The 229,567-nt window shown below is 55.3% G+C and carries 228 protein-coding genes, 6 tRNA genes, 1 other RNA gene and 1 riboswitch (2 of these 236 only partly in view); of the genes, 160 read left to right on the top strand and 75 right to left on the bottom strand.

Annotated elements, in window-relative coordinates; translation table 11 throughout:
* The 5 genes from LG297_RS05085 to LG297_RS05105 form a co-directional block, all read left to right on the top strand.
* Positions 1–188, top strand: partial view of a FecR family protein gene (locus LG297_RS05085; protein WP_404425775.1) — the end only. The gene continues 856 nt to the left of window position 1, outside the view; the window shows 188 of its 1,044 coding nt (coding positions 857–1,044); its start codon lies beyond the left edge, outside the window; it ends in the stop codon at positions 186–188.
* A 136-nt stretch (positions 189–324) separates the two neighbouring features.
* On the top strand, positions 325–2,751 hold the full coding sequence (locus LG297_RS05090) for a TonB-dependent siderophore receptor (protein WP_404425777.1): 2,427 nt from the start codon (positions 325–327) through the stop codon (positions 2,749–2,751).
* A gap of 133 nt (positions 2,752–2,884) precedes the next feature.
* Entirely contained in the window at positions 2,885–3,685 is an 801-nt protein-coding gene (locus LG297_RS05095) for an SDR family NAD(P)-dependent oxidoreductase (protein WP_404425779.1), read from the top strand.
* A 147-nt stretch (positions 3,686–3,832) separates the two neighbouring features.
* A complete protein-coding gene (gene yghX, locus LG297_RS05100) occupies positions 3,833–4,720 on the top strand; it encodes a YghX family hydrolase (protein WP_404425781.1) in 888 nt (295 codons plus the stop codon).
* A gap of 157 nt (positions 4,721–4,877) precedes the next feature.
* Entirely contained in the window at positions 4,878–5,513 is a 636-nt protein-coding gene (locus LG297_RS05105) for a class I SAM-dependent methyltransferase (protein WP_404425783.1), read from the top strand.
* A 50-nt stretch (positions 5,514–5,563) separates the two neighbouring features.
* On the opposite strand, the gene LG297_RS05110 is transcribed toward LG297_RS05105, so the two are convergent.
* The 4 genes from LG297_RS05110 to LG297_RS05125 all read right to left on the bottom strand — a co-directional run bounded on the left by LG297_RS05110 (position 5,564) and on the right by LG297_RS05125 (position 9,388).
* Entirely contained in the window at positions 5,564–6,490 is a 927-nt protein-coding gene (locus tag LG297_RS05110) for an ABC transporter permease (RefSeq protein ID WP_404425785.1), read from the bottom strand.
* Positions 6,491–6,498: 8 nt separating this feature from the next.
* The gene (locus LG297_RS05115; RefSeq protein ID WP_404425787.1) at positions 6,499–7,278 is read right to left on the bottom strand and encodes an ABC transporter ATP-binding protein; all 780 of its coding nucleotides are present in this window, start codon (positions 7,276–7,278) and stop codon (positions 6,499–6,501) included.
* An 83-nt stretch (positions 7,279–7,361) separates the two neighbouring features.
* The gene (locus LG297_RS05120) at positions 7,362–8,348 is read right to left on the bottom strand and encodes an ABC transporter substrate-binding protein (protein ID WP_404425789.1); all 987 of its coding nucleotides are present in this window, start codon (positions 8,346–8,348) and stop codon (positions 7,362–7,364) included.
* 137 nt (positions 8,349–8,485) lie between these two features.
* Positions 8,486–9,388 (bottom strand): AraC family transcriptional regulator, encoded by a 903-nt coding sequence (locus LG297_RS05125; RefSeq protein WP_404425791.1) that lies wholly within the window; start codon positions 9,386–9,388, stop codon positions 8,486–8,488.
* 157 nt (positions 9,389–9,545) lie between these two features.
* Between LG297_RS05125 and LG297_RS05130 the strand changes: the two genes are divergently transcribed.
* Complete coding sequence (locus LG297_RS05130; RefSeq protein ID WP_404425793.1) at positions 9,546–10,301, top strand: SDR family oxidoreductase; 756 nt, start codon at positions 9,546–9,548, stop codon at positions 10,299–10,301.
* Positions 10,302–10,429: 128 nt separating this feature from the next.
* On the opposite strand, the gene LG297_RS05135 is transcribed toward LG297_RS05130, so the two are convergent.
* On the bottom strand, positions 10,430–11,590 hold the full coding sequence (locus LG297_RS05135; protein ID WP_404425795.1) for a hypothetical protein: 1,161 nt from the start codon (positions 11,588–11,590) through the stop codon (positions 10,430–10,432).
* Positions 11,591–11,769: 179 nt separating this feature from the next.
* A complete protein-coding gene (locus tag LG297_RS05140; RefSeq protein ID WP_404425797.1) occupies positions 11,770–12,447 on the bottom strand; it encodes a TetR/AcrR family transcriptional regulator in 678 nt (225 codons plus the stop codon).
* A 180-nt stretch (positions 12,448–12,627) separates the two neighbouring features.
* On the opposite strand from LG297_RS05140, the gene LG297_RS05145 reads away from it, so the two are divergent.
* From LG297_RS05145 to LG297_RS05165, 5 genes are all read left to right on the top strand, one after another.
* Complete coding sequence (locus LG297_RS05145) at positions 12,628–13,854, top strand: efflux RND transporter periplasmic adaptor subunit (RefSeq protein WP_404426932.1); 1,227 nt, start codon at positions 12,628–12,630, stop codon at positions 13,852–13,854.
* Between the two features lie 24 nt (positions 13,855–13,878).
* Complete coding sequence (locus LG297_RS05150) at positions 13,879–17,025, top strand: efflux RND transporter permease subunit (RefSeq protein WP_404425799.1); 3,147 nt, start codon at positions 13,879–13,881, stop codon at positions 17,023–17,025.
* Between the two features lie 389 nt (positions 17,026–17,414).
* Positions 17,415–18,284 carry an SH3 domain-containing protein gene (locus tag LG297_RS05155; protein ID WP_404425801.1) on the top strand — a complete coding sequence of 290 codons (870 nt, stop codon included), beginning with the start codon at positions 17,415–17,417 and terminating at the stop codon, positions 18,282–18,284.
* On the top strand, positions 18,284–19,978 hold the full coding sequence (locus LG297_RS05160; protein WP_404425803.1) for a hypothetical protein: 1,695 nt from the start codon (positions 18,284–18,286) through the stop codon (positions 19,976–19,978). Before LG297_RS05155 ends, LG297_RS05160 begins: the two co-directional genes overlap by 1 nt.
* An 8-nt stretch (positions 19,979–19,986) precedes the next feature.
* On the top strand, positions 19,987–21,015 hold the full coding sequence (locus LG297_RS05165; protein ID WP_404425805.1) for a hypothetical protein: 1,029 nt from the start codon (positions 19,987–19,989) through the stop codon (positions 21,013–21,015).
* Positions 21,016–21,044: 29 nt separating this feature from the next.
* On the opposite strand, the gene argE is transcribed toward LG297_RS05165, so the two are convergent.
* Together argE and LG297_RS05175 are read right to left on the bottom strand one after the other, a co-directional pair.
* Positions 21,045–22,232, bottom strand: a complete 1,188-nt coding sequence (gene argE / locus LG297_RS05170; protein WP_404425807.1) for an acetylornithine deacetylase — start codon at positions 22,230–22,232, stop codon at positions 21,045–21,047.
* Complete coding sequence (locus LG297_RS05175; RefSeq protein WP_404425809.1) at positions 22,229–22,996, bottom strand: NAD kinase; 768 nt, start codon at positions 22,994–22,996, stop codon at positions 22,229–22,231. The genes argE and LG297_RS05175 overlap by 4 nt, the downstream gene beginning before the upstream one ends.
* Positions 22,997–23,326: 330 nt before the next feature.
* Between LG297_RS05175 and LG297_RS05180 the strand changes: the two genes are divergently transcribed.
* The 7 genes from LG297_RS05180 to LG297_RS05210 all read left to right on the top strand — a co-directional run bounded on the left by LG297_RS05180 (position 23,327) and on the right by LG297_RS05210 (position 30,124).
* Positions 23,327–24,052, top strand: coding sequence for a TetR/AcrR family transcriptional regulator (locus LG297_RS05180; protein WP_404425811.1), 726 nt, complete (start codon positions 23,327–23,329; stop codon positions 24,050–24,052).
* Positions 24,053–24,198: 146 nt separating this feature from the next.
* The gene (locus LG297_RS05185) at positions 24,199–25,122 is read left to right on the top strand and encodes a sulfurtransferase (RefSeq protein ID WP_404425813.1); all 924 of its coding nucleotides are present in this window, start codon (positions 24,199–24,201) and stop codon (positions 25,120–25,122) included.
* 106 nt (positions 25,123–25,228) lie between these two features.
* The gene (locus LG297_RS05190; RefSeq protein ID WP_404425815.1) at positions 25,229–26,437 is read left to right on the top strand and encodes a YeeE/YedE family protein; all 1,209 of its coding nucleotides are present in this window, start codon (positions 25,229–25,231) and stop codon (positions 26,435–26,437) included.
* A 534-nt stretch (positions 26,438–26,971) separates the two neighbouring features.
* The gene (locus LG297_RS05195) at positions 26,972–27,427 is read left to right on the top strand and encodes a hypothetical protein (RefSeq protein ID WP_404425817.1); all 456 of its coding nucleotides are present in this window, start codon (positions 26,972–26,974) and stop codon (positions 27,425–27,427) included.
* Entirely contained in the window at positions 27,424–27,807 is a 384-nt protein-coding gene (locus LG297_RS05200) for an HNH endonuclease (RefSeq protein ID WP_404425819.1), read from the top strand. The genes LG297_RS05195 and LG297_RS05200 overlap by 4 nt, the downstream gene beginning before the upstream one ends.
* Positions 27,808–28,102: 295 nt before the next feature.
* The gene (locus tag LG297_RS05205) at positions 28,103–29,836 is read left to right on the top strand and encodes a DEAD/DEAH box helicase (protein WP_404425821.1); all 1,734 of its coding nucleotides are present in this window, start codon (positions 28,103–28,105) and stop codon (positions 29,834–29,836) included.
* A 78-nt stretch (positions 29,837–29,914) separates the two neighbouring features.
* Positions 29,915–30,124, top strand: coding sequence for a cold-shock protein (locus tag LG297_RS05210; protein ID WP_007090722.1), 210 nt, complete (start codon positions 29,915–29,917; stop codon positions 30,122–30,124).
* A gap of 89 nt (positions 30,125–30,213) precedes the next feature.
* Here LG297_RS05210 and LG297_RS05215 read toward each other — a convergent pair whose 3' ends face one another.
* Complete coding sequence (locus LG297_RS05215) at positions 30,214–30,891, bottom strand: FadR/GntR family transcriptional regulator (RefSeq protein ID WP_404425824.1); 678 nt, start codon at positions 30,889–30,891, stop codon at positions 30,214–30,216.
* 204 nt (positions 30,892–31,095) lie between these two features.
* Here LG297_RS05215 and LG297_RS05220 point away from each other — a divergent pair, with 204 nt between their 5' ends.
* The 6 genes from LG297_RS05220 (at position 31,096) to LG297_RS05245 (ending at position 35,861) form a co-directional block, all read left to right on the top strand.
* On the top strand, positions 31,096–31,878 hold the full coding sequence (locus tag LG297_RS05220; protein ID WP_404425826.1) for a transporter substrate-binding domain-containing protein: 783 nt from the start codon (positions 31,096–31,098) through the stop codon (positions 31,876–31,878).
* 54 nt (positions 31,879–31,932) lie between these two features.
* Positions 31,933–32,604, top strand: coding sequence for an amino acid ABC transporter permease (locus tag LG297_RS05225; protein ID WP_404425828.1), 672 nt, complete (start codon positions 31,933–31,935; stop codon positions 32,602–32,604).
* Complete coding sequence (locus LG297_RS05230; protein ID WP_062952667.1) at positions 32,597–33,250, top strand: amino acid ABC transporter permease; 654 nt, start codon at positions 32,597–32,599, stop codon at positions 33,248–33,250. Before LG297_RS05225 ends, LG297_RS05230 begins: the two co-directional genes overlap by 8 nt.
* Positions 33,237–33,965 carry an amino acid ABC transporter ATP-binding protein gene (locus tag LG297_RS05235; RefSeq protein WP_404425831.1) on the top strand — a complete coding sequence of 243 codons (729 nt, stop codon included), beginning with the start codon at positions 33,237–33,239 and terminating at the stop codon, positions 33,963–33,965. Before LG297_RS05230 ends, LG297_RS05235 begins: the two co-directional genes overlap by 14 nt.
* Before the next feature lie 79 nt (positions 33,966–34,044).
* Positions 34,045–35,340 carry an MFS transporter gene (locus LG297_RS05240; RefSeq protein WP_404425833.1) on the top strand — a complete coding sequence of 432 codons (1,296 nt, stop codon included), beginning with the start codon at positions 34,045–34,047 and terminating at the stop codon, positions 35,338–35,340.
* A gap of 38 nt (positions 35,341–35,378) precedes the next feature.
* Positions 35,379–35,861, top strand: coding sequence for a YaiI/YqxD family protein (locus LG297_RS05245; RefSeq protein ID WP_085641795.1), 483 nt, complete (start codon positions 35,379–35,381; stop codon positions 35,859–35,861).
* A gap of 81 nt (positions 35,862–35,942) precedes the next feature.
* Here LG297_RS05245 and LG297_RS05250 read toward each other — a convergent pair whose 3' ends face one another.
* Complete coding sequence (locus LG297_RS05250; RefSeq protein WP_404425836.1) at positions 35,943–37,400, bottom strand: aldehyde dehydrogenase; 1,458 nt, start codon at positions 37,398–37,400, stop codon at positions 35,943–35,945.
* Positions 37,401–37,799: 399 nt separating this feature from the next.
* Here LG297_RS05250 and LG297_RS05255 point away from each other — a divergent pair, with 399 nt between their 5' ends.
* The 3 genes from LG297_RS05255 (at position 37,800) to LG297_RS05265 (ending at position 41,046) form a co-directional block, all read left to right on the top strand.
* Complete coding sequence (locus LG297_RS05255) at positions 37,800–38,762, top strand: helix-turn-helix domain-containing protein (RefSeq protein WP_404425838.1); 963 nt, start codon at positions 37,800–37,802, stop codon at positions 38,760–38,762.
* A 145-nt stretch (positions 38,763–38,907) separates the two neighbouring features.
* Positions 38,908–39,744, top strand: a complete 837-nt coding sequence (locus tag LG297_RS05260; protein WP_404425840.1) for a DUF3750 domain-containing protein — start codon at positions 38,908–38,910, stop codon at positions 39,742–39,744.
* Positions 39,745–39,837: 93 nt separating this feature from the next.
* Positions 39,838–41,046 (top strand): MFS transporter, encoded by a 1,209-nt coding sequence (locus LG297_RS05265; protein ID WP_404425842.1) that lies wholly within the window; start codon positions 39,838–39,840, stop codon positions 41,044–41,046.
* Between the two features lie 28 nt (positions 41,047–41,074).
* On the opposite strand, the gene LG297_RS05270 is transcribed toward LG297_RS05265, so the two are convergent.
* The 3 genes from LG297_RS05270 to LG297_RS05280 all read right to left on the bottom strand — a co-directional run bounded on the left by LG297_RS05270 (position 41,075) and on the right by LG297_RS05280 (position 43,240).
* Positions 41,075–42,088: an NADP-dependent oxidoreductase gene (locus LG297_RS05270; RefSeq protein WP_404425844.1), complete on the bottom strand. Its 1,014-nt coding sequence runs from the start codon at positions 42,086–42,088 to the stop codon at positions 41,075–41,077.
* A 119-nt stretch (positions 42,089–42,207) separates the two neighbouring features.
* Positions 42,208–42,717, bottom strand: a complete 510-nt coding sequence (locus tag LG297_RS05275; RefSeq protein ID WP_404425846.1) for a TspO/MBR family protein — start codon at positions 42,715–42,717, stop codon at positions 42,208–42,210.
* An 88-nt stretch (positions 42,718–42,805) separates the two neighbouring features.
* A complete protein-coding gene (locus tag LG297_RS05280; RefSeq protein WP_404425848.1) occupies positions 42,806–43,240 on the bottom strand; it encodes a VOC family protein in 435 nt (144 codons plus the stop codon).
* 261 nt (positions 43,241–43,501) lie between these two features.
* On the opposite strand from LG297_RS05280, the gene LG297_RS05285 reads away from it, so the two are divergent.
* Complete coding sequence (locus tag LG297_RS05285) at positions 43,502–45,193, top strand: methyl-accepting chemotaxis protein (protein WP_404425850.1); 1,692 nt, start codon at positions 43,502–43,504, stop codon at positions 45,191–45,193.
* Positions 45,194–45,253: 60 nt separating this feature from the next.
* Here LG297_RS05285 and zigA read toward each other — a convergent pair whose 3' ends face one another.
* The 3 genes from zigA to LG297_RS05300 form a co-directional block, all read right to left on the bottom strand.
* Positions 45,254–46,480: a zinc metallochaperone GTPase ZigA gene (zigA, locus tag LG297_RS05290; protein ID WP_404425852.1), complete on the bottom strand. Its 1,227-nt coding sequence runs from the start codon at positions 46,478–46,480 to the stop codon at positions 45,254–45,256.
* Positions 46,481–46,622: 142 nt separating this feature from the next.
* Positions 46,623–47,777, bottom strand: coding sequence for an alpha/beta hydrolase (locus LG297_RS05295; RefSeq protein WP_404425854.1), 1,155 nt, complete (start codon positions 47,775–47,777; stop codon positions 46,623–46,625).
* A 230-nt stretch (positions 47,778–48,007) separates the two neighbouring features.
* Positions 48,008–48,712, bottom strand: a complete 705-nt coding sequence (locus LG297_RS05300) for a glutathione binding-like protein (RefSeq protein ID WP_404425856.1) — start codon at positions 48,710–48,712, stop codon at positions 48,008–48,010.
* Positions 48,713–48,864: 152 nt separating this feature from the next.
* On the opposite strand from LG297_RS05300, the gene LG297_RS05305 reads away from it, so the two are divergent.
* Positions 48,865–49,557, top strand: a complete 693-nt coding sequence (locus LG297_RS05305; protein WP_404425858.1) for a glutathione S-transferase family protein — start codon at positions 48,865–48,867, stop codon at positions 49,555–49,557.
* A 76-nt stretch (positions 49,558–49,633) separates the two neighbouring features.
* Here the strand turns inward: LG297_RS05305 and LG297_RS05310 are convergent, their stop codons facing one another.
* The gene (locus LG297_RS05310) at positions 49,634–50,863 is read right to left on the bottom strand and encodes an MFS transporter (protein ID WP_404425860.1); all 1,230 of its coding nucleotides are present in this window, start codon (positions 50,861–50,863) and stop codon (positions 49,634–49,636) included.
* Positions 50,864–50,979: 116 nt separating this feature from the next.
* On the opposite strand from LG297_RS05310, the gene LG297_RS05315 reads away from it, so the two are divergent.
* Positions 50,980–51,936 carry a LysR family transcriptional regulator gene (locus LG297_RS05315; protein ID WP_404425862.1) on the top strand — a complete coding sequence of 319 codons (957 nt, stop codon included), beginning with the start codon at positions 50,980–50,982 and terminating at the stop codon, positions 51,934–51,936.
* A gap of 62 nt (positions 51,937–51,998) precedes the next feature.
* On the opposite strand, the gene LG297_RS05320 is transcribed toward LG297_RS05315, so the two are convergent.
* Positions 51,999–52,643, bottom strand: a complete 645-nt coding sequence (locus LG297_RS05320) for a LysE family translocator (protein WP_404425864.1) — start codon at positions 52,641–52,643, stop codon at positions 51,999–52,001.
* A 132-nt stretch (positions 52,644–52,775) separates the two neighbouring features.
* A complete protein-coding gene (locus LG297_RS05325; protein ID WP_404425866.1) occupies positions 52,776–54,116 on the bottom strand; it encodes an MFS transporter in 1,341 nt (446 codons plus the stop codon).
* A gap of 426 nt (positions 54,117–54,542) precedes the next feature.
* Between LG297_RS05325 and cyoA the strand changes: the two genes are divergently transcribed.
* From cyoA to LG297_RS05350, 5 genes are all read left to right on the top strand, one after another.
* Positions 54,543–55,673, top strand: a complete 1,131-nt coding sequence (gene cyoA / locus LG297_RS05330) for a ubiquinol oxidase subunit II (RefSeq protein ID WP_404425868.1) — start codon at positions 54,543–54,545, stop codon at positions 55,671–55,673.
* Between the two features lie 92 nt (positions 55,674–55,765).
* Entirely contained in the window at positions 55,766–57,775 is a 2,010-nt protein-coding gene (gene cyoB / locus LG297_RS05335; RefSeq protein WP_404425870.1) for a cytochrome o ubiquinol oxidase subunit I, read from the top strand.
* 10 nt (positions 57,776–57,785) lie between these two features.
* On the top strand, positions 57,786–58,406 hold the full coding sequence (cyoC, locus tag LG297_RS05340; protein WP_404425872.1) for a cytochrome o ubiquinol oxidase subunit III: 621 nt from the start codon (positions 57,786–57,788) through the stop codon (positions 58,404–58,406).
* The gene (locus tag LG297_RS05345) at positions 58,403–58,795 is read left to right on the top strand and encodes a cytochrome o ubiquinol oxidase subunit IV (RefSeq protein WP_404425874.1); all 393 of its coding nucleotides are present in this window, start codon (positions 58,403–58,405) and stop codon (positions 58,793–58,795) included. Before cyoC ends, LG297_RS05345 begins: the two co-directional genes overlap by 4 nt.
* Positions 58,796–58,882: 87 nt before the next feature.
* Positions 58,883–59,650: an SURF1 family protein gene (locus LG297_RS05350; RefSeq protein ID WP_404425876.1), complete on the top strand. Its 768-nt coding sequence runs from the start codon at positions 58,883–58,885 to the stop codon at positions 59,648–59,650.
* A gap of 74 nt (positions 59,651–59,724) precedes the next feature.
* On the opposite strand, the gene LG297_RS05355 is transcribed toward LG297_RS05350, so the two are convergent.
* The 6 genes from LG297_RS05355 to LG297_RS05380 form a co-directional block, all read right to left on the bottom strand.
* Entirely contained in the window at positions 59,725–60,282 is a 558-nt protein-coding gene (locus tag LG297_RS05355) for a peroxiredoxin-like family protein (protein WP_404425878.1), read from the bottom strand.
* Between the two features lie 114 nt (positions 60,283–60,396).
* Complete coding sequence (locus tag LG297_RS05360; RefSeq protein WP_404425880.1) at positions 60,397–61,020, bottom strand: class I SAM-dependent methyltransferase; 624 nt, start codon at positions 61,018–61,020, stop codon at positions 60,397–60,399.
* A 106-nt stretch (positions 61,021–61,126) separates the two neighbouring features.
* Complete coding sequence (locus tag LG297_RS05365) at positions 61,127–61,708, bottom strand: TetR/AcrR family transcriptional regulator (RefSeq protein ID WP_404425882.1); 582 nt, start codon at positions 61,706–61,708, stop codon at positions 61,127–61,129.
* A gap of 143 nt (positions 61,709–61,851) precedes the next feature.
* Positions 61,852–62,283, bottom strand: coding sequence for a large conductance mechanosensitive channel protein MscL (mscL, locus tag LG297_RS05370; protein WP_404425884.1), 432 nt, complete (start codon positions 62,281–62,283; stop codon positions 61,852–61,854).
* A gap of 125 nt (positions 62,284–62,408) precedes the next feature.
* Complete coding sequence (locus LG297_RS05375) at positions 62,409–62,948, bottom strand: dihydrofolate reductase (RefSeq protein ID WP_404425886.1); 540 nt, start codon at positions 62,946–62,948, stop codon at positions 62,409–62,411.
* Positions 62,948–63,742 carry a thymidylate synthase gene (locus LG297_RS05380; RefSeq protein ID WP_404425888.1) on the bottom strand — a complete coding sequence of 265 codons (795 nt, stop codon included), beginning with the start codon at positions 63,740–63,742 and terminating at the stop codon, positions 62,948–62,950. Before LG297_RS05380 ends, LG297_RS05375 begins: the two co-directional genes overlap by 1 nt.
* Before the next feature lie 163 nt (positions 63,743–63,905).
* Between LG297_RS05380 and ssrA the strand changes: the two genes are divergently transcribed.
* From ssrA to LG297_RS05415, 7 genes are all read left to right on the top strand, one after another.
* Positions 63,906–64,282: a transfer-messenger RNA gene (ssrA, locus tag LG297_RS05385) on the top strand.
* Positions 64,283–64,419: 137 nt separating this feature from the next.
* The gene (locus LG297_RS05390) at positions 64,420–64,962 is read left to right on the top strand and encodes an SspB family protein (RefSeq protein ID WP_404425890.1); all 543 of its coding nucleotides are present in this window, start codon (positions 64,420–64,422) and stop codon (positions 64,960–64,962) included.
* Between the two features lie 181 nt (positions 64,963–65,143).
* Positions 65,144–66,760, top strand: a complete 1,617-nt coding sequence (locus LG297_RS05395) for a fumarate hydratase (protein WP_404425892.1) — start codon at positions 65,144–65,146, stop codon at positions 66,758–66,760.
* 164 nt (positions 66,761–66,924) lie between these two features.
* Positions 66,925–68,583: a cation:proton antiporter gene (locus LG297_RS05400; RefSeq protein ID WP_404425894.1), complete on the top strand. Its 1,659-nt coding sequence runs from the start codon at positions 66,925–66,927 to the stop codon at positions 68,581–68,583.
* A gap of 5 nt (positions 68,584–68,588) precedes the next feature.
* Positions 68,589–69,479: a universal stress protein gene (locus tag LG297_RS05405; protein WP_404425896.1), complete on the top strand. Its 891-nt coding sequence runs from the start codon at positions 68,589–68,591 to the stop codon at positions 69,477–69,479.
* A 113-nt stretch (positions 69,480–69,592) separates the two neighbouring features.
* Positions 69,593–70,516, top strand: a complete 924-nt coding sequence (locus LG297_RS05410) for a DMT family transporter (protein WP_404425898.1) — start codon at positions 69,593–69,595, stop codon at positions 70,514–70,516.
* A 266-nt stretch (positions 70,517–70,782) separates the two neighbouring features.
* Complete coding sequence (locus tag LG297_RS05415) at positions 70,783–72,216, top strand: methyl-accepting chemotaxis protein (protein ID WP_404425900.1); 1,434 nt, start codon at positions 70,783–70,785, stop codon at positions 72,214–72,216.
* Positions 72,217–72,219: 3 nt separating this feature from the next.
* Here LG297_RS05415 and LG297_RS05420 read toward each other — a convergent pair whose 3' ends face one another.
* Both LG297_RS05420 and LG297_RS05425 read right to left on the bottom strand, forming a co-directional pair.
* Complete coding sequence (locus LG297_RS05420; RefSeq protein WP_404425902.1) at positions 72,220–73,278, bottom strand: AbrB family transcriptional regulator; 1,059 nt, start codon at positions 73,276–73,278, stop codon at positions 72,220–72,222.
* Between the two features lie 103 nt (positions 73,279–73,381).
* Positions 73,382–73,963 carry a hydrolase gene (locus tag LG297_RS05425; RefSeq protein ID WP_404425904.1) on the bottom strand — a complete coding sequence of 194 codons (582 nt, stop codon included), beginning with the start codon at positions 73,961–73,963 and terminating at the stop codon, positions 73,382–73,384.
* A 228-nt stretch (positions 73,964–74,191) separates the two neighbouring features.
* Here LG297_RS05425 and LG297_RS05430 point away from each other — a divergent pair, with 228 nt between their 5' ends.
* A complete protein-coding gene (locus tag LG297_RS05430) occupies positions 74,192–74,815 on the top strand; it encodes an alpha/beta family hydrolase (protein WP_404425906.1) in 624 nt (207 codons plus the stop codon).
* 72 nt (positions 74,816–74,887) lie between these two features.
* On the opposite strand, the gene LG297_RS05435 is transcribed toward LG297_RS05430, so the two are convergent.
* Entirely contained in the window at positions 74,888–75,325 is a 438-nt protein-coding gene (locus tag LG297_RS05435; RefSeq protein ID WP_404425908.1) for a VOC family protein, read from the bottom strand.
* A 125-nt stretch (positions 75,326–75,450) separates the two neighbouring features.
* Between LG297_RS05435 and LG297_RS05440 the strand changes: the two genes are divergently transcribed.
* The 3 genes from LG297_RS05440 (at position 75,451) to LG297_RS05450 (ending at position 79,120) form a co-directional block, all read left to right on the top strand.
* Positions 75,451–76,155 (top strand): YafY family protein, encoded by a 705-nt coding sequence (locus LG297_RS05440; protein ID WP_037992333.1) that lies wholly within the window; start codon positions 75,451–75,453, stop codon positions 76,153–76,155.
* Between the two features lie 99 nt (positions 76,156–76,254).
* Entirely contained in the window at positions 76,255–78,237 is a 1,983-nt protein-coding gene (locus tag LG297_RS05445) for a putative bifunctional diguanylate cyclase/phosphodiesterase (protein ID WP_404425910.1), read from the top strand.
* Positions 78,238–78,526: 289 nt separating this feature from the next.
* Complete coding sequence (locus LG297_RS05450; protein ID WP_404425912.1) at positions 78,527–79,120, top strand: tetratricopeptide repeat protein; 594 nt, start codon at positions 78,527–78,529, stop codon at positions 79,118–79,120.
* Between the two features lie 18 nt (positions 79,121–79,138).
* Here the strand turns inward: LG297_RS05450 and LG297_RS05455 are convergent, their stop codons facing one another.
* Both LG297_RS05455 and LG297_RS05460 read right to left on the bottom strand, forming a co-directional pair.
* Entirely contained in the window at positions 79,139–81,196 is a 2,058-nt protein-coding gene (locus LG297_RS05455; RefSeq protein ID WP_404425914.1) for a SpoIIE family protein phosphatase, read from the bottom strand.
* Position 81,197: 1 nt separating this feature from the next.
* Positions 81,198–81,503: an STAS domain-containing protein gene (locus LG297_RS05460; RefSeq protein WP_404425916.1), complete on the bottom strand. Its 306-nt coding sequence runs from the start codon at positions 81,501–81,503 to the stop codon at positions 81,198–81,200.
* Between the two features lie 169 nt (positions 81,504–81,672).
* Between LG297_RS05460 and LG297_RS05465 the strand changes: the two genes are divergently transcribed.
* Positions 81,673–83,247, top strand: coding sequence for a sigma-54-dependent transcriptional regulator (locus tag LG297_RS05465; RefSeq protein WP_404425918.1), 1,575 nt, complete (start codon positions 81,673–81,675; stop codon positions 83,245–83,247).
* A 5-nt stretch (positions 83,248–83,252) separates the two neighbouring features.
* On the opposite strand, the gene cobD is transcribed toward LG297_RS05465, so the two are convergent.
* Positions 83,253–84,314 carry a threonine-phosphate decarboxylase CobD gene (gene cobD, locus LG297_RS05470; protein WP_404425920.1) on the bottom strand — a complete coding sequence of 354 codons (1,062 nt, stop codon included), beginning with the start codon at positions 84,312–84,314 and terminating at the stop codon, positions 83,253–83,255.
* Between the two features lie 160 nt (positions 84,315–84,474).
* Here cobD and LG297_RS05475 point away from each other — a divergent pair, with 160 nt between their 5' ends.
* Both LG297_RS05475 and LG297_RS05480 read left to right on the top strand, forming a co-directional pair.
* Positions 84,475–85,356 (top strand): phytanoyl-CoA dioxygenase family protein, encoded by an 882-nt coding sequence (locus LG297_RS05475; protein WP_404425922.1) that lies wholly within the window; start codon positions 84,475–84,477, stop codon positions 85,354–85,356.
* An 82-nt stretch (positions 85,357–85,438) separates the two neighbouring features.
* Positions 85,439–87,943, top strand: coding sequence for an ATP-binding protein (locus LG297_RS05480; RefSeq protein WP_404425924.1), 2,505 nt, complete (start codon positions 85,439–85,441; stop codon positions 87,941–87,943).
* Positions 87,944–88,010: 67 nt separating this feature from the next.
* On the opposite strand, the gene LG297_RS05485 is transcribed toward LG297_RS05480, so the two are convergent.
* A complete protein-coding gene (locus tag LG297_RS05485) occupies positions 88,011–89,162 on the bottom strand; it encodes a M24 family metallopeptidase (RefSeq protein WP_404425926.1) in 1,152 nt (383 codons plus the stop codon).
* Between the two features lie 299 nt (positions 89,163–89,461).
* Here LG297_RS05485 and LG297_RS05490 point away from each other — a divergent pair, with 299 nt between their 5' ends.
* From LG297_RS05490 to LG297_RS05505, 4 genes are all read left to right on the top strand, one after another.
* Positions 89,462–89,650 carry a hypothetical protein gene (locus LG297_RS05490; RefSeq protein ID WP_404425928.1) on the top strand — a complete coding sequence of 63 codons (189 nt, stop codon included), beginning with the start codon at positions 89,462–89,464 and terminating at the stop codon, positions 89,648–89,650.
* Positions 89,651–89,859: 209 nt separating this feature from the next.
* Complete coding sequence (locus LG297_RS05495) at positions 89,860–90,603, top strand: glycerophosphodiester phosphodiesterase (protein ID WP_404425930.1); 744 nt, start codon at positions 89,860–89,862, stop codon at positions 90,601–90,603.
* 133 nt (positions 90,604–90,736) lie between these two features.
* On the top strand, positions 90,737–91,861 hold the full coding sequence (locus tag LG297_RS05500) for an ABC transporter substrate-binding protein (protein WP_404425932.1): 1,125 nt from the start codon (positions 90,737–90,739) through the stop codon (positions 91,859–91,861).
* A 19-nt stretch (positions 91,862–91,880) separates the two neighbouring features.
* Positions 91,881–93,329: a diguanylate cyclase gene (locus LG297_RS05505; RefSeq protein ID WP_404425934.1), complete on the top strand. Its 1,449-nt coding sequence runs from the start codon at positions 91,881–91,883 to the stop codon at positions 93,327–93,329.
* 32 nt (positions 93,330–93,361) lie between these two features.
* Here the strand turns inward: LG297_RS05505 and rodA are convergent, their stop codons facing one another.
* The 7 genes from rodA to LG297_RS05540 form a co-directional block, all read right to left on the bottom strand.
* Positions 93,362–94,525 (bottom strand): rod shape-determining protein RodA, encoded by a 1,164-nt coding sequence (gene rodA, locus LG297_RS05510; RefSeq protein ID WP_404425936.1) that lies wholly within the window; start codon positions 94,523–94,525, stop codon positions 93,362–93,364.
* Positions 94,526–94,529: 4 nt separating this feature from the next.
* Positions 94,530–96,449 carry a penicillin-binding protein 2 gene (gene mrdA, locus LG297_RS05515; RefSeq protein ID WP_404426933.1) on the bottom strand — a complete coding sequence of 640 codons (1,920 nt, stop codon included), beginning with the start codon at positions 96,447–96,449 and terminating at the stop codon, positions 94,530–94,532.
* Between the two features lie 153 nt (positions 96,450–96,602).
* Positions 96,603–97,118: a rod shape-determining protein MreD gene (mreD, locus tag LG297_RS05520; protein WP_404425938.1), complete on the bottom strand. Its 516-nt coding sequence runs from the start codon at positions 97,116–97,118 to the stop codon at positions 96,603–96,605.
* The gene (gene mreC, locus LG297_RS05525; protein WP_404425940.1) at positions 97,115–98,098 is read right to left on the bottom strand and encodes a rod shape-determining protein MreC; all 984 of its coding nucleotides are present in this window, start codon (positions 98,096–98,098) and stop codon (positions 97,115–97,117) included. Before mreC ends, mreD begins: the two co-directional genes overlap by 4 nt.
* Positions 98,099–98,223: 125 nt before the next feature.
* Positions 98,224–99,264 carry a rod shape-determining protein gene (locus LG297_RS05530; protein WP_007090779.1) on the bottom strand — a complete coding sequence of 347 codons (1,041 nt, stop codon included), beginning with the start codon at positions 99,262–99,264 and terminating at the stop codon, positions 98,224–98,226.
* 182 nt (positions 99,265–99,446) lie between these two features.
* Positions 99,447–100,331, bottom strand: a complete 885-nt coding sequence (locus LG297_RS05535; RefSeq protein WP_404425942.1) for an alpha/beta hydrolase family protein — start codon at positions 100,329–100,331, stop codon at positions 99,447–99,449.
* Positions 100,332–100,487: 156 nt separating this feature from the next.
* Entirely contained in the window at positions 100,488–102,038 is a 1,551-nt protein-coding gene (locus LG297_RS05540) for a 2-isopropylmalate synthase (RefSeq protein WP_404425944.1), read from the bottom strand.
* A 619-nt stretch (positions 102,039–102,657) separates the two neighbouring features.
* Between LG297_RS05540 and LG297_RS05545 the strand changes: the two genes are divergently transcribed.
* Together LG297_RS05545 and LG297_RS05550 are read left to right on the top strand one after the other, a co-directional pair.
* Positions 102,658–103,281 carry a LysE family translocator gene (locus LG297_RS05545; RefSeq protein WP_404425946.1) on the top strand — a complete coding sequence of 208 codons (624 nt, stop codon included), beginning with the start codon at positions 102,658–102,660 and terminating at the stop codon, positions 103,279–103,281.
* Between the two features lie 84 nt (positions 103,282–103,365).
* Positions 103,366–103,683, top strand: a complete 318-nt coding sequence (locus tag LG297_RS05550; protein ID WP_062952617.1) for a hypothetical protein — start codon at positions 103,366–103,368, stop codon at positions 103,681–103,683.
* An 85-nt stretch (positions 103,684–103,768) separates the two neighbouring features.
* Here the strand turns inward: LG297_RS05550 and LG297_RS05555 are convergent, their stop codons facing one another.
* On the bottom strand, positions 103,769–104,803 hold the full coding sequence (locus tag LG297_RS05555) for a hypothetical protein (protein WP_404425948.1): 1,035 nt from the start codon (positions 104,801–104,803) through the stop codon (positions 103,769–103,771).
* A gap of 170 nt (positions 104,804–104,973) precedes the next feature.
* Positions 104,974–106,002 (bottom strand): GGDEF domain-containing protein, encoded by a 1,029-nt coding sequence (locus LG297_RS05560; protein ID WP_404425950.1) that lies wholly within the window; start codon positions 106,000–106,002, stop codon positions 104,974–104,976.
* A 435-nt stretch (positions 106,003–106,437) separates the two neighbouring features.
* On the opposite strand from LG297_RS05560, the gene LG297_RS05565 reads away from it, so the two are divergent.
* From LG297_RS05565 to LG297_RS05575, 3 genes are all read left to right on the top strand, one after another.
* Complete coding sequence (locus tag LG297_RS05565) at positions 106,438–107,160, top strand: hypothetical protein (protein WP_404425952.1); 723 nt, start codon at positions 106,438–106,440, stop codon at positions 107,158–107,160.
* Between the two features lie 673 nt (positions 107,161–107,833).
* On the top strand, positions 107,834–108,040 hold the full coding sequence (locus LG297_RS05570) for a cold-shock protein (RefSeq protein WP_007090786.1): 207 nt from the start codon (positions 107,834–107,836) through the stop codon (positions 108,038–108,040).
* 133 nt (positions 108,041–108,173) lie between these two features.
* Positions 108,174–108,848, top strand: coding sequence for a 5-formyltetrahydrofolate cyclo-ligase (locus LG297_RS05575; RefSeq protein WP_404425954.1), 675 nt, complete (start codon positions 108,174–108,176; stop codon positions 108,846–108,848).
* A gap of 5 nt (positions 108,849–108,853) precedes the next feature.
* Here the strand turns inward: LG297_RS05575 and thpD are convergent, their stop codons facing one another.
* The 3 genes from thpD to LG297_RS05590 all read right to left on the bottom strand — a co-directional run bounded on the left by thpD (position 108,854) and on the right by LG297_RS05590 (position 110,197).
* Complete coding sequence (thpD, locus tag LG297_RS05580) at positions 108,854–109,765, bottom strand: ectoine hydroxylase (protein ID WP_404425956.1); 912 nt, start codon at positions 109,763–109,765, stop codon at positions 108,854–108,856.
* A 201-nt stretch (positions 109,766–109,966) separates the two neighbouring features.
* Positions 109,967–110,040 (bottom strand) — tRNA-Gln (locus LG297_RS05585).
* Between the two features lie 83 nt (positions 110,041–110,123).
* A tRNA-Gln gene (locus LG297_RS05590) sits at positions 110,124–110,197 on the bottom strand.
* Positions 110,198–110,437: 240 nt separating this feature from the next.
* Here LG297_RS05590 and LG297_RS05595 point away from each other — a divergent pair.
* The 6 genes from LG297_RS05595 (at position 110,438) to LG297_RS05620 (ending at position 117,838) form a co-directional block, all read left to right on the top strand.
* On the top strand, positions 110,438–111,616 hold the full coding sequence (locus LG297_RS05595) for a Ppx/GppA phosphatase family protein (RefSeq protein ID WP_404425958.1): 1,179 nt from the start codon (positions 110,438–110,440) through the stop codon (positions 111,614–111,616).
* Between the two features lie 59 nt (positions 111,617–111,675).
* The gene (locus LG297_RS05600; RefSeq protein WP_404425960.1) at positions 111,676–112,482 is read left to right on the top strand and encodes an RlmE family RNA methyltransferase; all 807 of its coding nucleotides are present in this window, start codon (positions 111,676–111,678) and stop codon (positions 112,480–112,482) included.
* 277 nt (positions 112,483–112,759) lie between these two features.
* The gene (locus LG297_RS05605; RefSeq protein ID WP_085641748.1) at positions 112,760–113,284 is read left to right on the top strand and encodes a PAS domain-containing protein; all 525 of its coding nucleotides are present in this window, start codon (positions 112,760–112,762) and stop codon (positions 113,282–113,284) included.
* 13 nt (positions 113,285–113,297) lie between these two features.
* Positions 113,298–114,587, top strand: a complete 1,290-nt coding sequence (locus LG297_RS05610; protein WP_404425962.1) for a methyl-accepting chemotaxis protein — start codon at positions 113,298–113,300, stop codon at positions 114,585–114,587.
* Between the two features lie 232 nt (positions 114,588–114,819).
* Positions 114,820–116,286, top strand: coding sequence for an IMP dehydrogenase (gene guaB, locus LG297_RS05615; protein WP_404425964.1), 1,467 nt, complete (start codon positions 114,820–114,822; stop codon positions 116,284–116,286).
* 214 nt (positions 116,287–116,500) lie between these two features.
* Positions 116,501–117,838, top strand: coding sequence for an RsmB/NOP family class I SAM-dependent RNA methyltransferase (locus LG297_RS05620; RefSeq protein ID WP_404425966.1), 1,338 nt, complete (start codon positions 116,501–116,503; stop codon positions 117,836–117,838).
* A 194-nt stretch (positions 117,839–118,032) separates the two neighbouring features.
* Here the strand turns inward: LG297_RS05620 and LG297_RS05625 are convergent, their stop codons facing one another.
* Positions 118,033–118,383, bottom strand: coding sequence for a hypothetical protein (locus tag LG297_RS05625; protein ID WP_404425968.1), 351 nt, complete (start codon positions 118,381–118,383; stop codon positions 118,033–118,035).
* Positions 118,384–118,685: 302 nt separating this feature from the next.
* Here LG297_RS05625 and guaA point away from each other — a divergent pair, with 302 nt between their 5' ends.
* The gene (gene guaA, locus LG297_RS05630) at positions 118,686–120,239 is read left to right on the top strand and encodes a glutamine-hydrolyzing GMP synthase (protein WP_404425970.1); all 1,554 of its coding nucleotides are present in this window, start codon (positions 118,686–118,688) and stop codon (positions 120,237–120,239) included.
* A 65-nt stretch (positions 120,240–120,304) separates the two neighbouring features.
* On the opposite strand, the gene LG297_RS05635 is transcribed toward guaA, so the two are convergent.
* The 3 genes from LG297_RS05635 to LG297_RS05645 all read right to left on the bottom strand — a co-directional run bounded on the left by LG297_RS05635 (position 120,305) and on the right by LG297_RS05645 (position 121,411).
* Positions 120,305–120,505, bottom strand: a complete 201-nt coding sequence (locus LG297_RS05635) for a hypothetical protein (RefSeq protein WP_404425972.1) — start codon at positions 120,503–120,505, stop codon at positions 120,305–120,307.
* A 58-nt stretch (positions 120,506–120,563) separates the two neighbouring features.
* Positions 120,564–120,899 carry a zinc ribbon domain-containing protein YjdM gene (locus LG297_RS05640; RefSeq protein WP_404425974.1) on the bottom strand — a complete coding sequence of 112 codons (336 nt, stop codon included), beginning with the start codon at positions 120,897–120,899 and terminating at the stop codon, positions 120,564–120,566.
* Positions 120,900–121,000: 101 nt separating this feature from the next.
* The gene (locus tag LG297_RS05645; protein ID WP_404425976.1) at positions 121,001–121,411 is read right to left on the bottom strand and encodes an MAPEG family protein; all 411 of its coding nucleotides are present in this window, start codon (positions 121,409–121,411) and stop codon (positions 121,001–121,003) included.
* Between the two features lie 87 nt (positions 121,412–121,498).
* On the opposite strand from LG297_RS05645, the gene LG297_RS05650 reads away from it, so the two are divergent.
* Complete coding sequence (locus LG297_RS05650) at positions 121,499–121,735, top strand: hypothetical protein (RefSeq protein ID WP_404425978.1); 237 nt, start codon at positions 121,499–121,501, stop codon at positions 121,733–121,735.
* An 85-nt stretch (positions 121,736–121,820) separates the two neighbouring features.
* Here LG297_RS05650 and LG297_RS05655 read toward each other — a convergent pair whose 3' ends face one another.
* Positions 121,821–122,093: a hypothetical protein gene (locus tag LG297_RS05655; protein WP_404425980.1), complete on the bottom strand. Its 273-nt coding sequence runs from the start codon at positions 122,091–122,093 to the stop codon at positions 121,821–121,823.
* A 103-nt stretch (positions 122,094–122,196) separates the two neighbouring features.
* Positions 122,197–122,466: a hypothetical protein gene (locus tag LG297_RS05660; RefSeq protein ID WP_404425982.1), complete on the bottom strand. Its 270-nt coding sequence runs from the start codon at positions 122,464–122,466 to the stop codon at positions 122,197–122,199.
* Between the two features lie 133 nt (positions 122,467–122,599).
* On the opposite strand from LG297_RS05660, the gene LG297_RS05665 reads away from it, so the two are divergent.
* The 4 genes from LG297_RS05665 to LG297_RS05680 all read left to right on the top strand — a co-directional run bounded on the left by LG297_RS05665 (position 122,600) and on the right by LG297_RS05680 (position 124,883).
* Positions 122,600–123,061, top strand: a complete 462-nt coding sequence (locus tag LG297_RS05665; RefSeq protein WP_404425984.1) for an ArsR/SmtB family transcription factor — start codon at positions 122,600–122,602, stop codon at positions 123,059–123,061.
* A 118-nt stretch (positions 123,062–123,179) separates the two neighbouring features.
* Positions 123,180–123,394, top strand: a riboswitch (cobalamin riboswitch).
* Between the two features lie 31 nt (positions 123,395–123,425).
* The gene (locus tag LG297_RS05670) at positions 123,426–123,599 is read left to right on the top strand and encodes a CbtB domain-containing protein (RefSeq protein ID WP_007090806.1); all 174 of its coding nucleotides are present in this window, start codon (positions 123,426–123,428) and stop codon (positions 123,597–123,599) included.
* Positions 123,600–123,602: 3 nt separating this feature from the next.
* The gene (locus tag LG297_RS05675; protein ID WP_404425985.1) at positions 123,603–124,286 is read left to right on the top strand and encodes a CbtA family protein; all 684 of its coding nucleotides are present in this window, start codon (positions 123,603–123,605) and stop codon (positions 124,284–124,286) included.
* Positions 124,287–124,358: 72 nt separating this feature from the next.
* Positions 124,359–124,883: a hypothetical protein gene (locus LG297_RS05680; RefSeq protein WP_404425986.1), complete on the top strand. Its 525-nt coding sequence runs from the start codon at positions 124,359–124,361 to the stop codon at positions 124,881–124,883.
* Here the strand turns inward: LG297_RS05680 and LG297_RS05685 are convergent, their stop codons facing one another.
* Positions 124,884–125,255, bottom strand: coding sequence for a DUF1636 family protein (locus LG297_RS05685; protein ID WP_404425987.1), 372 nt, complete (start codon positions 125,253–125,255; stop codon positions 124,884–124,886).
* Between the two features lie 199 nt (positions 125,256–125,454).
* Here LG297_RS05685 and LG297_RS05690 point away from each other — a divergent pair, with 199 nt between their 5' ends.
* From LG297_RS05690 to LG297_RS05720, 7 genes are all read left to right on the top strand, one after another.
* On the top strand, positions 125,455–127,878 hold the full coding sequence (locus LG297_RS05690; protein ID WP_404425988.1) for a heavy metal translocating P-type ATPase: 2,424 nt from the start codon (positions 125,455–125,457) through the stop codon (positions 127,876–127,878).
* Between the two features lie 398 nt (positions 127,879–128,276).
* Positions 128,277–129,113, top strand: a complete 837-nt coding sequence (locus tag LG297_RS05695; protein ID WP_404425989.1) for a transporter substrate-binding domain-containing protein — start codon at positions 128,277–128,279, stop codon at positions 129,111–129,113.
* 26 nt (positions 129,114–129,139) lie between these two features.
* Positions 129,140–129,802, top strand: coding sequence for an amino acid ABC transporter permease (locus tag LG297_RS05700; protein ID WP_007090812.1), 663 nt, complete (start codon positions 129,140–129,142; stop codon positions 129,800–129,802).
* An 11-nt stretch (positions 129,803–129,813) separates the two neighbouring features.
* A complete protein-coding gene (locus tag LG297_RS05705; RefSeq protein ID WP_404425990.1) occupies positions 129,814–130,473 on the top strand; it encodes an amino acid ABC transporter permease in 660 nt (219 codons plus the stop codon).
* Between the two features lie 10 nt (positions 130,474–130,483).
* Positions 130,484–131,248: an amino acid ABC transporter ATP-binding protein gene (locus tag LG297_RS05710; RefSeq protein WP_404425991.1), complete on the top strand. Its 765-nt coding sequence runs from the start codon at positions 130,484–130,486 to the stop codon at positions 131,246–131,248.
* A gap of 21 nt (positions 131,249–131,269) precedes the next feature.
* Positions 131,270–131,656: a RidA family protein gene (locus LG297_RS05715; protein ID WP_082824806.1), complete on the top strand. Its 387-nt coding sequence runs from the start codon at positions 131,270–131,272 to the stop codon at positions 131,654–131,656.
* A gap of 43 nt (positions 131,657–131,699) precedes the next feature.
* On the top strand, positions 131,700–132,458 hold the full coding sequence (locus LG297_RS05720; RefSeq protein ID WP_404425992.1) for an IclR family transcriptional regulator: 759 nt from the start codon (positions 131,700–131,702) through the stop codon (positions 132,456–132,458).
* A gap of 409 nt (positions 132,459–132,867) precedes the next feature.
* On the opposite strand, the gene LG297_RS05725 is transcribed toward LG297_RS05720, so the two are convergent.
* The 4 genes from LG297_RS05725 to LG297_RS05740 form a co-directional block, all read right to left on the bottom strand.
* On the bottom strand, positions 132,868–134,007 hold the full coding sequence (locus LG297_RS05725) for a DUF1513 domain-containing protein (RefSeq protein WP_404425993.1): 1,140 nt from the start codon (positions 134,005–134,007) through the stop codon (positions 132,868–132,870).
* A 17-nt stretch (positions 134,008–134,024) separates the two neighbouring features.
* Entirely contained in the window at positions 134,025–135,155 is a 1,131-nt protein-coding gene (locus tag LG297_RS05730; RefSeq protein WP_404425994.1) for an imelysin family protein, read from the bottom strand.
* A 36-nt stretch (positions 135,156–135,191) separates the two neighbouring features.
* Positions 135,192–136,649 carry a di-heme oxidoredictase family protein gene (locus tag LG297_RS05735; RefSeq protein WP_404425995.1) on the bottom strand — a complete coding sequence of 486 codons (1,458 nt, stop codon included), beginning with the start codon at positions 136,647–136,649 and terminating at the stop codon, positions 135,192–135,194.
* Between the two features lie 95 nt (positions 136,650–136,744).
* A complete protein-coding gene (locus LG297_RS05740; protein WP_404425996.1) occupies positions 136,745–138,013 on the bottom strand; it encodes an imelysin family protein in 1,269 nt (422 codons plus the stop codon).
* Positions 138,014–138,226: 213 nt separating this feature from the next.
* On the opposite strand from LG297_RS05740, the gene LG297_RS05745 reads away from it, so the two are divergent.
* From LG297_RS05745 to LG297_RS05775, 7 genes are all read left to right on the top strand, one after another.
* The gene (locus LG297_RS05745) at positions 138,227–138,931 is read left to right on the top strand and encodes a cytochrome b/b6 domain-containing protein (RefSeq protein WP_404425997.1); all 705 of its coding nucleotides are present in this window, start codon (positions 138,227–138,229) and stop codon (positions 138,929–138,931) included.
* A gap of 221 nt (positions 138,932–139,152) precedes the next feature.
* Positions 139,153–140,673 (top strand): alpha-N-arabinofuranosidase, encoded by a 1,521-nt coding sequence (locus LG297_RS05750; RefSeq protein ID WP_404425998.1) that lies wholly within the window; start codon positions 139,153–139,155, stop codon positions 140,671–140,673.
* A gap of 72 nt (positions 140,674–140,745) precedes the next feature.
* Positions 140,746–141,858: an ABC transporter ATP-binding protein gene (locus LG297_RS05755; protein WP_404425999.1), complete on the top strand. Its 1,113-nt coding sequence runs from the start codon at positions 140,746–140,748 to the stop codon at positions 141,856–141,858.
* Positions 141,859–141,970: 112 nt separating this feature from the next.
* Positions 141,971–143,242: an ABC transporter substrate-binding protein gene (locus LG297_RS05760; protein WP_404426000.1), complete on the top strand. Its 1,272-nt coding sequence runs from the start codon at positions 141,971–141,973 to the stop codon at positions 143,240–143,242.
* Between the two features lie 62 nt (positions 143,243–143,304).
* On the top strand, positions 143,305–144,213 hold the full coding sequence (locus tag LG297_RS05765) for a carbohydrate ABC transporter permease (protein ID WP_404426001.1): 909 nt from the start codon (positions 143,305–143,307) through the stop codon (positions 144,211–144,213).
* Positions 144,214–144,215: 2 nt separating this feature from the next.
* Positions 144,216–145,040 carry a carbohydrate ABC transporter permease gene (locus LG297_RS05770; protein ID WP_404426002.1) on the top strand — a complete coding sequence of 275 codons (825 nt, stop codon included), beginning with the start codon at positions 144,216–144,218 and terminating at the stop codon, positions 145,038–145,040.
* Between the two features lie 75 nt (positions 145,041–145,115).
* A complete protein-coding gene (locus LG297_RS05775; protein ID WP_404426003.1) occupies positions 145,116–146,039 on the top strand; it encodes an ArsR/SmtB family transcription factor in 924 nt (307 codons plus the stop codon).
* 136 nt (positions 146,040–146,175) lie between these two features.
* Here LG297_RS05775 and LG297_RS05780 read toward each other — a convergent pair whose 3' ends face one another.
* Positions 146,176–146,640: a c-type cytochrome gene (locus tag LG297_RS05780; protein ID WP_404426004.1), complete on the bottom strand. Its 465-nt coding sequence runs from the start codon at positions 146,638–146,640 to the stop codon at positions 146,176–146,178.
* A gap of 215 nt (positions 146,641–146,855) precedes the next feature.
* On the opposite strand from LG297_RS05780, the gene LG297_RS05785 reads away from it, so the two are divergent.
* From LG297_RS05785 to LG297_RS05805, 5 genes are all read left to right on the top strand, one after another.
* Entirely contained in the window at positions 146,856–148,370 is a 1,515-nt protein-coding gene (locus LG297_RS05785) for an NAD-dependent succinate-semialdehyde dehydrogenase (RefSeq protein WP_404426005.1), read from the top strand.
* 510 nt (positions 148,371–148,880) lie between these two features.
* Complete coding sequence (locus LG297_RS05790; protein WP_404426006.1) at positions 148,881–149,039, top strand: RSP_7527 family protein; 159 nt, start codon at positions 148,881–148,883, stop codon at positions 149,037–149,039.
* A 166-nt stretch (positions 149,040–149,205) separates the two neighbouring features.
* Entirely contained in the window at positions 149,206–149,991 is a 786-nt protein-coding gene (locus LG297_RS05795) for an alpha/beta fold hydrolase (protein ID WP_404426007.1), read from the top strand.
* A gap of 13 nt (positions 149,992–150,004) precedes the next feature.
* Positions 150,005–150,619, top strand: coding sequence for an NUDIX domain-containing protein (locus LG297_RS05800; protein WP_404426008.1), 615 nt, complete (start codon positions 150,005–150,007; stop codon positions 150,617–150,619).
* 27 nt (positions 150,620–150,646) lie between these two features.
* On the top strand, positions 150,647–151,375 hold the full coding sequence (locus tag LG297_RS05805) for a methyltransferase domain-containing protein (protein ID WP_404426009.1): 729 nt from the start codon (positions 150,647–150,649) through the stop codon (positions 151,373–151,375).
* 4 nt (positions 151,376–151,379) lie between these two features.
* Here LG297_RS05805 and LG297_RS05810 read toward each other — a convergent pair whose 3' ends face one another.
* Positions 151,380–152,120, bottom strand: coding sequence for an SDR family NAD(P)-dependent oxidoreductase (locus LG297_RS05810; RefSeq protein ID WP_404426010.1), 741 nt, complete (start codon positions 152,118–152,120; stop codon positions 151,380–151,382).
* A gap of 135 nt (positions 152,121–152,255) precedes the next feature.
* Between LG297_RS05810 and LG297_RS05815 the strand changes: the two genes are divergently transcribed.
* Positions 152,256–152,636, top strand: coding sequence for a hypothetical protein (locus tag LG297_RS05815; protein WP_404426011.1), 381 nt, complete (start codon positions 152,256–152,258; stop codon positions 152,634–152,636).
* Positions 152,637–152,751: 115 nt separating this feature from the next.
* Here LG297_RS05815 and LG297_RS05820 read toward each other — a convergent pair whose 3' ends face one another.
* The 3 genes from LG297_RS05820 to LG297_RS05830 form a co-directional block, all read right to left on the bottom strand.
* Positions 152,752–154,041, bottom strand: a complete 1,290-nt coding sequence (locus tag LG297_RS05820) for a polyhydroxyalkanoate depolymerase (RefSeq protein WP_404426012.1) — start codon at positions 154,039–154,041, stop codon at positions 152,752–152,754.
* A gap of 653 nt (positions 154,042–154,694) precedes the next feature.
* On the bottom strand, positions 154,695–154,826 hold the full coding sequence (locus tag LG297_RS05825; protein WP_404426013.1) for a hypothetical protein: 132 nt from the start codon (positions 154,824–154,826) through the stop codon (positions 154,695–154,697).
* 306 nt (positions 154,827–155,132) lie between these two features.
* Positions 155,133–156,116: a helix-turn-helix domain-containing protein gene (locus LG297_RS05830; protein WP_404426014.1), complete on the bottom strand. Its 984-nt coding sequence runs from the start codon at positions 156,114–156,116 to the stop codon at positions 155,133–155,135.
* 217 nt (positions 156,117–156,333) lie between these two features.
* Here LG297_RS05830 and LG297_RS05835 point away from each other — a divergent pair, with 217 nt between their 5' ends.
* The 10 genes from LG297_RS05835 to LG297_RS05880 all read left to right on the top strand — a co-directional run bounded on the left by LG297_RS05835 (position 156,334) and on the right by LG297_RS05880 (position 168,224).
* Complete coding sequence (locus LG297_RS05835; protein WP_404426015.1) at positions 156,334–157,608, top strand: ABC transporter substrate-binding protein; 1,275 nt, start codon at positions 156,334–156,336, stop codon at positions 157,606–157,608.
* A gap of 133 nt (positions 157,609–157,741) precedes the next feature.
* Positions 157,742–158,665, top strand: coding sequence for a carbohydrate ABC transporter permease (locus tag LG297_RS05840; RefSeq protein ID WP_404426016.1), 924 nt, complete (start codon positions 157,742–157,744; stop codon positions 158,663–158,665).
* Between the two features lies 1 nt (position 158,666).
* Complete coding sequence (locus LG297_RS05845; protein WP_007090838.1) at positions 158,667–159,506, top strand: carbohydrate ABC transporter permease; 840 nt, start codon at positions 158,667–158,669, stop codon at positions 159,504–159,506.
* A 38-nt stretch (positions 159,507–159,544) separates the two neighbouring features.
* Positions 159,545–161,173, top strand: a complete 1,629-nt coding sequence (locus tag LG297_RS05850; RefSeq protein WP_404426017.1) for an alpha-glucosidase — start codon at positions 159,545–159,547, stop codon at positions 161,171–161,173.
* Positions 161,174–161,199: 26 nt separating this feature from the next.
* Positions 161,200–162,330 (top strand): ABC transporter ATP-binding protein, encoded by a 1,131-nt coding sequence (locus LG297_RS05855; protein ID WP_404426018.1) that lies wholly within the window; start codon positions 161,200–161,202, stop codon positions 162,328–162,330.
* Positions 162,331–162,474: 144 nt separating this feature from the next.
* A complete protein-coding gene (zwf, locus tag LG297_RS05860) occupies positions 162,475–163,980 on the top strand; it encodes a glucose-6-phosphate dehydrogenase (protein ID WP_404426019.1) in 1,506 nt (501 codons plus the stop codon).
* Between the two features lie 4 nt (positions 163,981–163,984).
* Positions 163,985–164,779: a 6-phosphogluconolactonase gene (pgl, locus tag LG297_RS05865; RefSeq protein ID WP_404426020.1), complete on the top strand. Its 795-nt coding sequence runs from the start codon at positions 163,985–163,987 to the stop codon at positions 164,777–164,779.
* A gap of 5 nt (positions 164,780–164,784) precedes the next feature.
* Positions 164,785–166,623: a phosphogluconate dehydratase gene (gene edd / locus LG297_RS05870; protein ID WP_404426021.1), complete on the top strand. Its 1,839-nt coding sequence runs from the start codon at positions 164,785–164,787 to the stop codon at positions 166,621–166,623.
* Entirely contained in the window at positions 166,623–167,561 is a 939-nt protein-coding gene (glk, locus tag LG297_RS05875; RefSeq protein WP_404426022.1) for a glucokinase, read from the top strand. The genes edd and glk overlap by 1 nt, the downstream gene beginning before the upstream one ends.
* 21 nt (positions 167,562–167,582) lie before the next feature.
* Positions 167,583–168,224 (top strand): bifunctional 4-hydroxy-2-oxoglutarate aldolase/2-dehydro-3-deoxy-phosphogluconate aldolase, encoded by a 642-nt coding sequence (locus LG297_RS05880; protein ID WP_404426023.1) that lies wholly within the window; start codon positions 167,583–167,585, stop codon positions 168,222–168,224.
* 76 nt (positions 168,225–168,300) lie between these two features.
* On the opposite strand, the gene LG297_RS05885 is transcribed toward LG297_RS05880, so the two are convergent.
* Positions 168,301–168,534 carry a hypothetical protein gene (locus LG297_RS05885; protein WP_404426024.1) on the bottom strand — a complete coding sequence of 78 codons (234 nt, stop codon included), beginning with the start codon at positions 168,532–168,534 and terminating at the stop codon, positions 168,301–168,303.
* 149 nt (positions 168,535–168,683) lie between these two features.
* Between LG297_RS05885 and LG297_RS05890 the strand changes: the two genes are divergently transcribed.
* Positions 168,684–169,553, top strand: coding sequence for a LysR family transcriptional regulator (locus tag LG297_RS05890; protein ID WP_404426025.1), 870 nt, complete (start codon positions 168,684–168,686; stop codon positions 169,551–169,553).
* Positions 169,554–169,681: 128 nt separating this feature from the next.
* Here the strand turns inward: LG297_RS05890 and LG297_RS05895 are convergent, their stop codons facing one another.
* Positions 169,682–169,903 carry a DUF1127 domain-containing protein gene (locus tag LG297_RS05895; RefSeq protein WP_404426026.1) on the bottom strand — a complete coding sequence of 74 codons (222 nt, stop codon included), beginning with the start codon at positions 169,901–169,903 and terminating at the stop codon, positions 169,682–169,684.
* 125 nt (positions 169,904–170,028) lie between these two features.
* On the opposite strand from LG297_RS05895, the gene LG297_RS05900 reads away from it, so the two are divergent.
* From LG297_RS05900 to LG297_RS05915, 4 genes are all read left to right on the top strand, one after another.
* Complete coding sequence (locus LG297_RS05900; RefSeq protein ID WP_404426027.1) at positions 170,029–170,898, top strand: LysR family transcriptional regulator; 870 nt, start codon at positions 170,029–170,031, stop codon at positions 170,896–170,898.
* A 140-nt stretch (positions 170,899–171,038) separates the two neighbouring features.
* On the top strand, positions 171,039–171,593 hold the full coding sequence (locus LG297_RS05905) for a sigma-70 family RNA polymerase sigma factor (RefSeq protein ID WP_404426028.1): 555 nt from the start codon (positions 171,039–171,041) through the stop codon (positions 171,591–171,593).
* Positions 171,590–172,306, top strand: a complete 717-nt coding sequence (locus LG297_RS05910) for an anti-sigma factor domain-containing protein (protein ID WP_404426029.1) — start codon at positions 171,590–171,592, stop codon at positions 172,304–172,306. Before LG297_RS05905 ends, LG297_RS05910 begins: the two co-directional genes overlap by 4 nt.
* 132 nt (positions 172,307–172,438) lie before the next feature.
* Positions 172,439–172,873, top strand: a complete 435-nt coding sequence (locus LG297_RS05915) for a hypothetical protein (RefSeq protein ID WP_404426030.1) — start codon at positions 172,439–172,441, stop codon at positions 172,871–172,873.
* A 55-nt stretch (positions 172,874–172,928) separates the two neighbouring features.
* Here LG297_RS05915 and LG297_RS05920 read toward each other — a convergent pair whose 3' ends face one another.
* The 4 genes from LG297_RS05920 to LG297_RS05935 all read right to left on the bottom strand — a co-directional run bounded on the left by LG297_RS05920 (position 172,929) and on the right by LG297_RS05935 (position 176,888).
* Positions 172,929–173,948, bottom strand: coding sequence for a nickel/cobalt transporter (locus LG297_RS05920; protein ID WP_404426031.1), 1,020 nt, complete (start codon positions 173,946–173,948; stop codon positions 172,929–172,931).
* Entirely contained in the window at positions 173,911–174,588 is a 678-nt protein-coding gene (locus LG297_RS05925) for a DUF1007 family protein (RefSeq protein WP_404426032.1), read from the bottom strand. Before LG297_RS05925 ends, LG297_RS05920 begins: the two co-directional genes overlap by 38 nt.
* Complete coding sequence (locus LG297_RS05930; protein ID WP_404426033.1) at positions 174,566–175,639, bottom strand: zinc ABC transporter substrate-binding protein; 1,074 nt, start codon at positions 175,637–175,639, stop codon at positions 174,566–174,568. The genes LG297_RS05925 and LG297_RS05930 overlap by 23 nt, the downstream gene beginning before the upstream one ends.
* A 265-nt stretch (positions 175,640–175,904) precedes the next feature.
* Positions 175,905–176,888: an amino acid ABC transporter permease gene (locus tag LG297_RS05935; protein WP_404426034.1), complete on the bottom strand. Its 984-nt coding sequence runs from the start codon at positions 176,886–176,888 to the stop codon at positions 175,905–175,907.
* Positions 176,889–176,944: 56 nt separating this feature from the next.
* Between LG297_RS05935 and LG297_RS05940 the strand changes: the two genes are divergently transcribed.
* Positions 176,945–177,781, top strand: coding sequence for a transporter substrate-binding domain-containing protein (locus LG297_RS05940; protein WP_404426035.1), 837 nt, complete (start codon positions 176,945–176,947; stop codon positions 177,779–177,781).
* An 85-nt stretch (positions 177,782–177,866) separates the two neighbouring features.
* Here the strand turns inward: LG297_RS05940 and LG297_RS05945 are convergent, their stop codons facing one another.
* The 3 genes from LG297_RS05945 to LG297_RS05955 all read right to left on the bottom strand — a co-directional run bounded on the left by LG297_RS05945 (position 177,867) and on the right by LG297_RS05955 (position 182,882).
* Complete coding sequence (locus LG297_RS05945) at positions 177,867–179,444, bottom strand: SpoVR family protein (protein WP_404426036.1); 1,578 nt, start codon at positions 179,442–179,444, stop codon at positions 177,867–177,869.
* A complete protein-coding gene (locus tag LG297_RS05950) occupies positions 179,441–180,790 on the bottom strand; it encodes a YeaH/YhbH family protein (RefSeq protein ID WP_404426037.1) in 1,350 nt (449 codons plus the stop codon). The genes LG297_RS05945 and LG297_RS05950 overlap by 4 nt, the downstream gene beginning before the upstream one ends.
* Before the next feature lie 145 nt (positions 180,791–180,935).
* On the bottom strand, positions 180,936–182,882 hold the full coding sequence (locus LG297_RS05955; RefSeq protein WP_062952549.1) for a PrkA family serine protein kinase: 1,947 nt from the start codon (positions 182,880–182,882) through the stop codon (positions 180,936–180,938).
* Positions 182,883–183,547: 665 nt separating this feature from the next.
* On the opposite strand from LG297_RS05955, the gene LG297_RS05960 reads away from it, so the two are divergent.
* The 7 genes from LG297_RS05960 (at position 183,548) to LG297_RS05990 (ending at position 189,388) form a co-directional block, all read left to right on the top strand.
* Positions 183,548–183,883: a rhodanese-like domain-containing protein gene (locus LG297_RS05960; RefSeq protein WP_062952548.1), complete on the top strand. Its 336-nt coding sequence runs from the start codon at positions 183,548–183,550 to the stop codon at positions 183,881–183,883.
* 307 nt (positions 183,884–184,190) lie between these two features.
* Positions 184,191–184,736 carry a helix-turn-helix transcriptional regulator gene (locus LG297_RS05965; protein WP_082824803.1) on the top strand — a complete coding sequence of 182 codons (546 nt, stop codon included), beginning with the start codon at positions 184,191–184,193 and terminating at the stop codon, positions 184,734–184,736.
* Between the two features lie 21 nt (positions 184,737–184,757).
* Positions 184,758–185,297 (top strand): GNAT family N-acetyltransferase, encoded by a 540-nt coding sequence (locus tag LG297_RS05970; RefSeq protein WP_404426038.1) that lies wholly within the window; start codon positions 184,758–184,760, stop codon positions 185,295–185,297.
* A 296-nt stretch (positions 185,298–185,593) separates the two neighbouring features.
* On the top strand, positions 185,594–186,592 hold the full coding sequence (dctP, locus tag LG297_RS05975) for a TRAP transporter substrate-binding protein DctP (protein ID WP_404426039.1): 999 nt from the start codon (positions 185,594–185,596) through the stop codon (positions 186,590–186,592).
* Positions 186,593–186,747: 155 nt separating this feature from the next.
* A complete protein-coding gene (locus tag LG297_RS05980) occupies positions 186,748–187,236 on the top strand; it encodes a TRAP transporter small permease (protein ID WP_404426040.1) in 489 nt (162 codons plus the stop codon).
* Positions 187,233–188,501 carry a TRAP transporter large permease gene (locus LG297_RS05985; RefSeq protein WP_404426041.1) on the top strand — a complete coding sequence of 423 codons (1,269 nt, stop codon included), beginning with the start codon at positions 187,233–187,235 and terminating at the stop codon, positions 188,499–188,501. The genes LG297_RS05980 and LG297_RS05985 overlap by 4 nt, the downstream gene beginning before the upstream one ends.
* Before the next feature lie 5 nt (positions 188,502–188,506).
* Positions 188,507–189,388 (top strand): oxaloacetate decarboxylase, encoded by an 882-nt coding sequence (locus LG297_RS05990; protein WP_404426042.1) that lies wholly within the window; start codon positions 188,507–188,509, stop codon positions 189,386–189,388.
* Positions 189,389–189,455: 67 nt separating this feature from the next.
* Here LG297_RS05990 and LG297_RS05995 read toward each other — a convergent pair whose 3' ends face one another.
* The gene (locus LG297_RS05995) at positions 189,456–189,848 is read right to left on the bottom strand and encodes a RidA family protein (RefSeq protein WP_404426043.1); all 393 of its coding nucleotides are present in this window, start codon (positions 189,846–189,848) and stop codon (positions 189,456–189,458) included.
* Positions 189,849–189,920: 72 nt separating this feature from the next.
* Positions 189,921–190,313: a RidA family protein gene (locus LG297_RS06000; protein WP_404426044.1), complete on the bottom strand. Its 393-nt coding sequence runs from the start codon at positions 190,311–190,313 to the stop codon at positions 189,921–189,923.
* Between the two features lie 173 nt (positions 190,314–190,486).
* Here LG297_RS06000 and LG297_RS06005 point away from each other — a divergent pair, with 173 nt between their 5' ends.
* Together LG297_RS06005 and LG297_RS06010 are read left to right on the top strand one after the other, a co-directional pair.
* Entirely contained in the window at positions 190,487–191,083 is a 597-nt protein-coding gene (locus tag LG297_RS06005; protein ID WP_404426045.1) for a TetR/AcrR family transcriptional regulator, read from the top strand.
* Positions 191,084–191,353: 270 nt separating this feature from the next.
* On the top strand, positions 191,354–191,986 hold the full coding sequence (locus LG297_RS06010) for a LysE family translocator (RefSeq protein ID WP_063096166.1): 633 nt from the start codon (positions 191,354–191,356) through the stop codon (positions 191,984–191,986).
* A gap of 26 nt (positions 191,987–192,012) precedes the next feature.
* On the opposite strand, the gene LG297_RS06015 is transcribed toward LG297_RS06010, so the two are convergent.
* Both LG297_RS06015 and LG297_RS06020 read right to left on the bottom strand, forming a co-directional pair.
* Positions 192,013–192,657, bottom strand: a complete 645-nt coding sequence (locus tag LG297_RS06015) for an NrsF family protein (RefSeq protein ID WP_404426046.1) — start codon at positions 192,655–192,657, stop codon at positions 192,013–192,015.
* Between the two features lie 18 nt (positions 192,658–192,675).
* Entirely contained in the window at positions 192,676–193,227 is a 552-nt protein-coding gene (locus LG297_RS06020; protein ID WP_404426047.1) for a sigma-70 family RNA polymerase sigma factor, read from the bottom strand.
* A gap of 159 nt (positions 193,228–193,386) precedes the next feature.
* On the opposite strand from LG297_RS06020, the gene LG297_RS06025 reads away from it, so the two are divergent.
* Entirely contained in the window at positions 193,387–194,160 is a 774-nt protein-coding gene (locus LG297_RS06025) for an alpha/beta fold hydrolase (protein ID WP_404426048.1), read from the top strand.
* Between the two features lie 131 nt (positions 194,161–194,291).
* On the opposite strand, the gene LG297_RS06030 is transcribed toward LG297_RS06025, so the two are convergent.
* A tRNA-Thr gene (locus LG297_RS06030) sits at positions 194,292–194,368 on the bottom strand.
* A gap of 154 nt (positions 194,369–194,522) precedes the next feature.
* Positions 194,523–195,401, bottom strand: coding sequence for a 23S rRNA (guanosine(2251)-2'-O)-methyltransferase RlmB (rlmB, locus tag LG297_RS06035; protein ID WP_404426049.1), 879 nt, complete (start codon positions 195,399–195,401; stop codon positions 194,523–194,525).
* 193 nt (positions 195,402–195,594) lie between these two features.
* On the opposite strand from rlmB, the gene LG297_RS06040 reads away from it, so the two are divergent.
* The 44 genes from LG297_RS06040 to LG297_RS06255 form a co-directional block, all read left to right on the top strand.
* Positions 195,595–195,679 (top strand) — tRNA-Tyr (locus LG297_RS06040).
* A gap of 37 nt (positions 195,680–195,716) precedes the next feature.
* Positions 195,717–195,790, top strand: a tRNA-Gly gene (locus LG297_RS06045).
* Positions 195,791–195,866: 76 nt separating this feature from the next.
* Positions 195,867–197,057, top strand: coding sequence for an elongation factor Tu (gene tuf, locus LG297_RS06050; RefSeq protein WP_040059651.1), 1,191 nt, complete (start codon positions 195,867–195,869; stop codon positions 197,055–197,057).
* A gap of 132 nt (positions 197,058–197,189) precedes the next feature.
* Positions 197,190–197,265, top strand: a tRNA-Trp gene (locus LG297_RS06055).
* Between the two features lie 49 nt (positions 197,266–197,314).
* Positions 197,315–197,512: a preprotein translocase subunit SecE gene (gene secE / locus LG297_RS06060; RefSeq protein ID WP_404426050.1), complete on the top strand. Its 198-nt coding sequence runs from the start codon at positions 197,315–197,317 to the stop codon at positions 197,510–197,512.
* 3 nt (positions 197,513–197,515) lie between these two features.
* Positions 197,516–198,046 (top strand): transcription termination/antitermination protein NusG, encoded by a 531-nt coding sequence (nusG, locus tag LG297_RS06065; protein WP_404426051.1) that lies wholly within the window; start codon positions 197,516–197,518, stop codon positions 198,044–198,046.
* Between the two features lie 103 nt (positions 198,047–198,149).
* Entirely contained in the window at positions 198,150–198,578 is a 429-nt protein-coding gene (rplK, locus tag LG297_RS06070; RefSeq protein WP_062952272.1) for a 50S ribosomal protein L11, read from the top strand.
* Between the two features lie 4 nt (positions 198,579–198,582).
* On the top strand, positions 198,583–199,281 hold the full coding sequence (rplA, locus tag LG297_RS06075) for a 50S ribosomal protein L1 (protein ID WP_007092432.1): 699 nt from the start codon (positions 198,583–198,585) through the stop codon (positions 199,279–199,281).
* A 282-nt stretch (positions 199,282–199,563) separates the two neighbouring features.
* Positions 199,564–200,082, top strand: coding sequence for a 50S ribosomal protein L10 (gene rplJ, locus LG297_RS06080; RefSeq protein ID WP_404426052.1), 519 nt, complete (start codon positions 199,564–199,566; stop codon positions 200,080–200,082).
* Between the two features lie 46 nt (positions 200,083–200,128).
* Positions 200,129–200,506, top strand: a complete 378-nt coding sequence (rplL, locus tag LG297_RS06085) for a 50S ribosomal protein L7/L12 (RefSeq protein ID WP_404426053.1) — start codon at positions 200,129–200,131, stop codon at positions 200,504–200,506.
* 365 nt (positions 200,507–200,871) lie between these two features.
* On the top strand, positions 200,872–205,038 hold the full coding sequence (gene rpoB / locus LG297_RS06090) for a DNA-directed RNA polymerase subunit beta (RefSeq protein WP_404426934.1): 4,167 nt from the start codon (positions 200,872–200,874) through the stop codon (positions 205,036–205,038).
* A gap of 106 nt (positions 205,039–205,144) precedes the next feature.
* Positions 205,145–209,338, top strand: coding sequence for a DNA-directed RNA polymerase subunit beta' (gene rpoC, locus LG297_RS06095; RefSeq protein ID WP_404426054.1), 4,194 nt, complete (start codon positions 205,145–205,147; stop codon positions 209,336–209,338).
* Positions 209,339–209,712: 374 nt separating this feature from the next.
* Positions 209,713–210,084: a 30S ribosomal protein S12 gene (rpsL, locus tag LG297_RS06100; RefSeq protein WP_007092427.1), complete on the top strand. Its 372-nt coding sequence runs from the start codon at positions 209,713–209,715 to the stop codon at positions 210,082–210,084.
* Between the two features lie 12 nt (positions 210,085–210,096).
* Entirely contained in the window at positions 210,097–210,564 is a 468-nt protein-coding gene (gene rpsG / locus LG297_RS06105; RefSeq protein ID WP_007092426.1) for a 30S ribosomal protein S7, read from the top strand.
* A 27-nt stretch (positions 210,565–210,591) separates the two neighbouring features.
* The gene (gene fusA / locus LG297_RS06110; RefSeq protein WP_404426055.1) at positions 210,592–212,673 is read left to right on the top strand and encodes an elongation factor G; all 2,082 of its coding nucleotides are present in this window, start codon (positions 210,592–210,594) and stop codon (positions 212,671–212,673) included.
* Positions 212,674–212,701: 28 nt separating this feature from the next.
* Positions 212,702–213,892 (top strand): elongation factor Tu, encoded by a 1,191-nt coding sequence (gene tuf, locus LG297_RS06115; RefSeq protein ID WP_040059651.1) that lies wholly within the window; start codon positions 212,702–212,704, stop codon positions 213,890–213,892.
* 118 nt (positions 213,893–214,010) lie between these two features.
* Complete coding sequence (gene rpsJ / locus LG297_RS06120; RefSeq protein ID WP_007091508.1) at positions 214,011–214,319, top strand: 30S ribosomal protein S10; 309 nt, start codon at positions 214,011–214,013, stop codon at positions 214,317–214,319.
* Between the two features lie 16 nt (positions 214,320–214,335).
* Positions 214,336–215,055: a 50S ribosomal protein L3 gene (rplC, locus tag LG297_RS06125; protein WP_062952329.1), complete on the top strand. Its 720-nt coding sequence runs from the start codon at positions 214,336–214,338 to the stop codon at positions 215,053–215,055.
* A gap of 5 nt (positions 215,056–215,060) precedes the next feature.
* Positions 215,061–215,681, top strand: coding sequence for a 50S ribosomal protein L4 (rplD, locus tag LG297_RS06130; protein WP_404426056.1), 621 nt, complete (start codon positions 215,061–215,063; stop codon positions 215,679–215,681).
* Positions 215,678–215,980: a 50S ribosomal protein L23 gene (locus LG297_RS06135; RefSeq protein ID WP_007091505.1), complete on the top strand. Its 303-nt coding sequence runs from the start codon at positions 215,678–215,680 to the stop codon at positions 215,978–215,980. The genes rplD and LG297_RS06135 overlap by 4 nt, the downstream gene beginning before the upstream one ends.
* Before the next feature lie 3 nt (positions 215,981–215,983).
* The gene (gene rplB / locus LG297_RS06140; protein WP_007091504.1) at positions 215,984–216,811 is read left to right on the top strand and encodes a 50S ribosomal protein L2; all 828 of its coding nucleotides are present in this window, start codon (positions 215,984–215,986) and stop codon (positions 216,809–216,811) included.
* 16 nt (positions 216,812–216,827) lie between these two features.
* On the top strand, positions 216,828–217,106 hold the full coding sequence (rpsS, locus tag LG297_RS06145) for a 30S ribosomal protein S19 (protein ID WP_007091503.1): 279 nt from the start codon (positions 216,828–216,830) through the stop codon (positions 217,104–217,106).
* A 2-nt stretch (positions 217,107–217,108) separates the two neighbouring features.
* Positions 217,109–217,489 (top strand): 50S ribosomal protein L22, encoded by a 381-nt coding sequence (gene rplV / locus LG297_RS06150; RefSeq protein ID WP_007091502.1) that lies wholly within the window; start codon positions 217,109–217,111, stop codon positions 217,487–217,489.
* Positions 217,489–218,175 (top strand): 30S ribosomal protein S3, encoded by a 687-nt coding sequence (rpsC, locus tag LG297_RS06155; protein WP_404426057.1) that lies wholly within the window; start codon positions 217,489–217,491, stop codon positions 218,173–218,175. The genes rplV and rpsC overlap by 1 nt, the downstream gene beginning before the upstream one ends.
* A gap of 12 nt (positions 218,176–218,187) precedes the next feature.
* Positions 218,188–218,607: a 50S ribosomal protein L16 gene (rplP, locus tag LG297_RS06160; RefSeq protein ID WP_007091500.1), complete on the top strand. Its 420-nt coding sequence runs from the start codon at positions 218,188–218,190 to the stop codon at positions 218,605–218,607.
* A gap of 6 nt (positions 218,608–218,613) precedes the next feature.
* Positions 218,614–218,814: a 50S ribosomal protein L29 gene (rpmC, locus tag LG297_RS06165; protein WP_007091499.1), complete on the top strand. Its 201-nt coding sequence runs from the start codon at positions 218,614–218,616 to the stop codon at positions 218,812–218,814.
* A gap of 26 nt (positions 218,815–218,840) precedes the next feature.
* The gene (rpsQ, locus tag LG297_RS06170) at positions 218,841–219,074 is read left to right on the top strand and encodes a 30S ribosomal protein S17 (RefSeq protein ID WP_007091498.1); all 234 of its coding nucleotides are present in this window, start codon (positions 218,841–218,843) and stop codon (positions 219,072–219,074) included.
* 34 nt (positions 219,075–219,108) lie between these two features.
* Positions 219,109–219,477: a 50S ribosomal protein L14 gene (gene rplN / locus LG297_RS06175; protein ID WP_007091497.1), complete on the top strand. Its 369-nt coding sequence runs from the start codon at positions 219,109–219,111 to the stop codon at positions 219,475–219,477.
* Positions 219,477–219,794: a 50S ribosomal protein L24 gene (gene rplX / locus LG297_RS06180; protein ID WP_007091496.1), complete on the top strand. Its 318-nt coding sequence runs from the start codon at positions 219,477–219,479 to the stop codon at positions 219,792–219,794. The genes rplN and rplX overlap by 1 nt, the downstream gene beginning before the upstream one ends.
* 11 nt (positions 219,795–219,805) lie before the next feature.
* Positions 219,806–220,345 (top strand): 50S ribosomal protein L5, encoded by a 540-nt coding sequence (rplE, locus tag LG297_RS06185; RefSeq protein WP_404426058.1) that lies wholly within the window; start codon positions 219,806–219,808, stop codon positions 220,343–220,345.
* 14 nt (positions 220,346–220,359) lie between these two features.
* Positions 220,360–220,665 (top strand): 30S ribosomal protein S14, encoded by a 306-nt coding sequence (rpsN, locus tag LG297_RS06190; protein ID WP_062952335.1) that lies wholly within the window; start codon positions 220,360–220,362, stop codon positions 220,663–220,665.
* Positions 220,666–220,677: 12 nt separating this feature from the next.
* Positions 220,678–221,076 (top strand): 30S ribosomal protein S8, encoded by a 399-nt coding sequence (gene rpsH, locus LG297_RS06195; protein WP_062952336.1) that lies wholly within the window; start codon positions 220,678–220,680, stop codon positions 221,074–221,076.
* A gap of 12 nt (positions 221,077–221,088) precedes the next feature.
* Positions 221,089–221,622, top strand: coding sequence for a 50S ribosomal protein L6 (gene rplF / locus LG297_RS06200; protein WP_007091492.1), 534 nt, complete (start codon positions 221,089–221,091; stop codon positions 221,620–221,622).
* 11 nt (positions 221,623–221,633) lie between these two features.
* On the top strand, positions 221,634–221,987 hold the full coding sequence (rplR, locus tag LG297_RS06205; RefSeq protein ID WP_404426059.1) for a 50S ribosomal protein L18: 354 nt from the start codon (positions 221,634–221,636) through the stop codon (positions 221,985–221,987).
* A gap of 11 nt (positions 221,988–221,998) precedes the next feature.
* Positions 221,999–222,580 (top strand): 30S ribosomal protein S5, encoded by a 582-nt coding sequence (gene rpsE, locus LG297_RS06210; RefSeq protein ID WP_007091490.1) that lies wholly within the window; start codon positions 221,999–222,001, stop codon positions 222,578–222,580.
* Positions 222,581–222,586: 6 nt separating this feature from the next.
* Positions 222,587–222,781 carry a 50S ribosomal protein L30 gene (gene rpmD, locus LG297_RS06215; RefSeq protein WP_007091489.1) on the top strand — a complete coding sequence of 65 codons (195 nt, stop codon included), beginning with the start codon at positions 222,587–222,589 and terminating at the stop codon, positions 222,779–222,781.
* 30 nt (positions 222,782–222,811) lie between these two features.
* On the top strand, positions 222,812–223,297 hold the full coding sequence (gene rplO / locus LG297_RS06220; RefSeq protein ID WP_037990970.1) for a 50S ribosomal protein L15: 486 nt from the start codon (positions 222,812–222,814) through the stop codon (positions 223,295–223,297).
* 81 nt (positions 223,298–223,378) lie between these two features.
* Entirely contained in the window at positions 223,379–224,725 is a 1,347-nt protein-coding gene (secY, locus tag LG297_RS06225; protein WP_404426060.1) for a preprotein translocase subunit SecY, read from the top strand.
* A 33-nt stretch (positions 224,726–224,758) separates the two neighbouring features.
* On the top strand, positions 224,759–225,403 hold the full coding sequence (locus LG297_RS06230) for an adenylate kinase (protein ID WP_404426061.1): 645 nt from the start codon (positions 224,759–224,761) through the stop codon (positions 225,401–225,403).
* Positions 225,404–225,522: 119 nt separating this feature from the next.
* On the top strand, positions 225,523–225,891 hold the full coding sequence (rpsM, locus tag LG297_RS06235) for a 30S ribosomal protein S13 (protein ID WP_007091485.1): 369 nt from the start codon (positions 225,523–225,525) through the stop codon (positions 225,889–225,891).
* A 15-nt stretch (positions 225,892–225,906) separates the two neighbouring features.
* Entirely contained in the window at positions 225,907–226,299 is a 393-nt protein-coding gene (gene rpsK / locus LG297_RS06240; RefSeq protein WP_404426062.1) for a 30S ribosomal protein S11, read from the top strand.
* Between the two features lie 120 nt (positions 226,300–226,419).
* Positions 226,420–227,436 (top strand): DNA-directed RNA polymerase subunit alpha, encoded by a 1,017-nt coding sequence (locus tag LG297_RS06245; protein WP_007091483.1) that lies wholly within the window; start codon positions 226,420–226,422, stop codon positions 227,434–227,436.
* A 199-nt stretch (positions 227,437–227,635) separates the two neighbouring features.
* Positions 227,636–228,067: a 50S ribosomal protein L17 gene (gene rplQ / locus LG297_RS06250; protein ID WP_007091482.1), complete on the top strand. Its 432-nt coding sequence runs from the start codon at positions 227,636–227,638 to the stop codon at positions 228,065–228,067.
* A gap of 223 nt (positions 228,068–228,290) precedes the next feature.
* Positions 228,291–229,567, top strand: partial view of a DegQ family serine endoprotease gene (locus LG297_RS06255; protein ID WP_404426063.1) — the 5' portion only. The gene runs 163 nt beyond the window's last position; the window shows 1,277 of its 1,440 coding nt (coding positions 1–1,277); its start codon is at positions 228,291–228,293; the stop codon falls past the right edge of the window.

Consider the following 229,567-nt stretch of genomic DNA (forward strand, 5'->3'; position numbering starts at 1 on the left):
TGATTGACGGGCTGCGGCGTTATTATCCGGGCCGGATCATTATTACCGATGATGCGCTGGCAGCCCGGACGGTGACGGGGGTTTATAACCTTGCCGATCCGCTGGCAGCCCTTCGCGGAATTGCACGCGCACAGGATGCGGTGGTGCGGCAGGTAACGCCGTGGATTTTGCTGGTTTCGGCATCCTGATCCGGGCATCTGAAAAATTTCCCGAAGTTTTTTTGAAAAAAATCCCCTGAGGCGCGTTTTGTGGTTTATGCGCAAATGAGAAGCGTTTTTATTCTCATTTGCGATCATGAATATGACGCAGAACGGAGATCACGGAATGACCACAGGGGGTAAGGCGGGTATGCGGAACCGCAGCAGACAGACGGTTTTCGCAGGCGCGCTTTTGGTAACAAGCGCATTGGTGCCGGTATTGGTCGCGGCACCGGCGATGGCACAGCAACAGGTGGCACAAAGCGGGACGGGGATCCTTGGCGCGTCACATGCGTTCGATATCCCGGCACAGTCGATGACCGCGGCGCTGACGCAGTTCGGGCAGCAGTCGGGGCTTCAGATTACGGTCGATGGGGCGCTTGTGCGGGGTATTGATGCGCCTGCCGTCAGCGGCAGCATGACATCGCAGCAGGCGCTGGATCGGCTGTTTGCCGGAAGTGGCCTGAGTTACAATATTGCCGATGATGGGACCGTGGTGGTCGAACAGATCGCAACCGGTGGGGCGGCCGAAGGCGAGGTTCTTGACCCGATCCGGGTGGAGGGCAATGCAGAGGGGGCCTATGGCCCGATGGGCCCGACACGCGACAGCGTTGTTGCCAGCCGGTCGCGCACGGCATCGAAAACCGATACGCCGATTTTGGATGATTCCGCCGCCGTGTCGGTCGTGACGCAGAAGGAAATGGAAACGCGCAATGTGCAGGATGTGCAGCAGGCGGTGGCCTATAGCGCGGGCGTGCAGGCGGGCGAATACGGATCGGATGTGCGTTATGATTATGTGCGTATCCGGGGATTTTATTCGTCGCTGTCGACCTATCGCGATGGATTGTCGTCGCGGACCTATAACTTCGTAACGGCACGCCAGGAACCCTATGGCCTTCAGCAGGTTGATATCCTGAAAGGATCGACATCGAGCCTGTTTGGCATGAACGGGCCGGGGGGGCTGGTGAATTTGATTACCAAGCGCCCGCAGGAGGAAGCCGGTGGCGAGGTTTTCACGACCCTTGGCGAAAATCATGTGCGCGGTGGCGGGGACGTTACCGGCCCGGTTGCGGAAGACAGCAACTGGTCCTATCGCCTGACCGGGCTTTGGCAGGATGCGGAACGCGAACAGGATTATTCGCAGGATGACCGTATTTATGTTGCGCCGGCCTTTACCTATAAGCCGAAGGCGGGAACCGAACTGACGATCCTGACCAGTTACAGCAACCGTGAAAGCAATCTGGGTTACGGCTTCCCGACCGGGATCGAAACCAGCCGCAATGCGTTTTTCGGTGAACCGGATTTCAACACTTTCGATACCGAAGAAACCAATATCGGTTACGAGCTGTCGCACCAGATTACCGACAAGCTGCAATTCCGCCAGAATGCGCGATATACCCATGTCGATCTGGATTACGAGACGGTTTATCTGAACGACACCACGCCGCTTGGTGACCGTTGGGCTTTTGCGATTTATGGCGAACTTGACCGTTTTGCCATCGACAACCAGATGCAGTATGACACGGCGATTAACGACAATCTCGACAGCAAGACGCTGGTGGGGTTTGACTACAATCGCGATCAGAACCGTGAACAACGCTATGACGGGACAGCATCGCCGATTGATCCCTATAACCCGTCTTATTGCGGGCTTTCATGCATCAACTTTACCAGCAATTCGGACACGGAAATCACGCAGGCGGCCTATGGGTTTTATGCGCAGGAACAGCTCACGATTGCCGATGACTGGATCGCGACCGTGGGTGGACGTTTCGATTATGTCCAAAGTGATACGGACACGATCAGCAGCGGTACGCTTGACGAACGTGACGATCATAAATTCACCTCGCGCTTCGGCCTGACCTATAAGGCGACGGACGAGGTTTCGGTTTACGGGAACTATTCGGAATCCTTCCAGCCGGTTTATGGCAGCACCGCATCCCGCCCGGATGGAACCGCACCGCAGGAAGGCACGCAGTACGAGGTTGGTATCAAATATCAGCCGACCACGATTGATGCGATGTTCACCGCGGCCCTGTTTGACCTGACGCAGGAAAACGTTTCGCAGTGGAACGCGACGTCGGGAATCTATCAACAGGTTGGCGAGATCAATTCGCGCGGGCTTGAGCTTGAGGGCAAGATGTCCCTTGACGAGCGGACCAACCTGACGCTGGCCTATACCTATCTTGATGCCGAAATCAAAGACGATGTGGTGACGGCCAATGTCGGCAACCGTCCGTCAAACGTGCCCGAACATGCCGCATCGGCATGGCTGGATTACACCATTCCCGAGCATGGCGCGTTTGGCGATCTGACCTTTGGTGGTGGTGTCCGTTTTGTTGGGTCACGTTATAACAACGATGCCAATGCCGATCTGCTGGGATCGCATACGGTGGTTGATGCGATGGTGAATTACATGGTGACGGACAATGTCAGCCTTGCGGTCAATGCGACCAATCTGTTTGACCGGGAATATGTCGCGTCCAACACGTTCGGCAGCCGTTATTACGGCGATGGCCGTACGGTTCTGGCGACGTTGAAATATAGCTGGTAAGCCAAGGCGCTTTATCGCACCTTTCGCTTTGCAAAAGACGGTCGTCCCATCGGGGCGGCCGTTTTTGCTTTGCGAATTTTCGGGCCGGGAGATGAAAGCTCTGGTAGGATCGGGTAACTCCGGGAGGGCGAAAATGGATCAGCGTCTTTTGGGTAAAACGGTTCTGGTATTTGGTGGTGGCTGCTGTGCGCCGGGATGGGGCAATGGCAAGGCGACGTCGGTGTTGCTGGCCCGGGCCGGGGCGAAGGTGGCGGTGGTTGATATCAACAAGACCGCCGCCGAGGAAACCGCATCTCTGATCGAGGAAGAAGGCGGCGAGGTCATTGCATTGACCGCCGACATCACCAAGCGCGATCAGGTCGATATTGCGGTTTCGACCGCGCGCGCGTCGCTGGGCGAGATTGATGTTCTGGTCAATAATGTCGGCAGGGTGGTTGGTGGCGGGCTTGAGCGGCTTGATACCGAAGACTGGCACAGCGCGTTCGAGACCAATGTCACCGGATTTTTCCATAGCTGTCAGGCGGTAATGCCCGCGATGCGCAAACATAAAAGCGGATCGGTGGTCAATATCGGATCGGTCAGCGGGGCGCGGCAGATGGGCATTGATTATCCGGCCTATGCCGCAGCCAAGGCCGCCGTTGTGCAGTTTACCAAATCGCTTGCGGTGGAATATGCGCCCTATCATGTGCGGGTCAATGCGGTGGTGCCGGGGCTTATTCACACCCCGCTGGTCGAGGCATCATTGGCACGGCTTTATGACGGGGCGGAGATCAACCGCATCCTTGAAACCCGCAATGCGCAGGTGCCGATGGGGCATATGGGTGATGCGTGGGACGTGGCGGAGGCGGTTTTGTTTCTGGCATCGGATGGGGCAAAATATGTCACGGGGATCGAGCTTGTGGTCGATGGCGGGTTAAGCTGCACCACACGGTGAGGTCATGAGGTGATCGGCCATGAGGTGAACTGGTTCACCGATAGCGGATTTGTGATTTGCCTGCCGATGCGGATTGCCGAAAACTTTCCGCATTCTTGCCACCAAACTCATGATTTCCGCCCCGGTTAATACCGAAGGGAGCCTATGATGAACCGTTTGACGGCCAAAGATTTCTCGCCGCAATTGCTTGAACTTTATGATTTTTATGCGCACGGGATCATTTCACGGCGCGAATTTCTTGACCGGGCCGCGAAATATACCGTCGGCGGGGTGACGGCGATGTCGGTTCTGGCGTCGCTTAGCCCGGATTATGCGCTTGCGACACAGGTCGAGTTTACCGATCCCGATATTGTCGCCGAATATATCATGTATCCGTCGCCCAACGGCCACGGCGAGGTGCGCGGCTATTTCGTCAAACCGGCCAATGCGACCGGCAAGCTGCCCGGTGTGGTGGTGGTGCACGAAAATCGCGGGCTTAATCCCTATATCGAGGATGTCGCGCGAAGGGTGGCCAAGGCCGGTTTCATCGCCCTTGCCCCGGATGGGCTGACATCGGTGGGGGGATATCCCGGCAATGATGACAAGGGGCGTGAATTGCAGCAGCAGGTCGACCCGACCAAATTGATGAACGATTTCTTTGCCGCCATCGAATTCCTGACCGCGCATGAGGCGACCACCGGCAAGATCGGCATTACCGGCTTTTGTTATGGCGGGGGGGTGTCGAATGCGGCGGCGGTGGCCTATCCGGAACTTGGTGCTGCCGTGCCGTTTTATGGCCGCCAGGCGGACGTGGCCGACGTACCGCGCATTCAGGCGCCGTTGCTGCTGCATTTTGGCGAGCTTGACACGCGGATCAATGAAGGATGGCCGGCTTATGAGGCGGCATTGAAGGAACACAACAAGGTCTATGAGGCCTATATCTATCCGGGGGCCAATCACGGGTTCCATAATGATTCAACCCCCCGCTATGACGAGGAACAGGCCAAGCTGGCGTGGGACCGCACGATTGCGTGGTTCAATAAATATCTGAGCTAGGCGCGTTCTGGGTTCTGGCCCGCACATTCATCGACAGCCCGGTGGTCACTATTCCGCCGGGCTGTTTTGGTTTCGGTGAGTGCTTGACGGGAACAGCTTTTACGATACATCATAAGTTACGTGATTCGATATGACTTGTGATGAAGGGGCATTTCCGATGCAAAACGCAACCGAACGGCCGGAAAACCCGGTTGAATTCTGGGAAGATCATTACCGGACAAAAAAGACCGATTATTCCGGCAATCCGGGGGAATTGCTGGTGCGGTATGTCGCCGATCTGACGCCGGGGCGGGCATTGGATATCGGCTGTTCGCATGGGGATGATGCGCTTTGGCTGGCCGGGCGGGGTTGGGACGTGACGGGGGCGGATATTTCGCAAACCGCGATCGAGCGGGCGCAGAAGCGTCTGGTGGGGAGTGACCTTGCCGGGCGGGTGCTGTTCGTTGCCTGCGATCTGGAACGCGAAATGCCGGACGGGAAATATGATTTGGTGACCGCGTCCTATTTTCAGTCACCGGTCGCGCTTGCGCGGGCCGACATCCTTCGGCGTGCGATGGCAAAGCTGGTGCCGGGCGGATATTTCCTGTGTATCGCGCACGCATCGGCCCCGCCGTGGCGCAAGGGAAATGGCGAACATCAGTTCCCGACCCTTCAGGAAGAGCTCGACGGGCTTGATCTTGGACCCGGTGAGTGGATTTTGCACAAGGCCGGGTACGCGACGCGCACTGTCACCGGGCCGGATGGTCAGGTTGCTGAAGTGATGGATATCGTACTGTTTTTGCAGCGCGTTTGATTTCTGACGACATGGAAAGGGCGGGATCATGTGACCCCGCCCTTTGTTTTTCATTCGCGGAACTTTTCGCGGGCGGGAGTGCCGCCGCGGCCACGTTTGAGGCTGGGCAGGGCCAGCATGGCGAGCACGAAAAGCCCGGTTGCCAGTTTCAGATCGGGCGGCGGCATACCGGCGGCCAGACAGAGCGATACCAGCTGATAATAGATGATCGCGCCGACAAACGGGGCGAGGAGCTGGCGAAAGACGCTGTGTTTGCCAACGATGGCCTCGCCGATCATGAGTGCGGCCAGACCATTGATCAGGATACCAAGGCCCATATTCACATCGGCAAAGCCCTGTGACTGGACCATCAATGCACCGCTGGTGGCTGAAAAGGCGCTGGCAAGGCCAACACCGCCGATGGTCGAAACCCAGACGGAAATGCCTTGGGCCTCGGCCATCGCCGGGTTGGCGCCGACCGCGCGCATGGCCGTGCCCTTTTCGGTTTTGAAAAACCAGTTGAGGGCCACAAACACCGCCGCCCCGATGATCCCGGCAATGATGATCTTGGCCGCCGGGAAGCCCGGCGTGACGAACGGGGCCCAGTCAAACACCGAACCGGTGCCAAAGATCGACAGGTTCGATTTGCCCATGATGCGCAGATTGATGCTGTAAAGCATCGTCATCATCAGGATACCGGCCAGAAGCGTGTGAATGCGAAACCGAAGATGGATCAGGGCGGTACAGCAACCAGCAGCAAAACCGCACAGAAGGGCCGCGATGATGGTGAGTGCCGGATTGACCCCGGCAGCAATCAGAACCCCGGCAACACAGCCGCCCAGCGGATAGGCGCCTTCGCTGGTGAGGTCGGGGAAATGCAGGGTTCGGAACGGGATCATGATGCCCATGACGACAAAAGCCAGGATCAGGCTTTGGGCCAATGTCACGGGCACCAGCGCCATATAGCTTGTGAAGGTGGCAGACAAAAATTCCATCATGGTTCTACCTATGCGCCGAGCAACATGGCATCGGATTTGACCGCAAAATGATCGATCAGCTTTGCCACCGTAATACCGGCCTTTTCTTCGCCGCCGATTTCCAGTTTGACCTTTCCGGCATCCAGCATGATGACGCGATGGCCGTAATCAACCGCGTGCTGCATGTTATGGGTGACCATCAGGGTGGTGAGTTTAAGGGCGTCAACTGCACGCACCGTCGCCCCCATGACAAGATCGGCGGTGCGCGGATCAAGGGCGGCGGTATGTTCATCAAGCAACAGCAGATCGGGCGATCCGCCGACCGCCATGATGAGGGAGAGCGATTGACGTTGCCCGCCCGATAGCAGTTCAACACGGGTATCAAGCCGGTTTTCAAGGCCAAGACCCAGGATTGACAGTCGTTCCTTGTAATCCGACAGGCGTTTGGGATTAAGCCCACGGGCAAATGTGCGGCTTTTGCTGCGCAGTTCGGCCAGAAGCATGTTTTCGGCAACCGTCATGCTGGCAGCAGTACCCAGCATCGGGTCCTGAAACACGCGGGCAATGCGCATGGCGCGTTTATGGACGGGCATATTAGTGACATCATCGCCATTGATCAGGATTTGACCGTGATCAAGGGGCATTGCACCGGAAACGGCGTTTAGCATCGTGCTTTTGCCCGCCCCGTTGGAGCCGATGACAACACCGAATTCGCCGGTTTGGAGAGTAAGCGACAGGTCGTCCAGCGCGATCTTTTCGTCGGGCTGGCCTTTGTAAAAGGTTTTTCGTGCAGAACGGATTTCAAGCATCCGTATCCTCCGTAAAGCAACATTGGCGCCCCCCGGTGATGCCGGAATGCGGGGCGCCAAATGTCATGTGAGGCCGGATCAGATTATTCGACGACGCAGCCGCAATTGGCGAGTGCCTCGGGAATGGTGATGCCAAAGGCATCGGCGGCTTTTTTCGAAATCAGTGGCTCGTGATTGACATAGGACGGTTTGGACGGTGCGATGGATGCCGGGTCCTTGCCGTTGAGGATTTCCGCCGCAATGATGCCGGCACTTAAACCGACCTGCGCATAATCGACCGAGAAGCTGGCCGGCACGGTGCCATTGGCAACGGCCGAACTATCGGAATTGACAATCGGAACGCCGATCTGGCGCGCAGCCGCCGAAACCGCGGCAATTGCCGGCTGGATCAGGTTTGATGCCGGGGTATAGATGACATCGGCTTTGCCAGCGACCGACGTGATGCGCTGCTGGATGTCGTTGACGTTATCAATGCCGACCGGGACGACTTCAAGGAAGTGTGCCGGGGCCAGTTCCTGCACCTTTTCAAGCAGGGCCACGTCATTGGCTTCGCCCGGGTTATAGGGCAGGGCAAGGCGTTTGGCATCGGGCAACAGCAGTTTGGTAAATTCCAGAACCGCGTCGATATCCTGCAAATCCGATGCGCCGGTCATGCCTTCATCACCGGCTTCCCAAGACGGGACCAGCTTGGCAGCGATCGGGTCGGTCACGGCGGAAAACACAATCGGAATGCCCGATCCGGCCAGGGCTTTTTTGGCGATCTGGGAAACCGGGGTGGTGACGGTAAAGATCAGTTTGGGATTTTCCGCCTGCAATTTGGCGATCATCTGGGGTACCAGAGACGCATCAAAATTGGTGTGGCTTTCGGAATAGACAACGTCGGTTCCCTCGGCAAAACCGCCGCTTGCCATACCTTCCTTGAAACCGGCGATAGCGGCATTCAACTGCGGATGTTCGCCGAAATTGGCAATGCCGACCCTGATCGGTTCGGCAGATGCAGTGCCGATGGCACCCAGCATCGCGCCAGCAATCAGAAGGCCCGAAAGCGGCCCGGATTTGAAGATTTTCATTTTTTACGAAGCTCCCTGATTTATCAGGCCGGTATGTGGCAGACCGACCCTGCCAACGGATCATGCGAAGTTCAGCACTGCCCGTCAACAGGATGTCACATGATCGGATGTACAATTATCAGGGAAAGGGAATGTTGTTATTCGGCGGCCTGCGATGCGGGGGATTGTTCCCGCGCCATATCCCGGTCGGTGGCGGGCGGCATGCCGAACATGCGGCGATATTCGCGGGTAAACTGTGACACGCTTTCATAACCGACATTATAGGCCGCACTGCTTGCGGTCATGCCTTCGGCCATGATCAGGCGGCGGGCCTCGATCAGGCGGAGCTGTTTCTGGAACTGTCGCGGGGACAGCGAGGTGACGGTTTTGAAATGCTGGTAAAAGGAGGACGGGCTCATGCCCGCAGTGGCGGCAAGTCGGTCCACCGGCAGAGGTTTACTGAATTCTTTGCGCAGGATGGCGACCGCGCGTGCCACGCGCTGCGTGTGGCTGTCGGGCCAGCCAAGTTGGCGGATGGCGGCCCCATGCGAGCTGGTCAGAAGCCAGTAATGCAATTCGCGGATCAGCGATTGATGGAGCATGGGAACGGCATCGGGACGATCCAGCAAGCGCATCAGGCGAAGGGCGGTATCAGCGACATTGTCATCGGTGGGGGCGACAATGACGGCAGCATCATCGCTTTGCGGCGGGGTGCCCATCTGCAATGACAGGTCGGCAATCACCGATGGATCAAGATCAAGCACCAGCGACATATAAGGCGCATCGGGGCTGGCATCGGTGATCTGGCTGACGGTCGGGACATCGGCGGTAATCAGAAGCGTGTTGCCGGGGCGAAGGGTGAAAGTCCGGTCGCCAAGGGCAACCTGTTTGCAGCCCTGAAGGATCAGGCACACCAGCGGGCGCGAGATCGCATAATCCAGCCCGCTTGGCGTGACGGACCGGATGGTCGTCAGGCCGGGAACGGGTGTCTGGGCCAGTCCGCTGTCGATGGCAAGGCTATCAAGCCAGGACCGGACCGAGGTGAGAAGCGCGTTTGTCATGCCGCGATCCTAATCCCGATTGATATCGTCGTAAATACAGTTTGGAGGATTAGGCTAAGTATGCCGAGGTTCCGGCAACGACGGGTGAGAAGGGCGACAGTATAACGGACGACATCAACCGACACTATCCAACATCACCAAACCAAGGAGTTGTCCGATGACCAGGATTTCAATTGTAACCGGTTCCAGTCGTGGCCTTGGCCGCAATACCGCCCTTGCCATCGCGCGGCACGGCGGGGATGTGATCGTGACCTATCACAGCCGATCTGACGATGCCGATGCAGTGGTTTCGGAGATTAAGGCAATGGGGCGGAAGGCCTTGGCCCTGAAACTTGACGTTGCCGATATTTCCGGATTTGCCGGATTTGCCGAAAACCTGCGCACCGGATTGCGCGATATCTGGGGCCGGGAAACGTTTGACCATCTTGTCAATAATGCCGGTCATGGTGACATGGCATCGATTGCCGAAACCACCGAGGCACAGTTCGACAAGCTGGTTGATGTGCATTTCAAGGGGGTTTTCTTCCTGACACAGGCCCTGTTGCCGTTGATTGCCGATGGCGGGCGGATCGTGAACCTGTCATCCGGGCTGACCAAGGGGGCATTCCCCGGATTTTCGGCCTATGCGGCGGTCAAGGGCGCGGTTGAGGTGCTGAGCCTTTATATGGCCAAGGAACTTGGTGTGCGCGGCATTGCGGTCAATACGGTCGCACCGGGCGCGATTGAAACCGACTTCCTTGGCGGGGCAGTGCGCGATACCCCGGACCTGAACAAGGTGTTTGCCGAAATGACGGCGCTTGGCCGGGTTGGCGTGCCCGATGATATCGGGCCGATGATTGCCAGTTTGCTGTCGGAAGACAATCGTTGGGTCAATGCCCAGCGGATCGAGGTTTCCGGCGGGCAGGGTATCTGAGCCCGGTCAGGAACGGATTGCAAAGGCCCGGCTGGAAATCGAAACCGAATTTCCGGACGGGTCTTTCATATTGGCGAATTGATAGCCGTCGGCCTCATGGATCGGGCGGACATCAATAACCTGTACGATCAACTGCCGCTTGTGCCACTGAACACGGTGATGCCGTTGACGACAATCCGGCCGTCGCGCAATAGTTCCACGTCATAATTCGTCGTGCCCTGTTTGCCGGGTTCACCGGCGGCCAGGCCGTCAACGGCGAAGGGAACAAGGGCACCAAGCAGGGTCGGGCTTTCAGGCGTGCCGATCAGATCCTGCAGGTGTTCACGCCCGATCAGGTCGATGTCAAGCTGGCCTGCAAAACCGTAACGTGCTGCCTGCTGGGCGATAAATTCACCCTTGCCAAGTGCTTCGAGGCCGCGGCCTTCGACGTAAATTTCATCAATCTTGACCGGGGCACCGTTATCGGCGGCCTTCTGCCACAGATCGTTGGCGATCTGGCGGCGGGCGGCGCGCGGGGCCAGGCCGGTCATCATATCGTTAAAACCCTTTTGCAGGATCGGGCGGGCTTCGGACCAGGGCAGGCCGGTGCTGCTGCTTTTGATCCGGACCGTGCGTGGCTGCACAAGGTTTGGCAGCCAGAGGCCGTCATGGGTGTAATCAAGGTGGGTTTCGCCATTTTCACCGGGGTAAAGCAGGAAACTGGTCGATTTGACCGAGCCGCGTTTTTCCCGGTTCGGGCCGGTCCATTCCGCTGCCTGCCATGAAATACGGGCTTCATCGGGCATCCAGCGCAGGAGAAGACCGTTCATCAGCCAGTGTTTGCGCGTGACCGGTTCATCACCGATCAGGAAATCAGCCGCCCCGGTGAAATCGACCGGAACGCCGGTGACATAATCCCAGCGCAGGCTGCCGCGGGCGGCCCGCATGGTCAGGTCGCGCTGGTCGCTGGTGGCGTCGGCCAGCATTTTACCGCGTTCGGGCAGGGCAATATCGATATCGACCTGATTGGCAGCATCGGTATCGTTGAGTGTCACCCTGACACCTTCAAGGGCAAGTTCGCGGGCCGAGCTGTAACCGCTGAGATCAAGGCGGACATCGTCATAGGTGAAGTTGACCGCACCATCGCTGCTTTCGGCCGAGGTTTCGGTCGCGGAGATGCCGTTCTGCATCAGAATGGCATCCATGATTTCGCGCGCTTTCTGTGTTTCAAGCGCAAAGGCATTTGCGCCAGCGGCACAAACGGAAATCAGTGAAATACCAATGCCGATGACAATACGGCGTACAGGCATGATCGAAGGCCCCTCGAATGATTAGCGGATCGTGATTAGAACGATTGCATTCTTTACATCAAATTTGGTGAAGATGGGGCAGGGATTGTTGCAAGGGGGTGCCAGCCGGTGCGAAAATACGCCGGTGTGAAACGGATCACAGGGGGCGAAGCCGCCGGGCCCGACCTGTATTTCAGGGGTTACTGATCCGCCGGGGCGCAGCCAAGCGTGCCGCGTTTGCCGTCAACCGCAACGCCACACAGAAATACATCGACAGCGCGCGAGACGCGTTTTTTGATCTGTTCATCGCTGTATTTGGGCGGGGAAACCATTTTCATGATCTGATGCTGCCAGTCGCCGACGATCATCGCGTCAAAGATTTCGGCGTAGTGATCGGGGTCGTCAATGGCAAGATTGCCCAGATCGTTCTGGCGTTTCAGGTAGTTTGCAAGACGTTTTCGCGTGCTTTCGGGGCCGACTTCAAGGAATTTCTCAACCATTGGTATAAAATGCTGTCCTTCGGAGAACAGAATCTGCGTGAAGCGGACGGCCTCCTCGGTTAGTATCTTGTTCGATAGTTTGAGGGCGAAGTCTGTCAGGGCGTCACGGGGAGGGAGATTGGATTCCAGCGAAATATGCAATTCCGCGGAAAATTCCATGCAGCGTTCTGTCATGACGGCTGCGAGCAACCCGTCTTTTCCGCCAAATGCCTCGTAGAGTGTTGTGCGTGAGCCACCGGATCGGGAAATAACGTCATTTAGCGTAACGCCAGAAAAGCCTTTCTCCAGCAGAAGCTGCCATGCAGCATCCATCATCGCACGTCTCCGTGCGGTTCCGCGACCGGGTTGTTTTTCCTGGGTTTCTGGCGTTTCACTCATTGTTTTTCGATCTTCGTGATTTGTTTGTTTTTGGCTCTTGATCGTGCAGCGCACAATGTGTACTGTACCGTACAGTATTTAAGAATTCAATGGTAAAGCTGCCTCTTGATCCGGCCTGATTTGACCCCGACCAAGGCAGCTTTGCTTATTAGGACCGTGAGAAGGAAAATAATTTTGTCGATGCGATCTTGTTTGAAATTTGCCGGTATGGCCGCGCTTGCATTGATGGTTGCAGCCTGCGACGAGCAAAAAGAGGCGCAGCAGTCGGATGCCAGCGCACAGCAGCAGCCGCAGGCAACGCCGGTCGGCACCATTACGCTTGAGACGCAGACCGTTGGTCTGATCGAGGAAATGCCCGGCCGTACCGTTGCGTTTCGCAAGGCTGCCGTGCGCCCGCAGGTCGATGGCATCATCAAGGAACGCAACTTTACCGAAGGGGCGCTCGTTGAAGCCGGTCAGCAGCTTTATATGATCGATCAGGACGTCTATATGGCGGAACTTGACGCCGCCCAGGCGGAACTTGCCCGCCAGCGTGCGACCCTTGACCAAACGACCAAAACCCGCAAGCGTTATGAAAGCCTTGTGAAAACGCAGGCGGTGTCCGAACAGACCTTTGACGATGCAATTTCGGCAGAGGCGCAGGCGAAGGCATCGGTTGCGGCCGCGCGCGCGCAGGTCGACCAGGCGCGCATCAATGTGGAATACACCACGGTGACAGCCCCGATTTCGGGCCAGATCAGTTCATCGGATGTGACCGAAGGTGCGCTTGTCACGGCCAACCAGGCCGAAGCACTGACCACGATCACGCAGCTTGACCCGATCTATGTCGATGTGACGCAGGCCGGTGGCCGTTTGCTCAAGATCAGGCAGGCGATCCAGAATGGCCGGATCAAGGGCGTCGAGGACGGCAAGATCGAGGTTTCGCTGATCATTGATGCGACGGGTGTTGAATATCCCCATACCGGGACATTGCAGTTTTCCGATGTGACGGTGAATGAAACCACCGGTACGGTTCGTCTGCGGGCGGTTTTCCCGAACCCGGACGGGGTCTTGCTGCCGGGCATGTTCGTGCGCGGGCAGGTGCGTCAGGGCAGACTTGAAGGGGCATTCCTTATCCCCCAGAAAGCGGTGATGCGTCGTCCGGATGGCTCGGCCTATGTCTATACGGTGGGTGACGGCAAGGCTGTTTCCAAGGATATCGAAATCGAACAGTCGCAGGGTGAAAACTGGCTGGTTACCGGTGGTGTCGAAAATGGCGAACAGCTGATTGTCGACGGTCTCCAGCGTATCGGGCCGGGTGCGCCGGTTGCGCCGCAACCCGTCGAAGCGGCGAATGCCGATCAGGGTGGTGGCCAGGATGCCGCCCAAGGCAACGCCCAGGATAATGCCCAGGAAACAGCCCAGTAAGCTGCCGATTAAGGACGATTTCTAATGGCAAAGTTTTTTATTGATCGCCCCGTCTTCGCCTGGGTTGTGGCCCTGGTGATCATGCTGGCGGGCGGGCTGTCCATTTTGCAGCTGCCGATCGAACAATATCCATCGATTGCGCCGCCGTCGGTGCAGATCGAGGCGACCTATCCGGGGGCCTCGGCCGAAACCGTGGAAAGCACGGTGACGCAGGTTATCGAGCAGGAAATGAACGGGCTGGATTACCTGCGCTATATGTCTTCGAACAGTGGCGCGACCGGCAGTGCATCCATTACGCTGACATTCGAACCCGAAGCCGATCCCGATATCGCGCAGGTTCAGGTGCAGAACAAATTGCAGTCTGCGATGTCGCGCCTGCCGACCGAAGTTCAGCAGCAGGGCATCACGGTTTCAAAATCGAGCGGCTCGTTCCTGATGGTGGCGGGCTTTGTGTCGTCTGATGGATCGATGAATGCCGAAGACCTTTCGGATTTCGTGGTTTCGACCATCGAAGACCCGATTGCACGTGTGAATGGTGTCGGTTCGGTACAGGTGTTTGGGGCGCAGCATGCGATGCGCATCTGGCTCGATCCGAACAAGCTGGTTTCCTATAACCTGACAGTTGCCGATGTCAGTTCGGCGATTGAAGCCCAGAATACCGAAGTCACCGCCGGTCAGATCGGCGGGGCGCCTTCGGTGCCGGGCCAGCAGATCAACGCGACCATTACCGCCCAAAGCAAGCTGCAGACGGTTGACGAGTTTGCCAACATTCTGCTGCGCGTGAATACCGACGGATCGCAGATCCGTCTGGGCGATGTTGCCCGCATCGAGATTGGCGGCGAAAGCTATGACGTGGTTGCGCGTTATAATGCACAGGCCGCAACCGGTATCGGTATCAACCTTGCAACCGGGGCCAACGCGCTTGATACCGCCGAGGCCGTCAAGGCGCGTCTTGCGGAGCTTGAGCCGTTCTTCCCGCAGGGGCTTGAGGTCGTTTATCCTTACGATACGACCCCGTTCGTCGAAGTTTCGATCGAGGAAGTGGTCCGGACCCTGTTTGAAGCCATCGCGCTTGTTTTCGTCGTGATGTTCGTGTTCCTGCAGAACTGGCGTGCGACCCTGATCCCGACGATTGCGGTGCCGGTGGTTTTGCTTGGTACGTTTGGCGTGCTGGCGGCGTTTGGCTATTCGATCAACACGCTGACCATGTTTGGCATGGTGCTGGCGATTGGCCTTCTGGTCGATGACGCCATCGTTGTGGTCGAGAACGTCGAACGCGTGATGCATGAAGACGGTTTGCCACCACGTGAAGCGACACGAAAATCCATGAGCCAGATTACCGGCGCACTTGTCGGTATTGCGTTGGTTCTTTCAGCCGTGTTTGTGCCGATGGCGTTCTTTGCCGGGTCGACCGGGGCGATTTACCGACAGTTTTCGATCACGATCGTTTCGGCGATGGTGCTGTCGGTGATTGTGGCGATTGTCCTGACACCGGCCCTTTGTGCGACCATGCTCAAACCGTCCAAAACCGATCCGCATTCCAAGCGGGGGTTCTTTGGCTGGTTCAACCGCGGGTTCGATAAGACCAACAATTTCTATCAGGGCAGTGTCGGCCATGTGGTGAACCGCAAATGGCGCTATCTGTTCGTGTATGGCATTCTTGTCGGCGCTCTGGCCTTCCTGTTCGTGCGTCTGCCGGGGTCATTCCTGCCGGATGAGGATCAGGGGATCATGTTCTCGATGGTGCAACTGCCGGCCGGTGCCTCGCAGGAGCGGACCGTGGAAGTGCTCAAAGAGATCGAGACCCACTTTATGGAAGCCGAGAAGGACGTGGTGAACGGTATCTTTACCGTTGCTGGCTTCTCGTTTGCCGGGAGTGGTCAGAATGCGGGTATTGCCTTCGTCAACCTTAAAGACTGGTCGGAACGTACCGAACCGGGACAGTCGGTTGAAGGGGTGATCGGGCGGGCCTATGGTGCCTTTGCCCAGATCCGCGATGCCATGGTCTTTGCCTTTGCCCCGCCTGCGATTATCGAGCTGGGCACGGCGAACGGCTTTGACATGCAGTTGGTGGATCGTGGCGGTTCAGGGCATGACGCCCTGATGGCGGCACGCAACCAGTTGCTTGGCATGGCGGCACAGGACCCGCGTCTGGTCGGTGTCCGTCCGAACGGCCTGGATGATACGCCGCAGTTTGACATCAATATCGATCAGGAAAAGGCCAGTGCGCTGGGGGTCGACATTTCCGACATCAACCGCACGCTGGCAACTGCCTGGGGGTCGAGCTATGTCAACGACTTCATCGAAAAGGGCCGTGTGAAGCGGGTCTATATGCAGGCAGATGCAAAATATCGCATGATGCCCGAAGACCTTGATCACTGGTATGTTCGCAATAGCCATGACGAGATGGTGCCGATTTCGGCCTTCTCGACCACGGAGTGGACCTTTGGTTCGCCACGTCTGGAGCGCTTTAACGGTCTTTCGTCTGTCAATATCCAGGGTCAGGCGGCACCGGGCGTTGCATCGGGTGATGCGATGAGGGCGATGGAAGAAATCGTTGCCAAGCTTCCGGGCGGTATCGGCCTTGAATGGCAGGGGCTTTCCTATGAGGAACGCGAAGCAGGCGAGCAGGGCCCGGCCCTTTATGCCCTGTCGATGATCGTGGTCTTCCTGTGTCTTGCGGCACTGTATGAAAGCTGGGCGATTCCGGTTTCGGTGATGATGGTTGTGCCGCTGGGCGTTTTGGGTGCCGTGATTGCAGCCTTGCTGCGCGGTCTTCCCGATGACGTTTACTTCCAGGTGGCGATCCTGACCACCATCGGGCTTTCGGCCAAGAACGCCATTCTGATCGTCGAGTTCGCACGTGAACTTTATGATCAGGGGATGGGGCTGCTTGAGGCAACGGTCGAGGCTGCACGCCAGCGTCTGCGTCCGATCATCATGACCTCGATGGCGTTTACGCTGGGCGTTCTGCCGCTTGCGATCAGTACCGGTGCCGGTGCGGGGGCGCGTGTTGCGGTGGGGACCGGGGTGATGGGCGGCATGATTGCGGCCACGATCCTTGCGATCTTCTTCGTGCCGCTGTTCTTCGTGCTGATTGTCGGTGCCTTTGCCAAGAACCGTTCGAAACGCGGTGATGTGAAGGCGGCCCACGAACATCCGGCGGAATAAACCAAAAGCAAAGCCGGTCTGAGTTAACAGACCGGCTTTGTCGGCGCGCTCGCGACGGTTGCAGACTTGTCTGCTTAGTCCCCCGACCCCGCCGTTGCGCGTGCGTAAGAAGGGCTGGTGCAATGCACCGGCCCTTTGTTTTGTCTGCTGATGGGCTTGACGTCAAGTTGTGAATTTTCCCCATCCATTTGGGCGGTTTTCAACTTGCAGGCGCTATCCCTTTGTATCGGAAGGCGAATATGTTGATTTCTGTTTCATTGATAGTGATTTTTTTCAAGCAATTTAATTGCTTTTGCGTGTGTTCGACGTGCATTGACATCTAAAAGTTTAGTTCGATAAATCTTTATTAGGGACAGTCTTCAGGTTTGAAACCAAAGGGGTATTTTTTTATGAATAAAGCTGTTTTGCGCGGCACGACCGCGCTGGTTCTGATGTCTGTACTCGCACTTGGCGGATGTAATAAAACGACGGGGCAGACCGTCGGCTCCATCGTAGGGGTGGTCGGGGGGACACTGCTGGGCGCGCAGTTCGGTAGCGGAACCGGTCAGCTTGTCGCAACCGCCATCGGGGCGACGGCGGGCTATATGATTGGTGACTGGGTCGGTGGAATGCTTGATCCCAAAGATGCCGAAGCCGTGCAGCAGACCACCACTCAGACCCTGAATGCCGGAAATGACGGTGAAACAGTTACCTGGAATAACCCTGATACCGGGGCAAGTGCCGAAATCGTCCCGACCAATACCCGGCAGGTGGCCGCCAAGGTGGATGTACAGCGTCCGAAAGTCGTGGCTAGCCCAGTGGGCATGACGATTGTGGGTGAAGAGCGTGTGATCACCAAAGGGGCCAATGTCCGTTCCGCGCCTTCGACGGATTCAGATGTCCTGACAGGGTTGCGGGCGGGGGACCGTATCAACGCGGTTGGTAGTGTTGCCAACGGCAACTGGTATTTGGTCGGGCGTGATGGCAAGGCCATTGGATATGTGTATCACACGCTTTTGGCAGAGCCGAACGCGGCTCCCGATATACAGATGACTGCAGCAGATATGACACAAGATTCCGAAGCAGCGAAAATTGCGGAGGAAGAGGTTATCGAGCGCGATAGCGACGTCATTGACCTTGATGCAGAGTTCGAGACCGAGACATTGATCGTGCAAACGACCTGCCGCGATGTTTCGATGACCGTCAGTGACGGCAGCGAGAGCGAGCAGAAAAACTATTCGGCCTGCAAGTCGCCGGATGGTGTCTGGGAGCTGGGTTGATGGGATATCGGCGTTTTATTTTGGCACCGCTGATGATATCAGCGGTGGCTTTGTCATTGCCGTTTGACGTTGAAGCGGCAGAAACAAAGCAGATCGCGCGGTCCTCGAAGCTTGGCATCGAGCTGTTTGGCGTCGGGGGCGATAATTGGTGCAAAGCGGATGCGCATTTGAAGCTTGCACGCAACGCCGACAGTCCTTTGGTCGATAAGGAAGAAACCCTTTTTCCGACAATCGCAAAGGTATTTGACGCGGAATGCCCGCAGATGGAAACCGCGAGGATCGAGGTAACCGACAGTGCCGGGACTCTGACACGCAACTTCCGAATTGCGAAGGCCAGTGGGTGGGCTATTGCACCTGAGGCTACGGTGGGTGATCCTGCTCAGAAAACTACGGAGAATGTGACGCCGAAAGCCGATGTCGCGAACAGAGAAACAGCTGAAGCGCCGCCAGCGCCGACTGTTGCAAAGCAGGAAAAGCCGGTTGTTGTTAAGGAGAAGCAGCCGGATGTAAAGCCGGTAGCTCTAACTACTGCTAATGTATTTCTCCTGGTGGCAAAATATTACCCTGAAGCGCTGCAAGACGATTTGTTCATTTATCAAATTGCTACGCTGCAAAGTTGCAAGCAGTACGATGAGGTATGGAGCAACGAGTTTGATCTGCGTGACTGGCGTGAGAAAATCCGGCCAGAAGTAATGTCAATGCCGCAATCTGCGGTGAATGTTTTCGAATTTTCCTTTGATTTCTGGGTGGACCGCAACTACGACTTTGAGAGTTCGATGCTGGATATCGGTGGTTTTACACCGAACAATCGAAAGTTCGAGACTTCCTGCTCATACCGTAGCGGGAATTTCGCCAAGAATACCATCGGTGGCGAGGTTCAGGTCAGCTTTGAAAGCCTTCCGGACAGTTTCAATCATGAAATCTATTTGCCCGGTGATCTGGGGCGCAGCGCGGTGGACCGGTTAGAGAAAGCGGATAACAAAATCCGCGTTACTTATCTGGCTCGGCTGAAAGATGATGGCTTGGAAGATAAAGATTGGGCAAAGTACTACAAGCTTCAGGCGGAATTTATTGACGTTAAAATCTTTACTGGCGAGAAGCTCGACTATCTGCTGGTCCATCATGATGAAGCCAAGTTTATTGCCGCGCGTGAACAGCATATGGCCGAAGTGAGGAAGGCCGCAGAAGAACAGCGTCGGGCCGAGGAAGAACGTCTTGCCGCCCAGCGCAGCCACGAAGAAGAGTTGCGCCGTGTTCAGCAGGAACGCGAGGATGCGCAAGCGCAAAAGCTTTATGACAGTCTTGCCGGAGATGGTGTCGTTCCGGCCAAGCTTGCGGCCCTGTATCACGATGGCAATCCGTCTTTTGACAATCCCTATGATATTGCCGCCAGCGCCTTTTCTCGCGGCCAGAAATTTCCGGTTCGGGCTTTTGTCGAGGTCGGAGAGCGCGACAGTGTCGGTTATCGCGCCAAATGGCCATCGCGTGTCTATCTGACGGGGGAGGGGCTAGAAGAAGGTGATTGGTATTTTGTTTCCGGCATGGGGGACGGCCAGAAGATCGATAGAGCGCTTTATAGCGTTATATCAGTTGATAGGGCGACGAAATGTGCGGACCGGATTTGCATGAACAACGATGATGTGGCGGCCTATGTACGGTCTCAATATCCGAAATGGTCAGGTGCAGGGGAATAGGTGTGGATATGGAACAGAGTAACAATCATGTGTCCGAGCCTTCCCGAAAAGGCCGTAAAAAAATCGGATTGATTGCAGGTGTCGTTGCGGTTTTGGTCCTCGCGGGGGGATATTTCGGCTTTCAAAGTCATATCGCAGATGAAGCCGAAATCGAGATTGCCCGGTTTCTGCGTGAAAACGAACTTGATCGCGATATCCGCTATCGGGACATCGATGCGTCCCTTATCGGGCAAAGCGTGACATTGCATAATGTGCGACTGAGTTTGCAGGGCGCAGAGGGCACAGTCGGGGCTTTGACCGTTTCGAACTACGATCTTGATGAGCGTAGCGGGCAGTTGCGAAGTGTTGATTTTGCTCTGGAGGACGTTGATTTTCCAATTGCAGCGAGTTCGTTCGGGCTGTTTGGCGCACCATCTCCGTTTCTGATCGGGATGGATGCCGTGCGCGGCGACATTGGCATTGAATATGAATACGATATTGCCAAAGGGGATGTGTCGGCATCACTGGATATTTACATGCCGGATTTGTTTGATAGCGAGTTCGACGTCAGCATCAGCCGTTTTACGGCTCCCCCGGTCGAGCGTTTTTCCGTGCGTGGCTTTAATGCGATGGGGCAGATGCTTGATGACATGGGCAAGGCTGATCTGAATTCGGTTTCTCTGCGTTTGAGGGATCGGGGGCTTAAAGACCGGATCGCCGAATATGTCAGTGTGAAAAACGGTGCAGCGCTTGACGGGGCAGCCTATCGCAAGGAGCTTTTCCGCAAGCTGGATCATCAAATTTCGGAAAATCCGCCTAAAAGCCGGTTCGAGAATGATATGGCCAGGGTGACCAGATCAATACTCGATGCATCCGGGGGAACTTTGACGCTTGCCTATGAACCGCAATATCCGACACCGTTTGAAGATATTGGAGCTGCTGCATTCGAGCTTATGTTTGGCGGCATTGGCAGCCTTGGAAAACAGGCATCCCGCAATGGGGATGCCTTGTCAGACATGATTGATCGCGATGTGTTGAAAATCGAGTTCGATAGCTGATTAATCAGGAGGCCGTCTGGTGTGGAAATTTATTTCCGCACCAGTACCGCCAGCAGTTTATCAAGGAACTTTTCGCAGCGGGCGAGCTGGTCGAGTTCGATGAATTCGTCGGGTTTGTGGGCCTGTTCGATGCTTCCAGGGCCGCAGACGACGGTGGGGATATCGCCCATCGCCGAGAAAACGCCGGCTTCGGTGCCGAAGCTGACCTTGCCGGTGGTGTTGGCCCCGGTCAGTTCCATGACCAGTCTGGTGACTTCCTCGTCATCGCCGGTAGCGAGGCCGGGCATGTCGGAGACGACTTCGATTTCGACCCCGACATCGTCGTAAATTTCGCGCATTTGCGGGATCAGGGTGTTGTCGAGATAATCGAAAATCAGGCCCTTAAGTTCGTTGCGGTCATGATTGGGCAGATTGCGGAATTCGAAATCGACATAGCAATCCTGCGGAATGATGTTGAGCTGCGTGCCGCCATGGATCACGCCGCTGTGGAAGGTCGTGTGATTGGGCACGAATTCATCGTCATGCGGGCCTTCATCGCGGAATTTTTGGCCAAGGCGGCGCAGGAAAACGACAAATTCGGCGGCATATTCAACCGCATTGACACCTTCGCCCGGAAGCGATGAATGACCCGACCAGCCGGTGAAATGCGCACGGGCGGAATATTTGCCTTTATGCTGGGTGATGACCTGCATGTTGGTGGGTTCGCCCACAATGCACATGGCGGGTTTATGGGGCAGGGCATTGATCGCCTCGACCAGGCTGGGCACGCCAAGGCAGCCGACTTCCTCGTCATAGGTGAAGGCCAGATGGATCGGCACGCGCAGATCGGCATTTTTGAAGGCTTCGGCCTTGGCCAGAAGGCATGCCAGAAAGCCTTTCATGTCACATGCCCCGCGGCCATAAAGCCTGTCGCCACGGATATCGGTGGTGAAGGGATCGGATGCCCAGTTCTGGCCTTCGACCGGGACCACGTCGCTGTGGCCTGACAGGATCACGCCACCGTCAACCGCCGGGCCGATGGTGGCATAAAGGTTGGCCTTGCTTTTGGTTTCGTCAAACACGACCGCACACAGATAGCCGAGATCTTCCAGATAGCTTTGCGCCTGTTCGATCAGGGCAAGGTTCGGGGTCAGGCTGACGCTGGGATGGCTGATCAGCTTGGCAAGCCAGTCAAGGGTTGCAGCAGACGGCATTGCGGTGGTGTTGGCGGCACTCATTCGACGAATTGTTCCTTAAGAATACGTTCTTCGAGATTGTGTTCGGGATCGAACAGCAATTTGATTTTCATGTTGCTGTCTTCGCGGATCATCACGCGCGAGACATCGCGAACCTCGGTATAATCGGCCACGGCGGAAACCGGGCGTTTTTGCGGGTCCTGCACATCAAAAACGACTTCGGCCCCGTGCGGCAAAAGCGCACCGCGCCAGCGACGCGGGCGAAACGGGCTGATCGGGGTCAGGGCCATAAGACCGCTTCCCATCGGCAGGATCGGACCGTGTGCCGACAGGTTATAGGCGGTACTTCCGGCAGGCGTGCAGACCAGTGCGCCATCGCACACCAGTTCGGCCAGCCGTTCAACCCCGTCGATCTTGATGCGCAGTTTTGCGGCCTGCCGGGTTTCGCGCAGAAGTGATACCTCGTTAATCGCCAGCGCACACAGGCTTTCGCCCTGCATGGTGTGGGCTTCCATCTGGAGCGGGTGCAGTTCAACCGTCTGGGCCTCTGCGATGCGTTCGGGCAGGTCGATTTCGCGGAACTCGTTCATCAGGAAGCCGACAGTGCCCCGGTTCATGCCATAGATCGGCACCTTGCGGCCCATATAGCGATGCAGGGTTTCCAGCATGAAACCATCGCCGCCAAGGGCGACAATGACATCGGCGATGTCGGGCGAAACATGGCCATAGCGATGCTTTAACCGGTACATCGCGTCCTGGGCAATTTTGGTGTCGGCTGCGACAAAGGCGATGGAATGAATATGCATCTGCTTTCCGATCGAATGCGATCCTGTCATCGCATGCCACCATAATCGTGTCAGGGTGGCGTTGGGCTTGGACGTAAGGTAGGCTTTGACGCGTGTTTTCCGGCACGTGCTTCCGGCCTGCCTCCGGCCCGGATATGGGGGCCGGATCACGGCCCCGCAATCCCGTAATAGAGACCGGTTTGCATTGAATTGCAAGGGGCTGGATGATGAAACGGGTCGGGATGATGTGCGCAGGGTCACGCCTGGCACTGCGTGCTCTTATATTGACCTCGGGACAAAAACAGAGGAACCTTGGGCAGCCTTTTTATCCATGGCACAAGATATAAAATCATGAGCAAGTCGCCCTTTAGCATTACCGCCGCACTGGCCCGGATTTCCCATCCGGATGATCCGGTGGATGAGAGGGCGATTGAAAACGCGCTTGCCGAACATTCGCAAAATGCGGTGGCGACGACACGCCAACCCCGCAATCCGCAGGCAACCCGCAAGCTGATCCTTGACGCGGCATTTTATGAGATCCGCATGGCCGGGTTTGCCGGGGCATCGATCAATCAGATACTGGAGCGGACCGGCACAACCAAGGGGGCGCTGTATCACCACTTCCCCGGCAAGGCGAAACTGGTTCATGCGGTGATCGAGGAATGTTTGCCGCAATATATCGATGATGTCTGGCTCAAGCCGCTTGATGGCGAGGAAGATATTCTGCCGGTCATGATGGGGCAGGTCGATAGCCTTGGCACCAAAGATGCGCCGAAACTGCTTGAAGGCGGTTGTCCTTTGGCGCGGCTGGCATCGGGGGCAGCGGAACTTGATGAAAATCTGCGCAAGCGGATTGATGGGGTTTACCGGTATTGGCGGCGCGGACTGGCGCTTCATCTGGGCCACGGGCAGTTCAATAAAACCATTCGCACCGATATCGAACCGTCATCGGTTGCGGAATTCATCATTGCCATATTGCATGGGTTCCTGACCCGCCCGCCCGCCTTGCGCAACAGTGAAACCCATGATGCGTTTGCGCGGGAATATGCGCGGTATCTGAACGGGTTGCGGCCCTAGCGTTTAAAGGCGGCAAGGGGGGCTCAATTAACGGTGTTGCAAATTATAACAAAAAATAACTGTTATTACAGATTAATTGACATTTAATGCATGGTGATTATATAAGTTTCACAGATTTCTAATTCACCAAATCGGAGACAGGCCCCATGCGTTCTCTTATTCTTTCTGCCGTTGCGGCAGTGGCGATTGTCTTTGCGGGTTCTGCCGCACAGGCCGAGCGCCTGACCGAAAAGCCGCTGGTTGATGCGGCGTGGCTTTCGGATAATCTTGATAACCCGTCATTGGTGGTTGTCGATATCCGGTCGCTGACCAAGGAAGGCAGCCCCTATGATGCCGGGCATATTCCGGGGGCGGTGTTTGCGCCTTATGGCAAGTTCGGCTGGCGGGCCAAGGTGGGCGATGTTGTCGGCCAGTTGCCGCCGGTTGATGTGATTTCGGCCCGGATCGGCAGCCTTGGCATTGATAATGACAAACAGGTTGTTGTCGTGCCGGCCGGTCAGAACAGTTCGGATTTCGGTTCGGCAACCCGTGTATATTGGACCTTCAAGGTGCTGGGCCATGATGCGGTGACCATCCTTGATGGCGGGCAGCGTGCATGGGAAGCAGCGGGCAAGCCGGTTTCAACCGATGCGGTTGCCCCGCAAGCCGTGGCTTTCAATGCCAATTTCCGACCGGAGCTTCTGGCGTCCGCCGATGATGTTGCCAAGGCGCGTGAAAACGGTGTTGCGCTGGTCGATGCGCGTCCGTCGGCACAGTTCCGCGGCGAACAGACCAGCCCCGTCGTGGCGCGTGCCGGTGCGATCCCCGGTGCGGTCAATATCGAACAGTCGGCCTTTTATGACGATCAGAAAGGCCAGTTTGTTGCATCCGATGTGATCAGTGGCCTTGTTGAAAATGCCGGTGTGTCGAAAGACGGTGATGAAATCACCTATTGCAATACCGGCCATTGGGCATCGGTTGCGTGGTTTGGCCTTTCGGAAGTGATGGGAAACAAAAACACCCGCATGTATGATGGCTCCATGGCCGAATGGGCGGCTGATCCGTCGCGCGAAGTGGTTGTTCCGGAATAATTCGGAAATACGGCGTAACGCCCCTATAATACGCGATGTTTTGACGGAACCGGGTTGCCCGGTTCCGTTCGTTTTCAGGTTTCCAGTCAGATAGAGCGTCACCACCATGTCTGAAACGACCCTTAATGTCCGTGCTTCGGGCTTTAGTTTTGACAAAGGGCCCGCAGCCGTCACGGCCATCCTGTTTGTGATTGTCGCGGTGCTGATTGCGCAGGCGGTCGATATCCATCAGGCCGTGCTTTATGGCCTTGGCGGGTTGCTGGGCATTGCCCTTTATCATGCGTCATTCGGTTTTACCGGCGGCTGGAGGCGGTTTTCGGTCGAAAAGCGTGGCCGCGCGATGCGGGCCCAGCTTTTGATGATTGGCGTTGCCACGGCGGCGTTTATTCCGTTGCTGGCGATTGGCGCACCACTTGGCACCCCGATTGTCGGCGCGGTGGCCCCGGTTGGTGTTTCGGTTCTGGTCGGTGCGTTCATGTTCGGCCTTGGCATGCAGCTTGGCGGCGGATGCGGATCGGGAACGCTGTTTACGGTTGGCGGCGGCAGTGCGCGCATGTTGCTGACCCTTGTGTTCTTTATCCTGGGCGCTGTGATCGGCACCGCGCATTTGCCGATGTGGCTTGAACTGCCATCGCTTCCCCCCATGAGCCTTGGAACCGAATTTGGCATCTGGGGCGGATTGGGGGTGACCTTTGCCGGTCTGGTGCTGGTGGCGTTGATCACGATCTGGGTTGAAAAGCGTGCGCATGGTTCGATTGAAACCGCACCGGTGGCACCACGTGCGGGCTTTGCCCGGTTGCTGCATGGTCCGTGGCCGTTGGTCGGGACGGGTATCCTTCTGGCCGGGCTTAACGTTGCAACGCTTCTGAGTGCGGGGCATCCGTGGTCGATCACGTTCGGGTTCGGGCTTTGGGGGGCGAAGATCGCGCAAGGCATCGGTATTCCGGTCGAGACGTGGGAATTCTGGAACTGGGCCGGTCCGGCCAAGGCACTTTCAAATTCGGTGCTGGCGGATAATACGTCGGTGATGAATTTCGGCATCGTGATCGGGGCGGCATTGGCGGCAAGCCTTGCGGGTAAGTTCGCGCCCAAGGTCAAGGTACCGTTTGCATCCCTTCTGGCGGCGGCTGTTGGCGGGATATTGATGGGCTACGGGGCGCGTCTGGCGTTTGGCTGCAATATCGGTGCATTGTTTAGCGGTATCGCCTCGGGCAGCGTGCATGGCTGGCTCTGGTTTGTGATGGCCTTTGCCGGAAGCTGGATCGGGATTGCGCTACGCCCGGTATTTGGCATGGACGGATTTAAAAAGTCATGAGTGAAAAAAATACAATCCTGTTTGGCGCGGTGTTCCTTGCGGCCAGCGGTGCGGTGGCGTTTGATCATTTCAATCACACCAAGGCACCAGTCAATCCGCCCGCAATATCCAACCCGGTCAACAATCCGGCGACGGGGGGCAACCCATGTGCGGGTAATCCGTGTGGCGCAAACCCTTGCTCGGCGAACCCCTGTTCTGCCAATCCGTGTGCCGCCAATCCTTGCGCAGGATATAATCCCTGTGGGGCAAATCCCTGTGCCGCAGCGCCGTGCAGTGCCAGCCCCTGCGCAGCAAATCCGTGCGGCGCCTACAATCCATGCGGGGTCGGGAACCCTTGCGCGGCTTCGCCCTGTGGCGCCGGATATGCCCAGGCTCCCTGCGCACCGGTAAATCCGCGCCACGAATATATGAACCCGTGTGCTGCGACCAATCCTTGCGGGGCTGGGAGCCCTTGCGCTGCCAACTAACGTTTTCTGTTTCACAACCCATTGGAAAAGGATAGTTTTTGATGGGGTGAGGCAGGGGACTGTGGTAATGGCGCGTAGGGATTGGACAGATCGAGAGAGGTATGCGGCGCTTAAGCTGTATTTCGAACTCGAATTTGGCCAGTTTCATAGTAAGAACAGGCAGATTATCGCTCTTGCGGAAGCGCTCGGACGAACACCAAGTTCGGTGGCGATGAAACTCGGTAACTTTGCCAGCCTTGATCCGACACTACATCGTGTCGGGTTAAAGGGAGTGAGTGCCGCGGATCGCGAACTTATGATGCGGTTCCATAACCACCCCCAACGGGTGGTCGATGAAATCGAGCGTGCGACAGACAGCTTAAATCTTCATAACATTGAAGTTTCGCAAACTATCCGTCCTGTAGAGCAACGTCAGGGGATGGCGGACGGAGCAATGTCTTTTTTGATGTATCTGGTCGCCCCACTGAAGTTTTGCGCACTCGTAAGGAGCGGCTCAATCAGGGTTTTTTTCGTCGCGCCGTGATTTCAGGTTATCGCTTCCAATGTTGTGTTTGTGGCGGGCAGCTTCATCGATTGCTTGAGGCGTCCCATATCAAGCCGCACAAAGAGGACGAGACATATCGATTGCGTCCTGACAATGGTTTGTCGTTATGCCGGAATCATCACACAGCATTTGATGAGGGTTATTGGACACTCAATCATGAATTGCGTGTTGAAGTTGATCCGCAACTTGAAAAATTTGCACACCATGATCCAATGATTGAAGCATGGTTTTTGCGCTTCGATGGGGCCGAGATTCACAAGCCTTTCCGCTATATGCCTTCGCTTGAGGCGATTGACTGGCACCGAGAAAATACGTTTTCAAAAAAAGTTCCCGCCTTTGGTCGTAAACAACCCATTTGACAAGCGCATGAAACTCTGCGCATGGTGCCCTTGTTATTTGATCGCTCCAGAAGCGTAGAGGGGACTTTATTGGCCTCGCCTGTTGAGTGATCTACCGGAAAACCGCATTGAAGGGCCCTACTACGCGGGCTTTTCCGAAAGAATATGCAAGGCGCAGAGCTGACGTAATACATTCAAGGGCCGATTCCCTTCCCTCTGCTGCCGCAATACCAAGAGATACTTTTATTTGACCCAATTTTCGGATCTCGGCCTGGCCGAGCCCGTCCTTCGCGCTCTCAAGCATGAAGGGTATGATGTGCCCACGCCGATCCAGGCGCAGGCCATCCCATCTCTCCTCGAAGGCAAAGACCTTCTGGGGATCGCACAGACCGGCACCGGCAAGACTGCTGCTTTTGCGCTGCCGATCCTGCACCGTCTTTCCAAAAATGAAACCCGCACCCCGGCCAAATCATGCCGTGTGCTTGTGCTTGCGCCGACGCGCGAACTGGCCGCCCAGATTGGCGACAGCTTCCGTGCCTATGGCCGTTTCATGAATGTTTCGGTTGCTGTTGTTGTCGGCGGGGTTGCGCATGGCCCGCAGATCAAGGCGATTACGCCGGGTGTTGACGTTCTTGTCGCAACACCGGGGCGTTTGCTTGATCACATTGATGCGGGCAAGCTGAAACTTAACAATGTCGATGTCGTCGTGCTCGACGAGGCCGATCACATGCTTGATCTTGGCTTCCTGCCGCCGATCAAACGCATCATCAAGATGCTGCCGCGTGATCGTCAGAACCTGTTCTTCTCGGCCACCATGCCGTCGCAGATCGGGCAGCTTGCCGGTGATATGCTTTCCGATCCGGTCAAGGTTTCGGTGACCCCGGTTGCCACGACCCAGGAACGTGTCGAGCAGTCGGTCTATATGATCGAGAAAAACCGCAAGCGTCAGCTTCTGGCGGAATTGCTTGATAACCCGCTTTTCAAACGTACCCTGGTCTTTACCCGCACCAAGCGCGGGGCGGATCGTGTGGCGCGTCATCTTGAAAGCTGCAAGATCAGTGCTGCCGCTATTCATGGCAATAAAAGCCAGAATCAGCGCGAACGGGCATTGAACGCGTTCAAGGATGGTCAGATCGGCGTTCTGGTCGCAACCGACATTGCCGCGCGCGGCATCGATGTCGACGGTGTGACCCACGTTGTGAATTTCGAATTGCCGAATGTCCCGGAAAGCTATGTTCACCGTATCGGTCGTACCGCACGCGGTGGGGCCAGCGGTTCGGCGATTGCATTCTGTGACGAGGAAGAACGCGGTCTTCTGCGTGATATCGAAAAAACCACCCGTCAGTCGATCCCGGTGATTGATCGTCGCGATGCCAAGGCCGCCGCCGAGCAGGACGCGATTTCAAAAGCCGAACGCGATGCCAATCCGGATCGCCGTGCCAGCAATGGTAACAGTAACGGACGTGGCCGGAATGGCGGTGGTCGTCCGGGTGCAGGTGGCCGTAACGGTCAGGGGCGCAATGACGCCCGTGGTCGTAATGATCGCAATGACCGGAGCAATGATCGTCGTCGCACCGAAGAAACCACGCGCGATGTCGCCAGCGGATCGGAAAATTCCGGCCGTTACAAGGGCGGTATCAAAGGTGGTGCGGATCGCAACGAACGCAATGATCGCAATAATGAGCGTTCTGAGCGCGCAACGGCCCGTCCGCAGGCCCGCGACGGCGCGCGTCGTGACGGTCGTGATAACCGTGATACCCGCGGCGCCAATGGTGATAGCCGGGTTCGGACACCGAAAAAGGTGACTTCGAACGGGACGGGCGGCGGTGACAACCGCATTGCATCCAACCTTTCATTCCTTGGCAGCTCGGACGAGCGCCGCACAACCGGCAACGGTGCGACTGCAAATGGTAAACCGGCAGCCCGCAACGGACGTCCGGGTCGCGCGCGCCCCGGCAAGCCGGTTGGTGGTCGTCCGGGCGCACGCCCGAATGGCGAACGCCGTTCTGAAAACAATTCCGGAAACCGCAGCAGGCGCGAAACCGCCTGAGGCAGCTTTCCAAACTGATTGGTGCATCCACGCGGGATGCACCGTAACGCCAATCGACACTCTAAAGGAGATTTAAAGATGGCAACTGGTACCGTTAAATGGTTCAACGCAACCAAAGGCTTTGGTTTCATTCAGCCGGACGAAGGCGGAAATGACGTATTCCTGCACATCAGCGCCGTTGAACGCGCTGGTATGAACCATCCGCAGGAAGGCGACAAGATCAACTACGAACTGCGCACCGACTCCCGTTCGGGCCGCGTTTCGGCTGACGATCTGACCGCTGCCTAATTCGGCTTGCCTTCGCTTGCGAAGGCGCTGATTTACGAAACCCCCATCCGGGTAACCGGGTGGGGGTTTTGTTTTACGGGTCTGCTTTTTTACGGGCGCAGGAAGGCGATATTGGCCCGGGTCGCCGCACTGAGCACATGAAAATGCATGGCATCGCGTGCGCCCGACGGATTACGGTCGCGCACATAGCGCAGGATTTGTTCATGTTCGCGAAGCGGGGCCTTGATCGCGGCCGCATTGGCAAAGGGCAGCATCTGGTTTTCATGGATGGTTTGCGCTGCCGGAAAGATCGCGGCGGCAAATAACGGATTGCCCGATGCGGACAGCAGGATTTCATGAAATTCGGTATCGGCATTGGCGGCCGTGATCAGGTCGTCTGCCTCGAACGCGGTTTGCATGTCATCGATGCTGCGTTGAAGGGTAATCAGATGATCGCGCGTGCGGGCCTGTGCGGCAAGGCCCGCGACATAGGGTTCGATCGCAAGGCGGAACTGATAGACCTGTGCGGCCTGGCGTTTCTGATTGTCATCGCGTGGTAATCCATCATGCGGATCGGCGACATAGGCACCCTTGCCGGCCTGAACCCGGATCAGCCCCATGGCTTCGAGTGTTGCCAGAGCTTCGCGCAGGCTGGCGCGGCTGATGCCGAGGGTGGCGGCCAGTTCGCGCTGGGCCGGTAAAGAGTCGCCGGGGCCTAAGCCGTTGCTTTTAATCAGATTGCGAATGGCGCGCGCGGCGCGTTCCGGGGCAGTTTCAGTGCGTATCATGCGTTTTCCATAACTGGTCTGACCAGTGGTATCAAAATTTATCCGGCGCAGAAATCCAATATATTTAAGGGTTATAGCTTTAATCAGCTTGTGATTTTTCGCAAGTGCGAAATTTATTCATAGACATTAGCATAAATTTTATGCAGATATTTTAGACAGATTAAAAATAAGTCGAAAAATCCACTTTCATACAGGTAGAGGCCAATGAACAAATTTCTGAAATCAACCATCGCCGCGATTGCCATGATTGCGGCCCCGCTGGCTGGTGCATCGGCAGGTGCGCTTGATACCATCAAGGAAGCCGGTGTTTTGAAGGTCGCCGTACCGCAGGACTTTCCGCCGTTTGGCACCGTGGGGGCGGACATGCAGCCCAAGGGTTATGACATCGACATGGCGGCCCTGATTGCAGAAGACCTTGGTGTGAAGCTTGAACTGGTGCCGGTCGCGTCCAGCAACCGCATCCCGTATCTGACCACCGGCAAGGTCGATCTGGTGATTTCCAGCCTTGGCAAAAACCCTGACCGTGAAAAGGTGATTGATTTCACCGATGCTTATGCACCGTTCTATAACGGCGTTTTTGGCCCGGCTGATATCGACGTCAAGGATGCCGAAGACCTTGCGGGGCATTCGGTTGGCGTGACGCGTGGTGCGATTGAGGATCTGGAGCTGACCAAGATTGCCCCGGCGGATCTGGAAATCAAACGTTATGAGGATAATAACGGCACGATTTCGGCCTTCCTTTCGGGCCAGGTTGACCTGATTGCGACGGGGAACGTCACAGCAGCGGCGATTATCGAGCGCAACCCGCCGCGCAAGCCGGAACCGAAATTCCTGATCAAGAACTCTCCCTGCTATGTGGGGCTGAACAAGGAAGAGGATGCATTCAAAGCCAAGGTCAACGAGATCATTGCGGCATCGATTGCCGATGGTCGTCTGAATGCGATTGCCGAAAAATGGCTTGGCATTCCGCTGCCGGAAAAACTCTGATCTTTCGTGTTGGTTGACGGATGGCTTCACCCCTGACCGGATTGCTTGGTTTCGATGGCTTATGAATTCGATTTCGGTGCAATTGTCCCGCATTGGCAATTGCTGCTTGACGGGGTTGTTCTGACAACCGAACTGACCGTCATCGGGGCTGTGGTTGGCGTCAGTCTGGGAACTTTGGGGGCGTGGGCGCGCGCATCGCGTGCCCCCGTCATCAGCCAGATCGTCGGCATATATGTGGAACTGATCCGCAATACGCCGTTTCTGGTGCAGTTGTTCTTTATCTTTTTCGGGCTTCCGGCACTTGGCATGAAGCTTAGTGAATTTCAGGCCGCCCTTCTGGCGATGATTGTCAATCTTGGGGCCTATTCGACCGAAATCATCCGGGCCGGTATCCTTGCGATCCCCAAGGGGCAGATCGAGGCGGCCCAAAGCCTTGCGATGAACCGGGTGCAGATTTTCCGGTATGTCATTATCCGACCGGCGCTCAAGAAAATCTGGCCGGCACTTTCAAGCCAGATCGTGATTGTCATGTTGGGATCGTCGGTCTGTTCGCAGATCGCGGCCGAGGAACTGACCTTTGCGGCGAACTATATCCAGGCCGTCAATTTCCGCGCCTTCGAGGTCTATTTCGTGGCGACCGCGCTTTATCTGGTGATGTCGGTTCTGCTGCGCTGGATTTTGAAGATATTCGGCAACTTCCTGTTTGAGCGGCGCAGTCATGTCTGAATTTACCCTTTGGGATATTGTTTATAATCTGCTGCTGGCTGCACGCTGGACGGTATTGTTGTCGCTGACCGCTTTTGTGCTGGGCGGGATTGTCGGGCTTTTGCTTTTGATGGTTCGGACCGCCGGCAATCCGTGGGTGATGCGACTGGTGCGCGGCTATGTGGAACTGTTTCAGGGCACGCCGCTTTTGATGCAGCTATTCATCGTGTTCTTCGGTCTGCCGCTGATCGGGATTGATGTGTCGCCCTGGATCGCAGCGATGTTGGGGTTAACGCTGTTTACCAGTGCGTTTCTGACCGAAATCTGGCGGGGGTGCGTTGAATCCATCGGGCTTGGCCAATGGGAAGCATCGGCAAGCCTTGGCATGAATTTCCGCCAGCAGATGCGCTATATCATTCTGCCGCAGGCGCTTCGTATTGCGGTGCCGCCGACAGTCGGTTTTTCGGTGCAGGTGGTCAAGGGAACGGCGGTTGCCTCGATCATTGGTTTTGTCGAACTGACCAAGGCCGGGACCATGATCACCAACGCGACCTATGCGCCGTTTACGGTCTATGGCTGTGTGGCGGTGATGTATTTCCTGATCTGTTTCCCGCTTTCGCTTTATGCCCGCCATCTGGAAGGAAAACTTCGTCATGTCGCTCGTTGAACTGCACGCTATCCATAAAAGCTTTGGCGAGCTCGAAGTCCTCAAAGGCATTGATCTTAAGATCGAAGAAGGGCAGGTGATTGCCCTGATCGGGAAAAGCGGATCGGGCAAAAGCACGCTTTTGCGCACCATCAACGGCCTTGAGACCATCAATGACGGCACGATCATGGTGGCGGGCAAGAAGGTCGGGGATCGCGATACAGATGTGCTTACGCTGCGGCTTAATGTCGGCATGGTGTTTCAGCAGTTCAATCTGTTCCCGCATTATACGGCGCTTGAAAACGTGATGCTGTCGCCGCAGGTCGTGAAAAAGCAGTCAAAGGCCGAGGCGAAAAAAGTGGCCGAGGAAATGCTGGCCAAGGTCGGGCTTGCCGACAAGATGATGCATTACCCCGATCAGCTTTCAGGCGGGCAGCAGCAGCGCGTGGCGATTGCGCGTGCCCTTGCCATGAAGCCGCGTGTGTTGCTGTGTGACGAGGTGACATCGGCGCTTGATCCCGAACTGGTGAACGAGGTTCTGGCCGTCGTGCGCCAGCTTGCCGAGGAAGGCATGACATTGGTGATGGTAACGCACGAAATGCGTTTCGCGCGCGAGGTGTGCGACAAACTGGTTTTCATGCATCAGGGCCGCATTCATGAAAGCGGTGCCCCCGAAGACGTTTTTGCCAATCCGAAAACCCCGGAACTTGCCAGCTTTGTCGGCGGGCTTGCCTAGCCGCGTCGTGCCGGGATTGTGACAATTTCACAGGTTTGCAATTGTGGGTATTTCCTGTTGATAGTTGATCATCTAAAACGTGCCTTGGGTTTATGACGAGGGTGGGGGCACGAAATTGCGCGATCAGACCGGCACGGCACAGGATGACGGACATCCTGAAAGCGGAAATCTTCGGCCGATATCTGGCGTGACCGCCTTTCTGGATCGCTATCCTTTTCTGGTGCTGGGGCTGCTTTTGATGGGCGCGTTTACGTCGTCTTCGGCAGCACCGCTTGGCGGGCTTTATATCATCGAAGGCATGGGGGAGCCGCCATGGAAAGTCAGTATGGTGGCGATTGTTCAGGTTGTTGTCACACTTCTGACCAATCGGGCATTTGGCCGCGCGATTGACCGGGCGGTGCCGATCAAGGCGCTTCTGATCACCAGTATTGTCTGTTTTGCCAGCGGCATGGCGATGCTTGCGACATTTCAGATTTACTGGGTCTATCTTTGCTTTGCCGCGATCCTGCTTGGTATCGGGTCTGGCGCGCTTTCGGTGATGTATTCATTCGGGCGTCTGTTTGCCGAACAGACCGGGCGCGACGTTGTCAAATTCAACGGGTTTCTGAGGATGCAGACATCGCTTGGCTGGATGATTGGCCCGGCGGCGTCATTATCGGTATTTGGTGCGTTCGGCTTTACGGTGACCTTTTACAGCATCGCGATCCTTGGGGCGGTGTGGTTTGTCGTGTGTTTGTTTATCGTCCCGGCAGCGTTCAAAACCCACCATCCCGGTTCGCTTGTGACGGGTAAGAAAATTCCATTCAACTTTGGCCTGCTTCTGGCCTGTGTGCCGGTGTTTTTCATCGGGGCGGGCAATGTCGTGTTCGTAACCGCCATGCCGCTTTATTTCACGACGGAACTTGGCCTGATCGCATCGGCGGCGGGCTTTGCCCTGACGGTGAAATGCTTTGTCGAGGTGGTAGTGATTTATTACTGCGCGCATCTGATCAGAAAGGTCGGGGAGCGCGGCGGGATGATCATTGCCGCCGTGCTTGCCGCGATATTCTTCGGGTTGATCTATAACGCAACCAGCCTTGCCGATGTGCTGGTTCTGGCGACGCTTGACGGGATTTATTATGGCATCTTTGCCGGGATCAGCATGACGTTCGTGCAAAACTTCGCCCCCGACCGCCCCGGTGTTGCGACCAGTTATTATGTCAGCACCCTTTTCGTTGGTGGGCTTATCGCCAATCTTGCAACCGGCTTTATCGCGACGTGGTATTCGTTCCAGGCAACTGTACTGGTGGCGGGTGGGTTTGCGCTGGTTGGCGGGGTGATATTGATGGTGATGAAGGATGCCAAGGTCGCACATGAAACGCCATCAATCGCCTGATGGCTTGACTTTGTCGGTTGTGTGACGATTATCGCGCCATGTCTGAAAATACACCCAATAAAGCGGCGATGCGGCCGCGCATCCTTGTCGATGCCGATGCCTGCCCGGTGAAGGCGGAATGTGAACGCGTGGCAGAACGCCATCGTCTGGAAATGATCATGGTATCAAACGGTGGCATTCGCCCGTCGCGCAATCCGTTGGTGCGGATCGTGATTGTCCCGCCGGAACCTGACGCGGCTGATGACTGGATTGCTGAAAATGCCGTCAAGAACGACGTGATCGTGACCAACGATATTCCGTTGGCGTCCCGTGGGCTTGAAATAGGCGCGCGTGTTTTGCGCCCGAATGGCCAGGAATTTACCGAGGCGAATATCGGCAATGCGCTGGCGGGGCGTGAAATTGCCGCCCATATGCGCGAAGTCACCGGCGAGCAGGGCCGGAATGCCGGCTTTACCCAAAAGGACCGGTCGCGTTTTTCCAATATGCTGGAAGTCACGATACAGGCCGCCTTGCGCGGTTAAACGCAAGGCGGCCTGCCACAGGTCCCGGTCGATCATCTGAGGGAGGGCGACCGGGCTTCCCCCCTGCGGAACCTGATGTTTTTAGAACGGATAGTGGCGTTTGCCGCTTTGGATGGTGATCCAGCGCATTTCGGTGAATTCATCAATGGATGCCTGCGATCCGAACCGGCCATAGCCGCTGGCTTTTACACCGCCAAACGGCATCTGGGCTTCGTCCTGAACGGTCGGGCTGTTGATGTGACAGATGCCGCTTTCGATCCGTTTGGCGACTTCCATTGCGCGCGGGATGTTGGTCGAAAAGACCGCCGATGACAGGCCATATTCGCTGTCATTGGCGATGCGAACAGCTTCGTCCTCGTTACCGGCACGGATGACGACACAGACCGGGCCAAAGCTTTCCTCGGCATAAATCCGCATGGCGGGGGTGACGTGATCGAGCAGGGTGGCATCCATCAGCACGCCATCGCGTGCCTTGCCGGAACCGGCGACCAGTTTGGCCCCCTTGGAGACCGCGTCTTCGACCAGTTCCTCGATCCGGTTGACGGCCTCGACATTCACGACGCCGCCCAGAATATGTTCGGCCTTTGCCGGGTCACCGGCGGTCAGCGTTTTGGCCTTGGCCGCCAGTTTAGCGACGAAATCATCGGCAACCGCATTGTCAACGATCAGGCGTTCGGTCGACATGCAAATCTGGCCCTGATTCATATAGGCCCCGAATGCGGCACCATTGACGGCTTCGTCAATGTCGGCATCGTCCAGCACAAGGAACGGTGCCTTGCCACCCAGTTCAAGCAGCACCGGTTTAAGATGTTCGGCCCCCAGTTTGGCGATGATGCGACCGACCCGGGTGGAGCCGGTAAAGTTGATACGGCGCACCGCGGGATGGGCGATCAGGGTTTCGACGATTTCCGGGGCGTCTTCGGGGGCGTTGGTCACGACATTGATGACACCGGCCGGGGCGCCGGCTTCGACCAGACATTCGCCGATCAGGCGATGCAGGGCGGGGCACAGTTCGGATGCCTTGAGCACCACCGTGTTGCCACAGGCAAGCGGCATGGCAATTGCACGTGTGCCGAGGATGACCGGCGCATTCCACGGCGCAATGCCCAGAACCACGCCAACCGGCTGGCGAAGGCCCATGGCCATAAGGCCGGGCGTGTCGGACGGGATCAGGTCACCCTGAATCCGGGTTGTCATCGCACCGGCTTCGCGCAGCATATTGGCCGCCAGATGGGCGTTGAAGCCTCCCCACATGCGGGTGCTGCCGGTTTCTTCAAGGACGAGACGACCAAACTCGTCGCCTTTGGCTTCCATGATGTCGGCGGCTTTAAGCAAAATCTTGCGTCGTGCGCCCGGACCCATTTTCGACCATTCCGGAAATGCGGCGGCGGCGGCATCGGCGGCCTTGCGCGCATCGGCGGGGCTTGCGGCGGCCGCAATGGTGGCGATCTTGCCGGTGACCGGGTTCTTGCGTTCGAATGTCCGGTTGCTGGTGGCATTCACGGCTTCGTTGTTGATCAATAGCTTGGCATCGTTCACGACGTTTCTCCTGATTTCTTCTTTGTGTTCTGCTGTGCGGCAGCGAAAGGCAGCTTTGCGCCGAGCAAGACCCGTAAAGGTCTTTGGGCAGTGATTCCGGCTTTTCCGCTTTGGCGTTACCTCAGGAAGATGGATACAGAAAATCTGTTATCTACTTTGATGTTCAAAGTAAAAATGTGACGTATCCTCCTGTCCGTTTACTCGCATGTGCAAAATAACGGAAACGCATTGTTCGATATGTCTTGTTGTTTTTGGCGGTTTAATTGATCGCGATATTAGTAGGCGCTGGAATGCTTCCAATGTAAAGGTGGTCAAATTGACATTTTAAGACGAAAAATTGTACTATTTTACATATAACAATTTGGAATGTTTCAGGATCAAAAAGGCATGGTTTCGCCGGTGAGTGCAAAAAATCAACGCCCGGAAGCGTTTGGCATCCAACCGTTCGATGATCCGGTGCCGGTCACGACACAGGCAGTGATGTACCGTTTTGATCATGCATTGTCGTCCCAGGACTGGGTGATGAATGACCCGGGGCGCCGGGACCGGTGCCATGCGGTTTTGATGCTGTCGGGGCGGGCGTATATCCGGTTGCGTCAGGGCACGATTGATTGTCATGCCCCTGCACTTGTGTGGTTGCCGCTTGGCGAAACGCAGGCGATATCAGTCAATGCCGGGGCGGACGGATATCTGTTATCGGTGGCGGACGATCTGGTGGCGCGTCATTGCGGGGGTAGTTCAACCGGCACATCCGCGCCACCATTGCCGGGTGGGGGGCTGCCGTTACGGTTTGCCGCCGATACGGTTCATAATGTCACCCCGGCGGAGGGCAGCAATAATCTGGCGTTACTTGCGCGCAGCTTTGATGCGATCCGGGGGGAGTTGATGCAAAATGCGCTTGGCACGGGGATGGTGGTTGGTGCGCATCTTCAGATCATTCTGACGATGGTTTTGCGTCTGACCGAGGGGCGGATGGAACAACACGATCATCATCGCCCCGGTTCAATCACGTTCCAGCGGTTTTTACAGGCGCTGGAGCTGCATTTTCGCGAACACTGGAACATTGCCGATTACGCAACGGCCCTGGGCATTAGCGAGCGGCGGCTGGGGTCGGCAGTGATGCGGGCAACGGGCAAGCCGCCCCTGACGCTTGTGCATGAACGGGTTATTCGCGAAGCCTGCCTGCGGCTGGAGCAGAGCCCGCTGGCGGTGGCGCAGATTGCCTATGGGCTTGGTTTTCGAGATCCGGCCTATTTCAGCCGGTTTTTCAAACGTTATATGGGCGAGGCACCGGGCGCCTATCGCCGCCTGCGCCGGGCCGGGGAACGGGTGCACGACAATACATTTGCCGCATGGCCATGAGGGTATTCACGGCAAATGTCGCAAAATTGTCGCAAGGCCTCACAGAGTTTTGATGCTGCTTTGCAAATCGATTGCCATTTTTTGATCTTATTTGTCGGATCACATCGTAACATTAGTGAAATATGACATCTGACAGGATTTTTTGGTGAAAAAAGGCAGAAATTTCATTCTGGGCCTTCTGGCGCTGCTTGTGCTGCCGTTTGGCATCAGTCTTGCGCAGGACCCGCCCGCCGAAAAGGCGGAAAAGCGACAGACTTGGCGCACTGCACCACGCCATTCATCGGGGGTTGCCGCCGATCCGGTGGCGAATGCCGATATTGCGGTTGTGCAGGTCATGGCCGCCCATACTTATGGCTGGCGTGGTTATTTCGCGGTTCATCCGTGGATCATTTACAAACGGGCCGGTGAAACCAGCTATACGCGTTATGACGTGGTTGGCTGGGGCGGCGGCAATGTCGTGCGTAAAAACTATGCCTTGCCCGATGGGTTGTGGTTCGGGTCCGAGCCACAAATTCTGGCCGATCATCGCGGCGAGGGTGTCGATGACCTGATCGATCAGATCGAAGCCGCGATTGATACCTATCCCTATCCGGATCAGTATCGCAGCTATCCGGGGCCGAACAGCAATACCTTTGTTGCCCATATCGGGCGCAAGGTGCCCGACCTTGATCTTGATATGCCGGCCAATGCAATTGGCAAGGATTTCCGCGCCATTACCGATCCGGTCGGGCTGTCGCCCAGCGGACAGGGTGTGCAGGCCAATCTGTTAGGGTTGCTTGGCTTTTCCATCGGTCTTGAAGAAGGGATCGAGTTGAACCTGCTGGGGCTTAACCTAGGCATTGATTTCAATCGTCCGGCCCTGCGCCTGCCGTCTGTCGGACGGTTGGGGATGGATAATGTTGCGCCAGTGGGCGATGTGAAGCCGCTTGAGGCCGCCGAGGAAACCGGCGGTCAGGCCGTAGCAGCAGAGCCAAGCAGCTAGTCAGAACAGCGGTCTGGCCGATTTATCTGTTTGCAGATGACAATCAATCGCGTATTGGCTTGTGGTGTATTTCACCACAAGCCGGGCGCATTCATGTCTGTTCTTTCCCGCATCCCGTTGCAATCAGTCCCGAAAACAGTCTGGATTCTTGGCTTTGTCAGCCTGTTGATGGATGTGTCTTCGGAAATGGTCCAGACCCTGCTGCCGCTTTATCTGGTCAGCGGTTTGGGCGCATCCGCCCTTGCGATTGGCATGATAGAGGCGATTGCAGTGGCAACCGCAACCGTTACCAAGCTGTTTGCGGGTGTTTTGTCCGACATGTTGGCAAGCCGCAAATGGCTTGCGGTGGCGGGTTATGGACTTGCCGCATTGTCGCGCCCGATCTTTCCGTTGGCTGACGGGGTGGGGCATATTGTTGCCGCCAAATTTATTGACCGTATCGGCAAGGGCATTCGAAGTGCGCCGCGTGACGCGCTGATTGCGGATGCCGCACCGCCCGAAGCCCGAGGTGCCAGTTTCGGTTTGCGAAAGTCGCTTGATACAATGGGCGGCTTTATCGGGCCGCTGATTGCGGTTGGTGTGATGCTGATTTCCGGGGCCGATTTCGCGCTGGTTTTCTGGCTGGCGGTTATTCCCGCATCGGCGGCGATCGGATTGCTGATTTTCGGTATCCGCGAACCGCAGAAACCCTATGTGGCGAAATCACGCCCGGCGATCCTGCGTCAGGTGACAAAGCTTAACCGGGGTTGCTGGATGGTAATGATTGTGGCGGCCATCCTGATGCTGGCACGGTTTAGCGAGGCATTTTTGCTTTTGCGTGCCGAACAGGCCGGAATTGCCATCAGCCTTGTGCCGCTGGTGATGGTGTTGATGCATGGGATCTATGGCCTGTGTGCCTATCCGGTGGGTGTTTTATCCGACTGGACCGGACGACGCGGGCTTCTGGCGGGCAGTATCGGTGTGCTTGCCATGGCCGATCTTGCAATTGCATTTTTGCCGGGAATGGGCGGGTATCTTTTGGGGATTGTTCTTTGGGGGATGCATATGGGTATGTCGCAAGGATTGCTTGCGACCCTGATTGCCGATCATGCCCCGGCCGAATTGCGCGGTTCTGCGTTCGGCATGTTCAGTCTGGTCTGCGGTGGCGCGCTTCTGATCGGTAATATTATGGCAGGTGTGTTTTGGGAATTTGTCGGATCGGATATGACATTCGTTGCTGGTGCCGTATTCTGTGTGCTGGCCGGGGTGGCGATCCTGATCTTGCCAACGGGGGGCGCTATTGCCAGGCGAAAGGGGGATTAATTCCCCCTAATATTTGTCTGTAAATAGATCAATCGGCCAGTTTTACCAGCATTTTGCCGGTATTCTTGCCTTTGAACAGATCGATAAAGGCCTTGGGGGCGTTTTCCAGTCCCCTGATCACGGTTTCGCGGCTTTTGAGTTGGCCGTTGCGAACAAGATCAGCACCTTCGCGCACGAAATCGGGGTAGCTGCCCCAATGGTCGCTGACGATGAAGCCTTCCATCCGCGCACGCTGTGTCGTCAGTCTGAACAGGTTGCGTGGTCCGGGTTGCGGGGATTTGTCATTATAATGCGAAATCATGCCGCACACGGCAATCCGCCCGCCAGTATTGATATGATCAAGGGCGGCTTCGAGATGCGCGCCCCCGACATTTTCGTAATAAACGTCAATGCCCTGCGGGGCGACTTCGCCAAGGCTTCCTGAAAGGTCGTCGGTATCGCGGTAATTTACTACCGCATCAACGTTCAATTCATTGCGCAGCCATTTTGCCTTGTCCCTGTCACCGGTCGATCCGATAACCCGGCATCCCTTGGCTTTGGCGAGTTGGCAAACCACAGACCCGACCGCCCCGGCGGCGGCGGAAACAAAGACGGTATCGTCTGCCTTGCAATTGGCAATCCGGTTCAATCCCACCCAGGCGGTCATGCCGGGCATGCCAAGCACACCGAGAAACTTTTCCGGTGCAATATCGGGCATATCGGGAACGGGATGCAGATAGTCGCTTTCAAGCAGTGCGTGGCTGCGCCAGCCGGTCATTGAGGTAACAAGCGATCCTTCGGCAAAGCGCGGATCGCGGCTTTGTATGACGCGGCCTATCGCGTGGCCTTCAAGCGGGGCATTCAGTTCGAAGGGCGGGATATAGCTTTTGCGTTTGGTCATGCGACCGCGCATATAGGGATCGACCGACATCCAGATATTTTCAATCAGCACTTCCCCGGTAACCGGACTTGGCAGCACAGTGTCCCTTACCGCGAAGTCGTCATTGGCGGGAACGCCATCAGGGTAGTGTAAAAGGTGGATTTCCTTTGCTGCGATGCTCATCGGGGCCTCCTGGATCGGTTTTATGCACGGCAAGATGTGCCCGACGTAGGATTTCGACCGCCATTTCGCAATGGCGGATTTCGGTCGAATTTCAAAAGCCCTTTGGTTTCAGGAGTGTTTCAGGGGTTCAGAAAATAAATCGATCCGTTCAGCAATGTGGCGAAGCCAACCCACAATGCATAGGGCACCAGAAGCATCCCGGCCAATTGATCAATCCGCCAGAACATTGCGCAATTGATGATGATCAGGATCAGAAGCGGGATGATATCGACCAACCCCAAAAATGGCGATTGCGCCCCGAAAAACAGAAATGACCACAGAAGGTTCAGGGTCAGTTGGGCGGCGTAGATCGCAAATGGTCCCTTTGCGCCGTCAATCCCGCGTTTGAGCCAGACGCGCCAGCCGCTAAAGGCAATCAGGAAATAAATCAGGCTCCATGCCGGGCCGAACAGCCAGTTGGGCGGATTGAAAAACGGTTTTTGCAATGTCGGGTACCAGTCATTGACGCTGGTCGCCGTTACAGCCCCGCCTGCCGCCGAGATGATAAGGCACAATACCATAAACGCAATCAGCGCGAAAACGCGCGTGCGGTGATTGGGCCGGAAGACGGTTTCGGCTCTGTCGATCATCTGATGCCCTTGATTGCCAATTGACTTCCAATAGATTGGTCGCAAACGATTTTTCGCAAGGGGTACAATTAATGGTGCCTAACGCCAGTCAACTAAACGGATCATAGGTCCCGAAGCTCCAGATATGGCCTTCGGGGTCGCGTGCGGAATACACCTTGCCGCCGTAATCCTGTTCTTCGAGTGGCATGATGATTTCGGTACTGGCGGCGACGGCGCGGGCATAGTGAAGATCGGCATCGGGCACGATGATATAGATGCTTTGGGTAACCCCGCCGATATCGTTAGGGCGGCGGGTCAGTTTGCCATATACGCTGTCGCGGGCCTGACCCAGCATGATCAGTCCGTTGCCGAAAGCCAGTTCGGCATGTTCGACAATGCCGTCCTCGTTTTGATAGATCGCGTGTTTTTCAAAGCCGAAGGCACGGCACAGAAATTCGATGGCGGCTCTGGCGTCATCATAGTGCAGGGCGGGAATCACAACCCCGTGGGTATTCGATGCTTTTGCAGAATGCGGGTCGGTCATGGCAATGGCTCCGTTTCCATCGATGCGTTCAACCCTGTCCGTTTGTGATTATGCCATATAATCCGCGATAAATTAAGTTGCAGTAGTGACTAAAATCACAGTCGAAACATGTGTAAATATAATATGCCGTATTATAGTCTGACTATTCCCGGATGCATCCTGATGCAATTCTTGGTGTCATTGCGGGAGGGGAATCCTTGAAAAGAATAAAACGTTGCCAACATGTCGGCTATGGCCCGGCACTGGTACATGGGGATGGAAATGTTCAATCTGAATTCAATGAAGATCGGCACGCGTATGCTGATCATCGTCGCGGGAGCAATCCTTGCGGCGTTGCTGGTCGGGGCATTCGGGCTCACCGAACTGCGCAGCAACATGCTCGAAGATCGTAAGGTGAAAACCCAAAATCTGGTTGAGTCGACAATCAGCCTGCTTGGGCATTATCAGGCGATGGAACAGTCTGGCGAACTGACGACCGAACAGGCACAGAATGCCGCGAAGGCGGCGGTAGGTGCCCTACGATATGATGAAACCAACTATTTCTTTGTGTTCGATTTTACGCCAGTCGTCCTGATCCATGACATCAAGCCCGACCTTGTCGGCAAGGATATGAGCAATTCTGTCGACGGATCGGGAAAACACCATTACCGCGAATTTGCCCGTGTTGCCAAAGAAGACGGTCAGGGCTTTGTCGATTACACCTATCAGGTGCCCAATTCCGACAAGCTCCGCCCGAAACTTTCCTTCGTCAAGGCGTTCGAGCCTTGGGGCTGGGTGGTTGCCACCGGGATTTATATTGATGATGTGAACGCGGTCTTTATGCAAAGCATGCTGGTCATGGGGCTGGTGGCGTTGGCGGTTCTGTGCGCGGTTGTCGGTGTATCGCTGATGATCAGCCGTGGTATTACCCGTCCGCTGTATGCGATTGCGGAGAACATGCTGCGTCTGTCGCAGGGTGATCACAAGATCGAGGTCAAATATACCGATCAGAAAAGCGAGATCGGCGATCTGGCGCGTGCGATGGATATCTTCAAGTCCAAAACCATCGAAATGGAAGAAATGCGCACCCAGCGTGAAGAGCAGGACCGCCGTGCCGAAGCCGAAAAGCGTGCGGCGCTTAATAAAATGGCGGACAATTTCGAAGCCAGCGTCGGACAGGTTGTAGCCCAGGTCATTCAGGCATCGGGCAATATGCAGACATCGGCCAATGCCATGACCGATACGTCCAAGCAGGTCGGACAGCGTTCGACGGTTGTTTCCGCAGCCTCGCAGGAAATGTCGAGCAATGTGGAAACCGTTGCCTCGGCTGCCGAGGAATTAAGTGCCTCGATCGCGGAAATCAGCAATCAGGTCGCGCAATCGTCAAGCATTGCCAATGGTGCGGTCCGGACATCCGAAGATACCCATCAGAAGATCGAACTGCTGGCCGAGGCGGCAAATCAGATTGGCGAGGTCGTTTCGCTGATTACCGACATTGCCGAACAGACCAACCTGCTGGCGCTGAACGCGACCATCGAGGCGGCACGCGCCGGTGATGCGGGCAAAGGCTTTGCCGTTGTCGCCAACGAGGTCAAAAACCTTGCCAACCAGACGGCACGCGCGACCGAGGATATCCGGTCCCAGGTTGGCGATATTCAGGTCGCAACATCCAATGCGGTGACGGCAATTGCCGAAATTGCCGAAACCATCCGCCGTCTTGACGGTGCGACAACCACGATTGCGGCTGCTGTTGAAGAACAGGGGGCGGCAACCCAGGAAATCGCGCGCAATGTCGAACAGGCAGCCCACGGCACCCGCGATGTTTCGGAAAATATCACGGGTGTTTCGTCGGCAGCGGACGATGCCGAAAAACTTTCGAACGAGGTGCTTGGCCTTGCCGAGGGGCTTGGCCGTCAGGCGGCGGTTCTGAACGAAGCCGTCGAAGCCTTCCTGTCCGAGGTTCGTAGCGCCTAAGGGCCTGATCCGGACCCAGTGCTTTTGCCGCCAGCCTTGTAAAAGGCTGGCGGTTTTTTATCAGGCTGCTGCTTTTCTGCCCCAGACCGGGAACGGATCGGGCAGGGATTGATAGCGGGCGGGTTCAAACCTTCCGCCCTCCAATGCCGCGTCCTCGTCAATCAGGCAGGCGGCAAGGCGGGTGCGAAGGGTTGCTTCGTTCATCTGATCGGAAAGGCCGATAAAGACGATTTCCTGCCGACGGTCGCCAAAGGCCGGGTCCCAGTTCGACAGCACCCGATCCCGCCATTCATTGTTATCGGGCCAACGATCACGCGGCACAGCACACCACCATGTGCCAAGGGCCTCGTGCTTTACCGCGGCTCCGGCCTGACTGATTTCGCCAACCCAGTTCGGGCGGGTGGCGATCCAGAAATGCCCCTTGGCGCGCACGATGCCCGGCCATTCGGAATGGATGAAATCGTAAAACCGTTTGGGGTGAAACGGCAAAGGCGTGCGGAAGGTAAAGCTTTTGATGCCGTATTCTTCGGTTTCGGGCACATGATCGGCAAAGCCGTATAGTTCCTTGGCCCATAGCGGATGATCCTGTGCGCGGTCGAAATCAAACAGCCCGGTATTGAGGATTTCACGCAGATCAATCCGGCCATGATCGGTTTCAATGATTTTGGCATCGGCATTCAGTGCACGGATGATGCCCAGCACCGTTTTGCGTTCATCGGTGCCAATCAGGTCGATCTTGTTGAGTACAATCACATCGGCAAATTCGATCTGATCAACCAGAAGATCGACGATGCTGCGGTCATCATCGTCGCCAAGGCTTTCGCCCCGGTCATTAAGGAAATCGGTGCTGCTGTAATCGGCGATCATGCGCGCGGCATCGACGACGGTTACCATGGCATCAAGCCGGGCAATATCGCCCAGCGACTGGCCATTTTCATCGCGGAAATCAAATGTCGCGGCAACCGGAAGGGGTTCGGATATGCCGGTTGATTCGATCAGCAGATAATCAAACCGGCCTTCTTCGGCCAGACGACGAACTTCGACCAGAAGATCATCGCGCAGTGTGCAGCAGATGCAGCCATTGGTCATTTCGACCAGCTTTTCATCAAGTGTTGAAAGTTCCGCCCCACTATTGCGGATCAGGTCGGCATCGATATTGACCTCGCTCATGTCATTAACGATCACGGCGACCTTAAGCCCGTCGCGATTGTTCAGCACATGATTAAGCAGGGTGGTTTTGCCCGCACCGAGAAACCCGGACAGAACCGTAACGGGAAGGCATTGCATGGCGGCCCCTTTTAAATGTTATGTTATAACGTAACATTTATCGGGTTTTATGGGACAGGGCAATAATGAAAACGTTTCGCGGGGATCAATGCCGGGCAGGTGTCATCGTCATGCCCGTAATAACCGGGCATGACAAAAACAATCATGGCTGGCCGGTAACCGTGCGGATATCGGCAAGAAGGGCATTGAAATACGGGTTCCATGTCAGCCGGGCGTGATATTTTCCCGGTATCATCTGCCCCCATGCGCCAAACCAGAGCGTTTCGGTATCTTCGGGCACGGGGATGCCTTCCTGACCGTTTTCAAACATGATGTGACTGCCCCCTCGCCCGTAATAGGGATTATCGGGCGCAAACAGCACATTCATATGTGAAAAGGTGCTGATCCGGTCATCGAGCAGATTGCTGGAAAGTATGGTGACACGGGGATCATCAAGGTTTGACGGCGTTTCGCCGTACCAGACAAAGTGCGACTCTGGATTGGTGAAACGCCGTTGGAAGGCATCAAGTGTGGCGGTGGCGTCAAGGACGCTGTCATGCTGGCTCATGGTGATCAGAACGGGGCGATCAAAATCGGCACGGGTCAGATCGCCCTGTACCTTTCGGACGGTCTGGTAATAAAGGCTGGCACCGTGCGAGGGCAGGGATTGGTAATTGGGAATATTGTCTTCAGTATCGATATCAACCCAGTCCCACAGACATGAAATTGCCGGGGCGAGAAATAGATACCCGTTTGACGGATAAAACCCGGGCGAAAACAGCAAAAGACCGTTCACGTCGGGATCATGCGCAGCATAGCTGGTTACCAGATTTCCGCCGGTTGAAAACCCGCCCAGCCAAACGTCATCAACCTCGTTTTTCAGCAATGCTGCGTGATGGGCAATGGCCTTTTCCCAATCCTCGATATTCGGCAACATCAGATCGGCGGATTTCGTCCCGTGGCCGGGCAACAGGATTGACCGGACAAGCCATCCGTCCTTTGCCATGGCTGTTGCGATATCGCTGAGATACCACGGGCTGGAACCAAGCCCGTGCACAAACAGAATGCCGCGTTTGGGCGCGGTTTCCGGACGCATTTCAAAGGGCGCATTCATATCGATTTCAAGATCGTGGTCGTCGCTAATGAAGGCGCGGTATTTGGAAATCCATGCGCGGTTTTCGCGCACATAATCCGCAAAACTGCCCTGATCAAAGGGCGGCAGATCCGCGGAAGGCTCAAAGCGTGGTGAATCCGGGGGGGCTGCGCATGACGCAATCAGTGCAAGACAGGAAACCAGCAGACAAAGGCGGGGAAGCATGAACCCTCCATCAATGTTTGTTCGTGCCATCGGACAGAGAGTTATAACCGCACCCTCCGGCCCAATTGGTCGGATAGTGCGTTGGCTAACGTGAACGCTTACGTTTTCAATGATTTGTGGATCAGTTTAAAGTTGTTTTTGACTGTAAGTCAATTATGTCGAATTCGCGATCACCCCTTGATCCCCCGCCATTTGACTGACGGGGGATGCCGATTGCTGATGTTTGGGGATCAGTTGTTTTTGGTGGTTTTTGCCGTTTGGCCAAACAGGACTTTCTTGTCCTCTTCACTCAGTCCGTCTTCCTTGCGAAGTCCTTCGCCGGCCTTATAAGCCGCTATGGTTGCCGGACGGGCTTTGATGTTTTCAAACCAGCGTTTGAGGTTCGGGAAGTCGTTGAGGTCCTGCTGCTGTTTTTCATGGCTGACGATCCACGGATAGCAGGCCATATCGGCAATCGAATAATCGTCACCGGCGATAAAGGTGCGACCCTCAAGGCGCTTGTTCAGCACACCGTAAAGGCGGTTGGTTTCGTTGACATAACGTGTGATGGCGTAGGGGATTTTTTCCGGGGCATAGCCGCTGAAATGATGGTTCTGGCCTGCCATCGGGCCAAGTCCGCCCATCTGCCAGAACAGCCATTCCATCACGGTCTTTTTGCCGCGAACATCGGTTGGCAGGAACTTGCCGGTTTTTTCCGCCAGATATTGCAGGATCGCACCGGATTCAAAAACCGTAATCGGATCGCCGCCATCTGCCGGGGTCTGATCGATGATCGCGGGCATGCGGTTATTGGGCGAAAAGGCGAGGAATTCCGGTTTGAACTGATCCCCGGCACCGATATTGACCGGATGGATTTTGTATTCAAGTCCGGCTTCTTCAAGGAAAAGCGTAATTTTGTGGCCGTTCGGGGTCGGCCAGTAATACAGATCGATCATGGGGCGAAGCCTCCTTTGACTTTCATGATGTGTGGCTCATCTCAAACTATGACCTTGCCAACACGTTCCTGATCCGTCAATTTAAACTGATCGTTCCATAATTCAAGGGCAGGCGAAAAATACGGTTTCGCCCCCTTAATCAGGAGACCCCGATGATCCGCTTTTACTTCCACCCGACCCCGAACCCGGCCAAGATTTCGCTTTTCCTTGAGGAAGCCGGTCTGCCTTATGAAATCGTGCCGGTCGACACCAAAAAGGGCGAACAGCACAGCCCGGAATTCCTTGCGATCAACCCGAATGGCAAGGTTCCGGCGATTGTTGATACGGACGGGGCGGGCGGCAAGGAAATCCGGGTTTTTGATTCAAACGCCATCCTGCTTTATCTGGCAGAAAAGACCGGCAAGTTCCTTGGTACGGTGGAAGATCGCGGTGAATTGCTGTCCTGGTTGATGTTCATTGCATCGGGCCTTGGCCCGTTTTCCGGGCAGGCGGTGCATTTTCAGCATGTGGCACCGGCGGGCAACGATTACGGTGTAAACCGGTATCGCAAGGAAATCGAACGCCATTACAGGGTGATGGACGATCACTTGGCCCATCGCGAATTTGTCGTCGGTGACAGCTTTACCATTGTCGATATGTCGCTTTGGGGCTGGATCGAGCGCGCGGCATTCGTCATGAAAAATGATGCACCGCTTGACCCCTATCCTAACCTGAAAAAATGGTATCAGGGGATTTGTGCCCGCCCGGCGGTGGAACGCGCGCGCAAGGTCGGCAGCGACCATGCTTTCAAATCGGAAATGGATGACATTGCCAAACGTGCGCTGTTCCCGTCGAATTACAGTTAAATCCGGACAAGCGAATGGATTGAATGAAAAGGTCCCGTCGCGATTGCGGCGGGACCTTTGTTTGAGGGGCCGAAATTTACCGGGCACGGCCGTCATAAAGACGGATCAAAAGGCTTGCGCTTCCGGCAAGGACACACAATCCGACCACACCATAGAACCCGAAGAAGCTTAGAAATTGGGTGCCAATGGTTGATCCTGCGGCCATGCCGATAAAAATAACCGAAAACAAGATGGCATTCAGGCGACTTCGGGCTTCGGGTGCTATGCGATAGACAAGCGACTGATGGGCAACCAGCGACGTCTGGAAACCAAGATCAAATCCGATCGTAGCAATCGCCAGTACCACCAGTTGACCCGTGATCGGCAGGACCGAAACCGTCCCCATCAGGGCAAAGAAGACAACCACCAGTGCCGCACCAATCCGGGTAACAAAGTGCGGCCCATGTTTGTCTGAGAGTGCCCCGGCATAGCGGGCCATCAGCGCCCCGGCAGCTCCCAGCAGGCCAAATGCACCGGCTACATCGCTGCCATACCCGTATCTATCCGCAAGGATCAGGGCCAGTGTCGACCAGAATGCGCTGAAGGCAACGGCAAGAAGAGCCTGAGCAATGGCTGCACGGCGCAATGTTGGGTGCTGAGCCCAAAGATGCATCAGCGATTTCAGCAATGCGAAATAACCCAGATCGGAATGTGTGGTAAAGCGGGGCAGCATTTTACGTAGCATCAGACCGACAATCAGGATTTCAACCGCGGCAAGTTGCATGACAACACGCCATCCGAAATATTCCCCGATCACCCCGCTTACCGTCCGCGAAAGCAGGATACCGGTCAAAAGGCCGGTCATCACAGTGCCGATGGTTTTACCGTGGCTTTTTTCGGGGGACAAAATCGCCGCAGCAGGCACGATATCCTGCGCAATCGTTGCCAGTATGCCGATCAGAAGGCTTGTGATCAGAAGTTGATCAAGGTTTTGCGAGAAACTTGAAACGCCAAGAACCAGTGCCAGAGCCAGGCTTTTGATCACGATCAGCAACCTGCGATCAAACCGGTCGCCAAGCGGCAGCAAAAACAGAATGCCAAGCGCATAGCCGATTTGGGTAAGGGTCGGGATCAACCCGGTTGAGCCTGCACCGATGCCAAGTTCCCCACCAATCAGATTGAGAACCGGTTGGGCATAATAGATTGATGCAACTGCAGAACCGGCCCCGATGGCAAGGCACAGAACCAGCAACCGTGAGGGTTCTGCTGAGTCGGTCGTCTTATAAGCATCCGCGCCGGTTGCACGAACAGATTGAAGAGCTGTCATCGCCGTAATCCAGAATGTTTGCAAGAATTGATGGGGCAAAACTATCGATTTCATTCTGGCGTGGTAGATGGCTGTCGGGTAAAACTGTTATACGTTTAACGTATGATGGTATGAGTATGGCGATCATTGATCGTATATCCCTGATGCGGACATTTGTGCGCATCGTCGAAAGCGGCAACCTTTCGGCGGCGGCCCTGCAACTTGGCACGAGCCAGCCGACCATCAGCCGACGTTTGCGGTCGCTTGAAAGCTTGCTTGGGGTCGAACTGCTTTTGCGCAGCACGCATGCAATCAAGCTGACCGATGACGGGGAACGGTGTTACACCCGCGCCAAGGCCGTGATCGAGGCATGGTCATCTCTTGAGGAGGATATCAAAGGCGCCTCTGCCGAACCGTTTGGCACCCTTAGGGTCAAGGCACCGCATGCCTTCGGGCAGGATCAGTTGATTGGGCCGTTATCGGCATTTCTGAAAAAGTATCCACAGATCAATGTAAACTGGGTTCTGAACGATCAGCCGCCTGATTTCATTTCCGACAATCTTGATTGCGCCATTCACGTCGGGGGTGTTACCGAGCCATCGCATGTTTGCGTTCTGCTGGTAGAAATTCCGCGGATTGTTGTCGCGTCCCCCGATCTTTTGCAGAACCATCCCGACATGTCCGATGTTGCCGATATGGCAGCACTGCCATGGATTTCGCTTGATACATTTTATCGGCATGAAGTTGCCCTGCATCATGGGCAAACGGCAAAAACCTGCCGGTTCCCGATTTCACCACGCCTGATTTCAAGCAGCCTTTTTGCCGTGCGCGGCGGTGCGCTGAATGGTGTCGGGGCTGCCATTGTTTCCAGCTGGATTGTGCAAGACGATATCCGGTCCGGTCGTCTGGTCAATCTGTTCCCGGAATGGCAGGCCAATGCGCTTCCGGTTTATCTGGTTTATCCCTATGCGACCTATTACCCTGCGCGCCTGCGAAAGTTCCTTGATGTCATGCGCGATTGCATGCCGGGGATCGTCGGGGTCGAAAGACCGACGGGGAAAAATCCCGCGGTATCTGCCAATCACGAGGCCTAAGACCCCCCGCTTTGAAAACAGGGGGCATCGGTGTTATTGCCTGACGGCCAAGTTAATGACCATCAGGGCGAAACCGGATTGCGGGCATCGGCCAGAATGCGGCCGCCAATGGCAATGAAACAGACACCGGCGACACGTTCGATCCAGTGTTGGGCATGGGTAAAGCGTTTCATGACCGGGGCAGAGGACATGAACAGGCTGATGATCGTATACCAGATCAGTGCGCTTAGGATGACAAGCCCGATCATCAAAACCATCAGCCAGCCGGGCGTTTGAGCGGTGACGGCGGTAGCAAAGACGCTGGCGAACAGGACGATGGCCTTGGGGTTGGTCATGGTAACCAGAAAGCCAAAAAGGACCGGCTTGCCAAGCTGTTTCGTGCCTGCGTTGTCAGAAGCAATGGCAAAATCATCCGTCTTTGGCCGGGCGCGGATCAGCTTTATGCCGAGATAAATCAGATAGCATCCGCCCAGTACCCGAACGGTCCAGGTCAGCCATTGATATTCGACCAGAAGAGTCGAAAGGCCCAGAAGGCTAAGCGTTGCGTAAAGGCCGAGGCCGACGGAAACGCCGAGTGTCGTTTTCAGTCCGGCCTTTGCGCCGCGCGTCATGGATGACCTGACAACAGCGACAAAATCCGGGCCGGGCAGCATCAGGGCGGGGATGAAGATCGCGAAAACACTGATCAAGGTAATGGTGGCGTCCATTTCAAAATCCCTGTCATGTTGTTGGGGGCAATGAAATTGGACCACCGGACGGAAGGGATTGCAAGCCGTCGAACAAAACACCCCCGGCGCGTGACTGCCGGGGGTGTTTTATCTGAAATCCGGAAAGATCAATCAGTCGGTGTTTTTCTGTCCGAACTGCTTGTTGAAATGCAGGACGAGCAGGGTAACCGCCGCCCCCGATAGCAGATACGCCCCAACGCCAATCGGGCCATAAGCCACGCAGAGCAGAAGGGCGATCAACGGGGCGAAGCCGGCACCGAGCAGCCATGCAAGGTCCGATGTCAGAGCCGAACCGGTATAGCGGAATTCGCGTTTGAAGTTCGATGCCAAGGTGCCGGCCGCCTGACCAAAGCACAGACCCAGAACTGCAAAACCGCCCAGAACGATCATGCCTTCATTGATGATGTTGTAGGCGTAAAGAAGCGGGGTCAAAAGGGCACCGGCCGCAATGATGGCTGCCGAATACCCCAGCAGGCGACGACGGCCGATCTGATCGGCGATGAAGCCAGATGCGATAATGCCAAGTGCGCACAGCACCGCACCGACACCCTGGGTCAACAGGAACTGTCCCGGATTGGCCGGGGTATAAAGTACGACCCAGCTTAGTGCGAAGACAGTGACCAGATGGAACAGCGCGTAGCTGACCAGCGGTACGAGCGCACCAAGAAGCACGGTGCGACCGTGATGGCGGATGGTGTCGCGGACACGGACGGCCTGCAGTTCGTTCTTTTCAAGCAGGCTTCCGAATTCCGACGTTGCCACCAGACGCAGACGGGCAAACAGCGCCACCACGTTGATCGCAAAGGCAACGAAGAAGGCATAACGCCAGCCGAATGCGAGGAAGTCTTCGGCACTGAGTGTGAGGATCAGATAGGCAAACAGCGACGATGCCAGAATGAAGCCAAGCGGTGCGCCAAGCTGGGGCATCATGGCATACCAGCCCTTGCGGTTGTCGGGCGCATTGAGCGCAAGCAGGGAGGCAAGACCATCCCATGCACCGCCAAGTGCCAGTCCCTGCGTAAAGCGAAGCACGCACAGCAGATAGATCGCAAACATGCCCGCGCTGTCAAAGCTTGGCAAAAAGGCCATCGCGGCGGTTGAACCGCCCAGCAGGAACATTGCGACCGTCAGCTTTGTGCCGCGGCCATAACGACGGTCGACCGTCATGAAGACGAGGGATCCGATCGGGCGGGCGATGAAAGCCAGCGAGAATATAAAGAAGGAATGGATGGTACCGACGATTGCGCTTTCGCCAGGGAACAGAAGTTGAGGGAACACCAGCACCGATGCGATGCAATAAACGAAGAAATCGAAAAATTCCGACGACCGGCCGATAATCACCCCAAGGGCGATCTGGCCGGGATCGTTGACTGTGCCAGCCGAATGTTGGCGTGCGTCGCGTTCCAGACCCGAGGAGGTGGAGGTCGCTAAGGTATGAGTGGATTGGGTCACGCCTGTCTCCCTAATTATCTGACTTCATTGCTTCTCATTGGACCCGTCTTGATTGGCCATCTTGATTGGATCGAGTCTAATTATAGACATGTGAATTGCAAACGTCAGTGTCAATTATTGTGTTGCGTTGCACAACGCATGGTTTACAAGTTTTTGATAATTGTCATAAACATAGGCCCATGCATGGCGGCTTACTTGACATTGTTGCGGCGCAGCTATAGCAAGTGAGCGAAATTTCCTGCCGGTGAATTTATGAAAAAAGTTCGCCGAATTTGTGTCTCTTCCGTGGAAGTTTGGAATTTTAATTCCTATATGCCGCTACGGTTGGGGTACGACGCGTGCCGGTCCGGTGGGCTGGTTATGCGGCTCGCAAGCATATGGTTGTTTGTGAGAACATCTTCCAGAGACTGACAAAGTATCAAGCGCATGCTTTCAAAACTTGCACGCGGCGTCGCAATTGCTTCTGTGTTCACGTTACTGACCGGATGTAATCTGGTCGTGATGGATCCGTCTGGCGATATTGCGTCACAGCAAGCCGACCTCATCGTTGTTTCCACGATCCTGATGCTGATCATCATCCTTCCGGTGATGGCGCTGACTGTGTTCTTTGCCTGGAAATACCGTCAATCGAACAAGGATGCCGAGTACGATCCCGAATGGCACCATTCCACCAAGCTGGAAATTGTCATCTGGTCTGCCCCGCTTGCGATCATTATCGCGCTGGGTGCGATCACCTGGGTCAGTACGCACACCCTGGACCCATACCGCCCGCTTGATCGTATTGATGCGGAACGTCCGCTGGAAAAAGATCACAAGCCGATGGTGGTAGAAGTCGTTTCCCTCGATTGGAAATGGCTGTTCCTGTATCCCGAACAGGGCATTGCGACCATCAACGAGCTGGCGGCACCCATCGACACCCCGATCCAGTTCAAAATCACCTCTTCGGGGATCATGAACTCCTTCTATATTCCGGCACTGGCCGGAATGATTTATTCGATGGCCGGGATGGAAACCAAGCTCCATGCCGTGATCAACGAAGAAGGCGTTTATGACGGATTTTCGGCGAACTATAGCGGCGAGGGTTTCTCGCATATGCGCTTCAAGTTCCACGGGCTGAGCGACGCAGACTTTGACGACTGGGTTGCCAAGGTCAAATCCGACAGCCGCACTCTTGGCCGTTCGGAATATCTGGAACTCGAAAAGCCGAGCATTGCGGAACCGGTTCATTACTTCGGCGATGTCGATCCGGAGCTGTATCAGGCAATCCTGAATATGTGCGTCGACCAGTCGAAAATGTGCATGAACGAAATGATGCATATCGACGAAAAGGGCGGTGGCGGTCTTGCGGGTATCTACAACGTTATGTCGTTGACATACGATGCCCCGCGTGAACGTGGCAGCCAGCCTTTGCCGTCGACCAAATCCTTTGTGGCAACGCTTTGCACGACGCCGACAGGCGGTCTGAGCCAGGAAATTTCTTCGATCCCGCTGTTTGACAACGGAATGGAAGACAGCCGGTTCAGCCCCGTTCCTGCCAGCGTGTCGACAGGGTTCTGAAGCAGTGCCGGTTGATGTAAATCGACCGGCCCTTCGCGGTTTGCGCACCGGCCTTGCCGGTGCGTTATCGCATCGAAAAGAAGAGTAATCCGATGTTTTCAAATCCGGACCTTTTGCATTTTATATTTGGCCGGCTTTCACTCGACTCCTTCCCGATGTTCCACGAGCCGATCCTGGCTGTGACATTCGTGGCGGTTGTTCTGGGTGGTCTCGTCGTTGTCGGCGCGCTGACCTATTTCAAGCTTTGGGGATATCTCTGGCACGAGTGGATCACGTCTATCGATCATAAGAAGATCGGTATCATGTATATCATTCTGGCGCTGATCATGCTTCTGCGTGGCTTTGCCGATGCGATCATGATGCGTGCCCAGCAGGCGATTGCCTTTGGCGATGTTGCAGGGTATTTGCCGCCTGATCACTACGACCAGATCTTTACCGCCCACGGCGTGATCATGATCTTCTTTGTGGCGATGCCGCTGGTGACGGGGCTTATGAACTTCGTCGTGCCGCTTCAGATTGGCGCGCGCGACGTTGCTTTCCCGTTCCTGAACAATTTCAGCTTCTGGATGACGACGGCCGGTGCGATCACGGTGATGATCTCGCTGTTTGTTGGCGAGTTTGCCAAAACCGGCTGGCTGGCCTATCCGCCGCTTTCGGACATTGTTTACAGTCCGGGGGTTGGGGTTGATTACTATATCTGGGCCTTGCAGATTGCGGGTGTCGGCACATTGTTGTCGGGTGTGAACCTGATTGTGACCATCGTCAAGATGCGCGCACCGGGCATGTCTATGATGAAAATGCCGGTCTTCACCTGGACCTCGCTTTGCACCAACATCCTGATCGTTGCGGCCTTCCCTGTTCTGACTGCGGTTCTGGTTTTGCTGTCGCTTGACCGTTATGCCGACATGAACTTCTTCACCAACGATCTTGGCGGCAACGCCATGATGTATATCAACCTGATCTGGATCTGGGGTCACCCGGAAGTTTACATCCTGATCCTGCCGGCATTCGGTGTATTTTCGGAAGTGGTTTCGACCTTCTGCCGCAAACGCCTGTTTGGTTACAGCTCGATGGTTTACGCGACCATCGTGATCACGATCCTGTCCTATCTGGTCTGGTTGCATCACTTCTTCACCATGGGGTCGGGTGCCAGTGTGAACGCCTTCTTTGGCATCACGACGATGATCATCTCGATCCCGACGGGGGCGAAGATCTTCAACTGGCTGTTCACCATGTATAAGGGCCGTATCAGCTTTGACGTTCCGATGCTGTGGACGATGGGCTTTATGCTGACCTTTGTGATCGGTGGCATGACCGGTGTGATGCTAGCGGTTCCGCCTGCGGACTTCGTGCTGCATAACAGCCTGTTCCTGATTGCGCATTTCCACAATGTCATCATCGGTGGCGTGGTGTTCGGGATGTTTGCCGGTATCGTTTACTGGTTCCCTAAGGCGTTCGGTTACAAACTTGATCCGTTCTGGGGCAAAATGTCCTTCTGGTTCTGGCTGGTCGGGTTCTATTTCGCCTTCATGCCGCTTTATGTTCTGGGCCTGATGGGGGTTACCCGCCGCATGAGCCATTTCGATGACGGTTCGCTGCAAATCTGGTTCATCATTGCCGCCTTTGGCGCGGTTCTGATTGCGATCGGTATTGCATCGTTCCTGATGTCGCTGGTCGTGTCCTTCATCAAGCGCGAAGAACTGCGAGATGAAACGGGCGATCCGTGGGATGGCCGTACGCTGGAATGGTCGACCTCGTCGCCGCCCCCGGCCTACAACTTTGCCTTCACCCCGGTCGTTCACGATCTTGATGCCTGGGCTGATATGAAGAAACGCGGCTATGTCCGTCCGACTTCCGGGTTCCTCGACATTCACATGCCGAAAAACACCGGTGCCGGTGCGATCCTTGCGGCTATGTCGCTTGTCCTTGGTTTCGGGCTGATCTGGCATATCTGGTGGCTTGTCGCCGTCAGCTTTATCGCCCTGATCGGCACCGCGATTGCGCACACCTTCAACTACAACCGTGATTACCACATCCCGGCCAGCGAAGTTGTTGCAACCGAAGACGAACGTACCGCCCTTTTGGCAAAGCAGCAGGCGTAAGGGAATGACAATGGCGAATACAACTGCCTCTCAGACCGAAGCGCCGGTCTTTTACCTGAAGGAAGAGCATCATCCCCAGAACGGGACGATGCTTGGCTTCTGGCTCTATCTGATGAGCGACTGCCTCATCTTTGCGATCCTGTTTGCAACCCATGGCGTTCTCGGCCGCAATTATGCGGCCGGGCCGGCCCCGGTGGATCTGTTCGATCTGGAACTGGTGGCGATCAACACCTCCATGCTGCTGTTTTCATCGATCACCTATGGCTTTGCCATGCTGGCGATGGAAAAGGGCAGCATCAAGGGAACCCAGATGTGGCTGGCAATTACCGGCCTGTTCGGTGTCGCCTTCGTCGGGTTGGAACTTTATGAGTTCCATCACCTGTGGAGTATCGGTGCCACCCCGATGCGCAGCGGATTCCTGTCGTCGTTCTATACGCTGGTTGCGACGCACGGGCTTCACGTGACGTTTGGCATCTTCTGGCTGGTCACCCTGATGGTTCAGGTTGGCAAGCGTGGTTTGATCGTCGAAAACAAGCGTCGCCTGATGTGCCTTTCGCTGTTCTGGCATTTCCTTGACGTGATCTGGATCGGCGTCTTTTCCGTTGTTTACCTGTTGGGAGTTCTGGGATGAGCACGCATTCTCATGCACATGATGACCATCACGGTCACGATCATGCTGACGGTGCCAGCCACGGCACCTTCAACAGCTATCTGATCGGTTTCATCCTGTCGGTAATCCTGACCGCCATCCCGTTCTGGCTGGTGATGCACGGGGTTCTTGACAGCAAAGTTGCGACCGCGGCCTGGATCATGGGCCTTGGTGTCGTGCAGATTGTCGTCCATATGGTCTGCTTCCTGCACATGAACACCAAGTCCGAAGGCGGCTGGAACATGCTGGCGCTGATCTTTACCCTTGTGATCGTGGCGATTGCCATCGCCGGTTCGCTGTGGGTGATGTATCACCTGAATACCAATATGATGCCGCAGATGGATCATGAAATGATCCGAAGCTTCGGCTAGGTTTTGCAGATGTAATCGGGGGCGCGATACTTTCACCGGTATCGCGCCCTTTTTTGTTCCGATGATGTTTTGAAGGTCATGAAGATTATGGCTGATACGGATATGTCCACCGGTAAAAACCCGCCGATCAGAACCCACATCGTGGTTTGCATTCTGGCAGCAATCCTGTTTTCGGGGTTCTCGGCCCTTGGTGTCTGGCAGGTGGAACGCCGGGCGTGGAAGCTTGATCTGATTGAACGGGTGGATGCCCGCGTTCATGGCGACCCGTTAACCGCACCGGACCGGGCGGATTGGGAAAATGTCACCCGCGAACGCGACGAATACCGCAAGGTCACATTGCTGGGAAAGTATCGGAATGATCTGGAAAGTCACGTTTATGCCGCCACGGATTATGGCGCAGGATACTGGGTGATCACGCCGTTCGAACGGGTGGATGGCACCATCATCATGATCAATCGCGGTTTTGTCCCGACAGATCGCCGGGAACCTGATACGCGCGCTGACAGCATGATTGACGGTGAGGCACGCGTAACCGGTCTTTTGCGGATGGACGAGCCGGGCGGAACCTTTATTCGTGATAACGTGCCGGGCGAAGACCGCTGGTATTCACGCGATGTTCGCGCGATGGCGGCAAAACGCGGGCTGAACCCCTATGATGTTGCGCCCTATTTCATTGATGCGGACGACACCAGCAACCCCGGGAAACTGCCGGTTGGAGGCCTGACGCGGATCAGTTTCCCCAACAATCATCTGATGTATGCCATCACATGGTTTGGCATGGCGGTCCTGACGCTGGTGGCGGCCTGGATTGTGTTGCGTCCAAGGCGCAACAAGGATGATGACAGCGACCCGTAATAGGATGATCGCTGGCACCATTTGACCGTCAAAATTCCCGCGATCTTCCGATTCAAAATGTCGCCGCGCAGTGATCAGGGATCGGTATGGTCAATGACTTCGCCGCGAGCCGGATAATTTTTGGCAATGACGAAATCAAGCCCGCCAAGGATTTCGGCAAAGGCCGGGCGGGCGAACGGCATGGTTTGAACGGTGCCAAAATAAAGCGTGCCATCGGGCCGGACAAGGAACAGGCCCGGTTCGGAAAACAGGGCCGGTTCTTCGAACCCGGACGAGGTCACGCCGTTGCTTGACGAAATATACAGGCCCCATTCGCGGGCTTTTTCGAGGCTGAGGCCATAACCGAGATCAAGGTTTTCAAGGGCCCATTTTTCCCTGGCCGTTTCGGCGCGGTCCTGTATATCCGATGACAGGACAATCACATTGACACCTCGTTTGGCGAAGTCGGCCAGCTTGTTATCAAGGTCTTTGAGGTATTTGCCACAAATCGGGCAATGCAGGCCGCGATAGAACACGACCATGGTGAAGTTTTCCGGCGTCTGATCGGCAAGCGACCATGTGCCGCCGCCGATGAGGGGAACCGACAGGGACGGGACTTTCTGGCGCGGCATCAGGGGCGTAATCGCGGACATTTCGTTCCTCGTGACTGTTATCTGACTGAATGAGAATAAATATGGAACGATCATTCCGGAACAACAATCAACAAATCGTCCTATCACTGAACTGTGATGAAGGCTGGTCGGCGATCAAAGTTTGCGGGCAACGACAAACCGGGCATGGTCGGACGGAGGATAAAGGCCGGTTTCGATGATTTCGAAGCCCTCGCAGGCAATCATGGTGTCAAGCTCGCCATAGCGTAGGGAATTGACAAATGGCGCAAAGCCAAGCTTGCGCATGACGGCAATCAAAATGGCAAGCAAGCGACCCGCTTCACCAATACAGCCGGTTTTTGAAATGAACAGCCCGCCGGGTTTAAGCAAGCGATGAATTGTGCGGATTTCAGCGGGAATATCTCGGACAAGATGCAGGACATTAAACGCCAGAATCGCATCAAATACCTGATCGGCAAGATTGCCATCGGACAGGCGGGCCGCCTGAAAGTGAACATTCGGATGGTTCCCATCGGCGAGCTTGTCCTGCGCAATGGCGATCATGGCAGGGGAAAGGTCGGTTGCGGTAAGATGTCCGACCGACGGGGCAAGCAACAGAGCTGTCGAGCCGGTACCACATCCGATTTCAAGAACATTTTGATCCGGAGTCAGGTAATGACGGGTACGATCCAGGGTTTCGGCATAAGCCGTCTGGTTTCTAACGGGCTTTCGGGCATATTTCGCTGCTGCCTTGTCCCAGAATTTTGTGTCTTGGTCCATGCAATCCCCGTGTATGGTTCCGTGACCCGCGATGGATATACACGCAAAACGGGTGAATGTGAATTCACCCGTTGGGAGCAGGGTGATATTTTGCCGAGATCGGGGATCAGTCGAGCGTGGACAGGATGGTATTGACGTAATCGTCAAGTGTATCCTTGTCCGCACCACGGCGGGCCATCAGATGCACGCCCTGAATAGAGCCCGCCAGAAATCGCGAGAAGGAGCGGATATTTTTATCCTTGCCGATGGTGCCCTGTTCAACACCGCGGTGAAGTGCGCGGGCAAACATATCTTCAACCCGGCGGAATGACGCCTGCGCAATTGCGGCGGTTTCGGGATCGTGCGGGGCCAGTTCCATGCCGGAATTGACGATCAGGCAACCCTTGTGGCGGCCTTCGCCGCACCCGAGGCGACAGGCATCGTGAAAGGTCGCAATGATCGCCTCGCGGCCATCGGCCATTTCGCGCAGCTTGGCAAATCGGGTGGTACTGATTTTCTGGCTGTAATGATCAAGAACACGCAGGAAGAGGGCTTTTTTATCGCCGAAGCTCGAATACATGCTGGCACGGTTAAGGCCGGTTTCGTCGACAAGGTCCTGCACCGAGGTTGCCTCGAAACCCTTGTTCCAGAAGATGTTCATGGCGTTATCAAGAACGCTTTCTTCGTCAAACGCACGGGGGCGGGCCATCGGCAATCCTTCCTTGTTCCAGTAACTGGAATGAATGTTCTGAAACTTATACCTAAATATAAGGGGAGGCGCGAGATATCAACTGAGAATGTCAGTAATCAGCCAATATTACACGCATCCCCGATATGTGAACACCAATGGAGCTATTGTTCCTTGCGCACTGCCAGAAGGTCGCGGATTTCACGCAGAAGGGCAACATCCTCGGGCGTTGCGGGCGGCGGTGCTTCCCCAACTTTTTCGTCTTCTTTTTTCTTGGCCCTGTTGATCGCCTTGACGACAAGGAACAACACCCAGGCAATAATAGCGAAGTTAAGCGCGATGGTGATAAACGCGCCATAGCCGATCACGGCACCCTGTGCCTTGGCATCAATGTAGTTTGTTGCCGTCACTGCGTCCGACAGGGCAATGAAATAGTTGGAAAAATCGAGCCCGCCAAAAACATAACCGATCACCGGCATGATGACGTCCCCGACAAGCGATGTGACGATCCGCCCGAATGCCGCTCCGATGATCACACCGATTGCCAGATCGACAACATTGCCGCGCAGGGCAAACTTCTTGAATTCTTCAAACATGTTTACCTGTCCTCTTTCATTCTTGGTTTTATCGGACAGGCGGTTTGATGCCCTGCCGATAAAAAACTTTAGAATTGAAATGCGAAAACAGGAATTGTTTTGTTTGGTTGCGGAAACGTATCCGATCAGCCAGTGACCCGGACGCGATTTAACGTGACAAAGCTGTAATCCGGTCCATCGGGATTGTTGATGGTGGTGCGTCCGGTTTCCTGCCATTTATCGGCGGGCAGTGGGGCAAGAAAGGCGTCCCCGTCAATATCATCATGGACTTCGGTTAGTTCGTACCGCGTAGTGTAAGGCAGGGCGAGTTTGTAAATCTGCGCCCCGCCGGCAATGATGACCTCGTTAACATCATCCTGTGCAGCGATCTGATCGGCCAGTTTGATTGCACTTTCGATGTCATGGCAGACCCGGACATTTTCATGATCAAACGTCCAGTCGGTATCGCGCGTCACCACAATGGTGGTACGCTTGGGAAGCGGTTTGCCAATTGCCTCGAACGTCACACGGCCCATGATCATCGGCTTGCCAAGGGTGAGCGCCTTGAACCGTTTAAGATCTTCGGGCAGGTGCCAGGGCATCCAGCCATCCTTGCCAATCGCGCCGTTTTGGGCGGCGGCAACCACGGCAACCCGTTCGATCCGGTCGTTATTGTTGGCGGGCATCAGACGGCCACCTTGCCCGCGATATGCGGATGCGGGTCATAGCCGGTCAGTTCGAAATCGTCATATTTGAAATCAAAGATCGATTTGACTGCCGGATTGATTTTCATTTCCGGAAGCGGACGCGGTTCGCGCGATAGCTGCAATTCGACCTGTTCAAGATGGTTGGTGTAAAGATGTGCGTCCCCAAGTGTATGGATGAAGTCACCCACGCCAAGGTCGCAAACCTGCGCGACCATCATGGTCAGCAATGCATAGGACGCGATATTGAACGGCACGCCCAGAAAGATATCGGCACTGCGCTGATAAAGCTGGCAGGACAGTTTGCCATCCGCGACATAAAACTGGAACAGGCAGTGGCATGGCGGCAGCGCCATGCTCGGCACATCGGCGACATTCCATGCCGAAACGATCAGGCGGCGGCTGTCGGGATTGGTTTTGATCTGCTCGATCAGGCCGGTGATCTGGTCGATGGTTTCGCCGTTTGCCCCGCGCCATGACCGCCACTGGCCACCGTAAACCGGGCCAAGTTCGCCGTTTTCATCGGCCCATTCGTTCCAGATGCGTACACCATTTTCTTGAAGATATTTGACATTGGTGTCACCGGCCAGGAACCACAGCAATTCATGAATGATCGATTTCAGATGCAGCTTTTTGGTGGTGACCATCGGAAAGCCCTTTGACAGGTCAAACCGCATCTGGTGACCAAAGACCGATACCGTGCCAGTGCCGGTGCGATCTTCCTTGTGCGCGCCGGTATCGCGCACCAAACGCATCAGATCGAGATATTGCTGCATGCCGCATCCTGTTGTTCGGAATCGTGTTTGGGGCAGCATAGTTGGCAATGCATGGGGCGGCAAGTCGCCCGATGACGGTATCAGGACTTGGGTGCTATGTGGCAGGGAGGCGTTCGTTGGCTTTGTCGGCTTAAAGGTCGAACTGGTGAAAGTTTTTGCCAATTCCCTTGCGAAAGCAGACCCGTTTGCCCTATATAGGGGCTGTCGGGGCAACCCGACTATGGCGTTACACGACTTGGCAGAATAGACATTACGGACCCGGGGGCGGTACCCGGCGGCTCCACCAACTTTCATCTATCTGACTTCGTCCGACTCAGGCGAAGATGTTGGGGCCGAAATAGGATCGACGTGTGTAGTAAAAGCCTCTGTTGGCGCTCGGCATGGTACCACCGTTATCGGGCTAATGTTTGTAAACGCAAACGACAACAATGCTCCGGTTGCTGTTGCCGCCTAAGCGGTACTAGCACCAAAGCGAAATTCCGATTGCCGGGAGCGGTAGTCTGGTGGGGGATGGGGCACCTAGCAACAGAACGCCCCGCTCTTGTATTTTTCCCCCTCTCCGTTATGAATAGAAGCAATTCAATTGCGTCATCTGCAAATGACGCGATCAGGTGCCATATATAAATGACGGGCATGCCCTGAAAACGTCAGGGAACCCGCCAGACACAGGATTATCGATGCAGGAACCGGAAGAATTCCGTTACGACCTTATGGTCGATCAGGCGCTGCGCGGCGTGGTGAAGCAGATCCTTTCGCGCGTGGCCGAAGAAGGCCTTTTCGGCGAGCATCACTATTACATCACGTTCCAGACCAACCATCCCGGCGTTGCTTTGCCTGAAGGACAGCGGAAAGCACACCCGGATAACATCACCGTTGTATTGCAGCACCGGTTCTGGGACCTGAAAGCGGAAGACGATCATTTTTCAGTCGGTATGAGCTTTGATGGCATGCCAACCACGGTGGTTGTTCCGTTTGATGCCATGCTGGCCTTTGTCGACCCGTCCGCCAACTTCATGCTGACCTTCAGCGTCGAAGAAGAAATGGACGATGCAGATTTCGATTACGACGAAGATGATGACCTTGATGCCGATCTGGTTGATGGTGACGAGGATACCACCCCGCAACTGGTGACCGAACCGGCCAAACGCAAAAAGAAAAAGCCGGCTGAACAGGGTGAAAGCGGCGAAGTCATTGCTCTTGATGCGTTTCGTAAAAAATGAATTCCAGAAGGGCGGGCATTTGGCTCGCCCTTTTTCTTTTCCGCATGTACCGATTCTTTCCCCGCGGATCGGCAATTGCCTGTTCATCTAATGTATCGTGGAAATTTGCCGCGTTTGGCGTTAAGAACGGCACAAATTAAAACAAACCCACCTTGTTTTTGAGAGAGACGAGAACCTTCCCATGAGTGATTTTGTCTATAAACCCATGTTCGAGCAGGGCAAGGACACGACCCCTTACCGCAAAATCGGCGATGAAGGCGTTTCGACCGTTGAAGTCAATGGCGAGACGTTTTTGAAAGTCGAACCCGAGGCGATTGAAAAGCTGACCCTTCAGGCGTTTTTTGATTGTTCGCATTTGCTGCGCCCGGGCCACCTCGAACAGTTGCGCAAAATCCTTGATGATCCGGAAGCAACGCCGAACGACAAATTCGTCGCGATGGATTTGCTGAAAAACGCCAATATCGCATCGGGCGGCGTTTTGCCAATGTGTCAGGATACCGGTACGGCAATTGTCATGGGCAAGCGCGGCGGCAAGGTCATCACCAATGGTGCCGATGAAGAGGCGCTGTCGAAGGGTATCTGGCGCGCCTATCAGGAACATAACCTGCGTTATTCGCAGGTGTCGCCGGTCAATATGTTCGAAGAAAAGAACACCGGTTCGAACCTTCCGGCTCAGATCGATCTGTATGCGACACCGGGCGATGAATACAAATTCATGTTCATGGCAAAGGGCGGCGGTTCGGCCAACAAGACGTTTTTATATCAGCAGACCAAGGCGCTTCTGAACCCGGAAAGCCTGCGCAAGTTTCTGGATGAAAAAATCAGAACGCTGGGCACGTCGGCCTGCCCACCCTATCACCTTGCCATCGTGATTGGCGGGACGTCGGCCGAGGCGGCGCTTAAGACCGTTAAAATGGCATCCGCACGTTATTACGATAACCTGCCGACTGAAGGCGGGGTGCATGGTCAGGCCTATCGCGATCTTGAATGGGAACAGAAGGTCCTAGAAATGACGCGCGAAATGGGTATTGGCGCACAGTTTGGCGGCAAGTATTTCTGCCACGACGTGCGTGTTGTCCGCCTGCCGCGTCACGGGGCAAGCTGCCCGGTTGCCATCGGCGTTTCGTGCTCTGCCGACCGTCAGGTTCTGGGCAAGATCACCAAGGACGGCATTTTCATCGAGGACCTTGAACACAACCCGGCAAAATACCTTCCGGAAGTGTCGGACGAGCATCTGGATGACAATGTGGTCAAGGTTGACCTGAACCGTCCGATGGATGAAATCCGCAAGCAGCTTTCGCAATATGCGGTCAAGACGCGTCTGGCACTGACCGGGACCGTGATCGTGGCGCGCGATATCGCGCATGCCAAGATCAAGGAACGCCTTGATGCCGGTGAAGGCATGCCCGACTACATGAAAAACCATCCGGTCTATTACGCAGGACCGGCCAAAACCCCGGAAGGCATGCCGTCCGGTTCGTTCGGCCCGACCACGGCGGGGCGCATGGATGCCTATGTCGAACAGTTCCAGGCTGCAGGCGGTTCGTTCGTCATGCTTGCCAAAGGCAACCGTTCGAAACAGGTCAAGGATGCCTGCAAAAACCACGGTGGTTTCTATCTGGGATCCATCGGTGGTCCGGCTGCACGCCTTGCGCAGGATTGCATCAAGAAGGTCGAAGTTCTTGAATATCCGGAACTGGGCATGGAAGCCGTCTGGAAGATCGAGGTCGAAGATTTTCCGGCCTTCATCGTGATCGATGACAAGGGCAATGACTTCTTTGCCGAGTTTGGCATTTAAGGCCTGGGCCGGTTACCCTTCGGGGGACCGTTCAGCACAATCTGGAGATGTTCCAAACCGAAGCTTGTAACCGGGATCACAGGCGCGCCATTGGTCGCGCCTGTTCTTTTTCGGGCAGGTTTGGCATAGTAAATTGCACATCGAAGCAAAAACAGGTTGCCTGAATGCCTGAGACCTCCTTTGCCGAAATATCACTTTTGTTGCTGATCTGTGCGGTGATTGGCGGGCTGTTTGTCAAGCTGCGCCAGCCGGCTCTGATTGCCTATATCGTGGTCGGCGTGGTGGTGGGACCAGCTTTTCTGGGCCTTGTCACTGCGCATGAGCCGATTGAATTGCTGGCCAAGGTCGGTGTGGCAGTTTTACTGTTTGTGGTCGGGCTCAAGCTCGATATCAGCCACGTGCGCCATATCGGGCCGGTGGCACTGGCGACCGGGTTGGGGCAGCTTGCCTTTACCATCATCATCGGGTTTGGCATCGTTATGTTGCTGGGCAAGGGTATGATGGAGGCGCTTTATGTTGCCGTCGCCCTGACATTTTCAAGCACCATCATCATCGTCAAACTTCTGGCGGACAAACGTGAGATCGATACTTTGCATGGCCGCATCGCAATCGGGTTTCTGATTGTCCAGGATGTGGCTGTGGTGATCGCGATGATGGCCATGAGTGCCATGCGTGGAGCCGAAGATGCGGCAGTGATCAATGTGATAGCATCGCTTGTCGGGAGGATCGCGGCGGCGGGTGTGCTTTTGTTTGTTGCCATGCGCTATATCCTGCCGCGCGTCATTGCGATGATGGCGCAATCAAGCGAATTGCTACTGATTTTTGCGATTGCATGGGGAACGGCATTGGCGGCGTTTGGCGAGTGGGCTGGATTCAGCCATGAGGCGGGGGCGTTTCTGGCGGGATTCTCTCTGGCGTCGACGGGCTATCGCGAAGCAATCAATGCACGATTGACGGGTATTCGCGATTTTCTCTTGCTGTTTTTCTTTATTGATCTGGGATCAAAGCTGGATTTTTCCACGTTGGGCGATGAAGTGGTTCCGGCGATTGTGCTGTCGCTTTTTGTCCTGATCGGCAATCCGTTGATTGTTATGACGATCATGGGATATATGGGATATCGCAAGCGTACCGGGTTTCTGGCCGGTTTGACGGTGGCGCAGATCAGTGAATTCTCCATCGTTTTCGTTGCGATGGGGATCACACTTGGCCATGTCGGAATTGAGGCGCTGGGGTTGACGACGCTGGTGGGCCTCGTAACGATCACGCTTTCGACCTATATGATTTTGTATTCGCATCCCTTGTTTAGCCGGATCTCTCCGCTGTTATCAGTGTTCGAGCGCAAGCGCCCGTTTCGCGAAATCGCGGTGGAGCAACAGGTGGTGATCGACGAACGCCCTGAAGTGGTGATTTTCGGGCTGGGTCGGTATGGCAGGCGGCTTCTGGCAGAGCTGCATAAAAACGGTATGCCGGTTCTGGGCATTGATTTTGACCCGGAAACAGTCAAACATCTTAGGAAAGACAATCTACCGGTACAGTTTGGAGACGGCGAGGACGACACGTTTGTCGATGGATTGCCGCTTTCGAAAGCGCGTTGGGTGGTGACGACGTTACCACTGGTGGAAGCCAATACCGGGCTCATGCATGCTATTCGTGCATCCGGGTTTTCTGGAAAGATTGCCGGGGTTGTTCGTGACAGAACACATGGCAGGATGCTCGCGGATATGGGGTGTGACAGGGTTTTTAACCTGTTTGAAGATGCGGCCAACTATGCTGTGGGCATATTTACAGCCCCGCATAGCCCGTCATCCGAAAGGAAGGATTGAGGATCATGGTTGCCCCCGTACTTGTCGCGACCGATTTTTCCGATACCGCGCATCTTGCGTTGATGCGGGCCGCTCAGATTGCCAGATCCCGAAAGGCGGGGGTGCATTTGCTGCATGTGATGGAGCAGGATATTTTGTCTGGGCTGGCCGAACTGATCGGATTGCGCCGCGGGCATGATCATGACCCGCTTCATGATCAGCTTTTCGCCGATTTGGGGGGAATTGCGCGTGAAGTGGAAGAAACATCGTCCGTCAAGGTGACAACCGAACTGCGTACCGGCCCGGTCACGCGCGAAATAATCGAATGCGCGACTGCGGTTGGCGCGCGTTTGCAGGTGATAGGCGGGCACGGGGCCGGAACATTGCGTGATCTGGCGACCGGATCGACCGCCGAACGATTGTTGCGCCAGACAACGCGTCCGACATTGGTGGTCAATTACCCGACGGATCAACCTTATCGCAAGGTTTTGTTGCCAGTGGACTTTTCCGACTGGTCGGAGACGTCACTTCGGGTCATACGCAAATTGCTGCCCGATGCGGACGTGGTGTTGCTGCATGTCGTATCGCTCAGTTACGAGCCGCAATTACGCCACGCCGGGGTAACGGACGCGGAAATTGAGCAACACCGCGAACAGGAACACAGAAAGGCCGAGGCAGAACTTGCGATACTTCGGACTGAAATCGGAGATAAGGACAATAAAATTAGCCTGCGGACTGTCAATGGCGACGTTGCTTCATCCATTTTGGCAGTGACAGGCGATGAAAATGCCGATCTGGTCGCAATTGGCAAACACGGGCGCGGCATGATTGAGGAATGGCTTCTTGGCAGTGTCACACAGCATGTTCTTGCCAGCGCACCGTGCGACGTTCTGGTGTGCGGCAGTACTACGCTTTGACCCAAAGGATTGACTGGTAGTCAAAAATCGGCATCAGCGGACTTGCGATTTCCTGGCGGGCGTGATTTTTTGCATAAAATCCATTCATTATTTCCCAATGTGAAAGCCGTTCCATGCCCGATGATTCCGCTGTCGCCACCACCATCAGCGCGACGGAAAGCCGCCTGATCGGGGTGTCTTCTGCCCTTGCGACCGTTCTGATCTGGGCGGCGTGGCTGATTGTCACGCGCTATGCCATGACATCCGATTTTACCGCGGTCGATATCGGGTTTTTGCGCTTTGTCGTGCCGTTTGTGTTGCTGGCCCCGATTTGGCTTAAACGCGGTATCTGGCCCAAGGGGCTTTCGATTGCCAGTGGCCTGATCATGCTGGTGGGGTCGGGGGCGTTTTATACGCTTCTGGTTGCCAGTGCCCTGCAATATGTCCCGGCAAGTCATGTCGGTATTCTGCTGCCCGGTGTGATGGCGGTCTGGGCGGTTCTGATTGCGGTTGTGATGTTTGGCGAACGGCCGGGCTGGCTCCGGCTGGCGGGCTATGCCACGGTGATTACCGGTATCGTCCTGTTGGCGGTGCTTAAGCCCGGGCATTCGACTGGCGGCACGATCCTTTATGGCTATGGGCTTGTATCGGCCGGGGCATTCATGTGGGCGTGTTATACCCATGCGATGCGCCAAAGCGGCCTTGGCGCGCTGGAAGCGGCGGCATTTGTCGGCTTCTGGTCGTTTGTGATCATGGCGGTGGTGGCGCTGTTTACCGGAAGCCATATCCCCGATGCGCCGATGGATGATGTGTTGCTGTTGCTTGTGACACAAGGCTTGCTGGCGGGATGCGTTGCGGTCGTGACCTATGGTCTTGCGGTGCGTCACATCGGATCGACCGGTGCATCGGCTTTTGGCGCGATGACACCGGCATTGACCGCGTTGGGTGGTGTGTTCCTGCTGGGTGAGGAAGGCAATCTTGCGCTGGCGATTGCGGTGGCACTGGTGATTTTCGGTGTGATGGTTGCATCGGGCGTTTTCCGGAAAGTTTTGCGTTAGGCGTTTGTTACCAAGGATATGTTTCAAGGCACCGGTGGCGGGATAATTCAGCCCGCTGCCGGTGCCTTTTTCTTCGCGATGCGCAGTTCTGCCGATGCACACAGAAAATTCTTTTCGCAGGTGCAAAATCACGTTAGCATCATGTTCGTGATTGCAAAGGCGCAGTCACCAGCAATCGGCAGGCAACGAGGCTTGCAAGACAATCGCGCGATCGGATGGCGTTATACCCGGTCGGTTTCAGATGTCCCATGCCTCGGAGAAGTTCAATGTTTGCCGGTTTCTTGCGTTCCGTTTCCCCCGATGAAGACTGCCGTTCAAAACAGGGCCGCGAGGCCGGGCTTGGCGATATTTTACGCCTGTTGCGCACGGTTGGGACGATTGCCGATGAAGCACGGCAAAGGGACGCGGCGATTGCCGGTATTCTTGATGCGGTCTGCGATTATTGCCACTGGCCAGTCGGACATGCCTATCTGCTTCGCGAAGACAATGCGCTGTCTTCGGCCAAAATCTGGTCGATCGGGCGGGGTGTTTCGCCAACTGATCTGACCGATTTTCGTGCGCAGTCGGAGGCCACGGTTTTCACCATCGGGCAGGGCTTGATCGGGTCGGTTGCAAAGACGGGGGAACCTGTCTGCATCGAAAACGTTGTTACTAAGGACGGCTTCCTGCGCGCCAGCGGGGCTGCCCGGAACGGGTTGCAGGGCTGTTTCGCGCTGCCGGTCAAAATGGCTGGCAAAGTGGTGGCCGTCATCGAATTTTTCAGCCGTGATATCGCCCGTCTTGATGACGAGATGCTTGAATTGCTTGGCTTTGTTGGCGGGCAGGTCGCGCGCGTGCTCGAACGTGATGGGGCACTGGCCACGCGCGAAAAACTGGCATCGGATTTTGAAAGCCAGGTGCAGGGCACGGTTGGGATGCTGGGTGCCGCAGTCAGCCAGATGCGTAGTGCGCTTGATGTGCTGGGCGATAGCAACCGGCGGACGGACGAATGTGGCAAGGGGATTGATCAGGCCGCACATGCCGCCCTTTCCCGGATTGAAAATGTTAACGGGCAGATGGATGCCCTTCAGGCTGCGTTGACCACGATTGGCGACGATGCCGGGGCGAATGTTGAAACCACCCGTGCATTGGGCGCGCAGGCACGTGACATGCGCGATGAATTTGCCAAATTGCAGGCCCGTGCAGCCGATGCGGGCAAGATGCTATCAACGATTTCGGCCATCGCCAGCCAGATCAAATTGCTGGGGCTGAATGCCTCGATCGAGGCGGCTCGCGTTGGCGAAGCAGGCAAGGGATTTGCCATTGTCGCCAAGGAAGTCAAGGCGCTGGCGGGGCAATCCGAAACTGCAACCGCCGAAATAGCCCAATGGATGGATGGTGTCACGGGGGCGATTTCAAAGGCTGGTGGAGATATTGATCGGATTTCCTATGCGATGGGCGATTTGCAGGCGCGCGCTGAAATCACCGCAGATCAAACCGGCGGGCAGGTTGAAATTTGCCGCACGGTGGCGGGGGATGCGCTTGATGCGCTGAACCAGGCGAAGTTGGTGGGGGCGCGTGTCAGGGATATCGCAGGCGCGATTTCCCATAACGGGCAGGTCGCAGGCGAACTTTCCGATGCGGCGCGGAACCTTGAAACGCAAGGGGCAGAACTCAGCCATCGGGTCGAGGGCTTTGTCGCCCAGATCCTTGCGATGTAAGGATTACACTATCCGGTCGGGGAATTCAGACGTGCGCTTTGCCACCATCCGGGCCAAGGGTGGACCAAACAGCAACACCATGAAAAACCGCGTTGCCTGTAACACCAAAATGAAGGACAGGTCGACATTGGTGCTGGCCGCGATAATGGCGACCGAGTCAAGCCCGCCGGGGCTGGTGGCGAGGTAGGCGGTCAGCGGATCAACATCCATGAAGATTACCAGCAAAACCGAAATCCCGGCACAAAAGCCGATCAGAACGAAAATCGAAATCAGAATTTTCGGCAGGGCATGGGCCGCGTGGCGCAATACCGCAGGGGTGAATTTCAACCCGATCATCCAGCCGATTACGGCATAGGTCAGGCCCAGAAACCATTCGGGCAAGACGACATCGATCACGCCGGCAATGTTCAAGATCATCACAACGATCATCGGTACCAGAAGCGGTCCGGACGGCAGGCGCGACTTTGCCCCGACAACGCACAGGATTACGGCCATTGCCAGTGTGATGCCAAAATCGCCGATATCGAACGGGGTAAACCATTGATGCGGATTGGCCGCGGCAAGTGCCGGATCGACCCAGAAATTGGCGACACTTGAGGCCACGGCAACCACAATCACCACCCGGACATATTGCATGAAGGCAACCAGTCTGGCGTCGGCGCCAAAGGCCTCGGCCATGATGACCATGGCCGAGGCCGCACCCGGTGACGATCCCCAGATGCCCGCCGTTCCCGGCAGGACCTGCTTGATGCACAATATCCAGCCCAGAAAGCTGCTGGCAATCAATGTCAGTGCCGTGACGCCCAGAACCAGCGGCCAGTCATGCATGAAAGATGTGATGATCCCGGCGGTCATCGATCCGCCGACCATGCAGCCAAGGACGGATTGCGCGCCTAGATAGATCGGTTTTGGCATGGCAATGGTGGCACCATTGGTGCCCATGACAATACCGACAATCATCGGGCCGAGCAAAAGGGCGGCGGGGATATCGGCATCATGCAGGATCACGGACAGGACAAGCGAAACACCGATCAGCAATCCCCATTGCAGGAGATGTGGCATTTTGCCGAGCTTTTCCCGATCTGAGGGCGGTTCGGATTTTGGGGGCTTGGGCACGTGGGGCGAGGTATCTGGCACGGGAAAGCCTTTGTTCGGGGCGGCAGGGTTATGGGGTGGCAAAGGTCAGTTCGGTTGAGTGGCGGATGCGCGCAATGCGCGGCAGGATTTCGGTGATTGAAAACTGGTGCATTTCAACCGATTTGGTGGCGGTGGTATCTTCGGCAATCACGATGTTATAGCCATGTTCCCATGCGGACCTCGCCGTGGATTCAACGCCGAAATTTGTCACGACACCGCCAAGGATGATTGTATCGACCCCGCGACGGCGCAATTGCAGGTCAAGCTCGGTACCATAAAATGCACCCCATTGATGTTTGGTAATGACGATATCGCCGGGTTGTACCAAGCCATCCACAAGGGTCCCCCAATCTTCGGGCGGGCATTTCGGCGGCAGGGATGGCAGATCGACCATTTGGTGCGGCGCATCGGCCATGGCAGAAGACCAGTACACGCGGACCAGAACAATTGGGGCCTTTGTCGCGCGGCATTTGGCAATCAGGCCGCGAGCATTTTCAAGCACCTCATCACCGCTTCGCGGGTGCAGGGGTTGTGCCAGAATGCCGTTTTGCAGATCGATCATGACAAGGGCGGTACGCGCCGGGTCCAGCAGGGTTTGATCTTTGGACATGGGAACACCTGATTGGAGCAAGGTATCGGATCGGAGCAGATGGTGACGCCGTTTGCGGTTGGCGCGCTGCTTTGAAGAGTGACATGATAAACCGAAACATCCTGATATGGCGAGTTTTTCGGATGAATAGCGGGGAAACAGCGGGCAGGTGGGGGATTGTCGCTTGGCCCCGGCAATCGCGATGGCATATGTTTTTGAAAGCCACAAGAACAGGGAAACCCGATTGTCATGACCATCGATTTTGTCTTTGACGGACCTGATGATGCCAAGCTGACCATTGTTCTGGCGCACGGGGCGGGGGCGGCGATGGACAGCCCGTTTATGAATGAAATGGCAGCCGGTTTGGCGGTATGTGGCCATCGCGTGGTGCGGTTTGAATTTCCTTATATGGCGAAACGCCGACTGGATGGGAAAAAACGCGGACCGGATCGGGCCCCGGTTCTGATCGAGACATTCGGGCAGGTTGTCGCACAGCTTGGCACGCCTGAAAGCCTTGTGATCGGCGGCAAATCGATGGGCGGGCGGATCGCCAGCATGGTCGCCGATGATCTTGGCGTGTGCGGTGTCGTGTGCCTTGGCTATCCGTTCCATCCGCCGGGGAAGCCCGAAAACCTGCGGACAGCACATCTAAAGACGATGAAAACACCGACCCTGATTTGTCACGGAACGCGCGACCCGTTTGGCAGCCCGGAAGAGGTGGCAGGTTATGCTCTGGCAGATACTGTGTCACTGCACTGGGTTTCTGACGGTGATCATGATTTTGATGCGCGCAAGAAATCGGGCCATACACAGGCCGGTAATATTGCCGGGGCGGTTGTGGCGATTGATGACTTCATCAAGACAACGGGATGATGCAATGACTGCACCATCCCGCTTTTAAAATGTTTGAGGGAAAAGCATCGATTGGTGGTGACGCGACGGGGATCAGGCGGAAATGCTTTCGACCGGCATAAGGAAATCCTTGGCATAATCGTCGCTGATTGCGGCGTCCTGACTGGCGATATCAATCCTCACACCATTGGGGTCAAGCAGGGTGAAGTGACGTTGGCCCCATGGCTCATCCCGCAGTTCGAGGGCGAATTCGAAACCCTTGGCACGGAGATCGTCGGCAGCAGTTTTGGCGTCTTCGACGCTGATGCCAAAGATGCTGCTGTCGCCCATGGTGCGGCCGTGAAACAGGGGCGGCTGTGTCGGGTGATCAGGCTGCATCAGGCCGACCTGGACTTCCATGCAGTCGGGCCAGACAAGGTGAATATACCAGTCTCCGGCAAAGACGGCGGCAAAGCCAAGTTCTTCGTAAAAGGCACGGCTTTCGGTCAGCTTTTCGGTGACGATAATCGGAAAGGCGCTGGTGACTTTCATTGGTTTACTCCTGACGAATGTTGAAACCCTGTTCCCGATAATTGTCATGTTTGCACATGCCTCCTGACAGGAGCCTGTCAGGAGCGTTATGATAAATTCTCGGTCATGCTGAGAAAGGAGCGAACATGAGAAGGGCCGACCGACTTTTCCGTCTTGTGCAGATTTTGCGCCGTCGCAAACTGTGCCGTGCGCGCGAACTTGCCGAGGAACTGGAAGTTTCCGAACGCACGATTTACCGCGATATTCGCGATCTTGCTGCGTCCGGTGTTCCGGTCGAAGGCGAGGCGGGAGTGGGGTATATCCTGCGTGACGGGTACGACTTGCCGCCATTGATGTTTGATGCCGACGAGATCGAGGCACTGGTGGTGGCCGCGCGCATGGTGCAAAGCTGGACCGATCCGCAAATGGCGCGTGCAGCCGGAGATGCCCTGACCAAGATCGAGGCGGTATTGCCGGAAAAAATGCGGGGTCTTATTGGCGGGGTGCCGATTGCGATTGCCGAAATCGCCCAGGCCCCGATTGCAATTTCGATGCCCGATTTGCGGCGTGCCATCCGCGAACGGCATCTGATCAATATTGATTACACCGATGCCAAGGGGGATGACACCAACCGGCGTGTCTGGCCATTGGGGATGCTGTTTTTCGGAACGATCTGGCTTTTGGCAAGCTGGTGCGAATTGCGGCAGGCCTTCCGTGTTTTTCGGGCGGACCGAATCAAGAATATGCAGATCACCACCGATCATTTCAGGCCGACACCGGGACGGACATTGCGCGATTACCTGATTTCCGAAGGGGTAGAGGGGGAAATCCTGAATGGCATCGGTCGATAACGAATTTCTCTTGGTGGTGTATTGAAAGGGATGCATTTGGTACAACTTCTCGTATAAGATTTCCCTGTAGTAAGAAAACAACAGGGAAAGCGCATTGCTGTGACGCTAACAGATCTGTGCCGAAACATTGTCGGAACATTCCGGGTTCGGGAAGACCAACCCGAACTGGTCCGCGCACAGGTCAAGGCCCTTTCCCGTCAAATCCCGCTGCTATACATCCTTCTTTTTGCCAATGCAGTTGCATTGGCCTTTACCCATTATGGAACCGCCCCCGACTGGATGACGGTTTATATTCCTGCGGTTTTGGGGGCTGTCTGCCTGATGCGCGGGCTTGCATGGAGGCGCTTGCGCGAAACGGCAAATGACTTTGCCAGTTCGGTGCGGCATCTGCGGCGCATCCGTATTCTGGCTGTCGTGATCAGTGTTGTTTTCACTGCCTGGGCGATCAAGATGTTTGGCTATGGTGATGCCTATCAACAGGGGCATGTCGCCTATTTCATCTCGATCACCGTGGTTGGATGTATTTTCTGTCTGCTGCATTTCCCGCCTGCGGCCCTTTTGGTTGTGATTATCGTTCTGGGGTCTTTCATCCTGCACTTCGGGTCGACCGGGAACGAGGTTTATGTCGCGATTGCGGCCAATATGGCGATGGTGTCATTGATGATCATCCAGATCATCCGAAGCTATTACGCGGCGTTTTCCGGGCTGGTGGAATCGCAGATTGATCTGGAAAAGCAGCACGCCAAAACCATCGAACTTTCCGACCAGAACCGCGAACTGGCCTTTTGCGATGCGCTGACCGGGCTTTCAAACCGGCGTGCATTTTTCTTCCATCTGGATGAGGCAGTGGCGCGCGCAAAAGATAATAATGGACGTTTTGCCATTGCCATGATTGATCTGGACGGGTTCAAGCCGGTCAATGATGTTCATGGTCATCCGGCAGGCGATGATGTCCTGATTCAGGCCAGCGCCCGACTACGCGATGTACTGGGGCCTGACGTCCTTTTGGCGCGATTGGGCGGTGACGAGTTCGGCGTGATCCTTGACAGCGTGTCGGATGCAGCAGAGCTGATCTGGATCGGGCGTGAGCTGTGCGAAACATTGAACGATCCGTTCGAGGTTGGCGGGGGCACAGTACAGCTTTCGGCGTCGCTTGGTTTTGCGACCTATCCGGCGGTGGCGCGCGAAACCAATGCCCTGTTTGAGCGTGCCGATTTTGCATTGTATTACGCCAAGAAAAACATGCCGGGCCATCCGGTCCTGTTTGCCGCCCATCATGAAACACTGATCCGCCATGACAGCCAGATTGAACAGGCGTTGCGCAAGGCCGATCTGGAAAGCGAACTGTCGATCCATTATCAGCCGGTCTTTGATTTGCGTAGCGGGATATTGCATTCGGTCGAGGTTCTTGCGCGCTGGGACAATGACGTGATGGGGCGGGTTTCGCCGGAAATGTTTTTCCCGGTCGCCGAGAAAACCGGACTGGTCGGAACGCTGTCGACCATCCTGTTTCAAAAGGCGCTGAAATCCATGGCGATCTGGCCGGATAATGTGGTGCTGTCATTCAATTTGTCGGCGCGTGACATTGTGCTGACCGATATGGCGCACTGGCTGATTGATCAGATCAAATTTTTTGGCATTGATCCGGGGCGCCTGACTTTTGAAGTCACGGAAACCGCCCTGTTGCGTGATTTCGTTTCTGCCCGTGCGAGCATTCGTTATTTGCGCCGACACGGGGCGAAGGTGGCGCTTGATGATTTTGGTATCGGTTATTCCAGTCTGCGTTATGTCCATGAACTGGAATTCGATTGTCTGAAGGTTGATCGCAGTTTTATCGAGCCGATTGTGACCAGCGCGCGCAGTCAGCGGATCGTCAAGACCGTGATCGACATGTGCGACAATCTAGGTGCGGACTGCGTGATCGAGGGCGTGGAAACAGCCGAGCAGCGAGATGAGGTTCTGCGTCTGGGCGGGCATCTGGCACAGGGATACTTTTTTGCCCGCCCAATGGCGAAGATTGACTGGAATACCCTGCCCAATATGGCCCGTGCGGTCATGGCCAAAAGTACCGATCCCGTTTAACCGACAGATCGGCCAGCTGGCATCCCGAATATGGCAAAAGCTGTCGGGAATATGCCCTATTGATGCCAGGTTCCCGGTTAATCTTCCCGCAACCCGATCAGGGTATTATTCCGGTTGTTCGATGCGGTCCGATCAGCGATTTGACCGTGTCGCATGGAAAAAGGACCGGGCGAAAGTTTTGCTGCCGATCTAAACGATTGAAACGACTCGTTGTTTTTATTGGCTATTGCAAGGATTTCGGCGAGTCGTTAGGATTCGTCATCTCAGGCGGGAACAGGGCTTCGGACAGATGTCAGGCCAGACACATATTTCATCCCACGTCGCGGCGGTCACGATTGACGGCATTGATCTGGCGCCTGAAATTCGCACCCGCCTTCGAAATCTTATCGATACGCTGCCCGATCAACCTGCCCGATTGCGGGTGATGGGGCATGTTTTGCTCGATATGGGGTTTGGCAGTCTTGCTCTTGATGCATTTGGCCGGGCCCTGTTGCTTGATGATCTTGATCCGGCGACCCATTTGGGCCTGACCAGAACATATTTGCAAAACGGGTCCCGCGAAGCCGCCCTTGAACATCTGGAAATCGCGATCAGCCTGCGGCCCGATGCGGGAGAATTGCGGGTGGTTGCGGCGGACCTTGTCGGTTGTCGTGACCGGATGCGTGCTTTTGACCAATTGGGTACGGTGCTGTCGGCGGACCCTGATCATGCCGGCGCCCGCAAGGGGCTGGCAGCATTGATCCGCTCTGTGATCAGCAGCCGTATTCAGGAAGGCAACGCGGAAAAGGCAGGGCAGGCAGGCGAGAGGGGCCATATCTGGGACCTTCGCGATCATATGCCGGCACAAGAACTTTCCCCGCCACAACCATGGTTCCTGAATTAGGGTTCCGGGGCAGATCAATTACGAAACCGGCGTCCGGTTCGGCTGTAGCGATACCACGGTAAAATCATCATGCAATCTGGCGGGGGCGCGATCCATAAACTGATCGGCCAGATGCGACGCCAGATCTATCATGCCGCCTGATTCAGCGATGATGTTGCGGACCTCGTTCAACAGACGTTCACCTTCCAGAAATCCCCCGTCATTCAGAACGGTTTCAATCAGGGCATCGCTGTAAAGCAGCAGGAAATTGTCGACACCAAAAGGTATCTCGCGGGTTTCATAGCGTGCGTCACGAATCACACCAAGCGGAACGCCCGAGCCGTCAAGAAAGGCTGTCGATCCGGTTTGGACGTTTCCGAGAACCGGGGACGTACAGGCAGCACTGGCATAACGGAAAGTTTCATCGGTGCGGTTGATCACGCCATAAAGCATGGTTGCATATTGCCCTACGGGCAAAAGCCCCTTGAGATGGCGATTGAGTTCACCAAGATATGCACCCGGATCGTCATCCCGCTTGTCATCCGACCAGATCAGGGAATGCAGTCGAAAGGTATTGAGCGCAGCCCCAAGCCCGTGACCCGCAAAATCGACGATATAAACGGCAAGCCGGTTTTCATCGATCGGGGCCAGTCCCCACATATCGCCGCCCAGTTCCGATGACATCTGAAAACTGGCACTGATGGTCATGCCGTAATCAAGCCCGACACCGCGATATTGTTCGGCTTTAGGGATCAGCATTTCCTGCATGTCGCGCGCCAGTTCCAGTTCGGATCGGGTACGTTCCCGATAGGCTTGAAGCTGTTTGACCAGAAGGCGGTTTTCAAGGTGAATGCGCGCACGCGCGATCATTTCCGCCTTGTTTAAAGGTTTAAGGATCAGGTCGGTTGCACCGTCTTCGAAAATCCGGGTGCGACCTTCGTTTTCTTCAAGGGCTGTCTGGGCAATGATCGGTGTTTCGGCAAAGGCCGGGTCGGCGCGTAATGTTTTGCAGACATCGTAACCATCCAGCTTGGGCATGATAATATCAAGGATGATCAGATCGGGATTGTGTTTTTGCACCTGTGCCAGAACATCCTCGCCATCCTTGGCAAAGACCAGGTTGGTAAAGCCGTCCGAACGCAAATAGGACGAGATGATTTCGCGTGAAATCATCGTATCATCGGCAATCAGGATGGTGGCATCGCGCGGGTTACGCAAATCGGTGTCACTTTCCCACCGTCCGGTATCGTCCAGTCCGGCAACATAATCGGTATCAAGCGGCAGGGGGGAAATTGCTTCGGGAATAAAAGTCAGACGAATGGTTCGACCGCCCCGATCAAAACTGACATTCTGACACAGACTGCGAATCAAAGGCAGTCCGCGGCCAAAAGTGGATTCTGCGCCGGGCAGTTTCGTTTCAGCTGTTGCGGGGGGAGGCGTAAAGCCGCCGCCCTGATCGTTTATGGTAATCTCGACATGGCCATTGCGGCGTTTTTTGGCGGTCAGCATGATCACCCGATTGCCAAACGAGGCGGCAAGTCTGCGTGCGGTTTCCTCGCTCAAGGCATTGAAGCGGTCCATTGACAAATGGCCAGCCGTGCTCATTTCCAGATTGCCGTGGATCATCGAATTGGCGAAAGCTTCCTGTACGGCCATTTCGATTGTCGGGGCGATGGTATCGTGGATAATGCCGCGATGGCGAAGGGCGGTGACAAATTTGCGCGCCATTGGCAACTGATAGGCGCTTTGTGTCGACATGCAGACCAGGAGATCCCAAGCCGCTCCGCGTTTCGCCGTTCGGAGCGGACCAAGGTCGCCAAGATCAAGCCCGTCATAGCATTCGACGAAGTAATTGCAGTTCAGACGCACCAGCGCACCCAGCCATTCCCGACCGGTTTCTGGCGGAATCAGGCACATCTGATAGCGATTGCTGCGAGCAAAATCTTCGGGGCTGCGGCCGAAAAACAGTTCGACGTCGGTGTTGGCCCCCTCGCCAAAGATATGCGGGCCGCTTAAAACCCGTGCCGCCCGATTGTGATCAAGCGGTTGGGCAACGGCAACCTTCGGGCGCAGGTTAACCTCGCCGACGGAAAGCATGTCAGTCTTCCAGTTTGAATAATGTATCGAACCGGGCAACTTCGAGCATGCGCTTAACCTGTCCCTGTGCCCCTTTCAGGATAACAGTGGCACGGGCTTTTTCGCCTTCGTCGCGGGCCAGCAACAACATGCCAAGTCCGGCGGAATCGATGAACTCGACCCCGGACAGGTCCAGAATCTGGACTTCGGCAGATTGGCTGCGGATTTCGTCAATCAGTTTGCGAAAACCGGAATGGTCCCCAAATGTAAATCGGCCATTCAGTTCGACTTTGATCGTGTCGCCGGATTGTTCGGTGGTGTAATTCAAACCCTCATACTCCCGGATGCGCGCAATGTTACTGAAACTATGCCTTTCTTAACCAAAAGCTGATTTGTATGGGATAACGAATCAGCTATCCACAGGTTAGCAGTTGAGAATGTAATGTCACTATCGGTATGCTTGCCGATAGACGGTTGGATCGGGATACGAACAAAAAATGCCAGACCAGGCACGCATCGTGGTTGTCGAGGATACACTTTCGCTTGCGCGGGTGTATCAGGACTATCTGCGTGCGGATGGCCACATGGTCGAGCATGTCGTTAATGGTCGTGATGCCATCAAACGATTGCGCAGCAACCCGCCCGATGTTCTGGTTCTTGATCTTATCCTGCCCGATATGGACGGGCGCGAAGTTTTGCGCGCTGCCCGTCAGGCCGCCCCCGAGTGCAAGGTTGTCGTGATCACGGCGCATGGTTCGGTCAATATTGCGGTGGAAGCCATGCGCGACGGGGCGTGGGACTTTTTGCTGAAACCCTTTACCGCCGACAAGCTTCGCGTGACGGTCAGTGATGCGCTGGAAGGACGTTCCATGCGGGTGGATGCAAGGAACGATACCAGCGACGAAGGCCCCACTGACGAGATGTATTTTGACATCATCGGCGGTTCGGACACGATGCACGATATTTATCGTATCATCGAAAATGCCGCGCCAAGCCGGGCGACCGTTTTCATTACGGGCGAGTCCGGTACCGGCAAGGAGCTGGCGGCAGAAGCAATCCATCGCCGGTCGGAACGCGTCAACGAGCCGTTCATTCCGCTGAACTGCGGGGCAATCCCCAAGGATTTGATGGAAAGCGAGATTTTCGGGCATGTCAAAGGGGCATTTACCGGTGCGGTCATCGACCGCGAAGGGGCGGCACACCGGGCGGCGGGCGGAACCCTGTTTCTGGATGAAATTTGCGAAATGGATCTGGATTTACAGACCAAACTTTTGCGGTTCATCCAGACCGGCACCTTCCAGAAGGTTGGCGGCAGCACGATTGAAAGTGTCGATGTTCGTTTTGTCTGTGCAACCAACCGCGATCCACTTGAAGAAGTGCGCGCCGGGCGTTTCCGCGAGGATTTGTATTATCGCCTGCATGTGATCCCGTTGCATATGCCGCCATTGCGTGATCGCGATGACGATATCCTGCAGATTGCCAATTTTTATCTGCAACGCTTCACCCGCGAAGAAGGGCGTGATTTTCAGCGGTTCAGCCCGGATGTGGCGGCATTGTTTGCGCGTTATGCCTGGCCGGGAAATATTCGCCAGCTCCAGAACATCATCCGCAATATTGTCGTGCTTAATAACGGCACCGAAGTCACCATGTCGATGGTACCCCGACCGGTCAATAGCGGCACGGGAGACGAACAATTCGGATCGGCGACCATTGAAGCCCCGCCCCCCCATCCCGTGGTGTCAAACGGGCTTGAAGATGCAGGGCGGTTCTGGGAAGGCGATCCGGATGCATTGGCCTTTCTGGCCGGTGCCCAGCGAATGCGAGAGGAAATGGGTCATGCCCCTGCGATGGCCGGTATGGATGCCGGTCCAGGCTTTCCGCTGGCGGAACGTTTGCCATCTGATCAGGGTTATTCCGGGATCAGGCCGCTTTGGCAGGTGGAAAAACAGGCGATAGAAGAGGCGATTGCCAGATGCGGAGGCTCGATCCCGCGTGCGGCCGATGCGCTTGGCGTCAGCCCGTCGACGATTTACCGCAAAAAGCAGGCTTGGGAAGAAAACGAGACGAAATAGATCGGCTAGTTTTTGAAAACAGCCAGTGCCCTTTCCAACCGGTGCCAATCCTTTTCCTGACCAGGAAGGCCAAATCGGACGCGATTTGCATCGTCATCAAACAATCGAACCAGAATACCCGATGATCCCAGATGATCTGCAAGTCTTATGACGGTGGTGCCGTGATACAGTCGGAACAGTGTTGTTCCGCCGATCAAATCCAGATCGCAACGGGCATCAATCAGGGCATCAAGGCGTTTGGTATCTCTGGACAATCGGTCACGCATGTCGGACTGCCATTGACGATCATTGAATGCCGTGCGGGCGACGCTTAGCGCCGGGCCGGCGATTGCCCATGGCCCGATCCGGTCTGTCAGGCTTGTAGCCAGATCGGGGGCCATGACCGCACATCCCAGCCGTAAACCTGCAAGTCCAAAAAATTTGCCAAACGAACGCAAGACGATCAGGCGGTCGAGTTCGTGGCACTGCGGACAGATGCTGCATTCCGGATTGCAATCCATGAATGCCTCGTCGATCAGAAGCCATTTGCCATGATCGGCAGCCATCCGGGCCAGTTGGGTCAGGGCGTTGCTGTCAATCAAACCACCGTCGGGATTGTTGGGGTTTACCAGAATGACGATATCGTTGATTCCGCCCGGTATTTGCAGGATATCGGCAATGCGACGCGCGCGGTTGTCCGGCGTTGTCACAATGGTTTCCATATTGAACCCGGCGCGTTTCCAGCCGACGGCATGTTCGCCGTAAGTCGGGCCGATAATATGTGCCTTGCCCTGCATCCCCTGATCGGCAAACCAGAAAGGAATGGTTTGGATAAGTGCCTGTGTACCAGGGGCACAGACGATACGAGCAGGAGCAGCAATGCCATAATAGTCGGCGGCGGCCTGTTTCAGATCGGTCAATTCACTTACCAGCGGCAGGCGTTGCCAATGGATCGGATCAATTGCCGGGATCGGCCAGGCAGTGGCATTGATCCCGGTCGACAGATCAAGCCAGTCCTGAGGCGGGATGCCGTATTTTTCGGCGGCCTTGTCGATGGCACCGCCGTGGGATAGGGTTTGCGGGATCATAAATGTGCCTTTGGCCCGGAATGCCGATACAGAACCGTGAAACTGAATGCTACCTGCGTAACGCGTGAGCATAACGGGCGCAAGTCGGACTTGCGCAGTTAAGGGCGACTTCGTATCGTCCCCACACTTTGCCGCCAAACTCTGCTTTGGATTTTCCGCCATGATGACCGCATTACAAGCCTGCCAACGCGAGAGCTGGCTTTCGATCAATCCACAACTGACCATCTCCACTGACGAGGCAAGGATTTCTGACGTGCCGCCGGTTGGTGCAGATTGTGACGGATTTGAGGGTTCGACGCATTCGGATCGGTTCTGGCAAGATGGCTATTTCCTGATTGACGATCTTTTGCCTGTTGATGGGTTAAACGATTTGCGTGCCGGGCTCGAGGAGCTGGTGACCAACGGTTTGCCGCCTGCGATGATCTATCTGTATGACGAGGCATGGCAGGTATTCATGCGGCTTCGCCCGCTTTTGAACCATTTTCTGGGGGATCGGGTAAAACTGCTTCCGCATTTCTGGGCATGGCATGTCAATCCCGCCGAGGACGGGCGCGGATGGCCCCCGCATCGCGATTATCAGGGTGAAAGCGTGATTGACGACGATATGCTGATCAGCTTGTCGCTTTGGGTGCCGCTGAGTGTTGCAAGCCCTGATAACGGTTGTATGTACGTATTGCCGTATTCATTCGAAAAGTGTTATCCTCGACCAGTTGCTAAACCGGAAGATGTTGTTTTACAGGATGTTCGGGCATTACCCGCCAGACCGGGAAGTGTAATGGGCTGGCGACAGGATTTGTATCATTGGGGGGGGCGGGCAAGCGCCTTTGCCACGGAGCCAAGGATCAGCCTGTCGCTTGAATTCCAGAATGCAGCATTCGATCCGCTGGCGGACCGGTTGCTTGATCTGGACCGCCCGCCGGTTTTTCGCGAACGGCTTGAACTGATTGTGCAGCAGTTTGAAAAGTACCGGCATATGCAATCGATGGATGACCGGACCCTGAAATGGGCCAAGGATATTCTTGGCAATTGCAGGGAAATGTAACGGTGGCGGGGTTTGATCGCTTCCGTGCATTGCCGGCATGCAAGAAACGGTGAAAAAGAGCAAAACCGGGGTCGATGCGAATATGCCCAAGATACTGAGCCTGTCCGGTATCTCGTTTTTTGCCTTTTGTGCAATTGCCCCTGCTTTCATCTATTTCACATCCCTGTCCGATGAACAGGTCGGCAGTGTTACCATTGCGATCATCGTGGTTGTCGAATTCATCGCCCTGCTGTCCATGTGTCTGGGCGGTATCGTTTTCGATATTACCAAACGCAGGCAGATCCTTTATATCGCGGCCTCGATGGGGCTTTTGTTGATCAGCGATTTGCTGGGAATGCCCAAACTGTTCGAAACCCGCCCAGTGATCGGAGGCGAACAGGCCCTTGGGACTTTTACCGGATTGTTGATTCTGGTTCTGCGGTTTGGATCGTTTTCTTTTCTGGTTCTGAGCTGGTATATCGCCAACAAATCGGAAAATCGGCCGGGAAATGATCTGGCATGGGGAATGGTTCCGGGCATCTTTGCCATGGGTCTTGTCGTTCAGGTTTTCCTGATCTGGCTGGTGCCGGAATTTTCAAGCGACTTTGCCGGTGTATTGGAAAATGTCAGCACTCTGATCCTGTTTCCGACCATGATCATGCTCGTCACGGCCGCAGCCGGGTATCTGGTCCGGTGCTATTTCCAGTTCAGGCTTTCGGAATGCCTGTTGACCGTCGCGTTTCTGATCGGATGCTTCAACCATCTGGCTCTGTTTACTTTTGGGCCGGATAATGCCGATATGGTGGCGCGTTTTATCATTCCGTCGCGGTTGCTTAGCTATACCTGTGCGATGCTGTTCATGTTGCTTGAATTGCGCGATCACTATCGTCAGTCATTTGAGGCAAGTTCGGCGAAAAGTCAGTTCCTTGCCACCATGAGCCACGAAATCAGAACACCGTTGAACGGGGTCCTAGGCATGGCGCAACTGCTGCAGCAAAGCGAGCTAGACGCTGCCCAAAAGGAGCGTGTCGGCGCGATCCTCTCATCGGGGCGGGCATTGATGGCGCTTTTGAACGATATTCTCGATATGAGCAAGATCGAGGCCGGACGCGTAGAACTTGAAAAGCGACCGTTTTATCCGTCTGACATCACATATGACATTTTTCGTGCAATCGGCGATACGGCACGGGAAAAGAACCTTTTACTGCGATGTGATGATGCTGCACTGACGGATCGCATTTTTGTCGGGGACGAGGTGCGGTTTCGCCAGATCCTCTGGAACCTGTTATCGAATGCGGTGAAATTTACCCGCAAGGGGGCAGTGCGGCTCGAAGTGAAATCCAGTGTGGATGTACCCGAACAAATGCGTGCACCGGCGGATGGGGAAGAGCTGTTTCATTTTACGGTTATCGATACCGGGATCGGCATCGCGCCGGAACGGCAAGGGCAGATATTTTCACCGTTCAGTCAGGGCGACAATTCGACAACACGCCAGTTTGGCGGCACCGGGCTAGGGCTTTCGATTGCTCATAGCCTGATCGAACTGATGGGTGGGACGATCAGTTTTGAAAGCGTCGAGGGACAGGGTACGCGATTTGATTTCTGGTTGCCGTTCGAGGCGCAAAAAACCGATATTCATGATCGGGCTGCCGGGCAGCACGCCGTTGCTATCGTTGGGGATAGCGTGCTTTCAGGGTATCGCATCCTGGTTGCCGAGGATAATGAAATCAATGCCAATGTTATTGGCGGATTGTTGCAACGTCATGGTTTGATGGTCGATATCGTTCCCAACGGTCGAGAGGCCGTGCATGCGTTTCAGGGCGGCGGTTATGATGCAATCCTGATGGATGCACATATGCCGGTTCTGGACGGCGAGGGGGCGACCCGCCATATCCGCGAACTTGAACGCGTGACGCGTGGGGGCCGCATCCCCATCATTTGCGTAACGGCGGAGGCATTCAATGACCGGCATCGCGATTTTCTGGCTGCCGGTATGGACGAGGTTATGACAAAACCGATAGAGGAGCGCAGGCTATACAGCGTTCTTCTTCGTTTCCTGCGAAACCGCAATCGTGTCGGCGAAGGTCGTGCTGTTGTTGATGAACCCCGAAAGCCGACATCAATACGGGTCGAGAGCGGTGAAAACGGACAACTGGCCTTGTCCGGGGCAAGCCGGGTTTCGCTTACCCAGCAGACCGAAGAGGAAAGCGGGGCCGAACTTGTCGTCAAATCCCTGCCAGAAGGCCGTGCTACCCGAACGGAAGAAAGGGCAGAACTGATCGATACGGCTCGTTTCAAAGAAATGAGCAGTATGTTGGGAACAGGCGATATGGCCCGTCTGGTCGATATGCTGCCGGCATCCTATCAGGAAGAACGCGCAAAGATTGTTGCTGCAATAGCCAACGGTGACCGCGAAAGTATTCGCACGGCGGCCCATACGATCAAGGGCATGGCATCGAATCTGGCGGCGGTAAAGCTGGCGGCGGATGCCCGCGCGCTTGAGCTTTATGAAGGCGAACTTGACAGTACAATCGATGACCGGATTGTGAAACTAGATCGTCTTGCGCAGGACACTGCAGATGCCATGCGCAAGATGCTTCGGGTTTGAAACCGGACCGATGTGCCGACTGTTCTGAGGGGGAGCCAGGCCACACCAAGATTGGGCCGGTTTCGTTTTAACGGCTGACCAGATCAAGCTGATGGCGCGAAACCGTCTCGTTACCGGTTTGGGTGACAATGACCGAATGACCGGGACACATGGCAATGCCGCTGTCGCTGTCCATCAGGATCATGTGCAGAAAATACACCATACCCGGTTCGGCAATCACCGGATTGCCATGATAGAACATCGGCCAGTCCATCCAGTTCGGCGCAAAGGTTGTGCCCATCGAATAGCCGCAGGCATTCAGGCGGTGTGCCCGCATTCCGCCTGCATCGCAAACGCGGGCATAGGCATCGAAAACATTCCCGATTGGTTCGCCCGGTTTAAGTGCCGCGCGACAGGCTTCCATGGCCTCGGTCGCCACCTTGTGCATTTCGACATGGCGCGATGTTACCTTGCCAACGGGAATGGTGCGCATCATCGCGGCATGATAGTGGCGGTAGGCGCCTGCCCATTCCAGCGTGATCTGATCGGTTTCGCCCAAATGTTTTCGTCCGGTAAAATAGCGGCACAGCAATGCATCGCGACCGGCACCAATGATGAATTCGTTACCGGGATAATCCCCGCCACCTTTGAAAATGGCGCCTTGCATGGCGGCCAGAATATCGCCTTCAAACGCACCGGCATGAACGGTTTCCAAGGCCGCATCCCACGCATCGTCGGCAAGGCTGGCGGCGGTGCGGATATAGTCAAGTTCGGCCGGGCTTTTGACAACGCGCAGTTCCGATACCAGACGTGATGCGTCATCAAGTGTACAAAAACCGTCAAGTGCCGTGTCAAGCTTTTTCCCATTGGCAGCAGTCAGGCCGTAGGCATCGTATTCGACACCAAGTTTTTTGCCGCCACAGCCGAATTCGGCCAGCATGTCACGCAGTTGCAGGGCAGGGTTAACATCCGGGCCGTCAACCCATATCCGAATGTCATCGATATCGGATGTGTGTTGGGCCTGACGCAGATCGGGTGCACGGGTAATCAGGGCAACCCGTCCATCGGCACCAAGATACAGACACTGGAAAAACACATAACCGAACGTGTCATACCCGGTGAGATAGAACATGCTTTCCTGACGGAACATAAGAAGGCCATCAAGCCCGGCGGCTTCGAGGCTAGCGACCGTTTTTGCACGGCGTGCAGCCAGTTCGGCACGTTCAAAATGCAATGCCATTGGCGTATTCCCTGATTGTGATTGTTGATTTGGAAAAGACGCTAACAAACTCCGTGGGCGGGAAATAGTAAAAATTACGATCCGGTGATATTTTATTGATAAATCGCGATTGATTGGATGCGAGTTAAGGGAAATAGCTGTTCAAGATCAGAATCTTGCGGGAAAATCAGGAATTTTTACCGGTCAATATAGACATTCTGTCATTGGGTCCCACATCAAATATAATGGCAGTGTCACAAAGGATGCTGAAACAGCTCTCTGCCAGTTCCGCTTAAGACCATCCCTATCAGGAGGCAAAAGTGGCTAGCTACCATAAACCATCTGACAGAAACGTGCCGGGAACTTCACCGCGGGACAGACAATTCAGGCCGCCTTATGAGAAATGGCGGCGCGATGATCTGTATTACCTTGCGATGGAGCACGGGATAGAGAACCGGGCGAACATGTCGACCGACGAATTGGCGCGCGCCTTGCGCGATATCGGGTAGATACACGTATTTCCCTGTAATTACAGTATCCTGCCAGTGCGACGATACGCGGGGATACGTGGGTTGTTGTGTGTCTGCTATCTTCACGGAGATGAATCTGCAGGATACCGGCTAGGTAACAGTCCGGTTAAATTTGTCCCGTATGCTTGCCGGTTGCAGGGCGGGGAGCCTACCTTTCATGCGGCCAACATGCTGTAAGGAGGGGCCCCATGAAGCCAGTACAACTTGTCTATCATCGTGGCGATAGCCTTAACGCGCCGGAAAATACCTTTGCCAGTGCGGAATGCGCGATCATTGCCGGAGCCGATTATATCGAGTTCGATGTGCATCAATCGGCAGACGGTGTTCTGTATGTCATGCATGATGAAACAGTTGACCGGACGACGGATGGCACCGGTGCGATTGCGGAAATGACCAGTGCTGAAATCGATCGGCTGGATGCGGGATCCTGGTTTAATTCCGCCTTTGCCGGTGAACCGGTTCCCCGACTTGAAGACTTTCTGCGCCGGTTAAAGGGACGGGTTAAAATCTATTGCGAGATCAAGCAGGCTGATGCCGCCAAAGTTGTTGATATGCTTGACCATTTTGCGTTTGGTGACGATGTGTTCGTCAGCTCGTTTTCAGCCGACATTCGCAATGACCTGCGACGGATTGCACCGGATCTGAAACGCAATGTACAGCTTCATGTGGCCGGATCGCTTGAACAGGCCACTCATCATGAACAGGCACATATCTTCGAATTTCTTGAAGACAATGTGACGCATGACGCGATAATGGCGGCAAAAAGCCGCGGCCTTGAAACGATGATTTTCATCGATACCCCCAATGCCGAGCTATTTGCCAAACTCGTCGAATGGCAGATCGACTATGTAAATCTGGACTATGCGGCCCTGTTTCGGGCGGTCCAGCAGGAAGTTCTTCTGCGTTTTGACGGAGCAGGGCTGACCTCCTGACCACCCTTAAGTATGGGCCGAGTTAATTTGACCTGCCGGGTATAATTCGGTATTGCGGCGACACTGAACGCAAACAGGTAAGGTTGCACGACGTGCAGCAGAAAAATCTGTGATCGGTGTCGGGGGACGGTCTTTGAAGCTTGGAATTTGGTTCGTTTGGCTTTGTATACTTTTTTCAGCAGCAGTAAGCGCGAATGCGGCTGAAGCAGATAACAGAGTCAAACCGCACATTGCCTTTATCAATCCCGGTTACGGTGACAGCGGGTTCTGGAAAGATGTCAGCGATACGATGCAGGCGGCGGCCGATCAGTTCGGTTTTGGCCTGACGATTTTTGACAGCGACCGGGACTGGGCGCGAATGGCGGAAAATGCCAATCGTGTTTTTGCAATGGATCCCGCCCCCGATTACATCATCGCGGTTAATGAACATCAGCAGGGTACGCGGATTGTGCTTGAGGCGCAGGAACATGGCATTCCGATCCTTATGCTTCTGAACGATCTGACAGAAGCGCAAAAGCAGCGATATGGCCGCCCCGGCAAGGAGCTGACACAATGGATTGCAACCCTGACACCCGATAACGAACGGGCGGGGTTCGAAATTGCCCGGTCCCTTGTTTCCGCCGCGCGAGATGCAAAACATGGACGGAGGCCCGGAAACATCTGTTTGTTGTCGCTGGCAGGAGACAGCCTGACACCTGCATCCTTGCAACGCTTGGACGGGCTTGACCTTGCGCTTCAACGCTATCGGGTTCTCAAAGAACAGCGTCGACTTGTTGTAAACTGGTCGTTTGATGAGGCATATCGGCGTACAGCGGACTGGATAGCTAAAGGCGGATGTCTGGGTGCTGTCTGGGCGGCGAATGATGCGATTGCTCTTGGTGCCGTCAAGGCGATTGAAGAGGCTGGAATGGTTGCCGGAAAGGATGTCTTTGTCGGAGGACTGAACTGGTCGGCCGAGGGGCTTGAAAACGTCGGGAATGGCAAGATGACCATGACGCACGGCGGACATTTTCTGGCCGGAGCATGGATTATGGTTGTGCTGAAGGATTATCTGCAAGGTGTTGAAAGATTAAGAAAAAATCCCGAAATATCCTTCAGAATGCAGTCGATAACGCCGGACAATATCGAAACCTACAAAAAGGTTTTGGGAAGTCGTGACTGGGATCAAATTGATTTTTCACAATTCAGCCTTGTCGGCAAACCGCAACAAAGAGACTATCAGTTCGGGATAGAAAGCCGGTCCGCCGAAGTGGAATAACAGGAATGAAAGGGAGAGCGTGTCCAAGACAGGAAGAGATGATTACCAGGACCTGTCTGCGCTGAAGCTTGGCAGTTCGGTCGCCGCAAGGCAGCTTAAATATTCCCTGTTTGCCGCTACGTTGCTTGGCCTTGCCATTACGGTTTTTCAGATTGGCAGTGATTATCGCTGGATTGGCGATGTTTATCGTCAATCCAATCAGCGTGTGGTTGACAGTAGTATGCCCGTTGCGGCCGAGGCCGTATTAAAAAACGACGCTGCACTGGCCGAGGTGATGGTCCATGGCATGATGTTGCAACGGTCCGTATCGCGTGTCGAAATCAGGTATCAGGATGGGGCTGTTCTGTATCAACAGAAACGACCGGATGGTCAAATTGCGACATCCCGATGGGCAAAACAGTTGTTTGGCGGTTTACAAAGGCTTGAAATTCCGTTGCACAACTCGGCTCTGCCGTCCTCCGAGAAAATTGGCGCGATGGTTATCGAATTGAATCCGCAGGTATTCGTGACCATCTTTATGTCCCGGTCGGCCTGGTCATTTTTGGCCAACATGGTATTCGCTGTTGCCATGGCTGGGGTTTTTGCCACGCTGAGTTACTTTGTTTCATCAAAGCCGTTGGTAAAGCTTGCGCATTATATCGTCAAAGCCGATCCGACAGATGCCAAACGTTCGTTCGAAATGCCGCCAATGCACCGTCATGATGACGAGATACAGTTACTGGGTTCGGTCACGGTCGGACTGTTTGGCATGATCCGGGAGCAAATCGGGCAGTTACAACGCGCGCGTGACGATTTGCTTGATGCCAATGTCAATCTCGAAGCGCGGGTTGAAATGCGTACGCGGGAACTTAATGAAGCAATGGGCAAGCTGGAGGTGCTGGCATCGACCGACCCCTTGACCGGGCTTGCCAATAGGCGGGTTTTTATGACGCGTCTGGAAGAAAACCTGTCGGTCTGGAAACGTCGCGATATACCGGTGAGTATCCTGTTGCTTGATATCGACAGGTTCAAGCTTTTGAACGATACATACGGCCATCAGGCTGGGGATGCTGTTCTGGTATCGCTGTCAAAACTTTTAAAAGACAGCTTGCGTGATATCGACTTGCCTGCCCGTCTGGGAGGCGAGGAATTTGCGATACTGCTTCCGGGGGAAGAACTGGAAGGGGCCCTGATCCTGGCTGAACGCCTTCGCATGGCGATTGAACAGGAAGCTGTTGCGTTTGGTGGCAGGCATTTGAACTGCACGTCGAGTTTTGGCGTGATATCGTTGCCGACGCAAACTCGGATCGCGGAAATGGATGCCGAGGTTGCCGAAAACATGGCGATGTTGAAGTCGCGCGAAAACACGGATCTTGCCGATATTCTTTATTCAATGGTGGACGCTGCACTTTACCGGGCCAAGGAAGCAGGACGTAATCGCTGTGTATCTGCAGATTTGACAGATATTGCCGAACAGATGAATGCCTGAGACCTGCCGCAAGATGGCTATGCCATGGCTGTTCAGTTCCGCCCGTCATCGTTACCTTGCCGTGAAATACGAATATCACGGTGGACTGAAACGCTCATCAGCAGGCCAAAACTGACCAGAATTGTCATCATCACCGTGCCGCCATAGGACACCAGCGGCAAAGGTACACCCACGACCGGGATCAGTCCCATCACCATCGCAATGTTGATAAAGACATACAGGAAGAATGTTGACGTGATGCCGATGGCGACCAGTCGGCCGAACTGATTGCGACAGCGGAGTGCAATCACATAGCCATACATGATCACCACGGTATAAAGGAGCAGCAACGCCATCCCGCCCACCAGACCGAATTCTTCGCCAAGCATGGTAAAGATAAAGTCGGTCTGCTTTTCGGGCAGGAAGTTCAAATGGCTTTGCGATCCCAGCATATAACCCTTGCCAAACACGCCACCTGACCCCAGTGCGATTTTTGACTGGGTGATATGGTAACCCGCACCAAGAGGATCATTTTCCGGGTTAAGGAAAGTCAGAACACGGTTTTTCTGATAATCGCGTAAAAATTGCCAGCCGATGGGAATAACGGCCAAAACGGTGCCAAGTATCAGGGCAAATTTCCAGACCCGCACCCCGGCCAGCCAGAATATCACGCCGCCACCGGCAACGAGCAACAGAGCGGTACCAAGATCGGGCTGGCGCAAAACCAGCGCTGCTGGTGCCAGGACCATCAAAAGTGGAGGTATCAAAAGCGGTATGCGACCGGCTTCTTCGACGGTCAGACCATGGAAATAACGCGCAAGCGCCAGCACGAGCGAGATTTTCATCAATTCGGACGGTTGAAGCTGGAAGAAACCAAGATTGATCCAGCGTTGCGCCCCCATGCCGATATCCCCCTTGATCTCGACACCGATCAATAGGATCAAGGCGCCGAAATAGGAAAAATAGGCAAGTTTCAACCATATCCGGATATCGGTAACCGCAATCGCGATCATCAAAACCGCACCGACGGCAAAGCGCATCATCTGCCGTTCTGCCCATGGTTCGACCGATCCGTTTGCCGCAGAGTACAGCATGGCAAAACCGATCCCGGCCAAGGCGGCAATCAGCAGCACCAACGTCCAGTTCAGCATCAGAAGACGGCGGCCGATCGGCACGTAATCCGGGTCCTCGCCGATGCGATATCTGCGCGATGCCATGTTTCTAGCCTTCTTTTTCGCCGCGGTCGGGCTGTGCCGGATGCCGCAATTGTGCAGTCGATGTGATATTGGCCGCCGAAATGCCCGGGCGGGCGGATTTCAATTCCTGCGCCTTGATCAGAATGTCTCGGGCAATCGGGGCTGCAATGCCGGAACCCGATCCGCCATGATCGACAACAACCGCACAGGCATAACGTGGATTATCGACCGGGGCGAAGGCGACAAACAGGGCGTGGTCGCGATATTTCCACGGCAATTCATCGTTGTCGAGAACCCCGGTGGTCTGTCGTTCGCGCATGGTAATGCGGCGCACCTGGCTTGTGCCCGTCTTGCCGGCCATTTCCATGCCCTTGATATCGATGCGGGACCGATGGGCTGTGCCGCGCAATTCGTTGGTCACACCATTCATGCCGTCACGAATGCGCGCCAGATGGGCACGGTTGACCTGTAATTCCGGGAATTCCTCGCTCGCCCGGCTGGTAATGCCTTCCGGTGTCACGTGATCACGGGTCAGGTGGGGTTTGACAGCCTTGCCCGATGCGATACGTGCAACCATGGTGGCCAGTTGCAACGGCGTTGTCAGCACATAGCCCTGACCGATTGACGAAATCAGGGTTTCACCACCTTGCCAGCGTTTGCCAAGCTGGATTTCTTTCCAGTCCTTGGTCGGGATCAGACCGGAACGTTCGTTGGGAAGGTCAATACCGGTCAATTCGCCAAGACCAAGTTTGTTGGCCATGGCGGCAATGCGGTCGATGCCGATCTTCTGCGAGATTTCATAATAATAAACATCGCAGGAATGCTTCATCGAGTCATGCATATCGACCCAGCCATGGCCGCCGCGTTTCCAGCAATGGAACCGCGCATTACCAAGATCAAGATGACCGGGGCAGAAGAAACGCTGATTGGCCGTAATCACACCGGCTTCAAGTCCGGCAAGGGCGACGCACATTTTGAATGTCGAACCCGGTGCGTATGTACCCGTAACCGTCTTGTTGGACAGAGGCGAGTATTCATTATTGACCAGACTGTTCCACAGCTTGTGCGAAATGCCATTGGTAAAGGCATTCGGGTCATAGGTCGGATGTGATGCCATCGCAAGCACTTCGCCATTATGGATGTCCATTACAACGGCAGATGCACTTTCCTTGCGCGACAGGCGCTGATTGGTATAGCGCTGCAATTCAAGATCAAGGGTCATGACAACGGTATTGCCGCTGTTGCCTTCCTCGCGGTCAAGTTCGCGAATGACCCGACCCAGCGCGTTGACCTCGACCTGACTGGTGCCGGCACTGCCGCGAAGCGCCAGATCGTAAACTTTTTCAATGCCGTTTTTACCGATCCGGAAACCTGGCAGTTCAAGCAACGGGTCGCCGGTTAGTTCCTTTTCTGAAACGGCAGCAACATAACCCAGTGTATGGGCCAGATGCGGTCCTTCGGGGTAATCGCGCGAACGACCGGCATCAATGATCAAACCGGGCAGATCAGGGGCATTGACGCCGACACGCGCAACTTCTTCCCAGCTTAGATTGTCGCGGACCGTGACCGGCACAAAAGATCGCCTGCGGGCGACATCACGTTCAACCCGTTCGATGGTATCAGGACCAAGTTCGATGATCTGGTTCAGGATTTCCAGAGTACGGCGAACGTCCTGCGCCTGTTCGCGAACAATCATGATATGGTAATTCTGGCGATTGACCGCGACCGGTGTGCCGAAACGGTCGGTAATCAGACCGCGTGGTGGTGGCAAAAGCCGGTGCGATATCCGGTTCTCGTCGGCAAGGACGCTGTACCGGTTGCTTTCCATCACCTGCAGATAATACATGCGCGCGGCAAGACCGGTCAGCAGCACACCCTGCCCCGCGCCGAGTATCAGGGCGCGGCGGGTAAAAGTGCGAAATCTGTCTGAATCACGGTGCCACATAGGCGTCGTCAAACCTGTTGATCGTGGTGCCCCGCCAGAATTCGGGAAATTTGTAGGCCCGTTTTATCCTGTGCGAAGCATGTTGAGAACTGTCTTTCAAGCATAGCCGATAGCTATTGCCAAAACATCAATTTTGACCCGCCGGGTCTGGTTCTAGATATGGCGCAAAAGCGTATTTTGCGCCCGTGCCAGAACCCACGCCACCAGCGGGAAAAGCACCGCTGTCAATACATAGCTAATCAGTGTCGCCTTGATCGGCAAGAAGGCCCCGATCAGGGCCGAACTCAAAAGCCACTGAACCAGCAACGCTGGCACCGCCACCAGCGCAAAGCCCCACCACATCACGTTGAAAGACTTGTTATGGAAAAAACGACCCTGACTGGCCGATCCGGTTTGGACCAGCAGCAAAACAAGCGAACTGACGCCCAGCGGCAACCCGGTTAGCAAATCCTGCAACAGTCCCAAAAAAAATGCCGTCAGCGCGGTCAGCAAATCCGGCCGGTTTACCGACCAGTAAAAGACCGCCATCAAGGGCAGGGCTGGCGATGCGGTGCTCAGCAACGGCACACTGATCGGCAACAGGTTGATCAGCAGCAGAATAAAAACGCTGAATGCCGGAAACAAACCACGTGCGATGATATCCAGCCTGTGCCAGACACCGGGCTTCACGGAAGTCGATCCGTCGGTTTTGCCGGTTCGATGATCGGCTGATCCATTTCGGCATTCGTGCCATCATTTGGAACAATACCGACCCCGTTTGGAATGACCCCGTCATCAAGGACCTGATTGCGGCGCATCGCCTGATCGCCCAGAATTCCTTGCAGCCCGTAATCGGCAACACGCAGATATTCAAGCTGGTGACGGCGGAACAGAGGGGCGACACGTACGGCATTTTCCGAAACGGACGACACAACACCGACCGGAATGCCGGGCGGGAAGGCACCGCCATGACCGGATGTCAGAATACGGTCGCCAGGGGCAACTGCAGCATCCGCCGTCAGGAAGGTCAGAAGCGGACGGTCCGTATTGTCGCCCGACAGAAACGCACGGTCACGCGAATTTTCAACAATCACCGGCACGCGCGAGTTGATGTCGGTAATCAGCAGAACACGCGATGCCTGATAACCGGCTTCTGCAATGCGACCGACAAGCCCCTCGTCAGACATAACCGCCTGTCCCTTGGTGACACCATCACGTGAACCGGCGGATACCATCAGGCTATGCGCATAGGCACCGCCCATATCGGCAATCACACGTGTTGTGACAAGACGCAGCGGTGGCGGGCTTGTGTAATCGGCAAGATCGCGCAGGCGGGCATTTTCATGCGCCAGATTGCGCGCAACCTGCTGCCATGCCAGCAGTGCCTGATTTTCGCGACGCAGGCGTTCATTCTGTTCGTACAGATTAAAGATATTGGTGGCTTGTTCGGTCAGCTCGTTGATGCTGGCGGCCGGGCGGGAAACGACATTCATGATCGGCGACACAAGATCTGCCGAAGCGGCACGTATCCGTTCGATCAAAACCGTATCGGCCTTGCCCAGAAGCATCAGGCCGAATGCCGAAACGATCAGAAGGATAAAAGCGAAGCGATGAAGCGCCGTACGTAACGGCGAAAAGATACGCTGCTGCGGACCGCCATGCTGAGCCACTATATTCCCCGCATTAGATCAGAAAAGTTGTCCCGAAATCCCGGTGGGATATTCAACCTTAACGAAATCACCGAGTCGCGTCCAGTCAGGACATGACCCGGTGAAATGTTTTTTGCCATTTTGCCTTAGTAGGCAGTATGCAGCACGTTGCGCAGCATCTTTTTTTCTTCGAGTGCGCGACCGGTACCCAGTGCAACACAGGAAAGAGGATCGTCTGCAATCGAAACCGGAAGGCCGGTCGCATGACGCAGAACATAATCCAGGTTGCCAAGCATCGCACCGCCGCCGGTCAGAACGATACCTTTGTCGACGATGTCGGCTGCCAGTTCCGGCGGGGTCTGTTCAAGGGCGACTTTTACCGCCTCGATAATTGCCGAAACCGGTTCTGCAAGGCTTTCTGCAATCTGGCGTTCGGAAATGATCAATTCCTTCGGAACGCCGTTCATAAGGTCGCGACCACGGATTTCAACCGTTGCACCATCACCGTCATCCGGTGCGCAGGCCGAACCGATTTCTTTTTTGATGCGTTCTGCCGTGCTTTCGCCGACCAGCAGGTTATGGGTGCGACGGATATAGGCGATGATCGCCTCGTCCATCTTGTCGCCACCAACACGTACCGAACGGGCATAAACGATACCGCCAAGCGACAGGACGGCAACCTCGGTGGTGCCACCGCCGATATCGACAACCATCGAACCGGTCGGTTCGGTGACCGGAAGGCCCGCACCAATGGCGGCTGCCATCGGCTCGTCAATCAGCCAGACCTTGCGGGCGCCGGCACTTTCAGCACTTTCCTGAATGGCACGGCGTTCAACGGCGGTCGAACCAGACGGCACGCAGATAATGACTTCCGGGCTCGCGAAGTTGCGACGACCATGCACTTTACGGATGAAGTGTTTGATCATCTCTTCGGCGATGTGGAATTCGGCAATCACGCCATCGCGCAACGGGCGAATGGCCTGAATATAACCGGGTGTACGGCCTAGCATCTGCTTGGCTTCTTCCCCGACGGCAAGTACCTGTTTCTTGCCCTTTTCGTCGGTGATGGCTACCACGGATGGTTCGTTCAGGACAATGCCACGCCCTTTAACGTAAACCAGTGTGTTGGCGGTGCCCAAATCCACCGCCATGTCGGAGGATAAAACCCCAAGAAGCTTGGAAAACATTCCTGCCCTATGCCCCGGTTAATAGTAAAATCTTGAATACGAATGTAACGGCTTTGATAGCGTAACGCGTCAGTCGATGCACGAATAATCTGCTCAGGGAATTGAGGAATAATTAAGACGCCGCAGAAGACGTGAAATAAGATGCAAAAAGATGATCCGCCATATGGTGTTGGCGTTTTCATTCAAGGTTTATCACCCTTGATAATTATTCCAGTTTTACGCAAGAAATCCATAATCAAGGCAGTTGTACCGGGGGCTGTTTCAATTTGCAGGAAACTGCGAGTCGTTTGTTTTTCAGGTTTTGCGCTGCTTTGAAGCATTTCAAACGTTACCGGCACACGGTCAGCACGCGTGTCGCGATCCATCCGCCATTGACACCATGCCGGCGGGTTTAGCGGATCGTCCTTGATGGTCACCAGAAGGGCGGGGACGAAATTATCCATTTCCGACATGCATTGCGCCCGCAACCCGATCATCGCTCCGAACCGTTCATCAAACCGTTTGGCATGGCCATGACGATAAACCGCAAGCTGTGCCGCGGCTGCCCCGTAACCATAACCGAAAATCGCGATCCGGCCGGGATCAATGCCGGGTTGGCGGGCGAGATAGTCAAGCGCGCTTAACGCGTCGAACGCCCAATAGGCAACGCCATGTTTGGGATTATCCAGCGTGCCGGCTGTGCAATAGCTTTGCGATGGATGCGCTTTTCCCGGTGAAATACGAAGCACGGCAAGTCCCGTGTCATGCAGCACAGAAATCCATTCTTGCGGGAAACGGTCATCACAATCGGGTACGACAATAACCGCCGCTGTTTTGACATCGTTGTTCGCGGGCGGATAATAGGTACCCGGAATATCGGATTGCAGGCTGTTATCGACTTTGGGGATTTCTTTGCCTGCATCCATCAAACGCTGTCGCAATCCGCTCAGCGGATAGGGTTGGGCGGGAATGTCGACATTCGTGGCATTGTCGATGGTGACGGCATCTGCGGGGGCTGATATCGCCCCAAATACTGCAGCACAAAGGACAAGGCGGCGAAACTGAAGAACGGGATGTTTGCGCATCATCTGTCCCCTCCGCATAAGAGACACATTATAGCACAGAATACCCGTATTCACAGAAATCAGGCCGGATCGTTGCAGTATGGTGACGGAATGTGGCATCTGAATAGAAAAGAGGCGGCAAAATGCCACCCCTTTATCTTCTCAACCGGAATACGGCAATCAGGATGCCATGGCGTCCGGCGCGGTTTTCTGGCTTTTCTCGATCAGCTTGTTAACCGCGGTGACATAGGCCACGCAGGATGCAACAACGGTATCGGTATCCGATGCATTGCCAACCACGGTGCGGTCTTCGCCATCCAGCTTGACGGTAACCGTACCCTGTGCGTCCGTGCCCTCGGTAACAGCATGAACCTGATAGAGTTTCAGTTTCCAGTCATGCGGATAGATTGCCTTGATCGCGTTAAAGGTCGCGTCAATCGGGCCATCGCCGGTGGTTTTGGCCGTTCGGGTTTCGCCGTTCACATTCAGTTCCAGTTCGGCCGTCTGCGGCCCCTTGGAGCCACAGGTCACAGCCAGTGATACGAACTTGATATGTTCGTTGTCACGCATGCCGTCATCGACCAAGGCAACGATATCGTCGTCATAGACTTCTTTCTTCTTGTCGGCCAGTTCCTTGAAACGGGAAAATGCATCTTCGATGGCATTGTTACCCAGATCGGCAAAGCCCAGTTCCTTGAGCTTTTCCTTGAAGGCATGACGGCCGGAATGCTTACCCATCACCAGGCTGGATTTGTTCAGGCCGATGCTTTCCGGTTTCATGATTTCATAGGTTTCGGAATTTTTCAGGAAGCCGTCCTGATGAATGCCGCTTTCATGGGCGAAGGCATTGGCACCAACGATTGCCTTGTTCGGTTGTACGACGAAGCCCGAAACCGCCGACACTAGACGCGATGCATTCATGATTTTGGTCGAATCAATCCCGGTTTCATACGGGAAAGCATCGTTGCGCGTTTTCAGCGCCATGACGATTTCTTCGAGTGCCGCGTTGCCGGCACGTTCGCCCAAGCCGTTGATCGTGCATTCGATCTGACGCGCACCGGCATGAACAGCCGCCAGCGAGTTGGCAACCGCCATGCCCAAATCGTTATGGCAATGAACCGACAGGATGGCCTTGTCGATATTGGGTACACGGTTAAACAGCATGGTCATCAGATCGGCATATTCGGTCGGGGTCGTGTAACCGACGGTGTCCGGAATGTTGATGGTGGTTGCGCCCGCATCAATCGCGGCTTCGACACAACGGCACAGGAAGTCATGCTCGGTACGTGATCCGTCCTCGGCCGACCATTCAACATCATCGGTGAATTTGCGCGCCAGTGTGACACTTTCAATCACTTTTTCCAGAACGCGTTCCGGTTCCATCTGCAACTTGTATTTCATATGCAGGGGACTTGTGGAAATGAAGGTATGGATGCGTTTGTTTTCTGCCGGTTCCAATGCTTCGGCGGCCCGTTCGATGTCGCCTTTGGCTGCGCGTGCCAAAGAACAGATGGTCGGGCCTTTGATTTGTTTGGCGATTTCATTGACCGAGCGGAAGTCACCGTTCGATGCGATGGCAAAGCCTGCCTCGATGATGTCGACTTTCATTTCTGCCAAAGCGTGTGCCACACGCAGTTTTTCATCAAGCGTCATCGACGCCCCCGGGGACTGTTCGCCGTCACGCAGGGTGGTGTCGAAAATGATGACGCGATTGTCGTTAGCACTAGCCATTACAGTAATTCCTGATCAAGCGGGACTCTGCCCGAATTTTAAAACTTCATTTTGGAAAGAGTGCGGGCCTTGTGGCGCGACTTGTTCCCCTGAGCTGCGGTAAATGGATCGACCTGTGTGGCAATCCGAACCGTCTTTGTACGCTCAGGGGCGGGTAAGTCGTAGCGACCCGAGCGCTGCGAGACCAAGGAGACCGAGATTTAGGTTTAGAGCAGACACCACAAAAGCATCCGAAGCATCGGCTTCGGTGCGATCGGCAATTGCAGGAATGTTGCAAATGTCTGCGGTCATCGGTCTTCATCTAGTGGCATCGAAGTGCCAGACTGTGCTGGCGACGTCCCCAATTTCGTTGGACCGTGCGCCAAGGTCAAGCAATTTTTGTATCTTTGGTGTGCTTTTTAGGGTGGAATTTAGCGCATGGTGGCAGCGCGAGGGGCCTCTGGCAGAGCTCAGGCCTCCAAATTGGCCTGCAAAATATGAGAAGTGCCGATTGCAGATCTCCTATGCCAAAGATTGAGTTTGAGGCGAGAAAATTCTCGGTTATCTGTTGTGTAACCGATACGAAATGCCCCAACAAAGTTTCGTATCATGTGCCGCCACCAGATTACGGATTTTCACGATGTTAAGCCTCTCTCTGATCGGAGCCTTTATTCCGACGGCTTTCTTTGTCTCGATCACGCCGGGGATGTGCATGACGCTTGCGCTGACCATGGGAATGACGATCGGTGTGCGTCGTACTGTCTGGATGATGATGGGAGAACTTGTCGGCGTGGGGATCGTGGTCGTGGCGTCGGCCCTTGGTGTTGCGACGGTGATGCTTGAATATCCTGCGGTCTTTGCAGTGTTCAAATATGTGGGTGGGGCTTATCTGGCGTGGCTTGGTATCCAGATGTGGCGTTCGCGCGGGCGCATGGCACTCAGCGCCGAGCTTGATGCTGCTCGTCCGGCAACGCCGGTTGCTCTTGCCTCCCAGGGATTTGTGACTGCGATTGCCAATCCGAAGGGCTGGGCGTTCATGGTGGCGTTATTGCCGCCCTTTATCAGTCTTGACCATGCTATCGCGCCACAGCTTTCCGTGCTGGTGGCAATTATTTTGGTGACAGAACTGATTTGCCTGACGCTTTATGCTACCGGTGGGCGGTCCTTGCGTCATTTCCTGGAAAAAAGCGGGAATGTCCGTATCCTCAACCGGATTGCCGGAACGCTGATGATCGCGGTCGGGATATGGCTGGCCTCAAGCTAGGGCCCTATTTGTTTGTAAAACCTCTTTAAATCGGATTATCCTGCCTTATATCGATGTATAGATGCATTTGCAGGAAGAGCCATTATGCGCGAATTGCGCTGTATCATTTTCGAGGAAAGCGAACTGATCAAGGCACTGGTCGGCTATCGCCGTCGCACGGGAAAGCCGCTGCCGCCCGGCCAGATCGGCAAGCTCGAAATTGAGAAATCGCCTGAAATTGCGGCCCGGCTCAATATCATAGCCGATCATGGTGACCCGATAATTGTTCCGGCAGCAGGTGCAGAACTGGCGGCAGCACTGATTGCCTATTGTATTGATGTGCGCGTGCCGGTACCGGCATCTTCGAAAAAATCGATTACCATGATTGATGGCCATGTGGCGCTAAAGATCATGAAGCAATAGCGACGACTTCGACGCCCAAAAGAAAAAGCGCGGCATTTGCAGCGCTTTTGCAATTCAGGGCAGGGCGATCAAGGCCGGATCAGCGTTACCACTGCATCATCTTGCCTTTAAGTGCGCCCATGCGCTCATCTTCGTTCTTGAAGCTTTGACCCGATGCGATTCCGTCCTGCACCTTGGTCATCATCAGCCATTCCTTAACCTTCATGAAACGCGGTGCAAGGAATTGATAGGTGTCGCGCACCAGCCGTACCGCTGGGGCGCCGCGTTCAAGTTCCATGGTGTCCCAGCGCTCAAAAAGCGGTTCCCACGCGCGCAGACGCCGATAAAGATCATCGCGCGTGGTGCGGATATATTGCCGTTGGGTGGTAAAGTTGCGCAGGACCGACATGATTTCACCGGTATTGGCGTCGATCTCGTCAAAGCTGTTTTCGAACTTCTTCATCGCATCATCAATCAGGCGAATAACCTGCGTGACTGTTTCCAGGACGCCTTTTTCATGGGCATAGATACGGCGCAGTTCCTGAAGCTTTCTGTCGATCTTTTTAACGTTGCGATACTTGTCGCGAAGTGTCTCGACATAGGAAAGTTCTTCGGCCACCTGATGAACCAGATTGACAACTTCCTCACGATTCTCGCGGCCGATATTAAGTTTATCAGCGACTTCGTCAAAGGCCTGATTGATCTTTTTCTTGGTAGCGGGATCCTCGGCAATCTGCATGAGCTGTTCAGGATCGGTGATCAGTTCCTCGTTCCCGGACATCCATGTGACAAGCTGCATGGTCAGCCGGTTATAGGCGATCGCGCGGTGATCTTCATCGACTTCCCAGGATGCTTCGCCGGTCAGGACCTCCAGCGGTAAATCATCGCCGGGGCGCAACACATTGACGAAGTCCAGCGACTTGTCGACAAGTCCGATCAGTTCACCATCGTTTGAGTCAGGATCAATCCCGAATTCCTTGCAAATGGCTTTAAGCGGCAGTGAAACAACCGATCCTTCTGCCATTTTCAGGACAAAAAGCGCCTCGTCCGAAAGATCGGACTTTTGGAAATGGCAATCTTCGAACGATTTGAAAACCTTGTGTTCAAGGTCGAGTTTGCGTTCGCGCATCGGTTTGTTCATTTATTTGCTCCGCCCGGACAAGCGCTGCAAGTTTGATTTATGGCCTTTGCCTTCCAAATGAAAGGGTGGCATATCAATTATCGCAGAGAAGAAGCCGGGGCTGGTGTCCATATTTTCATATTGTTGCAGACGATACATGCCGTTCCCGGCACATCGTCGCAGCAGATATGTCATCGTATCATAGTGCAGGTGTTTCGTCCTTCCTGCTTTGCCTGATAGAGGGCTTCATCCGCCCGGTCAACAAACTCCAGTATATTCTCGCCAAGCTTGTAACACGTCAAGCCGATTGAAACGGTTAACTTACCGAAATCCTTGCCGGTTTTCTTGTTGACGATCCGCTGCCCCGAAACATTGTCGCGCAGCTTGTTGGCAAGCTTTTCGGCATTTTCCACCATGGTATCGGGCAGAATGACGGCAAATTCCTCGCCGCCGTAACGGGCAACCGTATCTGCCCCCTTGGTCGAATTGACCAAAACGCGCGCGACAGCCTTAAGGACACCATCCCCGGCACGGTGGCCGTGACTGTCGTTGAAATTTTTGAAATGATCGATATCGATCATTAGTAGGCTAAGCGGTGCACCAGTTTCCATGGTTGTGGTCACGGCATCACGAAGCGATGCATCAAAATTCTTGCGGTTGGCGATCCCGGTCAGGGTATCGGTCAGGGCATCCCGCCGTACCAGTTCCAGTTCGCTTCGAACCCTGCGAACTTCGTTATGATAATCGTCAAGGCACCCGTTGAATTCGCTGTATTTGCCATGGGCGTCGCGTGTTGCGCTTGAAAGCCCGCGCGTCACATCGCGTGCGACCTCAAGGGTGATATCGTCGGAATTCAGGCGGTCGGACGCATTGTCCAGCTGCTCGCAGAAACCTTCTGTCTCGCGAATCACGCAATGTACGGCTTCTTCAACCCGCTCGACAGCGGCCTGCAAGCCTTCGACGCCCATATTCAGTCGTTGCTGCAGGGCGTGCGTGCCGAGGAACTTGTGATAAATCCGAAAGACGGTTTCCTCGTCGAGTTCCTGTGTGTTTCGTATCAGGACCTTGACGATTTGACTGAGTTCGGGGATCTCGTCGGTCAAATAGCTATAGAATACGTGATAAACCTGCGGTGTCGGTTGCAGGTTCAATTCCGTTATCAGCGTCATGACATTGTGCGCAATGTCGCGTGGATTGGCGATCTTTGTCGTTGCAGTCACTTTATGCGTTCCGATCTGATCTTCGGCCTGACCTTATTTAACTGCTTGTGTCCCAATCCGTCCGGGATTCCCGGTTTGCTCGTTTTATATTGTTATATATATGCTGCCGTGTGGCATGCATTTAAATCCATCTTCAACCGATTTGCAGGCAATTGTCACGCGAAACCACCTTCTGCAATATGACAAAATCAGGCAATCGCAATTTTGCTGCTGAAACAGCTTGAGAATCCCAACCTCTTCAGGCGGTTGTCCGCGGCGGTTGGAAACGGGTTTGGCCATGCGTCCGATATGTTCACCGGATTGCCATTGCTGTTTTGATACGGATGATTGCGTATCCGGATATTCCGGTCTTGAAGGCGGGGCGTAACAGGGCCATATCGCGACAATGGTAATCCGGGATGACCCGGTCTTGACGACATTTCTGTGCGGGGGCTTATGAAACGTCCCGTTTGCTGTTTTCTTGCCTGCTGTGTTGCCGTAATCGTCTTTTTCTCATCCCCGGTCGCCAAGGCAAATTCCGACGACGAAGCCCTCGTCATCGGCATATCGGTTACGCTTGGTGAAAACTGGGACCAGTCTCTTGACGCGACACAAATCCCGTTCTTTGCTGCCTTGCAGGCAGAACCGGAATTCAGGATGGCCGACGGTATTCCGTATAACCGGATGATGGAATTGTTTGAGGCGCGCGACCTTGATTGTGTGATTGTGCGCCTGCTTGAGCCGATGCCGGGAAAAGTGTTGGCACAGGAAGAAGTCCCTTTCGACCTGATCCTATACATCCGCCGGGGGGATAGTCCGGAAAAGCGTCGCAAAATTGTTGTCGGCCATCTGGCAAATTTGCCGCCCATCACGGTCCCCTATGAAACCGGAACAGAGTTTTATGGCATGCGCACAATCGAGCAGGGGCAGCAATTGCTGCTCCAGGGGCGAATTGATGCGGTGATTACGCATTCAGGACGACTGGATCATGTGCCGGGCCTGACCCGGGCGCCTTTGCCGCCGGTATTGCATGTCGAACTGAGCCTCGTATGCCACGATACGGCCCGGGCCAGACAGCTTGTCGCGGAATTTGACAAGAAAGTTCAATCAATCCGGGCCACAACCCGGCGCGGCGAAGGAATATCGTCGCCGGTTGGCAACATAACGGCCTCCTTTTGATCACCTTCAGGTCAGGATAGAATCGATTGAGGCTGATATTTGTGGGCATAATATAAATGCCGGTTTTGGGCCCTCTGGAATGCAAACATGTGAAAATGTTCACAGTTCCGGATCGCTATTCAAAGGACCTGTCATTTGGTTTGTTTGAATGATTGTCAGATTGGCGGGTGATGCCAGGGGCCATACAGCAATCATTTTTTGCTACCGGAAAAGATGTTCTGCCAAGCAGGCGATTTGCCTGATTAACCGTTGCAGTCGCATATTTCGTCAAAAGCGGAGAAATACTTGCATTCCGGTATGGGGATGCGGGTTCATTCTGTCCGGTCGGGGGCCATCTGGTGTTACGTCGCGTGCATTTTGGAACAATCCGCTGAAATCGATCCTGCGCATTCGTGCGGCCAGGTTGTGGCTGAATTCATTCACTCGATCAGAAAGAAATATTCGTGAAAAGGTAGCTAAGCACCCGCTTTGAATAAAGAACTTCATACATGAATCCATTGCACGATACCCGAAATTCGCGTAATTGTTGAAACGATGCAGTATGTCTTTGATGTAGATGGTTGCCTTATGGTTGAGGTTCCCATGCCTGTCAGAAGACTTTCTGCAGGGACGTAACTTAAGCATTTTCCGCGCTTGGGAAATGCGATTACCAAAACTAAGGACGACTACGGATATGGCTACCGGAACGGTTAAGTGGTTCAATGCGACCAAGGGTTATGGCTTCATCACCCCGGACGAAGGCGGCAAGGATGCATTCGTGCACATCACCGCTGTTCAGCGCGCTGGTCTGCAGGGACTTGATGAGGGTCAGAAGGTTCAATTCGAGCTGATTGAAGGTCGTAACGGCCGCATGTCGGCAGAAGAACTCTCCATCATGTAATTTGATTTTGGATTGCAGCTTTTGCTGACAACCGTTAACGCGCCGGTCTCCGGCGCGTTATTCGTTTCAGGGCCTTTTTGCGTTAAACTTGTCTATCACGCCCGTTTCCGACATCGCCATCAGGTTAAGCACCATGCCCCCGATCAGCTTGCCAGCTCCGCCTAATGTTTCAGACGATGCCGCAATATCTGACTGGCGCAAGAATGTGCGCAAGGAATTGCTGGCATGGCGCGGCAGCATCGATCCGGCGACCCACGGGCAATGGTCCGTATCCGTTTGCAATGGGATGATGGCCATTCTTGCCGAACGGCCAAAGGCGACGGTCGGCTTTTACTGGCCGATCCAGAACGAAATCGATCTGCGGCCGGTAATTGTCGATCATATCGCGCGCGGCGGGAAGGCTGCCTTGCCAGTCGTGCCGACTAAGGCTCAGCCGATGATTTTTCATGATTGGACACCGCAAGCCGAAATGGTTCCGGGCTTTGCACGCATTCCCGAACCGGTCGGGACCAAAGCCGTGCCGATCCATGTCATGATCGCGCCGCTGGTCGGGTTTGACGGGCGAGGTTACCGGTTGGGATATGGCGGGGGCTTTTTCGACCGGACGCTTGCAAGCTTGGCGGTTCGTCCGCTTGTGGTTGGTGTCGGGTTCGAGGCAACGCGTCTGGATGATATCTTTCCCCATGAATATGACATTCCGGTCGATATCATCCTGACCGAGGCGGGCATGTACCCCGTCACCGAAAAGGCAATCGGCGATACCTACAGGGCGGAAGGATCGTCACCGCCCTGTTTTCTGTCTTCCTGACCGGGTTATTCGGCGGCTCGTATTTTGTGGCGGCCGGTACGCACCGGAACGATATCCTCGCGCGTTGCCAGAAAGTTCGGGCGTGGTTTTGTTCCGCCAAAGGGCGCGACCAGCCGGTTCGACATCGCATTATAAACGAAAAACATGTTCGACCGCGGATAGGGGGTGATGTTGTTGCCCGACCCGTGCAGCGTATTGCATTCGAAAATCAGAACCGACCCGGCGGGGCCGACAGGTGCGACAATCCCGCACTCATCAACCATTTTCGAGAGGTTTTTCTGATCAGGAGTGCCGATTTCCTGTATCTTGAGCGAGTTTTTGTAGTTCTGATCGGGAGTTTCCCCGACGCAGGAAATGAACTTTTTATGCGATCCGGGGATCAGCATCAGCGGGCCGTTATGGGTCGAATTATCGGTCAATGTGATTGACATCGAAAGCGCGCGCATGCGCGGCATGCCGTCTTCCGTGTGCCATGTTTCAAAATCCGAATGCCAGAAGAATTCCTTGCCCTTGAAAGCCGGTTTGTAATTGACGCGCGATTGATGAATGTAAACGTCGTCATCAAGGAAATGTTCGGCAATCGCAACAAGTCTGTCATCGGATACAAGGCGGGAAAACACGTCGCTTTTATCATGAACGCGGAAAACGCTACGCACTTCGTCACTACCTGGCTCGGAGATAACCTCCTCGTCGGCAGGGTCCGAATTTTCCACAAGATCGGCCTCGCGCCGCAGCTGCGCGATTTCACTATCGCTGAAAACATTCTTCAGAAACAGAAAGCCGTTCTTTTCGTAAAATTTCTCATCCTCGGCCGAGATCATCGGGCAATGGCCTTGATCAGACCAGATTACCGGATCAACACGGTCGATGATTGTCGGACGGGAACAGTGACGGGATCGGTACATATCGGTAAGCATCTCATGCTCCTTTGTTGCCAAATGTGCATTTGCTGCCTGTGATTTGTCACAGATCGTATGACCACCAACGTAAAACACGGTGGCTGGTTCCCCTTAATGGCAAAATATCTTCTTGGCCGATCGGAGACTGCCGATATCGGAAAATGACTGTTTTGCCAAACGCGATAAATCAAAAATCTTTGGATTGGCGAAGGACAAAGATGGCTGGGGAACCTGGACTCGAACCAGGACTAGCGGAGTCAGAGTCCGCGGGTCTACCATTAACCTATTCCCCAGCAGGGCTATGTAAGGGGTGATTTTTGTTCGGTACAAAATTATTGGACCGAAGTTCACCAAAGTCTGCAAAGCAGGTGAAGGCTGGCTGGGGAACCTGGATTCGAACCAGGACTGACGGAGTCAGAGTCCGTAGGTCTACCGTTAACCTATTCCCCAACAGAGCCTTGAACGCCGTGTGGCGTGGGGCGCTATTTATAAAACCGGTGGCACTTTGGCAAGACCTTTTTTCCCCGCCATGTGGTCAGATGCACATGCCTATGTGTTAAATGCATACGGGATTTGCCTTGTGCAACATTGTCGGTAAACTCATATGGGTGATTCGCAAGACCGTCATATAAATGTCGTCTTGATGTGATCATTGAATTGGTATGTAACAGACAAGGCAGGTTTATAAAGGTGAAACAGGTATCTCCCCATAGCGACATGCACAGGGCCATCCGCCCTGACGGCAGTGCTGCCATGGTCGGAAGTACCGTAATGGATGCGCCGTCTGCGGCGGCATCTTCAGGCCTGTCTGGTGACAGTCTGGTTGCCGAACGTCCTGTAACTGCTGCGACCAGTCATCCACCACTGTATGCCGCCATTGATCTGGGAAGTTCGAACTGCCGTTTGCTGGTGGCCCGCCCGTGCAATGACGGATTCAAGGTGATCGATGCCTTTTCACGTGTTGTGCGCCTTGGCGAAGGTGTGCGTGAAAAGGGGTATCTTTGTCAGGCAGCCATGGACCGCGCGATTGACGCGCTAAAGGTCTGTTCGAAAAAACTGCGCAAGCATCCCGGTGCAAAATTGCATGCGGTGGCGACCGAGGCCTGCCGAACTGCTGAAAATCGCGATGAATTCGTTCGTCAGGTTTTTGATGAAACCGGGATCGAGCTTCAAATCATCAATCCGGATGAGGAAAGCCGTCTGGCTTTGCAGGCCTGTTCGGCGCTGCTTGATGAACGCCCCTATGCGGTGGTGTTTGACATTGGTGGCGGCAGCACGGAAATCTGCTGGATCAAGGTCGATAAGATGGGCCAGACCCAGTGCATCGAAACGCTTTCGATGCCCTGCGGGGTTCTGTGCCTGACCGAACGTTATGCCGGGATCGAGCAGCGTCGTGAACGGTTCGAAGCGATGCGCACCGAAATCCGTGACCGTCTGCGTGATTTTGCCAGCCGCAATAGCTGCTCGGATATTCTTGACGATGGCAAGGTGCAGATGGTTGGTACATCGGGCACCGTGACCACATTCTGCGGTATTGCGCTTGGCCTTGAACGGTACGAACGTCACAAGGTTGATGGATCGGATTTGCGGTTCGATGATGCGGAACGCGTCACCGAATTGCTGCTGCGCATGGAAGCCGACAAACGCAAAGGCCACCCCTGCATCGGGAACCAGCGGGCCGAGCTGATGGATGCGGGAGCAGCGATCTTTGCCGCGATTCGTGATATCTGGCCGCTGGCGACGCTAAAAGTTGCTGATCGGGGCCTGCGCGAGGGAATATTGGTCGATTTGATGCGCGCAGATGGTCATGCTATTGACCCGTGCGAAACGCGACGTCATACAGTGCCTCATATTCCGGCCAATCCATGATCGGCATCACGTCGACGGATCGTACTGGCCTTTAACACGTTTCAGTTCAGGTAAAGAACATGACCGACAATAACAGCGGAAAAGGCGGGACGCGCCGCCGCAAGGGTTCAGCCATTGCCGCGATTGATACCGGCGCCCGGCGCGGGCTGCGGACGCGCGTCAAAAGTGCCAAGGGGCGCAAGATTTCCTCGACCCGCTGGCTCGACCGGCAACTGAACGATCCCTATGTGCAGGAAGCCAAGCGCCTTGGCTATAGGTCGCGTGCGGCCTTCAAGCTGATTGAAATCAACAACCAGTTTGATCTGCTGCGTCCGGGCATGCGCATTGTCGACCTTGGCGCTGCACCGGGCGGCTGGACGCAGGTTGCGGTTGATATGGTCGGTTCAAAACAGGGGCGGGGGCAAGTTGTCGGGCTCGATATTCTGGAATGGGAAGGTCTTTCCGGTGCAACCTGTTTGCAGGCCGACTTCCTTGATCCGGCGGCACCTGACATGATCAAGCAGGCCCTTGACGGGCCAGTTGATGCCGTGATTTCCGATATGTCGCCCGAAACCACCGGCCATCGCCAGACCGACCATATTCGTATTATCGATCTGGTCGAACATGCCCTGCTGTTTGCCGAAGAAGTCCTTGCTCCGGGCGGAATTTTCATCGCCAAGGTGTTCAAGGGCGGCACGGAAAATGACCTTTTGAACCGGGTTAAAAAGAATTTCCGCGTGTCCAAACATGCCAAACCGCCGGCATCGCGCCCGGAAAGCCCGGAAGCCTATCTGATCGCCACCGGATTCCGCGGGCAGAACAATGCCGCCGATGAAATTGCCAATGCAGAGTTGCGAAAAGATGACGGCTGGTCGCCGGTCGAATAAAATACCGGAATGTAAAATACAAAGCGCGCCACAGGATCGGCGCGCTTTTTTATTTTCAAAAATTCATATCCATACCGTCGGGGTTGTGTCGGCTGCGAAATATTCATGAACCCGATTGCGCTAAGTCAAGAAGTACGCCGCTGGCATAATCTATACATTGGTCTAGCAAATAGTCTCCGCACCGGATGAAACTGACGCAGAATTGCGCGACCCGGGCGGGGTTTCGCTATGTCAGGATCGGTTGTGGGACCATTGATCCGCAAACGGGGTGCAATTCATGAAACAGGATCAGCTTTTTCTGACCGGTGTTGAACGTCATTTTGGCGATGATGAAATCATTGTCAGCAAGACCGACACCAAAGGGCGTATTACCTACGCAAATGACGTCTTTCTGCGGGTCGCAGGATATCGTGAAAAGGATATTCTGGGCCAGCCGCACAGCATTATTCGCCATCCCGACATGCCGCGCTGCGTGTTCGCCTTGCTGTGGGACACGATTTCCAAGGGGCGCGAGATTTTTGCCTATGTGATCAACCGTTCGGCAAATGGGGATCATTACTGGGTTCTGGCCAATGTCACGCCGACCTTCGGGCCAAACGGTAACATCATTGGCTATCATTCAAACCGTCGGGTGCCGCGCCGGGACGCGGTCGAACAGGTTATTCCGCTTTATGCCGATCTTCGTGCAGAAGAAGAACGCGAACGCAATCGCAAGGACGGCATGGCGCGCAGTACACAAAAACTTGGCAACCTCCTGGGGCAGGCAGGCATCGACTATGATCAGTTTGTTTTCACTCTCTAATCTGCGACGGATTTTGATTTCTGGACTGGTGCTGGCCTTTGGGTTGATCGGCGCCCTTCTGTCGGCACCAAACCATGCACCGCTTGTTTCCGCGATTGCGATTATCGGTCTTCTGGTTCTGTCTTTGATTGGCACGATTGCCATTACCCGCCACAAGCGGATCATTGATGAACTGCACGATATCGTCCATGACGCTGCTGATGGAAAAATGGGTGTCAGGGTCAATAATCGTCAAACGCACGGTTATCTTGCCCCCTTGCAAAATGCGGTGAACCAGTTGCTTGACCTGACCGAGGCGTTCGCCAAGGAAGCCGCAGGGGCCATGGGCCACGCGTCCCGCGGGTCCTATTATCGTAAGATCCTGCCAAGGGGACTGCGCGGTGATCTCATCGGCTATGCCGGGACGGTCAATGCGGCCCTTGATGCCATGCATGAAAAGACCAGAAACTTCAGCTACAGCGCCGGGCGTATCGGTGATGATATTCAGTCGGTCGTCGGTTCGGTCTCGAACAGCGCAAAACAGCTAAGCGACAGTTCTGATTTCCTGACCCGGCAGGTCCGCCGCATTGCCGAACAGGCCAACGATATGCGTCTTGCAGCCGATGACAGCACCGAGGCCCTGAATGGTATCGCGGTTGCCACTGAACAATTCAGTGCATCCATCCGTCAGATCGGTGCGCAGATCAATGGTTCTGCCGAACTGGCCGAGGCCGCGGTCAGCCGGGCCCGTGTTGCAGATGACCACATCACGCGCCTTGATGACATGGCGCTTCGTGTGACCAAGGTGGTTGAACTGATCACCGATGTTGCCGATCAAACCAATCTTCTGGCTCTGAACGCCACCATCGAGGCCGCCCGTGCGGGTGAAGCAGGCAAGGGGTTTGCCGTGGTCGCGACCGAGGTCAAAAACCTGGCGTCCCAGACATCCCGTGCTGCCGAACAGGTGATCGGTGAAATCGGCGAAATGCAGGCCATGACCCGCGAGGCCGTTTCATCGGTGCGCGAGATCAATGAAAAGATCAGCGAGATTGATAATGGTGCCCGACTGGTTGCCGAGGCCGCCCGTGAACAGACCGAAGTCGTCGGTGCAATCAGTGACCGGATCGATCAGGCGGTGCGACGCATGCAAACCATTGCGGCCATCCTCGCCGACCTTGCCAGCGGCACGACCGAGTCCGGTTCTGTCGTCCTGCAACTTCATAGCGAGGTGACAAATCTTCTGGGGCAGGCCGATTCACTTGATGGCGATGTGCGCCGGTTTATCGACAAGGTGCTGAACGTTCCGGATGCTGCGCCCGCGTAAACCGTTGGTGCAGGCATTTTCGCGACTGCGGCAAACTCTTTGTCTGTCTTGCAGAATCCGGGCACAAAAAAGGGGCTGCACCAGTTAGCAGCCCCATCTACCAGTTTCTAACGGAATGGCCCGGATAATGCAGCAATAAAATAACAGGGCTGCTATGGGCGCAGAAAACTTGGCATAAAGGCCATAACGTGTATAAGTTCCGCGCCAACTCAGATTAACGAGGTGGCCCCGTATGACCCGCATTGCAGAAGCCCTGACGTTTGACGACGTTTTGATCAAACCCGCCGCCAGCGAAGTGCTGCCGGCACAGGTGCAGACCAACACCCGCATTACCAAAAATATCGACCTGCGCATTCCGCTTCTGTCGTCCGCAATGGACACAGTGACCGAAAGCCCGATGGCGATTGTTATGGCGCAGCATGGTGGTATGGGGGTCATTCACAAGAACCTCGATATCGCACAGCAGGCCGAAGAAGTTCGCCGCGTAAAGAAATTTGAATCCGGTATGGTCGTCAACCCGATCACCATTCACCCGGATCAGACGCTGGCCGATGCGCTGGATCTGATGGACATCAACCATATTTCAGGTATTCCGGTCGTCGAACGCGCTAGCAACAAGCTGGTCGGCATTCTGACCAACCGTGATGTGCGTTTTGCATCGAACCGTTCGCAGCCGGTTTCCGAACTGATGACCCATGAAAACCTGGTCACGGTGACGGAAAACGTCGAAACCGAAGAAGCCAAAAAACTTCTGCATCAGCACCGTATTGAAAAGTTGCTTGTGGTTGACGAAGCCTATCGCTGTACCGGCCTGATCACGGTCAAGGACATCGAAAAAGCCAAATTGCACCCGAATGCGTGCAAGGATGAAAGCGGTCGCCTGCGCGTTGCCGCCGCCACCGGCGTTGGCGAAAGCGGCTATGAACGTGCAATGGCACTGGTTGAAGCCGGTGTTGACGTTCTGGTCATCGATACCGCGCACGGCCATTCGGCCGGTGTGATCAAGGCTGTCGAATATATCAAATCAAAGATCGGCAATACCCAGATCATCGCCGGTAACGTTGCCACCCCCGAAGCCGTCAAGGCACTGGCCGAAGCCGGTGCGGATGCGGTCAAGGTCGGCATCGGTCCGGGGTCGATCTGCACGACCCGTATTGTTGCCGGTGTCGGTGTCCCGCAATTGACGGCAATTCTTGAATGTGCGGAAATCGGTCACAAGCTTGACGTTCCGATCATCGCCGATGGCGGCATCAAGTTTTCGGGCGATATTGCCAAGGCAATGGCTGCGGGTGCCAGCACCTGCATGGTTGGCTCGCTTCTGGCCGGTACTGACGAGGCACCCGGCGAAGTCATCCTGTATCAGGGCCGTTCCTACAAATCGTATCGCGGGATGGGCTCGGTCGGTGCCATGGCGCGCGGGTCGGCCGACCGTTACTTCCAGCAGGACGTTCAGGATAACCTGAAACTCGTCCCAGAGGGCATCGAAGGCCGCGTCCCGTATAAAGGTCCGGCAGGCCAGATCATCCATCAGATGGTGGGCGGGCTCAAGGCATCGATGGGCTATACCGGTTCGGCAACGCTTGCCGATTTCCGTGAACGCGCCCAGTTTGTCCGCATCACCAATGCAGGCCTTCGCGAAAGCCATGCCCATGACGTGACCATCACCCGCGAGGCCCCGAATTACCGCCCTGGTAACTGATGGTGGCTAACTGACGCGGTATCCGCTGATCAATTGGCTGGGCAGCCTTGCGCTTGTCGCTGTTGGCGAATGGCCCAACCCGTGATATCAGCGGGCACAAATTTCAGGTGGCGGCAGGCAATCCTGCCGTCATCGCCTTTTTTATCGTATGGTGTTCGCTTAAATTCCCATATCGGGACAGGAACATCACACTCAGACAGGTTGGACATTCGTTTTGAAACCCGGTGCACGTATCGCGGCTGTCATTGAACTTTATGACGGCTGGACCCAGACCAGAGACGACGCAGACCGCGTTATTTCCGGCTATTTTGGCAATCGCCGTTATATCGGTGGTGGCGATCGTCGCGAAATCAGCGAACGTTTCTATAACCTGATCCGTCATCAGGCGCGTCTGGGCTGGTGGCTTGCCGAATGCGGATACGAATTCCAGGACGGTCGTGCGCGTATGATTGCCGAACTGGTTTTGCAGGATAACCGCAGTGCCGATGACATTTCCGGCATGTTCAATGGTGACGAGTTCTGCCCGAACCCGCTGCATCCGGCGGAAAAGCATCTGATCAACAAGCTGACCGGAAAGACGCTTGACCATGACGGACAACCCGGTGCCGTCAAAACCGAATTGCCGAAATGGCTTTATGCCGAACTGCTAAAGCTCCATCACGAAAACCTGCCGGCGGAAATGGCGGCCTATAATCAGCCCGCCAAGCTTGATCTGCGCGTCAATCGCCTGCGTGGCACGGTCGAGGACGCCATCAAATCGCTTCAGGCCGATGGTATCCATAATATCGAAAAGCTTCCTTATGCGCCCAATGGACTGCGGTTGCCGCTTGGCGTCAATATGCTGGTCACGGCGGCCTACAAGGATGGTTTGATCGAAATCCAGGACGAAGCATCGCAGATCTGCGTGCGCCTGGTCGATGCCAAGCCGGGCATGCATATCCTTGATATGTGTGCGGGCGGTGGCGGCAAGACGCTTGGCATGGCATCCGATATGCGTGGCAAGGGCCGTATCCTTGCCTGCGATACCCATGGCGGTCGTCTGGATAATTCGCGCAAACGTGCCAAACGTGCCGGTGCCGGTGACTGCATTCAGCAGCGCATCATTTCCGATGAACGTGACAGCTGGCTTCGCAACAAATCCGGTTTCTTTGATCGCGTGCTGCTTGATGTTCCCTGTTCGGGGCTTGGCACCCTGCGCCGTAACCCGGCGCTGCGCTGGCGCATCGGGCAGCGCGATATTCGCACCCTGATGGCAAATCAAAGCAAGATTTTGAAGGCCGGTGCGGCAAAGGTCACCAAGGGTGGGCGTCTGATTTACGCGACCTGTTCGATCATGCCCGAAGAAAATGAACGTCTGATCGAAACCTTCATGCGTGATCGCAAGGATTTCAAACCGGTTCCGATCAGTGAAATCTGGCCCGACGCACCAAAATCCGTCCCGGTACCCGGCGGCAAGGACAAGCCTTGGCTTCGCCTGTCGCCGAATGTGCACGGTACCGATGGTTTCTTTGTTGCGGTGTTTGAACGCACAGCCAAAGGCAAGGTGAAATAATGACAATGGCAGCTATGGTCATCGCAAACAACCCGATGTCCGACGCTGCCCTTGGTCTGCTTGGAAACTGCAAAATTTTGCCAAGAAAAATGGCCCTGCTCCGTATTGGGGCAGGGCCACATTTTTTCACAAGTGCATTTTACCGTGAACGCTTTGTGAAGAGCGGATCTTCCACAGTTTACCCGGTCGTTTTTTTATTCGGCTTTGGGGGGCGTTCCGTCGCCGGTGATGCCGCCATCATCCTGGGGCATCAGTTCCGTCGGGCTGCTATCCTCACCAGCGCTGCCATCAAGACCCTTCATGCCAGGGACTTCCTGATCCGTCCCTTCCGGCATGGTGCCTTTGGGGGCTTCACCGGTTTCGGCCGCAGGCGCATCCGGTGCCGGGGTCATGGTATCGCTTTTTTCAGTACCGGTATCGCTGCCAAACAGCGAAGCCGGATTGTCGGTTTCGGACTGCGTCATCGCAATGGCCGTTGCCGCACCGGCGACCAGAAGAAGGCCAGCGACGGCAAGCGCGATTTTACTGCCTTTATTCTGTGTCATTTGTCTGTGTCCCTTTGCATGGTCAAACTTGATTTGCTCATGATTTCTAATTCTGTCGGACGCGGTTATCTCCGTGCTCCGTTGGAAGCCAAGTTACAGACGCATTGCGCAGGAAAAAGGGACCAATTGTGCTTTTTTCGGGGGCGTTCCGGCAGGAAAAGGCCGCAATTGTCCCCAAATGCCGGAATTCGGCATCAGAATTTCATGAATGCATCCCAAGGTAACCGTTTGCGCCGGGTTGCCGAGACGGATGGTTTGGCGTATGTACGGCGCAACCCCATACTCGACGGAGATACGGCCCGATGACAGATCGCGTGCTGATTATTGATTTTGGATCGCAGGTCACCCAGCTGATTGCACGCCGCGTGCGCGAAAGCGGTGTCTATAGCGAAATCCACCCCTTCAACAATGTCTCGGATGCTTTCCTTGACGAATACGCGCCCAAGGCCGTGATCCTGTCAGGTGGCCCGGCATCGGTCCATTGGGACAAAGCGCCGTCTGCCCCGGCAAAAGTGTTTGAGCTTGGCGTGCCGGTGCTTGGCATCTGCTATGGTCAGCAGACCATGGTCAACCAGCTTGGCGGCAAGGTCGCAACGTCCGATCACCGTGAATTCGGTCGTGCCTTTGTCGATGTGATCGAAGACTGCGCACTGTTCACCGGCATCTGGGCCGAAGGTGCGCGCGAACAGGTCTGGATGAGCCACGGCGATCGTGTCGATGCCCTTCCTGACGGGTTCCGCGTTGTCGGCAAATCCGAAGGCGCCCCGTTTGCCGCCATCGCCAATGATGACAAGAAATTCTACGCGGTGCAGTTCCACCCCGAGGTGGTTCACACCCCGCATGGCGCACAGCTGCTTAAAAACTTCACCCACGGTGTTGCGGGTTGCTCTGGCGACTGGACGATGAACGCCTATAAAGACGACGCCATTGCCAAAGTCCGTAAACAGGTTGGCGATGGCAAGGTCATTTGTGGCCTTTCGGGGGGAGTTGACAGCTCTGTCACCGCGGTCCTGATCCACGAAGCGATTGGCGACCAGCTGACCTGTGTGTTTGTCGATCATGGTTTCATGCGCTCGGGCGAGGCCGATCAGGTCGTCACCCTGTTCCGCGACCATTACAACATTCCGCTTGTCCATGTGGATGCGTCGGAAACCTTCATTGGTGCGATCGAAGGCGAAATCGATCCGGAGACCAAACGCAAAACCATTGGCCGCCTGTTCATCGAAGTGTTCGAAGAAGAAGCCAAGAAAATCGGTGGTGCTGATTTCCTCGCACAGGGGACCCTTTATCCGGATGTCATCGAAAGCGTGTCTTTCACTGGTGGCCCGTCGGTCACCATCAAGTCACACCACAATGTTGGCGGCCTTCCGGAACGCATGAATATGCAGCTGGTCGAACCGCTGCGTGAATTGTTCAAGGACGAAGTCCGTGACCTTGGTCGTGAACTGGGGTTGCCAGACAGCTTTGTTGGTCGTCATCCGTTCCCCGGTCCGGGGCTTGCCATCCGCATCCCTGGCCAGCCGATCACGCGCGAAAAGCTCGATATCCTGCGCAAGGCCGATGCCATCTATCTCGAAGAAATCCGTAATGCCGGTCTTTATGACGCCATCTGGCAGGCTTTCGCGGTTCTGCTGCCGGTCCGTACCGTTGGCGTGATGGGCGATGGTCGTACCTATGACTATGCCTGTGCGCTGCGCGCGGTTACCTCGACCGACGGCATGACCGCCGACTTCTTCGCCTTCCCGCCGGAACTGCTTGGCCGCATCGCCAACCGGATTATCAATGAGGTCAACGGCATCAACCGTGTCACCTATGACTACACCTCGAAACCACCGGGAACGATTGAGTGGGAATAAGTTTTCCGGTCATCGGAAACAACAAACGGCGCGTCCATTGGGCGCGCCGTTTTGTTTGGGGTGTTCTAATAACCCGGCCCATCCGATCCGCAATCACCTGTCGAATTACACGCATTCGATAGCACCTGCTGAACACTGCGCTGCCAGTTGAAGGTCAGGCAGGAGGATAGCGACAGGGTCGCGACGATTGCGGCGATAAAGGCGAGGTGGCGCATGGTGGCCCCCGTTTCCTTTGGATGGTTCAAGCCGGTATCAGACGACGACATTGTACCAGAACCCGGTCGCAATGTCGTCGGCACAGGGTTTACACGGCGAAGCCCGCAATCAGATCTTTTTGACGAATTCGGATTTAAGCTTCATCGGGCCAAATCCGTCGATCTTGCAATCGATATTGTGATCGCCTTCGACAAGGCGGATATTCTTGACCTTGGTGCCGACCTTAAGCGGTTGTGACGCACCCTTGACCTTCAGATCCTTGATGATCGAAACAGTATCGCCATCGGCAAGCACATTGCCATTGGCATCCTTGTATTCGGTTTCGTCTCCGCCCGTTGCGGTTTGCAGCGACCATTCATGGGCGCATTCCGGGCAAATCAGCAATTCGCCATCTTCGTAGGTATAGGGCGACTGGCATTTCGGGCAGGGGGGCAACGTGCTCACGGCAAATCCTTGGGTAAAAGCTTTGAAAGACCCACCGTTTCGGTTTGGCCGTCTATCTCGTAACGCCCGAATTCCCGATTGTCGAGAGGTTGCGCCGATATTTAAGTCCCAAATAACTGCGAGGCAAAGATCAGCATCGCAAACAGGCTGACAAAATAGGCAATTGACCGCACGCCATTGATCCCCGGAAGGCGCGTGATGCCAGCAAAATAGAACCCGGCATGTGCGACACGGGCGAGGGTAAAAACAATCGCGCAAGCCACAGTGACAGTGTTCGAAATGCCGATTGCATGTCCGACCAGAGCAATGATCGCAAACGGCACCAGATTTTCCAGGTGGTTCTGATGGGCGCGCAGGCCACGTGCGGCCAGCCCCTGCCGTTCAGGCAGATTGTCACGATTTCCCATCAGGCGTTTGCCACCGACCTGCTTGCCATAGGACCAGTTGTAAACCCTTGGAAACACAAGGCAGAAAAGGGCGTTAAAAACGAGAAGGGCAAGTTCGATGGTCACGGAAATACCTTTTGGTGCTGGTGTTTCCATGCCTTACGCAGGAAGAAGGGCGGGCGATCACACTTTGCGCGGCGGGGCTTGTGCGCATTGGTGAATGTGATCACTCCGAAGGCTTATCCTTCGACGAGCCTCGGGCAAGGCTGGAAACCCGACCCCGGCTGTTTCAAACCCGCCATCGGCGACAATCACCTCGGCAATTTCGCGTTCGCTGCCGTATCAGCCAAACTCGATTACCAGGAGATCACCAAAAACTTTTCACACCGCACGGCTTGCGACCGCGATGCAGACAAAAAAACAGCCGGGAAAGTATGGCCCCGGCTGTAAAAGGTAAGAGCGGAAGGGGAGACTGACCCGCCCTTTGGAGGAAAGAGGGAGACGAAAAAGTCTGGTTGCTTCCTGCGCGGCGTCTTTAATGCCGTTTGGAATAAATCATCGCGTCCCACGCAACCTGCAAACGTTGTTTGGCTTCACGAAAACGCTGCAGGGCTTCTTGCGGGATATCACCGCTATGATCCTTGATCTCGCTCCAGGCGGCATCCATGTCATCCCACGCCTGAACAACCTCGCTTGGCAATTGTTCAAGCCCGGCTTCGGATTCCTTGCAGTGGGCCGCAAGGCCGAATTCCCAGTCCTTGAATTCCTGATGGAGCTTCGCGTGCTCCGGAAGGGGACGGGCTGTCATGGGAGCCTCCTTTTGCTTTTCCAGACAGTTTCAATCTGGGGAGCAATCATGTCATTGATTGGCAATGAAAAGGCGATTTTGAGGCATTTCAGGTCCGGGACTTTTAACCCTTGTCGCCTGTCATTTTGTTCCACGCTTTTTCAAGCTTTTCGGTCGCCTTGTGGAACTGCTCGGCCGTGGCGTTGCTTGCGGCATCGCCTTCGGCCTTAAGCTTTTCCCACGCCTCATTCATCTCGTTATAGGGGCCGGTAACCTCTTTGGGCAGGTTGCCGACCTGCATGTCGTTTTTCGCGCAGTAACCGGCAACATTCCGTTCCCAGCTATCGCGAGACTGGCGCAGATTAAAAATATCGAGTGCTGTTTGCTCTTGCATCGGTGTGTCTCCTTGTTCTGGTGGGCACTTTCGATGATGTGCTATACCCGTAACGCTCCCTGCGGGGCGGAGTTCCATGCGCTCAAACATCAAGTCCCCTTGCCAAGCGATGCAGGGCGTGGAAAATAGGGACATGTCACAAAGCAAAGCCAAATCCCGCAAAGTCGAAATCGCACCGGCCCGCCCGGTTGTGGTCAGTGCCAGTAATGGTGACGATTGTCAGGAATGCGATACCGCCGCACGCCTTGGGCTTTCCACCGAACAGGGCGAGGCCGTTACACGCGATGCATCGCGCGCCACCGGTCATAACCTGTCGCTGCCCGATATCGAGGCGGCGGCAAAAATCTTTGCGCTTCTGGGAGATGCCGGGCGGTTGCAGCTTGTTCTGCGCTGCATGGAAAAACCGCAAACCGTTAGCGAACTGGCCGAGGCATCGGGCATGTCGCAGTCGCTTACCAGCCATCATCTGCGCCAATTGCGCGATCAGCGCATTCTGGCATCCGAGCGCAACGGGCGTCACATATTCTATCAGATTGATGACGAACATATTTCCCGCGTTGTTCGGGATGTCTTTGCCCATGTCACACACGACTAAGCCACCCCGCACTGATCTTTGTGGGCATTCCGGTCGCAGATCGACAATCGGGCGAATATGTTCGACGAATGATCATTCCGCCTGCGTGGTTTTCACATTGCACTTGCGCCAAATTACCGTCATAAACGAATGGCTTGGTTTTTCCCGCTCTGCTCGGGGTTGGGAAACGAAGAGGGAATTTGGAAAGCCGTCTGTTTGACGGTCAAAGCCAAAGCCGCCCCCGCGACTGTATGCGACGAGTGCCCGCCATCATACCACTTGCGAAAGCAGGGAAGGTCGGCGACGCATGAAGACCCGCAAGCCAGGAGACCTGCCAGGCATGGACCCGAACCGACTGTCGGGTGTGACAGCAAAGGAGATTTCGATGACTACGCAGACTGCGGCATTTGCCGTTTCGAAAAAATCCGTTCTTCTGCCGATCCTTGCCTGTGCCGTTTTCGGCATGGCGATTGTCTTTGTGACCGGCCACGTTCAGGCGGACCTGCTTCATGATGCGGCACACGATGTGCGCCACGCGACCGGCTTCCCCTGCCACTAAGTCATGTTCACACGCATAGTGACCAGCGCGTTGTTCGCTGGTGCTGCTGCGGGGCTTATTGCGGCCCTGCTACAGCTTTATTTTGTGCAGCCCGTTTTGCTGCATGCGGAACTGTATGAAAGTGGAACCCTTGTGCATTTTGGCGGTGACGCGGTTAGCGCGCATCAGGATGTCGGCCGGATTGATCTGTTGCGTGACGGGCTAAGCGTCCTGTTTACCATGCTGGTCTATACCGGCTATGCGCTGATCCTGATTGCGGCCATGGCCTTTGCCGAAAATCGTGGTCATTTGGTGACGGCGCGCAACGGCATCATCTGGGGCATTGCCGGATTTGTCATCGTGCATTTCGCACCGGGCTTCACCTTGGCGCCAGAGGTGCCCGGTGTTGCTGCGGCCGATGTTTACGAAAGGCAAATCTGGTGGTTTGCGACTGTGGCGACTGCGGCCCTTGCAGTTTGGCTGATCGCCTTTGACCGGAACTGGCTGGCGTGGGCGGCGGCGGTTGTTCTGCTTCTGGCACCGCATGTTATCGGTGCCCCGGAGCCCGATCAGTTCACCGGCCCCGTGCCAACCGAACTTGGCGCGCTGTTTGCTGCGCGTGCCTTTGGCATCGGGGCGGTGGCCTGGGTATTGACCGGATTGTTTGCCGGGTATTTCTGGCGGCGTGAAGCCGACCGGGAAGCGTAAACGCAATCACATTGATCAGGCGCGGTATATTCCGCGCCTGTTTTCTTTCATGGATTTTTCTGGATAAACGAAATGTCACGTTCACTTGCCCTTTTCGGGATCGGGCTTGTTTTTGGCGGCGGGATTGGTTTTCTGGTGGCGGCGGGAAATGGCATCACCCTTGATGGCCATGACCATTCTGATCCGCAGGAGCACGGGGGAAGTACGCATGGTGACGCACATGGCGCGATGAATATGACCGGTGCCCATGCCAGCCATGATGTCATCATTTCGCTGCCCGATGCTGTTGATGCGCCAAGCCTTGATGTTGCCATCACGCCCGATCCTGTCAGTGGCTGGAACCTGCATCTCTTGGTGCAGAATTTCCGTTTTGCACCCGAACATGCCAGCAGTCCCCATATCCCGGGCGAGGGGCATGCCCATGTCTATGTTAACGGCACCAAGATCGCCCGCCTTTACGGCCCGTGGCTTCATATCCCAGACCTTCCGGCGGGTGATAACGAGGTCACGGTAACGCTGACGGCCAATGATCACAGCCAGCTTGCCGTCGGCGATAAGCCGCTGCGTCAGACAATGACTGTTTCGGTTGCGCCTTAATCAAAGGGCGGGAATACGGGCCTTAAGGCAAAATCGAAGGCGTCCGCAGCCGCGTGCGTCTTCGATCCATCCATCCGGGGCGCTCAGATACGTCCGGCAGGTGGTAATGATATCGTCAATGTCGTGACGCGCCGATAATCCGGCAAAAAGATAACTTGCCCGTCCGGCTCCCTGAAGCGCAACCGATATCGGGTCGCTGCATGATCCCATGCAGTCAACCTGTGTGATTTCAAACGTTTCGGGCAATTCCGCCTGATCAAGTGCCGTGCCTAACTGCCGCGCAAAACCATCCACATCGACAAAATCCGCTTTTGGGGTTGGATCAGTATCGGGTGCTGGCTGGCAGGTTTTACAAATGACAATACGGGGCATCGGGCGATTGACTTTGGTTCTTAAATTGGATGTTCACTATGGCCGCAGTGCTGGCGTAATTCATCAACTTTTTCGGGGCGTCTGGCATTGCGTGTGATAACATTCAAATTATGATTTGAATGTTCTTGACTTCATGACATATGAATTGTTATTTGAATATAACGCATGAATACAAATTTGAATGTTGGCAAGGTCCAGAATGTCCGTCATCGCAAAATGGGATCAATTCCCGGCCATTGGAAATTGTGAAAGCTGCAAGTCATCGCTGATTGCGGCTCTGAACGACGCTGTGCCCGGGCAAAGCTTTGTTGCCGCCGCCGATGGCCTGTACGCGCAATCCGAGCTGAGTGGGAAGGAACAGGGCGCCGTTGATGATGTGCTGGCCCGCCATCGTGACGGCATTTCGCATCGTCATTGGGTCGTATCGGGCATGGATTGCGGGTCCTGTGTTGCCAAAATCGAAACCGCGCTTTCCAAGCGTGATGGCGTGCAATGTGTTGATGTGTCGATGATGCGCGAAACGGTGACGCTGGGTCTTAGCAATGATAGTGCCGAAACGCGTTCTGATATCAGCAGCATGCTGACCAAACTGGGTTATTCGGCAAAGGAAAAGGCAATTCCGGGGGCGGAGAAATCATCCGAAGCCGCTTGCTGCGCTGGCGGCTCCTGTGGTTCTGTCAGCCAGACTGCGACGGATAATGCTGCGTCGGAAGATACCGATGCCGATGACAAATCCCTGCTGCGCAAGTTGGCCCCCTGGCCTGAAGCCGGGGACGAAATTGCATGGGCAGCGGTCTGGCTTGTTCTGGGCGGGTTGGTCGGCTGGCTGGTTCCGGCCACCGATGCTTATGCCATGTCGGTTGCATCGGTCATTGCGGCATTGCCGGTGATGAGAACGGCGTTCCGTCTGGCGGCAAGCGGCGCATTCTTTTCCATCGAACTGTTGATGAGTGTCGCGGTGCTTGGTGCGGTCGCGATTGGCGAAAGCCTTGAGGCCGGGATGGTTGTGCTGCTGTTTGCAATTGGCGAAAGCCTTGAGGGTGTCGCCGCGGGACGGGCGCGCAGCGGGGTTAAATCGCTGATGAAACTGGCCCCTGAAACTGCGCGGCGGGTTTCGCCATCTGGTGGCGGCTTTGATACGGTTGCGCCCTCCGCGCTTGCGCTTGACGACATCGTCGAAGTCCGCCCCGGTGAACGCATCCCGGCGGATGGTATCCTGACGGAAGGTTCGGCTGAAATCGATAACAGTCACCTGACGGGTGAATCCGTTCCTGTCCCGTCCGAACCGGGGGACGAGGTTTTTGCTGGTGCCATCGTCACGGATCGGCCGGTACGCCTGCGCGTGACCCGTGCGGCCGGGCAAACCATGCTTGATCGCGTGATCGAGCTGGTCGAACAAAGCGAAAAGCACAAGGCACCGGTCGAGCGTTTTGTGGCCAAATTTGCCCGTATCTATACGCCAATCATCATGGCGCTTGCGGCCCTTACGGTCGTCATTCCGCCGGTTCTGTTCGGGCAGGGCTGGGAAGAATGGATTTATCGCGGGCTGGCCCTGCTTCTGATCGGCTGCCCCTGTGCCTTGGTGATCTCCACCCCGGCGGCGGTGACGTCGGCCCTTGCCCGTGCATCCAGGATCGGCCTGCTGGTCAAGGGTGGTGCAGCACTTGAGGCCATCGGGGCGGTTCGCACCATGGCGTTTGATAAAACCGGCACGCTGACCGAAGGCAAGCCGAAGCTGACGGCAATGATGTCGGTGGGCGATATGGACGAGGACCGGCTGCTTGCCATTGCTGCCGCCCTTGAAACCGTGACTTCCCACCCGCTGGCAAAGGCGGTGGTCAATGCGGCGACGGACAAGAAACTTGATCTGCCTGAAATCACTGATGCGCGAACCATTGCCGGTGCCGGGGTCGAAGCCCGGATTGATAATGTTCTCTATCGTGTCGGGGCGGCCAAACGCCTTGATATCGATCCCGCACCCGAAATTGCCGACTGGCTTGCCGCACAGGAAGATGCCGGCAGCACAGCGGTTGTCATCCTGCGTGATGGGGATGTCATCGGCGCCCTTGCATTGCGTGATACTGCACGCGCCGATGCCGTGGACGCGCTTGCCAAACTGAACGCCTTGGGTATCAGCCCGGTGATGCTGACCGGTGATGCCGAACGTGTTGCCAAACGCATGGCGGGCGAACTTGGCATGGATTACCGTGCGCAGCTTCTGCCCGAAGACAAGCTGAACGTGCTGGCCGATTTGCGTAATGATCCGGCGCGAAAGGGGCCGATTGCCATGGTGGGCGATGGCATCAATGATGCCCCGGCGCTGAAATCGGCCGATGTTGGTATCGCAATTGGCGGGGGTACGGATATTGCGCTTGAGGCCGCCGATGCGGTGGCGGTCAAGGACCGGCTGTCGGATGTCGTTAATCTGGTGAAGCTGTCACGCACCACACGTCGCGTGATCCGCGAAAATATCGCTCTGGCGCTGGGACTTAAGGCCGTCTTTCTGGTCACCAGCATCACCGGCCTGACGGGGCTTTGGCTGGCGGTGATGGCCGATACCGGCGCAACCGTTCTGGTGACGCTTAACAGTCTGCGGTTGCTGATTGCACTACGCAACCGCTGATCCCCATCACGGGGAAACTGCACCAGAAATCTATAGAATATCGGCCACTATTGCATCTCGTGATAGTGGCCGATTTGTTTTTACTACCTTCCATGCCGCGACTCCCGGTCTTCCCCGTGTTCATATGCTTCGTTTCACGCAGAAACAGGCGGAAAACTGTCTGTTCTGACAGGACGTGCAGGTCATGACTTCCCTGAAAATCCGCTCATCAGAACGACCGGACAACAAAATCACTACACTTCGAAAACCAAGGGAAGCTGCGGGTTTCGCAAAAGCGAATTGACATGGCTAGATTTTGGTTTCAAATTAAATCCGCAACAACGATATTGATTCCGGTATAGCGGAATTAACCGGGACTCATCAAAAACGGTTGGCTCTTTTCATCAGCGGAGACAAACATGACCTTCTTAAAGACAATCGCAGTCGCGGCTCTTATGACCGCAACTGCCGGATCGGCCATTGCACAGGAAGCCAGCAAGCTTCAAGAGGTGCTTGACCGCGGTTACCTGATCTTGGGAACCGGTTCGACCAACCCGCCATGGCATTTCATTGACGCAGATAACAAGCTCAAGGGCTTTGATGTTGATATGGGCCGCCTTGTCGCCAAGGCCCTGTTTGGCGATCCCGACAAGATCGAATATGTCCAGCAGTCCGGCGATGCCCGCATTCCGAACCTTGTGACCGACAAGGTCGATCTGGCCTGCCAGTTCATGACGGTGACCGCCGAACGCGCCCAGCAGATCGAATTCACGATCCCCTATTACCGTGAAGGCGTTGGTCTGTTGCAGATGGAAGGTGGTGACTACGCCGATTACGAGGCGCTCAAAGCTGCCGGATCGGACGTTACCGTTGCCGTTCTTCAGAACGTTTATGCCGAAGAAATGGTCCACGCCGCCCTGCCAGAGGCAGAAGTTGACCAGTACGACAGCGTCGATCTGATGTATCAGGCACTTAATTCCGGGCGTGCTGATGCCGCCGCAACCGATCAGTCGGCTCTTCGCTGGTTCATGGTCAAAAACCCGGGCCGTTATCATGACGCCGGATATGGCTGGAACCCGCAAAGCTATTCCTGTGGTGTGAAGCCGGGTGATCAGCGTTGGCTGAACTTTGTAAACACGGTTCTGCACGAAGGCATGACCGGTGTTGAATTCCCGTTCTATGCCGACAGCTTCAAAACCTGGTTCGGTACAGAACTGTCGGTGCCGCAGATCGGCTTCCCCGTCGAATACAAATAACCTAGCAGCATCCGGGAAGAACCGCTTTGAACTACGATTTCAATTTCAGCGTTATCTGGCGCAATTGGGAGCTGCTGGCGCAAGGTCTGGGCCTTGGCTTGTTCCTTGCCCTTGTTTCGATTGCAATCGGCTGCGGGATCGGACTTCTGGCGGCTTTCGGGATGCTGTCCCGTCACCGGGTTTTGCGCTGGATCGCAGTGGCTTATGTCTCTGCGATCCGCAATACCCCGATCCTTGTCCTGATCCTGTTTTGCTATTTCGCATTGCCCCAGCTTGGCATTGCGCTCGACAAGATACCGTCCTTTATTTTCACACTGTCGATTTATGCCGGTGCCTATCTGGCCGAAGTTTTCCGTTCGGGCCTTGTGGCATTGCCAAAGGGCCTGCGCGAAGCCGGGCTTGCCATCGGTCTGACGGAACTGAAAATCAAAATCCACATCATCATTCCGGTGATGTTGCGCAATGTGTTGCCGTCGCTATCGAACAACTTCATTTCGCTGTTCAAGGATACGTCTCTGGCGGCTGCCATCGCGGTTCCCGAACTGACGTTTTATGCGCGCAAAATCAATGTCGAAAGTTTCCGCGTGATTGAAACATGGATGGTGGCCTCACTGATTTACGTGGTGGCCTGCTATGTCATCGCGTGGTTCCTGCGCCAGCTTGAACAACGACTTGCGGTTCCGCGCTGAAAGGCTTTCACATGAATTTTTCTCTTTTCCTGTCAGAATTGTGGAACGCCCGGATGAACCTATTGGCCGGGCTTGGCGATACGGTTCTGATTTCTGTCACGTCTGTGCTGCTTGGAACGTTCCTTGGCGTTTTCGTCGGTCTTGCGATGACATATGGCAACAAGCCGACCCAGTTCGGGGTGCGCGTCTATATCGACTTCCTGCGCGGAACCCCGGTCTTCGTTCTGATCCTTGCCTGTTTTTATATTCTTTCGGTTGTCGGTCTGGATCTTAGTGCGTTTCAGGCTGGTGTGCTTGCGCTGACGATGTTCTGTTCGTCGCATGTCGGTGAAATTGTCCGTGGTGCGTTAAAGGCGATCCCGGCCGGGCAGACCGAAGCCGCCAAATCAATCGGGCTGACTTTCGGGCAGACCTTTGCCTATGTCCTGTTGCCCCAGGCCCTGCGTCAGATATTGCCAACCTGGGTCAATACCGCGACCGAAATCGTCAAGGCATCGACGCTGCTTTCGATCATTGGTGTGGTTGAATTGCTGCTGGCAACCCAGCAGGTCATTTCGCGGACCTATCTCAGCCTCGAATTCTATCTGTTCGTTGGTTTCGTCTATTTCATTCTGAACTTCCTGATCGAACAGGCCGGCCGTGCTGTCGAACGCCGCATCTCGATCCCATAATGAGGCAGCCATGTCCCCCATTCTGACAATTACCGATCTTCACAAAAGCTTTGGTGATCTCGAAGTCCTCAAGGGCATCGATATGACCATGCAAAAGGGTGACGTCGTCTCGCTGATCGGATCATCGGGTTCGGGCAAGACAACCCTGTTGCGCTGTGTGAACCTGCTTGAAGATTTCGAACGCGGTGCCATCGAACTGGACGGCGAAGCCATCGGCTACAGACACGACGGTGGTGAACGCCGCCGTCTTTCCGAACGTCATATTGCGCGTCAACGCGCCATGACCGGCATGGCGTTTCAGCAGTTCAACCTGTTCCCGCACATGACCGCCATTCGCAATGTCATGCTTGGCCTGACTAAGACCAAGAAAATGGCAAAGGACGAAGCCTATGCCATTGCCGAAAAATGGCTTGAACGGGTCGGCATGATTGAACGGCGCGATCATTTCCCCGATCAGTTGTCCGGCGGACAGCAGCAGCGTGTCGCGATTGCGCGCGCGATTGCGATGAACCCGCGCATCATGCTGTTTGACGAAGTGACATCCGCCCTTGATCCGGAATTGGTCAAGGAAGTTCTGGCCGTTGTCCGCAATCTTGCCGATGACGGCATGACCATGCTGCTTGTCACCCACGAAATGCGCTTTGCCCGCGATGTTTCAAGTAAGGTCGTGTTCATGCATCACGGCCGTATCCACGAAGAAGGCCCCCCCGAACAGATTTTCGGCGCACCGGAAACAGACCGGTTGCGGGGCTTTCTTGCAAATTCTGAAATGTGATTGAAGACCAGGAGATATTGAATGACCATCAAAAGACACGGTGTCGGTGAAGCAAAAGGAAACGGTCAGAAGGCACTGCCTTTTGCAAAGGCCACGGAAGCCGATGGATGGCTTTACGTGTCCGGACAAACGCCGATGCGTGATGGCGAAGTTGTTGGAAACGGGATTGTCGAACAGTCCCGTATTGCTATCGAAAACATGCTGAAAATCGTCGAGGATGCCGGATATAGCGCAAGCGATATCATGCGCATCGGCGTCTGGCTTGATGATGCCCGCGATTTCTGGAGCTTCAACGGCGTCTTTCAGGAATATTTCGGTGACCATCCGCCTGCGCGCGCTTGCGTTCAGTCTTCAATGGTGGTGGATTGCAAGGTTGAGGTCGACTGCATTGCCTTTCGCAAGGCATAAGGACCTCTGTCCAAAGAATTGATCGCCAGCGAAGAGGGGGCTTATGAAAGAAGGGCAAATACGGAAACGGGCGCGCGGTATTGATCGGGCGTTTGATATTCTTGATCATTTGCGCTCTGTCAAAGTCTCGCAACGGCCTGCCGAGATCGCCCAGGCGCTCGGCGCGCCGACCTCAACGATTTATGATCTGATCAGTGTCCTGCTGGAACATGGTATGCTCGAGGTTACCGATGCCAACGGATCGGTGTTCCTTGGGCGTCGTGTTTATTTCCTTGGACTGGCATATCGCGAATATTTCGATCTGACCCGCGAAGCCGGTGTGGTGCTGGATGAAATCACCGCCACCACCAAGGAAACATCGCAGTTCTGCATGCTGGACGGCAATAAATATACCGTCGCCCTGCAACGCGAAGGCAGCCGTCCGTTTCGTATCAGTGCCGATGTCGGGGAACGCACCCCGATTCCGTGGACGGCATCCGGACGGTTGTTGTTGGGCCATTTTTCCGATGATGAAATCCGCGATCTGATTCCGGCGGATGATTTTGTCCTGCCCGATGGCAGTCATACCGATTTTGACGCCTATATCGCCGAAATCCGGCAGGCGGCAAAAGATGGTTTCTTTTCCTTCGACAGCATTGTCGATACCTTCACCCATTGCTTTGCCGCCCCGATCCGCGATCAGAACGGTGTGTGTGTCGCAACGGTATGTATTGTCGCGCCAAAGGACGATGCCCGCAAAAACTATGCGCAATATCGTGACGCGCTGAAATCCGCTGGCGACAAGCTATCCCACAGCGTCTGATGTCTTGTCCGTCCGCACATTAAGCCTTTGCGTGGACCAAGACAGGTTTCTTTGTGCTGAAAAGAGAAAGCGGCGGTTATCGTTTCCCGCATTGATAACCACCGCTGTTCCACCTTGAGAGGCCTGCGGGGAGAGAGCACCCGCAGGTGAGAGACAAGCCTTTTGGGGACAAGTGCGAATGGGTTGCATTCGCGGGCTGTGTCGAGAGCCGTTATAGGTCAGGAAAAAATACTGCGCAAGTGAAAATCGTTCTCATTTGCATAAAATTTTTGGTTGAGCGCTTTATGCTGCTCCGAACCCGACCAAAACAATTGGTTAATGCCTTGGTTTACTACGGATTACAGCATTAAAAATCACAAAAGGCCGCACAAATGATGCGGCCTTTTCCATCGGGTTCAAGCCGTGATCATTATGCCGAAATACGCCGCAAATGATGATCCCAATGCAGTTTTTTAAGCGAATCGTCAGGTAATTCGACACGTTTGCGCCGAATCGCATCCATCCGCCAGCCGCTGCCAACCCCGCTGGTGCCGACAAATTCACCGGGCCGGTCGGTGGCGGCAATGCCGCAGCCATCGGGCACGGGAATATGGGTCAGGAAATCAAGGTTTTTGACATCCCAGAATGTAATCAGCCCGCCGCGCGGGCAGGAAACACCAAATACCTGTCCCGATGCGTCAAACCGCACCGAACCGCAATATTGCCGCATGCGGTATTGCACATTGTCCGGTGCCTCGATCACGCGGATTTCCTTGCCGGGCTGCCACAATCCGACTAGCGGCACCTGATCGTTAAGCGCGCCCTGATACTGGAAACAGGTGGCAATGGTGCCGTTGGCAGCAATATCGAGATGACGGATCGAAAGCTGATGCCAGTCAGCCTTGAGTGCCGCCTGATGCAGAAGCTTGCCGCTGCGCCGGTCGATAATCGACAGATTGGGTTCCATCGAGTCAAGGTTAAGCGGTGCACGGCCATCGCGGTCCGGATGGGTATGCAGGCCGCCATTGGCAATCGCAAGCCGTTCGCCATCGGGCATCAGGTGCAATTCATGCGGCCCGGTGCCAAAGCTGTCAAACTCGGCAATCCGGCGATATCCGTCATCGGCATCCCAGACGGAAACAACCCCGCGGGCATGTTCGAAATCGTTTTCGGTGACATAAAGATACCGCCCGTCATTGGAATAAACTGCATGGCCGTAAAACCGGCGATCTTCCGGGCAATGAAGCTTGGCGCGGACCTCGCCGCTATGGCGATCAAAGATCAGTCCGTAAAGACCCGGTCGGCGTTCAACTGCGGCTACATCGACATGATTGGGGCGCAGGCCAAGGTCATGACCGCGACCGGGCAGGGGCTGTTCATACAGAACCTTGCCCATGGCGTTAAAGGCGCTGAAATAATAATCGTGATTATCCCCGCCGCTGGTCGAAAGATAGACCGCGCGATCTTCGACCGCACTGGGTGTTGCCGCACGCAGGACATCGACCGGCAGCAGGGTCACCGCCCCGCCAAGACCCAGAAGTTTCAAAAACGCGCGCCGTTGCTGTTTCATCGCAAACCTCCGTCCTGTCAATCGCCGTCAAGCGCGTTAAACCCGCCGCCCAACTGTGTCGTGCCGCCAACATCGCCTTCGACCAGTGTTGTGACAAATGCGACCTGACCGGCAAAATCGGCCAGTTTCTGATACCCGTCCGGCTGGTCGAGCAATTCGACAATCGATGGCGGCAGCTCATCAAGTGTATCGGTCATCGTCTGCCAGTTCAGCCGGAACGACCGATCCAGAAGGCTGCTGTCGATCAGGGCCGAGAGGCCTTTGCCTTCCTTGCCGGTATCGCCCCATTTGCTGTCATAAATCGCAAACAGCCCGGTCAGGTTATGTTCGATATTGCGCAAGGATCGTTTGGATGTCGGGCTTTCGGCCCGGCTGGCTTTGCCGTCCTTTGGTCCGTCGCCAAGCGGACGGCCGAGTTTTTGGCTCGCAATGATCAAAAGCCCTTCGTGAAGCGCGCGATAAAGGTCGGTCGCAGCAAATTTGGCATCCGGGTAATCCATGTTGTCGGGGCCTGCCTCGACCATATTTTTGGCAAATTCCGGCCACTCCTTCACCAGTTCACCGGTCATGCGGTCCAGATTGGCGGCAACCGCCCCGCCATAGCCGCACAGAAACATACCGTCCTCATCCGCCATCAAAAGGCTTTCGGAACGCTTGGCATCGAAAAGCACTTCTTCAAGGGCCGGGAAGCCCTGCAAGGCCGCGCTGGTATCGGCGATTTTTTTGCGGTCGGTATAAGCGGTCGGCTTTTCAAACATCAACTTGCGGAACTGCCGTGTCGCGGTGCCGTGTTTGTCAGGCCAGTATTCGATATGCTGGTCGCGCCCATTCGCCACCAGCGGTCCCATCCTCCAGGGTTGGACCTCCTGCCAGATATCCATCGCGACGTGGAAATCCTCGCGCACTTCATCAAGACCTTCCTGATCGGGCTCGGCACAGAAATCATCCATTTCGCCCGAAAGATTGGTGGTTGCATCATGCAGGGCATCAAGTTTCGGTGGTACCACCACCGTCAGAAGGTGTTCCAGTACCGGGCGGTAATTTTCATCGGGGATATCGGCGCGTGCGCCGGGCGGTGCCAGCCCCACCGTCAGCAAGGCAGTTGCCCCCCAAAGGGCGGCTTTGCGAGTGTGACACAGGAAAGGCATGATATCCCCCGAACAGTAAGGCGTCTAAAACAAGGCTTACAAAGACTTCAGAAATGCGAGCAACTTGCTGCGATCTGATGATGTCAAGAATGTGACGGCATCGCGGGAGGGTTTTGCCTCGCCCCCGTGCCATAATACGGCTTCCAGAATGCTGCGCGCCCGCCCGTCATGCAAGTAACCGGCACGCGGATCGATTTCCTGTGCCCGGCCCAGTCCCCAAAGCGGCGGTGTCCGCCATTCCGTCCCGCTCGCCTCGGCTTCGGGGCGATGATCGGCAAGCCCGTCTCCCATATCGTGCAGCAGAAGGTCGGTATAGGGCCAGATCACCTGCCCGGATTGTTCCGGCATATCGGCACGTGCTGGCAATTGATAGCTTGGCGTGTGGCAGGATGCGCATCCGATTGAATTGAAAATTTCGCGCCCGGCCATGACATCCGGATCGGATGCGTTTTGTCGCATGGGAGGGGCGATGTTACGCGCGTAATAAAGCACAAGGTCGGTAATCTGGTCATGGGCCTCAAGATTATCGAACTCGGGATCGTTGCCATCCGGCGCACCGCGACAAAGGCTCTGGGCTTCGGTGCAGTCGCTGTATGCGTTCGGATAAAGCGGGGTTGAAAGGCCGATATCGAACTGGAATGCATTCTGGTTTTGCTGATCAAGGCTTGGCATTCCGGCCTTCCAGCCAAACCGCCCGATGGCGACCTCGTCCTTTGCAATATCCCAAACCCGGTTGACCCGGCCCGATATGCCGTTCCCGTTGAGATCCTGCGGATCGGCGTTGGCAAGCAGTACTTCATCTGGAATGGCTTCCAGCAATCCAAGCCCGATCATTGGCGGGGCAATGCGCGGTGAAATCATTACATCATCATGCAACGGCCCATAGGCCAGATCATCCATGCCATAGGTCGGGTGACGCAACTCGACCATGCTGCCATCGGCAAGCTCGATGGTCTGGGTATCATAACGGACTGTCACCTTTCCTTCGGCTGGGACGGACGGGATTGAAAAATCCTGAAACTGTCCACCATAGACCGGATCGGGCAGGGTGGATGCGTGACCCGATGCCAGCAATTCCCGATCCACTTCATTCTGTGGCGGGATCGACAGGCGCAGCAACATGGATGTTGCCCTGACGGATGGATCATTTTCATCGACCGGATGGCCGCGGCCATTGCGGATATGGCACCCGTTGCACGCGCGCGAATTAAACAGCGGTCCTAAACCGTCTGCTGCTTTGGTGCGCGTCGGGGCGGTTACCCAAAGCCTTTGAAAAAGGGCCTCGCCCAGCTTGAAATCAAGCCGCTTTTCAAAGGTCATATTGGCCGAATGATGGGTGAATGCCATCCGTCCGGTTTTCTTTTGCCATGTCGTCGCCCCGCCCGGCAGGGCATCGGCGGGCAATGTTTCGTCGGCAAATGCCGGTGTGATTGCCCCGAAAACAAGGGTGGTCGCAATCATGAAACGGGAAAGGCGCATCGCGGGAAGCTGCATGGAATTCTTCTAATCGTAAAGCGAAACGGCGGGAGAAAACTTCCCCCGCCGTCGGACTCATTTGGGGTATGCCCCCGAATGCGGATCGTATCTGATCAATTGATCGAGGTCGGATTGTCAAGGCTGTCCGAACCTTCGAACGCGATCCCGTCAACACCAATCGCGGCAACGATCTGTTCGATTGATTTGGTCTGATCGACAAGCGCATCGACAAAGGTCTGAACAACGGCATTGCCGTCTTCATTGTCCATCGCGATCAGCTGGTCGAAATGCTCGCCCGCCTGTGCGCGGCTGACCATGGCTTTACCCGCCAGAACCGATGTCGCCAGTTTGGCGCGCAGTTCGGTATCAAGGCCTTCATCCTTGGCGGCAACCATGTCCGAAAGCGACGCACCTTCGACAACCGACCCGTCAACACGGGTATAGCGGCCAAGATAAACGTTCTGGATGCCCAGCGCGTCATAGTAGTGCGAATTGTGGGTATTGTCCGAGAAGCAGTCATGCTCTTCTTCCGGATCATGTAGCAACAGGCCAAGTTTGGTGCGCTCGCCCGCCAGTTCACCATAAGAAAGCGAACCCATGCCGGTCACAATCGCGGTCAGGCCCGGAACGCCATCACCTTCCAGAACCGTGGCGCGTGCCTCACCACCGTCGGCCCACTGTGCGGTCATCCATTCAAGGTCCGAAACCAGAAGATCGGTTGCGGCCTGAAGATACGCACCGCGACGGTCGCAATTGCCGTTGGTACAGGCTTCACCCTTGGCATAATCGGTCCATGCGCGCGCACCGGCACCGGCTTCGGTCCCGTTCAGGTCCTGCCCCCAAAGCAGGAATTCAATGGTGTGGTAGCCGGTGGCAACGTTGGCCTCGACATCGTCAATCTCATGCAGGCTTTCGATCAGTGCCCCGTCAATGGTTGATGCATCGATAGTTTCACCGGAAATGCTCAGGCTCGGATTGGCAACAACATTGGCGGTATAAGCTGGGTTTTCTTCGTTTTCTTCGCCGTAAAGGTCGGTTTCGACATAGTCGATCAGACCTTCGTCCAGCGGCCATGCGTTAACCTTGCCTTCCCAGTCATCAACAATCGCGTTGCCGAAACGGTAAACTTCGGTCTGCTGATAGGGTACGCGCGACGCCAGCCATGCGGATTTCGCTGCATCGAAAGTTGCCTGCGACGGATCAGAAACCAGCGTGTTGACAGCAGACTGAAGCTGCTTGGCAGTGGTCACCGAGTCTTCGTAACCGGCATGTGCGATATCGGCATAGGTGGTCAGAACGTCTTTTGCGCCCGGCGCGGCATAGGCCTGCGCGCCAAGGGTGGATGCCAGCGCAGCCATCCCGAGAATTTTAACGAGTTTCATAGGAGTTCCCATCTGTCCCTGAAGGTGAGCCAAGGGCATAGCCCATTAATGCTTCCGCATAATAGTTACTGCTTATGATAATGATTTGCAAACTTGAAATATCTTAATAATCAGATTCCCACATTTTTTACTGTGATAACCGGAATTTGACCTGCACTTTTGCCCGGATCAGGGCATCATGCTTCACGCAGAAGCAGAAAAGGGGACCTGCGTATGAGCGACCAGACCGAACCGCAAAAAACCGTCCGGCTTTGGGATTTTCCCGTGCGCCTGTTTCACTGGGCGCTGGTGATTGCGATTGCGACATCCTGGTGGTCCAATCAGGAAGTGATGATCGATATCCATGCGATTTCCGGGTACAGCGTGCTCGCACTGGTGCTTTTTCGCATCATCTGGGGCTTTGTGGGCAGCTCGAACGCGCGCTTTACCGGTTTTGTCGCCGGACCGCGCAAGGTGATCGGCTATATGCGCAAACTTCCAAACGGTTCGGCCCGCGACCTGACCTATCCGGGGCATAACCCGGCGGGGGGCTGGATGGTTGTGGTGCTGATCGCGCTTGTCGCAGTTCAGGCGATAAGCGGCCTTTTCACCAGCGAGGATACCTTCCTGTTCTTTGACGGGCCGCTGGTTGCCTATGTCAGTTCCGATTTCGCCAGCACGATGAATTTTATTCATCACACCAATATCAATCTGATCTATGGCGCGGTGGCACTTCATGTTCTGGCGGCGATTTTCTATCTGATGATCAAACGCGAAAACCTGATCGGTGCAATGATCACCGGCGCACGCAAGGTCCCCGAGAGCGTTGCAAGCGGTTTCATGCAGATCCGCTTTGCCTCGCCGGTTCTGGGAATTGCGATTCTCGTGGTTTGCGGTTTGACGGTGTGGGGAATGGTGACCATTGCCAGAGGTGGGTAAAATATTTTATCATATCATCAGACTAAACATGAAAACGTGTTGCGTTGCGGTAAGTTGCTGAGCTGGGAAGCAGAATTCCAAGTTCAACAAAAACAGAAAAAGCGATATATACCGAAATTTATGTATCAGTAATTTTGATATAAAACAAATTACTTGATATATAAATTTCGTATTCCTAGGCTGACCTCATCAAAGAACAAAAGACAGATGAGGAAACAGTCATGCGGGCACGTGCCACCATTCACAGGGACTTCACAATCGCAACTGTCGACAAGCGGGTTTATGGCTCGTTTCTCGAACATATGGGGCGTGCGGTTTATACCGGCATTTACGAACCCGGTCATGAAACCGCCGATAAAAACGGTTTCCGGCAGGATACGCTGGAACTGGTTCGCGGGCTTGATGTGCCGATTGTGCGCTATCCGGGCGGCAACTTCGTTTCGGCCTATAACTGGGAAGATGGCATCGGCCCACGCGATCAACGCCCGACACGTCTTGATCTGGCGTGGCGGACGCGCGAAACCAACCAGATGGGGGTGAACGAGTTCGCCGATTGGGCCAAACTTGCCAATACCGAAATGATGCTGGCGATGAACCTTGGATCACGCGGGCTCGAAGATGCGCGCAACTTTCTTGAATATTGCAATCATCCCGGTGGCACATACTGGTCGGACCTGCGCAAATCCCATGGTTATGCCGATCCACATGATGTCCGCATCTGGTGCCTTGGCAATGAAATGGATGGCCCATGGCAGGTTGGTCACAAGACAGCACGCGATTACGGCCATCTTGCCAACGAGGTTTCCAAGGCCTTCAAATATTTCGATCAGTCGCTTGAAACCGTGGTTTGCGGGTCATCGAATGATAAAATGAAAACCTATCCCGACTGGGAAGCCACGGTCCTTGAAGAAAGCTATGACAGTGTCGATTACATCTCGTTGCATAAATATTTCGGCAACGAGGAAAAGGACACGCTGAACTATTTCGGCCGTGCAGAGGAACTGGATCGCTATATCGTCACCATCGGCGGCGTGATCGATTACATCAAGGCCAAGAAACGGTCCAAAAAGGATGTCAAAATCTGCTTTGACGAATGGAATGTCTGGTATCACGACCGCAAAACCGATGATCAGCGGATCAAGGAATGGGACTGGCCGGTGGCACCCGCCCTGCTTGAAGAAGTCTATAACTTCGAAGATGCCCTTTTGATCGCAAGCCTGCTGAACGTGTTCATCCGCCGGGCTGACCGGGTCAAGATCGCCTGCATGGCGCAGCTTGTGAATGTCATCGCCCCGATCCTGACGCGCGAAGGCGGCCCGGCATGGGCGCAGACGATTTATTATCCACTGCAATTCGCGTCGAAACATGGCCGTGGAACGGCGCTGAACGTCAGTGTTGATGTCCCATGCTACGATTGTGATGTGTCACAGGATGTGCCGTATCTGGATGCATCGGCAGTGCAGGCAGAGGATGGAAAATCCGTCGCGATCTTCCTGATTAACCGTCACCTCGACAGCGACCTTGCCCTTGATCTGTCGCTTGAAGGATTTGGCAAGACGCAGGTGATTGAGCATGTCGAACTTTCGGGTCACAAACTCGACGACCGCAATTCGATCGACGCGCCCGATACTGTAACCCCGAAAAAAGGCAGCGGTATCGAGCTTGAGGATGGCAAGCTTGCCGGGGTGCTTAAGCCGCTGTCCTATCACATGATCCGCATTTCTCTTGATGCATCTGCCTGATTGTTACGGGCTGGCCGGAAACCCCAGCCAGCCTGTTGTCATATCGGGTTCAGACTTGGGAGGATTATGGAAATGTCCGGTGTTACGCTTAGCAATATCAAAAAGGCCTTTGGGCCGATCGAAGTTATCCATGATGTGAATATCTCGATCAAACAGGGCGAGTTTGTCGTCTTTGTCGGTCCGTCGGGTTGTGGCAAATCCACGCTGCTTCGGATGATTGCCGGGCTGGAGGAAACGACAGGCGGTGTCATCGATATCGAAGGACAGGATGTCACCCATCTGGAAGCCGCCAAGCGCGGCGTTTCGATGGTGTTTCAGTCTTATGCGCTTTATCCGCATCTGACGGTTTTCGATAACATGGCGTTCAGCCTGCAAATCGCCCGTCGACCAAAGGATGAGATCCGGGAAAAGGTCGAAGAAGCCGCACGCATCCTGCAACTTCACGAGCATCTGGATCGAAAACCATCTCAGCTTTCGGGTGGGCAGCGCCAGCGTGTTGCCATCGGGCGGGCCATTGTGCGCCAGCCAAAAGTCTTTTTATTCGACGAACCCTTATCCAACCTTGATGCCGAATTGCGCGTCCAGATGCGCATGGAAATTGCCCGGCTGCACAATCAGATCGGGGCAACGATGATATACGTTACCCACGATCAGGTCGAAGCCATGACGCTTGCCGACAAGATCGTGGTGCTGAAATCCGGTGTGGTGCAGCAGATCGGATCGCCGCTTGAGCTATACGACAATCCCGATAACCGGTTCGTCGCCGGTTTTATCGGGTCGCCGAAAATGAACTTTCTGACGGGCAAGGTCCTGCCGGACAGGGATGATACATCCGGAATGGTGCAAGTGGAACTGCACGAGACCCCCAACAGCATTGTTTCCGTGGCGGTTTCCGGGCCAAAGCCAGAACCGGGGGCAGCGGTCACACTCGGCATTCGGCCCGAAAATATCGTGACCGGCGATAAGGCGGAAGCCCATGAAGGTACTGCCGAATTGTTGCTGAAAACCGAATTTACCGAAGAACTCGGTGGGGTCAGTTACGTCCATACCCTGACGGAAAGTGGCGTGCGCATCACCATCGAACGCCGGTCGGATCGCAATCATATCGCACAGGATCACATATCGGCCCGTTTACCAGCGCGCCACCTGTTTCTGTTCGATGCCAACGGTGCGCGCCTACGATAGCGCCGCAGCCGACCGGACCATAGTCGCCCGAAACGGGATGCAATCATAATAACAAACCTGTCAGGGCATTTCAGGCCGGGTCTTATCACCCGGCGAACGAGGAGGAAACGTCGTGAAACATTTCATCAAGGCCGGCCTTTCGGCCGCTATCCTGATAGGCGGCTCTGCCGTCGCCAGCGCCCAGACCCAGATTACCTGGTGGGATTTTCTTGAAGGTGGCGATGGCGTGCGTATGAAAGCACTTATCAAGGAATTCAACGAAACCCACCCTGATATCAATATCAATTCAACCACACTGGAATGGGGCGTTCCGTTCTATACCAAGGTTCAAACCGCAACGGCGGTGGGTCAGCAACCCGATATCATGACCTATCATCTGTCGCGTTTCCCGCTGGCCGTGCCCCAAGGGCAGCTGCGCCCGATCAGCGATGATGAATTGGCTGAGGCCGGATTGTCACCCGATGATTATTTCCCGTCGAGCTTCAACGCCGCCAAGGTTGGCGATCAGCTTTACGGTCTGCCGTTCGATATCCATTCCATCGTTCTTTATTACAATAAGGACGCGCTGGATAAGGCCGGACTGCTTGGCGAAAATGGCAAGCCCAAGGGGCTGGACGGGCTTGAAAACTTCAATGCCGCGTTGGCAAAGCTTGAGGAGGCCGGGGTCGAGGTCCCGCTGTCGCTGCATACGGATGAAGGCGGGTCGATGTGGCGCGTATTCTATACGTTGCTGGCACAACAGGGGGCCCCGTTTGTCGAAGATGGTGAAGTCCTGCCCGGTGATGCGGGCCTTCGGGCACTTGACGCAATGACCAACTGGGTTGCATCGGGTTATTCCCCGGAACTGATTTCTTACGAAGCGTCGATTGCGCTGTTCACATCGGGCCGTGCTGCGATGCATATCAATGGTGTGTGGGAAGTCCCGACAATGAAGGATCTAGCCAAGAATGGCGATCTTGGTTTTGAATGGGGTGCAATCCAGATCCCCGTCCTGATGGATCAGAAAGCGACATGGGCAGATTCCCATGCCTTTGCCATCCCGCACAGCGAAGCCAATCCGATTTCGGCTGAAAAGGTCAAGATCGTCATGCAGATCATTGCATGGATGAATGAGCACAGCCTTTCCTGGGCCGAGGCCGGGCATATTCCGGCTTTCAAGGCGGTTGCCGAGAGCGACGAATTTAAAAAAATGGAACCGAATGTGACCTATTCGGCACTTGCCGAAACCGCTGTTTTCGATCCCGAAGTCTCGATTGCCGGTGTTGCCGGGCCGATTTACGAAGCCACGCAGAATTTCATCGTTCCTGCACTGAACGGGCAGCTTGATCCCGAAGAGGCGCTGGACATGGTGCGTGACGAACTTCAGGGCCTGGAACTTAACTGATCACCGGTGATGGCGATGGCTGGCATTCCTCCCTTTGCCGGTCATCGCTATCGGGTGATCCCGTGTTTGATTTTTATGGCTATGGGGCATCGTCCATGCGATTGAAAACCGGAAACAGAACAGTAACAGCATTGCTGCTGATTGCGCCTTTCGTGATCTGCTATCTCGTGGTGTTTGCCTATCCCGTCTATAAAATGTTTGCGATGAGCTTTACCGACGCACCCTTGATCGGTGAAGGCGAATGGATCGGGTTCGACAATTATATCCGCATGTTCGAACACAAGCTGTTTTACACCTCGGTTTATAACACGCTGTATTTCGTGTTGCTGACGGTGGTGCCCAATACCCTGATCGGTCTTGGCATTGCGATGTTGATCGTGCGGCTCAAAGGCTGGATACAGGCCGGTATTCTGGTGCTGTTTTTCATGCCCTATATCCTGCCGGTGACGGTCGTAACACAAATCTGGCAATGGATTCTTGATCAGCAGTTCGGGGTTGTTCAGCCTATGATCGAAGACCTGATCGGTCGACGCATCAGCGTGTTCCGCGATCCAGTATGGGCAATGCCGATGGTGGCCCTTGTGACCATCTGGTGGACCAACGGGTTCAATGTATTGCTGTTCATTTCGGCCCTTCGCAACATTCCCGATGATTATTACGAAGCCGCATCCCTTGACGGTGCAAGCCGTTTGCAGAAATTCAGGCGCATCACATGGCCGCTGCTGTGGCCGGTAACCGCACTGGTTCTTACCCTGCAACTGATCATGCAGCTTAAGATTTTCGATCAGATCTATCTGATGACACAGGGCGGGCCGTTCAATTCGACCTATGTGTTGTTGCAGCTTGTCTATCGCGAGGCGTTCGGGCGCAATCAGGGCGGTTATGCTTCGGCCGTTGCGGTGGCGCTGTTTGTCATCATCGTTGCAGTTTCGATCCTGCAATATCAGTTGCTTAAAGCGCGGGGGAGATGACGATGGGACGCATTTCGCCAAGCAATATCCTGTTGCTGACCTTTACCCTGATTGCGGCCTGTGCATGGGCGTTCCCGCTTTACTGGGCGATTGTTACATCACTGAAGCCGGAGCCGGAAGTTGTCGGAAGCCTATCGTTCTGGCCGAAGACATTTGATATTTCATCCTATGTCTTTGCGCTGTTCGATACCAATCTGGTGCGCTGGTACATCAATTCCATCGGGACGTCGGTTCTGATTACAGGCATCGTCATCATGATCAGCATGATGTGCGGTTATGCCTTGTCGCAACTGGTCTTTCCCGGCCGGAAGATGCTGTTTCTTGTGGTGCTGGCAAGTTTCATGGTGCCGTCACAGGCACTTGTGGTGTCGCAATTTGTGTTGATGCACAAGTTTGGTATGGTCAATACGTGGGGTGGGATCATCCTGCCGCAGGTGATCATTCCGGTGGTTGTGATCGTCTATAAGCAGTTTTTCGACTCAGTCCCCCGTGAATTGCGCGAGGCCGCCAAACTTGACGGTTGCGGCGAGTTCCAGATTCTGTTCAAGCTGTATCTGCCGTTGAATTGGGGGATTACAGCAGCACTTTCGATCATCACCTTTATCATGTCATGGAATAACTTCCTGTGGCCTTTCCTTGTCACGACTTCTGAAGAAATGATGACGGTTACTGTCGGGATCACGCAGGTTGGTGATTCATTTGGCGTCCAGTATGCGCGTGACATGGCGGTTGCCGTGATGGCGGCGATGCCTGTTGCAGTGGCATATCTGGTTTTCCAGCGTCGCGTGACGCAGGCGATCATGTTGTCGTCCGGGATCAAGGGATAAGTCGATGCCGGTATGTGACACTGTAATATTGCAACGGGCGACGGACCGGGAAAGCTGAGGGAATAATAAAAAGTCATGCAGACAAAATTACTGACGGTCGATCCGGTAAAAGATGCCGATGTCGTTCAGGGACTGGCCTCCAAAACCAGGATCGACATTCTTTATCTCCTGCGCAAGCACGGTCCGCAGAACGTCAATGAAATTGCCGATATGATGGGGCTGCCGCAATCGACCGTGGCAACCAATATCAAGACGCTTGAAAAGGCCGGATTGGTTGAAACCCAGACCATGAAGGCCAAAAAGGGCAATCAGAAAATCTGTTCGGCGGCTTATAGCGAAATCTATATCCGCTTTGATGACGACAAAACCAGTTCGGACGACGACCGGGTTGTCGTCAGCATGCCGATTGGTCTGTTTACCGAATTTGATGTCGGGCCGCCTTGTGGCATGTGTTCGGTCGAACGGATTATTGGCGTGCTGGATGTGCCCAATGTGTTTCTGGACCCGCAACGCATGCAGGCAGCATTGTTGTGGTTTACGCGTGGCCATGTCGAATACAAGTTTCCCAACAATGCCAAGGTCACCGGGAGACTGCCAAAGCGGATCGAGATCACGGCCGAGATCAGTTCCGAAACCCCGGAAACCAATGCGGAATGGCCATCGGACATTTCAATCTGGATCAACGGTTTCAATGTCGGGATCTGGACATCGCCGGGGGATTTCGGCGACCGTCGCGGGTTGTATTCACCAGGCTGGTGGAAGCTGGAAGGATCGCAATACGGACAGCTTAAAACTTGGGTGATCGATGAAACCGGTACCTGGATCGATGGACAGAAGATTTCCGATCAGACCATTCATACGCTGGAAATCATGGATCATCATTCTATCCGCTTCCGGATCGGGGTTGATGACAACGCCAGAAACCCGGGCGGGGTCAATATCTTTGGCCGCGGGTTTGGCGATCATGATCAGGACATCACGATGACCCTGTATTTCTAGGCCGGATCAGGGTCACATAAAGAATTCCCCGAAAGGCATCCCTGTCTTGCTGTTGGGGGAGGATACAGCAGGGGGGTGACAGGGCCTTTCGGGGGCGTCCGAGCTTGCTCGTGCCCGGAATTTGCAATTTCGTCTTTTATTTCGTGCGGTATTCGTCGTGGCAGCCCTTGCAGGATTTGCCAAGTTCGCCAAGGGCTGCCCCCATGGCACCCTTGTCACCGGCAGCCGCGGCAAGGTTCATGGCGGCTTCTTGCAGCACGGGGAACCGGCCTGAAAAATCGTCCCAGTTGGTCCAGACGTCGGGCTTGGCGGTGGTTTTTACCGATGCATCGGTCGTATTCGGCTCGAACGCAGCCGGTGCGGCAGAGGCCGAAAACGCGATCCCGTTGGCAAGGTTTCGGATCACACCGTCGGGAAGGTCGCATTCGTCCTTCATGTAGCAGCCAAGTGTTCCCATGGCACCACCGATGCCATCCATCAGCATCTGACGGGTTTGAACAGTTTCGTTATCCATGGCCTCATCGGCCTGCGCGCTGCCAAATGTCCCCAGACCAAGGGCGAGGGATGCAGTCATCAAACCTGCGGTCACAATATGCTTCATGGCTCTCTCGTTGGTTGTTTCTCTGAAACTCTCTGACGGATCGGGGCATTGCGAGCGGCCCCGGTTCTTTTATTTCTTATATTAAGGTCATAAGCATTGTTGCCTATGACTTGTCGGTGCGCTTAGTCTCCCAATTGCGCCCCGAAATCCGGAATCACAACCGCGTGATCACCGAATAAATTATTGTAACTGACGTGCACAAGGAAACGCCCCAAATGTCCGCTGTGTCCAACGCCGCCCCAGATGCCAGCCAAACCGCCATTCGCGAGGGCAGGTCGCGTGCCCGCAGGCTGATCGCAGACTGGAACCTTGATAAGGCCTTTATCAATGGCGAATGGGTACGTGCTGATTCGCGCGAAGCCATTGATGTGTATGATCCGGCGACCGGCAAGGTTCTCGGCGACGTGCCCTTCATGCGCACCTCCGAGGCAAGGCGCGCGATTGATGCCGCCGATGCGGCGTTTCCGGCATGGTCGCGTCTGCTGGCAAAGGACCGTTCCGGATACCTCAAACGCTGGCGCGATCTGCTGGAACAGTATCAGGATGATCTGGCCGCCCTGATCACGCTTGAACAGGGTAAGCCGTATGATCAGGCATTGCGCGAAGTGGTTGGGGCAATCGCCTATGCCGAATGGTATGGAGAGGAAGCCAAGCGCGCCTATGGCCAGACCATGCCCGCGACCCAACGGGACCGGCGTGTTGTCGTGCAAAAGCATCCCGTGGGTGTGGTTGCAGCCATCACGCCATGGAACTTCCCGTTGACCATGGTGGTGCGCAAATGCGCGCCTGCATTGGCGGCGGGCTGTACAATTGTTGTCAAACCAGCCGAAGATACCCCGATTTCGGCTCTGGCCGTGGCCAGGCTTGCCGAAATGGCGGGTTTCCCCGCGGGTGTTTTCAATGTTGTGACCGGCCTGCCGATGCCGATTGGCGAGGCCCTGACCGGGGATCCGCGTGTGCGGATGCTGTCCTTCACCGGCTCGATCGAGGTCGGCAAACGCCTGATGGTGCAATGCGCGCCAACGGTCAAGAAACTGTCGCTTGAGCTTGGCGGCAACGCGCCCTTTATCGTCATGGATGATGCCGATATAGATGCTGCCGTGGCCGGGGCGATGATTTCAAAATTCCGCAACAGCGGTCAGACCTGTGTCTGTGCCAACCGGATTTTCGTACAGGACGGTGTGTATGACGGTTTTGTCGAAAAATTTATCGCGGCAATGCAGGCACAGACCATCGGTAACGGTTTTGCACCCGGCACGGATATTGGCCCGCTGATCAACCGTCAGGCGGTGGCGAAAGTTGAACGATTGATCGATGATGCAAAAAAACGTGGCGCGACACTGCATTACGGTGCTGACCGCCCCGAAGACGGCCATTTCATCCGGCCGCTGGTGATGACCGATGTGCCGTTTGATGCCGAATGCTTTAACGAGGAACTGTTTGCCCCGGTCGCCCCGATCTATCGCTTCACGACCGAGGCCGAGGTAATCGAACTTTCCAACCGGGTCCGGGCCGGTCTGTCATCCTATCTTTTCAGTCGCGATATCGGACGTATCCAGCGAATTGCCGACGGGCTTGAAACCGGGGTGGTGGGGATTAATGATGGCACAACATCCCACGAAGGCGCCCCGTTCGGTGGTGTAAAGGAAAGTGGCCAGGGGCGCGAAGGCGGCCATTGGGGCCTCGAAGAATATCTGGAAGCCAAATATCTGAATTATGCTTTGGGCTGACAGGCCTGATCCCGGCAATTTTAAAGATCGGAGAACGGCAATTGCATTATCGGCAATTGCCGCTCTCCGATTTCTTAATCAGCCATGCAAAATTGAACGGTGTGTGATTCCGGGAATCGAGTCTGTAATTTAAAACCGATTTGTCGGCAAATTGTCATGTTTGACCCTGTTTGAAGCCTCAAAAGCGCCCTGTTTGATCTGCCTCAATCCCTTTATTTCCAAAGGATAGAGGTCTAATTGATCCCGCCTGTCCAGATTGTGTTGGGACTGTGTAAAACAGGTTGGAAAAAATTTCGTTCAAGTTGAACGACTTATTTGTCATGAAACAATCATGCGCCTTTCGCATGAAATGATTGTGACAGACGTGTGTCTGAGTATGCGCCAAACGCATGGGTGAGCTGAAAAAACTCGTCTCGTAGGATTGAATAAACAGGCGTACACCGGCTTCAGAACAAACCAACGCGAAACCGGAGCGCACATAGCTCCGCCTGTTATGGAAAGGATAAAGCCATGCGTCGTTATGGTGATTACGATCTGACCACGCTGCAGCGCGAAGCCGAAAAACTCCGTGCTCAGGCGATCCGCAAAGCCGTTGTTGCTTTGGCCCGCAAAGTTGCTTCCCTGTTCGGCGGTAACCGCCTGCCGGGTGGCCGTCCGGCCGGTGCCTAAGCTTAACGCTTGTCGATGAATACCGGGTCGAATGACCCAAAAAACACCCTCGCATTCCTCCCGTGCGGGGGTGTTTTGATTCCAGTCCCCATCGCAGGGCTTCACGCCACCCTCCCGTCCCGCTATTAAAGGGATAATCTGATAACCCGATTGCGGAGCCTGCCTGATGAAACTTGCCTATTATGCCTTTGGCGAAGAGAACCGAGACAATGGCACGCTTGTGATCCTGCATGGGCTTTTCGGGCAGGCGCGCAACTGGACCGCCATCGCACGTCGTCTGGCGGAAAAATACCACGTGGTAACGGCGGATCTTCGCAATCATGGCCGGTCTGGCTGGGATATGAACATGACCTACCCGGCGATGGCATCTGACATTGCCGAACTGATTGGCGATGTCGCCGATGGACCGGTGCATCTGATCGGGCATTCGATGGGGGGCAAGGCATCGATGGTTCTGGCCCTGTCACAGGATGCTGATCTGGTCGCCGATCTGGTTGTGGTTGATATCGCACCTGTGACCTATGATCATGACTATACCGGCTATATCAGTGCCATGAAGTCAGTGGATTTCGATGCGGTTTCGCGGCGTGCCGAAGTCGAAGATGCACTTGCCGGTGGCGTCTCGGAAAAGGGCGTGCGTCAGTTTCTGGCCCAGAATGTCGCGACCGACAAGGAAACCGGCAAAATGTCATGGCAGGTCAATATCGATGCCATGGCCAACCACCTTTCCGACATTACCGGCTGGCCCCAAACGGCAAATGGCAGTTTTGATCGCGATGTGCTGTTCATATCCGGGGCAAATTCGCATTATGTCGATCCCAAGGACCGCGATTACATCAAGTCGCTGTTTCCCAAGGCCGCCTTTACCAGCATCAAGGGGGCTGGTCATTGGGTTCATGCCGAAAAACCCGATGCGGTATTGCTGACCCTGTCTGCATTTCTGAACCGCTAACGGATATTTTGACATGACCGAGCATCCCAAAGGTTGGAACTTGCCGGAAAACGACGATATCCGTGTTCAGAATGTCGAATGCCTGTCGGACAACTGGTATCATCTGTACCGTGTAAGTTTTGATCTGCGCCGCAGTAACGGCGAATGGCAACATCAGCAACGTGAAGCCTATGACCGTGGCAACGGGGCGGGCATCCTGCTTTATAACCGTGTTGCTGGCACCGTGATCCTGACACGGCAATTTCGCCTGCCGTCTTTTATCAATGGTAATGAAACCGGCATGCTGATCGAAGTTCCGGCTGGCTTGCTTGATGATCGTGATCCGGCATCCGCCGTGGTTGCCGAAGTCGAAGAAGAAACCGGCTACAAGATCGGAAAACCGCAAAAAATATTTGATCTGTTCATGAGCCCCGGTTCGGTCACAGAACGCCTGCACCTGTTCGTGGCCGAAGTCACAAGCGATCACCGCGCGGGCGAGGGCGGCGGTTTGCATGAAGAGGGCGAGGATATCCACGTTCTTGAAGTGCCGTTCACGGATGCACTGGCCATGATATCGGATGGCCGGATCAGGGATGCCAAAACGGTCATTCTGTTACAGCATGCCATGTTAAATGGTCTGTTTGACTGAAGTTCGGTGAAGCCAAAGGAGAAGCCAATGTCCGGCTTTCGCAAGGATCACGCCCACTGGTCCGATATTGCACAAAACTGGATCGCCTGGGCGCGTAAGCCCGGCCATGATGCATTCTGGCAATTCCGCAAAAGTTTTGCCGACTTTGTTGGTTCTGGAACGGGTAATGCGCTTGATGTTGGCTGTGGCGAGGGACGCGGTTCAAGGCTTCTGACCGAGCTTGGCTATGACGTAACCGGCGTTGATCCGGTTGCGGATTTTATTCTGGCGGCGCGTGAAGCCGATAGCGATGCCAAATCGTCCTATCACATCGCGCCGGGCAATGATGTGCCGTTTGAAAATGAAAGCTTCGATCTTGTGCTGGCCTATAACGTCCTGATGGACGTGGATGATCTTTCGGGTACGCTGGATGAAATGCGGCGTGTCCTGCGCAAGGACGGGCAACTGGTGATTTCGATTGTGCATCCGTTCCGGGACCGTGGCCGGTTTGACGGGGCGGCCCCCGATGCGCCATTCGTCTTGGCAGGCAGCTATTTCGGAGAACGCCGGTTTGAAGGTAGCGAAGAACGCGATGGCCTGACCATGCATTTTGCCGGATGGTCGCGGCCGCTTGAATATTACATCAATGCGCTGGGCAAGGCCAGGTTTGGCGTATCGGCGATGCGCGAGCCGACCCCGGATCAGGCCGACCGCGACCAGCTCAAACAATGGTCACGCGTGCCCTTATTCATGTGGCTCAAGGCCCGGCCTCTTTAATATCTCACCACGGCAATTCGCTGCCATCATAGGCAAAGAAACCGCCGCTTTTCGATGGCTGCAATCCGTCGATCACCATCAGCATATTTGCCGTTGCCTGATCGGGGCTTTGCACATTCAGCCCCGATTTGGCAAATGGGTCCGAAAGGCCGGTATCGACCGTGCCGGGATGCAGGGCGATACAGATCGCGTGGCGTTTGCTGCGTGCAAGCTCGATGGCGGTGCATTTTACCAACTGGTTCAATGCGGCTTTTGCCGCCCGGTAACTGTACCAGCCGCCCATGCGGTTGTCGCCAATGCTGCCGACTTTGGCCGACAGGGTGGCAAAGACCGACTTGCCGACACGCGGCAATAGGGGCGTGAAATACTTCATTAGCAAGGCCGGACCGATGGCATTGATCAGAAACGATTTCGCCATGTAATCGGCATCGATCTGGCGCAAAGATTTTTCCGGCTGAAATATCTCGTCATGCAGATAACCGGTGGCATCGATGACCAGGCGAACGGATTGATTCTTGGCAGATGCCTGATCACGAACAAAGGCGGCGGCGTTTTCGATGCTGCCGGGATCGGTGAAATCAATGGCCGGTTCGGTGCTGCGCGATAATTCGATCACACTATCAAACCGGCCACAATCGCGAAGGTGATGCACAAAGGCCTGCCCGATGCCGCCGGTCGATCCGATGACGATTGCGATGCCAGCAGCATCAAAGCTTTGCAGTTTGGGTACGGGCGTTACCGGCATGGTCTGATCCCTGTCTGGTTTTTTATTCTGCCTGTTCTACGCAGGTATGACCGTGATGGTTTGTTGATTGTCACAGCGATGGATAGCGCCCGTCTGATGTGCGTCGTTCATTTTTCGCAAATCAGGAACAATTCAATGCCATATGTTTTTACCCAGGCCGCCAATACCGAAGCCATTGCCGAATGTGAATGGGGTAAGGCTGCCGAGATCATGTTTACCGGCTTTTCGTCCTGCATCGGGATCATGGCAATCAAGGACAATCAGGTCATCGGTGTGCATCTGCCACTGCGCGATGGGAATAACGCGGTGACCAATGCCGATATCGATACGGCAATCGGATTGCTGGATGGTGGGGCCTATCCTGTCGTGATCGGATCGATCAGTGCATGGGAAGCATCGGCGTCTGCTGTCTATCAGCATCTGGTCGATACACTGCACCCGGTTGAACAATATGCCTATGGCGATGGTACCTATGGCGGTGAAATCGTTAATGGCCGGATTCAGCCGCGCTATTAGTTTTCAATAGTCTGATGAATTGATCGGGTGCAGGCCAATATATGTAGCCGTCACACTCAAAAGCAAAAGCCGCCCCGAAATGAGGCGGCTTTTGGTGTTTTTATGTGTATGAGGATTATTCGGCTGCTTCGATCCGGGTCATGTCGGGGGCACTTTTGCGGCCTTTGCCATGCTGGTCGTGGCGGCGGATGAAATCCTTGATCCGCGGGCTGATCTGTTCACGCCAGCGGCGGCCGTTGAATACGCCGTAATGGCCGACCGATTTCTGATAATGATGCATGCGCATATTATCGGGCAGGTTGGCGCAAAGCTTGTGGGCTGCGCGGGTCTGGCCTTCGCCGGTGATATCGTCGCGTTCGCCTTCGACCGTCAGAAGGGCGGTCTTGGTGATGGCGGCCGGTTCGACCGGCACACCCTGCCAGAGCATCGTGCCTTCGGGCAGCTGGTGTTCGTGGAACACGACCTTCAGTGTTTGCAGATAGAATTCCGCACTCATATCCATGACGGCCAGATATTCGTGATAGAAATTGCGCTTGGCATCCGCACTTTCGCCGTCGCCCTCGACAAGATGGGTATACATCTCGTAATGGGCAGAAACGTGTTTGTCCCAGTTCATGCTCATGAAACCGGCAAGCTGCATGAAGCCCGGATACACGCGGCGCATCACCCCGGCATGGGGTAGCGGCACATGCGAAATCACATGGCGTTCAAACCAGTCGAGGCTGTGCTGTTTGGCAAAATTATTGACCTCGGTCGGGTTTTCGCGCGTATCGACCGGGCCGCCCATCAGGGTCATCGATGCCGGCTGGCAGGGCTCGTTGCCTGCGGCCATCAGCGATACAGCGGCAACCACCGGAACGGATGGCTGGCAAACCGCCATCAGGTGGGTGTTGGGACCAAGCTTGCGCAGGAACTGCATGACATAGTCGATATAGCTATCAAGGTCGAAATGACCCTGATGCACGGGAACCATTCGGGCATCGATCCAGTCGGTGATGTAAACATCGTGATCGGGCAGCAATGCCTCGACCGTACCGCGCAGCAGCGTTGAAAAGTGCCCCGACAGCGGGGCGACGATCAGCAGGCGCGGATCATCGGGCTGATTTTTAAGGTGATCGGTTTCGCGTTTGAAATGCAAAAGATTGCAGAACGGCTCGCTGTGGACGATTTCCTCGGTCACGGCGACGGTTTCACCATTGATGACCGTGGTATCAAGGCCGAATTCCGGTTTGCCATAACGGTGCGTGATATGGGTAAACACATCGAACGCGGCCGCGGTCGCACGCCCCTGATGGGTATAGGCAAGCGGGTTGACCGGATTGCGCAGCCACTTCTTGCTCGCATCTGCCGCCATCCTTAACGGACTGATGGTGGCGTGCTGCAATTCATAGAGATGGTACAGCATTATCTCTCACTCCCCGGCGATGCAAAAAGGTTCGGTGGTGGGGTGCATCGACCGTATTGGTCCCCGGCTGCTTCTTTCCGAAAGGATTTCCGGTAGGCAGGCCTTCTGTTTTTCGTAAATTCCCAATCAAACTTCAGATCACTTATGCGGGCGACCATCAGGTTAACCGGTTGTTGCGGGCCAAGGCCATGCAACATCACGATAAACAGAAATCCTGCAATTCATCAGAACCCTACGATACTTCAGGTTTCAATCAATAACCTAAAAGTATGATGAATTTCCAAACTTTCGTGTTTCATCTTGATTCAAACCAACATTTGCCCGTCTGTCGAGTTAAATTTTGCGGTGCAGCGCAAACTGTTGCGTTGCAACAATAGTTTTTGCCTGAAAGGCGGGTGATTTCCATCTGCACCTATACGGAGGTCTAGTTTTTCTGAGACTCGGCCAGCAAAGAAAAGCGCTGCTGTCGGGGAAACAGCAGCGTCAAGTAGCGCGGAATAGCGAAGGTAATATGCAAGTTACAATTCACGGGATCCGGATCGATGGATGAGAGACGACCGGCAAACGGGACAGGGTATGGGTGCGGGGTTGCCTGCCGGTCGTCATCCTGGATGGGAAGTCCATCCGGATCTCGTAAAAGGTATGAGCTTTGATCAGACCAGACCGCGAAGGGTTTGGGCCATGCCCAGTCCGATAACGAACAGGAAAAATCCGGTGCTTCCGACCACGGCAACCGTGCTGCAAAGCTCGTTCAGGCGGTGCGGATTTTCAAGCAACTTCATCATGGCGATGTCCTCCTCAATCTGTCTGAGGAAACCATACTGATCCTGTTTTGTTCTCACAAGAACAAAATTAGAACAAAAGCCGATAAAATATTTAAGATATTGATTTTTAATGAAATTTATATGGTCTCAATGTTCTCGTTTTTCGGAGGAAAATGAGAACATTGATGGTGCAGGGCCGGTATAAGGTTGAATGAAACCCGCAGAAAACAATGCTTTTGCGCGAGTCTTACGGGATGATGGACCATAGGGGAATGGAAAACAGAACATCATTGCATCCCCGATGTTCTGTCGTGCGACATCGGTGGACTATTCGGCAGCGGATGCCGGAATGGCGGTGCGTCGGTCCGGAACACCGTCTACCTCGCTTGGCAGCGGACGGGCCGGAACGGCACCGATGCGGGCATCGGGCATTGGCGGGTGATCGGGGAACTGGCCGTGAATGCGAATGTTCTCGCGATAGTCGCTGGCTGATTTTCCACGATACTGGCGAAAACGCCGGTTGAAGTTCGACAGATTGCTAAAACCGTTATTTTCGGCGATCTGATAGATCGGAAGATCGGTGCGCGATAACTGCACACAGGCCCGCGAAATACGATATTCGTTCAGATATTCGACAACACTGCGCCCGGTATAGCGTTTGAACAGCCGGTAAAAACTGCTTTCACTGACCCCGGCAACATCGGCAAGCGATGAAACCCGAAGCGGTTCTGCATAATGGGCGTGAATGAATGCCAGCGCGCGATCCACCCGAAGAGATTCACTGTTTTTCCCGGCTTCCCCGCCAAAATTGGCCGATGCCAATGGTTTGTCGATCCCGACAAGCAGGGCTTCAAGCAGTTCGATCATCAGGATAAAGCGCCGCCTTGGTTTGGCATCGTCAAGATGCGGACAGATTTCCTGAACGTGCGCGACGGCTTCGTCGGTAAAGGAAAGACCGCGACGCGCGCGGGCAAACAACTCATGGAAATCGGCAAACTCGACAAAATCCCGCGTCAGGTTTTCCACCCATTCCTGCGACAGCCAAAGCACATAAACCTCGATCGGGCGGGAAGGGTCGATGCGTTTGCATTCCCAAAGATGCGGCAGGTTGGGGCCGACCATGGCAAAATCCAGCCGGTCAAAATCCTGCCGGTGATCGCCGATCAGGCGGGACCCTTTGGCATTCAGCGTCAGAGTCATTTCATATTCGGGATGCTGGTGCCAGTTGCAGCGAAAATCATCCCAGACATAGTGAAAATAGCCCCAGCTATATCCCGGTGGATTGGTGATGCGTTCCTGGATGATCCGCATATCGTCCTACTATTCGTGTCATGATTGTTACGAATTTGCAGAATAGTATCATCCTTTGAAGGATATGACACTTTGAAAAGGTACGATCAGGCGTATCCTTTTTCAATCGGGCGGTTCCGTAACAAGCATTCGACCCGGAAAGATAACCACGCAAAAGCAACAATAGCAGCTGCTTAAAGCTGCATGGGAAAACCGATAACATCCTAGGGAGGTCTAAATGACCTTGATGAAAAAACTGCTCGCAACTGCGGGCGTTCTTGGCGCAGCTTTCGCAATGGCCGGATCGGCCAATGCCGCAAAAATTTCCATTTCCTGTGGTGCCGTCGGGCAGGAGCTTGCGCTTTGCCAGGAAGGTGTCGATGCATGGGCAAAGCAAACCGGTAACGAAGTCGCGGTGATTTCTACCCCGAATTCAACCACCGAACGACTGGCGCTGTATCAGCAAATTCTTGCCGCCGGGTCTTCTGACATCGATGTGTTCCAGATTGATGTGATTTGGCCGGGGATCCTTGGCAATCATTTCATCGACCTTGGTGAATATATGGCAGACGAAGCCAAAAAGCATTTTGAGGCCATCGTCACCAACAACACGTTTGATAACCGTCTGGTTGCCATGCCGTGGTTCACGGATGCGGGCGTCCTTTATTACCGCAAGGATTTGCTGGAAAAGTACGGCGAAAGCGTTCCCGAAACCTGGGAACAACTGACAAAAACCGCGCAGAAAATCCAGGAAGGTGAACGCAAGGCCGGCAATGACAAAATGTGGGGCCATGTGTTTCAGGGCCGTGCCTATGAAGGCCTGACCTGTAACGCACTGGAATGGGTGGTTTCGTTTAACGGCGGTTCGGTGGTCGAGCCGGACGGCGATATTTCGATCAATAACGATCAGGCAAAAAAGGCGATTGAAACTGCTTCAAGCTGGATCGGTACCATTTCCCCCGAAGGTGTCCTTGGCTATGCCGAGGAAGAAGCACGCGGTGTGTTCCAGTCGGGAAATTCGGTATTCATGCGCAACTGGCCCTATGCCTGGGCACTGGCCAATTCCGCAGACAGCCCGGTCAAGGGCAAAGTCGGTGTTGCCGCCCTTCCCAAGGGGGATGAAGACGGCCGTTCGGCGGCTGCCCTTGGCGGCTGGCAGTTGTCGGTTTCGAAATATTCGGAAAATCCCGAACTTGCCGCCGATCTTGTGAAATTTCTGACGTCATACGAAGAACAGAAACGCCGTGCGATCAATGGGTCCTATAACCCGACGATTGCCGATCTTTACAAGGATGAGGAAGTCCTTTCCGCGAATCCGTTCTTTGGCGATCTGTACGAGACATTCACCAGCGCGGCACCGCGCCCGTCAACCGTAACCGGTTCAAAATACAATCAGGTATCAAGCGAATTCTGGCAGGCGGTGCATGCGTCGCTGTCGGGATCGCAAACCGTAGATCAGGCAATTTCCGGGCTTGATCGCAACCTGAAACGCGTCAAGCGTTCCGGCTGGTAGGCAGGGACAGCACCACCGGACAATGGGGTGCCCGGTGGTGCACCAATGCTGTTCCCGTATCGGTTTGCTTTGACCGGTTTGACGGATGGCGGTCATCGCCGACCATCCCCCTTCAAAATCAAGAGCGGTTCCCATGGCGCAAGTTTCGTCCCTGACGCGTACAAGACGGCGTTCGGCATGGCTTTTTTTAATGCCGATGCTGGTCATTCTTACTTGCGTGGCCGGTTGGCCACTGCTTCGAACTTTCATCTTTGGCTTTACGGATGCCAATCTGTCCGATCTTGGCAATTATGGCTTTATCGGCTTTGAAAACTTCTATGCCGTTTATGACGGCGAGACATTCGGCCTTCTGGCCGATCCGGAATGGTGGCAAGCGGTCTGGAACACGATCTATTTTACCCTGATTTCAGTCTCGCTTGAAACGGTGCTGGGTATCATTGTGGCCCTTGTCCTTAATCAGGAATTCAAGGGACGCGGATTGGTGCGGGCGGCGGTGTTGATCCCGTGGGCGATCCCGACGATCGTGTCGGCCAAGATGTGGCACTGGATGCTGCATGACCAGTTCGGCATCCTCAATGATCTTTTTATGTCGCTAGGCCTGATTGCAGCACCGATTGCCTGGACAGCCAATCCTGATACGGCCATGGCCGCGGTGATCATGGTCGATGTCTGGAAAACAACACCGTTTATGGCGCTTCTGACGCTGGCCGCCCTTCAGATGCTGCCAAGTGACTGTTACGAGGCCGCACGTGTGGACGGCATTCATCCCGTCCGGGTGTTTTTCAAGGTGACATTGCCTCTGATCAAACCGGCCTTGATGGTGGCCGTGATTTTCCGGGCCCTTGATGCATTGCGTGTCTTTGACGTGATTTATGTTCTGACACCGAATAACCCGAACACCATGACCATGTCGGTCTATGCCCGGCAGCTTCTGGTCGATTTTCAGGAAGTCGGATATGGCTCGGCGGCATCAACACTGCTGTTTCTGGTCATCGCCTTTTCGATCATGGCCTACATGATGATCGGTCGGGTCCGGCTTGACGAGGGGGGACATTAACATGAACCGCAATGTCAAATCCCTGATGATGAAGGCAGGGTTCTATCTTCTGGTGGCGGTGATCGTGATCTTTGCCGTTTTCCCGTTTTACTATGCGATCCTGACCGCGTTCGAAACCGGGTCGGCGCTGTTTGACGTCAATTACCTGCCCGAAAGTTTCAGCTTCTCGAACTATCTGTCAGTGTTTGAAGGACAGCCATTCGGTCGCAATATTTTCAATTCGATCTTTGTCAGTGTGATGGTTGTGGCCCTGTCGCTTTTGATGGGGGTAACGGCATCCTATGCGCTTGCGCGGGTTAAATTCGCCGGGCGGGGATTGTTGCTGGTGACGATCCTGTCGGTATCGATGTTCCCGCAGGTTGCCGTGCTGTCGGGAATGTTCGAATTGATCCGGGCGGTCGGGCTTTATAATTCGATGTTCGGGCTGGCGATTTCATACATGATGCTGACCCTGCCATTCACGGTCTGGATACTGACCGCCTTCATGCGCGAACTGCCCCGCGAACTTGAAGAAGCCGCCGTGATGGACGGGGCAAGCCCGTGGACCGTGATCACGCGGGTGTTCCTGCCGGTCATGTGGCCGGCGATGGTCACCACCGGGCTTCTGGCCTTCATCATGGCATGGAACGAATTCCTGTTTGCCCTGACCTTCACCCTGACGAATGAACAGCGCACCGTACCGGTTGCTATCGCCCTGATTTCCGGGGCCAGCCAGTTTGAAATGCCGTGGGGCAATATCATGGCGGCATCGGTGATCGTGACGGTTCCGTTGATTGTTCTGGTTCTGATTTTCCAGCGTCGCATCGTGTCCGGCCTGACCGCCGGGGCTGTCAAAGGCTGATGCGGCTTCTCGTCCCACATGACTTTAAGGTGACTTAAATGGCTTTGGCCGGAAATCCTGACTGGTGGCGCGGTGGCGTCCTGTATCAAATCTATCCGCGCAGTTTCTTTGATTCCAACGGCGATGGCATTGGTGATCTGCCCGGGATTACCCAGAAACTGGATTACATTGCCGATCTGGGTGTTGATGGCATCTGGCTGTCGCCATTCTTTACCTCGCCGATGAAGGATTTCGGCTATGACGTGTCGGATTACCGCGATGTCGATCCGATGTTCGGGACATTGGCCGATTTCGACCATCTGGTTGAAAAGGCGCATTCGCTTGGCCTGCGCGTCACCATTGATCAGGTCCTGTCGCACAGTTCCGATCAGCATGCCTGGTTCAAAGAAAGCCGGTCATCACGCGATAACCCCAAGGCCGACTGGTATGTATGGGCCGATCCCAAACCCGATGGCACGCCGCCCAATAACTGGCTGTCGATCTTTGGTGGCTCGGCATGGAAGTTCGATACCACCCGACAGCAATATTACATGCACAATTTTCTGGTCAGTCAGCCGGACCTGAATTTCCATAACCCGGATGTACAGGCCCAGTTGCTTGACGATGTGGAATTCTGGCTGCGTCGCGGGGTGGATGGTTTCCGGCTTGATACCGCGAATTTCTATGTTCATGACGCGGAACTGCGGGACAACCCGCCTTGGGTTCCCGGCACCCACCGGCCCGAAGGCGCGCCAAAGGAAAACCCCTATACCCGTCAGATGCATGTCTATGACAAGACACGCCCGGAAAATATCGCGTTCCTGCAAAAACTGCGTGCGGTACTCGATAAATATCCCGGTGCCACGACGGTCGGTGAAATCGGGTCGGACAATTCGCTGGCGACGATGGCGGAATATACCGCCGGGGGCGACAAGCTTCACATGGCCTATACGATCAATCTGCTGGAAAGCCCGCTTGAAACGTCGCTGATCCGCGGAATGTTGCGCAATGTGTTTGACGTTCTTGGCGATGGTTGGCCGTGCTGGGCGGTGTCAAACCATGATTTTGTCCGGGTTGCGACCCGCTGGGGCAAGGATATGGGCGGGGATAATGATGCGCGCCTTCGCATGATCCCGGCCCTTTACACCACATTACGCGGCACGCCCTGCATCTATCAGGGGGAGGAACTTGGCCTTGAAGAAGCCGTCGTGCCCTTCGAATTGCTGCAAGACCCCTACGGGATTGAAATGTGGCCGGAATTCAAGGGGCGCGATGGGTGCCGGACTCCAATGCCATGGATGAATGCCAATATCCCGCATGGCGGTTTCACCACAAGCGATACGCCGTGGCTTCCGGTCCCCCAGGATCACAGCGGACTTGCGGTTGCCGAACAGATGGATGATCCCAATTCGTTGCGCAGTTTCTATCGTGATCTTCTGGCATGGCGCAAAACCCATCCGGAAATCATCGATGGCGATATCGAGATGCTCGATATCAACGACAACGTCATCGCCTATGCCCGGATGGCGGGTGTGGTGCGGACCATCTGCGTGTTCAACACGACACCCGATGCCCGGACCGTGACCTTGCCCGGGCGCTCGGATGCGAATTTCGCGCTTAACAGCGGATCGGTTACCGGCAATCAGCTTTCGCTGCCGGGCTGGGGCTTTTATTTCGGAACGATATAAATCGACAAGTCGAGGGAGGAACCCGCATGTCGGAAGTGGTTCTTAAGCAGGTTAAAAAACGTTTCGGTCCGATCGAGACCATTCATGGTGTCGATCTGAACATCCGCGATGGCGAGTTTTGTGTGTTTGTCGGCCCTTCAGGATGTGGCAAGTCGACCTTGCTGCGCCTGATTGCCGGGCTGGAAGATATCAGCGACGGCGAACTTTCCATCGGCGGCGAGGTCGTCAATGACAAGGCGCCGAAGGATCGTGGTGTTGCCATGGTCTTTCAGTCCTACGCGCTTTATCCGCATATGACGGTCTATGAAAACATGGCGTTCGGCCTTGATCTTGCGAAACGAAGCAAGGACGAACAACGCGACCGCGTGATGGCAGCGGCCAGGGTACTGCAACTTGAAGAATTGCTGGACCGCAAGCCAAAGGAACTTTCGGGCGGGCAGCGTCAGCGCGTCGCCATTGGCCGGGCGATTGTGCGCAAGCCGAAAGTATTCCTGTTTGATGAACCGCTGTCGAACCTTGATGCCGGTTTGCGCGTGCAAATGCGCATCGAATTGACAAAACTTCATGAAAAATTGAAGTCCACGATGATTTATGTGACGCATGATCAGGTCGAAGCCATGACAATGGCTGACAAGATCGTGGTTTTGCGGGCCGGTTCGGTCGAGCAGGTCGGGACCCCGCTTGAACTCTATCATCACCCGCAAAATCAATTTGTTGCGGGCTTCATCGGCTCGCCTAAAATGAACTTTGTTCCGGCGGTTGTGACGGAGGTTTCGCAACAAACTGTTACGGTTAAACTGAATTCCGGTAAAGAGGTGACGCTACCTGTTGATGGCAGTGGTCTTGACGCCGGAGATCGTGTAACAGTGGGCATCAGACCGGAACATTGCAGCCTTGCCGATCAGGACACGGCATTGCTGTCAGGAACGGTTGAAGTGGTTGAACATCTGGGCGAGGCGGGTCTCGTCTATGTGCAGGCTGATGGCGATGAACTGTTTGTTGCCCGTGTCACAGGTGATACGGCAATTGTAACAGGATCACCCATCGGCATTCATGCCCGGGTGGAAGATTGCTATCTGTTCGATCAGAACGGACAAGCCAGACGGCGCCTTGATGTGGATAACGAACCGCTCAGAGCCCAGCTGGCAACAGGATAGGCGGTGGCGGAGGAAACCCGTCGCCTGCCAACACGGTAAATACCGTGGCCCGGTCGTTTGCCAGAGCCCTTCGGGTTCGGGATCCCACCTTTACGACGGGGAGGAAACGAGTGAGAGCAGTTCGCTTGGAAGGCTTAGGGCAAGATGACACAAACGACGACGCAGCGCCAACGGCTGAAGCATCGTATCGCTGATATCGTGATTTTCGGTGGGACCGGAGATTTGGCGTTACGCAAACTTTTCCCCGCACTTTACGAAATGGAACGTACCGGGCGTTTCGATGATACCACACGCATTTTCGGTGCATCGCGTAGCGAACATTCCGATGAAGATTTCCGCGCCAAGCTGGAAGAAGCCGGAAAAAAGTACATTCCCAAAGGGGAATTTGACGCCAAGGTCTGGAAAAAGTTTGCCGCGCGCATCGCCTATGTTCAGGTTTCCGCCGGGGATGAAACCGGGTTTAAAATCCTGCATGAAAAACTTTCCGATCAGCCGGATCGGGACCGTGTTTATTATTTCTCGACCAGCCCGTCGCTGTTTGCCGATATGGCCTTTAACCTTAAGAATGCCGGTCTGGTAACGCCGAATTCGCGCGTTGTGCTTGAAAAGCCTCTGGGCCACGATCTTGAAAGCTGCCGTGAAATCAACGGCCAGATCGGTGAAGTTTTCGAAGAACACCAGATTTTCCGTATCGACCATTATCTTGGCAAGGAAACGGTGCAGAACCTTTTGATCCTGCGCTTTGCCAATGCCATGTTCGAACCGCTGTGGAACAGCGCGCATATCGACCATGTGCAGATCACGGTCGGCGAGGAAGTCGGTGTCGAAGGGCGCTGGTCCTATTATGACGATGCCGGCGCGATGCGCGATATGGTCCAGAACCATATGTTGCAGCTTCTCTGCCTTGTCGCGATGGAAGCCCCGCATGTTCTCGATCAGGACGCGGTGCGCGATGAAAAGGTCAAGGTGCTCAAGGCGCTGAAACCGATCAATGATTCCAATATCGACAGTGCCACCGTGCGCGGCCAGTACCGCAACGGTGCCGTCGGTGGCAAGGAAGTCCCGGGCTATCTTGAAGAAGAAGGTGCCAATATCGATAGCACCACCGAAACCTTTGTTGCCATCCGGGCCGAACTGAACAACTGGCGCTGGGCCGGGGTGCCGTTCTATCTGCGGACCGGTAAACGCTTGCCGAAACGTCATTCGGAAATTGTCATCCAGTTCCGCGATGTGCCGCACCAGATTTTCCCGCTGGCAAAATCAATGACCAATTATCAGGCCAACCGCCTTGTTCTGCGTTTGCAGCCTGATGACGGCATCCATCTGGTTCTGAATACCAAGAACCCGGGGCCGGGGCTGGTTCGTCTGCGTCCGACCGCGCTTAATCTGTCCTTTGCCGAGGCGTTCGGCGGACGCAGCCCGGATGCCTATGAACGCCTTTTGCTCGATGCGATTGATGGCAATAACACGCTGTTCGTCCGTCGCGATGAACAGGATATCGCCTGGCAGTGGGTCGATGCCATTCAGGAAGCATGGCAAAGCAATCACATCACGCCCAAGGGGTATACCTCGGGCACGTGGGGGCCTTCGTCGGCCATTGCGCTGATCGAGCGTGACGGTCGTACCTGGAACGAAGAAGCCGGGTTCTGATGACATGCGGGTCGCAACACCTTTTGGTGGGGCGGCCTTGCGTGACGATGAACCGGTTCCCAATTTTCTGGACGAAGACATGACAAACGAACGCATTTTTCAAAGCGGCGATGACATGCTTGCGGCCATGGTCAAGGAAACCGTGGAACGCCTTGAATTCGCCATTGCCACCCGCGGCCATGCCAGCATGGCGGTGGCCGGTGGCCGTTTTCCCAAACCGCTTTTTGAAAAACTCTCGACCGTCAAACTGGATTGGTCGAAAGTCACCGTCACCCTTGGCGATGATCGCTGGGTGGGGCTGGATGACGATCAGTCAAACGAAAAGCTGGTTCGCGATCATTTCCTGATCAACGAAGCCCAGCATGCGCGTTTTGTGTCGCTGAAAACCGGCGATGCCAATCCCGAAGACGCAATTTCTACGGTTTCAAGCCGCCTTCGCACCGATCTGAACTGGCCGCTTGATATCGTGTATCTGGGCATGGGTGATGATGGTCATACGGCATCCTTGTTCCCGTCATCCGCGCCCGATGCCCTGCAAAAGGGACTTTATCCCGCCCATGGCGAACTGGTTGCCGCCGCGCGCCCGACCGTATCCCCGGTTCCGCGCATCAGCATGACTTTGCCCGCTATCCTTAATGCCCGGTATATTGGCATCCATATTACCGGACAATCCAAATGGTCGACCTTTGAAACCGCGAAAAACGGCACCGAGATCGAAGAAATGCCGGTTCGCGCAATCTTGCAGCAGACTGACATCCCCGTCGATCTGTGGTGGAGCGCCGAGAACCCGAAAGGCTGAACCCCATGAAACGTGAATTAGAACAGATTACCAAACGCATCATCGAACGTTCCAAGCCCACCCGCGAGGCCTATCTGGAACGCATCGAAGCCGCCGCGTCCGACCGCCCGCACAGATCATCCCTGTCATGCGGCAACCTTGCCCATGCGTCTGCGGGTTGCAGTGCGGCGGACAAGGAACGCATCAATGGTGACGAAGGTGCCAATCTGGGCATCGTGACATCCTATAACGATATGCTGTCGGCTCATCAGCCATTGGGCGTTTATCCCGACCGCATCAAAAAGGCCGTGTTCGAAGCCGGCGCAACCGCACAGGTTGCCGGTGGTGTGCCCGCCATGTGCGATGGCGTGACACAGGGCCGCCCGGGGATGGAACTGTCCCTGTTTTCGCGCGACGTGATCGCGATGTCGACGGCGGTATCGCTGTCGCATGATGTGTTTGATGCCGCCCTTTATCTTGGTGTCTGTGATAAAATCGTACCGGGTCTGGTGATGGGCGCACTTGCCTATGGCCATATTCCGGCGGTGTTTGTCCCGGCCGGTCCAATGCCGTCCGGTTTGCCCAACAATGAAAAGGCCCGCATCCGGCAGCTTTACGCCCAGGGCAAGGTCGGTCGCAAGGAACTGCTCGAAGCCGAAACCGCGTCCTATCACAGCCCGGGGACCTGTACCTTCTATGGTACGGCGAACTCCAACCAGATGCTGATGGAAATCATGGGTCTGCATTTGCCCGGCGCGGCGTTCGTCAATCCGAACACCGATCTGCGTGATGCCCTGACCGAAGAAGCCGCCCGTCGTGCGCTTCAGATCACCAAGCTTGGCAATGATTACCGTCCGGTTGGCAAAATCCTGGATGAAAAGGCATTTGTGAACGGTATCATCGGTTTGCTTGCGACCGGTGGGTCGACCAACCACACCCTGCATCTTCCCGCAATGGCCCGTGCGGCGGGCATCGAACTTCGTTGGGAGGATTTCGATGAATTGTCGAAACTTGTGCCATTGCTGTGCCGCGTTTATCCGAACGGGCAGGCCGATGTGAACCATTTCCACGCCGCGGGCGGCATGGGCTTTGTGATCAGCGATCTTTTGAAAAACGGTCTTCTGCATCCCGATCTTCAGACCATCCATACCGGCGGCATGGCGGCCTACGGGACCGAGCCGTATCTGGATAATGGCAAATTGTCGTGGCGTGATGCCCCGGCCACCAGCCATGACGAGGAAATCCTGCGCCCGACCGAAAAGGCGTTCAGCACCGATGGCGGTCTGCGGATGCTGTCGGGGAATCTTGGCCGTTCGGTGATCAAGGTATCGGCGGTGAAGCCGGAAAACCGCGTGATCGAGGCCCCGGCTGCGGTCTTTACCTCGCAGGAAGAAATGATGCAGGCGTTCAAGGACGGCAAACTGCATCGTGACGTTGTCTGTGTTGTCCGTTTCCAGGGGGCCAAGGCCAATGGCATGCCGGAACTGCACAAACTGACCCCGCCGCTTGGCGTGTTGCAGGACCTTGGTTACAAGGTCGCCCTTGTCACCGATGGCCGCATGTCGGGCGCATCGGGCAAGGTCCCGGCGGCAATCCACGTCACCCCCGAAGCCATGATGAACGGTCCGATTGCCAAGGTCAAAGACGGCGATATCGTGCGTCTGGATGCCGAAACCGGCGAACTGATCCTGAACGTGACCGAGGCCGAACTGGCCAACCGCGATTTCGCGACCTTTGATAACAAGGCCGAACATCAGACCGGTTTCGGACGTGAATTATTCGGTGTGTTCCGTGAACATGTCGGACTGGCCGAAATGGGGGCCAGTGCGGTTCTTCCGGGGGCAGCCGAGGTCGAGGTGGCATAATGCGGCTGGTTGGTGATATCGGCGGTACCAACGCCCGTTTTGCCTGGATTGACGAAAATGGCGATCCGCAATCACCGATGACATTGCCGGTCCGCGATTATGCGACCATCGGCGATGCCATGCGGGATTTCATGGTGAAAACCGATTGTGCGGGTCTGAATGAATTTGCGGTTGCCGTGGCGTGCCCGGCATCCGCAGACATCATCAAATTCACCAACAACCCGTGGGTGTTTTCCAAGGATGCGCTGAAGGCCGAATTTGGTCTTGATCGTCTTGTGGTGGTCAATGACTTTACCGGTCTTGCGATGTCCGTGCCCTATCTTGGCGACGAAGACCTGATCACACTGTTTGATGGTCCGGGCCGTCCGGGATTGCCCTTGGCGGTGATCGGGGCGGGGACCGGGCTTGGTGTTTCGGGGCTTCTGCGCCATGACGGTCACTGGATTCCGATTCAGGGCGAAGGCGGCCATGTGTCTCTGCCCGCCGTGGATGATCTTGATTATGAAATTGTCAAATTCCTGACGGCTGAACTGGGCCGTGTGTCGGCGGAACGTATCCTGTCGGGCATGGGGCTTGAAAACCTTTATCGTGCGCTTTCTGCCATTGACGGGATTGATGTCACACCGCTAAGTGCGGCTGAAATCGTTGAAAATGCCATGCAGAAAAACGATCCGCTTTGCCTTAAGGTGCTGGATCGGTTCTGTCTGTTCATGGGCGGGGTGGCCGGTGATCTGGTTCTGACGCTTGGCGCATTTGATGGCGTATTTATCGGTGGCGGTATTGGTCCGCGTATTGCCGGTTTTATGAAACAAAGCGGCCTTAAGGATCGTATGATCGCCAAGGGCCGTTTCCATGATTTGATGAATGATGTGCCGGTGCGCCTGATGACGGCGAAATACCCGGCCCTGATCGGTTGCGCTAGAATTTTGACGGCCTGACCGAAAACTGGAGGATACCCAATGAGCCTTTCGTCACGCGAAATTCTGTCCAAGGCACCGGTCGTGCCGGTTCTGGTGATCGAAGACGTCAATGATGCCGTGCCGCTTGCAAGGGCGCTGGTTGCCGGTGGTCTGCCGGTGCTTGAAATCACGCTGCGCAGTGCCGCAGCCGAAGAAAGCATCAAACGCATCATCGCCGAAGTGCCAGACGCGATTACCGGTGCGGGCACCGTGATCAATGCCAAACAGATGGAACGCATGGCTGAAATCGGCTGTGCCTTTGCTGTTTCGCCCGGTCATACCGACGGTCTTCTGAAGGCCGCAAAGGATACCGGCGTGCCGTTGTTGCCCGGTGCGGGCACGCCGTCGGAAATCATGAACCTGATCGATCATGGCTATGACATGCTGAAATTCTTCCCCGCCGAACAGCAGGGCGGTGTTTCGATGCTCAAAGCCCTTTCGGGGCCGCTGCCGCAAGTGAAATTCTGCCCGACGGGTGGTGTGTCGCTGGCAAATCTTGGCGATTATCTGGCCCTGCCAAACATCATTACCGTGGGTGGTTCATGGGTGGCCCCCAAGGATGCGGTCAAGGCTGGTGACTGGGCCACCATCACCCGCCTGGCACAGGAAGCGACCGACAAGGTTGCCAAATTGCGCGGCTGATCGATCCTGATAGACGACAGCAAAAAAAGGAGCCCATAACGGGCTCCTTTTTCATTGGTGGTGCGGGGGATGTTAATCAGACAATGCGCGTGACGCGCCACTGGTTGCCATCAAATGTGCGTTGCAGCCCGACATCGCGAAGCTGATCGTCATTCAGATGTGCCATCACTTCGCGTTCGTTTTTGCGTTTGCGGGCTTCGGCCGAATAATTGGCGATCTTGTTGATCAGACGGCCAAACGGGACGCGGTTGGCGATGGGGTCGGTGCGGATGTCGAAGTCCTGTGCTTTGGTCGGAGTATGATAGGCCATGATATCCTCCTGATTTTCCAAAAGGTCGTGTTCTGTTGATGACCTGATCCTCTCATATGCAAAATAAAACGGGAATTTGGTTGTTTTGCAGATTTAATGTGCAAAAATAAACGGAACTGATGGCCCCGATCATAGGGACTGGTTAAGCCATGAACTGGAACGACCTGCGTTATTTTCTGATCCTTGCCGAAGAAGGCAGTCTTTCCGGGGCGGCCCGACGGTTGCGCAAGGAACACACGACTGTTGCGCGGCGTATCGAGGCGCTTGAAGAGGCGGTGGGAACCAAGCTGTTTGACCGTCTACCGCGCGGCTGGCAATTGACGGCTGCGGGGCAGAACCTTGTGCCGGTGGCCGAGCGTGTGGAGGCCGAGGCCCTTGGTTTTGAACGGCAGGCCAAGGGCGATGAAGCCGCCCACGGTGTGGTGCGCATATCTGTGCCTCCGGTTGCCGGGCGGGTTTTGTTTGCGCCCCGTCTGGCGCAATTGCTGACCGCGCATAAGGGGCTGGAATTTGAAATTATCGGTGCGTCCAATGTCGTCAATCTGGCCCGGCGAGAGGCCGATCTGGCGGTGCGCATGGTCACCCCGCGTGAGCCGGGCCTGATCACGCGCAAGCTGGTCGAGCTGGGCGTCGGTCTTTATGCCGCCCGAGGATATCGTGACCGCGTTCCCGAACAGGATTGGGAATTCTGCGGGTACGAGGACACGTCCTATGGAGCAGCCAAAAAGGAATGGGTGCGCAATATCATGGGGCGGGAATTGCCCTGCCGGTTTCGGGCGGATGATACGGAATCGGTGCGGCAATTCATCGCCGCCGGGCACGGGGTCGGGGTTTTGCCACGCTATTTGGCGGACGGGGACGAACGGCTTGAACTGATCCGGGCCGATACGGCGGGCGAAAGCCGCGAAACCGCATGGCTGGTTGTGCATCCCGATATGCGCCGCTCTCCCGGTGTCCGTCTTGTCATGGATGCCCTGATCAAGGCCGCCGACAGCATTTCGGCAGAATTTCAGGTGTGAAAAACAAAAAGAGACCCCGTGCTGTGTATCTGCGCGGGATCTCTTTTGCCTGAGGGAGGCATATCAAGGCGTGTCGATTGCCAGAATGAAAGGGTCAGGAACCCCGATCAGGCACCGCCTTGATTCTTTTAATAATTGTCGCGGGGCACATACCCGCTTTCGCTGCGTTCCAGCCCGATATCGCACAGTTGATGATTTGATAGCCGATGAAGTGCCGCGCGGCTTTGATGGCGTTTATAAGCGGCCAGCAGGGCATCAATCGCAGTTGTCACAATTTGCGACACGGTGGGGCGCGAGGGGCGGTTCAGCCGGACACTGGCATCGCATTCGATATGATGGGAGACGGTCATGTCGAAATCTCCTTGTTTTGGGGCTCGTTTGATATGGCCTGATCATGACATGCGCATAAATCTCATGTAATTCCGATAAAATGCGCTATGATTGTGCAAATTTGCGCAACCCGGGATGGGCCACCATGAACTGGAACGATCTGCGATATTTTGTCGTACTGGCAGGTGAAGGCACGCTTTCCGGTGCCGCCCGAAAGCTCGGCAAGGATCACACCACGGTTGCAAGGCGGATCGAGGCCCTTGAACAGGATGTCGGGGCGCGGCTGTTTGACCGGCTTGGGACGGGATGGTCGCTGACCGATGCCGGTGAAAATCTTGTGCCGGTTGCCGCAAAGATCGAGGAAGATGTGCTTGCGTTTGAACGTCAGGCGCGTGGGGATGAAACCGCGCACGGTGTGGTACGCATTGCCGTGCCGCCAGTGGCAGGTCGAATATTGTTTGCACCGCGCCTTGCCGAACTTCTGAAAGATCAGCGTCATCTGGAATATGAAATCCTTGGCTCCAGCGTCATTGCCAATCTGGCAAGGCGCGAGGCCGACGTGGCGGTGCGCATGGCAACCCCGGATCAAAGCGGGCTGATCGCACGCAAGCTGACCGATATCCGATATGCGGTTTATGCGGTGCGCGGTTACACCGCCAATGTGCCGGAAAAGGATTGGGAATTTTGTGCCGACGGGCGCAATAGCTTTGGCGATTATCAGCAGGGCTGGGTATGGGAACAGCTTAAACGTAAATTGCCGATGCGGGTCAAATCCGACGATACCCAGACCGTGCTGGCCTTTGTTGCTGCGGGATACGGGCTTGGCCTTCTGCCGCGTTATCTGGCGGACGAGGATGACAGGCTGGAACTTGTCACCGATGACGTGACCAATGAACTCAGCAAGCCGGTCTGGCTGGTCGTGCATCCCGATATTCGCCGCTCACCCGCGGTGCGGATGGTGATGGATGCCCTGATCAAGGCAACCGACGCCATCCCCGACCAGTATAAATGCTGATGGATACAGGTTTTTCTGACCGGATAACTGATCAAGCTTGCCAATCTGCACGTATCAATTGATGGCTCGGGATCAAACTTCCCGGAAAATGGTACATTGGTTCGTCGCAGGGTTGCGGCGGACGTCAATTGGCGGATGGCATGGGGATATCAACCCGGGATCTGGAACAGTTTCTGGCACGTGCGGCCGACGGCGATATGGACGCCTTCGGGCATCTTTATCATGCGACATCGGCGAAACTTTTCGGCATTGTCCTGCGTATCTTGAAAAACAGGGCCCAAAGCGAGGATATCCTGCAGGAAATCTATGTGCGGGTCTGGGAACGTGCCGGGGATTTCGAACCGGGCCGTGCGTCGATCATCACCTGGATGGCAACGATTGCGCGGAATAGGGCGATTGATGCGCTGCGCCGTGACAAACGCCATGACGCGGTGGTGGATGATTTCGATATCGATCAACTGGCCGATCATGACGATCTGTCGGTTGCCGATGATGCCGAACGCAATGATGATCTGCGCCAGCTTGAATTCTGCCTTGGCGGGCTGGATGATGATCGCCGTACAATGGTCAGGCTGGCCTATCTTGACGGATTTTCGCGTGCCGAACTGGCAGAACGGTTTGCCCAGCCGGTCGGCACGATCAAGACATGGCTGCATCGCAGCCTGAAACAATTGAAGGAATGCCTCGGATCATGACCGACCGGGAAGATATCGACATGCTGGCGGCGGAATATGTGTTGGGAACGCTTGATCCCGATATGCGCCGTGCTGTCGATGTGCGCCGGACAAATGAGGCGGAACTGAATGCCGCGATTGCTGATTGGGAAAAACGCCTGTCGCCATTAAACGGGCATTACCGCGATGAAATGCCGTCGCGCGACCTGTTCTCTGCCATTCGAGCCCGTATTGAAGGCGCACGCGCGCAGGCGGACAATATTGTCGAGATCGATCTGCTTAAACGCAAACTCGCCCGGTGGCGGATCGGGACATTTGCCACCGGTGCACTGGCGGCAAGTCTGATGGTGGCGGTTCTGGTATCGGATTTTACCAGCCCGGTTCAGGATCGGCAATTTGTCGCCGTGTTTCACCGTGACGATACCCAACCCGCCTTTGTCATGAGCATCGATCTTGATACCCGTGCGGTGATCATCCGTCCGGTTTCGGCAACATTGCCCGAAGGCAAAACCTATCAGCTATGGATCGCATCCGATCAGCTGGGGCCGGCACCAAAATCGCTGGGGCTGCTTGAAAGCGCATCCGCGCCAACAACCCGGTCGCTGGGGGAATTTGATCCGGCCCTGCTGCGCAATGCGACCTTTGGCATCAGTCTGGAGCCCGAAGGCGGATCGCCAACAGGGCGTCCGACGGGTCCTGCCATTCATGGCCGTCTGATCCCGGTCGAACACTGATTTCAAAAAAAGTTTCCCGATCTGAAACCCGGCCGGTCTGGCCCGCGTAGCTTCGATGCGCGCAACAAAGCGCGACACGAGCGGACGGCAGACAAACAGCCCGTCCCGGATTAACAGACAAGGAGACTTCAAATGCTGGTGACCAAAAAGATGTTCGGTATTCTCGGCGGGGCGCTGATGGCCGGTGCCCTGACCGCCGCCATTCCGACGGCGGCCAACGCCATGGGGCCGATGGTCGAGGCGATGGATCAGGATGTTTCGGGCGGAACCGTCAGCGCATCTAAAATCATGGCCGGTGAAAATGGCTGGCTGGTGGTGCATCGCACCGATTCCGCGATGAAGCCGGGCCCGGTTGTTGGTTATGCGCCGCTTAAAAAGGGCGAGAACATGGATGTTACCGCCATTCTGCAGGAACCGGTCAAATCCGGTGAGATGCTGATGCTGATGGTGCATTCCGAACAGGGTGGCATGAAAACCGGCTACTTTGAATATACGCTGGGTGCCAAGGAAGACGGCCCGATCAAGCCGGATGGTAAACTGGTGATGAAGGTCGTGACCGCAGAATAATTGGGTCACCCTTTAAATCAAACGGCCCGCAGGCAACCTTGCGGGCCGTTACCTTTTACAGCCAGCCAAGCTGCCGGGCTGCCGAAAGCAGCAGCAACAGGCCAAACAGGGTAATCAGGGCGGCCCCTGTCAGGCCAACCCCGCGACGAAGCCAGCCGGATGTCGTTTCCGACACGCTGAAAAGATGCTGCGTGCCGGTGCGAATGCCGATGGCGGCCAACCCGATCAGGCTGATGGTCAGCGCCACCCCGACCGCCATCGCAAAGGCCGATGCAACCCCGATCAGAAACAGCCCGTTCGCCAGTGTAAACAGCAACACCAGTATCGATCCGGTACAGGGTCGCAGGCCGACCACGACACCGCTTGCGATCATTTGCCAGCGGGATGTGATCGGGATAGCGGTATGATTGTGATCATGTTGATGCCCGTGATGATGGTCATCTGAGTGATCATGGTGATGATGATCGTGGCTGTGATCATGCCCGCCGTGATCGCAGCAATCATCACGCCCCTGCAAAATCCTTAAACACATCACTCCGCCCAGCCCGGCAATCAGGGCATAGGATATCGCCTCAAGTACCAGTCCGTTCTGCGTGATCGTCGCCGGACCAAGATTAAGGATCAGGGTCAGCGACCCGACAAGCACGATGGCCGTCACCGCCTGAACGGCTGCAATCAGGCTGCCCATGGCAACGCCCTGTTTCCATCCGGCATCACGCGACAGGAAATAGGTCGTGGTAATCATCTTGCCGTGACCCGGCCCCGCAGCGTGAAACACGCCATAGGCAAATGACAGGGCAATGATGGTCAATCCCGGCCACCACGCATCACCGGTTTTGGCGTCGCGCAGCGTTGCGGTCATTTGCCGGTTAAGCTGCGTCTGGATCACCATCACCTGCCCGACAATATCCGATAGCCAGCCCGGCAGACTGATCAGGCTTTCGCCATCATTTTGTGCCGCCTGATCAGGGGTATTCGGGGCTTGTTCGCTGCTTGTGCCACGGCCCAGAAGGTTGCTGGCCTGTGCAAACGCCGGATTACTCGGCAGAGACGAAATCGCCAGCAGAAAGGCCATGATCAGAACCGGCATCCGCAACCTGTTTTTCACAGGCAAGGTCGGCGCGGATCGGCGAAACCAGATCGAAATAGATGCGGTTCTTTTCATCTTCGCTCATTTCATAGTGGCATTTGAGATGGCGGGTGCCCTTGAACAGGATCGGATCGACCTGGGTGAAGGCAACATCAATATAGAATTCCGCGTCATACACCGACAGGGCAACGGCGTCTTTCATCGGATCAAGCGGCTCTTTGAGCGTCAGGGTGAAATCGTAACTTACCCGGCGGTCATCGGTGATATCGGCCTTGAAGTCCGTTGCCCCGGTAAAGCTCACAAGTTCCTCGTTCCGGCGCAGATGTGTCAGCCAGGAAACTTCGGAAAGAAGCGCAAACGCATTATCGTGAATGTCGGTGTTTTCTTCGTCAAAGAATCGCAAATCGCGATTTTTGTCGAACTGGTCGATCAGTGTCATGCTGAACAGATCGTCAAACACCCAATGCAGCCGGATTGCGGTGATTTTGTCGTCTTCAAAAATCATCTGCGCGTCGGCATCGATCCAGACATGCGGATGGGCCGATGCCGGCATGTTCGATCCGATCCACAGGACGGATGCGAGCATACCGGCGGCAAGGTTTTTAGGATTGCGACAGGCAGTCAACCAGCGCGCCCACATTCTGGCGCAGGATGTTCTGATAGGCATCCGGCCCCGCCGGAAGGTCTGCGCCCAGCGGGTCAAGCGTTCCGATATGCGCGCCCGTATCGGCAACCACGGCCTCGACGATGGCCGGGCGGAATTGCGGTTCGGCAAAGACGCAGACAGCGTTGCTGTCGCGGATTTTGTCTTCGATCTCATGCAGGCGCTTTGCTCCGGGCTTCTGTTCCGGTGAAACAGTGATCGAGCCGACCGCGTTTAGGCCAAATCCCGCTTCGAGATACTGATAGGCATCATGGAAAACGACGAACGGCTTTTCGCGAACCGGCGCGAGCTGGGTGTTCAGATCATTCCCAAGTGCATCAAGGCTTGCAAGGAACTTTTTCAGATTGTCCTGATAGGTGCCTGCGTGATCTGGGTCGATTTCACCGAGTTCGGTGGCAATCGCCTTTGCGATAGACGCACCATTGGCCGGATCAAGCCAAAGATGGGCATCAATACCACCTTCATCATGGTGGTGATCTTCTTCACCCTCGTGGGCATGATCATGTTCGTGATCATGATCGTGATCGTGATCGTGATCGTGCTCTTCGGCATGGGCGTGCTCATCGTGACCATGCTCGTCATGATGTTCCTCGTCATGGTCTTCGTGATCATGACCTTCGTGATCATGGCTGTGCGTTTCCCATGCACCACCTTCGCGCATTGCCCTGACGGTCAGGCCGTCAATATCGGCCAGTTCAAGCTGATGCGCATCGCCCGAAAGTGTCGCCAGCGGCTTTTCAAGGAACCCTTCAAGAGCATGGGCCACATAAATCACCAGATCGGCTTCCTGAAGCGATCGGGCTTCGCTGGGGCGCAGCGAATAGGCATGGGGTGATGACGCGCCATCAATCAGAAGAACCGGTTTACCAACCCCTTCCATAATTGCACTGGCAATGCCGTGGATCGGTTTGATCGATACAACGACCGACGGATTTTCGGCTGCCTGCACCCCATAGGGCAGGGCAAGCAACGGCAGGGCAAGCAGGGCGCGACGAAGGGCAGAAATGGGCATGGCATCAATCCGGTTCGAAACAGGGAAGGAGCAATTGGTGAGGTGTTATTTGTTATGTTATATCATAACGTTTCGTCAAGCGATAAATCCACGCATGATCCGGGTTTGGTAATTTGAGCCTAATAGGGGTTTTTATTTGATCCTGATAAGAGAGTTTCGCATCCGTAACGAAAAATCCGCATCCGTAGTTGAATGCGGATTTCTGGCGGATTTCGGCGTGAAATTACCGTTGGGGAAAGGAAATGATATAATCGGGTCGGCGCGATCAGACCCGCACACCCTTGCCGAGCTTTTTCTCGATCCGGCTTTGGATGAATTCGAAAATCCCCGAAAGCGCCCAGTAAATCAGTGCTGCTGAAATCAGCATTTCCATATATTTGAACTCGGACCGGCCATGGGTCCGCGCCAGATACATCAGCTCCCATACGCCCATCACGGAGACCAGGGACGAATCTTTCAGCATCGAAATGAACTGGTTACCGGTTGGCGGGATCACCAGCCGCAAGGCTTGTGGCAGGATCACCAGACGCATGACCTGACTGGGTTTAAGCCCAAGCGACAGCGCGGCCTCGGTCTGGCCTTCGGGAACGCCTTCGATACCCGCCCGGAAAATCTCGGCCATATAGGCCCCGTAACATAGCGACAGGGCGATGATCCCGGCCGGGACAGCAGACAGGACAATGCCAACCTGCGGCAGGCCCAGATAAATCAGCATGACTTGAAGTAACAGTGGTGTTCCACGAAAGAACGATGTGTAAAAGGTCGAAATGCCATAAAACACGCCGTTCGCCGATAAACGCCCAAGTGCTGCCGCCAGGGCCAGCAAAGTCGCGCAAAAGATCGACACCAGCGAGATGAAAAGTGTCAGCACCGCACCCTGAAGAAATTCCCCTTCAAGTTTGAGGCCCAGCAGGAAGGGCAGGCGCGAGCCGATGAAATCAAAGCTGAGGTCAAAGCTGTAAAAGAACAGGGCAAAGCCCAAAAGAAATTCCATCCAGACGATGATGGTCTGTACCCGGAACGACAGATTATGCAGCATCCTAAAATGCAGCCAAATCACGGTACCCAGTACGACGGCAACGATGACATCGCCAATCATGTTATCCACGCCAATCCAGATGCCCGGTTGGGCCGCCAGCAGGATCACGCCGCAAATCCCCGAAAACAGCCCAAGCGGCCAGCCGGGGCTGGTATTCGTTCGGGGGCGGGATGCGTTTTCGGGCAGGGGCGGGATCATCGGCGCTGACATTTTCATGAAATTGTATAAAACTGCGTCAGAACTACACAAAAAGAGAGTTTTAGGAAATGGGCTTTCACAAAACCGGGATGCTTCTGGCAGGGATCACATTTGCGATCATGCCGCTTGCCAACGGGATGGCGGGCGAAACCCTTGATCGCGTGATGGAAACCAAAACGCTGGTCGGTGCGACCGCCGATGGCTATCCGCCCGTTGCCTTTACCGATGAAAACAATGAGCTGACCGGTTTTGACGTCGAAGTCGCGCGTGAAATCGCCAAACGGCTTGGCGCGGAATTCAAACCGGTGACGCCCGCCTGGGAGGCACAGGTTGCCGGACGCTGGGCCGGGCGGTGGGATATCGCGGTCGGTTCGATGACCCCGACAACAGCGCGCGCCGAAGTCCTCGATTTCCCGGCGATCTATTACTATACCCCGGCAATTCTGGTCGTGCACAAGGACAACACAACCTATCAATCCGCATCCGATCTGGATGGCAAGGTGGTCGGGGCCTGTGCCGCCTGTTCGTATGAAGATTACCTGCGCAAGAACCTTGTGATGGATGTCGAGGGTGTACCGCCCTTTGACTACGAAGTCACACCGGGCCGTATCCAGACCTATGAGTCGGATGGCATGGCTTTTGATGATCTGCGTCTGGGCGATGGTGTGCGTATCGACGCGGTTCTGTCCAACGTGCCGACAGCAACAGCCGCAATTGAAAACGGCATGCCGTTCCGCATGGTGGGCGAGCCGCTGGTTTATGAGCCGCTTGCCATCGCAACCGACAAGGGGGATGCGGAATTCAACGCCAAGATCACCGAAATCGTCGATGCCATGCGGGCTGACGGAACGCTAAGCGCCCTTTCGGAAAAATGGTTCGGAGTTGATCTGACTGCGGTGAAATAATTGACCCGACTGCTGCATAAACAAAGCCGCCCGCAACCAAACGTTCGGGCGGCTTTGTGTTTATCGGTATCTGGATAAAGCCCGATCAGGTGTTGGCAAGGTCTTCGGGGGTGTAGTCCATTTCATGCAGGATTTCGCCGGTTTCATGGTCGACTGCCTGTAATGTCACGCCATATCCCCACAATTGCCCGATATAGCCCAGCGTCATTTCTGCTTCGGACTTATCAAGCCGGATACCGTCATGTTCGGTATGCTGGATGTAAAGCTGCCGGTTGCCACGAATATCGACATCCACCACCTGCATGTCCGGTTCACGGACCGAAATGTCATGCATCCTTGCCAAGGCGCGGCGCACCTTGCGATATCCATTGTCGTCATGGATGGCGGCGACTTCCAGATGCGGGCTGGAACTCAGATCGTCGATCAGGAACATCCGCATATCGCGCATCAGCTTGGGCGACAGGAATTGCAGGATGAAACTTTCATCGCGGTAATGTGCCCATGCTTCTTTCAGCGTTTCGACCGGTTCATTATTGCCTGCAATATCGGGGAACCATTTACGGTCTTCCTCGGTCGGGTCGACACAGATGCGGTGAATGTCCTGCATCATGGCAAAGCCAAGGGCATAGGGGTTGAACCCGGAATAGCGCGGATCATCATATTCGGCCTGAAACACCACGCGCGAATGGTAATCGATGAATTCCATCATCGCACCTTCGGATATCAGGCCCTTGTCATACAGGCTGTTCATGATCGCGTAATGCACATAACACGCGCAGCCTTCATTCATCATCTTGGTCTGTTTCTGCGGATAGAAATACTGCCCGATATTGCGCACGATCCGCAAAATCTCGCGTTCCCACAACTGCATGGACGGGGCATTTTTCTCCAGGAAATAAAGCAGGTTTTCTTCCGGCAGGCCGAATTGCGCCCGGCGTTCTTCCATCCGCATTTTCCGGCGCATTTCATCAAGGTCTTCGTCGTCCTTTTCGGCCTGGGGCAGGGTACGCCACAGATCGTTATAGGTTTCGTCCTCGTATTTCGCACGTTCGCGTTCGCGTTCAAGTTCCTCGGCCAGATTGGGTTTTTCCGGGTGTGAATACCGGTTCACTCCCTGTTCCATCAGGGCATGTGCCGCATCCAGAACCCGCTCGACCGCATCAAAGCCATACCGGTCCTCGCACTTGGCGATATAGCGTTTGGCAAATTGCAGGTAGTCCAGAATGCCTTCCGCATCGGTCCATTGCTTGAACAGGTAATTGTTTTTGAAAAAATGGTTATGGCCAAATGCCGCATGGGCTATCACCAATGCCTGCATGACGATGGTGTTTTCTTCCATCACATAGGAAATGCAGGGGTTGGAATTGATCACGATCTCATAGGCAAGACCCTGATATCCCTTGCGATACATCACATCGTCGCGCACGAACCGTTTGCCGAACGACCAGTGATGATACATCAACGGCATGCCGATGGATGAATAGGCATCCAGCATCTGCTCGGATGTAATCACCTCGACCTGATTGGGATAGACATTCAGTTTTAGCTCGTTGATCGCGATATCCTCGATCGCGTCATAGGTGGCTTTAAGCGTGTTGAAATCCCAGTCGGCACCTGAAAACAGAAATTCGGGGGCGGTGGCTGGCTCGGTCTTTTTGGTCATCCTTTGACCCCGCTCAGTTTTTCGGCACGGTTCTTGGCAAACAGTTCCCGGAAGACCGGGAAGATGTCGGCGGCTTTTGTCACCCGTTTAAGGGCAAATCGCGCATTGGTGCGGGCAATCGGGGCATAGGCCTTCCACAGGGCGGTTTCGCCTTCGGCAGAGGAGAAAATTTCGGCCTCGCGCTCGTCGGTGATTTCGATATAGGCGTAATACTGGCATTTCGGCAAAAGGTCCTCGGCCAGCAACGCCGTGCATTTCGCACCGTCATTGGAATAATTGTCCCCGTCCGATGCCTGGGCGGCATAGATGTTCCACTGATCGGTCGGGTAACGATCCTTCAGCACACGTTTCATTTCCTCTAACGCTGTGGAAACAATGGTGCCGCCGGTTTCACGCGAATAGAAAAACGTTTCTTCATCCACTTCGGCGGCGCGCGATGTATGGCGGATGAACACCACATCGACATGTTCGTACCGGCGATGCAAAAACAGGTGCAGCAGCATGAAGAATCGTTTGGCCAGTTCCTTCATCTGTTCGGACATCGACCCGGACACATCCATCAGACAGAACATGACGGCCTGCGTGTTCGGATCGGGGATTTGCTGGAACTGGTTGAACCGTGTGTCGATGGGGTCGATGAAGGGGATCGCCTTCATGCGGCGCTTGGCTTCCTCAAGTTCGGCCAAAAGAATGTGAAGCGTGTCTTCATCCGTCTTGGTCAGTTTGCCGGATGGGCGTTTTTCCGCCTTGGCCTGAAGGGCGGCGATCCTTTCTTCAAGGTCACGAACCTGTGCCGTTTTCGGGCGTCGCAAACCGATCCGGCGCGCCAGCGAATTGCGCATGGTGCGCACAAGGCTGAGGTTCGATGGCGTACCCTCGACCGAAAAACCGGCCCGCGCCGTACGATAGGCGGTGGTCTGTTTCAGACTTTTTTTCAAAAGGTCGGGCAGTTCCAGATCTTCGAAAAAGATATCCAGAAACTCGTCACGCGTCAGACTGAACTGAAATTCGTCCTCGCCCTCGCCGTCAGGGCTGGCCTGTGACCCGCCGACACCACCATCGCCGCTTTGCGGGCGGGCAATCCGGTCGCCAGGCACAAACTTTTTATTGCCGGGCAGGACATAATTGCGATCCCCGCCGCGGCGTGCGTGATGGAAACCCGGTTCATGCAGGGTCTTTCCCGGAATGGTGATGGAATCGCCGCTATTGATATCGGTAATGCCGCGGGTGCGGATGGTGTCTTCTACCGCCTTTTTGATCTGTGCCTTTGCACGCCGCATAAAGCGCTGCCGGTTGCCAAGGCTTTTGCCTTTCGGGTTCTTGCGGCGGTCGACGATATAAAGCATGGGCCATCATATCCTTGCTTGCGCACGTATCGTTTCGAGAACCCCGGCCGACGCTCGTTGGAAAACCGTCGGCCGGGAACTCGGTGCACCGGGCGGACAAGGGGACAAACCGCCCGGTGCGGGTCGGCAAAGCCGCAGCTTGGGCTTAACCGGCCTTGTTCACACGCATATACCACTCGACCAGACGACGGGTCTGACGTTCGGTATAGTTACGATCAATCATGCGTTTGACGAACTCGTTATGCTTCTTCTCGGTGTCGCTGTCTTTTTTCGACCCGAAGGAAATCACCGGCAGCAGGTCTTCGACCTGGCTGAACATGCGTTTTTCGATGACTTCGCGCAGTTTTTCATAAGACGTCCATGCCGGGTTCTTGCCCTTGTTATTGGCACGTGCACGCAGGGCGAACTTGACGACCTCGTTGCGGAAATCCTTCGGATTGGCGATACCCGCCGGTTTTTCGATCTTGGACAGTTCCTGATCGATGATCTTGCGATCCAGCAACTGACCGGTATCGGGGTCCTTGAAGTCCTGATCCTCGATCCATGCATCGGCATAGGCGACATAACGGTCAAACAGGTTCTGGCCGTAATCGGAATAACTTTCGAGATAGGCCTTCTGGATTTCCGCCCCGATGAACTCCGCATAGCGCGGGGCCAGTTCGGATTTGATGAAATCCATATAATCCTTCTCGCGTTCCTCCGGATATTGTTCGCGCCGGATTGCCTGTTCCAGCACATACATAAGATGGACCGGGTCGGCCGCAACCTCGTGGGTGTCGTGGTTGAAGGTTTCCGAAAGCACCTTGAAGGCAAACCGTGTCGAAATGCCGTCCATGCCTTCGTCGACACTCGCGGTATCACGATATTCCTGCATCGATTTTGCTTTGGGGTCGACATCCTTCAATGTCTCGCCGTCATAGACACGCATCTTGGAATACAGGTTTGAATTCTCGTGTTCCTGCAAACGCGATAGGACCGAAAACTGCGCCAGCATCTTAAGCGTACCGGGCGCACATGCCCCCTGTTCCAGTTCGGACCCCTGCAACAGCTTGTCGTAAATCTGGGTTTCCTCTGTCACCCGCAGGCAATAGGGGACCTTGATCACGCTGATACGGTCGATAAAGGCTTCGTTGTTTTTGTTGGCCTTGAAGGTCTGCCACTCCGCCTCGTTCGAATGCGCCAGAATAAGGCCCTGGAACGGGATCGCACCAAGGTTTTCGGTGCCGATATAGTTGCTTTCCTGAGTTGCCGTCAGCAACGGATGCAGCATCTTGATCGGGGCCTTGAACATCTCGACAAATTCAAGAAGTCCCTGATTGGCGCGGTTAAGCCCGCCGGAATAGCTGTACGCATCCGGGTCGTTCTGGCTGTAATATTCAAGTTTGCGGATATCGACCTTGCCGACCAGCGACGAAATGTCCTGATTGTTTTCATCGCCCGGTTCGGTTTTGGCAATCGCAATCTGACGCAGGCGCGACGGGATCAGTTTAACGACCGAGAATTTCGAAAGATCGCCGTTAAATTCATCAAGCCGTTTTACCGCCCATGGTGACATAAGCCCGGTCAGGCGGCGTTTGGGAATGCCGTATTTGTCTTCGATCGCATCACCCATCTTGGCCGGGTTAAACAGGCCAAGCGGACTTTCGAAAACCGGGCTGATCTGATCGCCTGCTTTCAGCACATAGATCGGCTCGACTTCCATCAGTTCCTTCAGCCGTTCGGCAAGCGAGCTTTTGCCGCCGCCAACCGGACCCAGCAGATAAAGAACCTGTTTGCGTTCTTCCAGACCCTGGGCGGCATATTTGAAGAAGCCGACGATGCGTTCGATGGTTTCTTCCATGCCGAAGAAATCCTCGAAGGCGGGATATCGCTTGATGGTGCGGTTCAGGAAAATTCGGCCGAGACGGGAATCGGTCGAGGTGTCGATCATTTCGGGTTCGCCGATTGCCTTGATCATCCGCTCGGCTGCGGATGCGTAGGCCGATGGATCATCGCGACATAGATTAAGATAGTCCCGGATGGTTAGTTCGGTTTCGCGTTTTCCGTCATAGCCTTCCGCATACAGCTCGAAGATGTCCTTGTCTTCAGCCATGGCGCGGTCTCCTTTCCAACGTTATCGCACTTCTGTCAGATGTCGTTTCCTGTGTTCTTTTGATCTTGGGGCTTAACCGGCCTGATGGGGGCGGCGGGCCCGATCCTGTTGCAAGAATGCAGCGGGTTTGCTGCACTGCGGTGGCATTGAAAATAGCCGCCGTTCATTCTGTCTGCGCCCGAAATAAACATCTCGTTTAGTCGGGCGGTGAGTAAATAAACTAATGAACTTTATTTAAGGTTCGTTTAAAGGTCTGCCAGATATTGGCAAAGAAAACGGCTTTGATGACTTTTTAGAATGGCTTGCAATATTTGCAACCGATGATGGAAATTTTGCGGCCCCGGCACGCGGCAGCCCAAAGTCACTTTTTGTTGCGGGCAAACTTTACCGGTGAATACACCCGGATAGGGTCTGCTCCTGTAACCTTGTCCCTTTGACGTGGGGCTTCCGGTTTCATTCCGCAATGGCCAACTTACGAATATTGTTGGTAAAAACGCATGCGAAACGATCACTTCAAAGTGACCGGCCCCGACATCGGGAATAGCTTGGCCGGCCGACGAAAACATCCGCCGCACCCGTTTTGCAATTGCACAGTCAGGCTGCAAAATTATATCAGTCCAGTATCGTCCACTGTGCGCCAAACCTGCCCCGAAGGGAAGTAACGAATGACCGATGGTAGTGTGACTTTCGTCGAAAGTGGTGAACTCGATCACCTGATCGCACAGGGCAATGTGACCCTGATTGATGTCCGCGAACCCGACGAATTCAAGTCCGGCCATATCAGCGGGGCGATCAATATGCCGACCTCGAATTTCGACATTCCGGCACTTGTCGACCTTGCCGACGATACAGAGACGGATCTGGTCTTCATTTGTGCCGTCGGACAGCGATCTTTCGGCGCCGCCAACGCCGTTCTCCCCCACCTTGACTGTCAGGTAATGAACCTCAAAGGCGGCCTGCAAAGCTGGACCCGCGACGGATTTGACCTAACCCAAGCCTAACAAACACGCCACACGCCTTTCCCTCTATCCGCCCTCGCATCCACAACCCAAACACCAAGAATCGCAAACCAAACTGGAACAGGTCCTCTAGGCCAACACGCCTACCCACAGACCCTCTCCCTTCCTCATCCTCATCCCTTCCTCGTATTCTCCCTTCCTTGTCCTTGCTCTTGTCCTCGTTTTCGTTCTCGCTCTCGTCCCCCACTCCCGCTCCATACGCCACCTCCTCCAACAACCACATCGATTCTCGTTGACGATTTCTCATATATGGGATTAATTCCCTGATAGTGGAATTTGAGGTGATGGGATGATGGATCGGAGGATTGCGGAGCGATTGGGGGCGCTGCGGGCGGAGCGGGGCTGGTCGCTGGAGGAGCTGGCCGCACGCAGTGACGTCAGCCGGGCCAGCCTGTCGCGGCTTGAGAATGGCGAGGTCAGTCCGACGGCGCATGTTCTGGGCAAGCTGTGTGCCGCCTATGGCCTGCCGATGTCACGCCTGATGCAGATGGTCGAGGACGAGTTCAAACCGCTTGTTTATCGCGGTTTGCAGCGCACCTGGGCCGACCTGGAAACCGGCTTTTTCCGACGGACGGTTTCACCACCCGCGCAGGGGTTGATGGCGGAAGTCATCGAATGCGAACTCGATCCCGGTGCACGGATCGAATACGAGGGAACGCCACGCCCGGGGCTTGAACATCATCTGGTGATGCTGGCAGGGCAACTGCATATCACGGTGGAGGGCAAGGCCTATGTGCTGAATGTCGGGGATTGCCTGCGATACCGGCTTTCAGGCCCCAGCAGCTTTGAAGCCCCCGCCGATAAAGGCGCGATCTATCACCTTTTCATCGTATGAAAGTATGAGGCCCCTAAAAAAATGAGCGACCAGATCACCATCGCAAGCTTTGATGCCGATCAGCTTGAAAGCCACCTGGAGGCGTTTGGCGAGATGCTGCATGCCTGCGTGCATGACGGGGCCAGCATCGGATTTATCGAACCGTTTGATGCCGCCGCCGCAATTGGCTTCTGGCGCGATATGGTCCTGCCCGCCATGCGGGACGGCAGGCGCGATCTGTTTGTGGCCCTGATGGGCGGCAGCAAGGTGGTCGGAACCGTGCAGCTTGATTGCGCCACCATGCCCAATCAGGTCCATCGTGGCGAGGTCTGCAAACTGATGGTGCATCCGCAATATCGCCGCATGGGCATTGCGCGAAAACTGATGGAAGCGCTGGAAAAACGGGCGTTTGCGAAGGCACGTCATCTGCTGACACTTGATACGAGAACGGGTGACAGTGCAGAGCCGCTTTATGCCTCGCTCGGTTTTGAAACGGCGGGCGTGATCCCGGCCTATGCCCGTGATCCGTTTTCCGAAAAGCTGAGCGCAACCACCGTGATGTATAAGCGGCTTGCTGTGTAACACGCTGGTGGACGATTCCCGTATTCTGTATTCAAAACCGGTTTACTGGCATGCCAGATTGCGCAGTAAAAGTGAATAATCAGCCCGATTATTCACTTTTTGCATTGCAGCATGTCGTCGGCTGGCAGGGTATTTTCCCCCGGTACATCACAGCTTCATGCTGCTGTGCGGCGCACTAAGGGTTAATGCGTGTGACAGTGGTATGACCAAAACATCTTGAATGCGAAACCGGGTTGAGCGCATCTTTGCGCCTGAAAGCTTTTGTATAAAATAAAAAACCCCGGAGGACGTTCGTCATGAAGAAATTTGCCCTTGCGGCGGCCCTGATGGCTGCCGTTGGTTTTACCGGCATGACCCATAGTGCCATTGCAGCCGATCTGACATTGCGGATTTCGCTGCAACTGCCGATGAAAAGCCACCTTGGTCAGAACCTTTTGATGTTCAAGAACGAGGTCGAGGAAAAATCGAACGGCGATATCGCGGTCGAGATTTATGACAGCGCGCAGCTTTACAAGGACAAGGAAGTTCCCGCCGCCGTCGGTTCCGGGGCGATTGAAATGGGTGTGGCATCGCTGACCCGTTATGTCGGTGATGTTCCGGCGGTCGATGTGTTCTATCAGCCGTTCCTGCTTGATTCCGAAGAGAAAGTCCGTGCCGCGGTTGCCAAGGGATCGCCGGTGCGTGGCCCGCTTGACGAGGCGATTGCCGATACCGGCGCGACCGTCCTGTGGTGGCAGGCATATGGCGGATCGATCATGCTGTCGAACGGTGGGCCGATCAAAGGCCCGGAAGGTCTTAAAGGCCAGAAAGTCCGCGTGTTTTCCAAAACCCAGGGCGATTTCATTTCAGCGGCTGGCGGTGCGCCGACCCTTATTTCCGGGTCGGAACAGTATATCGCCTATCAGCGCGGCACGGTCGATGTCGGCATGACCGGCATGTCGGGCGTCAAATCCCGCCAGCTTTGGGAAGTCATGGATACCGTGACCGCCACCAACGATGCCGATGTTGAATTCATCGTCGTGATCAATACCGATTTCTGGAACGGTCTTTCGGATGCGCAGCGCGACATCATTTCGACCGCAGCCATGAACGCGGAAAAAGACGTGCGTGATCGCATGGCATCCATCGAAGCCGCAGCTTATGAAGAAGCCAAGGCCAACGGCATGACCATCTATACCCCGACGGACGATGAAATGGCGGCATGGCGCGCCGTTGCCAAGCCGGTCTATGATAAATTCCTTGAACATTCCGGCGATCTGGGCAAGCAGGTCTTTGACGCGGCCAGCAAGCTTTAAGTTCGGGCTTTAAACTTTGCCCGATAAAATGACATCACCGCAATTTCGGCCACCCGGCGATTGCGGTGATGTCTTTCCGTCTATCCATCTGTCTCTCTTTTTAGGAGGCGGTCGCGACCGGGGCGCATATTTCCGGCACGGCCAGGATTTTTATCATGTTTGATCGTTTGATGCTTTTGCTGGCCTGGATCGCGGCCCTGCTGTTTGTCGCAGCCGGTGTGATGCTGACCTATGAGGTTGTGGCCCGTTATTTCTTTATCCGTCCGACCATCTGGGCGGCAGAGCTTTCGCAGCTTTGCCTGATCTGGGGATCGTTGCTTGGCATGCCCTGGGCATTGGCGGCACGGCGGCATATTGCCGTTGATGCCGTGACCCGGCTGTGCAAACCGGGGATGCGCCGTGTGCTTGAAATCATCGCGATGGCGGTGGTTCTGGTGTTTTCCGTGATGGTGACGGTCAAGGGATGGGACATTTTCCTTGAAAGCTTCGAGTGGGGCCGCACCAGCGGCACGATGCTTGACCTTCCGGCGTGGGTTGCGGAAATCCCGGTCGTGATCGGTTTTGCGCTTCTGGCCGTTCAGGCCGTCATCGAAATTGTTGGCGTGATTCGCGGCAAGGATATTCCGGAAGGGGCGCACGAATGACCATTATCCTGACCCTTGCGGCAATGTTCGCCTTGCTGCTGATACGTGTGCCGGTGGCCTTTGCGCTGGGCGGGCTTGGCCTTGCCATGCTGATCCTTGGCGGCTTTTCGCCCCTGATGGCCCCCCAGGCGATCCTGTCGACTTTGGATGGTTTTATTCTGCTGTCGGTGCCGTTGTTCCTTTTGATGTCCAACATCCTGTTGCGTGCCGGGGTCGGCAATGACCTGTTTGCTGCGGTCAGTGCGTGGGTCGGGCATTGGCCGGGCGGACTTGCGGTGGCGACCATTCTGTCGTGTGGCGTGTTTGCCGCGATTTCGGGGTCGTCGGTGGCAACCGCAGCCACGATTGGCACGGTCGCCATCCCGGAAATGATCCAGCGCGGCTATAACAAGCGTTTCGTCTATGGCCTGATGGCGGCGGGGGGCACACTTGGCATCCTGATCCCGCCATCGATTCCGATGATCATTTACGGCTTTGTGACCGAGGAATCGGTGATCGCGCTGTTTCTGGCCGGGGTCGGGCCGGGGATTGCGTTGCTGTTGCTGTTTATCGTCTATTCGATGATCTATGCCCGTTTCGGCGGGCAGGAACGCGAACCAAAACGCGGCTGGGAGGAGCGCAAGCGTGCCACGTTAAAGGCCCTGCCTGCCGTGCTTCTGGCGGTGCTGATCATTTCGGGGATCTATTCCGGGGCCTTTACCCCGACCGAGGCCGCGGCCATCGGTTTTGCCGCTGCCCTTCTGATTACGGCAGCGATGCGGGTTCTGACCTGGAAGGCGTTGAAGCTTGCGATTTTCGATACGATGGCGACCACGGTTGCGATCATCCTGATCATTGCCGGGGCCAAGATATTCGGCAAGGCAATCACGCTGTATCGTATCCCGCAGGATATCTCGATGATGATCAGTCAGGGGATCGATACCGAACTTGGCTTTATCCTCGTGGTGACGGTCGTGTTGCTGATCATGGGGCTGGTGTTTGAGGCACTTTCAATGGTGCTGATCATGACGCCGGTTCTGTTGCCGGCGGCTCTGGCACTTGGCTTTGATCCGATCTGGTTCGGGGTCTATATGGTGATCATGGTTGAATGCGCGCTGATCACGCCGCCCGTGGGGCTCAACCTTTATGTCATTCAGTCGGTGGCGAAAACGCGATTGGGCGAAGTGGCGCGTGGCGTTTTGCCGTTCCTGCTTCTGATGTTCCTGACGGCGGCCATTCTGTATGTCTGGCATGATCTTGCCCTTTATATACCCTTTAAAATGTGACGCTTATGACCAAACAAATCTCTCCTGCCGATAAACTCCGTGCGCTTCTGGCAACGGGTGATCTGATCACCATGCCATGCTGCTTTGATGCGCTTTCGGCCAAGCTGATCGAACAGGAAGGCTTTGGCCTGACCTTCATGTCGGGCTTTTCGGCATCGGCTTCGCGGATCGGCGAACCCGATCTTGGCCTGATGTCTTATGGCGAAGTTCTTGATCAGGCGCGCAACATTACTGATGCGGTTTCGATCCCGGTAATCGGTGATGGCGACACCGGCTATGGCAATGCGATGAATGTGCGGCGCACCGTGGCGGGTTTTGCCAAGGCCGGCTGTGCCGCGGTGATGATCGAGGATCAGCTTGCGCCGAAGCGTTGCGGCCATACCAAGGGCAAGGAAGTTGTCGGCCGGGACGAGGCATTTGATCGTATCAAGGCCGCCGTTGACGCCCGCGAGGCCGGGGCGGATATCCTGATCCTTGCGCGTACCGATGCCCGGCATCAGCATGGTTTGAGCGAGGCGATTGACCGGGCCGCGAAATTTGCCGAACTGGGGGCTGACATATTGTTTGTCGAAGCCCCGAAAACGGTCGCGGAAATGCGCGAATTGTGTGCGGCCCTGCCGGGGCCGAAAATGGCCAATATCGTCGAAGGCGGGGAAACCCCCGATCTGACACCCGATGAACTGAGTGATATCGGCTATCAGATTGCGGCCTATCCGTTGTCATTGATGGCCGCCGCGATGAAGGCGATGGTCGAAACCCTGCAATTGATGAAGGCGGGCAAGCCGCGTACCGATATGCTGATGGATTGGGGCCAGTTGCGCAATCGCATCGGCTTTGATGCCTATTACGAGGAATCTGAACGTTACGCGACCTCGAAACGCGGGTAGGGGCAAGCGTTCATCTGATCGTCGGTCAAACGGCGCGCGAGGGGCTTCTCGCGCGCCGTTTTGCATTTTAGTCCGGAATGCGGGCGATGACCTTGATTTCGAAATCAAACCCTGCCAGCCAGTTGACCCCGATTGCCGTCCAGTTCGGATAGGGGGCTTCGGGGAAAACGTCACCCTTCACCTTCATGATCGTTTCAAACTGGTTTTCGGGATCGGTGTGGAAGGTTGTCACATCGACGATATCGTCAAGCGTGGCGCCGCCAGCCTTAAGCGTTGCTTCAAGGTTGGCGAATGCCAGACGCACCTGTGCCTCGAAATCCGGTTCAGGCGAACCGTCGGTGCGGCTGCCGACCTGCCCGGAAACGAACAGAAGATCGCCTGACTTGATCGCGGCGGAATAGCCGTGTTCGGCATAAAGGGCGTGCCGGTTGGCGGGGAAAATGGCGTTACGCTGTGTCATGTGGATTATCCTTTGTGTGGGTCTGGTGTGTGTCTGGAAAATGTTGATGCCGGTTTGGACCGGTTCAGGTCTTCAGCCCGGAATGCGGGCAATGACCTTGATTTCAAAGTCATACCCGGCCAGCCAATTGACGCCGATTGCCGTCCAGTTCGGATAAGGGGCTTCGGGGAAAACTTCGCCCTTTACCTTCATGATCGTTCCGAACTGATTTTCGGGATCGGTGTGGAAGGTCGTGACATCGACGATATCGTCAAGCGTGGCGCCACCTGCTTTGAGCGTTGCTTCAAGGTTGGCGAATGCCAGACGCACCTGTGCCTCGAAATCCGGTTCGGGTGAACCGTCAGAACGGCTGCCGACCTGACCGGAAACGAACAGAAGATCGCCCGATTGGATCGCGGCGGAATAGGTTTGCTTTTCGTACAGGTCATGCCGACCGGCGGGGAAAATGGCGTTACGCTGTGCCATTTGGATTTCTCCTTTTATGTGTGTCTGAAAAATGCTGCCGACGGCGTTGTGTCCGGCGTGCAATTTCACATACGATGCGTATATAAAACTCAGATACATTGCGTATGTCAAGTTTTATATACGTCGCGTATGTGAAATGGTATATGTCGGGAAATTGACCAAGGAGGTTTGCCATGGCTGTAAGACGTCGCCAGGAAATGATGGAAGAAAACCGCGAAAAGCTTATTTCGGCAGGGCGAAAGGCGTTCGGAACGCAAGGGTTTGCCGCGGCTTCGATGGATGAACTGACGGCATCGGTTGGCCTGACGCGGGGCGCGCTTTATCACAATTTCGGCGACAAGAAGGGGTTGCTTGCCGCCGTTGTTGCACAGGTCGATGGCGAGATGGCCGCGCGTGCGCGGGCGGCAAGTGCCAGTGCCGGGGACGGGTGGCAACAGCTTCTGGCGGAGGGGGCGGCCTATATCGCGATGGCGCTGGATGCCGAGGTGCGTAGGATTGTGCTGCTTGACGGGCCTGCCATTCTTGGCGATCCGTCGCATTGGCCGAGCCAGAATGCCTGCCTTGAGGCGACGAAAGAAGCGGTCGAGAGGCTGATTGCCGACGGGGTTATGAAGCCCGTCGATACCGATGCCGCTGCGCGTCTTCTTTGCGGCGCCGCCCTTAATGCGGCCTTGTGGGTCGCAGACAGTGATGATCCGAAGTCTGCCTTGCCCAAGGCGGTTGATGCCTTCAGCCTGATGGCCGAGGGGTTTCTGGTCGAGAAACGATAGTGTCCCTTGGCAGTAAGTCGATAACACCATCGTATTGAGTTTGCCGTACCGCTGACTGGATGCCTGCCTTCGCAGGCATGACGTTTTGGGGCCTTAAAAATCTGCCCGTCACTCCTGCGGAAGCGGGAGTCTATGGTGCCGCAGGTTCGGTGTCGGGGCAGGCAGAGAGCGCACGGGATTCCCGTTCCGGTTTCGCTAGAAAACTGGCACTATCGTACAAATCCCGCATGACGGGCCCAACTGCCAGCCGCCACAAGTTTCGAGGACGTGATGGAATATGTCCCCTATCTTCTGACCGCCTATGCGATTTTTGCCATGGCGGTGATGTCGCCCGGCCCGAATTTTCTGGCGGTGACAAGTGCCTCGATGACGGTGTCGCGCCGTGCGGGATTGGGCATTGCACTTGGCATCGGTACGGGCACGATCTGTTGGTCGACGATGACTGTGCTTGGGCTGACCGCGATCCTTGCCGCGTCCGAGGAAGTGGCGATTGCCCTGCGCTGGATCGGCGGTGGGTATCTGATCTATATGGGGTTCATGGCGCTTCGCAGTGCCTATAAAAGCCGGGGGCAGGGGCTGGAGGTTCCGGTGTCGGATGCGAAGGCGGATCGCCCGTTGTGGCGCTATGTGCGGCGCGGACTTCTGGTGCAGATGAGCAATCCCAAGGCCGCGCTGTTCTGGTTTTCGATCATGTCGATTGTGCTTCGGCCCGATGCGCCGGGCTGGGTCGGGCTTGCGATTGTTCTGGGCACGACGACGTTTTCATTTGGCTGGCATTTGGCGCTGGCGTGGTTCTTTTCGACCGAGGCCGTCATGCGCGTTTATCGCCGCGCCTATCGCGCCATTCAGGGGGTGATGGGGACAGCGTTTGTTTTGCTGGGCGGGCGGTTGATCGCGAATTGAACAAAACGATTTTTGGTTTGTTCATATTACCAGGCAAGGAACCGCCGACCAACGGCAGCACCGGTTGCCGATACGAGGGCAATGGCGAAGGGATACCAGATCAGCAAAAACAGGCCTGCATCATTTCGGCAGGTAATCGTATAAGCCGTCGCGGCAAGCGCCCCGGACAACATGCCAGCAATCGCACCTGCCCGCCCCGGTGCAACAGGGGCGCCAAGCCGTAACAAGCCCAAAAGAAGCACCAGCGGCAGCAGTGCGGTGATCATGATGGTCGTCACACACGATATGACGGCATATTCAGAAGCCCCCAGCCACGACGCGCCGGATTGATCCGTTGCGGCCCGCAGAACAAAGATTGCCAAGGTCGGGGCAATCGGCATCCATGCCGCACTTTTACGATCAGGCGAAATCACGCGACAGGCCATATAAAGTGCTGCAACAGCGAGGCTGATCATGGCTGCAAGTTTGAAATATGTCGCTGGTTCGTGGAATGCCGTTGATAAATCGTTTCGGGCACCGAGCAACAACAGAATTACGGCAAACAGAATTGCGGTACTGATGATCGAACCGAGCACGAGCATAAGGCGAAGTTGGCGGGGTGAGGGGTGAACAGATTGGCCTGCCTGTTTCGCAAGAGAGTCAATCAGCAAATCTGTTTTAGCCGTTTCCATGAACCATACCTTTTCGTCCTAGTTCGAGCGCGAGAAAGTAAAAAGCCGACTTAGGGCGCGACTGAAAGTGACGCGGACTGCGGCTTCGCTACGATCAAGTTTTTCTGCCGTTGTACGGACACTTTGCCCTTCAATTGCGAGCGCTTTGACAACCTCGTGCTGTTGGGGCGGTAATTTTGCAAGGTTGCGTTCGGCGTCAATCGCCCTTGAGGGATCAGATAGTGTGCCGATCATTTCCGCCAGTTCCTCGATTTCGATATCGGCATGTTTTGCTCTTTCGCGAGATAATCGTCGCACAGCATCGGTCAGTTTGTAGCGAACGACACCTGCAAGCCAAGGTTTGAACGGGCGGGTGGAATCCCATGTATGACGCTTGTTATGCAGACCAATCAGGATTTCCTGCACAATGTCTTCGGTTTCCTGCGGGTCAATTCCCATGCGTTTCAGCTTGCCGGGGATGGAACGGCGAAGACTGCGGGCAATTTCCCCAAGCAAGTTGCTGTACGCCTTGGCATCGCCCCGACGTTCGGCAAGCATCGCTTCTTCCCAACCGGTTTTACTGTGATCCAAAGAACATTACCCAATGCAATGGAAATCGGAACGGCGGGTTCGCGGTTTCGTGATCGCTTGTGAACGCTGCCCGTGTTTCACCAAGGGTTACACATCCGAAAACTTATAGGAAGCGCATTTGGGACGCTTCGATAAATGTAAGGTATGAAGATGAAATCCATGATGATTAAAATTGCTGCGGCGGTTATTGCCGGTTTCCTTGTGACAGGCAGTGCATTTGCGCAAGACGCGATTGATGCAATAACCCCGGCCCCGATCAAGGCCGAGAATGTTGTTCTGGTGCATGGTGCGTGGGCAGACGGTTCAAGCTGGGCGAAGGTGATTCCAATCCTTCAGAAGGCAGGGCTGAAAGTTACAGCGGTCCAGAACCGTCTGACGACACTTGAAGATTCGAACGAAGACGTCCGTCGGATTCTTGCGCAGCAGGACGGTCCCACCGTTCTTGCCGGACATTCGTGGAGTGGCACTGCGATCAGTGATGTTGGTGATGCCAAGAATGTATCGGCGCTTGTTTACGTAGCAGCACGCGCCCCGGAGGCCGGTGAGGATTTTGTCGCACTTCAGAAGACATTCCCGGATACGCCGGTAAGGGCGGGGGTCAAAAACGCGGATGGCTACACAACCGTTTCCAAAGACGCGTTTCTGAAATACTTCGCCAATGGCATCCCTGAAGACGAAGCCAAGGTTTATTACGCGGTACAACAGCCGACGGCGGCGTCGTTGTTTTCCGAAAAGACAACGCATACGGCCTGGAAAAACAAGCCGAGCTTTTATGCCGTGTCGGCAAACGATATGACGATCTCGCCCGAATTCGAACGATTTCTTGCTAAAAGGATGGGGGCTCAGACCGTCACGCTGGATGCAGGGCACCTTCCGATGGTCTCTCATCCGCAGGAGATTGCCGATTTGATCCTTAAAGCAGCAGGTCGTTAAGAATAAGCCGTTCCGGAATGTATTCGGGATGATTTCAAATCGGGATATTGCCGGTCAAAAGAGGCTGGCGATATCCCGTATCGGATAAAGAAAACCCCGCAGCCCAAAAGGCGTGCGGGGTTTTCTTTTAATGGTGCCGGCAGAGAGACTCGAACTCCCAACCTTCGGATTACAAATCCGCTGCTCTACCAATTATAGCTATGCCGGCCAAGCGGCGCGAAACATAATCCGGGCCGTTCGCGAATGCAAGACTTTGAAACAGGGAAAAGATCAGAAAATTGCATCCCTGAAAATCACGGTCCTGTCGCGGATGCGGGCCCGCCGTGATGCCGGTTTGGCATCACGGGATTCGCCAAAGGTTTTCAGCCGCGTGTCCGGTACAGTTCGTAAAGGGCAACCGCGGCCGCGTTGGACACATTGAGGCTTTCGATGCGGTCCGACATCGGCAGTTTGACGAGGAAGTCGCAATTTTCGCGGGTCAGGCGGCGCAGGCCTTCGCCCTCGGAGCCCATGATGATGCCGACCCGGCCCTTGAGCTTGGCTTCGGCCAGCGTTTGTTCGGCATAGCCATCCATACCGGCCAGCCAGAAGTGGGCGGCTTTGAGTTTCTCGATGGTCTGGCTGAGATTGCCGGCATGGATATAGGGCACGGTTTCAAGCGCGCCGCTGGCCGATTTGGCGAGAACGCCGGTTTCGGGCGGGGCGTGACGGTCGGGCACGATGACGGCCGCGGCACCAAAGGCGGCCGCACTGCGGAGAATCGCGCCGACATTGTGCGGGTCGGTGACCTGATCAAGGATCAGGACCGTGCATTGTTCCTCGTCCCTGGTGTCGGTAATCAGTTCTTCGACCGAAATCTGGGGCAGGGGGGCGCAATGCATCGCCATGCCCTGATGGACCGTGCCCGGCGGCAGCATTTCATCCAGATCGGTGCGCCCGGCGGCGTCGAGCTGGACATCGGTGCGTTCGGTATCGGCGAGGGCGGCGACAATTTCATCGCGCACGGCCTCGGACGCCCAGATTTTGTGAATCGTGCGTTGCGGATTGTAAATCGCGTTCAGAACCGGGTGACGACCGAAAAGAATCAGGCGCGAAGCGCTGCTCGCATTGCCGCCGTCGCGGCCGCGTTTTCGTCCGCGACGCGAATTGCCGTCACGTTTATCATCGTCTTGCGGGAAGCTGTCGCCCGGACCGGTTCCGCTGGAACGGTTGGCTGAACGGGAATTGTTGCGACGCGACATAATAGCGGAAACCTCCGGGCGGTAAGGATGTGAATGCGGTTTGTTTCGCTTTGGAACGAAAGCATGGGGAACATATAGGAAAGGAAATGCGATTTCGTGTTTTTTTTGCTGTTGACAAGGCAGGGCCCTGCAACGTATTCCCTCCCTCGCCGAACGAAGCCGGGGGCAACCCCGACAACGTTTTGACCCTGATGGAGGGGTGGCAGAGCGGTCAAATGCAGCGGACTGTAAATCCGCCGACTTAGTCTACGCAGGTTCGAATCCTGCCCCCTCCACCATTCTCTCGCCCTCGCGAGAGCTCGCAATGAGAAATATGCGGGTGTAGCTCAATGGTAGAGCAGAAGCCTTCCAAGCTTACGACGAGGGTTCGATTCCCTTCACCCGCTCCAGATTTTATATGATCCCGTCGGCTCGTGCGGTGGGTTCTTACGTGTTTTTTTTGGTTCGGATTAGGATCTGAGTGTAATGGCTAAAGAAAAGTTTGCGCGTACAAAACCGCACGTGAACGTCGGCACCATCGGCCACGTTGACCACGGTAAAACCACGCTGACCGCAGCGATCACCAAAGTTCTCGCAGAGAGCGGCGGGGCATCGTTCCAGGACTACAGCATGATCGACAAGGCCCCGGAAGAGAAAGCTCGTGGTATCACGATCTCGACCGCGCACGTCGAATATGAAACGGCGAACCGCCACTATGCGCACGTCGACTGCCCGGGCCACGCTGACTATGTCAAGAACATGATCACCGGTGCGGCACAGATGGACGGCGGCATCCTGGTTGTTTCGGCAGCTGACGGCCCGATGCCGCAGACCCGCGAGCACATCCTGCTTGCGCGTCAGGTTGGCGTTCCGGCCCTCGTCGTGTTCATGAACAAGGTTGACCAGGTCGATGACGAGGAACTCCTCGAACTCGTCGAAATGGAAATCCGCGAACTTCTGTCGTCCTACGACTTCCCGGGCGACGACATTCCGATCGTCAAGGGTTCGGCTCTGGCAGCCCTTGAAGGTCGTGATGACGCGATTGGCAAAGAAGCGATCCTGAAGCTGATGGAAGCTGTTGACAGCTACATCCCGGCCCCGGAACGTCCGAAAGACCGTCCGTTCCTGATGCCGATCGAGGACGTGTTCTCGATTTCGGGTCGTGGTACGGTTGTGACCGGCCGTGTTGAAACCGGTATCGTCAAGGTTGGTGAAGAAGTCGAAATCGTCGGTATCAAAGACACCGTCAAAACGATCGTCACCGGCGTTGAAATGTTCCGCAAGCTGCTCGATCAGGGTGAAGCTGGCGACAACATTGGCGCGCTGCTGCGCGGCACCAAACGTGAAGACGTCGAGCGTGGCCAGGTTCTGGCGCATGTCGGCTCGATCAAGCCGCACACCAAGTTCACTGCAGAAGCCTACATCCTGACCAAGGATGAAGGAGGCCGTCACACGCCGTTCTTCTCGAACTACCGTCCGCAGTTCTACTTCCGTACCACTGACGTCACCGGCTCGATCGAGCTGCCGGCAGGCACGGAAATGGTTATGCCGGGCGACAACGTCCAAATGACCGCGACCCTCATTGCACCGATCGCAATGGACGAAGGTCTGCGTTTCGCAATCCGTGAAGGCGGTCGTACCGTCGGCGCGGGTGTCGTTGCGAAAATCATTGAATAATTTTTGAAGATTTGCACCATTGGGTGCTTGATCTTTGAGGTGCGGGCGGATATAAGCCGCCCGCACACCCTGCCGCCCGGGCGGGGTTGCGTCGGAAAGAGCTGAAGAAATTCAACTTTCTGATTTGCTTGTAGGAGTGTAGCTCAGTTGGTAGAGCATCGGTCTCCAAAACCGAGGGCCGTGGGTTCGAGTCCCTCCGCTCCTGCCATTTACCCGGGTCCTGGAATTGAATTTTTGAAAGCGGTGTAACCCCGACAATGGCTAAAACGTCGCCGGCACAATTCGTACAGCAGGTTCGCACCGAGGCCAAAAAGGTCTCGTGGCCGTCCCGCAAGGAAACGACCGTTTCGACCATCATGGTTTTCATTATGGTGGCTTTGGCGTCTGTTTTCTTTTTTGTTGTCGATCAGCTTCTCGCCTGGGGCGTTCAGCTGGTCTTTGGTGTCGGGAGCTAGGTCATGGCGCATCGCTGGTACGTGCTTCACGTCCATTCGGGTTTCGAGAAAAAGGTCGCCCAGTCGATCCGCGAACAGTCCATCAAGAAAGGTCTTGAGGGCGAAATCGTCGAGGTCCTGGTTCCGACCGAAGAGACTGTCGAGGTCCGTCGTGGTGCAAAGGTCAATGCCGAGCGGAAGTTCTTCCCGGGCTATGTCCTTTTGAAGATGGATCTGACGGACGAGAGCTGGCATCTGGTCAAGAACACCGCCAAGGTCACCGATTTCCTTGGCAGCCGTGGCAAGCCGATGCCGATTTCCGAAAAGGAAGCCCAGCACATCCTGCATCAGGTGCAGGAAGGTGTCGAGCGTCCGAAGCCGACCATTTCGTTCGAGGTTGGCGAGGAAGTCCGTGTTTCCGACGGCCCGTTTGCATCGTTTAACGGTGTCGTCGAAGGGGTTGATGAAGAACGTTCGCGCCTTAAGGTGTCGGTCTCGATCTTCGGTCGTTCAACCCCGGTCGAGCTGGAATATACCCAGGTCGAAAAGCTTTAACGAGCTTATCAAGTGAAGTTTCTGTCTGCGTGATGCAGGCAGTTTTTAAAGCGCGGGAGGTCAGCCATGACCGTACCGCGCGCTTCTGTAATGAGGTACTCTAATGGCGAAGAAAATCGACGGCTATATCAAGCTGCAGATTCCCGCCGGCAAAGCCAACCCGTCGCCGCCTGTCGGCCCGGCTCTTGGTCAGCGCGGCGTGAACATCATGGAATTCTGCAAGGCGTTCAACGCGGCGACCCAGCAGATGGAACCCGGTATGCCGATTCCGGTCGTCATCACCGTTTATTCCGACCGTTCCTTCAGCTTTGTCACCAAAACCCCGCCGGCATCCTACTTCCTGAAAAAGGCAGCGGGCATTCCGAAGGGTTCCGGTACGACCGGTAAAGGTTACATCGGTAAAGTGACCAAAGCACAGGTCAAGGAAATCGCGGAAGCCAAAATGGCTGACCTCAACGCATTTGACGTTGAAGGCGCGATGGCGATGATCGAAGGTTCTGCCCGTGCTATGGGCCTCGAGGTTGTGGAGTAAGACGATGGCCAAGACTGGTAAGCGCCTTGCCCAGGCTTATGAGGGCATCGATCGTAACACCCAGTACGAACTGACCGCCGCGGTCAAGCTCGTCAAGGACGGTGCAAAAGCGAAATTCGACGAAACCGTTGAAATCGCAATGAACCTTGGTGTTGATCCGCGTCACGCAGACCAGATGGTCCGTGGTGTTGTTTCGCTTCCGCATGGTACCGGTAAAACCATGCGCGTCGCCGTCTTCGCAAAAGACGCCAAAGCAGAAGAAGCCCAGAAAGCTGGTGCGGACGCTGTTGGCGCCGAAGACCTGATGGAAGCAATGCAGAAAGGCGATCTGAACTATGATCGCGTTATTGCAACCCCGGACATGATGGCTGTTGTCGGCCGTCTCGGTAAGGTTCTGGGCCCGCGCGGCCTGATGCCGAACCCGAAACTCGGCACCGTGACCATGGATGTTGCCCAGGCTGTTTCCGATGCCAAAGCCGGCCAGGTTCAGTTCCGCGCTGAAAAGAACGGTATTGTCCATGCCGGTATCGGCAAGGCTTCGTTCAGCGAAGAACAGCTTGTTGAAAATGCCAAGGCATTTGTCAGCGCGATCGTCAAAGCAAAACCGACGGGCGCAAAAGGTGTATACCTGCAGCGCGCCGCCATCAGCTCGACCATGGGCGCTGGCGTGAAACTGTCGATTGCGGATATCGCGTCGAAGTAATTCAAGAATTCTGACCGGTCGCATGCGGCCGGTCAGGACCGGAGAGGATCGCAAGGTTCTCTCTACCTGTCTGTCCCAGACTGCAGGTGGACGGTATTTGCCGTTCTTAATCTCCTGCATAGGCAGAGGTTCCGGTTTTTAGTTTTCCCCGGTTACGGGGCATCACAAAAGGCTTGGACATCTGGCAAAACGGACGGGCGTCACAGACCGGTTCGAAAGGACTGGTCACGTCTGTGAACCCCCCATGGGGTTCAGGGCAATAAGCAATGTCGGAGACTTAAAGTGAACCGCGATGATAAAACACAGTTCGTAGCAGACATGCGCGAAGTGTTCGAAGGTGCGGAAGGCGTGATCGTTACCCAGTACAAAGGGTTGACGGTTGCGGAAATCACCGCTCTTCGTGCGCAGATGCGTGATGCTGGTGCGGGCTTCAAGGTCACCAAAAACCGGCTTACGCGACTTGCTCTGGAAGGCACCAAATTTGCCGGTCTTGCAGACCACTTCACCGGCCCGACCGCGATCGCCTACTCGGCTGATCCCGCGTCGGTCGCGAAAGTGGCCTCAACGTTCGCAAAAGCCAATGACAAGCTCGTTCTTGTTGCTGGCGCCATCGGTGAACAGATTCTGGACGAACAGGGCGTCAAAGCTCTGGCAGAACTGCCGTCGCTGGACGAACTGCGTGCGAAACTGGTGGGTATGATCCAGACCCCGGCACAGCGTATCGCTACGCTGACCTCCAAGCCGGCGGCCCAGATTGCCCAGGTGCTGAAGGCATACGCCGAAAAAGGCGAAGCCGCGTAACCCAATTTACCAACTTATCCAAGTTCAAGCCTAGGAGTTTATACAAATGGCCGATCTTAAGGCACTCGTTGAAGAGCTTTCGAAGCTCACCGTTCTTGAAGCTGCAGAGCTTTCCAAACTTCTCGAAGAAGAGTGGGGCGTTTCCGCTGCTGCTCCGGTTGCTGTTGCTGCTGCTGGTGGCGCTGCTGCCGGTGCTGCTGCTGCCGAAGAAAAAACCGAATTCGACGTTATCCTGGCTTCTGCTGGTGACAAGAAAATCAACGTCATCAAAGAAGTTCGCGCAATCACCGGTCTTGGCCTGAAAGAAGCCAAAGACCTGGTCGAAGGCGCACCGAAAGCTGTTAAAGAAGGCGCGTCGAAAGACGAAGCCGAAGCGATCAAGAAACAGCTTGAAGAAGCTGGCGCAACCGTCGAACTCAAGTAATCGACGGCTTCTTGCCAAGGTTTGGGTCGGCGTCCTTTCGGGGCGCCGGCCTATCCGTCTCTGCATTTCGGGCAATGGGTGTCCGGCCTGTCGGGACGCGAAAAGGAAATTTACGGTTGACGCTGCCAAAGGTAATCGTACATAACGTAAGGCCGTTTAGGTCAGAGGTTATCTTTGACGGCGTCGACAGCCGAGGGATCAGTGATCTCATTCATGTTGGATGTCACATAACATCCACGGTCATAATCAAGTGAACGCCCGCCCCGTACGGGGCTCGGGCGTCGTTGTGCTGTATGCTTTTTGCATAGTGGCACGGGGACGAACGAGTTACGACGGTGTGGGGAGGCGCGATTAAAGGAACGATGATGGATAAGTCCTTTACCGGTCGAAAGCGCATCCGCAAGAGCTTTGGACGGATCAGCGAAGTCGCTCCGCTCCCGAACCTGATTGAGGTTCAAAAGAATTCTTACGACAAGTTTTTGCAGACTGGTACCCCGCAGGAGCAGCGGGACGATGCCGGCCTCCAGGAAGTGTTCAAGAGCGTCTTTCCGATTAAAGATTTCTCAGAGCGCGCAACCCTCGAATTTGTTTCGTATGAGCTGGAGCAGCCCAAATACGATACCGAGGAGTGCCGTCAGCGTGGCATGACCTTTGCCGCGCCGCTGCGCGTGACACTGCGTCTGGTTGTCTGGGATATTGACGAAGATACCGGTGCACGTTCGATCCGCGATATCAAGGAACAGGACGTGTATATGGGCGACATGCCGCTCATGACCGAACACGGTACCTTTATCGTGAACGGCACCGAGCGTGTGATCGTCTCGCAGATGCACCGTTCGCCGGGCGTCTTCTTTGACCACGACAAGGGCAAAAGCCACAGCTCGGGCAAGTACCTGTTTGCTGCGCGCGTGATCCCGTATCGTGGTTCGTGGCTCGATTTCGAGTTCGACGCGAAAGACATCCTGTATGTCCGTATCGACCGTCGCCGCAAACTGCCGGCGACCACGCTGCTTATGGCTCTTGAAAATGAAGAGTCCGAGGCCCTGCGTGCACAGCGTGCCGAAGAAGGCCGCTCTGTCGATCCGTCGGAAATCGAAGGCCTGACGCCGGAAGAAATCCTCAACTATTACTACGAGTCGGCAGAATACCGCCGCACCAAGGATGGTTGGGTTACCGATTTCAATGCAGATCGCTATATCGGTCAGAAGCTGGTCTTTGACCTGCTTGACGCCGACAGCGGTGAAGTTGTTGCCGCCGCCGGCAGCAAGATCACCAAGCGTTCGGCTGCCAAGATCGTCGAGCAGGGTGTCAAACACATCCTGGTGCCCGAAGAACAGCTTAACGGCTGGTTCATGGCAGAAGACCAGATCGACGGCGAAACCGGTGAAATTCTGGCCGAAGCAGGCCACGAACTGACCGAAGGTGTGTTCGAGCAGCTGAAAGAATGGGGTGTCGACACCATTCGTCTGCTGATGATCGATCACAACAATGTCGGTGCGTATCTGCGCAACACCATTGCACTGGACAAGAACAGCAACCGCGAAGAAGCCCTTGTGGACATCTATCGCGTCATGCGCCCTGGCGAGCCGCCCACCATCGAGGGTGCGGAAGCCATGTTCAAGGGTCTGTTCTTTGATGCAGAGCGTTACGACCTCTCGGCTGTTGGCCGTGTGAAAATGAATGCGCGCCTTAATCTGGAATGCCCGGATACGGTTCGTGTTCTGCGTCGTGAAGACATTCTGGAAGTCGTCCGCGTTCTGATCGACCTGAAAGACGGTCGTGGCGAAATCGACGATATTGACCATCTTGGCAACCGTCGTCTGCGTTCGGTCGGCGAGCTGATGGAAAACCAGTTCCGTGTTGGCCTGCTGCGTATGGAACGTGCGATCCGCGAGCGTATGAGCTCGGTCGAGATCGACAACGTCATGCCGCATGACCTGATCAATGCGAAGCCGGTTGCGGCTGCTGTTCGTGAATTCTTCGGCTCCTCGCAGCTGTCGCAGTTCATGGACCAGACCAACCCGCTTTCGGAAATCACCCACAAGCGTCGTCTTTCGGCACTTGGACCGGGCGGTTTGACCCGTGAGCGTGCAGGTTTCGAAGTTCGTGACGTTCATCCGACCCACTATGGTCGTATCTGCCCGGTTGAAACGCCGGAAGGTCCGAACATCGGTCTGATCAACTCGCTGGCGACCTTTGCCCGCGTCAACCAGTACGGCTTCATCGAAAGCCCGTACCGCAAGGTTGTCGATGGCGTGGTTACCTCCGAAGTCATCTATCTTTCGGCCATCGAGGAAGGTCGCTATGTCATTGCACAGGCGAACGAACCGCTGACCAAGGAATTCGGCTTCGAAAACGAACTGATCAACACCCGTAAGGCCGGTGACCACTATATGGCCCGCTCCGAAGAGATCGACCTTATGGACGTCTCGCCGAAGCAGCTTGTATCGGTCGCATCCGCGCTCATTCCGTTCCTTGAGAACGATGACGCGAACCGCGCACTGATGGGCTCGAACATGCAGCGTCAGGCGGTTCCGCTGATCCGCTCCGAAGCGCCGTATGTCGGGACCGGTATGGAAGTTCCGGTGGCACGTGATTCGGGGGCAACCCTGATCGCACGCCGTGACGGTGTTGTTGAATCCGTTGACGCGACCCGTATGGTTATCCGCGCAACCGGTGACATTGCCGCCTCGGAATCGGGTGTCGATATTTACACCCTGCTGAAATACCAGCGTTCCAACCAGGGTAGCTGCATCAACCAGCGTCCGCTGGTGAAGGTGGGCGATGTTGTCCAGAAGGGCGACATCATCTCGGATGGTCCGTGTACCGATATGGGTGAACTGGCCCTGGGTCGTAACGTGCTGGTCGCGTTTATGCCCTGGAACGGTTACAACTTCGAGGATTCCATCCTTCTGTCCGAGCGTATCGCACGTGATGACGTTTATACCTCGATCCATATCGAGGAATTCGAAGTCATGGCCCGCGATACCAAGCTGGGTCAGGAAGAGATCACCCGTGACATTCCGAACGTCGGTGAAGAAGCCCTTAAAAACCTCGACGAGGCGGGCATCGTTTACATCGGTGCGGAAATCAAACCGGGCGATATCCTTGTCGGTAAAGTGACGCCGAAGGGCGAAAGCCCGATGACGCCGGAAGAAAAACTTCTGCGCGCCATCTTCGGTGAAAAAGCATCCGACGTCCGTGATACGTCGCTGCGTGTCCCTCCGGGACAGTTCGGTACCGTTGTTGAAGTCCGCGTGTTCTCGCGTCGTGGCGTTGACAAGGACGAACGTGCCCTGGCAATCGAACGTTCCGAAATCGAACGTCTTGCAAAAGACCGTGATGATGAACGTGCGATCCTGGAACGCAACTTCTATGGTCGTCTGAAAAACCTGCTGCTTGGCCAGACCCTGGTTGACGGACCGAAAGGTCTGAATGGCGAGATCACCGAAGACGCCCTTTCGGGTGTTGCTCGTGGTCTGTGGCGTCAGATTGCCGTTGCCGATGACAATGTCATGTCCGACATCGAAGCCCTGAAGAAACAGTTCGAGGAATCGATTGCTGTTCTGCAGGCTCGTTTCGACGACAAGGTCGACAAGCTTCAGGCTGGTGACGAACTGCCGCCGGGCGTGATGAAGATGGTCAAAGTCTTCGTTGCAGTTAAGCGCAAGATGCAGCCGGGCGACAAGATGGCCGGCCGTCACGGGAACAAGGGTGTCGTATCGCGCATCATGCCGATGGAAGACATGCCGCATCTCGAAGACGGTACGCCTGTCGATATCGTTCTGAACCCGCTTGGTGTTCCGTCGCGTATGAACGTCGGCCAGATCCTTGAAACCCACCTTGGTTGGGCGTCACGTGGTCTGGGTGAACAGATCGGCGAGCTTGTCGATGCTGTTGCCGATGGTCGTGCCGAGATGGACAGCCTGCGTGGCAAGCTCAATGAAGTGTACGAGGACGAGCAATACGTCACCGGCATCAAAGAGCTGAGCGATGGCGATGTTATCGAGCTTGGTAACAACCTGCGTCGTGGTGTGCCGATGGCAACCCCGGTCTTTGACGGTGCACGTGAACCTGATGTGGTTCGCATGCTCGAAAAAGCCGGCCTTGATGGTTCTGGCCAGGTCGACCTGTATGATGGTCGTACCGGCGAGAAATTCCATCGCAAGGTGACCGTGGGCTACATCTACATGCTCAAGCTGCATCACCTGGTCGACGACAAGATCCACGCCCGTTCGATTGGTCCGTACTCGCTTGTTACCCAGCAGCCGCTGGGTGGTAAGGCACAGTTCGGTGGCCAGCGTTTCGGGGAGATGGAAGTGTGGGCACTCGAAGCTTACGGTGCTGCCTACACCCTCCAGGAAATGCTTACTGTCAAGTCGGACGATGTTTCGGGCCGTACCAAGGTCTATGAGGCGATCGTTCGTGGCGAAGACACCTTCGAGGCGGGCATTCCGGAATCCTTTAACGTTCTCGTTAAAGAACTTCGGTCGCTGGGTCTCAATGTCGAGCTCGAGCAAGACGACCTTTAATAGCTTGGCGGGCGGGTACCATTCGGGTGTCCCGTCCGCCATCAAGCATCTTTCGGCCTGAAAATTGGCGAAACCCGGCGAGACCGGGCATAGCGGGAGAGCCTTTATGAACGAGTTGATGAAGATCTTCGGGCAGCCGCAGGGCACCCAGAGCTTCGATCAGATCCGGATTCAGATTGCCAGCCCGGAGCGTATCCGCTCCTGGTCGTTCGGCGAGATCAAGAAACCGGAGACCATCAACTACCGGACCTTTAAACCGGAGCGCGACGGCCTGTTCTGTGCGCGCATTTTTGGTCCGGTGAAGGATTACGAATGCTTGTGCGGCAAGTACAAGCGTATGAAATATCGCGGCATTATCTGTGAGAAGTGCGGCGTCGAAGTGACTCTGGCCAAAGTACGTCGCGAGCGTATGGGCCACATCGAACTGGCGGCACCGGTTGCCCATATCTGGTTCATGAAGTCGCTGCCGAGCCGCCTTGGTCTGCTGCTGGACATGACGCTCAAGGATCTTGAGCGCATTCTGTATTTCGAAAACTATGTGGTCATCGAGCCGGGTCTGACCCCGCTCAAGATGGGTGAGCTTCTTTCTGAAGATCAGTACATGACCGCACAGGAAGAGTATGGCGAAGACAGCTTCCGTGCCGGTATCGGCGCCGAAGCGATCCGCGACATGCTTGCAGCGATCGATCTTGATGACGAACGCGAAACCGCGAAAATCGACCTCAAGGAAACCAATTCCGAAGCCAAGCGCAAGAAGCTGGTCAAACGCCTGAAGCTGATCGAAGCTTTCCAGGAGTCCGGTGCGCGTCCGGAATGGATGATTCTTGAAGTGATTCCGGTCATTCCGCCAGAACTGCGTCCGCTGGTTCCGCTGGATGGCGGCCGTTTCGCAACGTCCGATCTGAACGACCTTTACCGTCGTGTGATCAACCGTAACAACCGTCTGAAGCGCCTGATCGAGCTTCGTGCGCCCGATATCATCGTGCGTAACGAAAAACGTATGCTTCAGGAATCGGTTGACGCGCTGTTTGACAACGGCCGTCGCGGTCGTCCGATCACCGGTGCCAACAAGCGTCCGCTCAAATCGATGTCGGACATGCTTAAAGGCAAGCAGGGTCGTTTCCGTCAGAACCTTCTGGGTAAACGCGTCGACTATTCCGGTCGTTCGGTTATCACGGTTGGTCCGAACCTGAAACTGCATCAGTGCGGCCTGCCGAAGAAAATGGCGCTCGAACTGTTCAAGCCGTTCGTCTATGCGAAGCTTGAACTGTACGGGATGGCAACCACCATCAAGGCTGCAAAGCGTATGGTGGAAAAAGAGCGTGCCGAAGTCTGGGATATCCTTGAGCAGGTTATCCGTGAACATCCGGTCATGCTTAACCGTGCGCCGACCCTTCACCGTCTTGGTATCCAGGCGTTCGAGCCGACCCTGATCGAAGGTAAGGCAATCCAGCTGCATCCGCTCGTTTGTACGGCTTTCAACGCCGACTTCGACGGTGACCAGATGGCCGTTCACGTGCCGCTGTCGCTTGAAGCGCAGCTTGAAGCACGTACCCTGATGATGTCGACCAACAACATCCTTTCGCCGGCTTCGGGTAAACCGATCATCGTGCCGTCGCAGGATATTGTCCTTGGTCTTTACTACATCTCGATGGAACGCGACGGTCAGCCGGGCGAGGGCATGTCCTTTGTCAATATCGCTGAAATCGAACAGGCTCTTGATGCCGGTGTTGTGACCCTGCATTCGAAAATCAATGCACGTTACAAAACGGTTGATGAAAACAACGAGCCGATCACCATCCGTGTTCAGACCACGGCGGGTCGCATGTTGCTGTCCGAACTGCTGCCGCGTCATCCGCGCATTCCGTTCGCGACCATCAACAAGCTGCTGACCAAGAAAGACGTCTCGAACGTTATCGATGTCGTCTATCGTCACTGTGGCCAGAAAGAGACCGTTATCTTTGCTGACCGCATGATGGCTCTTGGCTTTAACTGGGCATGCAAAGCCGGTATTTCGTTTGGCAAGGATGACATGATCATTCCGGAAGCCAAGGAAACCCTGGTTGGTGCGACCCATGACAAGGTCAAGGAATACGAGCAGCAGTACCAGGACGGTCTGATCACGCGTGGTGAGAAATACAACAAGGTCGTCGACGCCTGGTCGCAATGCACCGATGACGTTTCCGAAGCGATGATGAAAGTCATCTCGGCAACGGCAGAAGGTGACAATGTGAACTCGGTTTACATGATGGCGCACTCCGGTGCCCGTGGTTCTGCCGCCCAGATGCGTCAGCTCGCAGCGATGCGCGGCCTGATGGCAAAGCCGGACGGCTCGATCATCGAGACTCCGATTATCTCGAACTTCAAAGAAGGCCTGACCGTGCAGGAGTACTTCAACTCCACCCACGGTGCCCGTAAAGGTCTGGCCGATACCGCATTGAAAACGGCGAACTCGGGTTATCTGACCCGTCGTCTCGTCGACGTCGCACAGGACAGCATCATCACCCAGCATGATTGCGGTACCGAACGCGGCCTCGATATTGCTGCGGTTGTCGATTCCGGCGAAGTTATCGAGACGCTGTCTGATCGTATCCTCGGTCGTTTCACCGCTGACGAGATTGTCAATCCGTCAACCGGCGAAGTCATCGTGCCGAAGAACGAAATGGTTGTCGAAGATCACCTTGACCTGATCGAAAAAGCCGGTGTTGAAACCGCGCGTATCCGTTCGGTTCTGACCTGTGATGCCGAAACCGGCGTTTGCGGTCATTGCTATGGTCGTGACCTGGCACGCGGTACCACGGTGAACATTGGTGAAGCTGTCGGTGTTATTGCCGCACAGTCGATCGGCGAGCCGGGCACGCAGCTTACGATGCGTACGTTCCACATTGGTGGTGCGGCACAGCGTGGTGCGGAAGTTTCCGGTGTCGAAGCCAACTTCGATGCAACCGTGAAACTGAAGAACCGTGCCGTCGTTACGAATTCAAGCGGTGTCATGATCGTCATGGCGCGTAACCTTGAAATTCTGCTGATCGACAAGACCGGCCGCGAACGTGCGAAATACCGCGTTCCGTATGGTGCGAAACTTCTTGCCGATGACGGTGACCAGATCACGCGTGGCCAGAAACTGGCCGAATGGGATCCGTACACCCTGCCGATCATCACCGAGAAAGAAGGTTATGTGAACTATGTCGACCTTCTCGAGAACGTAACCATTCGCGAAGTCTATGACGAAGCGACCGGTATCGCCTCGAAAACGGTTATCGACTGGAAGAGCATGCCCAAGGCATCCGACCTCAAGCCGCGCGTTACGCTCCGTAACGAAGACGGCGAGGTCATCAACCTGGATAACGGCCTTGAAGCCCGTTACTTCCTGTCGGTTGATGCCATTCTCTCGGTCGAGAACGGTCAGAAAGTCAACGCCGGTGACGTGCTTGCACGTATTCCGCGCGAAGGTTCGAAGACCCGTGACATCACCGGTGGTCTGCCGCGTGTGGCTGAATTGTTCGAGGCGCGCAAGCCCAAGGACCACGCCATCATCGCCGACATCGCCGGCCGTGTCGAATTCGGCAAGGACTACAAGAACAAGCGTCGTGTCATCGTGCATCCGCTTGAAGACAGTGGTCTGACCGAACCGGTTGAATACATGATCCCGAAAGGCAAGCATCTTGCCGTTCAGGAAGGGGACTTCGTGGAGAAGGGCGACCAGTTGCTTGACGGTTCGCCGGTCCCGCACGATATCCTGCGCGTCATGGGCGTTCCGGCACTGGCCGACTACCTGGTCAACGAGATTCAGGAAGTCTACCGTTTGCAGGGCGTGAAGATTAACGACAAGCACATCGAAGTCATCGTTCGTCAGATGCTTCAGAAAGTGGAAGTGACCAAAACCGGTGACACCACGCTTCTGGTTGGCGAAATCATCGACCGTGTCGATTTCGATGCCGAAAACGAACGTGCCGTCAAAGAAGGTGGCGAACTGGCCGAAGCTGCACCGGTCCTTCAGGGGATCACCAAAGCTTCGCTCCAGACGCATTCCTTCATCTCGGCCGCATCGTTCCAGGAAACCACGCGCGTTCTTACCGAAGCAGCCGTGTCGGGCAAAACCGATACCCTGATCGGTCTGAAAGAAAACGTGATCGTGGGTCGTCTGATCCCGGCAGGTACCGGTGCGGTGATGAACCGCTTCCGCGCCCTTGCCGCCGAACGCGACAAGAACGTACAGATCGAGGCAGAAGAGGAAATCGGCGACAATTTCGGACCTCAGTCCGATGCCGAGTCCCCGTCCTTGCCGGCCGGCGAGTAAAATCGCCGCGCAAGCTTGTTAAAGAATCAGAGGCGAACCGGGAATTATCTATCGATGCACCGGTTCGCCTCGGCGTTTGAAGCGCCAACTCGAAGGCCCAAAGGGTTTTGCTTGACGCGAAATGGGGCCGTCACTAGTATGCGCCCACCGAATCTCGGGGGGTGTAGCTGTGCCGGTGCCAAATCGCTTGGCAGCGGGCGGTTTTGCCCCCCGTCGCTTGAGTGCGACTCTAACGGCCGTCGAGGGCAGGATGATCCTGCGTAATGGGCGGTCCGTATTTGCGTTTGCAGAATTTGCAAACGCATGCGGTCGTTCGTCGTGCGTCGATAGAGCAGCGCCCTTGTGGCGTCCGTTAAAGTACAAAGGGAAAGTTAATGCCCACTATCAACCAGTTGATCCGCAAATCGCGGACTCCGCGCACCCAGCGCGACATGGTTCCGGCACTGGAAGCCTGCCCGCAGAAACGCGGCGTATGCACCCGTGTCTACACCACGACCCCGAAGAAGCCGAACTCGGCACTTCGTAAGGTTGCCCGTGTCCGTTTGACCAACGGCTACGAAGTCACCAGCTACATTCCGGGTGAAGGTCACAACCTGCAGGAACACTCTGTCGTCATGATCCGTGGCGGCCGCGTAAAGGATTTGCCGGGTGTGCGTTACCACATCATTCGCGGTACCCTCGATACGCAGGGTGTCAAAGACCGTAAACAGCGTCGTTCGAAATACGGCGCGAAACGCCCGAAATAAGGAGCAGCTCAGATGTCACGTCGTCACGCTGCTGAAAAGCGCGAAGTTTTGCCTGACGCCAAATATGGCGATAAGGTTCTGACCAAATTCATGAACGGTCTGATGCTCGACGGTAAAAAATCCGCCGCCGAGAAGATCGTTTATGGCGCACTGGAAGTCATGGAAGGCAAGGGTGCCGATCCGGTAGCCCAGTTCCATGAAGCCATGGACAACGTAAAGCCGAACGTCGAAGTTCGTTCGCGCCGTGTCGGTGGTGCTACCTATCAGGTTCCGGTTGAAGTTCGTTCCGAGCGCCGTCAGGCACTGGCCATTCGCTGGCTGGTTGACGCTGCCCGCAAACGTTCCGAAACGACCATGGTTGGTCGTCTCGCCGGGGAACTGATGGACGCTGCCAACAACCGTGGCTCGGCCGTCAAGAAGCGCGAAGACACCCACCGGATGGCCGAAGCCAACAAGGCTTTCGCTCATTACCGCTGGTAATCCAGACCTCAGGATCAAGAGTCGATTATGGTACAACGCACTCCGATCTCTCGGTATCGCAATATTGGCATCATGGCACACATCGATGCTGGTAAAACGACGACCACCGAGCGAATTCTTTTCTACACCGGCAAGTCCTACAAGATCGGCGAAGTCCACGACGGCGCCGCGACCATGGACTGGATGGAACAGGAACAGGAACGCGGCATCACGATTACGTCTGCCGCGACGACCTGCTTCTGGAAAGACAACCGCATCAATATCATTGATACCCCGGGCCACGTTGACTTCACGATTGAAGTTGAACGTTCGCTTCGTGTTCTCGATGGTGCATGCGCTGTTTTCGATGCCGTTTCCGGTGTTGAACCGCAGACCGAAACCGTATGGCGCCAGGCTGACAAGTACCGCGTTCCGCGTATGTGCTTTGTCAACAAAATGGACCGTACCGGTGCGGACTTCTTCCGCTGCGTCAAAATGATCAAAGACCGTCTCGGTGCCAATGCCGCTGTCATGCAGTTGCCGATTGGTTCCGAAATGGAATTCGAAGGCGTTGTCGATCTGGTTAAAAACCAGGAAATCGTCTGGAAAGACGAAAGCCTCGGCGCTGAATTCGAATATCGCGACATCCGCGATTCGCTCAAAGACCAGGCTGAAGAGTACCGTGAAGCTCTGATCGAACAGGCTGTTGAGTGTGACGAAGCTGCCATGGAGGCTTACCTCGAAGGCGAAATGCCATCCGAGGAAGTTCTCAAGAAGTGTATCCGTAAAGGTACGCTGAAAGGCGAACTGGTTCCGGTCCTTTGCGGTACTGCGTTCAAGAACAAAGGCGTTCAGCCGCTTCTTGATGCCGTCATCGATTACATGCCGGCACCGGACGACATCGAAGACGTGCGCGGCATCAAGCCGGGCACCGAAGACGAGCCGGACTCACGTCCGCTGAACGACGAAGCACCGTTCTCCGGTCTTGCATTCAAGATCATGAGCGACCCGTTCGTTGGCTCGCTGACCTTCGTTCGTATTTATTCCGGTATGCTTGAAGCCGGTTCGTATGTTCTGAACTCTGTCAAAGAGAAGAAAGAACGTATCGGCCGTATGCTGCTTATGCATTCAAACAACCGCGAAGAAATCAAATACGCTTGCTCGGGCGACATCGTTGCTCTGGTCGGTCTGAAGGATACCACCACCGGTGACACCCTTTGCGACACTGCCAAGCCGATCATCCTTGAGCGTATGGAATTCCCGGATCCGGTTATCGAGATCGCTGTAGAGCCGAAATCGAAAGCCGACCAGGAGAAAATGGGTCTCGCCCTTGCACGTCTTGCACAGGAAGATCCGTCGTTCCGCGTGAAAACCGACCACGAATCCGGCCAGACCATCATTTCCGGTATGGGCGAGCTTCACCTCGACATCATCGTCGATCGCATGAAGCGTGAATTCAAAGTCGAAGCAAATGTCGGCGCGCCGCAGGTTGCTTATCGTGAGACGATTTCCCAGGAAGTCGACATCGATTACACCCACAAGAAACAGTCGGGTGGTTCGGGTCAGTTCGCACGTATCAAGTTGACCTTCACCCCGGGTGAACCGGGCAGCGGGTTCTCCTTCAAGGATACCGTCGTTGGCGGTAACGTTCCGAAGGAATACATTCCGGGCGTTCAGAAAGGCCTTGAAACCTCGCTTAACAACGGTGTGATCGCCGGCTTCCCGGTTACCGACTTCTCGGTCACCCTGACCGACGGTGCATATCACGACGTTGACTCGAGCGTGATGGCCTTCGAAATCGCAGCACGTGCTGCCTTCCGTGAAGGTCTCTCGAAAGCTCGTCCGAAGCTTCTTGAGCCGATCATGAGTGTCGAAGTTGTGACGCCGGAAGAATACATGGGCGACATCATTGGTGACCTTAACAGTCGCCGTGGTCAGGTCCGTGACATGGATTCCCGTGGTATTGCACGCGTTGTTAGCGCGTTTGTCCCGCTGGCGAACATGTTCGGTTACGTCAATACACTGCGTTCCATGTCCCAGGGCCGTGCCCAGTTCGTGATGCAGTTCGATCATTACGCCGATGTCCCGCAGGCAGTTGCGGACGAAGTCAAGGCCAAGTCGGCCGGCTAAGGCGAAGCCAGAATAAACGGAGTTAGAAATGGCTAAAGAAAAATTTGCCCGTACAAAACCGCACGTGAACGTCGGCACCATCGGCCACGTTGACCACGGTAAAACCACGCTGACCGCAGCGATCACCAAAGTTCTCGCAGAGAGCGGCGGGGCATCGTTCCAGGACTACAGCATGATCGACAAGGCACCGGAAGAGAAAGCTCGTGGTATCACGATCTCGACCGCGCACGTCGAATATGAAACGGCGAACCGCCACTATGCGCACGTCGACTGCCCGGGCCACGCTGACTATGTCAAGAACATGATCACCGGTGCGGCACAGATGGACGGCGGCATCCTGGTTGTTTCGGCAGCAGACGGCCCGATGCCGCAGACCCGCGAGCACATCCTGCTTGCGCGTCAGGTTGGCGTTCCGGCCCTCGTCGTGTTCATGAACAAGGTTGACCAGGTCGATGACGAGGAACTCCTCGAACTCGTCGAAATGGAAATCCGTGAACTTCTGTCGTCCTACGACTTCCCGGGCGACGACATTCCGATCGTTAAAGGTTCGGCTCTGGCAGCCCTTGAAGGTCGTGATGACGCGATTGGCAAAGAAGCGATCCTGAAGCTGATGGAAGCTGTTGACAGCTACATCCCGGCACCGGAACGTCCGAAAGACCGTCCGTTCCTGATGCCGATCGAGGACGTGTTCTCGATTTCGGGTCGTGGTACGGTTGTGACCGGCCGTGTTGAAACCGGTATCGTCAAGGTTGGTGAAGAAGTCGAAATCGTCGGTATCAAAGATACCGTCAAAACGATCGTCACCGGCGTTGAAATGTTCCGCAAGCTGCTCGATCAGGGTGAAGCTGGCGACAATATCGGCGCGCTGCTGCGCGGCACCAAACGTGAAGACGTCGAGCGTGGCCAGGTTCTGGCACATGTCGGCTCGATCAAGCCGCACACCAAGTTCACTGCAGAAGCCTACATCCTGACCAAGGATGAAGGTGGCCGTCACACGCCGTTCTTCTCAAACTACCGTCCGCAGTTCTACTTCCGTACCACTGACGTCACCGGCTCGATCGAGCTGCCGGCAGGCACGGAAATGGTTATGCCGGGCGACAACGTCCAGATGACCGCGACCCTCATTGCACCGATTGCAATGGACGAAGGTCTGCGTTTCGCAATCCGTGAAGGCGGTCGTACCGTCGGCGCGGGCGTTGTTGCCAAGATCATCGAGTAATTTTCTCTTGATCTTTGTGAAGCGGGCGGCTATGTAAGCCGCCCGCAACACTTTTGCGGCAATCGTCAACTCCAGTTGAGGGGCCGGTGTCCTTTTGAGGGCTCCGGTACATAATTACATGGATAGTCAGAACATTCGCATTCGCCTGAAGGCGTTTGACCATCGCGTGCTGGATCAGTCCACGCGCGAGATCGTCAATACGGCGAAGCGCACTGGCGCAGAGGTCCGCGGCCCGATTCCGCTGCCGACCCGCATTGAGAAATACACTGTTCTGCGGTCTCCGCACATCGATAAGAAATCGCGTGAACAGTTCGAAATCCGTACGCATAAGCGTCTTCTCGACATTGTCGACCCGACTCCCCAGACCGTTGATGCTCTGATGAAGCTCGACCTGGCTGCAGGCGTCGACGTCGAGATCAAACTTTAATCGGGAGTAAGCCGCAATGCGTAGTGGACTTATTACCCAGAAGGTTGGCATGACTCGCGTCTTCACGGACGAAGGCGTGCACCTTCCTGTCACCGTTCTGAAAGTCGATAACCTTCAGGTCGTTGCTAATCGTACCAGCGACACCGACGGTTACGTTGCTGTTCAGCTTGGCTATGGCAAAGCAAAAGTGAAAAACGTATCGAAGCCGATGCGCGGTCACTTCGCAAAAGCCAAGGTCGAGCCGAAAGCCAAACTTGCTGAATTCCGCGTTAGCGAAGATGCCCTAATCGAAGTCGGTGCCGAACTTTCGGCTGCCCACTTTGTCGAAGGCCAGTTCGTTGACGTTATCGGCACCTCCATCGGTAAAGGTTTTGCCGGTGCGATGAAGCGCCATAACTTCGGTGGTCTGCGTGCGTCGCACGGTGTGTCTGTATCGCACCGTTCGCATGGTTCCACCGGTCAGTGCCAGGATCCGGGCCGCGTCTTCAAAGGTAAGAAGATGGCTGGTCACATGGGTGCGGCTCGCGTTACCGTTCAGTCCCTGAAAATCGTCTCTACCGACGCTGACAAGGGTCTTGTTCTGGTTCACGGTGCTGTTCCGGGTCATGCTGGTGCGTATGTCCTTGTCAAGGATGCTGTGAAACGTGCTGCACCGGAAGGTCTGCCGTTCCCGGCCGCGCTTAAGGGTGCTGCTGCCCCGGCTGCTGAAGAAGCTGCCGCCGAGGATAAGGAATAAGCATCATGAAGCACGATATTCTGAAACTTGACGCGTCCAAGGCAGGTAACATCGATCTCGCAGAAGAGATCTTTGGTCTGGACGTTCGTCGTGACATCCTTCACCGCATGGTGAACTGGCAGCTGGCAAAACGTCGCGCCGGGACCCACAAGGTCAAGGAAAAGAGCGAGATCTCTGCGACCACGAAAAAGTTCGTACGTCAGAAGGGTAGTGGCGGTGCACGTCACGGTTCCCGCAAAGCCGTACAGTTCCGTGGTGGTGGTGTGGCGCATGGTCCGCGTGTTCGCGATCATTCGCACGATCTGACCAAGAAATTCCGTAAGCTCGCGCTGAAAACCGCTCTGTCGGCCAAAGCAAAGGACGGTAAGCTTATCGTTCTTGATAATGCGGAATTCTCGGACGCCAAAACCAAGAATCTGGTCGCAGTTTTCGCTAAGCTCGGCTGGAAATCTGCACTGATCATCGACGGTTCGCAGGTCAATGAGGGCTTTGCACGTGCTGCGCGCAACATCCCGCAGATTGATGTGCTGCCCGAGATTGGTGCTAACGTCTATGACATCCTGCGCCGTGACACCCTGGTGCTGACCAAGGGTGCGGTCGAAGCGTTGGAGGCACGTCTCAAATGACGATCATCAGCAAAGAGCGGATGTACGAAGTCATCCGCGCCCCGCATATCACTGAAAAGTCGACGCTGATTTCTGAACACAATGCCGTTGCGTTCAAAGTTGCGATCGACGCCACCAAGCCGGAGATCAAGGCTGCTGTGGAAGGTCTGTTCGGGGTGAAGGTCAAGGCGGTCAATACCTCTGTGGTAAAAGGCAAGACCAAGCGTTTTCGCGGTACTGTCGGTCGCCGGAGCGATTTCAAGAAAGCGATGGTTACCCTCGAAGAGGGTCAGTCCATCGACGTGACGACGGGAATCTAAGACATGGCTTTGAAGAAGTTTAAACCAACCTCTCCTGGTCGCCGTCAGCTGGTTCTTGTCGATCGTTCCGATCTCCACAAGGGCAAGCCGATCAAAGCGTTGACCGAAGGTCTTCGCAAGAAAGGTGGCCGTAACAACTCTGGTCGTATCACCGCCCGCCGTATTGGTGGTGGTCACAAGCGTCGTTACCGCATTATCGACTTCAAACGTACCAAGTTTGATGTCGTTGGTACGGTCGAACGTCTGGAATATGATCCGAACCGCACGGCGTTTATCGCCCTGGTTCGTTATTCCGATGACGAGTTGGCCTACATCCTCGCACCGCAGCGTCTTGCTGTCGGCGACAACATTGTTGCAGCCGAACGCGTAGATATTAAGCCGGGCAATGCCGCACCGCTGAAGAATATTCCGGTCGGTACCATCGTCCATAACGTCGAACTGAAAGCCGGTAAAGGTGGTCAGATCGCACGTTCGGCAGGCACCTATGTGCAGCTTGTCGGCAAGGACCAGGGTTACGCCCAGCTTAAGCTGTCCTCCGGTGAGGTACGTTTGGTTCGTGGTGAATGCATGGCTACCATCGGTGCCGTGTCCAACCAGGACCAGCAGAACACAAACCTTGGTAAAGCAGGCCGCAATCGCTGGCTTGGCAAGCGTCCTTCGGTTCGTGGTGTTGCCATGAACCCGATCGATCACCCGCATGGTGGTGGTGAAGGTCGCACTTCGGGTGGTCGTCACCCGGTTACGCCGTGGGGCAAGCCTACCAAGGGCAAACGTACCCGCTCGAACAAAAAGACTGACGCGCTCATCATGCGCCGTCGTCATAAGAGCTAACGGAGGAGGCTAGACTATGGCGCGTTCCGTTTGGAAGGGTCCGTTTGTAGACGGATACCTTCTTAAGAAAGCCGAAACAGTCCGTGCTTCAGGCCGGAATGAGGTAATCAAGACCTGGTCGCGGCGCTCGACGATTTTGCCGCAATTCGTAGGCCTCACCTTTGGGGTTTACAATGGCCAGAAGTTTCTGCCGGTACTTGTGAACGAAGATATGATCGGTCATAAGTTCGGCGAGTTTTCGCCGACCCGTACCTACTATGGTCACGCGGCCGACAAGAAGGCGAAGAGGAAGTAACGATGGGTAAAAAAGCTGACATCCGTCGGCTGGCGGACAACGAGGCTGCGGCTTCGCTCCGGGCAGTACGCATTTCCCCGCGTAAGCTCAACCTCGTCGCCGAGTCGATCCGTGGTATGAAGGCAGAGGCTGCTTTGGCAGAGCTCACCTTCTCCAACAAACGCATTTCGCAGGACGTCAAAAAGCTGCTGGAATCGGCAATCGCTAATGCCGAGAACAATCACCAGCTTGATGTCGACCGTCTCTTTATCAAAGAGGCGACTGTTGGTAAGGCATTCGTGATGAAACGTTGGCGGGCCCGCGCACGCGGTCGCGTCGGCAAGATCATCAAGCCGTTCTCCAACATGCGCATCGTCGTCTGCGAACGTGAGGAGGCCGAGTAATGGGTCAGAAAGTAAATCCGATCGGTCTGCGCGTTGGCATCAACCGTACGTGGGATTCCCGCTGGTACGCCAACAAGGCCGATTTCGCTGGCCTTCTTCATGAAGACCTGGCGATCCGTCAATACATCTTCGACCGTCTGAAACAGGCGGGTGTATCGAAGGTGATTATCGAACGTCCGGCGAAAAAAGCCCGTATCTCGATCCACTCTGCCCGTCCGGGCGTTGTTATCGGGAAAAAAGGCCAGGACATCGAGAAGCTCAAGAACGATCTGCAGAAACTGACCAAGTCGGAAGTGCAGGTTAACATCATCGAAATCCGTAAACCGGAAATCGATGCCAAGCTGGTCGCTGACAACATCGCCCAGCAGCTTGAGCGCCGTGTTTCGTTCCGTCGCGCTATGAAGCGCTCGGTTCAGAACGCAATCCGTCTCGGTGCTGGTGGCATTCGTATTAATGCTGCCGGTCGTCTTGGTGGTGCTGAAATCGCTCGTACCGAATGGTACCGTGAAGGTCGCGTTCCGCTGCACACTCTGCGTGCGGACGTTGATTACGGCACTTCGGAAGCACACACCACCTATGGTGTTTGCGGTCTGAAGGTCTGGATCTTCAAGGGCGAAATCATGGCTCACGATCCGTTGGCTTCCGAGCGTAAAGCGCTCGAGTCGGCTGGTTCAGGTCGTAAGTAAGGAGATAGAGAGATGCTTTCTCCAAAACGTACAAAGTTCCGTAAAGCACACAAAGGCCGCCTTAAAGGTGAGGCCAAAGGTGGTACGGAACTTAATTTCGGCGCTTATGGCTTGAAAGCCTTGGAGCCGGAGCGTATAACGGCGCGTCAGATCGAAGCGGCCCGCCGCGCGATCACCCGCCACATGCGCCGTCAGGGCCGTGTGTGGATCCGCGTTTTCCCGGATCTCCCGGTATCTCAGAAGCCTGCTGAAGTCCGTCAGGGTAAAGGCAAGGGCTCTGTTGAATATTGGGCGGCACGTGTGAAACCGGGTCGGATTATGTTTGAACTTGACGGTGTTCCGCTGGATCTTGCACGTCGGGCCTTTGAGCTCGCAGCGGCAAAATTGCCGATCAAGACCAAGTTTGTCACGCGTCTTGGTGAAGGGGAGTAATTAGTGATGAAAATTGCTGATCTCCGCGCGAAAAGCGCTGATGAACTAAAACAGATGCTGCTCGACCTGCGTAAGGAATCGTTCAATATGCGTTTCCAGCAGGCTTCCGGTCAGTTCGAGAACACTGCGCAGGTCCGTAAGGTCCGCCGTGATATCGCCCGCATCAAAACCCTTCTCGGAAACGAGAAGGGTGCTACTGCGGCCTAACTGGACACGCATAGGAGTTAAGACACATGCCGAGGCGTGTATTGCAGGGGACAGTCGTTTCGACAAAAAACGACAAGACTGTGGTGGTCCGTGTGGAACGCCAGGTCATGCACCCGCTGTATAAAAAGTATGTGCGCAAGTCGAAGAAATTCCACGCGCATGATGAAGAGAACCGCTTCAAGACGGGTGACGTCGTTCGTATTCGCGAATGCCGGCCGATCTCGAAATTGAAGTCTTGGGAAGTAGTGGTCGAGGAGTGAGTCCTCAGCCCAACCATAGTCAAGGGGTAAACCCATGATCCAGATGCAGTCCAATCTGGACGTTGCCGATAATAGCGGCGCTCGCCGTGTTCAGTGCATCAAGGTGCTGGGCGGCTCGAAGCGCAAAACCGCTAATGTCGGTGATGTTATCGTGGTTTCCGTCAAGGAAGCCATTCCGCGCGGTCGTGTTAAGAAGGGTGCAGTACACAAAGCTGTCATCGTTCGGACCGCAAAGGAAATTCGTCGTTCCGATGGATCGGCGATCCGCTTTGACCGTAATGCGGCCGTTCTTATCAATGCGAACGGCGAGCCTATCGGTACGCGTATTTTCGGCCCGGTAACCCGTGAACTTCGTTCGCGCGGTTACATGAAGATCATTTCGCTTGCCCCGGAGGTGCTGTAATGGCTGCCAAGATTAAAAAGGGTGATCGCGTCATTGTTCTGACGGGTAAAGACAAAGGGAAAACCGGCGAAGTTATCGCCGCTTTCCCAACCGAGAACAAGGTTCTGGTTTCGGGCATCAACCTGGTGAAACGTCACCAGCGCCCGACCGGTGCTGATGCTGGCGGCATCGTCGAGAAGGAAGCGAAAATCAACGTTTCCAACGTGGCGATTGTCGACCCGAAAGAAAACAAGCCGACCCGCGTCGGTTTCAAGACCCTCGATGATGGTCGCAAGGTTCGCGTAGCGAAGCTCAGCGGCGAAGTCATCGACAACTGAGGGACGGAAAAATGACGCGCCTGCGCGAACATTACAAAGAAGTGGTGCGTGACGCACTCCAGAAGGAGTTCTCCTATGTGAACTCCATGGAGGTTCCGCGCCTCGAGAAGATCGTGATCAATATGGGTGTCGGCGACGCCACCCAGGATCGCAAAAAGCTGGAAGGTGCGGCTGCGGATCTCGCTGCCATCACCGGTCAGAAGCCTATCTTCACCAAAGCGAAAAAGTCGGTAGCGGCTTTCAAGCTTCGTGAAGGCATGAACATCGGTTGTAAAGTGACCCTGCGTCGCGACCGTATGTACGAGTTCCTGGACCGTCTGGTCACTGTCGCGCTTCCGCGCGTTCGTGACTTCCGCGGCCTGAACAAAAAATCCTTCGATGGTCGTGGCAACTTTGCCATGGGCCTCAAGGAACAGTTCGTCTTTCCTGAAGTCGAGTACGACAAAGTCGACTCGGTTCGCGGGATGGACATCATCATTTGCACCACGGCAAAGTCCGACGCCGAAGCTCTCGCCCTTCTCAAGGGCTTTGATCTTCCGTTCGGAAACTAACTGGAGGTTGGCCCATGGCCAAGAAAAGCGCCGTTCAGCGCGAACTTAAACGTGAGCGCCTGGCTAAGCAGCATGCTGCCAAGCGTGCCGCCCTTAAAGCGGTCATCAGCAATCGCGAGACGTCCCCCGAGGATCGTATCGCGGCTGTGATCAAACTCGCCCAGCTGCCGCGTAACTCGGCCCGTATCCGTCAGCGTATCCGCTGCCAGGTTTCCGGTCGTCCGCGCGGTGTCTATCGCAAATTCCGCCTGTCCCGTATCGCCCTTCGCGAACTTGCTTCGCGTGGTCAGATCCCGGGCATGGTGAAGTCGAGCTGGTAAGGAGGACATCACATGTCGATGACTGATCCCGTAGGCGATATGCTCACGCGTATCCGCAACGGTCAGCGCGTTGGTAAATCCAGCGTTGCTTCGCCGGCTTCAAAACTGCGTACCGGTGTGCTGGATGTTCTCCAGCGCGAAGGCTACATCCGCGGTTACAGCATTAATGAAATTCGCAAGGGCGTCAGCGAAATCAACATCGAACTCAAATATTTTGAGGGCGAAGGCGTGATTAAGCAGATCGACCGCGTCTCGACCCCGGGTCGTCGTGTGTATTCGAAGATCAAAGATCTTCCGAAAGTATACAACGGTCTGGGCATCGCAGTCCTATCCACTCCGAAAGGGGTTCTGTCGGATCAGGAGGCTCGCGAGCAGAATGTCGGCGGCGAAATCCTCTGCAAGGTATTCTAAGGAGGGCCAACGATGTCGCGAGTAGGAAAAAACCCGGTGGTCGTGCCTAGCGGCGTTACCATCACCCTGACCGAAGAACAGATCAGTGCAAAAGGCAAGCTCGGTGAGCTTCGTCTGCCGCTGACCTCGGACGTAACTGTTTCACAGGATGACAACCAGATCACCGTGAAACCGGCCAACGATACGAAGCGCGCACGTGCCCTCTGGGGTACCACGCGTGCCAATATCGCAAACCTCGTAACCGGGGTTTCGGACGGCTTCACCAAGAAACTGGAAATCACCGGTGTTGGTTACCGTGCGCAGGTCCAGGGCAATAAACTGGTTCTGCAGCTTGGCTTCTCTCATGACGTGGAAATGGAGATCCCCGCGGGTCTTAACGTCGTCGCAGAAAAGCCGACCCTTATCGCCATCTCTGGCGCAGATAAACAGCTCGTTGGTCAGTTCGCTGCAAATGCACGCGGCTGGCGCGGTCCGGAGCCTTACAAAGGCAAAGGTGTCCGTTACGAAGGCGAGTATATCTTGCGCAAAGAAGGCAAGAAGAAGTAAGGACTGGCACGATGAAAAACGCGAGAAACCTCTTCGAGCGCCGCAAACGCCGCGTTCGTTTTGCGATCCGCCAGAAAGCGGCCGGTCGCCCGCGCCTCAGCGTGCACCGTTCCAACGCGCATATCTATGCACAGATCATCGACGATCTGGCAGGCAAGACTCTTGTCTGCGCATCGTCGGCCGAGAAAGATCTCGGTGGCAAAGGCAGCAATGCCGATGCAGCTGTGCTGGTCGGTAAAGCTATTGCCGAACGTGCCGTTGCCGCTGGTGTGAAAACGGTCGTATTCGATCGTGGCGGGTATTTGTTCCATGGCCGGGTGAAAGCTCTGGCCGATGCCGCCCGTGAGGGCGGTCTGGACTTCTAAGGAGCACGACCATGGCACGTAATCAGAATACACAACAGCAGCAGCAGGCGCCGAAAGCCCGTGAAGAAAACGAACTCGTCGACAAGCTGGTTGGTATCAACCGCGTCGCGAAAGTCGTTAAGGGCGGTCGTCGCTTTGCTTTCTCCGCAATGGTTGTCGTCGGTGACCAGCGCGGTCGCGTCGGATACGGCACGGGCAAAGCCCGTGAAGTTCCGGAAGCGATCCGCAAGGCTACCGAAGCAGCCAAGCGCAACATGATCCGCGTTCCGTTGCGTGAAGGCCGTACCCTTCACCACGATGTGCAGGGCCATTTTGGTGCAGGCCGGGTTATTCTCCGTTCTGCGCCGGCTGGTACCGGTATCATTGCTGGCGGTGCGATGCGCGCGGTTTTCGAAACCATGGGTGTTCAGGACGTCGTGTCCAAATGCACCGGTTCGAACAACCCGCACAACGTTATCCGTGCAACTCTTGACGCTCTGGTCAACGGTGCTTCACCGCGTCAGGTCGCTGCAAAACGCGGCCTGAAGGTTGGCGAGATCGTTGCCCGTCGCGATAGCGGTTCGGCTGCGGCCGCCGTTCTCGAAAAGGAGTAATTCGATATGGCTGCCAAGAAAAAAGCGACCGTACGCGTTACCCAGACGGGTTCGCCGATCGGACGTCCGGCTGATCAGCGCCAGACCCTTGTGGGTCTTGGCCTGAACAAACTGCACCGGACTCGTGAGCTGGAAGATACTCCGGCTGTTCGCGGTATGATCGCCAAGGTCAAGCACCTCGTCCGCGTGGACGAGGCCTGATTGGCCACCAGATCGAAAAGGTGTTGATTAATGAAACTCAACGAACTTGCCGATAACCCGGGTGCCCGCAAGGCGCGCACCCGCGTCGGTCGCGGTATCGGTTCGGGCAAAGGCAAAACTTCTGGCGCAGGTCAGAAGGGTCAGACGTCCCGTTCCGGTGTAGCGATCAATGGCTTCGAAGGCGGGCAGATGCCAATCTACCGTCGTCTTCCGAAGCGCGGCTTTAAAAATCCGTTCCGGAAACTGTTCGGTGTCGTGAACCTTGGTACCCTTCAGACCGCCGTTGATAACGGTGTTCTTGAAGAAGGTGCGAATGTCACCATCGACGTTCTGGTCGAAAAAGGCCTGGCCCGTCCGCAGAAAGACGGTCTGCGTCTGCTCGCCAAAGGCGAACTGAAAGCGAAACTGAACATCGAAATCACCGGTGCTTCCAAGTCGGCTATCGAAGCCGTCGAGAAAGCGGGTGGCTCGGTCAAGGTTCTTGCTCCGGTTGCCGCAGCAGAAACCGCAGAATAAGCCTCTATGACTACGTGAGGGTCCGGTTCCCAAGATTACGGGACCGGACCCTCCAGTTTTAGCCTATTGGGAGATAAGTGCATGGCATCGGCCGCCGAGCAGCTTGCCGCGAACCTGAACTGGTCGTCTTTTTCTAAGGCAACCGAGCTTAAAAAGCGCATCTGGTTCACGTTGGGCGCGCTTATAGTTTACCGTCTGGGAACATATATCCCGATTCCCGGCGTTGACCCGTCCATTCTTGCTGATATTTTCCAGCAGAATGCTGGTGGCGTCCTGGGCATGTTCGACATGTTTGCTGGTGGTGCGCTCGGGCGCATGACCATCTTCGCGCTGAACATCATGCCTTATATCTCTGCCTCGATCATCATTCAGTTGATGACCACTGTTTCGCCAAGCCTTGAGGCTATGAAAAAAGAGGGCGAACAGGGGCGTAAAAAGATTAATCAATATACGCGCTATCTTACCGTTCTGATCGCCACGATCCAGGCCTGGGGCATTGCCGTCGGTCTTGAAAGCATGAGCGGTTCGACCGGTTCTGCGGTTCACGATCCGGGCATGTTCTTCCGCTTTACCGCGGTTATCACCCTTGTCGGTGGTACCATGTTCCTGATGTGGCTGGGCGAACAGATCACCCAGCGCGGTATCGGTAACGGCATTTCGCTGATCATTTTCGCCGGTATTGTTGCGGGCCTTCCCGCCGCGATCGCAGGCACCCTTGAACTGGGCCGTACCGGCGCGATTTCCGCACTGGTGATCGTTACGATCATCGTGCTGGCGATTGCCGTGATTGCCTTCATCGTGTTTGTGGAACGTGCCCAGCGCCGTGTTCTGATCCAGTATCCGAAACGCCAGGTCGGCATGAAGGTCATGGAAGGTCAGAGCTCGCATCTGCCGCTCAAGATCAATACTGCCGGTGTGATCCCGCCGATCTTTGCAAGCTCTCTTCTGCTGATGCCGCTGTCGGTTGCGCAGTTTACTGCCGGTGTGGATGCGCCTGCGTGGCTCAGCACCGTGACCGCGTTGCTTGGCCGTGGCCAGCCGCTTTATATCGGTCTGTATATCGCGTTGATCGTCTTCTTTGCCTTCTTCTACACGGCGGTTGTTTTCAACCCGGAAGATACGGCAGACAACCTGAAAAAACATGGTGGCTTCATTCCGGGCATCCGCCCGGGCAAGAATACCGCCAACTATCTGGATTTCATCCTGACCCGTCTTACGGTCGTCGGTGCGGCTTATCTGTCATTTGTTTGTATCCTGCCGGAATTGCTGATCGCCGAATGGTCGGTGCCGTTCTACTTTGGTGGGACTAGCTTGCTGATCGTTGTCACGGTAACCATGGATACCGTAGCACAGATCCAGTCGCATATGCTGGCTCACCAGTATGAAGGCCTGATCAAGAAATCCAAATTGCGTGGACGCCGTCGCTAAGGCGGCGCCACGAAGACCTTCAGGGGGACGACAATGAACATTATCCTTCTTGGCCCTCCGGGTGCTGGCAAAGGAACCCAGGCAAAGCGTCTTGAAACGGGACGCGGCATGATTCAGCTTTCGACCGGTGACATGCTGCGTGCAGCGGTTGCGGCCGGAACCGAGCTGGGGCAGAAGGCAAAGGAAGTCATGGATGCGGGCAAGCTCGTCTCCGACGATCTGATGATCGGTCTGATTTCTGAACGACTTGAACAGGATGATACCAAAAACGGTTTCATTCTGGATGGTTTTCCACGCACCACGGCCCAGGCGGAAGCTTTGGACGAGATGCTGGAAACCAAGGGTCTGGCACTTGATTATGTGATTGAGTTGCGGGTTGACGATGCGGCCCTTGTGGCACGTATCGTTGGTCGTTACACCTGCGCGAAATGCGGGCAGGGCTATCATGACGAGTTCCAGAAACCCAAGCAGGACGGTGTTTGCGACGTATGTGGCAGCACCGAATTCAAACGCCGTGCGGATGACAATGCCGACACGGTCACCTCGCGACTGGAAGCTTATCACAAGCAGACAGCACCGATCATTCCCTACTATGAGAATGCCGGTAAGCTGAAAACAGTTGACGGGATGGCCGAAATCGACGAAGTTACGCGCGAGATAGAAGCCATCCTGGGGTAATTTCCCGGGCAGGGCGTTTTTTTGCTGGCGGGTTGGCAGTATGCTGGCCCGCTTTTGCAGCGCCCCGTCCTACCGGATCTGCCGCAGGGTTTGTTAACAGGAAACAGGAGTCTCACACAGTGGCTCGTATTGCTGGCGTAAATATCCCGACCGCGAAGCGTGTCGTGATTGCGCTTACCTACATCACCGGCATTGGCCCGGCGAAAGCTAAAGAAATTTGCGCAAAGGTTGGCATCGAAGCAGCAACCCGCGTTCATCAGCTCTCTGATGACCAGGTTCTCAAGGTGCGTGAAGTCATCGACGCTGATTACACCGTCGAAGGCGACCTTCGTCGTGAAACCGCAATGAACATTAAACGTCTGATGGATCTGGGCTGCTATCGCGGTCTGCGTCATCGTCGCGGTCTCCCGGTACGCGGTCAGCGTACCCACACCAACGCCCGCACCCGCAAGGGCCCGGCTAAGCCGATCGCTGGCAAGAAGAAGTAAGGTAGGGGACAGACAATGGCAAAAGCTCCTCAGACTCGCGTACGTCGCCGCGAGCGGAAGAACATTACGAACGGTATCGCGCACGTAAATGCGACCTTCAACAACACCATGATTACCATCACCGACGTTCAGGGAAACACCATTTCCTGGTCGACCGCTGGTGGTATGGGTTTCCGCGGTTCGCGTAAATCGACCCCGTATGCTGCACAGGTTGCTGCCGAAGACGCTGCCAAAAAGGCTGCTGAACACGGTATGAAAACCCTTGAAGTTCAGGTTAAAGGCCCGGGTTCGGGACGTGAATCTGCTCTTCGTGCGCTTCAGGCGGTTGGTTTTACCATTACGTCGATCAAAGACGTAACGCCGATCCCGCACAACGGTTGCCGTCCGCGTAAACGTCGTCGCGTCTAATCGCGCCGATCTGCGGACGACCCCGCGTTTGGGCCCGGGCGACCGGGCCTCTTCGCGTTTCTCGCGGGGGCCAATTTTGTGCCCCCCTTACCATAGGCTCCAGTTGCGAAGGTGGGTCTCGTGATTCAAAAGAACTGGCAGGAACTGATTAAGCCGACCAAGCTTGATGTTACTCCGGGTACGGATGCCAGCCGCATCGGTACGATCGTGGCGGAACCGCTGGAGCGCGGTTTTGGTCAGACTCTGGGTAACGCGCTGCGTCGCATTCTGCTGTCGTCGCTCCAGGGTTCGGCGGTTACTGCGATCCAGATTGACGGTGTATTGCACGAATTTTCGTCGATCCCGGGCGTGCGTGAAGATGTCACCGACATCATCCTGAATATCAAGACCATGGGTGTGCGCATGCATGCCGAAGGTCCGAAGAAAATGGCGCTTAAAGCGACTGGTCCGGGTGCTGTCACCGCGGGTCAGATCGAAACCGGTGCCGATATCGAAATCCTTAACCCGGATCTCGAGCTGTGCCATCTTGATGATGGTGCGACGCTGAACATCGAATTTACCGTTGATAACGGTAAAGGCTATGTTGCTGCGACCTCGCATCGTTCGTCGGATGCGCCGATCGGTCTTATTCCGATCGATGCAATCTTCAGCCCGATCCGTAAAGTGGCCTACAAGGTGGAAAACACCCGTGTTGGTCAGGATACCGATTATGACAAGCTGTCGCTGACCGTTGAAACCAACGGCTCGGTCACCCCGGAAGATGCAATGGCGCTTGCCGCTCGTATCCTTCAGGACCAGCTGTCGCTGTTCGTCAACTTCGACGAGCCGGAAGCGGTTGTCGAAGAGAAGAAAGAAGACGAACTGCCGTTCAACCGCAATCTGCTGCGCAAGGTCGACGAGCTTGAGCTCTCGGTCCGTTCAGCAAACTGCCTCAAGAACGACAACATCATCTATATCGGTGATCTGGTTCAGAAAACCGAAGCAGAAATGCTTCGCACGCCGAACTTTGGTCGTAAATCGCTGAACGAAATCAAGGATGTCCTGGCGCAGATGGGCCTGCATCTTGGTATGGAAGTCGGCGGTTGGCCGCCGGAAAACATCGAAGAACTGGCACGCAAGTTCGAAGACCCGTTCTAAGAACGGGGCTTCGGCCTTCGGGTCGGTGCTTCTTTTGACTGCCGGGGCAGGCGTTCTGCCCCAACCAGAAACCCGGTATTCGGAATTTCTGGCGGGCTGGTGCCCAAAACCGCACGTGCATGACCTGATTTAGTCAGGGTGGCGGCGCGGTATCACAATCGGTTTCGTGCGCGAAGCCAAGGCAATAAGGAGAGTTCCTATGCGTCACGGTATGCAAGGCCGTAAGCTTAATCGTACTTCGTCCCATCGTAAGGCGATGTTCTCTAACATGGCGGTTTCGCTGCTCACCCACGAGCAGATCAAAACCACTCTTCCGAAGGCCAAGGATCTTCGCCCGTATGTCGAAAAACTGATTACGCTGGGCAAGCGGGGCGACCTGCATGCACGCCGTCAGGCCATTTCGATCCTGCGTGACGAGAAAGTCGTTGCCAAGCTGTTCGGCGAAATCGCTGATCGCTACAAAGAGCGTTCGGGTGGTTACACCCGCGTTCTCAAGGCTGGCTTCCGTTATGGCGATGCTGCTCCGGTTGCTGTGATCGAACTCGTTGATCGCAACCCGGAAGCCAAAGGCGCGGAAGACCGTGCTCGCCTTGAAGCAGAGGGCGAAGGCGAAGAAGCGTCTGCTGAATAAGCAACGTTTCGGCCTTTAAGATAGAAACGGGCGGTGCCAATGGTACCGCCCGTTTTCTTTTGCTGTTATCGCAACAGCGAAATATTTCAAAATTCATCATATTTCCGCCAAGGTTGCGCGCAAATCCTGATCACCCTACTTTCTGTCGGGTATCTGGAGTTCTGACTCTAACCAGACTGTTTTCCGCGCTGACCCGCTTTACGAAGAAAAGAGAGAATTCGACGTGCAGGCACAATTGATTGCGACTGTCATGACCGGGATCATGATTGTATCGGGGGCCATGTTTGGCCAGATTGAGGGGGCATCGGCACAGGATCGGCACCTGCCCGAAAGCCAGACCGAGATAAAGATGTCGCTGTCGCCACTGGTAAAGCAAACCGCACCGGCCGTGGTCAACATCTATACCGAAAAAGTCGTTACCACCCAGCAACGCAGCCCGTTCTTCAACGATCCGTTCTTTCGGCAATTTTTCGGAGAGCGGTTTGGCGGGGCATTCGGCGCACCGCGCCAGCGGGTTGAACGGTCGCTTGGTTCCGGGGTGATTGTATCATCGGACGGTACGATCGTGACCAACCATCATGTCATAGAAGGGGCCAGCGAAATTCGTGTCGTCCTGCATGACAATCGTGAATTTGATGCCGAACTGGTCGGTTCGGACGAACGCACCGATCTTGCGGTTCTGCGTTTGCTTGATGTGAAGGACGAATTGCCGGCCATCACGCTTGGCGATTCTGACGCGGTCGAGGTCGGCGATCTTGTGCTTGCCATCGGCAACCCGTTCGGGGTCGGGCAGACCGTGACCAGCGGCATCGTTTCCGCATTGGCGCGCGCGGGTGTCACCGGGCAGGATTACCAATCCTTTATCCAGACCGATGCGGCAATCAATCCGGGGAATTCCGGCGGCGCGCTTGTCGATATCGATGGCAATCTGATCGGGGTGAATTCGGCAATCTTTACCAAATCGGGCGGATCGAACGGCATCGGCTTTGCCGTGCCGGTCAATATGGTCAAGGTGGTGATGCGCGGCCTGATCAGCGGCGATCTGCGCCGCCCGTGGCTGGGGGCGGCGGGGCAGTCGGTAACCGCCGATCTGGCATCGTCGCTTGATCTGGATCGTCCACACGGTGTTCTGATCAATGAAGTCCGGGATGGCAGCCCGGCCAATCGCGGCGGGCTTCTGCCCGGTGACGTGGTGGTTGCGGTGAATGGTCTGCCGGTCGATAACCCGAACGAGCTTAAATTCCGCATCGCGACGCTGGAACTTGATCACGATGCCAAGCTTTCGGTGCTGCGCAAGGGGCAGGAAGTTGTTCTCAACATGCCGCTTGAAGTTGCCCCGGAACGGCCTGCACGTGAAGAAAGTGAAATCGAAGGTCGCAATCCGTTCAGCGGATCGAAAATCGCCAATGTGAACCCGGCCCTTGCCGATGAAATTGGCATCGATACGCTGAGTAATGGCGTCATCGTCCTTGCCGTGCAGCGTGACAGCCTTGCGCGCCG

The organism is Thalassospira australica (assembly GCF_044790785.1).
GTDB lineage: Bacteria > Pseudomonadota > Alphaproteobacteria > Rhodospirillales > Thalassospiraceae > Thalassospira > Thalassospira australica_A.

Excerpts from the sequence above, each read along its gene's own strand:
- LG297_RS05090 (WP_404425777.1), top strand. The coding sequence starts at position 325 with ATGACCACAGGGGGTAAGGCGGGTATGCGGAACCGCAGCAGACAGACG.
- LG297_RS05095 (WP_404425779.1), top strand. The coding sequence starts at position 2,885 with ATGGATCAGCGTCTTTTGGGTAAAACGGTTCTGGTATTTGGTGGTGGC.
- yghX (WP_404425781.1), top strand. The coding sequence starts at position 3,833 with ATGAACCGTTTGACGGCCAAAGATTTCTCGCCGCAATTGCTTGAACTT.
- LG297_RS05105 (WP_404425783.1), top strand. The coding sequence starts at position 4,878 with ATGCAAAACGCAACCGAACGGCCGGAAAACCCGGTTGAATTCTGGGAA.
- LG297_RS05110 (WP_404425785.1), bottom strand. The coding sequence starts at position 6,490 with ATGATGGAATTTTTGTCTGCCACCTTCACAAGCTATATGGCGCTGGTG.
- LG297_RS05115 (WP_404425787.1), bottom strand. The coding sequence starts at position 7,278 with ATGCTTGAAATCCGTTCTGCACGAAAAACCTTTTACAAAGGCCAGCCC.
- LG297_RS05120 (WP_404425789.1), bottom strand. The coding sequence starts at position 8,348 with ATGAAAATCTTCAAATCCGGGCCGCTTTCGGGCCTTCTGATTGCTGGC.
- LG297_RS05125 (WP_404425791.1), bottom strand. The coding sequence starts at position 9,388 with ATGACAAACGCGCTTCTCACCTCGGTCCGGTCCTGGCTTGATAGCCTT.
- LG297_RS05130 (WP_404425793.1), top strand. The coding sequence starts at position 9,546 with ATGACCAGGATTTCAATTGTAACCGGTTCCAGTCGTGGCCTTGGCCGC.
- LG297_RS05135 (WP_404425795.1), bottom strand. The coding sequence starts at position 11,590 with ATGCCTGTACGCCGTATTGTCATCGGCATTGGTATTTCACTGATTTCC.
- LG297_RS05140 (WP_404425797.1), bottom strand. The coding sequence starts at position 12,447 with ATGAGTGAAACGCCAGAAACCCAGGAAAAACAACCCGGTCGCGGAACC.
- LG297_RS05145 (WP_404426932.1), top strand. The coding sequence starts at position 12,628 with ATGCGATCTTGTTTGAAATTTGCCGGTATGGCCGCGCTTGCATTGATG.
- LG297_RS05150 (WP_404425799.1), top strand. The coding sequence starts at position 13,879 with ATGGCAAAGTTTTTTATTGATCGCCCCGTCTTCGCCTGGGTTGTGGCC.
- LG297_RS05155 (WP_404425801.1), top strand. The coding sequence starts at position 17,415 with ATGAATAAAGCTGTTTTGCGCGGCACGACCGCGCTGGTTCTGATGTCT.
- LG297_RS05160 (WP_404425803.1), top strand. The coding sequence starts at position 18,284 with ATGGGATATCGGCGTTTTATTTTGGCACCGCTGATGATATCAGCGGTG.
- LG297_RS05165 (WP_404425805.1), top strand. The coding sequence starts at position 19,987 with ATGGAACAGAGTAACAATCATGTGTCCGAGCCTTCCCGAAAAGGCCGT.
- argE (WP_404425807.1), bottom strand. The coding sequence starts at position 22,232 with ATGAGTGCCGCCAACACCACCGCAATGCCGTCTGCTGCAACCCTTGAC.
- LG297_RS05175 (WP_404425809.1), bottom strand. The coding sequence starts at position 22,996 with ATGCATATTCATTCCATCGCCTTTGTCGCAGCCGACACCAAAATTGCC.
- LG297_RS05180 (WP_404425811.1), top strand. The coding sequence starts at position 23,327 with ATGAGCAAGTCGCCCTTTAGCATTACCGCCGCACTGGCCCGGATTTCC.
- LG297_RS05185 (WP_404425813.1), top strand. The coding sequence starts at position 24,199 with ATGCGTTCTCTTATTCTTTCTGCCGTTGCGGCAGTGGCGATTGTCTTT.
- LG297_RS05190 (WP_404425815.1), top strand. The coding sequence starts at position 25,229 with ATGTCTGAAACGACCCTTAATGTCCGTGCTTCGGGCTTTAGTTTTGAC.
- LG297_RS05195 (WP_404425817.1), top strand. The coding sequence starts at position 26,972 with ATGGCGCGTAGGGATTGGACAGATCGAGAGAGGTATGCGGCGCTTAAG.
- LG297_RS05210 (WP_007090722.1), top strand. The coding sequence starts at position 29,915 with ATGGCAACTGGTACCGTTAAATGGTTCAACGCAACCAAAGGCTTTGGT.
- LG297_RS05215 (WP_404425824.1), bottom strand. The coding sequence starts at position 30,891 with ATGATACGCACTGAAACTGCCCCGGAACGCGCCGCGCGCGCCATTCGC.
- LG297_RS05220 (WP_404425826.1), top strand. The coding sequence starts at position 31,096 with ATGAACAAATTTCTGAAATCAACCATCGCCGCGATTGCCATGATTGCG.
- LG297_RS05225 (WP_404425828.1), top strand. The coding sequence starts at position 31,933 with ATGGCTTATGAATTCGATTTCGGTGCAATTGTCCCGCATTGGCAATTG.
- LG297_RS05230 (WP_062952667.1), top strand. The coding sequence starts at position 32,597 with ATGTCTGAATTTACCCTTTGGGATATTGTTTATAATCTGCTGCTGGCT.
- LG297_RS05235 (WP_404425831.1), top strand. The coding sequence starts at position 33,237 with ATGTCGCTCGTTGAACTGCACGCTATCCATAAAAGCTTTGGCGAGCTC.
- LG297_RS05245 (WP_085641795.1), top strand. The coding sequence starts at position 35,379 with ATGTCTGAAAATACACCCAATAAAGCGGCGATGCGGCCGCGCATCCTT.
- LG297_RS05265 (WP_404425842.1), top strand. The coding sequence starts at position 39,838 with ATGTCTGTTCTTTCCCGCATCCCGTTGCAATCAGTCCCGAAAACAGTC.
- LG297_RS05270 (WP_404425844.1), bottom strand. The coding sequence starts at position 42,088 with ATGAGCATCGCAGCAAAGGAAATCCACCTTTTACACTACCCTGATGGC.
- LG297_RS05275 (WP_404425846.1), bottom strand. The coding sequence starts at position 42,717 with ATGATCGACAGAGCCGAAACCGTCTTCCGGCCCAATCACCGCACGCGC.
- LG297_RS05280 (WP_404425848.1), bottom strand. The coding sequence starts at position 43,240 with ATGACCGACCCGCATTCTGCAAAAGCATCGAATACCCACGGGGTTGTG.
- LG297_RS05285 (WP_404425850.1), top strand. The coding sequence starts at position 43,502 with ATGTTCAATCTGAATTCAATGAAGATCGGCACGCGTATGCTGATCATC.
- zigA (WP_404425852.1), bottom strand. The coding sequence starts at position 46,480 with ATGCAATGCCTTCCCGTTACGGTTCTGTCCGGGTTTCTCGGTGCGGGC.
- LG297_RS05295 (WP_404425854.1), bottom strand. The coding sequence starts at position 47,777 with ATGCTTCCCCGCCTTTGTCTGCTGGTTTCCTGTCTTGCACTGATTGCG.
- LG297_RS05300 (WP_404425856.1), bottom strand. The coding sequence starts at position 48,712 with ATGATCGATCTGTATTACTGGCCGACCCCGAACGGCCACAAAATTACG.
- LG297_RS05305 (WP_404425858.1), top strand. The coding sequence starts at position 48,865 with ATGATCCGCTTTTACTTCCACCCGACCCCGAACCCGGCCAAGATTTCG.
- LG297_RS05310 (WP_404425860.1), bottom strand. The coding sequence starts at position 50,863 with ATGACAGCTCTTCAATCTGTTCGTGCAACCGGCGCGGATGCTTATAAG.
- LG297_RS05315 (WP_404425862.1), top strand. The coding sequence starts at position 50,980 with ATGGCGATCATTGATCGTATATCCCTGATGCGGACATTTGTGCGCATC.
- LG297_RS05320 (WP_404425864.1), bottom strand. The coding sequence starts at position 52,643 with ATGGACGCCACCATTACCTTGATCAGTGTTTTCGCGATCTTCATCCCC.
- cyoA (WP_404425868.1), top strand. The coding sequence starts at position 54,543 with ATGCTTTCAAAACTTGCACGCGGCGTCGCAATTGCTTCTGTGTTCACG.
- cyoB (WP_404425870.1), top strand. The coding sequence starts at position 55,766 with ATGTTTTCAAATCCGGACCTTTTGCATTTTATATTTGGCCGGCTTTCA.
- cyoC (WP_404425872.1), top strand. The coding sequence starts at position 57,786 with ATGGCGAATACAACTGCCTCTCAGACCGAAGCGCCGGTCTTTTACCTG.
- LG297_RS05345 (WP_404425874.1), top strand. The coding sequence starts at position 58,403 with ATGAGCACGCATTCTCATGCACATGATGACCATCACGGTCACGATCAT.
- LG297_RS05350 (WP_404425876.1), top strand. The coding sequence starts at position 58,883 with ATGGCTGATACGGATATGTCCACCGGTAAAAACCCGCCGATCAGAACC.
- LG297_RS05355 (WP_404425878.1), bottom strand. The coding sequence starts at position 60,282 with ATGTCCGCGATTACGCCCCTGATGCCGCGCCAGAAAGTCCCGTCCCTG.
- LG297_RS05360 (WP_404425880.1), bottom strand. The coding sequence starts at position 61,020 with ATGGACCAAGACACAAAATTCTGGGACAAGGCAGCAGCGAAATATGCC.
- LG297_RS05365 (WP_404425882.1), bottom strand. The coding sequence starts at position 61,708 with ATGGCCCGCCCCCGTGCGTTTGACGAAGAAAGCGTTCTTGATAACGCC.
- mscL (WP_404425884.1), bottom strand. The coding sequence starts at position 62,283 with ATGTTTGAAGAATTCAAGAAGTTTGCCCTGCGCGGCAATGTTGTCGAT.
- LG297_RS05375 (WP_404425886.1), bottom strand. The coding sequence starts at position 62,948 with ATGCCCGCCAACAATAACGACCGGATCGAACGGGTTGCCGTGGTTGCC.
- LG297_RS05380 (WP_404425888.1), bottom strand. The coding sequence starts at position 63,742 with ATGCAGCAATATCTCGATCTGATGCGTTTGGTGCGCGATACCGGCGCG.
- LG297_RS05390 (WP_404425890.1), top strand. The coding sequence starts at position 64,420 with ATGCAGGAACCGGAAGAATTCCGTTACGACCTTATGGTCGATCAGGCG.
- LG297_RS05395 (WP_404425892.1), top strand. The coding sequence starts at position 65,144 with ATGAGTGATTTTGTCTATAAACCCATGTTCGAGCAGGGCAAGGACACG.
- LG297_RS05400 (WP_404425894.1), top strand. The coding sequence starts at position 66,925 with ATGCCTGAGACCTCCTTTGCCGAAATATCACTTTTGTTGCTGATCTGT.
- LG297_RS05405 (WP_404425896.1), top strand. The coding sequence starts at position 68,589 with ATGGTTGCCCCCGTACTTGTCGCGACCGATTTTTCCGATACCGCGCAT.
- LG297_RS05410 (WP_404425898.1), top strand. The coding sequence starts at position 69,593 with ATGCCCGATGATTCCGCTGTCGCCACCACCATCAGCGCGACGGAAAGC.
- LG297_RS05415 (WP_404425900.1), top strand. The coding sequence starts at position 70,783 with ATGTTTGCCGGTTTCTTGCGTTCCGTTTCCCCCGATGAAGACTGCCGT.
- LG297_RS05420 (WP_404425902.1), bottom strand. The coding sequence starts at position 73,278 with ATGCCACATCTCCTGCAATGGGGATTGCTGATCGGTGTTTCGCTTGTC.
- LG297_RS05425 (WP_404425904.1), bottom strand. The coding sequence starts at position 73,963 with ATGTCCAAAGATCAAACCCTGCTGGACCCGGCGCGTACCGCCCTTGTC.
- LG297_RS05430 (WP_404425906.1), top strand. The coding sequence starts at position 74,192 with ATGACCATCGATTTTGTCTTTGACGGACCTGATGATGCCAAGCTGACC.
- LG297_RS05435 (WP_404425908.1), bottom strand. The coding sequence starts at position 75,325 with ATGAAAGTCACCAGCGCCTTTCCGATTATCGTCACCGAAAAGCTGACC.
- LG297_RS05440 (WP_037992333.1), top strand. The coding sequence starts at position 75,451 with ATGAGAAGGGCCGACCGACTTTTCCGTCTTGTGCAGATTTTGCGCCGT.
- LG297_RS05450 (WP_404425912.1), top strand. The coding sequence starts at position 78,527 with ATGTCAGGCCAGACACATATTTCATCCCACGTCGCGGCGGTCACGATT.
- LG297_RS05455 (WP_404425914.1), bottom strand. The coding sequence starts at position 81,196 with ATGCTTTCCGTCGGCGAGGTTAACCTGCGCCCGAAGGTTGCCGTTGCC.
- LG297_RS05465 (WP_404425918.1), top strand. The coding sequence starts at position 81,673 with ATGCCAGACCAGGCACGCATCGTGGTTGTCGAGGATACACTTTCGCTT.
- cobD (WP_404425920.1), bottom strand. The coding sequence starts at position 84,314 with ATGATCCCGCAAACCCTATCCCACGGCGGTGCCATCGACAAGGCCGCC.
- LG297_RS05475 (WP_404425922.1), top strand. The coding sequence starts at position 84,475 with ATGATGACCGCATTACAAGCCTGCCAACGCGAGAGCTGGCTTTCGATC.
- LG297_RS05480 (WP_404425924.1), top strand. The coding sequence starts at position 85,439 with ATGCCCAAGATACTGAGCCTGTCCGGTATCTCGTTTTTTGCCTTTTGT.
- LG297_RS05485 (WP_404425926.1), bottom strand. The coding sequence starts at position 89,162 with ATGGCATTGCATTTTGAACGTGCCGAACTGGCTGCACGCCGTGCAAAA.
- LG297_RS05495 (WP_404425930.1), top strand. The coding sequence starts at position 89,860 with ATGAAGCCAGTACAACTTGTCTATCATCGTGGCGATAGCCTTAACGCG.
- rodA (WP_404425936.1), bottom strand. The coding sequence starts at position 94,525 with ATGGCATCGCGCAGATATCGCATCGGCGAGGACCCGGATTACGTGCCG.
- mrdA (WP_404426933.1), bottom strand. The coding sequence starts at position 96,449 with ATGTGGCACCGTGATTCAGACAGATTTCGCACTTTTACCCGCCGCGCC.
- LG297_RS05530 (WP_007090779.1), bottom strand. The coding sequence starts at position 99,264 with ATGTTTTCCAAGCTTCTTGGGGTTTTATCCTCCGACATGGCGGTGGAT.
- LG297_RS05535 (WP_404425942.1), bottom strand. The coding sequence starts at position 100,331 with ATGATGCGCAAACATCCCGTTCTTCAGTTTCGCCGCCTTGTCCTTTGT.
- LG297_RS05540 (WP_404425944.1), bottom strand. The coding sequence starts at position 102,038 with ATGGCTAGTGCTAACGACAATCGCGTCATCATTTTCGACACCACCCTG.
- LG297_RS05545 (WP_404425946.1), top strand. The coding sequence starts at position 102,658 with ATGTTAAGCCTCTCTCTGATCGGAGCCTTTATTCCGACGGCTTTCTTT.
- LG297_RS05550 (WP_062952617.1), top strand. The coding sequence starts at position 103,366 with ATGCGCGAATTGCGCTGTATCATTTTCGAGGAAAGCGAACTGATCAAG.
- LG297_RS05555 (WP_404425948.1), bottom strand. The coding sequence starts at position 104,803 with ATGAACAAACCGATGCGCGAACGCAAACTCGACCTTGAACACAAGGTT.
- LG297_RS05565 (WP_404425952.1), top strand. The coding sequence starts at position 106,438 with ATGAAACGTCCCGTTTGCTGTTTTCTTGCCTGCTGTGTTGCCGTAATC.
- LG297_RS05570 (WP_007090786.1), top strand. The coding sequence starts at position 107,834 with ATGGCTACCGGAACGGTTAAGTGGTTCAATGCGACCAAGGGTTATGGC.
- LG297_RS05575 (WP_404425954.1), top strand. The coding sequence starts at position 108,174 with ATGCCCCCGATCAGCTTGCCAGCTCCGCCTAATGTTTCAGACGATGCC.
- thpD (WP_404425956.1), bottom strand. The coding sequence starts at position 109,765 with ATGCTTACCGATATGTACCGATCCCGTCACTGTTCCCGTCCGACAATC.
- LG297_RS05600 (WP_404425960.1), top strand. The coding sequence starts at position 111,676 with ATGACCGACAATAACAGCGGAAAAGGCGGGACGCGCCGCCGCAAGGGT.
- LG297_RS05605 (WP_085641748.1), top strand. The coding sequence starts at position 112,760 with ATGAAACAGGATCAGCTTTTTCTGACCGGTGTTGAACGTCATTTTGGC.
- guaB (WP_404425964.1), top strand. The coding sequence starts at position 114,820 with ATGACCCGCATTGCAGAAGCCCTGACGTTTGACGACGTTTTGATCAAA.
- LG297_RS05625 (WP_404425968.1), bottom strand. The coding sequence starts at position 118,383 with ATGACACAGAATAAAGGCAGTAAAATCGCGCTTGCCGTCGCTGGCCTT.
- guaA (WP_404425970.1), top strand. The coding sequence starts at position 118,686 with ATGACAGATCGCGTGCTGATTATTGATTTTGGATCGCAGGTCACCCAG.
- LG297_RS05635 (WP_404425972.1), bottom strand. The coding sequence starts at position 120,505 with ATGTCGTCGTCTGATACCGGCTTGAACCATCCAAAGGAAACGGGGGCC.
- LG297_RS05655 (WP_404425980.1), bottom strand. The coding sequence starts at position 122,093 with ATGACAGCCCGTCCCCTTCCGGAGCACGCGAAGCTCCATCAGGAATTC.
- LG297_RS05660 (WP_404425982.1), bottom strand. The coding sequence starts at position 122,466 with ATGCAAGAGCAAACAGCACTCGATATTTTTAATCTGCGCCAGTCTCGC.
- LG297_RS05665 (WP_404425984.1), top strand. The coding sequence starts at position 122,600 with ATGTCACAAAGCAAAGCCAAATCCCGCAAAGTCGAAATCGCACCGGCC.
- LG297_RS05670 (WP_007090806.1), top strand. The coding sequence starts at position 123,426 with ATGACTACGCAGACTGCGGCATTTGCCGTTTCGAAAAAATCCGTTCTT.
- LG297_RS05675 (WP_404425985.1), top strand. The coding sequence starts at position 123,603 with ATGTTCACACGCATAGTGACCAGCGCGTTGTTCGCTGGTGCTGCTGCG.
- LG297_RS05680 (WP_404425986.1), top strand. The coding sequence starts at position 124,359 with ATGTCACGTTCACTTGCCCTTTTCGGGATCGGGCTTGTTTTTGGCGGC.
- LG297_RS05685 (WP_404425987.1), bottom strand. The coding sequence starts at position 125,255 with ATGCCCCGTATTGTCATTTGTAAAACCTGCCAGCCAGCACCCGATACT.
- LG297_RS05690 (WP_404425988.1), top strand. The coding sequence starts at position 125,455 with ATGTCCGTCATCGCAAAATGGGATCAATTCCCGGCCATTGGAAATTGT.
- LG297_RS05695 (WP_404425989.1), top strand. The coding sequence starts at position 128,277 with ATGACCTTCTTAAAGACAATCGCAGTCGCGGCTCTTATGACCGCAACT.
- LG297_RS05705 (WP_404425990.1), top strand. The coding sequence starts at position 129,814 with ATGAATTTTTCTCTTTTCCTGTCAGAATTGTGGAACGCCCGGATGAAC.
- LG297_RS05710 (WP_404425991.1), top strand. The coding sequence starts at position 130,484 with ATGTCCCCCATTCTGACAATTACCGATCTTCACAAAAGCTTTGGTGAT.
- LG297_RS05715 (WP_082824806.1), top strand. The coding sequence starts at position 131,270 with ATGACCATCAAAAGACACGGTGTCGGTGAAGCAAAAGGAAACGGTCAG.
- LG297_RS05720 (WP_404425992.1), top strand. The coding sequence starts at position 131,700 with ATGAAAGAAGGGCAAATACGGAAACGGGCGCGCGGTATTGATCGGGCG.
- LG297_RS05725 (WP_404425993.1), bottom strand. The coding sequence starts at position 134,007 with ATGAAACAGCAACGGCGCGCGTTTTTGAAACTTCTGGGTCTTGGCGGG.
- LG297_RS05730 (WP_404425994.1), bottom strand. The coding sequence starts at position 135,155 with ATGCCTTTCCTGTGTCACACTCGCAAAGCCGCCCTTTGGGGGGCAACT.
- LG297_RS05735 (WP_404425995.1), bottom strand. The coding sequence starts at position 136,649 with ATGCAGCTTCCCGCGATGCGCCTTTCCCGTTTCATGATTGCGACCACC.
- LG297_RS05740 (WP_404425996.1), bottom strand. The coding sequence starts at position 138,013 with ATGAAACTCGTTAAAATTCTCGGGATGGCTGCGCTGGCATCCACCCTT.
- LG297_RS05745 (WP_404425997.1), top strand. The coding sequence starts at position 138,227 with ATGAGCGACCAGACCGAACCGCAAAAAACCGTCCGGCTTTGGGATTTT.
- LG297_RS05750 (WP_404425998.1), top strand. The coding sequence starts at position 139,153 with ATGCGGGCACGTGCCACCATTCACAGGGACTTCACAATCGCAACTGTC.
- LG297_RS05755 (WP_404425999.1), top strand. The coding sequence starts at position 140,746 with ATGTCCGGTGTTACGCTTAGCAATATCAAAAAGGCCTTTGGGCCGATC.
- LG297_RS05770 (WP_404426002.1), top strand. The coding sequence starts at position 144,216 with ATGGGACGCATTTCGCCAAGCAATATCCTGTTGCTGACCTTTACCCTG.
- LG297_RS05775 (WP_404426003.1), top strand. The coding sequence starts at position 145,116 with ATGCAGACAAAATTACTGACGGTCGATCCGGTAAAAGATGCCGATGTC.
- LG297_RS05780 (WP_404426004.1), bottom strand. The coding sequence starts at position 146,640 with ATGAAGCATATTGTGACCGCAGGTTTGATGACTGCATCCCTCGCCCTT.
- LG297_RS05785 (WP_404426005.1), top strand. The coding sequence starts at position 146,856 with ATGTCCGCTGTGTCCAACGCCGCCCCAGATGCCAGCCAAACCGCCATT.
- LG297_RS05790 (WP_404426006.1), top strand. The coding sequence starts at position 148,881 with ATGCGTCGTTATGGTGATTACGATCTGACCACGCTGCAGCGCGAAGCC.
- LG297_RS05795 (WP_404426007.1), top strand. The coding sequence starts at position 149,206 with ATGAAACTTGCCTATTATGCCTTTGGCGAAGAGAACCGAGACAATGGC.
- LG297_RS05800 (WP_404426008.1), top strand. The coding sequence starts at position 150,005 with ATGACCGAGCATCCCAAAGGTTGGAACTTGCCGGAAAACGACGATATC.
- LG297_RS05805 (WP_404426009.1), top strand. The coding sequence starts at position 150,647 with ATGTCCGGCTTTCGCAAGGATCACGCCCACTGGTCCGATATTGCACAA.
- LG297_RS05810 (WP_404426010.1), bottom strand. The coding sequence starts at position 152,120 with ATGCCGGTAACGCCCGTACCCAAACTGCAAAGCTTTGATGCTGCTGGC.
- LG297_RS05815 (WP_404426011.1), top strand. The coding sequence starts at position 152,256 with ATGCCATATGTTTTTACCCAGGCCGCCAATACCGAAGCCATTGCCGAA.
- LG297_RS05820 (WP_404426012.1), bottom strand. The coding sequence starts at position 154,041 with ATGCTGTACCATCTCTATGAATTGCAGCACGCCACCATCAGTCCGTTA.
- LG297_RS05825 (WP_404426013.1), bottom strand. The coding sequence starts at position 154,826 with ATGATGAAGTTGCTTGAAAATCCGCACCGCCTGAACGAGCTTTGCAGC.
- LG297_RS05830 (WP_404426014.1), bottom strand. The coding sequence starts at position 156,116 with ATGCGGATCATCCAGGAACGCATCACCAATCCACCGGGATATAGCTGG.
- LG297_RS05835 (WP_404426015.1), top strand. The coding sequence starts at position 156,334 with ATGACCTTGATGAAAAAACTGCTCGCAACTGCGGGCGTTCTTGGCGCA.
- LG297_RS05840 (WP_404426016.1), top strand. The coding sequence starts at position 157,742 with ATGGCGCAAGTTTCGTCCCTGACGCGTACAAGACGGCGTTCGGCATGG.
- LG297_RS05845 (WP_007090838.1), top strand. The coding sequence starts at position 158,667 with ATGAACCGCAATGTCAAATCCCTGATGATGAAGGCAGGGTTCTATCTT.
- LG297_RS05850 (WP_404426017.1), top strand. The coding sequence starts at position 159,545 with ATGGCTTTGGCCGGAAATCCTGACTGGTGGCGCGGTGGCGTCCTGTAT.
- LG297_RS05855 (WP_404426018.1), top strand. The coding sequence starts at position 161,200 with ATGTCGGAAGTGGTTCTTAAGCAGGTTAAAAAACGTTTCGGTCCGATC.
- zwf (WP_404426019.1), top strand. The coding sequence starts at position 162,475 with ATGACACAAACGACGACGCAGCGCCAACGGCTGAAGCATCGTATCGCT.
- pgl (WP_404426020.1), top strand. The coding sequence starts at position 163,985 with ATGCGGGTCGCAACACCTTTTGGTGGGGCGGCCTTGCGTGACGATGAA.
- edd (WP_404426021.1), top strand. The coding sequence starts at position 164,785 with ATGAAACGTGAATTAGAACAGATTACCAAACGCATCATCGAACGTTCC.
- glk (WP_404426022.1), top strand. The coding sequence starts at position 166,623 with ATGCGGCTGGTTGGTGATATCGGCGGTACCAACGCCCGTTTTGCCTGG.
- LG297_RS05880 (WP_404426023.1), top strand. The coding sequence starts at position 167,583 with ATGAGCCTTTCGTCACGCGAAATTCTGTCCAAGGCACCGGTCGTGCCG.
- LG297_RS05885 (WP_404426024.1), bottom strand. The coding sequence starts at position 168,534 with ATGGCCTATCATACTCCGACCAAAGCACAGGACTTCGACATCCGCACC.
- LG297_RS05890 (WP_404426025.1), top strand. The coding sequence starts at position 168,684 with ATGAACTGGAACGACCTGCGTTATTTTCTGATCCTTGCCGAAGAAGGC.
- LG297_RS05895 (WP_404426026.1), bottom strand. The coding sequence starts at position 169,903 with ATGACCGTCTCCCATCATATCGAATGCGATGCCAGTGTCCGGCTGAAC.
- LG297_RS05900 (WP_404426027.1), top strand. The coding sequence starts at position 170,029 with ATGAACTGGAACGATCTGCGATATTTTGTCGTACTGGCAGGTGAAGGC.
- LG297_RS05905 (WP_404426028.1), top strand. The coding sequence starts at position 171,039 with ATGGGGATATCAACCCGGGATCTGGAACAGTTTCTGGCACGTGCGGCC.
- LG297_RS05910 (WP_404426029.1), top strand. The coding sequence starts at position 171,590 with ATGACCGACCGGGAAGATATCGACATGCTGGCGGCGGAATATGTGTTG.
- LG297_RS05915 (WP_404426030.1), top strand. The coding sequence starts at position 172,439 with ATGCTGGTGACCAAAAAGATGTTCGGTATTCTCGGCGGGGCGCTGATG.
- LG297_RS05920 (WP_404426031.1), bottom strand. The coding sequence starts at position 173,948 with ATGGCCTTTCTGCTGGCGATTTCGTCTCTGCCGAGTAATCCGGCGTTT.
- LG297_RS05930 (WP_404426033.1), bottom strand. The coding sequence starts at position 175,639 with ATGCCCATTTCTGCCCTTCGTCGCGCCCTGCTTGCCCTGCCGTTGCTT.
- LG297_RS05935 (WP_404426034.1), bottom strand. The coding sequence starts at position 176,888 with ATGTCAGCGCCGATGATCCCGCCCCTGCCCGAAAACGCATCCCGCCCC.
- LG297_RS05940 (WP_404426035.1), top strand. The coding sequence starts at position 176,945 with ATGGGCTTTCACAAAACCGGGATGCTTCTGGCAGGGATCACATTTGCG.
- LG297_RS05945 (WP_404426036.1), bottom strand. The coding sequence starts at position 179,444 with ATGACCAAAAAGACCGAGCCAGCCACCGCCCCCGAATTTCTGTTTTCA.
- LG297_RS05950 (WP_404426037.1), bottom strand. The coding sequence starts at position 180,790 with ATGCTTTATATCGTCGACCGCCGCAAGAACCCGAAAGGCAAAAGCCTT.
- LG297_RS05955 (WP_062952549.1), bottom strand. The coding sequence starts at position 182,882 with ATGGCTGAAGACAAGGACATCTTCGAGCTGTATGCGGAAGGCTATGAC.
- LG297_RS05960 (WP_062952548.1), top strand. The coding sequence starts at position 183,548 with ATGACCGATGGTAGTGTGACTTTCGTCGAAAGTGGTGAACTCGATCAC.
- LG297_RS05965 (WP_082824803.1), top strand. The coding sequence starts at position 184,191 with ATGATGGATCGGAGGATTGCGGAGCGATTGGGGGCGCTGCGGGCGGAG.
- LG297_RS05970 (WP_404426038.1), top strand. The coding sequence starts at position 184,758 with ATGAGCGACCAGATCACCATCGCAAGCTTTGATGCCGATCAGCTTGAA.
- dctP (WP_404426039.1), top strand. The coding sequence starts at position 185,594 with ATGAAGAAATTTGCCCTTGCGGCGGCCCTGATGGCTGCCGTTGGTTTT.
- LG297_RS05980 (WP_404426040.1), top strand. The coding sequence starts at position 186,748 with ATGTTTGATCGTTTGATGCTTTTGCTGGCCTGGATCGCGGCCCTGCTG.
- LG297_RS05985 (WP_404426041.1), top strand. The coding sequence starts at position 187,233 with ATGACCATTATCCTGACCCTTGCGGCAATGTTCGCCTTGCTGCTGATA.
- LG297_RS05990 (WP_404426042.1), top strand. The coding sequence starts at position 188,507 with ATGACCAAACAAATCTCTCCTGCCGATAAACTCCGTGCGCTTCTGGCA.
- LG297_RS05995 (WP_404426043.1), bottom strand. The coding sequence starts at position 189,848 with ATGACACAGCGTAACGCCATTTTCCCCGCCAACCGGCACGCCCTTTAT.
- LG297_RS06000 (WP_404426044.1), bottom strand. The coding sequence starts at position 190,313 with ATGGCACAGCGTAACGCCATTTTCCCCGCCGGTCGGCATGACCTGTAC.
- LG297_RS06005 (WP_404426045.1), top strand. The coding sequence starts at position 190,487 with ATGGCTGTAAGACGTCGCCAGGAAATGATGGAAGAAAACCGCGAAAAG.
- LG297_RS06010 (WP_063096166.1), top strand. The coding sequence starts at position 191,354 with ATGGAATATGTCCCCTATCTTCTGACCGCCTATGCGATTTTTGCCATG.
- LG297_RS06015 (WP_404426046.1), bottom strand. The coding sequence starts at position 192,657 with ATGGAAACGGCTAAAACAGATTTGCTGATTGACTCTCTTGCGAAACAG.
- LG297_RS06025 (WP_404426048.1), top strand. The coding sequence starts at position 193,387 with ATGATGATTAAAATTGCTGCGGCGGTTATTGCCGGTTTCCTTGTGACA.
- rlmB (WP_404426049.1), bottom strand. The coding sequence starts at position 195,401 with ATGTCGCGTCGCAACAATTCCCGTTCAGCCAACCGTTCCAGCGGAACC.
- tuf (WP_040059651.1), top strand. The coding sequence starts at position 195,867 with ATGGCTAAAGAAAAGTTTGCGCGTACAAAACCGCACGTGAACGTCGGC.
- secE (WP_404426050.1), top strand. The coding sequence starts at position 197,315 with ATGGCTAAAACGTCGCCGGCACAATTCGTACAGCAGGTTCGCACCGAG.
- nusG (WP_404426051.1), top strand. The coding sequence starts at position 197,516 with ATGGCGCATCGCTGGTACGTGCTTCACGTCCATTCGGGTTTCGAGAAA.
- rplK (WP_062952272.1), top strand. The coding sequence starts at position 198,150 with ATGGCGAAGAAAATCGACGGCTATATCAAGCTGCAGATTCCCGCCGGC.
- rplA (WP_007092432.1), top strand. The coding sequence starts at position 198,583 with ATGGCCAAGACTGGTAAGCGCCTTGCCCAGGCTTATGAGGGCATCGAT.
- rplL (WP_404426053.1), top strand. The coding sequence starts at position 200,129 with ATGGCCGATCTTAAGGCACTCGTTGAAGAGCTTTCGAAGCTCACCGTT.
- rpoB (WP_404426934.1), top strand. The coding sequence starts at position 200,872 with ATGGATAAGTCCTTTACCGGTCGAAAGCGCATCCGCAAGAGCTTTGGA.
- rpoC (WP_404426054.1), top strand. The coding sequence starts at position 205,145 with ATGAACGAGTTGATGAAGATCTTCGGGCAGCCGCAGGGCACCCAGAGC.
- rpsL (WP_007092427.1), top strand. The coding sequence starts at position 209,713 with ATGCCCACTATCAACCAGTTGATCCGCAAATCGCGGACTCCGCGCACC.
- rpsG (WP_007092426.1), top strand. The coding sequence starts at position 210,097 with ATGTCACGTCGTCACGCTGCTGAAAAGCGCGAAGTTTTGCCTGACGCC.
- fusA (WP_404426055.1), top strand. The coding sequence starts at position 210,592 with ATGGTACAACGCACTCCGATCTCTCGGTATCGCAATATTGGCATCATG.
- tuf (WP_040059651.1), top strand. The coding sequence starts at position 212,702 with ATGGCTAAAGAAAAATTTGCCCGTACAAAACCGCACGTGAACGTCGGC.
- rpsJ (WP_007091508.1), top strand. The coding sequence starts at position 214,011 with ATGGATAGTCAGAACATTCGCATTCGCCTGAAGGCGTTTGACCATCGC.
- rplC (WP_062952329.1), top strand. The coding sequence starts at position 214,336 with ATGCGTAGTGGACTTATTACCCAGAAGGTTGGCATGACTCGCGTCTTC.
- rplD (WP_404426056.1), top strand. The coding sequence starts at position 215,061 with ATGAAGCACGATATTCTGAAACTTGACGCGTCCAAGGCAGGTAACATC.
- LG297_RS06135 (WP_007091505.1), top strand. The coding sequence starts at position 215,678 with ATGACGATCATCAGCAAAGAGCGGATGTACGAAGTCATCCGCGCCCCG.
- rplB (WP_007091504.1), top strand. The coding sequence starts at position 215,984 with ATGGCTTTGAAGAAGTTTAAACCAACCTCTCCTGGTCGCCGTCAGCTG.
- rpsS (WP_007091503.1), top strand. The coding sequence starts at position 216,828 with ATGGCGCGTTCCGTTTGGAAGGGTCCGTTTGTAGACGGATACCTTCTT.
- rplV (WP_007091502.1), top strand. The coding sequence starts at position 217,109 with ATGGGTAAAAAAGCTGACATCCGTCGGCTGGCGGACAACGAGGCTGCG.
- rpsC (WP_404426057.1), top strand. The coding sequence starts at position 217,489 with ATGGGTCAGAAAGTAAATCCGATCGGTCTGCGCGTTGGCATCAACCGT.
- rplP (WP_007091500.1), top strand. The coding sequence starts at position 218,188 with ATGCTTTCTCCAAAACGTACAAAGTTCCGTAAAGCACACAAAGGCCGC.
- rpmC (WP_007091499.1), top strand. The coding sequence starts at position 218,614 with ATGAAAATTGCTGATCTCCGCGCGAAAAGCGCTGATGAACTAAAACAG.
- rpsQ (WP_007091498.1), top strand. The coding sequence starts at position 218,841 with ATGCCGAGGCGTGTATTGCAGGGGACAGTCGTTTCGACAAAAAACGAC.
- rplN (WP_007091497.1), top strand. The coding sequence starts at position 219,109 with ATGATCCAGATGCAGTCCAATCTGGACGTTGCCGATAATAGCGGCGCT.
- rplX (WP_007091496.1), top strand. The coding sequence starts at position 219,477 with ATGGCTGCCAAGATTAAAAAGGGTGATCGCGTCATTGTTCTGACGGGT.
- rplE (WP_404426058.1), top strand. The coding sequence starts at position 219,806 with ATGACGCGCCTGCGCGAACATTACAAAGAAGTGGTGCGTGACGCACTC.
- rpsN (WP_062952335.1), top strand. The coding sequence starts at position 220,360 with ATGGCCAAGAAAAGCGCCGTTCAGCGCGAACTTAAACGTGAGCGCCTG.
- rpsH (WP_062952336.1), top strand. The coding sequence starts at position 220,678 with ATGTCGATGACTGATCCCGTAGGCGATATGCTCACGCGTATCCGCAAC.
- rplF (WP_007091492.1), top strand. The coding sequence starts at position 221,089 with ATGTCGCGAGTAGGAAAAAACCCGGTGGTCGTGCCTAGCGGCGTTACC.
- rplR (WP_404426059.1), top strand. The coding sequence starts at position 221,634 with ATGAAAAACGCGAGAAACCTCTTCGAGCGCCGCAAACGCCGCGTTCGT.
- rpsE (WP_007091490.1), top strand. The coding sequence starts at position 221,999 with ATGGCACGTAATCAGAATACACAACAGCAGCAGCAGGCGCCGAAAGCC.
- rpmD (WP_007091489.1), top strand. The coding sequence starts at position 222,587 with ATGGCTGCCAAGAAAAAAGCGACCGTACGCGTTACCCAGACGGGTTCG.
- rplO (WP_037990970.1), top strand. The coding sequence starts at position 222,812 with ATGAAACTCAACGAACTTGCCGATAACCCGGGTGCCCGCAAGGCGCGC.
- secY (WP_404426060.1), top strand. The coding sequence starts at position 223,379 with ATGGCATCGGCCGCCGAGCAGCTTGCCGCGAACCTGAACTGGTCGTCT.
- LG297_RS06230 (WP_404426061.1), top strand. The coding sequence starts at position 224,759 with ATGAACATTATCCTTCTTGGCCCTCCGGGTGCTGGCAAAGGAACCCAG.
- rpsK (WP_404426062.1), top strand. The coding sequence starts at position 225,907 with ATGGCAAAAGCTCCTCAGACTCGCGTACGTCGCCGCGAGCGGAAGAAC.
- rplQ (WP_007091482.1), top strand. The coding sequence starts at position 227,636 with ATGCGTCACGGTATGCAAGGCCGTAAGCTTAATCGTACTTCGTCCCAT.